The organism is Herminiimonas sp. Marseille-P9896, from assembly GCF_903993245.1.
In the GTDB taxonomy this organism is placed as follows: domain Bacteria; phylum Pseudomonadota; class Gammaproteobacteria; order Burkholderiales; family Burkholderiaceae_D; genus Oxalicibacterium; species Oxalicibacterium contaminans.
On sequence record NZ_CAJEVT010000004.1, the window covers coordinates 115,344 to 308,022 of the forward strand.

Sequence of the window (192,679 nt, forward strand, 5' to 3'; positions counted from 1 at the left end):
TGTCACCGTGCTTGTTACCGTGTTTGTCGCCGTACTTATTGCTGTGCGGGTTGCCTTGCGGGCCGCGATCACCACCGCGGTCATAGCCTTGCGCAAATGCTGCGCTGCTGGCCAACAGAGCTACCGTCATAATCGACGAAATAATTATTTTGCTCTTCATCTCTGCTCCTTGTCATGGCGAAAATGCCTCCGCATTGCATACATGTGTAAACATGTTGATACGGAGTTTTCATTAAACAGGAAAAGGACTACTGTGTGCATGCCTTTTTGGTAAGGCCTGTTACCAAATGTTTCTGCATGTCACCCTGCTATGCCGGCGCGGAAAATGCCGGGTGGTAACGCACGATTCCATGCGCAGAATTCGTCTGTAAAGGCAGGGCGAGGAAGTACTCGGCTGGTAGCTCAGGATAAGCCAGGGTATCGCTGTGTCGGAAGCCGAAGCGCTGGTAATAGGCAGCGTCGCCAGCCACCACGCAACCTTGCGCCTGATCTGCGCGTAGCAAGTCCAGCCCGGTTTCGATCAGGCGGGTGCCTATCCCTAGTTTCTGCTTGCCGGGCAATACGGATATTGGTCCCAGGCCATACCATCCGGTGCTACCGTCCGAGATGGTAACCGGAGAAAATGCAATATGGCCGACTACCTGTCCGTCCACTTCGGCAAGCAGCGATAGCGCAAGTGCGTCTGTTGCACGCAGGGCGGCAATGATGAGGTGTTCGGTCTGATCGCTATGCGGATGATCCTGGAACGCGGCGCGCGTTACCGCAGTTATCGCATCTGTATCGTCAGCGCGTTCCGGGCGTATGTGCATCTGCGCTTACTCCTTTGCAGCCAGCGGCACGCGCCTGACTGTGGATTCAGGATATGGGTATTCCATATGACGTGCGGTAGCGCGTGCGACATCTTCACCCCAATATTTTTTTACCACCATGAATGCCATATCGATACCGGCGGATATGCCGGCAGAGGTCAGCACATAGCCTTGCTCAACTACCTGCGATACCGAGTCCACCGTGACATTCGGGAAGAGCTCCTGCATCCAGTCCAGTGAGCGCCAGTGCGTAGTCGCACGCAAGCCGTCCAGCAAACCGGCATTGCCCAGCACCAGTGCGCCGGTACAAACTGAAGTCAGGGTTTCCACTTGCGCCGCCTGTGCGTTGACGAAGTGTAGCAAGGCCGGATTGTGCATTTCCTTGCGTGTGCCCCAGCCGCCAGGAACCAGCAATATGTCCAGCGGCGGGCAGGTTGCATAAGTGGTGTCCGGCAAGACGCGCATGCCGCCGGTAGTCACAATGGGCTGATCTTGTTCGGCCACCAGTATGACTTCGAATGGCGACGGCTCTTCACGTCGCTTTTCGCTATTGATACGCGTGACGGAAAAGACTTCATACGGACCACAAAAATCCAGTACTTCGACGTCATCAAAAATGACTATGCCTACACGTTTGCGATTCATCATCGACTCCCTCGGTTATCGGATAGGAACAGACTGCTTAGTTTGCTGCATGAGCTTTGCTGACGCTCTCGCCATCGTTCGGTCGCAAGGTCCAGAACGACAAGGAGGAAAGTATGGTTAATCCGCCTAGAGTAAGGAAGGCATGGTGCAAGGCATTGCCGACTGCGGCGCGATCAGATTGCGGCAAGTCACCCAGATACCACGCTGCGATAATGGAGCCAAACGCGAGACCGAAGCTCATCGACATTTGCTGCATGGAGCTGGCGATAGTGCTGGCCATGCTGGAGTCTTCCGGATTGATATCCGAATAAGCCATCGAATTCATGCTGGAAAACTGCAGCGAATTAAAGAAACCCTGCGCCAGTCCGAGCAGGAGGATCACTGCAATGGGTGTACCAGGCGTGATGATGGAGAACAGTGAGATCGTGATGCCTATCATCACCGTATTCACGATCAGGACTTTGCGATAACCGAAGTGACCGAGTACGCGTACCGAGATCAGTTTCATCAGCATTGCTGCGGCAGCAGTCGGCATCATCAGCAAGCCGGATTGCCAGGCGGGCAGACCCAGCCCGAGCTGGTACAGCAGCGGCAACAGGAAGGGCAGACCACCTACGCCTAGGCGTGTGATAAAACCGCCGACCACCGAAACGCGGAAGGTACGGGTTTTAAACAGCGCCAGTTGCAACAACGGATGCAGGGTGCGCCGTGCATGCAAGACATAGGCACATAACAATGCGATAGCGATCACAAACAAGATAGTGGTCGAGGTCGCATCCAGATAATGTTCACCAAATATTTCCAGTATCCACGACATGAGTGCCACGCCGGAACCGAACAGGATGAGTCCGATGACGTCCAGTGGTCGCGGCGAGTCCGAGCGATAGTCCGGCATATGCTTGTGGATCATCCATTGCGCTGCCAATCCTATTGGTACATTGACGAAGAAGATGGCTTGCCACGGCAGCCAGTGCACGATGAGTCCGCCTACTGTCGGTCCGAGCAGCGGTCCGATCAGGGCCGGGATGATGACGAAGTTCATCGCCGACAATAGTTCTGATTTCGGGAAGGTACGTATCACGGTCAGGCGGCCGACCGGCATCATCATTGCCGCGCTGAAGCCTTGCAGTATCCGTGCCGCCACCAGCATGGGGACATTCACGGACAGGCCGCACAGGATGGAAGAAAAAGTGAATAAGCCAACCGCAACACTGAAGACGCGACGCGTGCCGAAGCGATCTGCCATCCAGCCACTGATAGGTATAGAAACTGCCAGCGCCAGAATGTAGGAGCTGACGACTGCCTTCAGGCTGAGGGGCGTGACGTTGAGGCTGGCCGCCATCGCAGGCACGGCGGTGTTGATAATTGTGGAGTCGAGTTGCTCCATGAAGAGTGCAATCGCCACCACCCAGGGCAAATACCGTTTGACCGTGGCTGCGTCTGTCGTATTTGCGTTGGGTGGGATGGCGGACATGGATAGTTACCTGATCAGCGCAACAGATAATCCAGCGCGACACCGCCGAAGATGGCAGCACCCAGCCAGTTGTTATGACGGAAGGCGGCGAAGCAACCGGCGCGTCCGCGATCCCGTATCAAGGTGTAGTGATAAATCGCGCAAACAACGGCGACCAGCAAACCGGCAACGAACCAGATGCGCAAACCGAATTGCCAGCCTATGACACCTATGATGCCCAGGTTCACTGCGTAGCAAAGCATGATGATGGCGACATCGTAAGAACCGAATGTGATGGCCGAGGTTTTCATACCCAGCTTCAGGTCGTCTTCCCGATCGACCATCGCGTATTCCGTATCGTAGGCAACGGCCCAAAAGATATTCGCTACCAATAGCCACCATGCTGCAGCCGGTACCGTGTTCTGTACTGCAGCAAAACTCATGGGGATGCCGAAGCCGAACGCAATGCCGAGGTAAGCCTGTGGAATCGCGAAGAAGCGTTTGAAGTACGGATAGGTGGCGGCGATGATGACGGCGGCGATGGAGAGCTGCTTGGTCAATGTATTCAGCGGCCAGATTAGCGCAAATGAAACCAGAGCCAATACCAGTGCGACCAGCACCGCTTCATATGGTTTGATCTTGCCGCTGGTGACAGGACGTTCCACTGTACGTTCCACATATTTGTCGAAATCACGATCCGCGTAATCGTTGATGGCGCAACCGGCAGAACGCATCAGGATGGTACCCAGTGTGAAGATGGCGACTATCGCCCAGTCCGGTTTGCCGTTGGAGGCCAGCCACAAGGCCCACAGCGTAGGCCAGAGCAGCAGCAAAATGCCTATCGGTTTATCAAGGCGGATCAGGCGGAAATACAGTTGAAGACGATTCATCTAGAGGTAAGAACTTAATACAAAACGAAAAACGACCTGATGCGCCAGCATCAGGCTTCAGTCAGTGGTTCATCGGGCAGCATGGTGACGCCGTGCAGATCGCAGGACAACAATGCTTGTCGTACTGCTTCTATCGCGGCGCCGCGGGTAAAGCTCTTGCGCCAGACGAGGACGACACGACGCGAAGGACCCGGTTGCTTAAATGGGATGTAACGCAACATGCCATCCTTGGCTTGCATGTCGGGGATGGATGCTTGCGGCAAGACCGTGATGCCGATGCCGGAAGCCACCATGTGGCGTATGGTTTCCAGTGATGAACCTTCAAAGGTACGGGCGATGCCATCGCCGGAAGTCGAGAAGCGCGACATTTCCGGACACACTTCCAGTACCTGATCGCGGAAGCAATGACCATTGCCGAGCAGGAGCATGGTTTCTGATTTCAGGTCATCGGTACTGACGCTGTCACGCTGCGCCCATTTGTGATGTTTGGGGACGGCGACGACAAACGGCTCGTCATACACCGGTTGCACCAGCAAGCCCTGATCAGGGAAAGGCAGCGCGACGATGGCGGCATCCAGTTCGCCCTGACGCAGCAACTCCAGCAGCTTGACGGTGAAATTCTCTTGCAGCACCAGCGGCATTTGCGGCACGCGCTCGATGAGGGTTTTTACCAGCGGTGGTAACAGGTACGGTGCGATGGTGTAAATAATGCCGAGGCGGAAAGGACCGACCAGCGGATCTTTATTCTGCTTCGCGATTTCCTTGATGGCGGCGGTTTGTTCCAGCACGCGTTCGGCTTGCGCCACGATTTGTGCGCCCAGCGGCGTCATCGAGATTTCGCTGCCACCACGTTCGAACAAGGTAACGCCCAGCTCATCTTCGAGCTTCTTGATGGCGACGGAAAGGGTAGGTTGCGCTACGAAGCATGCTTCTGCCGCATGGCCGAAATGCTTTTCACGGGCGACGGCAACTATGTATTTGAGTTCGGTAAGCGTCATGGTGGGGTCTGGGCCTTCGGGTCTGTACCTGGGTATAGAGCGATTGAGTAGCCTATTCTATACCTTCAGGTAGTCCTCACGTGCACCGAGCCAGCGCGCCAGATGTGCATCGACGGTAGACTGGTCATCCCGCAACAGGGTTTGCGCCAGATCGCGCGCACGATCCACCAGCCATTGATCGGTTTCGAGGTCGGCAAAACGCAGCATCGCCTGGCCTGATTGACGCGCGCCGAGGAATTCGCCCGGGCCGCGTATTTCCAGATCCTTGCGCGCAATTTCAAAACCGTCGGTCGATTCGCGCATGATGCCGAGGCGTTGCTTGGCCACCATGCCGAGTGGCCCCTGATACAGCAGCAGGCAGACGCTGGCAGCCGAACCACGGCCGACCCGACCACGCAACTGATGTAATTGCGACAGGCCAAAGCGCTCCGCATGTTCGATCACCATCAATGAAGCATTTGGTACATCGACGCCGACTTCAATTACGGTGGTAGCAACCAGCAAGTGGATTTCGCCGCGGGTGAAGGCGTCCATTACTTCCTGCTTTTCGGCAGGCTTCATGCGGCCGTGCACCAGGCCGACCTGCAAATCAGGCAGCGCTGCAACCAGTGTCTGGTGCGTATCGGTCGCGGTTTGCAATTGCAGCGCTTCCGATTCTTCGATCAGCGGGCAGACCCAGTAAACCTGGCGTCCTTCCAGTGCGGCGGCGTGTACACGCTCTATCACTTCATCACGGCGATTCTGGTCGATCACGCGTGTCACGATAGGCGTACGTCCGGGCGGCAGCTCATCAATCACCGAGACTTCAAGGTCGGCGTAGTAAGTCATGGCCAGTGTGCGCGGAATAGGCGTGGCCGACATCATCAATTGATGCGGTATGGTTTGTTGTGTGGCGTGCGCATTGGTGTCCACGCCTTTGTTGCGCAGTACCAGGCGCTGGCTGACACCGAAGCGATGCTGTTCATCGACGATGACCAGGCCAAGTTTGGCGAACTGCACGTCTTCCTGTATCAGCGCATGCGTGCCTATGATGAGCTGGGCAGTACCGGCCTCTATGCGCTCCTTGGCTTCCAGTTTTTCTTTCTTCTTCAGGCTGCCGGTCAGCCATGCGACATTCACACCCAGCGGTTCCATCCAGCCCGCAATTTTTCGGAAGTGCTGGTCGGCCAGGATTTCAGTCGGAGCCATCAGCACGGCCTGGAAACCACTGTCGATTGCTTGTGCTGCCGCCAGTGCTGCGACCACGGTCTTGCCGCTGCCGACATCACCTTGCAACAGGCGCTGCATGGGGAAGGATTGCTTGAGGTCGGCGCGGATTTCTTCCAGCACGCGTTGTTGCGCGGCGGTCAGTTTAAATGGCAGTTGCTTGAGGAAAGCCTTGGACAGTTTTCCTATGGTTGGCAGTACCGCCGCACCTTTGGCGCGGCGCGCCATTTGTGCCCGTTTCATCGATAGCTGCTGTGCCAGCAATTCATCGAATTTCATCCTGACCCAGGCCGCATGTGAGCGATCCGCCAATGCGCTTTCATCGATATCCGGCGGCGGGTTGTGCAACAGGCGCACTGCCGGTTCGAACGGCATCAGGTCCAGTTCGGTGCGCAGCTTGTCGCTCAATGTATCGCGCCACTCTATGCGCGTCATGGCGTCGACTATGGTTTTACGCAGTATGGTTTGCGACAGGCCTTCACCGGCTGGATAGACAGGGGTGAGTGCAGCGGGTAGCGGTGCACCTTCGACCACCATCTTGTAGCTGGGGTGCACCATCTCCGCACCGAAGAAACCATGTCGCACTTCACCACGGGCGCGCACCCGGTTGCCTTCGGCCATTTGCTTGACCTGGCTGCCGTAGAAGTTCAGGAAGCGCATGACCAACTGACCGGTGTCATCAGAGATGGTTACCACCAGTTGCCGGCGTGGCCGAAACGCGACTTCGCAGGAAGTAACTACGCCTTCGACCTGCACCGGGCGGCCAAAGATGAAGCCAGCCTGGGCGATGCTTTTGATTTCGGTTTCATCTTCATAGCGCATCGGCAGATGCAGGACTTTATCCATGTCCGAGCGCAGGCCGAGCTTGATCAGCTTGTCGTCGATTTTCTCTGCGCGTGTCGGAGCCGCCGACTTGGTCGTTTTACTGGTCTTTTTGGCAACAGTGGCGGGCTTTTTCTTCAGTACAGGCATATCGGGCCGAAAATGGGCGGCAGGGCGTAAAATAGCAGGTTTTGCGATGACTTCATGTGTCTTGCGTGTGGCAACACATGTAAGGCCGAGACTGCAAGCATTGCAACCATAGCAGTTCTGCCGCGCGATTGCTGCAAACAAATTTGTCTGCGTCACACCTCGGACAGTAAAACCGAAGCCGTCATGCGATATGCATGACATTTTTAACGACGTTTTCAAACATCAAAGTTGTATGTATTCACTTTCCGATTTCGATTTCGATTTGCCGCAAGAGTTAATTGCGCAAACACCATTGGCGCAGCGCAGTGCTTCGCGCCTGCTGCAGGTTCTGCCCGCGCAAATGACGGACCGTAATTTTGCCGACATCGTCGACTTGCTGTCACCTGGCGATTTGCTGGTATTCAATGACACCCGTGTGCTGAAGGCGCGCTTCTTTGGCGTCAAGGAAACCGGCGGCAAGGTTGAAGTGCTGGTTGAGCGCGTGATAGACCAGCGCAATGTGCATGCGCAGATACGCGCGTCCAAGTCACCTACGGTCGGTATGCGCATCCGCCTTGCTGATGCATTCGATGTGATCGTCGGCGAGCGCGCCGGTGAGTTTTACGAATTGCAATTCCCGGATGATGTATTCGAGCTGATCGAGGCGCATGGCCGTCTGCCTTTGCCGCCGTATATCGAACATGCGGCCGACGCCTACGATGAAACGCGCTACCAGACCGTGTACGCGAAGACGCCGGGTGCAGTAGCGGCGCCGACTGCAGGTCTGCATTTCGACCAGGATTTGCTGGATACGCTGACTGCGAAAGGCGTGAAGCTGGCTTACATCACGCTGCACGTCGGTGCCGGTACTTTCCAGCCGGTGCGCAGTGAAAACCTGGCCGAGCACAATATGCATAGCGAGTGGTACACCATCTCGCAGCAAACAGTCGATCTGGTGCAAGCCACGCAAGCCGCTGGCGGCAATGTGGTGGCGGTCGGCACGACCAGCATGCGCGCACTGGAATCGGCTTCGCAAAGCGGGGTGCTGCAGGCAGGTAGTGCCGATACGCGTTTATTCATTACGCCGGGCTATACCTTTAAAACGGTCACGCGCCTGATTACCAATTTCCATTTGCCGAAGTCCACCTTGCTGATGCTGGTGTCGGCCTTTGCCGGTTACGACACTATTCGTGCTGCATACCAACACGCCATTTCCCAACGTTATCGTTTCTTCAGCTATGGCGATGCGATGTTTTTGACCAGAATGCCACCATGCTAAATTTCAAATTACTTAAAACCGACGGTAAAGCACGTCGCGGCCAACTGACACTGAACCACGGTGTCATCGAAACGCCTATTTTCATGCCGGTCGGTACTTATGGCTCGGTGAAAGCGATGTCGCCGCTGGAGCTGAACGAGATCAATGCGCAAATCATCCTCGGCAACACCTTCCATCTGTGGCTGCGTCCGGGCAATGACATCATCGCCAAATTCGGTGGGCTGCATGAATTCATGGGCTGGGATAAGCCCATCCTGACGGATTCCGGCGGTTTTCAGGTGTTCTCACTGGGCGAGATGCGCAAGATCACCGAAGAAGGCGTGCATTTTTCATCGCCTATCAACGGCGATAAATTATTCCTGTCGCCGGAAGTGTCCATGCAAATCCAGCGCGTGCTGAATTCCGACATCGTGATGCAGTTCGATGAATGTACACCCTATGAGATCGACGGTCGTCCGGCTACGGCTGAAGAAGCAGCGAAGTCGATGCGCATGTCGCTGCGCTGGGCGAAACGCTCGATGGACGAGTTCAATCGCGAAGAAAACCCGAATGCCCTGTTCGGCATCGTACAGGGCGGGATGTTTGAAATGCTGCGCGATGAGTCGCTGGCCGGGCTGGAAGAGCTGAATTTCCACGGCGTGGCAATCGGCGGCCTGTCGGTCGGTGAGCCCAAGGAAGACATGATGCGGGTGCTGGAGCACGTCGGCCCGCGCCTGCCAGCGAACAAGCCGCATTACCTGATGGGCGTCGGCACACCGGAAGACCTAGTGGCGGGCGTGGCGAATGGTGTGGATATGTTTGATTGCGTGATGCCTACGCGCAATGCCCGTAATGGCTGGTTGTTTACCCGCTTTGGCGATATCAAGATCAAGAACGCGCGTTACAAGGATGACAAGAAACCGCTGGATGAAAGCTGTTCCTGCTATGCCTGCCGCAATTTTTCACGCGCTTACTTGCATCATTTGCATCGTACCGGCGAAATTCTGGGGGCCAGACTGAATACGATACATAACTTGCACTACTATCTGGACCTGATGCGAGAGATGCGGGAAGCGATAGACGAAGGGCGATTCCAGCTCTTTGTGAGCCAATTCCATGCAGATCGCGCACGCGGAAGCTGAACTTTCCATAATGAAAATCAGTCAGCACCGGAAAAGCGATTTTCCAGTGCTAAAATAACCGACCCATATTTATAAACCCTTACTACACTCTGGAGCATACACGTGTTTATTTCCAACGCTTACGCTGCAACTGCCGCCGGCGGCGTCATGGGCAATCTGGCCCAATTCGTTCCTATCATCCTGATGTTCGTTGTGCTGTACTTCCTGATGATACGTCCACAGATGAAACGTCAAAAAGAACACAAGGCCATGATCGAAGCCGTAACACGTGGCGATGAAGTCGTAACAGCAGGCGGCGTCCTGGGCAAGATCACCAAGGTTTCCGATGTCTACTTGTCGCTGGAAGTACAAGACGGTACCGAGATCGTGATTCAAAAAAGCGCAGTCACTACCTTGTTGCCTAAGGGTACGATCAAATCGCTGTAATGGGTTAAACGCCCCACCTCCGCCAGGCGGACGTGGGGTTGATTTTTGTCTGACGTTCCACCCCGAACCCTGAATCAATATGAATCGCTATCCCCTCTGGAAGTACATAATTATCGCTGTCGCACTCCTGTTGGGTGTGTTGTATACGACGCCTAACTTTTTCGGCGAATCGCCAGCGGTGCAAATCAGCAGTGCCAAAGCTACCGTCAAGGTAGATAGTTCCCTGATCACTCAGGTTGAGCAGGCGCTGAAAAAAGACGGTATCCAGTACGACGGGATAGTCTATGAAACGATAGGTACCCAGGGTACCGTCCGCGTGCGTTTCCCGAATACCGATATCCAGTTCAAAGCCAAAGGCATACTGGAAAAAGACCTGAATACTGATCCGGAAGATCCGACCTACCTGGTCGCCTTCAATCTGTTGCCGAATACGCCATCGTGGTTGCAAAGCCTGAACGCTGCACCTATGTACCTTGGCCTCGATTTGCGCGGTGGTGTGCACTTCCTGATGCAGGTCGATATCAAGGCAGTGATGAACAAGCGCGTACTCGGCTTGCAAGCCAGCGCCCGCAGCATCTTGCGCGACAAGAACATTCGCCATGCCGGTATCGCACGTAGTGGCGACAATGTGGAAATCTCGTTCCGTGATGCCGATACCCGCAACAAGGCGCGTACCGTGCTGGGCAATGAATTGCGTGAACTGGTGCTGACTGATGCAGGCAGCGGTGAAGACCTGAAACTGGTTGGTAGCCTGAATCCGACCGCATTGAAACAAACAGTAGAAGACGCGGTTCAGCAAAACATCACCACCCTGTCGAAACGTGTCAATGAACTGGGCGTGACCGAGCCGCTGATCCAGCGTCAGGGTGCTGATCGTATCGTGGTGCAAATGCCTGGTGTGCAAGACGTTTCGCGCGCCAAGGACATCATCGGTAAAACCGCGACCCTGGAAGTCCGCCTGGTGGATGAATCGGTTACCCGTGGTACCGAAGAAACTGCTGCGATACCTTTCGGTTCCGAGCTGTTTAAAGTCGGCAAGAACGCACCTGTCGTTCTGTACAAAGATCCGATCATCACCGGTGAATACATCTCCAGCGCTTCGGCCAGCTTCGATCAAAACCATCAGCCATCGGTCAGTATTGACCTGAATGGTGATGGTGGTCGTCGCATGCGTGAAGCAACACGTACCCGTGTCGGCAAGGCGATGGCGATCGTGCTGTTTGAAAAGAACAAGGGTGAAGTCCTGACCGTTGCGACCATCCGTGATGAACTGGGTGCACGCTTCCAGATCACTGGCATGGGTTCGGCTGAAGCAGCCAGCGACCTCGCTTTGCTGTTGCGCGCTGGTTCGCTGGCAGCACCGATGGAAATCATTGAAGAACGTACCATCGGACCTCAGCTCGGTGCGGAAAACATCAAGAAAGGTTTTGATGCGACGCTGTACGGCTTCATCGCCATCGGCATCTTCATGATCATTTACTACCGCGCATTTGGTTTCTTCAGCGTATTTGCGCTGGCAGTCAACCTGATGCTGTTGATTGCCTTGTTGTCCATGTTGCAGGCAACGCTGACCTTGCCGGGTATCGCCGCTATTGCGCTGACGCTGGGTATGGCGATTGACGCCAACGTGCTGATTAACGAGCGGATACGCGAAGAGTTACGAGCCGGACATTCACCGCAGACAGCGATTGCGATGGGCTTTGAACGTGCGTGGGCAACCATTCTCGATTCCAACGTCACCACCATGATTGCCGGCCTGGCACTGTTGATCTTCGGTTCCGGTGCGGTGCGCGGTTTCGCGGTAGTGCACTGTCTGGGTATCCTGACTTCGATTTTCTCTGCCGTGTTCGTATCGCGTGGCGTGGTCAACCTCTGGTATGGCCGCAAGAAGAAATTGACATCGGTATCCATCGGTCAGGTCTGGAAGCCGGCCGACTGATATTGAAAAATGAAGCGTCAGGTCGACGCTTCAGCTGTAACTACTGAATTGTATTTAGACAGACCGCCTGCTGATATATACACAGCGGCGGTCGCACTGAGAGGGAAGTGATGGAGTTTTTCCGCATCAAAAAAGATATCCCGTTCATGCGCCATGCGTTGATTTTCAACATCATCTCTGCGCTGACGTTTGTCGCTGCCGTATTCTTCCTGCTGCATCGGGGTTTGCATCTGTCGATTGAATTTACCGGTGGTACGGTAATGGAAGTCACCTATTCGCAGCCAGCCGATATTGAAGGCGTGCGCGGCAAGCTGACTGAGCTCGGTTATGTCGATATGCAGGTGCAAAGTTTCGGCACTGCACAAGACGTATTGATCCGTTTGCCGGCGCAAAAGAATGCAGACTCGGCGCAGATCAGCGAACGCGTGATCGGTGCGTTGAAGGCGCAGGACAGTACGGTTGAACTGAAGCGCGTTGAATTCGTCGGTCCGCAAGTGGGCGAGGAGTTGACGCATGATGGTTTGATGGCGCTGGGCATGCTGGTGATCGGTATCGTGATTTACCTGGCGATACGCTTCGAATGGAAGTACGCGGTATCAGCGATCCTCGCCAACTTGCATGACGTGGTGATTATTCTCGGTTTCTTTGCCTTCTTCCAGTGGGAATTCTCACTGACGGTATTGGCGGCGGTGCTGGCGGTACTTGGTTACTCGGTCAATGAATCGGTGGTGGTGTTTGACCGGGTACGTGAAACCTTCCGGGATCGTCGTTTCGGCAAATTGCCAACCGCAGAAGTGCTGAACCATGCGATTACCCAGACTATTTCGCGTACCGTGATTACTCACGGCTCGACCCAGTTGATGGTGTTGTCGATGCTGTTCTTTGGCGGTCCTACCCTGCATTACTTTGCATTGGCACTGACCATCGGTATCTGTTTCGGTATTTACTCTTCGGTATTCGTTGCGGCAGCACTGGCGATGTGGCTGGGCGTGAAGCGCGAAGACTTGCTGAAGCCGGTCAAGGAAAAAGACGAACACGACGGTGCAGTCGTCTAAGCACTGTAGCTACAAAAAGCCGGCATATGCCGGCTTTTTTATTGGCTGTCAGTGACTGTCAATTCAGTACTTTTGTTTGGGTTCGCTGCCTGTCAGGTTGGCGTGCAGCTTGGTCAGCTCGCGATCCAAAGCATCAAAATCCTGCGCCTCATAGTTCACGAAGGATTGTTTGCCAAAAGCGATTTGCTGGCTGAATACGCGATGGAATTCGGCATCACCGGCAGCGGTCAGTTTGACCAGCGTGCTGCGGCGGTCTTCGACCTGGGTGACGCGTGTTACCAGGCCTTTCTCTTCCAGACGGTCGATCACGCCAGTCAGGGTGCCCTTGGTAATCAGTGTTCTTTCTCCCAGTTCCTTGAAGCTCATGCCGCAGGTATTGCCCAGCGTGGCAATGATGTCGAACTGTGATGGTGTCAAGCCGGTACGGCAGCGTATATTGGCGCCCGACTGGCGTTCGAATGCATGAAAGCACTCAGCCAGGAGACGGATGCTGCGGAGATATCGTTCAGCCATAAACCCAGTTACTGTCCATAAAAATAAAAAAGCCGACGGAGTATAACGTCGGCTTTCAGGATTACACAATCGCTACGCTTACTCAGTCTGCTTTGACTGCTTCAACCTGGATCGCCAGTTTGACGTCAGGCGAGAAGCCATAGTTCAAAGCGTAATTCAGGCCGAAATCGCTGCGTTTGAATTCAGCAGATGCATCGGCGCCGCACACTTCGCGTTTCAGCATAGGGTGCTGGATACATTTGAATTTGTTGATGGTCAGAGTCACTGGTTTGGTGACGCCCAGCAGGGTCAATTCACCATCAACCGAAACTGGCTTGTCGCCATCGAACTTGATCGATTTGCTTTTGTAGGTCGCGGTAGGGAATTTCTCTACGTTGAACAAGTCCTTGCCTTTGGCGTGTTCATTCATCTTGGCATGGCCGAAGTCGATCGAGTTTGCATCGATGACGATGTCCAGCGAACCGGTTTTTGCTGCACGGTCGAGCACTACAGTGCCGCTGGTTTTTTCGAACTTGCCGCGCCAGAACGAGATGCCCATGTGGTCAGCTTCGAAGCTAGGGTAGGTGTGGCTAGGATCGATGGTGTAGGTTTGTGCAAATGCGGAGCTCGCGCCAGCGGCCAGCAAACAGATCAGTGCAAGTTTGGATTTCATTCAAATGACTCCTGTGTGGGTTAATTAATTTTTTGTTACCGGAACTGCTTATTGCGCCGCGACGACACGGAATTTAATCGTGACTTCGTCGGCTACCATGCTGGTGTCTTTCCATTCACCTTCACCGATGTTGTAGGTCAGGCGTTTGATTGGTAATACACCTTCAAAGACTTGGTTGCTGCCTTCTTTTTTGACTGTGAGCGGGAAGTTGACGTCAGTGGTTTTGCCCTTGATGGTGAGCTTGCCGGTGACATCCAGTTTGCCTGCTGCACCAGCTTTGATCTGGCTGGAAACGAAAGTCGCTTTCGGGAATTGTGCTGCGTTAAACCATTCTTTTTTCAATACTTCGCGGTTGTATTCAGGGTCGCCCAGATCGAAGCCGTTGACGTCGATCTCGACGTTGGCTTTGGAGGTGTCTGGCTTGGCTGCGTCATAGGTGATCTGTGCGTTGAATTTTTTGAAGGTCGCTTCGACCGGTACATTCAGTTGCTTGAAGGTGATGCTGACTTTGCTTTTGGCCGGATCTGTCTTCAGTGCGGTAGCGGCGAGTGCCGGTAGCGCCAGCGCGATACCGGCAATGGCCAGCCAGCGGGTGGTTTGGCTGGAGAGGGAACGAACGAACATGGGTAATCCTTTCGGTAAAAATATATTTACGGCAGCATGCGTTGCAGCGTGCGGTCGCGGTCTATGAGCTGGTGTTTGATGACAGCCAGTATATGCAGGAAAAAAACGATAAGCAGAACGACATTGCAGGCGTAATGCACTTGCTTGAGCAAGGCCTTCAATTCAGGATCCGGGCCGATGAATACCGGCAGTGGCACGATGCCGAGATAGACCACGGGTACGCCTGCAGCCAGGCTGTAGAAGTAGCCGGACAGCGGTACCGCAAAGATTAATACATACATCAGGCCGTGCGAGACACGTGCAGCTTTCTTTTGCCAGTCAGCCATGCCAGGTGGATGTGCCGGCGCCGGATGGCCCAGCGCCCAGAGCAAACGCAGACAGGCGAGGCCGAACACGGTCACTCCCAGCCATTTATGCCAGGAAAAATATTTGAGTTTGGTAGGAGTCAGGCCGGGAATATCGACCATGGTCAGGCCCAGCCAGAAGGCGGCGATGATCAGGATCGCCATGAGCCAGTGCAGCGCAATTGCAGTCAGGGTGTAGCGGCGCATAGATAGTGTTTTGCTTATTAGTTCAAATTAGAACTAATATAGCAAAATAAATCCCAGCGTGCTGAAGCCTGTTTTAATAGGCTTCAGTGGCTGGGACACTAATTAGATCTCTTTTGCGAGTTTGGTGGCGTAGCCGATGTAGTTGGCAGGGGTCATGGCCAGCAGGTGATCCTTGGCTTCTTGCGGAATTGCCAGGGTGACGATGAATTCCTGCAGCGCTTCCTTCGAAATACCCTTGCCGCGGGTCAAGTCCTTCAATTGCTCGTAAGGATTTTCGATGCCGTAACGGCGCATCACGGTTTGTACCGGTTCTGCCAATACTTCCCAGGTTTCATCCAGGTCTTGTGCAATACGGACCGGATTGACTTCCAGTTTGTTCAGGCCGCGCAGGCAGCTGTCATAGGCCAGCAGTGCGTAGCCAAAGCCGACGCCGATGTTGCGCAGTACGGTGGAGTCGGTCAGGTCACGCTGCCAGCGCGAAACAGGCAGCTTCTCTGCCATGTGTTTCAAGACGGCGTTAGCCATACCCAGATTGCCTTCGGAATTTTCGAAGTCGATTGGATTGACTTTATGCGGCATGGTCGACGAACCGATTTCACCGGCTTTGGTCGATTGCTTGAAGTAACCGAGCGAGATGTAGCCCCAGATGTCGCGGTTCAAATCCAGCAGGATGGTATTGGTACGCGCGATGGCATCGAACAATTCCGCCATGTAGTCATGCGGTTCGATCTGGATGGTGTACGGGTTGAAGGTCAGGCCCAGGCGTTTCTCGATGACTTCTTTCGAGAAGGCTTGCCAGTCATGGTTAGGATAGGCTGACAAGTGCGCATTGAAGTTGCCGACTGCGCCATTCATTTTGCCGAGGATTTCAACTGCAGAGATACGGTCGGTCGCGCGCTTCAGGCGTGCCACCACGTTCGCCATTTCCTTGCCGAGGGTGGTCGGGCTGGCTGGCTGGCCGTGGGTACGCGACATCATAGGCACGGCTGCATTGTCGTGCGCCAGTTGTGTCAGTTTGCTGATCAGGCCTTGCAGTGCCGGCACCAGGACGGAATCACGTGCGGCCTTGAGCATCATGCCGTGCGAAGTATTGTTGATGTCTTCCGAAGTGCAGGCGAAGTGGATGAATTCAGTCGCAGCGACCAGTTCAGGTACGTCTTTGACTTGTTCCTTGAGCCAGTACTCAACCGCTTTGACATCATGGTTGGTGACCGCTTCGATATCCTTGATGCGTTGTGCATCGGCTTCGGTGAAATCGGTCGTCAGTTTGTTCAGCAATGCATTGGCGCTGGCCGAAAACTGCTTGATTTCAGCAAAGCCAGCTGCCGACAAAGCTTGCAGCCATGCAATTTCCACTTTTACCCGGTGATGCATAAAACCTGATTCAGACAGGATAGGACGCAATTTATCGGTTTTGCTGGCGTAACGGCCATCGAGTGGCGACAGGGCGGAAAGCGTGGAAAGAGGCATGATGATGGGCGACTAGCGCTGTGACGTGATTGAAAAAGCTGCCGGAAATACAAAAACGGCATAAATTGAGGAAGCCGACATTCTACCACTTCAGCGCCACATATAGCCTGAAAGCGACATCTGGGTGGGGGCGGAGATGGCGGGTTTTAGCTCGGGGCCGATGTTATAATCGCCTTCCGATTTTAGAAGTAAAGCGTCTATGAAACTGATTGGTTCTCTCGCCAGCCCTTACGTACGTAAAGTACGTGTTGTCATGTTGGAAAAAAAGATCGATTACGATTTCGTTCTTGAAAACGTGTGGGGTGCTGAAACCACGATACAAGAATCCAATCCGCTCGGCAAAGTGCCGTGCCTGGTGATGGAAGATGGCGGCGCGATGTTTGATTCTCGCGTGATCGTCGAATACCTGGATACTCTGACGCCAGTCGGCAAACTGATACCGCCGAATGGCCGTGAACGTGCTGAAGTCAAATGCTGGGAAGCGCTGGCTGATGGTGTGGCGGATGCTGCCATGTTGTTGCGCCTCGAACATACTTTGCGTCCGGCAGAACAACGTAGCCAGGCCTGGATAGATCGTCAGACCCGCAAGGTGCATGACGGCTTGAAAGCGATGTCGGTAGGCTTGAAGGATACTGCTTTCTGCGCTGGCAACCAGTACACGCTGGCCGATGTGGCAGTGGGTTGCGTGCTGGAGTGGCTGACTTTCCGTTTCCCGGAAATCAGCTGGCGCACTGAATATCCTAACCTGGAAAAATTGCTGGAAAAATTGTCGGAGCGTCCTTCATTCAAGGAAACCGTACCGACCAAATAAGCTGGTATTGCATCAAAAAAAGGGACGCCTTGCGTCCCTTTTTGTTTTTGTAAGCAACTGCTTACTTCTACTATTCGGCGCTTAATTGGGCGCGCAAATAGTTTTGCAGACCTATGGTGGTAATTAAGCCGAGTTGCGTTTCCAGCCAGTCGATATGTTCTTCGGTATCTTCCAGGATGTAATGGAACAGTTCGCGCGACAAATAATCGCTGCAGGCTTCCGACGCCGCGATGCCTTCCTTCACCGTCGCTTGCGCCGCCTTCTCCAGCCTTAAATCGCTGTTCAGCATTTCCTCGATGTTTTCGCCTATGCCCAGCTTATGCAGTGCCTGCAGATTAGGTAAGCCATCCAGCATCAGGATGCGGTCTATCAATTTGTCCGCATGCTTCATTTCGCCTATGGATTCTTCGTATTCCTTCTTCGCTATCTTTTCAAAGCCCCAGTGCTGATACATACGCGCATGCAGGAAGTATTGATTGATAGCGGTCAGTTCGTTGGTGAGCTGCGCATTCAGCAGCCGGATGATATTGCTGTCACCTTGCATAGGTATTCCAAAAAAGAATTAAAGGGCAGGGTGTCGACGTCGCGGTATGTTTGGTCGAGCCCGATTCGTAGGGCGTCGATCATAGCGTGAGAAGAGTGGGTTTGGAGTGGTGCAGCAGGGCGGATAAGTCTGGAATAAAAAAGGGCGCTGTGCGCGCCCTTTTTTGTAGTTGATGCCAACAGCAGTATTACTCGTTGATCATCTGTGCTTGCAGGTAGTTCTGGATGCCGACTTTTTCGATCAGGTCGAGTTGTGTTTCCAGCCAGTCTATGTGTTCTTCGGTGTCGTCCAGAATGTACTGGAACAGTTCACGCGATACATAGTCACCGCTGGCTTCACATGCTGCGATGCCTTCTTTGACGGTTTTTTGCGCGAGCTTTTCCAGTTTCAAATCGCAGCCCAGCATTTCCGGTGTGTTTTCACCGATCATCAACTTGTGCAGTGCTTGCAGGTTAGGCAAGCCGTCCAGCATCAGGATGCGGTCTATCAGTTTGTCGGCATGTTTCATTTCGCCGATGGATTCTTCGTATTCTTTCTTGGCAATCTTTTCAAAGCCCCAGTGCTTGTACATGCGTGCATGCAGGAAATACTGGTTGATTGCGGTCAGTTCGTTGGTAAGCTGCGCATTGAGCAGCTTGATGATATTGGCGTCACCTTTCATGGGATCCTCGAAAGTGATGTGGAAAACGGGCTGCTGCGCATCTGGCTATCGTTACTCCAGATGCTCGGTCAGCAAAGAACGCACATGATAGCTCAGTAAGTCCAAAATATGATCAATTTGGCTTCATTTTGCTAACTGGAATCATTCGTGTTTCGATTGCCAAAGTGAGACTGGGCGCGGCTTTGCGCGGGGTTGGGCGGTTCGGCTCGAACGTGGAATCGGGCAAGAAAAAACGCGCTGCAGCGAGTTGCTGAGCGCGTTATTTTCAGGTCTTAAGGGCAGGATTGGGACTGCCCGCAAAACCATTGCTACTTACTTCGGTGCCTCGGTGACGAAGCCCATTTTGGTCAGTCCGCCTGACTGTGCTGCTGCCATGACTTGCGCGACTTTCTCATAAGGTGTGAGGCGGTCTGCACGCAAATGCAATTCTGGTTGTGGTGTTACTTTGGCTGCATCCGCAATGCGTGACAGCATTTGCGATTGATCCAGCACTTCGTTGTTCCAGTAAACCTGGCCAGCAGCATCGATCGATACGTTGATGGTTTCCGGTTTGGTTTCGTTAGGTTGGTTCGCTGCGTGCGGCAGATCGAGCTTCACCGCATGATTCATCACCGGGATGGTCATGATGAAGATGATCAGCAATACCAGCATCACGTCGACTAGCGGCGTGGTGTTGATTTCTGGATTGAAGTCGTCTTCTTCCGACAGGGATCCCATTGCCATCATGCACCTCCGACGGCAACCAGTTTGGCGCCGCTTGCACCTGGTGTATTGGTGTCGTTGGCACGAGCGCCGGTGACGAACAATGCATGCAGGTCGAAGCCGAATTTATTCAATTTGGCGATGACTGTCTTGTTACCGCGAACCAGGGCGTTGTAGCCGAAGGTTGCCGGAATCGCGACTGCCAGACCGAGCGCCGTCATGATCAGCGCTTCACCGACCGGACCAGCAACTTTATCGATACTCGCCTGACCGGAAGTACCAATCGCGACCAGCGCGTGATAGATGCCCCAAACGGTACCAAACAGACCAACGAACGGTGCGGTAGAACCAACCGACGCCAGCACTGCCATGCCGCTTTGCAGCTTGGCCGAAGTTTCATCAATAGCCTGGCGCAGGGACAGGGTGATCCAGTCGCTGACCGACAGTTGATCGTGCAGATGGCCTTTGTGTGCTTCGTGGTGACGCATGGCGATTACGCCAGCATCAGCGATTGCTGCGAATGGATTGGCTTCGCCCAGGGTTGCTACACCTTCTGGCAAGCTGGTTGCATCCCAGAATTCGTGACCAGCTGCGCGTGCAGCGCGGCGGTACTGCATCAATTGCAGTGCTTTGGTGGCGATGACGTACCACGATGCGATCGACATAGCGACCAGCAATATTGCGACGCCCTTGGTGACAAAGTCACCTTGTGCCCACAAACTTTCTAAACCGTACGGACTGACTTCCATGATGATTCCTTCTTATCTATTTAGCGTGAAATTAATTGGTACGATAGCAAAGGCAGGAGCTGGTCTCCCGTCTTCCAAATAAGGCTTGAATAATGCGCGCATCACGGCATCCCGTGCTGCATCGTCCATGCGCAATGAGCCTGAAGATTTTTGTACTTCAACTTTCTCGGCGCGGCCTTTTTCATTGATCAACACACGCAAGGTCACAGTACCTTCGTTACCCATGCGCGCATCGAGCGGCGGGTATACCGGGCGTGGTGGATTGATGTATGAAACACCTGAAATCAGTTTAGGCGTTGCAGGAACCGATGGTGCTGCTGGCGCGGAAGGCGTTGGTGGCGATGGCGGCTCATTCGATGGCGGCGCCGGGGCAACGTTTTCGGTAATGGCTTGTGGTGACGGTGCTTCTGTCACTACCGGACGCGGTGTCGGACGCGTGACTTGTTTCTTCACGACCGGAACGGTTTTTGGTTCGGCTGGCTTCGGGGCTGGAGCAGGCGCAGGTTGTTCAGTAATGAAGTCAGCAAAGATTTCGCGCGGCAAGACTTTAGCGACCTGATGTACCAGGCCACTGCGAAGTGCGTAAAACAAAGCGATGTGGATCGCAATGATAGCGATCAGGGGCCCGAATCGTCTGAGTTGCTGTGATATGTGAGGCGGTAATAGCGGTGCTGACGACTGGGTTGTTGTTACGTTCATAAAGAAATTGCTTATGCGGCCAATGCGTTAGGGTGAAACATTATAGGTTGAGTTGGGCGAACCTCTGCAAGGCATTCGCGCAGCACACGTTTTGCACAGGAGTGGCATTTGCCACAGCAGGTGCCCAAATCCAGCTCATTGCGCAATTGCGACATCGAGGTCGTGCCAGTATCAACCGCCTGGCGTATGTTCCGCTCGGAAATATTTCTGCAAACACAAACAATCATCGATGCCTCGTGTGACTTTCTTTGTAGGTTAAAAATACAAAAAACGACAGTGCTTTTATACATTTAATGCCGGTTTCCCGGCATTTTTACTTCAATTCACACGCGCTCCAGCTACCAGGCGCGTAAACAACTTAAATTTCTCCGGTGGTGGCATAGCTCGTTCAACCACCGTTGCCCATTGTTCCGATAACTGTTGGCAGGTTGCGCGTAACACTGGTGCCAGATCGGGCAGATCGGCCAGTGCTTTCAAGTGTCGCTCTATGACCGAGGCCAGCTTGATGCACGAACTGCTTTCCTGATTATTCGCGGTGTAATGCGACATCAAGTGTAAAACTGCTGAAACTAATAATTCCGGTTGTGCCGGTGCTGCGTTAGGCTCCCGTAGTGCCTGCTCCGCTTTTTCGATTGCCATCAAACTCTCCTTTTGGGTTGGTTTGGCTGGCTGGTGCAAGGTGGCGCACGGGCTGGCTCAGTTGCAAATCGATGCTGCTAGTTATGCCGTCAAAATCAATTTATTCAACTGCGTTAAACGGAGGCGATAAATTCGCCCTTCGTGTGCTATTTCTACTTCGCGCATTTGCCGGAACAGGTCGCGGCTGTTAATGCGTGTTATTGGCTGTTCCATTGCAGCGTTATTACGTAGAGCAGGAACATTTTCCAGTGCTACACGTGGTGCCGAGATCGCCATGATCAACCTTTTCATGTAAATGAGAACAATTCGTGTTTAGATTATTCGACATTTGGCGACGGATTGCAAGTTTTTTCGCTCGGCTTTGCATCGTCGGGAGCTAAATAAACCGGATTTGTGGTGATACGGGCAAGGAAAGTTGCCCGAGGGGCATTTCAGCGCCGGAATTGAATGGTTTCTTAACGCTGGAGATATATACGGCAACCCTGTGGGATGCCGTATACGAGGGGGCTTTTTAATGGATAGGGCTGAAGGATTCAGCTTGCGCGATAGGCCAGTATTTACCAAAGACTTCCGGCAATTCACGCTCAGGATTTGCTTCGCTGAGTAATTGACCGGACTCTAAATAAGGCAGCAGTGCGGAAGCGAGTTTGACCTGATTCGCCGAGACGCGGCGTACCAGGTGATGTGGTCGCAGTTCGGAAGGATGGTGCAAGCCTGCGGCTGCGATCAGTTCAGCGAGCGCTTTTAATGTATTGCGATGGAAATTGGCGACGCGTTCGGCTTTGTCCGGCACAACCAGCGCGCGCTGGCGCAGATTGTCTTGGGTAGCGATGCCGGTAGGGCAGCGATCTGTATGGCAGCTCTGTGATTGTATGCAGCCGAGGGCAAACATAAAGCCACGTGCCGAGTTGCACCAGTCTGCACCGAGTGCCAGTGTGCGCACGATATCAAATGCAGTAACGATTTTGCCGGACGCGCCTATCTTGACCTTGTCGCGCAGCTTGGCACCTACTAGCGTGTTATGCGCGAGCAAGAGCGCTTCCTGCAGCGGTACGCCGACATGATCGGTGAACTCGACAGGTGCTGCGCCAGTGCCGCCTTCGCCGCCGTCTATCACGATGAAGTCAGGTGTGATGCCGGTCGCCAGCATGGCTTTCACGATGCCGAAGAATTCCCATGGATGGCCGACTGCCAGCTTGAAGCCTGTTGGTTTGCCGCCGGAGAGCGTGCGCAGTTGTTCTATGAATTGCAGCAAACCTATAGGTGAGTCAAACGCGGAATGCGACGAAGGGGAGACGCAATCCACGCCCAATGGCACACCACGTGCAGTGGCGATCTCGGGTGATACTTTCGCACCAGGCAACACGCCGCCATGACCGGGTTTGGCACCCTGCGATAACTTCACTTCTATCATCTTGACCTGAGGCAGTTGCGCATTTAGCGCAAATTTTTCCGGCGAAAAACTACCGTCGTCATTGCGACAGCCGAAGTAACCAGAGCCTATCTCCCACACCAAATCACCACCTGCTTCGTTCGCATGCTCCGGGCGATGGTAGCGGCTGATACTGCCCTCGCCAGTGTCGTGCATGAAGCCGCCTTTTTGCGCGCCTTGATTCAGTGCGCGTATCGCATTCGCCGACAGTGCGCCAAAGCTCATCGCAGAGATATTGAATATGCTGGCCGAATACGGTTGAGCACGATCCTCGCCTATCGTGATGCGGAAGTCGTGCGCCCCGACTTTCGCAGGTGCGATCGAATGGTTGATCCATTCATAGTCGCTTTGGTAGACATCCATCTGTGTGCCAAAAGGGCGCTTGTCGATTGCTTGTTTGGCGCGCTGATACACCAGCGAGCGCTGGTTGCGCGAGAACGGATTGGGTGCGGCGTCGTCTTCCAGGAAATACTGGCGTATCTCCGGACGCACCGATTCAAACATATAGCGGAAGTGCCCGAGGATGGGGTAATTGCGCAGCACCGCGCGCTTGGTTTGCAATACGTCGCCAATGCCGACGACAGTGAGGAAACCAAACAGTGCAACCAGCCACCAGGCGCCATCGAAATGTGGGGTGCAGAAGAGGGCGGCGATGAAGAGCAAGGCGGATGCGACGAGAGCCAGGTAACCGATGGGGAACAAACGCATTTTTTCTCCGAACAAAATGGCAGTGCATGCCGATGAATTGCGAGACAGTGTACACAAGGACCAATGAAATGACTTTGCCGACGTTTTCTAGAGAACTATCTGGATTCATAAGGCATTCACGCTACTTTTTGTCTATCCCATAAAAATGGCATTGCATTTTGGAAACTATCTGGATAGTCTTCGTTAGTAAAAATATGTGGTCTCCGTGCCGCAAACTATAAAAACGCTAGCTATAGCAAAGGGAAGAGTACGTGTTCTATCTGCGAATTTATTCAATGCACGCCAGCTAAGCGCTGTCGACCGCTTGACGCCGGGCTACCGGTATCCATTTCTACTCCTTCAATTCTGGATTTTTTATGTCAATTAAATGGCTTTTCATAGCGTCGCCGATATTACTTGGCGCGTGTGCAGTGACATCTACCCCAACTCAGCCAGTTGAGGCGCCCGTAAGTCGCGCACAACAGATCGAAGCGCAAAAACAGGTGGCCGCACCTCAAGTGAAGACGCTGAAGCGAAAAATTGCGATCGGTCGCTTTACTAACGAAACCCGCTACGGCAAGACCTTCCAGGTTGATGCCAACCTGGATCCATTGGGCAAACAAGCGTCGGATATGTTGAATAGCCGCCTTATCAGCTCAAACAAATTCCTGACCTTTGAGCGTTCTGATCTCGAAAAAATCAAAAATGAACAAGCGTTGCTGAAAGAAGGAAACTTGATCGGCGTAGATACATTGATTCTTGGTTCTGTTACTGAGTTTGGTCGTAGCACGACCGGGAAATCCGGATTCCTGAGCGCGACAAAAATACAGACTGCACGCGCAAAAATCGAAATTCGTTTGGTTGATGCACGTACCGGTTTTTTGTTCTTTACGGCAACAGGAACGGGTGAGGCGACTAGTGAGTCGGGTGAGATTGCCGGTTTCGGTAGCAAGGCTGATTACGACGGTACGTTGAATGATCGGGCGATCGGCGCCGCGATCTCGGATGTACAGAATGCGTTGATCGCCAAGCTTGAGGAGCGCCCTTGGCGCACTGACATTCTCAAAGTGAATGGCAAGCAGGTCTTTGTTTCTGGTGGCGCCCGTCAAGGTTTGAAGGTTGGTGACACCTTGGCCGTGATGCAGCAGGGTGAAACGGTAAGTAGCAAACAAACCGGCTTTGCCATCACTTTGCCACCGACCAAGGTCGGTACTTTGCGCATTACTGGCTTGTTCGGAGATAACGAAACAAATGAAGGTGCAATCGCTGATCTCGTTTCGGGTAGCGCAGTTCCGGCCAAAGGTTCGACGATATTTGTTGCTGAAAACAAGGATTAATAGAGATGAAAACTTATTTTGTAATGGCGCTCGCCTTGATGCTGAGCGCATGTGCGCTACCCGAAACCTCAGTTAAAACTGGTTCGCCACGTCCTACCCTGATTATTAAAGGTGCACCAGTTGGTTCAGTTCTGGTGGTCGATGGTTTGGTGATGGGGCAGGCGGAACAATTCAATGGCGCACCTAACGAGCTGATAGTCGAAGAGGGCTTGCATCAAGTGGAGATCAAGCAGGGTAATGTCACTTTGCATGCCGAGAAAGCTGTCGTCAGCAATGGTGAATCTCGCACGGTAACGGTTAATGCGGGAGGTCGATAATGCGTCCGCACTCATTGCTGGCTTTATCTGTTTCCTTGCTTTTGACTGCTTGCGCTGCGCCTGCCAAATATAACTGGGGCAATTACGAAGGCTCTTTGTATTCGTATTACAAGGACACGTCCAAATCGGCGGAGCATGCGGCCGAATTGCAGCGCACGATTGCGGATTCTGAGGCGACCGGGAAACCGATTGCGCCGGGACTCTATGCTGAATATGGTTTTCTGATGCTGCAGGAAGGCAAGTCCAAGGATGCGATATCGCAGTTTGAAAAAGAAAAGGCAAAGTGGCCGGAATCGACGTATCTGATGGATAACCTGATTCGCATCGCTTCAAATTCCGCAACTCAACAATCTGCTGCACGTAAGGAGTAACCGGAGATGTCACGAAATATTAAAGCGTTGTTGCTGTGTGTGTTGGTTTTAGGCTTGAGCGGTTGCGCGACGCAAATGAGCAAAAAGAAGGATTACACCGATTTGCGCACGGAAGCGCCTCGTTCGATCCTGGTAGTGCCTGCGATTAATCGCAGTGTGGAGGTGAATGCTCCTGACTACTTCCTGTCCACTATTTCTCGTCCTCTGGCTGAACGTGGCTATTACGTTTTCCCGGTGCATCTGGTTAAGCGCATGATGGAGGACGACGGCCTGAACGACGCGGATATGGTGCATGCAGGTGATCCGCAAAGAATGGGCAAGATGTTTGGTTCTGACGCGGTCATGTACATCACGATCGAGCGTTGGGATGCGCAATACGTGGTCTTCTCAACGACTGTTACGGTCGAAATGAACTATGTACTGAAGAGTACTTCAAGTGGTCAGACCTTGTGGAGCAATACCCAGAAACTGGTCTATCAACCGCAAAACAATAATTCCGGTGGCGGGATAGCCGGCTTGATTGCGCAGGCGGTGGTGGCGGCGGTTGCGAAGGCTGCACCCAACTATGTGCCTTTGGCACAGCAGGCAAATGCGCTTGCGGTAACTACCAAAGGGCAGGGCTTACCAGCAGGGCCATATATCGACTTGTATCAAAAGGATCAGGCTGACTTCTGATTTGTTCGGATATCGAATAGTGATCAGCGAACCGGTCACTATTCGATAGTTTAGGCGGGGATGGAAGAAGTATTGATGATGCCGCCGCCCAGGCAAACATCACCTTGATACAGCACTGCCGATTGTCCGGGTGTGACCGCCCATTGTGGTGTGGCGAAGGCGAGGGAGAAGCCTTCGGCATCGCTGCGCTGTTCGCAGGCGACGTCGGCCTGGCGATAGCGCGTTTTGGCTGATACTGATATCTCGCTAGGTGGAGCACCCGCGATCCAGCTTATCTGGCCGGCGCTCAGCTCGGACGACAGCAGCCATGGATGATCATGGCCTTGCACTATATATAGAGTGTTGGTCGCGACATCTTTGCGCGCCACATACCAGGGCTCACTATTGCCATCAGTATTTTTGTGCGACTTCATGCCGCCCAGGCCTATGCCTTTGCGTTGCCCCAGCGTGTAGAAGCTCAATCCTACGTGTTCGCCAACGGTGACGCCGTCCGGTGTCTTCATCGGCCCTGGCTGATACGACAGGTAGCGATTCAGGAATTCGCGGAACGGGCGTTCGCCGATGAAGCAGATGCCGGTCGAATCCTTTTTGGTGGCGTTCGGCAATTTCAATTGTTCCGCGATCTTGCGTACTTCGGTTTTACGGATTTCGCCGAGCGGGAACAGGGTCTTCGATAGCTGCGCCTGATTCAGACGGTGCAAGAAGTAGCTTTGATCCTTGCTGGCATCGACTGCTTTCAGCAGTTCGACGCGACCGGCATCCGGACCTGATGTCACTTCGCGCACGCGCGCGTAATGGCCGGTGGCGATCATGTCGGCACCGAGCAGCATGGCGTGGTCGAGGAAAGCCTTGAATTTGATTTCGGCGTTGCACAGTACGTCCGGATTCGGAGTACGACCAGCCTGGTATTCGCGCAGGAATTCGGCGAAGACACGGTCTTTGTATTCGGAAGCGAAATTCACTGCTTCGATATCGACGCCGACGACGTCAGCCACGCTGGCAGCATCTATCCAGTCCTGGCGTGTCGAGCAATATTCGGAATCGTCGTCATCTTCCCAGTTCTTCATGAAGAGACCGATGACTTCATACCCTTGTTCTTTTAACAGCCAGGCAGAAACGGACGAGTCGACACCACCGGACATACCGATGACGACACGTTTTTTAGCCATTATTTACTACCTCGTAGATGGATGGGTGCGTGATGAGCAGCGACAGCGGCGCGCGCTTGCCAGCCAGATAGTCATCAACGCGTTGTAATACCGAAGGGCTGCGATGCTTTTCCCGGGTCGCGACCAGTTCGTCGTAGCTCATCCAGACCGCGCGCAGGATGCCGACATCTAGCGCCTGGTCGTGTTTGGCGCCGACTTCGCCGCAAAAGGTAAAGCTTAGATAAGTGACATCATGTCCGGTGCGGGCAGAGACATAGCGCGACATATACATGCCAACCAGGGCGGTAGGGGTGAAATCGTGAGCGGTTTCCTCCAGCGTTTCCCGGACGACGGCTTCTTCCAGCGATTCATGCGGGTCCAGATGACCGGCAGGCTGGTTAAAGCGTACGCCTTCACTGGTCTCTTCTTCTACCAGCAGGAAATGCCCATTACGCTCGGCGACGGCAGCAACAGTGACAGATGGTTTCCAGATATCAGGCATAGGGTCCCTCGGAATAACCCGCTATTTTAGCGCGCACCAAGGAAAGTTGCCCGCAATGTTTCCCCGACAGAAAATATTGTAATAAAATGAGTCAGGTCAAGATTGCTCAACTTTTGTCTTTGCTATGCTGGGCATTTGGCCTTATGCTTATCAGTTCGCTTCCTTGTAAAACCCCTACGGAAGTTGGCAGGTGCTAGCCCGACCCGGGTAAATACCCTGCCGCTGAGCGGAAATTTCGCTGCAGGAACATATGGTTTACTGCCTCACATACCGTGGAAGCGCAGCGCCAGGAACTACACATTAATTGATTTGCCTTCGCCGGGCTTTGGCGTCGAGGCAAAGTTTTAAGTAACGAAACGGAATAAAAATGCAACGTATCATGCTCAGGTCAAAAATCCACCGTGTAACGGTGACTCAGGCTGACCTGCATTACGAGGGTTCGTGCGGTATCGACGAAGACCTGCTGACCGCCGCTGACATCCGTGTTGGCGAAAAAATTGAGCTGTACAACATTAATAACGGCAAACGCTTCTCCACCTACGCCATCAAGGGCGCCAAGGGTAGTGGCGAGATTTCGCTCAACGGTGCTGCCGCACGCTGCGCACAACTGGGCGATTTGCTGATTATTTGCACTTACGGTTCCATGACAGACGAAGAAGTCGAAACGTATGTACCGAAGATTGTCTTCGTTGATGAAAAGAATAAATTCGCCGGTCTGAAGAAATAGCGATTAGTAGTCGTAACAATTTAGAAACCCGGTCGCGCCATACAGGGCAGCTAGAACCGGGTTTTTATCCATTTGTTGATCGCGGCGATACAGAATTTAAACAAACTATGAGAGATGTTATATGTCTTTAGTTATAGGGGTGCCACGGGAGTCATTCCCCGGGGAAAAACGGGTGGCCACTGTGCCAGAAGTCGTCGAAAAGCTAATCAAACTCGGCTTTTCAGTCAGTGTGGAATCTGGTGCAGGTGACGAAGCCAACTTCAGCGACGATACCTACCGCGCAGCTGGTGCACAGATCGTGCAAGGCGCTGCCAACTTGTGGTCCACGTCCGATATCGTCTTTAAGGTACGTGCTCCAAGTGCCGAAGAAGTCGGCCTGATTCGCGAAGGCAGCACTCTGATCGGCTTCATCTGGCCAGCACAGAATCCTGAATTGATGCAGCAGCTTGCCGCCAAACGCGTTACCGTTTTGGCGATGGACTCGCTGCCGCGCACGCTTTCGCGCGCGCAGAAGATGGATGCTTTGACCTCCACCGCCGGTGTCAGTGGCTATCGCGCCGTCATCGAGGCTGCCAATGCTTTTGGTCGTTTCTTCAACGGCCAGATCACGGCTGCAGGTAAGGTTGCTCCGGCTAAAGTGTTTATCGCAGGTGCTGGCGTGGCCGGTCTGGCTGCGATCGGTACGGCTGCCAGCCTGGGCGCCATCGTGCGCGCCAACGATACTCGTGCCGAAGTGGCCGATCAAGTTGTATCGCTGGGCGGCGAATTTGTTAAGGTCGATTATGACGAAGAAGGTTCGGGCGGCGGCGGCTATGCCAAGGTCATGTCCGAAGGTTTCCAGGCTGCGCAGCGTGAGATGTACGCTCAGCAAGCCAAGGAATGCGACATCATCATCACCACTGCGCTGATCCCTGGCAAACCAGCTCCGAAACTGATTACCGCTGAAATGGTTCAGTCCATGAAACCTGGCAGCGTGATCGTCGATATGGCGGCTGAGCAGGGCGGTAACTGCGAACTGACCGAACCTGGCAAGGTTGTGGTGAAACATGGCGTGACTATCGTTGGTTACACCGATCTGCCGAGCCGTTTGCCTAAACAGGCGAGTACGCTGTACTCGACCAACTTGCTGCGCCTGACTGAAGAGCTGTGCAAGGACGCTGAAGGTAAAAAGACGACTGACGGCATCATCAACGTCAATATGGAAGACGAAGCCATTCGTGGCCTGACTGTCATCAAGGAAGGCAACATCACTTGGCCGCCTCCACCGCCGAAACCAGTAGCTGCTCCGGCTGCCAAGCCAGCGCCGGCAGCTGCGCCTGCGCACGGTCATGGCCCAAGCACCACTGTTTCCTCACCTAAGCGTGTAGTCACAATGTTTGTCTTCGCAACGTTGTTGTTTGCGTTGATAGGCATGGGTGCGCCTACCGCTTTCCTCGGTCACTTGACCGTGTTCGTACTGGGTTGCTTCATTGGTTACATGGTGGTCTGGAATGTTACCCCGGCATTGCACACGCCTCTGATGAGCGTTACCAACTCCATCTCGTCGATCATCGTGATCGGTGCGCTGGTACAGGTTGCTCCTCCGTTGGCTGATGGTATGGCGCGTCCCGAGTTGCTGATTAAGTGCCTCGCCGCTGCTGGTATCGCTTTGACCGCAATCAACATGTTCGGTGGCTTCGCTGTCACCCGTCGCATGCTTGATATGTTCCGTAAGAATTAAGGAGACCCCTATGTCTGCAAATTTGGCTACTGTCTCCTACATCGGAGCAACCATTCTCTTCATCCTCAGTCTGGGCGGCTTGTCGCATCCAGAAACTTCGCGTCGCGGTAACTTGTACGGCATGATCGGTATGGGCATTGCGGTGCTCGCTACCATCTTTGGCCCACGCGTTACTGCAGACGGCTATGCATGGATCATTCTGGCGCTGCTGGTCGGCGGTGTGATTGGTCTGTACGCTGCCAAGAAGGTCAAAATGACCGAAATGCCGGAGCTGGTTGCATTGATGCACAGCTTCGTCGGTCTGGCTGCTGCACTGGTTGGTTTTGCCAGCTACATCGATCCGTCGATCCATCTGGAAGGCGCTGAGAAGGCAATTCATCAAGTTGAAATTTACGTCGGTATCTTCATCGGTGCGGTAACTTTCTCGGGTTCTCTGATTGCGTTTGGCAAACTGAACGGCAAAATCGGTGGTAAGCCATTGATGCTGCCGGCACGTCACTTCATCAACCTGATCGGCTTGCTGCTCGTGATCTGGTTCGGTCGTGAATTCATGAATGCACCAGACGTTGCTAGCGGTATGACACCGTTGATCATCATGACCATCATCGCCTTGCTGTTCGGCGTACACATGGTGATGGCGATCGGTGGTGCTGATATGCCGGTCGTGGTTTCGATGCTCAACAGCTACTCTGGCTGGGCGGCTTCGGCTACCGGTTTCATGCTCGGTAACGATCTGCTGATCGTGACAGGTGCGCTGGTTGGTTCTTCGGGTGCGATTCTGTCGTACATCATGTGCCAGGCGATGAACCGTAACTTCTTCAGTGTTATCGCCGGTGGTTTCGGTGGCGGTGCTCCGAAGGCGGGCGGCGCTGCGAAAGAACAGGTTGGCGAAGCTACTCCTGTTAGCGCACAAGAAACTGCAGAACTGCTGCGCGAAGCAAAAAGCGTGGTCATCGTTCCAGGTTACGGTATGGCAGTGGCGCAAGCTCAGCACACCGTGAACGAAATCACCAAGTTGTTGCGTGCTAAAGGTACCAATGTGCGTTTCGCGATTCACCCGGTTGCCGGTCGTATGCCTGGTCATATGAACGTGCTGCTGGCTGAAGCGAAAGTTCCGTACGACATCGTGCTGGAAATGGACGAAATCAACGAAGACTTCCCTGATACCGACGTAGTCATGGTTATTGGTGCGAATGACATCGTCAACCCGGACGCGCAGGACGATCCGGACAGCCCGATCGCTGGTATGCCAGTGTTGGAAGTCTGGAAAGCAGAAACGTCTATCGTCATGAAGCGTTCGATGGCTTCCGGTTATGCTGGTGTTGATAATCCATTGTTCTACAAAGAAAACAACCGCATGTTGTTTGGCGATGCGAAGAAGATGCTGGACGACGTCCTGACAACTTTGAAAGCTGCTGCCTGATAGCAAGCTGATGTTGATAAAAAAGCCCGCTGCTGCGGGCTTTTTTTATGGGGCTTGATAATGCTTGCGGCGTAAGTCAGTGTGCGCTTACCTGCTCCAATAACCCGGCTGGCTATACATGGCCTTCAAGTGCGAAATGAAAAGACGCACCTTGGCCGGTACATTCCGCTGCTGCGGATAGACCGCCATGATGTCGTACTCAGGGATCGCATAATCGTCGAGGACAGTTTCCAGCATGCCGCTCTCCAGCTGGCTTTGGATCTCCCATACGGAGCGCCAGGCGATACCCAGGCCTTCGGTCATCCAGCGATGCAGCAATTCACCGTCATTGCAGTCCAGGCTGCCCTGCGCACGTACTGAGACGGTTTTGCCGCGGTAGTTGAAGTACCAGCCGCGTTGCTGCCCGCCTTGTAGGTTGAAAGCAAGGCAATTGTGATTGGCAAGGTCGTCCAGTGTCTTGGGTTTGCCGTGTTTTTTGAAGTATTCCCGGGTGCCGCAGACTACCCGCTTATTGGCCGCCAGTTTGATAGCAACGAAATTGGGGTCGATATTACCGCCAATACGTATGCCCATGTCATAACCTTCTTGCACCAGGTCCACCACGCGGTCAGTCAGGTTGAAAGACATTTTGAGGCCGGGATGCTGGTCCAGGAATTCCTGCGCATAGGGTGCGACGTGCTGGCGGCCGAAGGAAGCGGGGGCGGACACGATCAAGTGCCCGGTGACCTTGTTATTGCCGGCGGACAATGCGCTTTCAGCATGTTCCAGTTCACTGAGCATTTTACGGCAGTGTTCGAGGTATACTGAGCCCTCTTCCGTCAGGGCCAGGCGCCGTGTAGAACGATGCAGCAGGCGGACGCCCAGGCGTTTTTCCAGGGTATCGATGCGGCGCCCGACCATCACAGGTGTGACCTGCAAGGCTAGGGCCGCAGCGGCAAAGCTATTATGCTCAACCGCCATCACAAATGCCTCGATCTGTTTGAGCTTGTCCATTCGATACCTGAAGTATTTAATTGGTTAATTAATAGTCCTATTCTAAAAGTAATCCATATGAATTACTATGCAGCGTAGGAAAATTTCATTTCAATGGAGATTATGTAATGGCAAAGATGACAGCAGCCCAGGCAGCAGTTTGGGTAATGCAGAAAGAAGGTATTGATCAGGCCTTCGGCGTTCCAGGCGCAGCGATCAATCCGTTTTACTCCGCCATGCAAAAGCAAGGCACCATCAAACACATTCTGGCGCGTCACGTAGAAGGCGCGACACACATGGCTGAGGGTTACACCCGCGCCAAATCCGGCAATATCGGTGTTGCTCTGGCTACCTCGGGTCCAGGCGGCACAGACATGGTTACCGGTCTGTACTCGGCTATCGCTGACTCGATTCCTATCTTGTGCGTTACCGGCCAGGCTCCACGTGCACGTTTGCACAAAGAAGACTTCCAGGCTGTTGATATCGAATCGATCTCGAAACCAGTAACCAAATGGTCGGTTATGGTTCGTGAACCAGCATTGGTTCCACAAGTATTCCAACAAGCATTCCACATCATGCGCTCCGGCCGTCCAGGTCCTGTGCTGATCGATTTGCCGTTCGACGTACAAGTTGCTGAAATCGAATTCGATCCAGATCTGTACGAGCCATTGCCAGTGTACAAACCACAGGCAACTCGCAAGCAAATCGAAGCTGCAATCACAATGCTGAACGCTGCAGAGCGTCCATTGCTGATCTCTGGTGGCGGCGTTATCAATGCAAACGCAACCCCATTGATGCTCGAATTCGCTGAGCTGGTAAACGTTCCTGTCGTTCCAACCCTGATGGGCTGGGGCACCGTACCTGACGATCACCCGTTGATGGTTGGTATGGTTGGTCTGCAAACATCGCATCGCTACGGTAACGCGACCATGTTGGCTTCGGACTTCGCATTCGGTATCGGTAACCGTTGGGCTAACCGTTTCACCGGTTCGATCGACGTGTTCACCAAAGATCGTAAATTCGTCCACATCGACATCGAACCGACACAAATCGGTCGCGTGTTTGGTCCAGACCTCGGTATCACTTCCGACGCTGGCGCAGCACTGAAACTGATGATCGAAGTAGCGAAAGAATTGAAAGCTGCTGGCAAACTGAAAAACCGTGATGCATGGTTGGCTGAGTGCCAAGAACGCAAACGCACTATGTTGCGTAAAACGGATTTCGACGTAACCCCGATCAAACCACAACGTGTTTACCAAGAAATGAACGCAGTGTTCGGCAAAACCGCACGCTACATTTCGAACATCGGTTTGTCGCAAATCGCTGCGGGTCAATTCCTGCACGTGTACAAAGAACGTAACTGGATCAACTGCGGTCAAGCAGGTCCATTGGGCTGGACTATCCCAGCTGCTCTGGGTGTCCGGGCTGCCGATCCAACCAGCGAAATCGTTGCTATCACAGGCGATTACGACTTCCAGTTCCTGATCGAAGAATTGGCTGCAGGCGCGCAATTCAACCTGCCTTACATCCACGTTCTGGTGAACAACTCGTACCTGGGCCTGATCCGTCAAGCACAACGTATGTTCACAATGGACTACTGTGTATCGCTGGCTTTCGACAACATCAACTCGACCGAAAACGCTTCGTACGGTGTTGATCACGTTAAAGTTACCGAAGGTTTGGGCTGCAAAGCAATTCGCGTCTACAACCCTGACGACATCGCTCCTGCACTGAAAAAAGCGCAAGAGTGGATCAAAGAATTCAAAGTACCAGTCGTTGTTGAAATCATCCTCGAACGCGTAACCAACATCGCGATGGGTACCGAAATCAACGCGATCAACGAATTCGAAGAAATCATCGACGTTAAGGGTGCTTAAGATGACGAAACTTGCTGCTAATCTGACGATGCTGTTCAATGAGGTTCCATTCATGGACCGCTTTGAACAAGCTGCAAAGAATGGCTTCAAAGGCGTTGAATTCCTGTTCCCATACGATTTCCCTGCGGCTGATGTCGCAGCGAAATTGAAAGAGAACAACCTGGAAATGGTTTTGCACAATCTGCCAGCCGGTAACTGGGCTGGTGGTGAGCGCGGTATTGCTTGCCACCCTGATCGTGTAGAAGAGTTCAAAGCTGGCGTGGACAAAGCAATTGAATACGTCAAAGTGCTCGGCACCAAACAGGTCAACATCCTGTCCGGTATCGTGCCTGCAGGCGTAACGCATGAACAAGCAGAAGCAACCTTGGTTGCGAACTTGAAATATGCGGCTGCTAAATTGAAAGCTGAAGGTATCCCACTGTTGATCGAAGCGATCAACACATTCGATATCCCAGGTTTCTTCCTGACTGGCACGAAACAGACTCTGGACATCATTGCCAAAGTCGGTTCCGACAACCTGTTCTTCCAATACGACATCTATCACATGCAACGCATGGAAGGTGAGTTGGCCAACACGATGAAGAACAACCTCGCGGTTATTCCTCATCTGCAGCTGGCAGACAATCCAGGTCGTTTTGAACCAGGTACAGGCGAAATCAACTACACCTACCTGTTCAAGTTCCTGGACGAAATTGGTTACAAGGGCTGGATCGGTTGTGAGTACAAGCCTAAAGCTGGTACGGTAGAAGGATTGGGCTGGCGCGCAGCGCACGGCCTATAATGTAGCGTCTCTAAGCATACTGAGCGGTCCGACATCGGGCCGCTTAGTATTTTTACTGAGTACGTAGTTCACACTTAAATATAATCAGGAGTCAGTCATGGCAAAAGTTGGATTTATTGGTTTGGGTATCATGGGCGCACCAATGGCGCTGAACCTGCAAAAGGGTGGTCACCAACTGTTTTTGCATGATCAAAAAGCACCAGCCCAAGAATTGATCGACGGCGGCGCAACAGTTTGCAAATCGGGCGCTGAAGTTGCCAAGAGCGCAGACATCATCATCACCATGGTGCCGGATACTCCGCACGTGGACGCAGTTCTGTTCGCAGAAAACGGCGTTGCAGCTGGTCTGGCTAAAGGCAAAATCGTGGTCGACATGAGCTCGATCTCGCCTATCGCTACCAAAGAATTCGCGAAAAAAGTAAATGCACTGGGTTGCGAATACCTGGATGCACCAGTATCCGGCGGTGAAGTCGGTGCTAAAGCAGCTTCGCTGACCATCATGGTTGGTGGTTCGGAAGCAGCGTTCAACACAGTCAAACCATTGTTTGAACTGATGGGTAAAAACATCACCCTGGTTGGCGGCAACGGCGACGGTCAAACCACCAAAGTAGCAAACCAAATCATCGTTGCATTGAACATCCAGGCTGTTTCCGAAGCCCTGTTGTTCGCATCGAAAGCAGGCGCAGATCCAGCAAAAGTTCGTCAAGCTCTGATGGGCGGCTTTGCTAACTCGCGTATTCTGGAAGTACACGGTGAACGTATGGTTAAACGTACTTTCAACCCAGGCTTCCGTATCGAACTGCATCAAAAAGATTTGAACCTGGCATTGCAAGGTGCAAAGGCAATGGGCGTATCGTTGCCTAACACTGCAAACACTCAGGAATTGATGAACGCATGCGCAGCAAATGGCATGAGCGGTCTGGATCACTCGGCACTGTGCCGCGCGATCGAAATCATGTCGAACCACGAAATCGCCAAGGCGTAATTCGTTCGACTGATTTAAGTACTGCTGCCGGCATTGCACTCAGGTGCAATGCCGGTTTGATTCAAAATTTTTAAAAGTAGCTTGCCCCATGTCGATAGATCCACGTCAGTTTTTGAATGACCTGTATGCCACCGCAGTTGAGGCCGTGAGCGCACAGAAGTGCATGCCCGCCTATCTGCCCAAGCAATCTGCCAAGGGTCGCACCCTGGTGATCGGTGCCGGTAAAGGTGCTGCAGCTATGGCCAAGGTAGTTGAAGATACGTGGCCAGGCAAAGTAGAAGGCTTGATCGTGACGCGTTATGGTCACGGCGCTGACTGCAAACAAATTGAAGTAGTAGAAGCGGCACATCCGGTACCGGATGAAGCTGGCCGTCAGGCAGCTGGCCGTATGCTGGAACTGGTCAAGGGTTTGACCGAAGATGATCTGGTGCTGTGCCTGATCACTGGCGGTGGTTCCGCCTTGCTGAGCTTGCCGGGTGAAGGCATCACGCTTGAGCAAAAACAAGCATTGAACAAAGCCCTGCTGAAAAGCGGCGCAACGATTTCCGAAATGAACTGCGTGCGTAAGCACCTGTCCGCTATCAAGGGTGGTCGCCTGGCGTTGGCATGTGCCCCGGCACGTGTCGTGACGCTGCTGATCTCCGATGTGCCGGGTGATGATCCTGGTGTGATTGCCAGCGGTCCTACCTTGCCAGATCCGACCACTTGCGCAGAATCGCTCGCGATCCTGAAAAAGTACGGCATTGATATTCCAGAAAACATCCTGAAGCATCTCGAATCCGGCGCTGGTGAAACACCGAAGCCGGGTGACCCGCGTTTCGCGCGCAATGAACACCATGTAATGGCAACAGCACAGCATGCGCTGGAAGCCGCTGCGGCTAAAGCACGCGCTGCCGGCATCACGCCTTACATCCTGTCCAATGATCTCGAAGGTGAGTCGCGTGACGTTGGTATGGTACATGCAGCATTAGCGAAGCAAGTCGCTAAGTATGGCCAGCCATTTGCGAAACCATGCGTCATCCTGTCCGGTGGCGAAACGACTGTTACCGTCCGCGGCAAAGGTCGTGGCGGCCGCAATGCAGAATTCCTGTTGAGCCTGGCAGTATCCCTGCAAGGTACCGCTGGTATCCATGCATTGGCATGCGACACCGATGGTATCGATGGTTCGGAAGACAACGCTGGCGCCATCTATCAGCCTGATTCATGGACACGCGCCGCTGAGCAAGGCCTGAATGCCAAAGCCATGTTGGAGAACAACGATGGTTATGGTTTCTTCAGCGCACTCGGCGATCTGATCGTCAGTGGTCCGACACGTACCAACGTGAATGACTTCCGCGCCATCCTGATTTTGTAATTTATTTTCCCGCTGTGTCTGTGATCCAGGCATAGCGGTATTCATTTTTCATTTTTCATTTAAGAAGAAGATCTGTCATGAGACGTAATCGCAAAGCAAAAATCGTTGCTACCCTGGGCCCAGCAAGTGGTGATCTGGAAACCATCAGCGCATTGTTTGAAGCTGGTGTGGACATGTTCCGCTTCAACTTCAGCCATGGTTCGCACGAAGATCACCGCGCACGTCACGAAATCGTGCGTAGCCTGGAAACCAAATATGGCCGTCCAGTTGCCATCCTCTGTGATCTGCAAGGTCCGAAGATTCGTCTGGGTACCTTCAACGGCGATTCCGCGGTGTTGACTGAAGGTTCGCAATTCGTGCTCGACCGCGATCAGACGCCAGGTGATGCAACACGCGTTTACCTGCCACATCCTGAGTTGTTTGCAGTTGTCAAAGCTGGTCAAAACCTGTTGTTCGATGACGGCAAAATTCGTGTTTCGATCGAGAGCAACTCGGGTGACCGCATCGTCACACGTGTGACTACAGGCGGCAAGATTTCGAACCGCAAAGGCGTCAACGTACCAGACGCAATTCTGCCTATCCCTGCAATGACACCGAAAGATCTGGTTGATCTGGAATTTGCATTGTCGTTGGGCGTGGACTGGGTAGCTCTGTCGTTCGTGCAACAAGTTTCCGATATCGAAGATGCACGCAAGATCATCGGCGACCGCGCTCTGATCCAATCGAAGATCGAAAAACCAGCAGCAATGCTCGACATCGATGCGATTTGTAAAGCTTCTGACTCCGTCATGGTTGCTCGTGGTGATCTGGGTGTTGAACTGCCGATCTCGCAAGTGCCGCGCGCTCAAAAAGAAATCATCCGTGTATCGCGTAAATACGGCCGTCCAACCATCGTTGCAACACACATGTTGGAATCGATGACCGAATCGCCTATGCCTACCCGTGCAGAAGCATCGGACGTTGCCAACGCCATTTACGAAGGCGCAGATGCCGTGATGTTGTCCGCAGAATCGGCCAGCGGCAAGAACCCTGTTCGTGCTGTGCAAATGATGGACAGCATCATCAAGGAAGTGGAAAACGATCCGGTCTACCGCACACTGCTGGATGCACAGCAAGTGGCACCACGTCCAACGCCGGAAGATGCAATCTGCAACGCCTTGCGTGACACCACCGCTGCGATCAAAGCTGTCGCTACTGTGACATACACCAAATCCGGTAGCACCAGCATGAGCGCTGCGCGTGTACGTCCGACCACATCGATCCTGAGCATCACTCCAGAACTGAAGACTGCACGTCGTCTGGCATGGGTCTGGGGTATCCACTCGATCGTTGGTGGCCAGGATGTTAAGTCTGTTGATGACATGGTCAGCGAAGCAGTGGCGGCCGCCGTGCATGAAGGTTTTGCCACGAAGGGTGATTACATCGCTATCTCGGCTGGCTTGCCATTCGGTGAATCGGGTACAACCAACTTGTTGCACATCGCAACAGTTAAGTAATACCTGAGTTGTAACAGTTTCTGGAAAACAGCATGCTTGCCGTTTTCCAGAACTGACATGAATGGTTTGTTTTCCGGTAGGCAAGCAAGCCATTCATGTCAGATGTAAAAGTTTGATCCGGGTCAATTGACATAGTCGTTTTATTGCATAGACTCGCGTTGTAGTTTGTTGCACCCGTTGTAGAAGTAAAAAGCTAGGGGTCCTAGGCAGATGCATACCGCATCCCGCCGGGTGAGAAAAACCCTTGAACCTGATCTGGATAATGCCAGCGAAGGGAAGCTAACGAAGACCAGTTGTATCGCATCAAGATTTGAATTGCATCGTCCTCGCTGCAACTCCTTTTTGAATCGCTACCTGTCCTCGAAACCTCCTTAGCTGGCTCCAAGCCACTGTAGTTAGCCAAGGAGCCAAAATGAATGCCAATCCCCAATTTCTGTCTGCCACAGCGACAGTAGACGAAGCAGCGATCCAGCCGCTGCCGAATTCCCGCAAAATTTATATCGAAGGTTCGCGTCCCGACATCCGCGTGCCTATGCGTGAGATTACGCAGTCTGATACGCCAGCCTCGTTCGGTTTTGAAAAGAACCCGCCTATCTATGTGTACGACACCTCGGGTCCCTACACCGATCCTGCGGCGAAGATAGATATCCGTTCCGGCCTGAACACACCGCGCCTGCCGTGGATACTGGAACGCGCCGACACGGAAGAATTGCCGGGCCCGACTTCGGAATACGGCATAGAACGCCTGAACGATCCGAAGCTGGCCGAGCTGCGTTTCAATCTGCATCGCAAACCACGTCGCGCATTGGCAGGTAAAAACGTCTCGCAAATGCACTACGCACGTCAGGGCATCATCACACCGGAAATGGAATTCGTGGCGATTCGTGAAAACATGAATCGTCGCGCCTATCTGGAAGAGCTGAAAAAATCCGGCCCTAAAGGTGAAAAGCTGGCCGAGTTAATGGGGCGTCAGCATCCGGGGCAATCATTCGGTGCTGCGATCCCGCAAGAGATCACTGCCGAATTTGTGCGCAGTGAAATCGCACGTGGTCGTGCCATTATTCCGGCCAACATCAATCACCCGGAAATCGAACCTATGATCATAGGCCGTAACTTCCTGGTCAAAATCAACGCGAACATCGGTAACTCGGCGGTCACTTCTTCCATCGGTGAAGAAGTCGAAAAAATGACCTGGGCGATACGTTGGGGCGGCGATAACGTGATGGATCTGTCGACCGGCAAACATATCCATGAAACACGTGAATGGATTATCCGCAACTCACCTGTGCCTATCGGCACCGTGCCGATTTATCAGGCACTGGAAAAAGTAAATGGCAAGGCCGAAGATCTGACCTGGGAAATCTTCCGCGACACGCTGATAGAGCAGGCCGAGCAGGGCGTCGATTACTTCACCATCCATGCTGGTGTCTTGCTGCGCTATGTGCCACTGACCGCGAAGCGCATGACCGGCATCGTGTCGCGTGGTGGCTCCATCATGGCGAAGTGGTGTCTCGCGCATCACAAGGAGTCTTTCCTGTACGAACATTTCGAAGACATTTGCGAAATCATGAAAGCGTATGACGTGTCCTTCAGCCTGGGTGATGGTTTGCGTCCTGGTTCCATTTACGATGCCAACGATGAAGCACAACTCGGTGAACTGAAAACCCTGGGTGAGCTGACGCAGGTAGCATGGAAGCACGACGTGCAAGTCATGATCGAAGGTCCGGGTCATGTACCTATGCACTTGATCAAGGAAAACATGGATCTGCAACTGGAGCAGTGTCATGAAGCGCCGTTCTACACACTCGGACCTTTGACTACTGATATTGCACCCGGCTATGACCACATCACCTCGGGCATAGGTGCAGCGCAGATCGGCTGGTACGGTACCGCGATGCTGTGCTACGTCACACCGAAGGAACATTTGGGCTTGCCGAACAAGGTCGACGTCAAGGACGGCATCATCACTTACAAAATCGCCGCGCATGCCGCTGATCTGGCCAAAGGACATATAGGCGCACAGATACGCGATAACGCATTGTCGAAAGCGCGCTTTGAATTCCGTTGGGAAGATCAGTTCAACATCGGACTGGACCCGGACAAAGCACGTGAATTCCATGATGAAACCTTGCCCAAGGATTCAGCCAAGGTCGCGCATTTCTGCTCGATGTGCGGGCCGCATTTCTGTTCGATGAAGATTACGCAGGAAGTGCGTGATTACGCCGCCAAGCAAGGCATCACAGAAATCCAGGCTTTGAAAGCCGGGATGGAAGTGAAGGCCATCGAGTTCGTGAAAAGCGGTGCAGAGATTTATCAAAAACAATGATGATCACGCTACAGCTGAATGGCAATGCGCATCAGGTCGAAGACGGTAGTAGCGTCGCCGACCTGGTTGCGTCCTTGTCGTTGACTGGCAAAGCCATCGCCGTCGCGATCAACCGTGAAGTGCTGTCTGACAGCGATTGGCCGCAGCGACAGCTATTGCCGACAGATGCGGTTGATATTGTGCGTGCGATAGGCGGCGGTTGATTCATCTGTAAGCAGCGAGGCAGGTTCGCTTGCCTCGCTATTCTTCTTAAACAGGAGTGATCCATGAGCAGTACCCATTTCCCTGACGACCAATTGACGATCGCAGGCACCACTTACCGTTCCCGCCTGTTGGTAGGCAGCGGTAAATACAAAGACCTCGAGCAAACACGTGCTGCCAGCGAAGCAAGTGGTGCACAAATCGTCACCGTTGCTATCCGTCGCGTCAACATCGGGCAGGACCCGAATGCGCCTAGCTTGCTTGATGTACTGCCACCATCCGAATACACCTTGCTGCCGAACTCGGCTGGTTGCTACAACGCAGCTGATGCGGTCTACACCTTGCAACTGGGTCGTGAAATCCTCGGCGGCCACAAGCTGTGCAAGCTGGAAGTGCTGGGCGATGAAAAGACCCTGTTTCCGAACATGCCGGAAACCCTGAAAGCAGCAGAAACGCTGGTCAAGGATGGCTTTGATGTCATGGTCTATTGCAGCGATGATCCTATCCAGGCGCGCATGCTGGAAGACATCGGTTGTGCCGCCATCATGCCGCTGGCTTCGCTGATCGGCTCCGGCATGGGCATCCTCAACCCTTGGAACCTGTCGCTCATCATTGAGCAAAGCAAAGTCCCGGTCATCGTCGATGCTGGCGTTGGTACGGCTTCGGATGCAGCGATTGCAATGGAACTGGGTTGCGATGGCGTGCTGATGAACACAGCCATTGCTGGTGCGCAAGATCCGGTGCGTATGGCGCATGCAATGAAACTGGGCATAGAAGCCGGACGCAATGCTTACCTGGCAGGTCGTGTCGCCCGTAAATTCGCCGCATCCCCGTCGTCACCTATGGCTGGGCGTGTGGTTTAAGCTGTTGGCAGCGGCAGGGTCATTTATGTGTGGGATTGGCAGATAAAGCGATTATCGAATATCCTTGCTGCCTTCAACGTCTACACAATTAAAGGATTTACCATGCGCGCGATCGAGATTACTCAGCCAGGCCCACCAGATGTCTTGAAGCTGTGCGAGCGTCCCATGCCCGAGCCTAAGGCTGGCGAAGTATTGATCAAAGTGCATGCGGCGGGTATTAACCGTCCTGACGTGCTGCAACGTACGGGTAATTATCCGGTGCCTAAAGGCGCATCGGATTTGCCAGGCCTCGAAGTAGCCGGTGAAATCGTCGGCGGCGACCTGGCTGGTACCGATTTCAAGCTGGGCGATATGATTTGCGCACTGGCGCAGGGCGGTGGCTACGCCGAGTACTGCACCGCACCGGTCGAGCAATGCCTGCCTATTCCTAAAGGTCTGGATGCGGTGGAAGCGGCTTCACTGCCGGAAACATTCTTCACAGTCTGGAGCAATGTATTTGATCGCGTCGGTTTGAGCGGCGATGAAACCTTGCTGGTACAAGGTGGTACTTCCGGTATCGGCGTCACCGCAATCCAGATTGCAAAGGCGCTGGGGCATCGCGTGTTTGCAACTGCTGGCAGCGACGACAAGGCTCGTGCTTGCGAAGTGATGGGTGCCGAACGCGGCATCAATTACAAGACTGAAGATTTTGTCGAAGTGGTCAAAGCTGCGACCGGCGGCAAGGGCGTAGACGTTATCCTCGATATGGTCGGTGGTGATTATGTGTCGCGTGAAATTCGCTGCCTTGCGGATGACGGCCGACTCGTTTTCATCGCGCTGCTGGGTGGTAACAAGGCCGAAGTGAGCCTGGGTCAAATCCTTTTGCGTCGTCTGACAATTACCGGTTCAACTTTGCGTCCGCGTCCGGTCGCATTCAAGGCTGCGATTGCGAAACAGTTGCGCGAGCGTGTCTGGCCATTGATCGAAGCAGGCAAGATCAAACCGGTGATCTACCAGACCTTCCCGTTGGAAGAGGCAGCACAAGCGCATGCACTGATGGAAACCAGCACACACATCGGCAAAATCATCCTGAAGGTATAAGCACCGCTCGATGCAATAAAAAAGCCCGCCAGTCTCTGCAGATTGGCGGGCTTTTTGTTGGGAGAAGAGCAGAATTATTTTTTGCTCTTGCCCAATGCTTTCGCTGGCAAGTCGCTCAACTGCTTGCCCGGTTTCGGGTTGTAACGTACCAGGCGTTCTATCAATTCCGGACCTTCTTCCAGCAGGAAGTCTTTAAAGGCTTGCGCAACTGGTGGCAGGCGCTTGTTCTTCCGGTGCACGATATACCAATTCAGCATGACCGGGAAGCCTTCGACATCCAGCACAGCCAGGCTGCCTGCCTGCAGTTCCAGGCTGATGGTATGTGCGGATAGAAAGCTCACGCCCATGCCCGCAATCACCGCCTGCTTGATGGTTTCGGTACTACGGATTTCCATTGCGACATTGATGTCGTTAATGCGATCGCCGAAGCCGTCTTCCATCGAGTGCCAGGTATCCGAACCTTTTTCGCGCACGACGAAGGGTTCCTGCATCAGCCTGCTCATCGGGATATTTTTTTGCGATACCAGTGGATGGTCAGGTGCGGCCACGATCACGTAAGGATGCGGTGCAAATGCTTCGTTGATGGTATCCATATCGGTCGGCGGCCGCACCATAATCGCGATGTCGGTCAGATTGCTGGTCATCTGGTTCAGCAAGCCTTCGCGATTGTGTACTGACAGATTCAGCGTCACGCCCTGATGGCTGCGCGCAAATTCCACCAGCAGGCGCGGGAAGAAGTAATCGCCTGCGCTGATAACCGCGACGTTCAGCTTGCCGCCGGTGATGCCCTTGAACTGCGTCATCGCATCTTCCGCTTCCTGGAACTGCTGGATGATGGTGCGACTGTAGTGCAGCAGTTCGGAGCCGCCGGGCGTGAGATAGATTTTCTTCCCTAATTGTTCGAACAGGGCGAGGCCGGCATGCTCCTCCAGCTTCTTGACCTGGGTGGAAACCGCGGGTTGGGTCAGGTGCAATTCTTCTGCAGCCCGCGAAAAGCTTAGGTGGCGGGCAACCGTCTCAAAAACCTTCAGTTGCCGGAGTGTTGCGTTCTTCATGGCAGGAATAGTCGATGTATAAGCTTAAAGGAATCATTATGATTAAATACTTTAACTATGCCTAATCATTTTTTGCCCCTAAGATGCATTTAAGTTTAGAAAACAACGCTAAATGAGTACCAAAATCTAGACAGGAGACTTACTATGTTCACAGCCGCGTTGGATCAATATTCTGCAGATGATGCAGCGGATCTACATCGTAACGCTTATAACGCAGCGTTTTACGAACTCGGCTTGAGCTGGTATTGGGATGCGAACACCGACGATGATCTTGCCGTCGCCGCAGGTGGTCGCAAGCGTCTTCAACATTATCTGGAAACTTGCCAACAGCATCTCCTGAAAGTGTATGAAGCCGATTTCCTGATTGAAGCAATTCAAGCCGCCAAAGCACGCTGCTATGAAACCATGACTGCCTCTGGAACCCGCGTAACACGCTCGGTGAACTGGGCTGAGTTTCAACGGGGCGAAGTAGGCGTTTGAGCACGGTATCCTTGTGGATTGTGTCATGACCTGACGCAATCGCAGTGGATGCAAGGCAATTTGACTGTGTACATCAATCTATCGGTTCGATGTTGCGCCGCGTCAAATTTGCAGCTCACTCCATTTGTTGTAACTGATGCGAATTAATCCTCGCGCGATAGCCGTTTTCTTCATCGATTTTTGCATAAGTATGATCGATTAAGGTGCGGCAAGTATCGAATCTTAACCGTGGTCAAGGATATCGGGATACTCTTCTCGGACAATCCACGTCACCGTTAATTTCGATATAGCAGCAGTTAAAATAGCAGCTTTTTTGCTGGGAGCATCGACGGTTTTTGCGTGGATTCAAGCAAAAGAAAATTTATCGCAGCATAAAGCTGCCAAAAAATTGATTATCAACAAGGACGATCATGAATATCCACGAGTATCAAGGAAAAGAAATACTGCGTAAGTATGGTGTTACGACACCAAAAGGTTTCCCCTGTTTTTCCGTAGATGAAGCTGTTCAGGCTGCAGAAAAACTCGGCGGCAAAGTTTGGGTTGTTAAGGCTCAGATTCACGCAGGTGGCCGTGGCAAAGGCGGCGGTGTCAAGGTCGCAAAATCGCTGGATGAAGTGCGTAAATACGCAAACGACATCCTCGGCATGACGCTGGTAACACACCAAACCGGTCCTGAAGGCCGTCTGGTTAAGCGTTTGCTGATCGAAGAAGGCGCGGACATCAAAAAAGAACTGTACGTCGGCATGGTCGTTGACCGTGGTAGCCAACGCGTTGCACTGATGGCATCCAGCGAAGGCGGCATGGACATCGAACACGTTGCTGAACACACTCCTGAGAAAATTCACAAGGTATTCATCGATCCAGTTACAGGTTTGCTCGATAGCGAGGCTGATGACATCGCCCGCAAGATCGGCGTACCAGAAGGTTCGATCGGCCAGGCACGTGCATTCATGCAAGGCCTGTACAAAGCATTCGACGAAACCGATGCATCGCTGGCAGAGATCAATCCATTGATCGTGACTGGCGACGACCGTATCGTTGCACTCGACGCGAAATTTAACTTCGATTCGAACGCCATGTACCGTCATCCTGAAATCCAGGAAATGCGCGATCTGGACGAAGAAGATCCAGCAGAAATCGAAGCATCGAAATTTGACCTGACCTACATCTCGCTCGACGGCAACATCGGCTGCCTGGTTAACGGCGCTGGTCTGGCTATGGCAACCATGGACGTCATCAAGCTGTACGGCGGTTCGCCAGCTAACTTCCTCGACGTAGGCGGCGGTGCTACGACTGAGAAAGTAACTGAAGCATTCAAGATCATGTTGAAGAACCCGGACATCAAAGCGATCCTGGTTAACATCTTCGGCGGCATCATGAAGTGCGACGTGATTGCGCAAGGCGTGATCGCTGCAGCAAAACAAGTTGATCTGACAGTTCCACTGGTCGTTCGTATGGCTGGTACCAATGAAGAACTGGGCAAGAAGATCCTGGCTGAATCGGGTCTTCCTATCATCACGGCAAACAACATGGCTGAAGCGGCTGAAAAAGTCGTCAACGCAGCACAGGGGAAATAAGCATGTCAATCCTGATCAATAAAGACACTAAAGTTATCACCCAAGGTATCACTGGTAAAACCGGTCAGTTCCATACCAAGATGTGTATCGAATACGCTAACGGTAAAAACTGTTTCGTAGCTGGCGTGAACCCTAAAAAAGCAGGCGAATCGTTCGAAGGCGTGCCTATCTATGGTTCCGTCGCTGAAGCGAAAGCTGAAACAGGTGCAACCGTTTCGGTTATCTATGTTCCGCCTCCGTTCGCTGCTGCTGCAATCGACGAAGCTGTTGATGCTGGCGTTGATCTGGTTATCTGCATTACCGAAGGTATCCCAGTCCGCGACATGATCCGCACCAAGCAACGCATGGAAGGCAAGAAAACCCTGTTGCTCGGACCTAACTGCCCAGGTTTGATTACACCTGATGAAATCAAGATCGGCATCATGCCAGGTCACATCCACAAGAAAGGCCGTATCGGCGTGGTTTCGCGTTCCGGTACTTTGACCTACGAAGCAGCTGGTCAACTGGCTGAATTCGGCCTGGGTCAATCGACCGTGGTTGGTATCGGTGGTGATCCAGTCAGCGGCTTGAAGCACATCGACGTGCTGCGCATGTTCAATGACGATCCTGACACCGACGCAGTCATCATGGTTGGTGAAATCGGTGGCGACGCAGAAGAAACCTGCGCACGCTGGATCAAAGACAACATGAAAAAACCAGTTGTCGGCTTCATCGCTGGTGTTACCGCTCCTGCAGGCAAACGTATGGGCCACGCTGGCGCGATCATCTCCGGCGGCAAAGGTACAGCACAAGAGAAACTGGCTGTGATGGAAGCGTGCGGCATCAAAGTAACGCGCAATCCAGCTGAAATGGGACGTTTGTTGAAATCGGTTCTGTAATAAGTAGTCCTGACACTCCCCATGCATGGGGAGTGTTATCTCTACAGCAAATACCCAGTGTTTGCTGTAGAGATAGTTAGTAAATGCAAATGAAGTAGATGCCGCAAGTGTGCGTATGCGCACCGGAATGTGATCGCGCCATAGCGCTGGTCTGCCGTCGGTTCTGCTGCTTGCCTTTGCTAACAGTACAAGTTTCGAAATCTTAAGAAAGCAAAAAATGTCAAAACGTTGGGTACGGTTTAGTCACGCAGGTAACACACAGTTCGGTACGCTTGAAGGCGACAACATTCAAGTTCACACCGGCGATATGTACGTTAACCCGGTTAAAACAGACACCGTGTTGAACATCAATGACGTCAAAGTCTTGATGCCAGCACAACCAACCAAAATCATCGCTATGTGGAACAATTTCCACGAACTGGCGAAGAAATTGAACCTGGCAGATCCAGCAGAACCGCTGTACCTGATCAAGGCACCTAATTCCTACCTGAACCCAGGTGAAACCATCCAGAAGCCGCCGACAGACGACAAAGTCGTGTTCGAAGGCGAGCTCGGTATCGTTATCGGCAAAACTGCTAAAGCAGTGTCGGAAGCGGACGCGATGGACTATGTATTTGGTTACACCGTTGCAAACGACGTTACCGTTGCAACTATCCTGAATCGTGATGAATCGTTTGCACAATGGGTGCGCGCTAAAGGTCTGGACACCTTCTGCCCGTTCGGCCCGACGATTGCTACCGATCTGGATCCGACCACATTGGTTGTTAAAACTGTCCTCAACGGCGATGTTCGTCAAAACTATCCAATTAGCGATATGCGTTTCTCCACGCAGCAATTGGTAAGCATGATTTCCGCCGATATGACGCTGTTCCCAGGCGACATCATCCTGTGCGGCACCTCGGTAGGTGTCGGCTCGATGAAGCCAGGTAGCGTCGTGGAAGTTGAGATTGCTGGTATCGGCAAGCTCACAAATGATTTTAAATAATAGTGGCGAGGTAAATAGTATGAAAATTGCAATTATTGGTGCAGGTGCTATCGGCGGTTACGTTGGCGTCAAATTGGCGCTGGCTGGTGAAGACGTAACTTTCATCGTACGTGGTGCGAATCTGGAAGCTATCCGTAAAAACGGCGCTAAATTGATCATGCACGACGGTTCCGAACACGTCGCTGCAAACGTCAAGGCAACCAACAACTACGACGAAGCTGGTCCGCAAGACATCATCGTCCTGGCAATGAAAGCGCATCAACTCGAAGCGATTGCTGACGACCTGCCTAAGCTGATCGGCCCAGAAACTGTCATCGTCACGATGCAAAACGGTATTCCTTTCTGGTACTTCCACAACCACGGCGGCAAACTGGCTGGCACACGCGTAGAAAGCGTAGACCCAACCGGCAAGATTACTTCCAAGATCCCTGCTGATCGCGTTTTGGGTTGTGTTGTATACCCTGCGTCGGAATTGATCGCTCCAGGCGTCATCAAACACATCGAAGGCGACCGTTTCCCTATCGGCGAACTGGACGGCTCGACCAGCGAACGCGCAACCCGTGTTTCGGAATGCTTCACCAACGCTGGCTTCAAATCGCCAGTATTGGACAACATCCGTTCGGAAATCTGGCTGAAATTGTGGGGCAACCTGACATTCAACCCGATCAGCGCGCTGTCGCACTCGACCCTGCAAGACATCTGCCAATACCCGCTGTCGCGTGAACTGGCTGCTGCAATGATGACCGAAGCGCAAACCATCGCGCACAAACTGGGCATCGAATTCCGCGTTACGCTCGAGAAGCGTATCGCTGGTGCAGAAAAAGTCGGCAAACACAAAACATCGATGTTGCAAGACGTTGAAGCCGGTCGTGATCCTGAGATCGACGCATTGGTAGGTTCGGTAGCAGAACTCGGCCGCCTGACAGAAACACCTACGCCACATATCGACACAGTGTACGCACTGGTCAAATTGCTGGCGAAGACCATGAATGAAGAGACTGGCCAGGTCAAACTGCAAAAAGTCGCTTAATTCAGCGTTCTTGGCATCGATAAGATGATGAAGCCCATGAAGATATTCTTATCTTCATGGGCTTTTTTCTTGTCTGTCCGTGCTGATCGCGTGCAATTGACGGTATGACGCGGGTTTGCTCCAGGATGGTGACTTATCGATCAAAGATGGAAATTCTTAACCAGCATCAAGGAAAGCTGAGAAGAGTTCTCGCAAACTCAAGAAAATGAAAAGAAATACGTATAAATACGTATATAAATTTTTCACCAACATATGCCCTAAGGATGGCACACTGATGCAAAGCGATAAATTAATGTCGCATTGCAATCAAAATGCAGTGTTTGGATTTGAGTAAAGAGACATCGTTCACTGATAGCCGTAAATAAACAGGCACGTTGAAAGATGGATCGTTGTGACGCAGGTATGGTTAAAGGAGGCCGTATATGTATCCCAGTAACTCGCAAGGGTGGCTCAGGTAACAAACAAGAGGCGCGATCAAAGGAGGTCGCCGTCCCGAAAACTTGACCTAGGTCAAGAAGTTTTTGGAGGAATAGTCACACTATCCTCGGAAAACAAAAGTAACTTCAAGTTACGTAGAAGGCATCGTTGGCCGCACGGTGCTAGTGCTCACAAGGCACCCTGACGCGGCAAGTAGCACCGTAGTTAAAATTATTATTAACAGGAGACAAGCAATGATCAAGGATTTCATTTCGCATTCGAAAAGCGGCATGGCAATGGCAACAGCCGGTGCATTTGCTGCAGTAGCTCTCGCTGCAACTCCAGCATTCGCCGCTTGGGAACCAACCAAGCCAGTCGAATTTGTGGTTCCAGCAGGTACAGGCGGTGGCGCTGACCAAATGGCTCGTCTGATCCAAGGCGTGATCATCAAAAACAAATTGATGAAAGAACCGCTGATCGTCGTCAATAAATCGGGTGGTGCCGGTGCTGAGGGCTTCCTTGGCATTAAAAATGACAAGGGCGATCCACACAAAATCATTATCACCTTGTCGAACCTGTTCACCACGCCTATGGCTACCGGTGTTCCGTTCAACTGGCGTGACATGACTCCAGTAGCGATGTTGGCGCTGGATCAATTCGTTCTGTGGACCAATGCAGAACAGCCATACAAATCCGCAAAAGAGTACATCGATGCGGTAAAAGCAGCTGGCCCTAACAAATTCAAAATGGGCGGCACAGGCTCCAAACAGGAAGATCAGATCATCACTGTTGGCCTGGAAAAAGCAACCGGCACCAAGTTCATCTACATCCCATTCAAAGGCGGTGGTGAAGTTGCAGTGCAGTTGGTTGGTAACCACTTGCAATCAACGGTTAACAATCCTATCGAAGCAGTTTCGCAATGGCGCGCAGGTAAACTGAAAGCGCAATGCGTATTCGATCATGAGCGTATGCCGTACAAAACCAAGGTTACCGAAACTCAATCGTGGAACGACATCCCAACATGTAAAGAAGCCGGTATCCCTACCGACTACACCATGTTGCGCGGCATCTTTATGCCTGCAGGTGTAACTCCTGATCAGCTGGCATTCTACGTTGACCTGTTCAAAAAGGTACGTGAAACAGCTGAATGGAAGGACTACATGGAAAAAGGCGCGTTCAACACGACCTTCAAAACTGGTAACGACTTCAAAGTCTGGCTGGAAGCAGCAGAGAAGCAACACGCTACTCTGATGCAAGAAGCAGGCTTCATGGCGAAGAAGTAATCAACATCGGGATATAGGCAGTAAGCAGCACTACCGGCTCACGGTAGTGCTGGCTTCTGCGCGCCTATCCCAACTACATTGCAAAAATTTTCAGGAGCATTCCTCATGGATCAGAATTCAGAATCCAGCGGTGGCGTTCGCACTGGCGTGGCCACTTATGTTGTCGAGGCAGTTGTAGCTGCTCTGCTGCTGTTGCTGGGTATTACAGTTGTTATTTCCAGTTGGAACCTGGGTGCAGAGTGGACCACCGACGGTCCAGGCTCAGGGTACTTCCCGTTCTATATCGGTCTCGTTATCTGTATATCGGGCGCGGGCACACTTTTTCAATCCCTTTTTGGTAAAGAAAAAAACACAGAAGTATTTGTCGATGGCGAGCAACTGAAGCGCGTACTGCAAGTCCTGATCCCAGCAATCATTTATGTTGGTGCGATCCAGGTCTTTGGTATCTACGTTTCGTCCGCTGTCTACATCGCACTGTTCATGATCTTGCTCGGCAAGTTCTCACCTATCAAAGCGGTTATCGCTGCAGTAGGCGTCAACACAGTCTTCTTCCTGATGTTTGAAGTGTGGTTCAAAGTGCCCCTGTACAAAGGGTCCATAGATCTTTTGAGCTTCCTCGGTTACTAGAGCCTGTGCGTGTCGATCATATCGATGTGCTAGCTAACGAGTTAGATTGGAATTCAAGGAGTTATAAGTAAAATGGAAGAAATCAATTCATTATTTCACGGGTTCGCGGTCATTATGACCCCCATGAATTTCTTGCTGATGGTCATCGGCATTGTATTGGGGGTTTTGATTGGCGTGTTGCCTGGTCTGGGTGGCGCAAACGGCGTAGCGATTCTGCTGCCGCTTACGTTCTCGATGTCTCCGACATCTGCAATTATCATGTTGTCCTGTATCTACTGGGGTGCATTGTTCGGCGGTGCTATTACATCCGTCCTGTTCAATATTCCCGGGGAGCCGTGGTCAGTCGCGACGACCTTCGACGGTTATCCGATGGCACAAAAAGGCAATGCTGGTGAAGCACTGACCGGCGCGTTCACATCGTCGTTTATCGGTGCGTTCGTTGCAGTTGTCATGATCACCTTCATGGCACCACTGGTTGCTAAGTTCGCGTTGCGTTTCGGTCCTCCGGAATTCTTCTCGGTGTACCTGCTGACATTCTGTAGCTTCGTTGGTATGGGTAAAGGTTCGCCGTTCAAGATCCTGGCTTCGATGGCTCTCGGTTTCGCGTTGGCTTCGGTCGGCATGGATACTGTGACTGGCCAATTGCGTCTGACCTTCGGTTTCGAAGAGTTCATGCGTGGCTTCGACTTCCTGATCGCTGTTATCGGTTTGTTCGGTATTGGTGAGATCCTGTTGTCGATGGAAGAAGGTCTGGCGTTCTCCGGTAAATCTGCGAAGATCGATCCAAAAGTCGTTTTCCAAACATGGAAAAAACTGCCGGCATACTGGGTTACTTCGGTACGCAGCTCGCTGGTTGGTATCTGGATGGGTGTTACACCAGGCGGCGCAACTCCAGCATCGTTCATGGCTTATGGTCTGGCCAAGAAGATGTCGAAAAACGGTTCCAAGTTCGGTACCGGTGAGCTCGAAGGTGTGGTCGCTCCTGAAACCGCAGCGCATGCTGCAGGTACAGCTGCATTGCTGCCTATGCTGGCACTGGGTATCCCAGGTTCGCCAACAGCAGCGGTCTTGCTCGGCGGCTTGCTGATCTGGGGTCTGCAACCTGGTCCATTGCTCTTCGTTGAGCAAAAAGACTTCGTTTGGGGCCTGATCGCCAGTATGTATCTGGGTAACCTGGTTGGTCTGCTGGTTGTGTTGACCACAGTGCCACTGTTTGCTTCGATCCTGCGTATTCCATTCTCGATCATTGCACCAGTGATTATCGTGATCTGTGCGATCGGTGCTTACACCGTTCACAACGCGATGTTCGATATCTGGCTGATGGTTGTGTTTGGTGTGGTTGGTTATCTGTTCAAGAAACTCGACTACCCACTGGCACCGCTGGTTCTGGCATTGGTTCTGGGCGACAAGGCAGAAGATTCGTTCCGTCAAGCGATGTTGACATCGCAAGGCGACGTATCGGTCATGTTCTCCAACCCACTGGTTGGTAGCATCACTGGCCTGGCATTGATCATGTTGTTCTGGCCACTGATCTCGCGTCTGATCGCAAAAGTTCGTCCACCAAAAGTTGACGAGTTTGCTGATGAGCGTCCAGTAGATTGATAAACCTGCTCATGTTTTTGATCCGATGTCCTGCACAACGGGATGTCGTATGATCAGGCTACAGTACTGATCTGATCTTGAATGCCCCACGCGGTGAATAGCCGCGTGGGGCATCGGTGTTTTTGGGCTCGAATTTTGGTGGTATGGTTACCCGCAGAGCAGGGTAGTCGGACTTAAAGGTAGTGTTGATTGATTTGCCGTGCATGTATTCCATAACCAAGGAGATAGCTATGCCAGTAATCGCAATGACGCAAGAGATGGGTTCCCTCGCCAAAGATGTCGCCATGCATCTTGCTCAGACACAAAACCTGACGGTGATGCGACATGAGGTGATAGAGCATCTGGCCGAGAAATTGGACATGAGCAAGAGCGTGATACGTCGCTTGCGCGAAGGTAAAGCCGGCTTTGTCGATCGCCTGACGGCGGATGACGAGGGCATGGCGATCTATACCGCGGAAGAAGTGTTCGAGCTGGCCAACAAAGGGAATGTAGTGTTGCGCGGTTGGGGTGCGACCTGCCTGTTGCGTTCGGTACCGCATGTGGTGACGGTGCGGATTACGCGCTCAATGAAAAATCGTGTTGAGTGGCTGATGGGGCATCTGGAAACGGATGATGCTGATTTTGCCGAAGCAGAAATTCGTCGTAGCGACGCCGCCCATGCTGCGCGCATGCATCAACAATTCGGCGTTACTTGGGGTGATCCTGTGCTGTATGATCTGGTGTTGAATACGGATCGCTTGTCTATCGATAGTTGCGTTGCGCAGATTTTGAATCTGGCCGGGCGTCCTGAATTCAAGGAAACCAAGGCATCGCAGACAGCGCTGCAAAACATGACGCTGGAAGCGCATGTCCGTGCTGCATTGCGCAGTTCGCCGACAACCAGCGATGTCAGGGTGACGATAGAAGCAGATGCGGGACGTGTGGTGCTAAGTGGCATCGTGCTGCATGCAGATGAACACGTTGCGGCGGAGAAAGTTGCTGCCGGGGTGTCAGGAGTGAAGAGTGTTGATAACCAGTTGCGCTTGATGGCCAACTCTAAACTCTATTCTTCCGGTAAGTATTGATTTTACGGTTTTCTAGTATAGAGTGACTGCAGCTCTGGCCTCATTGCAAGATGAGGTCAGATTTTGCCTTGATGCTTCAGTCGGCTCAGTGTTTCTGGCGAAAGATTCAGGTAAGACGCCAACTCTTTCTTCGGAATACGGTCAAACAGTTCCGGATGCTTGCGTACGAAGCGTTGTACGCGGCCAGGAGCGTCGAGCAAGTGCAAGGTGATGGTGTGAGCCATGATCTCGCTCATCAGGTGCATGACGTCATGCTCGAAGGCTTGCTTAATGTGCTCATGCTTGTCGATGAAAGCGATCCATTGCAGTAAAGGCAACTTCACTACACGCGCTTTTGTCACACAGATAATGCTGTAAGGAGTCGGGGTTTTCAGTCGCCACGCCGCATAACTAGTCTCCATGCTACGTTCATCAGCAAAACGCAAAATCATTTCCTTTGCTTGCTGATTAGTAACTACGCGCTTCAGGATACCGTCAAGAATGAAATATTGCTCCATTTCATGTACGCCCTGATGCAGCAGGAAGTCGCCTTTAGGGCAATCTACGACGAGCAAATGCGGTTCCAGCTCCGCCCATTCGCTCTCAGTCATGTCTTTTAAGACAAGATTTTGCTTGAGCTGAACGCGAATGACATTTCGTTCTGGGTGGTTATCTACGGTCGGCATTTACAAGATATATAGATATAAAAGACAGAAGGGTGGGCGGGGTCGATATCATGCGATGAAAATTGACCGGGGTCAATGATCGAAGCGCAGGCAGATCGATATGATACGCCCACTTGGATGGTCTATGCATAAAAGCGTTGACTGAAGGGTATCTCTAAAAACCAACCGGTCTGGTTTTTAGAGGTGCCTTACAAGTGTAGCAACAGCCGCAGCAAGAGCACGGCAACCACGGTATTGAGCAAGACTGCTCAACCTTTATTGAAATTAACGAAGAGAACATTTCATTATGAAAAACGACATTCAAGAAGTAGCAGAAGGCGTAGAGCTGACAGACGGCTTCCATCTGCTGATGGAAGCGCTGGAAATGAACGGCATCACCAACATCTATGGTCTGCTCGGCATCCCAGTTACCGAAATCGGTCGTATGTGGCAAGCCCGTGGTAACAAGTTCTTCAGCTTCCGTAACGAGCAAAATGCAGGTTACGCAGCTTCGGTAGCCGGCTACTTGACCAAAAAACCAGGCGTTTGCGTGACTGTTTCCGCACCTGGCTTCCTGAACGGTTTGACCGCACTGGCTAACGCGACCACCAACTGCTTCCCAATGATTCTGATTTCCGGTTCTTCGGAACGTGAAATCGTCGACCTGCAACAAGGCGACTACGAAGAAATGGATCAGTTGAACATCGCTCGTCCACATTGCAAAGCTTCGTTCCGTATCAACCGTACTGAAGACATCGGCGTTGCAGTTGTTCGCGCAATCCGTACCGCATTGTCGGGTCGTCCAGGCGGCGTATATCTGGACATCCCAGCACGTCTGTTCAGCACCACCATGAGCGCTGAAGAAGGCCAAAAATCGTTGTTCGTTCCAGTTGATCCAGCTCCAGCACAACTGCCAGCACCATCGGCTGTTTCGCGCGCTGTTGACCTGATCAAAGGCGCTAAAAAGCCATTGATCTTGCTCGGCAAAGGTGCTGCTTACGCTCAATGCGACGCAGACATCAAAGCACTGATCGAAGAAACCGGTATCCCATTCACACCTATGTCGATGGCAAAAGGTCTGGTATCCGATACTCACCCACAATGCGCAGCTGCTGCTCGTTCGATGGTCTTGCAAGAGTCCGACGTTGTTATCCTGATCGGTGCACGTCTGAACTGGTTGCTGGCACACGGCAAAGGCAAAACATGGGGCGGCGCGAAGAAATTCGTACAAATCGATATCCAAGCTAACGAAATCGACAGCAACGTACCTATCGCTGCACCATTGATCGGTGACATCGAGTCTTGCGTCAACGCATTGCGCGCTGGCCTGAAAGGTGCTGCTAAGCCAACAGAATGGATGAGCGCTATTGCTGAACGTGCTAACGGCACCAAAGCTAAACTGGCTACCAAACTGACCACAGCTACTCCAGTCATGAACTACTTCAACTCGCTCGGCGCAATCCGTGACGTGTTGAAAAACTACCCAGACATCACCCTGGTTAACGAAGGTGCAAACACCCTCGACAACGCACGTATGGTCATCGACCAATACCTGCCACGCAAACGTGTAGATACAGGTACATGGGGCGTAATGGGTATCGGTATGGGTTCGGCTGTTGCAGCTGCAGTAGAAACCGGCAAACCAGTCGTTGCAATTTGCGGCGACAGCGCATTCGGTTTCAGCGCAATGGAATACGAAACAATCACACGTTACAACCTGCCAGTAACCGTCATCATCATGAACAACGGCGGTATCTACCGCGGTGACGAAGCGAACCCAGAACACCAAGTATCGTGCATGATTTTCAATCCGAAAACCAAGTACGACCAATTCAGTATCGCTCTGGGCGGTGAAGGTGTTCGTGCTGAAACTCCAGAAGCGTTGGCAAAAGCACTGGAAGCTTCCCTGAAATCGGGCAAGCCAACCATCATCGACGCGATCATCGATCCAGCAGCTGGTGTTGAATCCGGCCGTATCGGTAACCTGAACATCGTCAGCACGATCGGTAAAAAGAAGTAATACTGGGATAGAGCCAAGGCGCAAGTCATGGCTTTGTGTGGCACGGTCAGAGTAGGGTGACCGTGCCATGCACTTGACACTGCTTGTGCCACCGCACTAGACTAGAACGTTAAAGAACTCCAAGTAGTATTGGATTAAAGCCATGTAAATGGCGCGATTCCACTCAGAGCTCTCTGAGTGGTTTTTCACTTCCTGAAGTATTCAAATTTCAGGAATCAAGTTAAACGATTGATAAGGAAATCTACCAATCATGAGTCAAACATTACCATTAGCAGGCGTTAAGATCATCGATTTCACCCACGTACAAGCTGGTCCTGCATGTACACAGCTGTTGGCTTGGTTCGGTGCTGACGTTATCAAAGTAGAGCGTCCAGGTTCGGGCGACGTTACCCGTTCGCAATTGCGCGACATCCCAGGTAAAGACGCTCTGTACTTCACAATGCTGAACAGCAACAAGCGTTCGCTGACACTGGATACCAAAACTCAAGAAGGTAAAGAAGTTTTGGAAAAGCTGATCAAAGAATCCGACGTTATGGTTGAGAACTTTGGTCCTGGCGCTTTGGATCGTATGGGCTTCTCTTGGGCACGCGTTCAAGAATTGAACCCAGGCATGATCATGGCATCGGTTAAAGGCTTCAGCGATGGTCACCACTACGAAGACTTGAAAGTCTACGAAAACGTTGCTCAATGTGCTGGCGGCGCTGCTTCGACCACTGGTTTCTGGGACGGCCCACCAACTGTTTCGGCAGCTGCTTTGGGTGACTCCAACACTGGTATGCACCTGGCAATCGGTATCTTGACAGCTCTGATGGGTCGTCAAAAAACCGGTAAAGGTCAAAAAGTTGCGGTATCGATGCAAGATGCTGTTCTGAACCTGTGCCGCGTTAAACTGCGCGATCAACAACGTCTGGACAAAATCGGTTACCTGGAAGAGTACCCACAATACCCACACGGCAAATTCACTGACGTAGTACCACGCGGCGGTAACGCTGGCGGTGGCGGTCAACCAGGTTGGGTTCTGAAATGTAAAGGTTGGGAAACCGATCCTAACGCATACATCTACTTCACCATCCAAGGTCACGCTTGGGCGCCTATCTGTAAAGCATTGGGTAAAGAAGAGTGGATTGAAGATCCTGCATACAACACTGCAGAAGCTCGTCAAGACAAGATTTTCGACATCTTCGCAACTATCGAAGAATGGCTCAAAGACAAAACCAAATTTGAAGCTGTCGACATTCTGCGTAAGTACGACATCCCATGCGCACCAGTTCTGTCGATGAAAGAATTGGCTGCAGACAAATCGTTGCGCGAAAGCGGTTCGATCGTTGAAGTTGAGCACAAAGACCGTGGTGAAAAATACCTCACCGTTGGTAGCCCAATCAAATTCTCCGATATGAAACCAGAAATCGTTGGTTCGCCAACTCTGGGTGAGCACACCGATGAAGTTCTGGCTCAACTGGGGTACACCAAAGAGCAGATCGCTGCATTGCACGCTGCTAAAGCAGTTTAAGAATTTCTTAAACTCGTTTTAGTTAGTAAAAACGGCGCCCGATTCGGGCGCCGTTTTTTTTCGTCTTTGCTGTTCTTAAACCATGTTGCGTTGCAAGAATTGCTTGTGAATGATTGTCTATTTGCTCACGACTACCTGGCAAAAATCTCGTCTTGCCGCGCGTTGATAAGTTGACTAAAAAATGCCGGAAATGAGGTGTGGCAATGGATGAAATGGCCGCAAAAAATGGGTCGGGCAGAGAAGCATCGATGGGGCGAATATCATGCTGTGAAAATTGACCGGGGTCAATGATGGAAGCGCGAGCAGGTCGATATGATACGGCCACTTGTATTAGCTATAGCTAATGCGGAGTTGGCAGGGTATCTCTAAAAGCCTATAGCAAAGACTTTCAAAGGTGCCTTACGCAAGGTAGGCTGCGCGCGCATAAAACTGCCTGGATCGTCAGAGATCATGTTGATTCCGGATAGGGCGTGACTTTCGTAGGCTAAGAAAAAGCGCGCTGTCAGTTTGGACTGCTTACTGGTCCGGATGCTATCCTAGCGGATTGCGCTGCAAGCAAAATGTAAAGTATGAATGGTAGCTCTGCTGGCAGTACAAGCGGGGTGGACGGAAAGGTTGATGCGCGCTCCAAACTGGACCGCTCCCTACACATTCATATTGTGTTGCGTATGTAATGAATGAATTCCCCGGCAAGGACACTATCTACATCGGTGATGGTGGTGATGTCGTGACGATATCGGCACAAGCGGTTCGTCCACGTAATCCGGGAAAAGGAAGTTGCGTGTTATCAAGTGGTGGCGAGCAAGTCCTCGATCCATCATGCACTGCAGGCGCGTTACAGCGTGCCCCTGAGACAGTGCAGAAACACGTGTATCCGCAGTCATCTCTATCCGGGTAGATCCTGAATGTGTATGCCCCGGCTACGATGACTCTGACGATATATAAATAATTTTTTATTGGCTAGGTACTGCGCGAGTCGGCATGACTTGCTCGCGTTTTATTGCAAAAGATAGGAGTAGTTGATGAGTAAGGCATTAAGCGGCTATCGCATTCTTGATTTCACACACGTGCAATCAGGCCCGACATGTACCCAGTTGCTGGCATGGTTTGGCGCGGATGTTATCAAGGTTGAGCGTGCAGGCGAAGGTGATGCGACACGCGGTCAATTGCGTGACATCCCTGAGGCAGACAGCCTCTACTTCACCATGTTGAACCACAACAAGCGTTCGATCACTCTGGATACCAAAAACCCGAAAGGGAAAGCAGTTCTGGAAACACTGATCAAGGAATGTGACGTACTGGTAGAGAACTTCGCACCAGGCGCGCTGGATCGCATGGGCTTCACCTGGGAACGCATCAACGAACTCAACCCACGCATGATCGTTGCATCGGTTAAAGGTTTTGGTCCTGGCCCATACGAACACTGCAAAGTGTACGAAAACGTTGCGCAATGCGCAGGCGGTTCGGCCTCCACCACCGGTTTCGATGACGGCCCACCAATGGTAACCGGTGCACAAATCGGCGACAGCGGTACCGGCTTGCATCTGGCGCTGGGTATCCTGGCTGCGTTGTTGCAACGTCACGCAAGTGGCCGTGGTCAAAAAGTTCTGGCTCCTATGCAAGATGCCGTGTTGAACCTGTGCCGCGTCAAGCTGCGCGATCAACAACGTCTGGAACGCACCGGCGTCATGAAAGAGTACCCACAATATCCGGACGTACCATTTGGCGACTCCGTACCACGTGCAGGTAATGCATCGGGTGGCGGTCAACCAGGTTCTATCCTGAAATGTAAAGGTTGGGAAACTGATCCTAACGCCTACATCTACTTCATCGCTCAAGGTGCAGTATGGGCGCCGATCTGCAAAGTGATCGGTAAGGAAGAGTGGCTGACAGATCCAGAGTACGCAACGCCAGCATCGCGCTTGCCACACTTGAAAAACATCTTCGCAACGGTCGAAGAGTGGACCAAGACCATGACCAAGTTCGAAGCTATGGACATCCTCAACAAGTTCGACATCCCTTGCGGCCCGATCTTGTCGATGAAAGAAATTGCTGAAGAGCCATCGCTGCGTGAAACCGGTACCATCGTTGAAGTGGATCATCCAGTACGCGGCAAGTACCTGACAGTCGGTAACCCGATCAAACTGTCGGACAGCCCTACAGATGTGACACGTTCGCCATTGCTGGGTGAGCACACAGAAGAAGTTCTGGGTCAGCTCGGTTACAGTGCGGAAGACATCGCAGCTTTGCGTGCAGAAAAAGTCATTTCGTAATTACACCAGCTAGCGGCCTGTAACCAGGCCCTCGCTGCAAAAAAGCCTCTCCCTAACGGGAGGGGCTTTTTTTATTGGTGTTAGGGAATGGCGCGACTTTCGATGTGTGTGCAGAGAGTTCAGCTGACGTCGCAAGCAAACCCGACAACTTAATATATGTTTATTTCAGCCGATAAAAGCCTGCTGTGGAGCGCGAGCCTGTTTTTTGCGCTAGCATATAGAAAGTGGCTAAAAAAGCGCCCTCCCAAATGAGAATGATTCCTTTTACGGTGGAAATAAAGGAAGAAGCGGGATTTTCCTATCGTTTTTGCTGGTGGTGGTGCCATATGTACTATAAATCATGTGGAAAATTGACCTCGGTCAATGTAGGGGCTAGGGCGCGCCGATAAGATACGCCCGTCCGAAAAGTGCTTGCATATGCTAAAAAAAGCATATATATGGCGTCCGAGGCGCAGAATGCTATGCAAACATAAGCATATGAAGCGCTAAAAAGGGTAATGCCTTTATGTCGGAACGAATTTATAAAAGCAATAAAGTTGGCGAGAGTTGAGCGGTCTGAAGTAGAAAGACGGACTTCGCAGTGCAGGAAAGCGTAGTAAAGCAAGAGCGACACAATGAGATGGCCCTGATAACTGTCGGGGTTTACAAGCTGATTAGGAACAATCATGAACCACAAAGTCATTCCCATTGCAGTGCAAGAAGTAGTCAATACGAAGGAGCGCAAGCGCCAGGCGCCTAAAGGTCGTCGGGTTGATCCTGCTGCACTGGCTGAAGTACGTGAACTGTTGGGCGATGAGTCGCGTCAGGCAGATCTGCTGATTGAACATCTGCACAAAATCCAGGATAAATTCGGTCATCTGGCTTCCAGCCATCTGGCTGCTTTGGCGCAAGAAATGCGTCTGGCACAAACCGAAGTATATGAAGTGGCGAGTTTCTACCACCACTTCGATATCGTTAAAGAAGGTGGCGTTGCGCCGCAGGCATTGACCGTACGTGTATGCGACGGCTTGTCATGTGAAATGGCTGGTGCGAAAGACCTGCTGGCTAAATTGCCTAAAATTCTGGGCAAGGAAGTGCGCGTCATTGCAGCACCTTGCGTCGGTCGTTGCGAACAAGCTCCGGTTGCAGTGGTTGGTCAAAATCCTATCATCAATGCAACTTGCGAAGCGGTACAAACAGCAGTTGAGAAGAAAGAAATCGTGCAAGCTGAAGGCACGATTACTGACTTCAATGCATATCAAAGTGAAGGTGGCTACGCGCTGCTGAAAAAATGTGTTTCTGGTGAGCGCGATGTTGAGTCCGTCATCAAAACCATGGAAGATTCCGGCCTGCGTGGTCTGGGTGGTGCAGGTTTCCCGTCCGGTCGCAAATGGCGCATCGTACGTGGCGAAAAAGGCCCACGTCTGATGGCAGTCAACATCGATGAAGGCGAACCAGGTACATTCAAGGATCGCGTTTATCTGGAAAAAGATCCGCATCGTTTCCTCGAAGGCATGTTGATCGCCGCATGGGCAGTTGATATCCAAACTATCTATATCTACCTGCGTGACGAATATCACGGTTGCCGCACCATGCTGGAAGCGGAACTGGAGAAACTGAAAGCGAATCCGCCTATCGCCAACATGCCGGAAATTTTCCTGCGTCGCGGTGCTGGCGCCTACATCTGCGGTGAAGAATCCGCGATGATCGAATCGATCGAAGGCAAGCGCGGTATGCCACGCCTGCGTCCACCTTATGTGGCGCAAGTCGGTTTGTTTGGCCGTCCAACGCTGGAACACAACTTTGAAACCCTGTACTGGGTACGTGACATCCTGGAAAAAGGCGGTGAGTGGTTCACATCGCACGGCCGTAACGGTCGCAAAGGCTTGCGTTCGTACTCGGTCTCCGGTCGCGTTAAAAATCCTGGCGTCAAACTGGCTCCTGCCGGTATCTCGATTCAAGAGTTGATCGACGAATACTGCGGCGGCATGCTGGATGGTCAAACCTTCTACGGTTACCTTCCAGGCGGCGCATCGGGCGGTATCTTGCCAGCTTCGATGAACACGATCCCTCTCGATTTCGATACCTTGCAACCATACGGCTGCTTTATCGGTTCCGCTGCGGTCATCGTTTTGTCGGATAAAGATACAGCGGTTCAGGCAGCACGCAACATGATGGACTTCTTCAAGCATGAGTCATGTGGTCAATGCACACCGTGCCGTGTCGGTACTGCGAAGGCTGCAGATTTGATCAAAAAACCGAAGTGGGATGTCGGTCTGCTGGAAGATTTGTCGCAGGTAATGCGCGATTCGTCGATCTGTGGTTTGGGTCAGGCTGCGCCTAACCCTATCGACTGTGTCGTCAAGTACTTCCCGCATGAGTTGGCTTAAGCAGGTAGCCCCGGATTAAGGTGAAAAGATAATGAACGCAATTACCCGAAGCGAATTGGCACAGCTCGAAGTGCCTACAGTTACGTTTGAATTGAATGGTCGTGAAGTTACCGGCCGTGCAACCGACACGATCCTGACCGTCGCCAAGCGCGAAGGCATAGAAATCCCGCACCTCTGCTTTAAAGAAGGTATGGACACTGCAGGTAACTGCCGCGCATGCGTTGTTGAAATCAACGGCGAACGCGTACTGGCACCATCCTGCTGCCGTAACCCGACCAACGGTATGAAAGTAAATACCGAAAGCGAACGTGCAGTGAAATCGCAGAAACTGGTATTGGAACTGTTGCAGTCCGATATGCCGGAAGCTGACTATACGCGCCACAATGAAGTGGACGACTGGGCAGAGAAAATGGGCGTAGGCAAACCACGTTTCACAGCACGTGAAAAAGTTGCCTATGACTACTCGCACCCTGCGATTGCGGTTAACCTCGACGCATGTATCCAATGTACACGTTGCGTACGTGCTTGCCGTGATGAGCAAGAAAACGACGTTATCGGCCTGGCATTCCGTGGTGATCACGCGAAGATCGTATTCGACATGGATGACCCTATGGGTGCATCGACATGCGTAGCTTGCGGCGAGTGCGTACAAGCATGTCCTACCGGCGCGCTGATGCCAGCTCGTGACGTAGCATTGAACGTCCCTGACAAGCAAGTTGACTCCGTCTGCCCATACTGCGGCGTCGGTTGCCAACTGACTTACAACATCAAAGACAACAAGATCCTCTACGTAGAAGGTCGCGATGGTCCTGCCAACCGTGAACGTCTGTGCGTTAAAGGTCGTTACGGTTTCGATTATGCAAACCATCCACACCGTCTGACCAAACCGTTGATCCGCCGCGCTGATGCACCGAAAACCGGTGACTTCATCATGGATCCGGACCGTGTGATGGAAGTGTTCCGTGAAGCGACATGGGAAGAAGCGCTGGAAGCTGCCGGCGGTACTTTCGCAAAAATCCGCGACACACACGGCAAGAAATCGCTGGCTGGTTTCGGTTCGGCTAAAGGCAGCAACGAAGAAGCTTACCTGTTCCAGAAATTGGTACGTACCGGTTTCGGCAGCAACAACGTCGATCACTGCACACGCTTGTGCCACGCATCGTCGGTTGTTGCTTTGCTCGAAGGTATCGGTTCGGGCGCAGTATCGAACCCTGTGATGGATGTGACCAAAGCAGAAGTTATCATCATCATCGGTGCTAACCCGACCGTGAACCATCCGGTTGCTGCAACCTGGATCAAAAATGCTGTCACCAACGGCAGCAAACTGATCGTTTGTGATCCACGTCGTACCGAAATGTCGCGTATCGCTCACCGCTTCATGCAATTCAAGGCGGATACCGACGTTGCTATGCTGAACGCGATGATGAACGTCATCGTGACTGAAGGTCTGGTCGACAAAGAGTTTATCGAAAGCCGTACCATCGGTTACGAAGAACTGCGTAAAAACGTTGAAGGCTACACACCTGAATTGATGGCGCCTATCTGCGGTATCGATGCAGAAACGCTGCGTTATGTTGCTCGTCTGTACGCAACTTCCAAAGCATCGATCATCCTGTGGGGCATGGGCGTATCGCAACATATCCACGGTACCGACAATGCACGCTGCCTGATCGCTCTGGCATTGATGACTGGTCAAATCGGTCGTCCAGGTACAGGTCTGCACCCATTGCGCGGTCAAAACAACGTGCAAGGTGCTTCCGATGCTGGTCTGATCCCTATGGTGTATCCGGATTACCAAAGCGTGAGCGATCCGAAGATCCGTGCCAACTTCGCTAAAGCATGGAATATGTCGGAAGACTTGCTGGATCCGGAACCAGGTCTGACCGTGGTTGAGATCATGCACGCGATCACCGATGGCAAAATCCGCGGCTTGTATGTCCAGGGCGAAAACCCTGCGATGTCCGATCCGGATGCTAACCATGCACGTGAAGCGTTGGCTACGTTGGATCATCTGGTCGTACAGGATATCTTCCTGACCGAAACCGCTTACCTGGCCGACGTTATCTTGCCAGCAAGCGCATTCCCGGAAAAAACAGGTACCTTCACCAACACTGATCGTACTGTGCAAATGGGCCGCCAGGCATTGAACCCACCAGGTGAAGCCAAGCAGGATCTGTGGATCATCCAGCAAATGGCAAATCGCCTCGGTCTGGATTGGCAGTACAAGCATGTGTCGGAAGTATTCGACGAAATGCGCCATACCATGCCTAGCATCGCTGGTATCACATGGGAACGTCTGGAGCGTGAAGACTCCGTGACCTATCCATGCGAAAAAGAAGGCGATCCAGGTGAGCCAGTTGTGTTCGTTGACAGCTTCCCACGTGAATCCGGTCGTGCACGCTTTGTCCCTGCAGATATCATTCCTGCGGCTGAGCGTCCGGATCCAGAGTACCCGATGGTCCTGATCACAGGTCGCCAACTGGAACACTGGCATACCGGTAGTATGACCCGCCGTGCGACCGTGCTGGATTCGATCGAACCAGATCCTATCGCGCTGATCCACCCACTGGATCTGGCTGCTATGGGCGGCAAGCCAGGCGACATCATCACGCTGCAATCGCGTCGCGGTGAAGTTTCCCTGTACGCACGTGCTGATGATGGTTCGCCACGTGGCGCGGTATTCGTACCGTTCTGCTACTACGAAGCGGCGATTAACCGTCTGACGAATGCTGCGCTGGATCCGTTCGGTAAGATTCCAGAGTTCAAGTACTGCGCAATCCGCATTACCCTGGGTGGTACTGCTCCGGTTCAAACCAGCTACGGTGGTGGTCAGGCTTTGGTTAATCTGACGAATAGTCTGGCAACCAACTAAGACTGATACGCCGACTACGGTAGGCGTAACAAAAAACCGGCACTTGCTCTTGCAGCAAGTGCCGGTTTTTATTTGGCTGCGCGTATTGTGACGATGCAGAAAATTTACAGATGCAGGCCGAGTACGATGGCGCCTATGGTAATCAGCAGGCAAGACCCTATGCGTCGTACGCTTAATTTCTCGCCGAGGAATAGCCAGCCTATCAAGGCCGCGAACAAGACTGAGGTTTCGCGCAACGCGGAGACCGTACCCATAGGGGCGAGGGTGACGGCCCAGATCACGATGCCGTAGGCCAGCAGGGACATGGTGCCCCCGCCCAGCGCGGTCCAGACTTGCCCGGTCGTCATGGTGACAGGCAGGCGTCGGTGACGATAAAGATAGATCAGCAGCAGCGGTATGCTGTCGAGGACAAACAGCCAGCCGCAATAGGACAAGGCGTCGCCAGCTGCGCGCGCGCCCATGCCATCGGTAATCGTGTAGGCAGCGATAAATGCACCGGTCGTGAATGCGGCGATTGGCCCGGCCAGGTTGCTGCGATTTTTGACATGGGCGAGGCTGATGATGCCGACTGAAATCAATATCACGCCCAGCAAGGTCATCAGGCTCATCTGTTCGCCTACGAAAAGGGCCGCACCCAGTGTCACCAGCAAAGGCGACGAGCCGCGTGCGATCGGATAGGACTGACTGAAGTCACCGATGCGATACGCACGTATCAGGAACAGGTTGTAGCCGGTATGCAGCACGGCCGACATGGCGATATAAGGCCAACTGGCGGCCAAGGGCAGGGGCAGATAGATAATCAGCGGCAGGGCGCCCAGGCCTGCACCTATGGTCATGACAGCTAGCGAGGCTAGTGGGTCAGCACTGCTCTTCAATAAGGCATTCCAGGAGGCGTGTAATAGCGCGGCGCATAGCACCAGGACCAATACGAGAGTACTCATGCGATATCGTGATCGGCAAGATAGTTCATGGAGGGAGTCAGAATGACAAGCGCTCATGATACCCGCACTGCGTTCTGCCTGCTGCGGCGAGCCAGCCTGGGTTTATGCATACGCTAACGCTGACTGATGAGATAATGTGCACTATTGATTTTCATCCTATAGCCAGTGATTAGTTGTCATATCTGGTCACCTTGTTTATGCAGTTGCATCACGCTTACTTTTTATGAACGCTCGTCCGCTTTTATCCAATGCCACTCGCAAGCTGACCCATGAGGTGGAAGTCATGGATGAGCGCGGTCGCGCCTCCACGATAGCCATTCCTGCGGAACAGCCGTTGACTATCTATGTCGATAAGCGTGAGCTGGTGACCCTGATGACTTTGGGCGGTGCACCGGAAGCATTGACGCTGGGCTATTTGCGTAACCAACGCTTTATCAAGAACATAGAAGACATCCTGTCCGTGCAGGTTGATTGGGATGTGGATGCGGCCGCAGTGGTTACGCGCAACGGCATAGACAATATCGAAGAGCGTACCGCCACGCATACTGTGACGACGGGTAGTGGTGAAGGCACAGTATTCGGCGGACTGATGGATGAGGTGGATGGCATTTCCCTGCCTGCCGATGCGCGCCTGAAACAAAGCACCTTGTACAAAATTATAGAAACCATACGTGTGCATCGTTCCGTGTACAAGCAAGCCGGTTCGGTGCATAGCTGCGCATTGTTTGCCGCGGATGGTGAGTTAATTCATTTTGTGGAAGATGTCGGGCGCCATAATGCAGTCGATGCGATTGCAGGAAAGATGTGGCTGGACGGTATGTCCGGTGCCGACAAGATTTTTTATACCACCGGGCGTCTGACCTCGGAGATGGTGATGAAGGGCGCGCAAATGGGCATTCCCTTTTTGCTGTCCCGTTCCGGTGCCACCCAGATGGGACATATGGTGGCCGAGCGGCTGCACATGTCCTTGCTCGCGCGTTGCAGTGGCAAACACTTCCTCTTGCTGAGTGGTGCAGACCGTATCGTGTTTGATGACCTGGAAGTGGCGGAAAATGCCTGAGTATTGCTATTTTCTAGCTAGTTTTTGCTTTGTTTAAGCAGCACGATTAGACAGCGATGTCTGGACAATAGGATGTCGCATCGGCATGCCTGTAAAAGCAAAATTTACTTCAGGCTGCACGCCTGAAATGATGTCGGCAATCGCCCGTCCGGAACCGCAGCCCATCGTCCATCCAAGCGAACCATGTCCGGTATTCAGGAATAAATTACTGAATTTGGTCTTGCCTATGTATGGCACATTCGACGGCGTCAACGGACGCAAACCTGCCCAGTAAGCCGGGTTTGTATAGTCACAAGCTTCCGGAAAGAGTTCGCGTGTGCGGCGCGTAATTGCATCACAGCGGGTGGCATTCAACTCGCGTGAGTAACCGTTGAATTCACAGGTTCCTGCTACACGCAATTTATCCCCGAGGCGCGACAACACCAGTTTGTAGCCGTCATCTATGAGTGAGACTGTAGGTGCCAATTCGGGATTGATGATTGGATAGGTCGCCGAGTATCCTTTGCCCGGATAGATCATCAGATTGATACCCAGCGGTTGCAGCATAGGTACTGAGAAACTGCCCATCGCCATTACGAACGCATCTGCATGCAGCGTCATATGGCGTCCTTCCGGATTGATGACTTCTACGCCGGTGATGCGGGCAGCAGCGCCCGTGCCTTCGGTGATCAGGCGTGTCACTGTGGTGTTGAACTGGAAGCGGACACCACGCTCTTGTGCCTTGCGCGCCAGGCCCGTGGTGAATTTATAGATGTCGCCTGATTCATCGGTTTCGGTGAAGTCTGCACCGACTATCTGTTTGCGTATGTGTGCCAGTGCCGGCTCCAATTGTACTGCTTGCTCGACCGTCAGCGGTTCGCGCGGACAGCCCAGGTCGCGCATGACAGCGGCTGATGCCAGGGATTCGTCGAAGTCTTTTTGTGCGGTATAGAAGTGCAGGATGCCGCGTGTCAGGCAGTCGTAATCGATGTCGATTTCGGCGCGTACCGCCTGCAAAGTTTGTCGGCTGTACTCGGCGATCGCAACGATCTGATGGATGTTATGCACTGTGCGTTGCGGTGTGCATTCGCGCAGGAAATTCATGCCCCATTTCCATTGCAGCCATTCAGCGCGGAAGCGATAAAGCAGGGGCGCGTCCTCTTTTCCCAGTGCCTTGAGTATGGTCAGTGGCGCGCCTTTATTCGCCCACGGCGTCGCGTGCGAGACCGAGATCTGGCAGCCGTTGGCAAAACTGGTTTCCTGGGCGGCTCCGGGTTGACGCTCGATAACGGTGACTTCATGGCCTGCCTTGTTCAGGAACCAGGCAGTAGCGGTCCCTATGATGCCCGAACCCAATACGATGACTTTCATGACGCGATCATTCCCGAGATATTGCTGTTGTATGCCTGCGAGCATGATTGCGACTGAGCGCTGCGGATTGCAGACCAGGCCGTATTTGGCCAAGGCGTAACCATATCCTGTCTGGCCGGAATTTGCCTATGACGGCTGTCAAGAAAGCCTGGAAAGCAGTATTTTCACGCTCATAACCATAAGTATTAATTAATGATTGTTATTAAATACTTTAACTATACGTAATCATTTTTAGCGCTTACGATACGTTCGAAGTCTGCGAAAAGGTCGGCAGACTAAGTTCCGCAGTGACATGCAGATACAGAAGGAGAAGCGCAATGATTAGTTCCGCACTCGAACAATGCCCGATTGGTGATGCAGTTAAATGCCATCTTGCTGCTTACAATGCAGCTTTCTATGAGCTCGGCTTGAGCTGGCACTGGGATGATGAAACATTCCATGCACTGCAACGCATGTCGTGCGAACGAGATCGCATCAAGGACTATATGCACTCGCATCAATCACATTTGCTGAAGGTCTACGATGCAGATTTCCTGATCGATGCTATCCAGACTACCAAAGCACGTTGCTTTGAAACCATGACAGATGGCGGTGCGAAAAAAGCGCCAACAGTGAACTGGGCAGAATTCCAGCGCGCCGAAGTAGGTGCCTGATGAGTGCAGGTTGATCACATAGAAAAAAGCCCGCATATGCGGGCTTTTTTTGTTTTCCTGTCTTCTATTTTGGCTCAGTCTTCTGGTTTCCAGATGTAGTCGAAGTTATCTATCGTATTCATCCACACGATGCCATCGCCGACATGTTTGGTAGACGCTACGCGCTTGATGGTGTCGTACACGGCGAGTGCGTACTCGTCATCAATCACGATGTCGATACGCACTTTGGGCGAATAGTCGAGTAATTCTTCCTTATGACTTTGCGGCTGATGGCGTGCCGGAGAACTGCAACCGTCCACTTGGGTGATGGTCATGCCTGGAAAGCCTGTTACTTGTCCCAATGCTTCGCGCACATCGTCCAGGCGTACCGGACGGATGATAGCTTTGATTTCTTTCATAATCTGACTCCTGTGTTCAGTATGGAATGACAGGCGTCACCACGATGGGCGACGCCTGCCTCACGATTGCGGATCAGGCTTCGCCTTCTTCTTCATCGAACCAGCGATAGAGGGTAGGCAGTACCAGCAAGGTCAGAGCGGTACAGGTAATCAAGCCACCGATTACCACTACGGCCAATGGACGCTGTACTTCCGAACCAGGGCCGGTAGCGAACAGGAAGGGCACCAGGCCCAGCATCGCTACCGTGGCGGTCATCATGACCGGACGGAAACGCATGGTCGCACCTTGTACCACGGCGTCTGCAATGCTCAGGCCTTCGGTGCGTAGCTTCCTGATATAGGAAACCATCACCACCCCGTTCAGCACAGCAATACCCCACAAAGCGATGAAGCCTACCGATGCCGGTACCGACAGATACTCACCAGTAACGAAGAGGCCGATGATGCCGCCTATCGATGCGAAGGGTAGTACGGTGATGATGAGGGTTGCGTAACGTACTGATTTAAACAGCAGGAACAGCAGGAAGAAAATCGCCGCTACAGTCGCCGGTACGATGACTGCAAGGTGACCCAGTGCGCGTTCCATGTTCTGGAACTGACCGCCCCATTCGAGATAGTAGCCAGATGGCAGCTGAATCTTGCTTTGCACGACTTGCTGCAGTTCTGCGACGAAGCCACCCAAATCACGATCTGCCACATTGATTGCCACCACGACACGACGCTTACCACCTTCGCGGCTGACTTGTGCCGGGCCATCACGGACTTCGATTTTGGCCAGGCTATCCAGCGGTACGCGTGCGCCGTTCGGTGTGGTCAGCATGATCTGCTTGATCGCCTGCACATCGCCACGGAAGCTTTGTGGCAAGCGGACGGCCGCCGAGAAGCGACGTTCGCCTTCGTAGATATCAGTCGCTGTTTTACCAGCGATCGCGACTTCGATCACATCATGCACGTCGGAGACGTTCAGGCCGTAACGTGCAATCGCTTGCCTATCAATATTGATCGACAGGTATTGCTGGCCACTGACGCGATCGACACGAATGTCGCGTGCACCTGTGACGGTTTCCGCTACTTTTGCAATTTGGTGGGCCTTCTCCAGCAGGCGGTCCAGGTCTTCACCGAATACCTTGACCGCAACGTCAGAACGTACACCCGTCACCATTTCATCCACACGATCCGAGATCGGTTGAGCCATGATGATCTGGGCACTAGGAATCACTTCCAGGCGCTTTTTGATTTCGCTAGCAATGGTGTCCTGGGTCCAGCCATCAGGCCAGTCATCCTGTGGTTTCAGGCTGACGATCGGTGTCGATTCATTCTGCGCTTGCGGATCGGCCGGGCTTTCACCGCGACCTACACCCGAAATCGCTGACTTCACGCCAGGCACTTTCATGATGATAGCCATCGCCTGTTTCTCCAGTGCGATGGATTCTTCCAGCGAGATGTTAGGCACGCGATTGATACCTGGTACCAGTGAGCCTTCCTTCATTTCCGGAATGAAGGCGGTCCCCAGCAGTGGCAACATACCGACTGCTGCGACGAACGCCAGCACGGAAAGCATGACGGTTTTCTTGGCATTGGCCAATACCCAGTCGAGCATGCGCAGGTAGTGCTTCTTCAGGAAACCAACCAGACGCGTGTCGTGTTCTGCGCCACCCTTGAGCATGTAAGACGACAACACTGGTGTCAGTGTCAGCGACAACAGCAGGGAAATGGCCAGCGCGATCGCGATGGTGAATGCGAGCGGCGCAAACATTTTTCCTTCCATGCCTTGCAGCGTCATCAGCGGCAGGAACACCAGGATGATGATGCCGATACCGAACACGACAGGTGTGGCGACTTCGGTGACGGCTTTCAGGATGATGTGGACTTTGCGCTTGCCATACTTATTGGGTCGTCCCAAATGTCCGAAGGCATTTTCCACCACCACCACTGAGCCGTCGACCATGAGCCCGATCGCCACCGCCAGACCACCTAGTGACATCAGGTTGGCTGATATGCCGAACTGGTTCATGACGAAGAAGGTCAGTAGCGGTGTGAGTATCAGCGTCGCAACCACAATCACCGACGATCGTATATCACCAAGGAAGACCAGCAGGATGACGACCACCAGGGCCACACCTTCCAGCAAGACCTTGGCGACGGTCCACAAGGCTGCATCTACCAGTTCGCTGCGATCGTAGTAGGGCACGATCTGCAAGCCATCCGGCAACATACCGGCCTTGTTGATTTCGGCAACGCGATCCTTGATGCGTGACACTACTTCTTTGGCGTTACCGCCGCGCATCATCATCACGATACCGCCGACTGATTCAGTCACACCATTTTTCACCAGTGCGCCGTAACGCACATCGTGACCCAGGGTGACCTGTGCGACGTCACGGATGTAGACTGGCGTGCCGTTGGATTCACTCAGGACGATGTTGCGGATATCTTCCAGATTCTCGATCAGACCGACGCCGCGGATCAGGTATTGCTCGGCGTAGTGTGGCAAGATACCGCCGCCCGAGTTGGCATTGTTGCGCGCCAAGCCTTCATAGACTTGCTTGAGCGAGATACCGTAGTGACTCATGCGATCTGGATTGACCAGAACCTGGTATTGCTTGACGTAACCACCTTGCGAGTTGATCTCGGCTACTTGCGGGATAGAACGCAACAAAGGTCGTACCATCCAGTCCTGCACGATACGTCTTTCGGTCAATTCCTTTTGTGTCAGTTCACGATCGCCGTCATCCGGTCTATCGAGAGTGTATTGATACACCTCACCCAGACCGGTAGAAACTGGTCCCAGCACCGGTGTGACACCAGTCGGCATGCGTGCACCGATTTCGATCAGGCGTTCCATCACCAGTTGCCGCGCGAAGTACACATCGGTGGCATCTGTAAACACCAATGTGATCAACGAGAGACCTGGTTTGTTAAGGGAGCGCATCTCTTCCATGCCGGGCAAACCGGTCATGGCGATTTCAATGGGCACCGTGACGAAACGTTCGACCTCTTCGGGGGAACGACCGGTTGCATCGGTGGCGATTTGTACCTGTACGTTGGTGACGTCAGGGAAGGCGTCGACTGATAACTTGCGCATTGCATCCAGCCCGACTATCAGGGCGATGGCTGCCAGGACGACAATGATCAGCCGCTGCGCCAGGGCGGAGCGAACTATCTTCTCTAACATGGCATTACTCCTGTGCGATACCGGTACGCTGATTGTTGAGGTGGAACGCGCCATCTACCGCAATGCGATCACCCGCTTTCAGTCCGGACGCCACTACCAGAGTGCCGTTGTTGGACTGTCCGATTTTTATCTTGGTGGCACGGAAGTGGCCAGGCTGGATTTCAACATAGACCAGGTCTTCGTTCTCGAAGCGCACCACAGCAGCAGCCGGAATCACCAGTTGTTCGGTAGGGCGGCTTGCGATCAGCATGGTCGCCAGCATGGCTGGTTTCAGACGGCCATCCTTGTTGTCGATGGCGGTACGTACTTGCACGGTGCGTGTCGCGGGATCGACGATTTGTCCAACGTAAATCAGCTTGCCGGAAATCTTGAGATTGCCCAGTGCGGGGACTTCGATGTCTACGGTTTGTCCGACCGCAACCATGTCAGCTTGTTGCTCCGGTACTTCCGCGATGGCCCAGACATGTGAGAGGTCAGCGACGGTGAAGAGGGCGTCAGCTGGTTGTACCACCTGGCCAGGTGAGACTTTCTGTTCCACTACCGAGCCTTGCATGGTGGAGGTGACCGGCGCGAACGAACTGATGTCACCGCTTTCTGCCATGCGTTTGATGGCGGCGGATGACATGCCGAGTACCTTGAGCTGTTCAGCTGCGGCGCGTGCTTCGGCAGCAGCGACTGCTGATTCGTTTTCACGTCGTTGCAGCTCGGCTTTACCGATAACGTCAGCCGCGAACAACTGGCGTGCACGTGTCTGATTGTTTTGTTGCAGTTCAGCTTGCGCGCGCGCTTTCAGGTAAGCGAGTTGCGCGCTACCGAGTTCAGTGCTGTGCAGACGCGCGAGTACGTCGCCTGGCTTAACACTTTGTCCCAGATTGACGGTGATGTCGGTGAGGCGGCCTGTAACCGGCGCACCTATGCGAGCCACGCGTTGACGATCAAAATCTATCAGGCCAGGTACACGCAGTACATCGCTGAAAGGTGCGAGACCGACGGTGCCGATCTTGACGCGTTCACGCAATGCGTCAGGTGCGATCACGACATTCGGATCAACTTTCTTCGCCGGGTCCTCGGCTTGAGGTTTGCTTTTGTCACCACAAGCTGCGAGGGTGAGGCAGAGCGCGATCAGTGCAGCGCTGGAAGAGAGACGGGGCATCATGGTTTGTTACCTGTAGAAGAAGTGGCTAAGAGTCGCTCGATTTCAATGGCGGCTACATGCAGATCAAATTGGGCCGCAATGAGGTCATTGCGTGCGGTGCGTAGTGCGCGTTGTGCATCGAGGTAATCGATGATGCCGCGTTCACCGTAACGGTAAGCGGCTTCCGCTATGCGTAAAGCACTTTCGGCCTGGCGTACGATGCCGGACTCCAGTGCTTCCACTTGTGATGCCGCGATCTGCGATTGTTGATAAGCGGAATCGAGTTGTTGGGTCAGTTCAAATTCGCGTGCTTCCAGCAGGTAACGCACGCGCATGGCGCTGGCGCTCGCTTCATTGATAGGGCCGCGATTCTGATCCCACAGCGGTATGCTCATGACTACGCCAAATTGCGTGTCACGTACTTCCGGATCACGGTTTGATACTGCTTTTAAGGCGACCGATGGCAAACGCAGCGAGCGCTGATAGTCAACAGCCGTTGATGCGCGCTGCAGTTCCAGTCGGTACTGCGCCAGTTCCGGATTGTTGCTGAGCATGGCTTGACGCAGAGTGTTAAGCGGAGCCAGGTGCGGCACATTGCCCATGGCACCGGTGATGGCAAAGGTGCTCGGCAAGATGTCGCCTACGTGCTGGCGCAACGAAGACTTGGCCTGGTTGGCGCGTAACAGCGAGCTGTGACTGTTTTTCTGTGCGTTTAACAGTTCGGTGGAGACCCGGATGGCTTCATAGCGCGGTGCTTCACCGACATCGACCCGGACTTGCGCGCGGTCATATAGCTGCTGGGTTACAGCCAGATCTTCCTGTGCTGCTTCGAATTCGGCCTGGCGGCGCAGGGTCTCGTAGAAGCCAAGTTTGACCCTGGCGACCAGTTCGGCGGAGTACACATCCTGTCCGGCGATGGTGGCGCTGACTGTTTTGCGTGCTACTTCCTGACGCAGGAAGCGCTGGCTAGGCAGATCGAGACGCTGCGTGACGGAGATGGTCTGTCCGTTGCCGGTGGCGGCGCCAGGTACGCGTGCCGAGACGCGACCGCTGGTGTATTCGACCTCGGGATTCGGAAATGCGCTGGCAGTGGTAACGCCAGCACGCGCAGCTTCGACACCAGCTGCCGCGGCTTGCACGCCTTTGTTGCCCTGCATGGCCAGGGCTAGTAATTGATCCAGTGTATATGGCGGGGCGGCGATCGCAGGCGACCACATGCCGGCCAGCCACACTGACGTAATAAGTAGTGTGATAGGTTTCATGGTTTTAGTTAGAACGAGTACATGCCGCGGACGAAAAGCCGCACGACATGCGGACGGCCACGGGCCGTCCCGGAAAAATGAATTGTTTACGCCGCCAGGGTAGGCGGACGGTCAGCGCGGAAGACGGGCGCCGGGAGAGGTGGGTGCTGAGTTGCGACAAACAATGTGTCGCCCAGTACCAGGCAATCTAAAGACAGCGGCAAGGGGAGATCCGCTTCATACGGATCAGGTACTTGCGCGACAGAGTTTTGGTTATGGCTGGGTGGACGGCAGGACAGATTGTCCGCCGCATCGCCCCAGTCAGGTGCGAGCATTTGCGCTGCAGAGCCGAACTCGCCCTCTACTTCAAATTCCCAACGCGCCATTTCGCTTTCGATGGATGGTTCGTCGATAAAGATGGAGGGAGAAAGTTGGGTGTCTTGCTTCGCGTGTGTCAGTGCTTCGACTTGCTCAGCACTGAGCTTGTGCAGCGCTTGCGCCATTTGCGGCTTGGCGCTGGTGCTGGAATACGCCGGAGTCGCCTGTCCCTCGGTACGACAAGCGACCGAATTTGCCCACACCCATTGGAGTGGCAAAGAGACCAGGAGCAAAAGCACATAAATATGACGCATTTCCAGCATTTTAAGGAGAGATCGCACTTTTTGCAATTCGACTCGCATTTTGGATAGGGGCGCAAGGGGATATGATGGCTAAAACTATGCAAATAGTATGCCCAATCCCAGGCGTGACCCTGCCACGACGTGTAGTAATTGGCAACATCTGTCACTGAGCTTCGTTTTATTGTCATGCATGCTGATTGCAGGATGATGACACCGTCCGGTTCAGGACTTGGTTTCGTAGCTTTATGGGCGACGTCCGAACATCATTTGTTCAGCGAGAAATTTTTTCGCAGGTTGCAGTGCATCGACGACGCCCAGCGAGATGCCGAGCAGGGTTTGCGATACGATGCCGCGCGCATTGTCGGCAAACACCCGTGCCATGAGATCCGTCAGATGGATAGTGGTATTACGATCCGTACGACGTTTTTCTGCAAACTTTTGCAAGGCGTCTGGTATCGCATGCGTACCTAATAGTTGCGCCAATACCGCTGCGTCGCGTAATCCCAGGTTTAATCCCTGACCTGCGACCGGATGCAGAGTCTGCGCTGCATTGCCAATGGCGATCAGGCGTTCCGAGGTATCTGGCTTGGCATTCAGACCCAGGGGGAAGGCATTGCGTTTGCTGCAGGCGGTGAAATTGCCCAAGCGTGTGCCGAAGGCATGACCCAGTTCCTGCAGGAATGTTGTGTCTGGCAAGGCGAGCAAACGCTCAGCAGTCTTCGGTCGTACACACCATACCAATGCATAGCCATCTTCCTGCGGCAGCAGGGCCAGCGGGCCTTCATCGGTGAAACGTTCGTAGGCACGATGTGCGATAGCAGCGTCGACGTGGACATGTGCCACGATAGCCGTTTGCTCATAGTCGCGATGCAAGGTTTTTTTGGTTTGTTCGTTATAGATGCCGCCTTCGGCTTGCACTACCAGTTGCGCGGAGAATGATGATTGGTCCGTGAAGTCGAGTGTCACCATGGTGCTGCTGGTCGAGACGCCGCTGACGGTACGGGGACGCAGCATATTGACATCGGTGTCTGCTACACGCGCATTCAGAGCGGAGACGATGGCGCCATAGCGGGTGACGTGTCCGAGTGCAGGTAACGCGTATGCACTTCTGTCTATGAGCGTGCGGCCAAAATGCGCGCGCCGCGAGACATGGATTTGATGGATGGCGGTGGCGGCGATCGGCCAGGCGCCTATCTTTTCCAGCAACTGCTGGCTGCCATAAGAGAGAGCGATAGAGCGCGGATCTTGTGCGCTTTGTTCTACGCTTTTTGCATCTATCAGTGCAATCCTGTCGGCTTGCTTGCCATGCCGGACCAGCAATGCAGCGAGCGCCAGCCCTACCGGACCGGCACCGCAAATGGCAATGTCAAAATCAGTCTGCATGTAGATCGGATCAGTCTTTCATCAGCGCTTCAATATCGGCCACGGATTTGGGTGCGGCAGCACTCAGGATGTGTGAGCCGCTCGCAGTGACCAGTGCATCGTCTTCTATGCGTATGCCTATGTTCCAGTATTTTTCCGGTACACCTTCTGCAGGACGCACATAAATACCTGGCTCCACGGTCAGCACCATGCCTGGCTGCAGAGTACGCCATGGTTTGTCTGCGCCATTCGGTGCTGCATCGCGGTACTCCCCGACATCATGCACATCCATGCCGAGCCAATGGCCGGTGCGATGCATATAGAACTGGCTATAGGCACGGCTCGCAATCACATCATCGAGTGAGCCGACCTTGTTGCGGTCGAGCAGGCCGGTATCGAGCATGCCTTGCGCCAGCACTTTAACTGCTGCGTCGTGGCCATCCATAAAGCGTTTGCCCGGACGTGTTTCTGCAAACGCAGCATCTTGCGATGCCAGCACAATTTCATATAACTCTTTTTGTGGGCCGGAGAATTTTCCGTTGGCCGGGAAGGTGCGTGTGATGTCGGATGCGTAGCTATCCAGTTCGCAACCAGCATCGATCAGGACCAGATCGCCGTCCTTCAACTCTGCATCGCTGGCGCGGTAGTGCAGTACGCAGGCATTGGCTCCGGTGGCGACGATGGAACCGTAGGCCGGGAATTGCGAGCCGTTGTTGCGGAACTCATGCAGGATTTCTGCTTCCAGGTGGTATTCGCGCAAGCCAGGGCGTGCGATGCGCATTGCGCGTCGATGTGCAGCGGCAGCGATATCGGCTGAGCGCTGCATGATGTCGATTTCATTTGCATCCTTGATCAGGCGCATTTCATCGAGCAGGACATGGATGTCGTATGCAGCGTTAGGTGGCGTGACGCCTGCACGTGCTTGTCCACGGACACTTTGCAGCCAGCCTTGTACTTGTGTATCGAGTTTGTTGTCGCTGCCGAGTGCGTAGAACAGCGCGGGTGCATTTGCCATCAGCTTCGGTAGTTCGGTATCCAGCGCTTCTATCGGATAAGCAGCATCAAAACCGAAGGTGGTGCGCGCGACATCGGGACCGTAGCGGAAGCCATCCCAGATTTCGCGTTCCATATTCTTTTCGCGACAGAACAATATCGTTTGATTTTTGGCGCCAGCGACCAGCACGATGACAGCTTCCGGTTCCGTGAAGCCGGACAAATAGTAGAAGTAACTATCGTGGCGATACGGATAGTCGGCATCGCGATTGCGCATGACTTCCGGTGCAGTTGGAATGATGGCGACACCGCCACCTTTGGCCTGCATTTGTGCAATCAGTGCTGCGCGTCTGTCGCTATAAGGTTTCATTTGTAGTGTCCTGTCAAAGGTGCATTCAGTTCTGCCAGTCGTTCGGCTGTGCCAACATCGGTCCAGTCGCCGCGATACAGTTCTCCACCGATCTGCCCACGCGCCGCATATTCGCGCAGTAGCGTTACCAGCTTGGCCGATTCACCGGATGTGATCGAATCAAACATCGAAGGGCGATACACACCTATGCCGGAGAAGGTCAGCTTAGCTTCTCCTTCGTTGGCCACTGAAAAGCTGTGCAGCGCAAAATCACCTTGTGGATGGTGCGCAGGGTTTTTCACCAGATACAGCCATGCTACATCGCGTTGATCAACCGGGTAGGGGTTGCCCCAGACATCGCTGTCTTCCAGTACGTTTTTTACTTGTTCAAAATTGAAATGGGGGCAGTAGATGTCGGCTGCAAGGGCGACAAAAGGTTCATCACCCAGCAGATGACGTGCCTTGGCTATGCCTCCTGCGGTTTCCAGTGCAGTCTCTTCAGCCGAGTAGCTGATTTTTGCCCCGAATTTTTCGCCGTTGCCTAGAGTTTCTTCTATCAGATTGCCCAGATGTGCGTGATTGATCACGATGTCCGTGATGCCGGCTCGGACCAGGTTCAGGATGTGCCAGACGATGAGCGGACGTCCGCGTACCGTCAGCAATGGCTTGGGGCAAGTGTCTGTAAGTGGGCGCATTCTTTCGCCGCGCCCGGCTGCGAATATCATCGCTTTCATGGTGTTCGCATTTCGCTAATAGGTTCTGGAAGCAGCCTGCATGGCCATGTTTGGCGGCAGGCTGGGAGAGCGTGTTGCTTGAAAATTCAGTGCCTGGCTCAGAAGGTATAGCCGACCTGCGGTGCTTTGTCTTCCAACTCATCCAGCAATTTCACCAGCGGTGCCAGTTCCTTGTAGCGGTAGGCGACCTTACGGGTGTATTCCATCACCAGCGGCAAGTCTTTCAGGTAAGCGTCCTTGCCGTCACGGTGATACAGGCGGGCGAAGATACCGAGTATTTTGAGGTGGCGTTGCAGACCCATGAATTCAAAATCACGGTAGAAGCCATCGATATCAGGATTGACTGGCAGGCCCGCGCGTTTGGCACGTTCCCAGTAACGGATGGCCCAGTCCAGCACGATTTCTTCGTCCCACTGGATATAGGCATCGCGCAGCAAGGAGGCAAGGTCGTAGGTGATAGGGCCGAATACCGCATCCTGGAAATCGAGGATGCCGGGATTGCCTTGTGTCAGCACCATCAGGTTGCGCGAGTGGTAATCCCGGTGCACATAAACCTGGGCTTGTGCCAGGTTATTTGCCAGCAGCAGTTCAAAGACCTGGTTCAGCGTGGCAGTTTGCTTTTCTGTCATGGTCAGACCGAGATGCTTGCCGACATACCATTCCGGGAACAGCATCAATTCGCGTAGCAGGAGGGTGCGGTCATACTCGGGTAAAACGGCTGGTTTACTATGGATTTGCAGGTGTACCAGCGCGTCTATCGCATCGATATACAGCTTATGAGCATTGTCTGGAGTCAATAATTGCAGATAAGTGGTAGAACCTAGGTCACTCAGCAGCAGGAAACCTTGTTCGATATCCTGTGCCAGAATGGCGGGCACCGAAACGCCGGTTTCGCCGAAAATCCCCGCTACCTGGATAAATGGACGCACATCTTCCTGCGGCGGCGGGGCGTCCATCACGATAAAAGTGGCGCCATCTGCCCCGTCTATACGGAAATAGCGGCGAAAACTTGCATCGGAGGAAGCCGGGCGCAGGGAGTCCAGTTTTAGAGCAGGAGCAGGTAAAGAGGCGAGCCATTTGTTCAGTTCCGGCAGACGCAGGTCGTCAGCGGAGGCGGGTGTTGTATATAAAGACATGAAGCAAGCCTAGGTAATCCGGTTGATGGGCGGTGAGTTCCCATATAATAAGGGATTAAATTCGAAAAATCGCCAGCGATGGTACTCAAAACTATATTTTCATGACCTGGCCTTTCCCTTTACGCCGTCCTCAACGTTTGTTCACAACTGTGGCCGCAGTGATAGCAGCGGCTTCCGCGCCGTCCTTGGTTGTCGCCCAGACCAATACCCAAGCTGCCAAGGCGGAAGATCGCAAGGATGAAACGCGGATCAGCTCGGAGCAAATGACCGGACGCCCGGATCGGGAATTGGTGCTGGAGCGGGATGTCGAAATTATCCGTGGCGAAACCACGGTCAATTCGGATCATGCGACTTACTGGGCGGCTGAAGATGAAGTCGAGTTAAACGGCAATATACGAATGACGCGTTTTGGCGACCGTTATACCGGCGACAAGATGCGACTCAAGATGGATTCGGGTGTCGGCTATGTCACCAATCCGACCTACCATATGCTGGAAAGCAATGGGCAGGGCAAGGCGGAGCGTATTGATTTTGAATCCGAGGATAGGGCGCTGATTACCGATGGTACTTACAGTACTTGCGAAGGTCCAAATCCTGACTGGTATCTGAAAGCCAGTACTCTGAAGCTGGATACCGGGCGCGAAGTCGGTAATGCTGAAGCACCGATCATTTACTTTAAGGGTGTGCCCATCATAGGTGCACTGTCGATGTCCTTCCCTTTGTCTGCTGCGCGTAAATCAGGTTTCCTCGCGCCTACGCAGGGTACGACCAGTACAGGTGGTTTCGAAGTTTCAGTGCCTTACTATTTCAATATCGCACCGAATCGCGATCTGACATTGACGCCCCGGTATATCGCTCGTCGCGGCATGATGTTGGGCGCAGATGCACGCTATATGGACAGCACGTACGCCGGTGAAACCAAAGCGGAGTTCCTGCCGAACGATACGCAAACCAAGACCAACCGCTGGTCTATTGCATCGGTACATGCGCAAAAGTTCAGTCCAGAAACGACGATGAACTGGAACATCAATGCGGCGTCGGATGACAATTACCCCAGTGATTTTTCACGGAATTTGTCTATCAGTACCCAGCGTTTGTTGTTGCGTGACCTGAACTTTACTTACGCTAGTACATTCTGGAGTGCTACTGCGCGTGCATCGAATTATCAGGTCTTGCAAGATCCAGCCTCGCCTATCACCCGTCCTTATGACCGATTGCCGCAATTCAGTCTGAGCGCGGCGCGTCAGGATGTGAATGGCTTCGACTTTGCGGCGTATCTTGAAGCAAGTCGTTTCTGGCATCCGACTATGGTGCGTGGTGAGCGCTATGTCGTTAACCCTAGTATTTCGTATCCGATAGTTCGTCCTAGCTATTTTATTACGCCCAAGGTTTCGTTGAATGCAGCGGCCTATAGCGTGCAGGATCCGGGTAGCAATAATGCTAGTTCCACATATAACCGCGCGTTACCTACCTTCTCGCTGGACAGTGGATTGGTGTTTGAACGTGATGCCAACTTCTTTGGCTCGGCCATGACGCAAACACTGGAGCCGCGTTTGTTCTATGTCAAAACACCTTATCGTGATCAAAGCCAGTTCCCTATTTTTGACAGCGCGGTCGCTGATTTGAGTTTTGCGCAGATTTTCAATGAAAACCGCTTTATCGGGAATGACAGGATCAGTGATTCGAACCAGTTGACCGCAGCGATGGTCTCACGTTACATCGAGGACAGCGGAACTGAACGTTTGCGTGTGGCGCTGGCACAAAGGTATTACTTTGATGAGCAACGTGTCACTTTGGGAACGCCAACGACCGGGAAAAGCAAACCGGATTTGCTGGCATCCGGCACCTTGCAAGTTTCCAATACGCTGAAAACTGAAGGCAATGTGCAATATAGTGCGAATCAGAGTTCGGTTATTCGTGGCAATGCCGGTTTGAGCTGGCGGCCGGAGCCGAAGAAGGTATTGAACCTGACTTATCGTGTCGACGTACCGAATGCCTTGCGTCAGGTCGACGTATCGGGACAGTGGCCGATAGCAGACCGTTGGTATGGCGTAGGCCGCTTGAACTATTCCTTGCCTAATGATTATGCCAACCGCCCTGGTTTCGCGCCGTTGACAGCACCACCTGCGCGTGGTTTGTCCGAGGGCTTGCTGGGTCTCGAATACAAGGCTGATTGTTGGATATTCCGTGTCGTGGCTCAACGCTTACCTACAGGTACCGGAAAATCAAATTCGACCCTCTTTTTCCAGCTTGAGCTAAGTGGTTTGACCAAGTTGGGTTCCGATCCACTGCAAGCATTGCGTACCAGCATTCCTGGCTATCAGGAATTGGGAACTGATCCCAACCGTAGCAGTTACTAAGAAGCGAAATACTAAGTTAAATCATGAGTCATATCCGTCCTATGTTTACTATTCAAAAATCGTTGCAACATGCGAAGCATGCGCTGACTTTGTTGGGTTTGACTTGCGGCGTGATGGCCCATGTGCAGGCACAAGGCCAGGCTCCAGCAGTGCAGCCGCGGCTGGCTGACGCCATCATCGTGGTAGTGAATAACGAAGTCATCACGCGTTACGATTTCCTTGAGCGTTACAAGATGATCGAAGCAAGGCTGCAAAGCCAGGGCGGTAATTTGCCTCCGCGTGATCAGTTGCAACGCCAATTGCTGGAGCGCATGATCGTCGAACGCGCGCAATTGCAGCAGGCCAAAGAAACCGGCATCAAGATAGATGACACCATGCTGGACCGTGCGATGAGCCGTATCGCCGAGCAAAATAAATTGAGCATGCCTGAGTTCCGCAAGCGCCTGGAAGAAGATGGCCTGGTGTATTCGAAATTTCGCAATGAAATTCGTGATGAGATGGCGATCCAGCGTCTGCGCGAACGTGAAGTTGATAACCGCGTTCAGGTATCGGATGTAGAAATCGATGCCTACATGGCTGCACATAATGCGCCAGCTGCCACCGCACCACAGGAATTGCATATCGCGCAAATCCTGATCCGCGTGCCTGAGAATGCAACGCAGCAGCAATTGGCAGACAGCAAGCGTCGTGCCGATGAAGTCGTGGCGCAACTGAATGCCGGTGCTGACTTCACCAAACTTGCTACCGTCTACTCCGATGGTACCGATGGTTTGACCGGTGGTGAGTTGGGCTGGCGTAGTGCAGATCGTTTGCCGCAGTTATTCGTTGATGCAACGGCTAACTTGCAGGATGGGCAGATTGCGCCTATCGTAAAAAGCGGTAATGGTTTTCATATCCTGAAGTTGCTGGGTCGTCGCACACAAAGCGTATTGCGTGCGCAAGATGGTGGTGCAGCTGGTGCTGCGGCGCCTGCGGTAGCGGCAGTAAAGCAAACGCACGCCAGCCATATCCTGATCAAAGTGAATCAGGTTGTGTCCGCTGCCGAAGCGCGCCGCAAACTGCTGGAACTGAAGCAACGCCTGGATAACAAGGCTGCAACCTTCGAAGAATTGGCTAAACTGTATTCGAATGATTTTTCCGCAGCTAAGGGCGGTGACCTGGGCTGGATTTATCCGGGTGATACCGTGCCTGAATTCGAGCGCGCGATGGATGCCTTGCCTATCGGTCAGGTCAGTGAACCGATCGAATCACCGTTTGGTTATCATTTGATTTTGGTGACGGAGCGCAAGAGCGACGACGTATCGCAAGAACGTCAACGCATGATTGCACGTCAGGCCATACGTGAGCAAAAGGTTGAAGAAGCAACACAAGACTGGTTGCGTCAGGTGCGTGATCGTGCCTATGTTGAATATCGTCTGGATGATCAACAATAATGTCAATTTCGCTGTTTCCATGCCGTGGGTAGCTTGTGAGTAAGCGACCAACTATCGCCATTACAAGTGGCGAGCCTGCCGGGATAGGCCCTGAGATTTCGATCCGGGCTGCATGGGAATTGCGTGCCGATGTAAAAAGCATACTCATAGGCGACGCTGCCTTCCTGGCGATGACGGCTGCTGCCATCAATCCTGCGATCCGCTTGTCTGCGCTCTCGCTGCAGGCAGTACGCAACAGCGGCATACCGGATTTTCCGCGTGACCAGATCGCCGTGATTGATTGTCCACTTGCTGCGCATGTGGTGCCGGGCAAGCTGGATGCGCAGAATGGTCGTTACGTCTTGCAAACGCTGGACATTGCAATAGACGGTGCGCAACAGGGATGGTTTGATGCCATCGTCACCGCGCCGCTGCAAAAGAGCACTATCAATGATGCAGGTGTGCCATTCACTGGTCATACCGAATATCTGGCCGAGAAAACAGCGACACCACAAGTGGTCATGATGCTGGCCACGAATGCCACACCGCAGCCTTTGCGCGTAGCGCTGGCAACCACACATCTGGCTTTAAAGGATGTCGCCACAGCGATTACCACCGACAGCCTGACGGGTATCCTTGATATCCTGCACGCCGACCTGCAAAACAAATTTGGTATCGCGCAGCCACGGATACTGGTGACCGGATTGAATCCGCATGCCGGTGAGGGTGGCTACCTCGGACGTGAAGAAATCGAAGTAATTACCCCGGTATTGCAGGCTGCTCAGGCACGCGGTTTTGATGTGCGTGGCCCATACCCGGCCGATACTTTGTTCCAGCAAAAGTACCTGGAAGATGCTGATTGCGTACTCGCGATGTATCACGATCAGGGTTTGCCTGTGTTGAAATATGCCAGCTTCGGCCTGGGTGTGAACATCACTTTGGGTTTGCCGCTGATACGTACGTCGGTAGATCACGGTACTGCACTGGATCTGGCCGCTGCCGGACTGGGGCATGCTGACCATGGCAGTATGCTGGAAGCCATGCGCATAGCTGCGCAGATGGCGGCTGCCACGCGTAGCTCGCCCTTATAGAAGAAATAACCGGCCACTCCGTTTTGGCCAGAAGCGTTTAATTCATGAAACATATTCCCCGCAAGCGCTTTGGTCAGAACTTCCTGACCGATGACACCGTGCTGTACAACATCATCCGCGTAATCGATCCGCAGCCCAAGGATACGATGGTGGAAATCGGTCCCGGACTGGCCGCGATGACACGCTTGCTGCTGGAAGGCGTGGAGCAGATGCATGTGGTCGAACTGGATCGTGATCTGGTTGAACGCTTAAAGAAAAATTTCGATCCAAAACGCCTGATCATTCATTCTGCTGATGCCTTGCAGTTTGATTTTTCCTGCATTCCGGTACCTGCGGGTAGCAAGTTGCGCGTGGTCGGCAATCTGCCGTACAACATTTCCAGTCCCTTGCTATTCCATCTGGCTGAAATGGCACCGCATGTGCAGGACCAGCACTTCATGCTGCAAAAAGAAGTGGTCGAACGCATGGTGGCCGAACCGGGCAGCAAAACTTATGGCCGCTTGTCGGTCATGCTGCAATGGCGTTACCACATGGAACTGATGTTTGTGGTGCCACCGACTGCATTTGATCCACCACCACGCGTCGACTCTGCGATCGTGCGCATGATTCCGTTACCTAACCCTTTGCCTTGTGATCAGGCCAAACTGGAGCAGGTCGTTCTGAAGGCTTTTTCGCAACGCCGCAAAGTCATACGCAATTGCTTGTCCGGGATGTTTACTGAAAGTGATTTGCTGGAAGCCGGTGTCGATCCACAGGCCCGTCCGGAAACCATACCGCTGGAGCAATACGTCGCACTGGCGAATCGGCTGTAACAACGCCTGCAAACTGCGTTGTCGTCGGCAAGAAATGCCAGATCGGCATAAAATCGACACTTCAACTTTTACATTCCAAGAGGAACTACATGCGCATTCTGCACACTATGTTGCGCGTCGGCGACCTGCAACGTTCTATCGATTTTTACACCAAACTGCTCGGCATGAAATTGCTGCGTCAGGTGGAAAACACAGAATACAAATATACGCTGGCTTATCTCGGCTACGGCAGCAATCCAGAGCACGCAGAGCTGGAGCTGACCTATAACCACGGCCAGCATGAATACGAGATGGGTACGGCTTACGGTCATATCGCGATTGCCGTGCCTGATGCGTATAAAGCCTGCGCGGATGTCAAAGCAGGTGGCGGTAACGTGACACGCGAAGCGGGTCCGGTGAAGGGCGGTACTACCGTGATTGCGTTTGTAGCAGATCCGGACGGCTATAAAGTCGAACTGATAGAACGCAAGGAATGGGAAAGCACAGACAAGTTCTGATGCTGATATGGCTCAAGCAGGCAAGCGCTTGAGCCAACTATCAAAAGATAGGCAACGTCTCGGGAGCGTGGTCGCGCAAGGCTTTTTTTGCCGCGACAAATTCAGGGAATACCGATTGCACCGTCGCCCAGAAGCGCGGGCTGTGATTCATTTCACGCAGGTGCGACAACTCATGCGCAATCACGTAATCGATCAGTGGCAACGCGAAATGTATCAAGCGCCAGTTCAGGCGTATCTTTCCATCTGCAGTACACGATCCCCATTGCGTCATCGCCGATGACAGCGCAAAGGATTGATAGCTGACGTTCAGTTTTTCTGCGTAGACCGGCAGGCGTTCGGCAAAAATGCGTTTGGCTTCCAGTTGCAGCCAGCCTTGTACCCGGTCTTTTAATTGGCGTTCAGCCGCATCGCCCGGCAGGCATACAGTCAGCTCTTTGGTATCGGCGTTATAGACGATACCTGCGGCCTGGGTGCCGAGTATGCGCAAGGTTATATCGTGCCCGAGGTAGGGCAGGGTCGCGCCGTCGCGCCATTCCATTTGCGGTTGCAAACGACGTGCCGAATGTTCGCGCCGTTCGTTTAGCTTGGTAAAAATCCATCGCTGCTTTTCGCAAATCGCATTTTCAATCTCGGTCAGCGTCACCCACTTAGGTGCCGTAATACGCAAGCCATCATCGTCGATCATGAAGCCGATAGAGCGCCGCTTGGAACGAACTAGTGTGTAATCCAGGATGTGCTCGCCGACATGTACGCGGCGCTTGCCATGAGGTACCGGAGCGTTTGCATCGCCATTCGACAGCGGCAGGCTGGGCAGCAGCGATCCAGGCGTGCGCTCAGGTGCAGGATGATCTACTTTCGGTTGCGATGAAAAATCGGACGAAAAAAAATCAAGTTGCAGCGCAAGCTGTTGTGGATCCGGCGATGATTGACGTAGCAGCTTCAAGGATAGTCGGGCCGTTATTGGGTAGATTCAGTTTTGGATGTTGCAGGGTAGTCTGCAGGTGAAATCACCCGCATTTCAGATTCTATCCAATTTTCGACTTGCTGCATTAAATCGACAGCAGTTAATCCTTCCGGCGACATAGGCTTGCCGATGGAAACGGTCACATGGCCAGGTTTCTTGATGAAGGAGTTCTTGGCCCAGCAATGGCCTGGATTAAGTGCGATAGGCACGACCACGGTATTGGTTTCGACTGCCAGACGCGCGCCCCCACCTTTGTAGCGACCGCGTTCGCCGACCGGAATGCGTGTGCCCTCCGGAAACATGATGATCCATTGACCGTCGGCCAGGCGTTTGCGGCCTTGCACTACTACCTGGGCGAATGCATCCTTGCCGTTATTGCGGTCAATAGGAATCATGCGCAGCAAGCCAAGTGCCCAGCCGAAGAAAGGCACGTAGAGCAATTCCTTTTTGAAGACGAAGACCAGCGGACGTGGCATCTTGCACAGCAGGAAAATTGTTTCCCATGCGGATTGGTGTTTGGACAGCAGGATCACAGGCTGGTCCGGCAGGTTTTCCATGCCTTTGATTTCATAGCGGATACCGCACAGCACTTTGGCCAGCCAGATGATGAACACATTCCAGCGCGAAGTAATGTAATAGCGCTGGTTATACGACAGCGGCGCAGCCAGGAAGCAGACCGGGGCCCAGATCAGTGTTGCGACCAGCATGATCAGTGCAAACAACAGGGAACGCAAAAACAAAATAGCGCGTGACATCAAGTCTCCAGATTTTTATAACAGCAATAATTTAAACGGCGTAAGTAAGCGCAGGCGCTTTCAGCAAATGATCGACCACGGCCGAGAGGCTGGGGTAGCTGGTGGTGCCGGGTGGCAAGCCGCCTTTTTCACGGGTTTTCTCGCCTTTGCCGGTCAGCACCAGATACGGTGCGCAACCCACCACAAAGCCGGCCTGCAAGTCGCGCAAGGAGTCGCCGATGAGCGGCAAGCCTTTCAGGCTGACGTCGTAACGTTTGGCGATGGTGTGCAGCATGCCAGGTTTGGGTTTGCGGCAATCGCAGTGGTCATCCTGAGCATGCGGGCAAAAGAACACTGCATCGATTTCAGCACCGACCGATTGTGCGGCGGCATGCATCTTTTGATGGATTGCATTCAGCGCCATGATGTTGAACATGCCGCGTGCGATGCCGGACTGATTGGTCGCCACCACTACGCGATAGTCAGCCTGATTCAGGCGCGCGATCGCTTCTAGTGAACCGGGTATGGGTATCCACTCATCCGGTGTTTTGATAAAGGTGTCCGAGTCCTGATTGATGACGCCATCACGATCGAGGATAACCAGTTTCATCGGATCACCTTTCAATGTAGCTGGCATGCCGCACCTCCAATACGATGCAGCACTTCAGCGGAGCGGGCATGTAGTTTCAATCAGGCAGCCAGCTTGGAAATATCTGCAACCTGGTTCATCGCCTGATGCAGGGTTGCGAGCAAGCCCTGGCGATTATTGCGCAGGGCGACATCTTCTGCATTTACCATCACGCCATCGAAGAAAGCATCGACCGGATTTCTCAGGGCGGCCAGTGCCTGCAGCGAGGCAGTATAGTCACCGCGCGCAAATGCAGCCTCTGCTTGCGGTTTGACCGTAGTCAGCGTCTGGTTGAGCGCCACTTCGGCTGGTTCTTTCAGCAAAGCTGTATCGACTTGCGCAGCAACCGTACCTTCTACCTTCTTCAAGATATTGCCTACGCGTTTATTCGCTGCGGCCAGGCTGGCAGCTTCCGGCAATGCAGCAAACGCGCGTACCGCTGCGAGGCGGTCAGCGACATCGGCCAGGCGTTGCGGTTGCAGTGCCAGTACTGCATCAATTTCCTGTGCGCTGTAACCTTGTTCGCGTAAGGCATTCGCGAGGCGATCAAAAATGAAAGTCAGCAGGGCACTGCGATGTTCTGCGCTTAAGCCATTGAATGGTTTTTCGGCGGCGGCGATCAGGTCATTGATACCGATGTCCAGTTTGCTTTCGATCAGCATACGGATGATGCCGAGTGCATGACGGCGCAAGGCAAACGGATCCTTATCACCGGTAGGTACCTGTCCTATGCTGAACAGGCCGACCAGGGTTTCCAGTTTGTCTGCCAGTGCGACCACGATGCCGACCGGATTGCGCGGCAATTCATCACCGGCGAAGCGTGGTTTGTAATGATCTTCTATCGCGTCAGCAACGGTTGCAGGCAGGCCGTCATGCTGCGCGTAGTAGCGCCCCATGATGCCTTGCAGTTCCGGAAACTCGCCGACCATATCAGTCAGCAAATCAGCCTTGGCCAATTGCGCGGCGGTGTCTGCCTGTTGGGCATCGACACCGAGCTTGCCAGCGATTGCCTGCGCGATGGCACGCACGCGGGCGATACGTTCGCCTTGGGTACCCAGCTTGTTGTGATAAACGACTTTATCCAGGCCAGCGACACGTGACGCCAGTGTCTTCTTGCGATCCTGGTCGAAGAAAAATTTTGCATCGGCCAGGCGTGGACGTACCACGCGTTCGTTACCACCGATGACGGTGCTGGCATCGGCCGGACGGATGTTGGAAACGATCAGGAATTTATTACTCAGATTGCCTTTGCTATCGAGCAGCGGGAAGTACTTCTGGTTTGCCTTCATGGTCAGGATCAGGCATTCCTGCGGTACTTCGAGGAAGGCTTCTTCAAACTGACCCATCAGTACATTCGGACGTTCCACCAGACCGGTGACTTCATCCAGTAAGGCTTCATCTTCAATCGGAGTCAGATTGCTGCCTGCTTCGGCTGCAGCGACTGCGAGCTGACGCACGATTTCTGCGCGACGTTCGGCGAAGCTGGCGATGACCGCACCTTCGGTGGCGATTTGCGCCGCATAGCTATCGGCATTACGGATATAGACCGGGTCTATGCCTGCTTCGAAGCGGTGACCATGCGTGGTGCAGCCCGCGCGCAGACCGAGTGCTGAGATCGGCAGGACATCTGCGCCATACATCGCAACCAGGCCATGTGCAGGGCGCACGAAGTTCACGGTTTCCCAGCCATCGGCCAATTGGTAAGCCATGACTTTCGGGATAGGCAGTTTGCCCAGGGTTTCTTCCAATGCTTTTTGCAAGCCATCACTCAGCATGACGCCGGTGATGGTGCTGTTGAAATACAGCACGTCGGCTTTGCCATCGGATTCGCGTTTCAGGCCTGCGACTGCGGATTCATCCGCGCCGAGTGCTGCCAGTTTTTTCAGCAGGGCAGGTGTGGCTTTGCCGTCTGCGCCGAGGCCGACTGCAGCTGGCATCAGTTTTTGCATGACGGCTTTGTCGTCGGCTTGTTCCAGCACCTTGGTCAGGTGCACGCCGAGACGACGTGGCGAAGCAAACGCGGTCAATACGCTATCAGCAGACAGCAAGCCTTGTGCTTGTAACGAGGCTTGCAGGGTTTCTGCAAACGCTGCACCGATTTTCTTCAGTGCCTTAGGTGGCAGTTCTTCGACAAAGAGTTCGAGGAGTAAATTTTGGGTGCTCATACTTATGCCGCTTCCTTCTCAATCTGGGCCAGCACTTCGGCGGCATGTTCTGGTTTTGCCATAGGGAAGCCGAGGCGTGCGCGGCTGTCCAGGTAGCTGCGTGCAACGCTGCGTGCGAGGTTGCGGATGCGGCCGATATAGGCAGCACGTTCCGTCACCGAAATGGCACCGCGTGCATCCAGCAGGTTGAAGGTATGCGCTGCTTTCAGGACTTGCTCATACGCTGGCAACGCCAGTTTGTTATCGATCAGGTTGAGCGCTTGCTTTTCATGCGCACCGAAAGCGGTGAACAGGAAGTCGGCATCGCTGTGTTCGAAGTTGTAGGTCGATTGCTCGATTTCATTTTGCTTGTAGACATCGCCGTAAGACAGCTTGTCAGTCCAGCGCAAGTCGTACACATTGTCGACACCTTGCAGATACATGGCGAGACGTTCCAGGCCGTAGGTGATTTCACCTGTAATCGGTTTGCAGTTGATGCCACCGACTTGCTGGAAGTAAGTGAATTGTGTGACTTCCATGCCGTTCAGCCAGACTTCCCAGCCTAGGCCCCAGGCACCCAGCGTCGGGTTTTCCCAGTCGTCTTCGACAAAGCGGATATCGTTGCTTTTCAGGTCAAAGCCGAGTGCTTCGAGCGAACCCAGATAGAGTTCGAGGATGTTGTCCGGTGCCGGTTTCAATACAACCTGGTATTGGTAGTAGTGCTGCAGGCGGTTCGGGTTTTCCCCGTAACGGCCGTCTTTCGGGCGGCGCGAAGGCTGCACATAGGCAGCGCGCCATGGTTCCGGTCCGATTGCACGCAGGAAAGTCGCGGTGTGTGAAGTACCGGCGCCGACTTCCATATCGTATGGTTGTAGCAGTGCGCAGCCTTGGGCGTCCCAGTACTTCTGGAGCGTCAGAATAATTTGTTGAAATGTGAGCATTTTGTTTGAATTTTTGCATCACCCGGGGCGGGCGAGGGCAGTGTTGCCAAAACCCTAGATTTTACCGGGTTTTAGCGGCTACTAGGGGTTCTGCGCGCAAGATACCAGGCGGCCAGCAGCAAGGCCAGCGCCAGCAGGACGATGAAAGCATTGCCGACTGCGACATAGGGGGTAATGCCACGGTAGCCCTGGACCGAGGCAGTCAGTACATTGCGCTCGTACGGTTTGAGCTGCGCCAGTACTTTGCCGTCAGGGGCAATGATGGCTGTAACGCCGGTATTGGTGGAGCGCAGCATGGGACGGCCGGTCTCCAGTGCCCGCATTTGCGATATTTGCAAGTGTTGCGGCAGGGCGATGGAATCGCCAAACCACGCGATGTTCGAGACATTCAGCAGCAAGCTTGCGACCGGATTACCGGCGGCATCGCTGGCGCGCAATTGACCGGCGATCTCTTCACCAAACAAATCTTCATAGCAAATATTCGGCAGCACCCATTGGTCCTTGACGGAAAACGGTGCTTGCAAGGCATCACCACGGCTGAAATCGCCGAGCGGGATATTCATCATGTCGACAAACCAACGGAAACCGAACGGAATAAATTCGCCGAATGGCACCAGATGATGTTTGTCATAGCGATACAGCTTGGGTGTGGCGCGATTTGCCGGTGTAGGCGCGATGCCGATGACGCTATTGGCGTATTGCTGCGGGCCGTCGCTGATGGGTATGCCTATCGCCAGGTGGCTGTTCGAAGCGGTGGCGAATTCGGCCAGGCGTGGCAGGTAATCGACCGGCAACTGATGCGCCAGTAAAGGCAGCGCGGTTTCCGGCGTAGCAATCAGGTCGGCCGGGGCGGCGCGGATTAAATCTTCGTACAGCGTCAGCGTGGCATTGAGTTGTTCGGCGTCGAACTTGATCTCTTGCGGTACATTGCCTTGCAGCAGGCGCACCGAGATAGGTTGGCCGTTTGGTGTAGTCCAGCTCAGCGATTTCAGTCCCAGGCCGAGTGCCAGGATAGCGAGCAAGAGGACGCCCGCGCTTTTCTTGCCCGGCAGCAGTACCAGGCATGCTGCCAGTACGGCCACCAGCCAGCCCAGTCCATATACGCCTATCAACGGTGCATAGCCAGTCAGCGGACTAGCCGTGTGCGCATAGCCGGAAATCGCCCACGGAAAGCCGGTAAACACCCAGCCGCGCAGCCATTCAGAAAACATCCACAAGGCTGGCAGTACCAGCAGCAGCGTAATCCACGCAGGGACTGTGCGATTACGCTGGAAGCGGGTTGCCAGGCCGGTTGCCAGGGCTGGGAATGCACCGAGCAAGAGTGCCAGCAAGGCCACGGCCAGTGCCGCCAGCGGTGCTGGCATGCCGCCATATTGATGCATGCTGATGTACAGCCAGTAGACGCAGACTACAGACCAGCCGAAGCCATACAGCCAGCCCAGCAGTACGCCCGCTTTGACGGAAGCGGCTTGCTGCAACAGATGAAACAGCAGCGCCAGTGCCAGGATTTGTATTGGCCAGTAGCCGTAAGGCGCGAAGGCGAACACATTGCAAGCACCTGCAAACAATGCGGCGATGGCGGCCTGGGTCGGGCTGAAGCGGAAGGAAGTCAATTGCGGCACACGCGTTGGCGCTGCAGCAGGATGCGGATGCGAGGTAGTACCAGATTAGCTATCAAGAGCATCCTCGCTAGGAGCAGGTGGTAATTTTTCCACCAGCACGACATGGATATGACGTGCATCGGCACGCAGGATTTCAAAGCGCAAGCCATCGATGTCCACCACTTCACCCTTATGCGGCATGCGTGCCAGATGGTCGGCGATGTAGCCGCCTATGGTGTCGACATCGGGATTGGCCAGGAAGGTACCGAGTTCTTCATTGAACTGTGCGATTTCGGTCAATGCCTTGACGCGCCAGCGCGGGCCATGTTCGCCTGCCTTGATAGGCAATATATTGTCTTCGTCATCGTCGAAATCGTATTCATCTTCGATATCGCCGACGATTTGTTCGAGTACGTCTTCAATCGTGATCAGGCCGGCGACACCGCCGTATTCGTCGACCACGATCGCCATGTGATTGTGCTTGGCTCGGAAATCACTCAACAAAACATTCAGGCGCTTGGATTCCGGGATGAACACTGCGGTGCGCAGCATACGGCGTATATCAAAGGCTTCGTCCGCGTAATAGCGCAACAAATCCTTGGCCATCAGGATGCCGACCACCTTGTCGCGTTCGCCGTCCACTGCCGGGAAGCGCGAGTGGGCGGTGCTCAGCACCATGGGCAGCCATTCTTCTATTGGTTTGGTGATATCAACTACATCCATCTGCGCGCGCGGCACCATGATGTCGCGGGCCGACAATTCCGACACTTGAAACACACCTTCTATCATTGCGAGGGCATCTGCATCGATCAGGTTGCGCTCATGCGCATCGTGCAAGATGGTCAGTAACTCGGAGCGACTTTCGGGTTCGGGGGCGATCAGTGCGGTCAGGCGTTCAATCAGCGATCGATGCGGTTTGGCATCGCCGGATTTGCCGCTAGTGGGAATGTCTTGCATATGGCGAAGAGCCGTTGCGGGGGTAGTTGCGATAGATATTAGGATACAACAAATGCCGTGCACCACCAAAATTGCAGCGAAAAGCGCGTGAAAGCAAGTGCTTGCCTACGCGCAAGAGCAATGAAATCAAAGGTTGATGTAGGGATTGCGGTAACCCAGCTCCGCCAGGATCTCGATTTCCAGCGCTTCCATTTCTTCTGCTTCTTCGTCCGATTCGTGGTCGTAACCTTGTGCATGCAGCACGCCGTGCACCACCAGATGCGCCGCATGTTCTTCCAGGCTTTTTTCCTGCTCCGCCGCTTCCAGTTGCAATACGTCGGTACAGAGAATGATGTCAGCCTGCGTGGTTTCAGCGTCTTCGTCTTCGGTATAGGCGAAGGTCAGGACATTGGTGGCGTAATCCTTGCCGCGGTAATTGCGGTTCAAGACCTTGCCTTCTTCGGCATCGACGAAGCGCAGCGTGATCTGCGCCGGTGCCAGCAAGGCAGCCTTGACCCAGCTGCGTAATTTGGGACGGGTGATGGTGTCTTGCAGGCGTTTGTCCGGGTATTGCACGGACAGGGAAAGCTTATTTTTTTGCAGCATGTTTGGTCACGGTTTTGGTGGCTACGGTTTTCTTGGCAACGGGTTTGGTCAGCTGGTTTGCTTCATCATAGGCGTCGACTATGCGGGCTACCAGTGGATGGCGCACCACGTCGGCGCTGGAGAAGCGGGTGAAGGCGAGGCCGCGTACATCTTTCAGTACGTCTACGGCTTCTACCAAACCGCTTTTTTGATTGTGTTGCAAATCGATTTGCGTGATGTCGCCGGTAACGACGGCCTTGCTGCCGAAACCTATACGCGTCAGGAACATCTTCATTTGTTCCGGCGTAGTGTTTTGCGCTTCATCCAGGATCACGAATGCGTGGTTCAGGGTGCGGCCACGCATATAGGCAAGTGGTGCAATTTCGATTGCCTGCTTCTCGAACATTTTTTGCGTGCGGTCGAAGCCGAGCAAGTCGTACAGCGCGTCGTACAGCGGACGCAGATACGGGTCGATCTTTTGCGACAGGTCGCCCGGCAGGAAGCCGAGTCGTTCGCCTGCTTCCACTGCAGGGCGGGTCAGCACGATGCGTTTGACTGCATCACGTTCCAGCGCATCGACGGCGCAGGCGACTGCCAGATAGGTTTTACCGGTACCGGCCGGACCGACACCGAAGGTGATGTCGTGTTCCATGATGGCTTTGATGTACTGGATCTGATGCGGCGTACGGCCGCGCAAATCATGACGGCGTGTTTTCAAGACAGGTGCGTCGGTGACTGATTCGACGACTTTCTTCTTCGACGGTTTGCTTTTTGCAACCGGCAATACCAGTTCCGGCTCTGCCAGTGCCGCACGTTGTTCTACCAATGCCAGTTGCACTTCTTCCAGCGGCACGATTTTATCGGCCACTTCATAAAACTGTTCCAGGATTTCCAGCGCACGCGCACCGTTGCTGCCACTGACGATGAATTTCTCACCGCGGCGGAAGATGGTGACGTCTAGTGCAGCGGAAATCTGCCGCAGGTTTTCATCCATAGGGCCGCACAGATGCGCGAGGCGCTTGTTATCCAGCGGTTCGGGGACGAAGTACAGTGGTTGGACGGCAGTTTTTGTTTTCAATTTTGGCTTAGTAGCGTGAGTGTTTGCGCGATAAAGGTTCGGGAAGTGACCGTAGCGATAGGGTTTCTTTACTGCTTTACAATGATCTCGCCACGCAAAGTATAGGCGAAGGATTGCACGATATTCACATCGACCATCTGGCCGATCAGGCGCGCACCATGCTCGCCTGCAGCAAAGTTGACGACGCGGTTGTTCTCGGTACGACCTTGCAGTTCGTTGGCATCTTTCTTCGACGGGCCTTCCACCAGGATGCGCTGTACGGTACCGACCATTTCATCGCTGTAGCGACGGGTATTCTGATCGATCACTGCTTGCAGGCGTTGCAGGCGCTGGAGTTTGACTTCGTGTGGTGTGTCATCTTCCAGGTTGGCCGCAGGCGTGCCCGGACGCGGGCTGAAGATGAAACTGAAGCTATTGTCGTAACCGATGTCGGTGATCAGTTTCATCATTGCTTCAAAGTCGGCATCGGTTTCGCCGGGGAAGCCAACGATGAAGTCAGACGAGATAGAAATGTTCGGGCGCACTTCACGCAAGCGACGCAGTATGGATTTGTATTCGAGCGACGTGTAGCCACGTTTCATGGCCGCCAGTATGCGGTCCGAGCCATGTTGCGCCGGCAGATAGAGGTGGTTCACCAGCTTGGGTACTTTGGCGTAGGTATCGATCAGGCGTTGCGTGAATTCTTTCGGATGGCTGGTAACGTAGCGTATCCGTTCTATGCCTTCCAGCTCGGCGATGTATTCGATCAGCAGTGCGAAGTCGGCGATCTCGCCATCCGCCATTTCGCCGCGATAGGCGTTGACGTTTTGTCCGAGCAACGTGATTTCCTTCACGCCTTGTGCTTCGAGTCCGGCGACTTCAGCCAGCACATCGTCGAAGCGGCGCGAGACCTCTTCACCGCGGGTATAAGGCACGACGCAATAGCTGCAATATTTGCTGCAACCTTCCATGATGGAAACGAAAGCGGTCGCACCTTCCACCTTGGCGGGCGGCATGTGATCAAACTTTTCAATTTCCGGGAAGCTGATATCGACTTGCGAGCGGCCGGTGGAACGACGCTGTTTCAGCATCTCCGGCAGGCGATGCAGGGTTTGCGGGCCGAACACCAGATCGACATACGGCGCACGTTTGACGATGACATCGCCTTCCTGTGACGCGACGCAACCACCGACGCCGATCACGAGGTCGGGTTTGTTGACCTTCAGTTCACGCAGACGGCCGAGATCAGAGAATACTTTCTCTTGCGCTTTTTCCCGTACTGAACAGGTATTGAGCAGGATCACATCTGCATCTTCCGGTGTGTCGGTTTTGATCAAACCTTCGGAGGCATTGAGGACGTCGACCATTTTGTCCGAGTCGTACTCGTTCATCTGGCAACCGAAAGTCTTGATGTATATCTTCTTCTGCATGGTGTGGCTTATCTAACGTTTACTTATTTGGTCGTGCTTACTGGTGCTGGCAATGGTTGGACTGGTGTCGGCTTGACTGGCAGCAGCGGCAATGTTTTCTTTGCTTCGTCAGCGGTGAGTATCCAGATGCGATCGATGTCGCCAGTATCGCTTTCCGTGTAATTCACTGCGAAATCAGTGCCGCGCAAGGCGGATGGCATCTCTATCATATTGTCCTGGTTCCAGATGCGGGCACCGGCTGACAAGGTACGTGTCTTTTCATCGATGATGATGGCTGGATAGTTCGCAGGTGTCATCACGCCACGTTTCACGGTATCCGGAAACGGGCGGTCAAATGCCTGTGCCTTTAGTGTCACAAGGGCAAGGGCGCAGCTGAGCAGGAAAGTTTGTATCCGCATGGCTAATTCCGTTCAGGGCTAGATGACGACGATCAGGGTGAAAAAGGTGAGATGCGATCTGGCTGGCAGAGGTGGATACGCTTGCATCCTGTGCTGTACAAGCACGTTTTCTGCGCATTTTTTCGAAGCGCAATGATACCACGGGGACAAAAGCAGCCGGGTCGCTGGTCGCGACCGGAAACAGCAGGGGCGACGAGTGTCGCCCCGGAGGGGCGGTGCTTTAGCGCAGAACCAATACCGGCAGGCTGGTATGGGCGAGCACTTTTTGCGTTTCGCTACCGATAAAGAGTTTGTTCAGACCTTTGCGACCATGCGAGGCCATGAAGATGGCATCACATTTTTGCTCTTCTGCAACGCGTACGATTTCTTCATATGGACTGAGGCCGACAGCAACTACGGTTTTGCAAGTAACGCCTTTGTTGCGGGTGGCGGCTTCGACTTTGTCCAGGTGCTTTTGCGCCAGTTCCTTGACCTTGTCGTCATACATCACCGGATCGGTCGGGAATACCCCGGCACCTTCCATCAGGCCCATATATACATAAGGTTCGGCGACCGAGAGCACCAGCAATTCGCTGCCCATCTTTTGCGCAAACTCGATGGCGGCATCGACTGCTTTATCCGAAAGTGGCGAGCCGTCGGTAGGGATGAGGATTTTTTTGAACATGATGTACTCCTTCGCTGGGTAGGGGACGCTGCTTGTTCTGATTCTAGGATGACAGTGAAGCGCTTGCTTGATCCATGTCAAAAGCCCTGAATTAAGTAATCCGGAGGCGGTATATCGCGTGTGCTTGTATTTGTCGGAGTTGCAAGAGACGGATTGGTTCCGGGCTCTTGTCAGCCTGATATGAAAAAAGGCCTGCCCGGAAACCGGACAGGCCTTGTTGACGGCTGTATAGAGGTTTACTGCGCGCTCAGGGAGTCTGCCAGCACGCGGGCGACGTGTATGGCATTTTCCTGTGTCCCGTCGGCAATTTGGTGGCGGCAACTGGTGCCGTCGGCGACGAATAAGGTGTTTTCCTCTGCTGCGCGGATCGCCGGAAATAGCTTGAGCTCCCCCATGGCTTGCGAAGCTTCGTAATGCTCGGCTTCATAGCCGAAGCTGCCCGCCATACCGCAACAGGATGATTCGATCAGCGCGACATCCAGCTGCGGTATCCATTGCAATACGGTTTGTACTGGACGCACCGCATTGAAAGCTTTCTGATGACAGTGACCATGCACCATGGCCTTGCTGACGGCCAGCGGTTTCAGGTCCAGTTGCAGGCGTCCTGCCGCTTTTTCATTGACGAGGAATTCTTCAAACAGCCACGCCATGCTCGCCAGTTTCTTCGCTTCTTCGCCATAGCCATAGCTGAGGAATTCATCGCGCAGCGATAGCAGGCAGGATGGTTCCAGGCCGACGACGGCGACGCCGCGATTGATATACGGCATCAGTGCATCGAGGGTGCGTCGTGCTTCCTGCTTCGCTTCATCGACCAGGCCTGCGGACAGATACGTACGGCCGCAGCACAGTGGACGTTCACCTTCTTTCACATTGAAATGCACGGTGTAGCCTGCCGCTTCCAATACTGCTTGTGCCGCGCGTGCATTTTCCGGTTCCATGTAATTGTTGAAGGTATCGACAAACAGCAGCACTTCCTTGTTACTACTTGCGTTCTTTTTAGGGGTGCCTAGTTGCGACAGGAAGGAAGTACGGAAGCGCGGGAAGGCGCGCTGTGGTGCCAGCCCCAGGCCCTTCTTCAACCAGCCGGAGATGAACGGCAGTTTGTCGCCGAACGCCAGCAAGCCGCCGATGCGGCTGACATAAGGCGCGTAGCGCGGCATGAAGGCCACCATTTTTTCCCGCAGCGTGCTGCCATGACGGCTGGCCCATGCCGCGCGTGCTTCTATCTTGATCTTGGCCATGTCGACGCCGGTCGGGCAATCGCGTTTGCAGCCTTTGCACGAAACGCACAGGTCGAGCACTTCTTTCACCTCGGCACTGGCCAGTCCGTCGTCACCCAGCTGTCCCGAGATCGCGAGACGCAAGGTATTGGCACGACCACGTGTGACGTGGCGTTCATCCTTGGTGATGCGATAGCTGGGGCACATGGTGTCTGCATCGAATTTACGGCAGTGACCATTGTTGTTGCACATCTCCACCGCCTTGGCCAAACCGCCGGTGCGGTCATCGCCAGTGCCAGGTGCGGTTTCGACACCAGTGGCAGGATCGCGTGTGACGTCCCAGGCGGACCAATCCATTTGTGTCTTGAGCGGCAATTCGCGATAGCCGGGCGCAAAGCGGAAATTACTTTTCTCATCCATCTTCGGCGGCCGTACGATCTTGTCCGGATTGAAGCGATTTTCCGGATCGAACAAGTCCTTGATTTCGCTGAAAGCCTGGTTGATCTTAGGCCCATATTGCCAGGACACCCATTCACCGCGGCACAAGCCGTCGCCATGCTCGCCGGAATAGGCACCTTTGTATTCGCGCACCAGGGAGGAGGCTTCTTCCGCGATCTGGCGCATATCGGCCGCACCGTTGCGACGCATGTCGAGGATAGGGCGCACGTGCAAGGTGCCGACGCTGGCATGTGCATACCAGGTGCCTTCGGTATGGTATTTGTGGAAGACTTCGGTCAGGCGACTCGTGTATTCAGCCAGATGCACCAGCGGCACTGCGCAATCTTCGATGAAGGAAACCGGCTTGCCGTCACCCTTCATGCTCATCATGATGTTGAGTCCGGCCTTGCGTACATCCCACAGTGATTTTTGTTCACTGGCATCGACCATATCGACGACAGAACCCGGCAGGCTGAGATCACTCATCAGGTCGGACAGGGCCGACAGGCGCTCTACTAACGCCGCCTTGTCATCACCTGAAAATTCCACCAGCAGGATGGCTTCCGGCGTACCGACCAGTGCTTTTTCTATCACCGGACGGAAGGCTGAATTATTCAGCGACAGCTTGATCATGGTGCTGTCGACCAGCTCGACCGCAGTCGGCAGCAGCTTGACGATGTGCTGCGCCGAATCCATCGCCTGATAAAAGGTAGGAAAATTGATAACGCCGAGTACCTTGTGCTTAGGCAGGGGTACCAGCTTGAGTTTCAGTTGGCGACTATATGCCAGCGTGCCTTCGGAGCCGACCAGGATGTGTGCCAGGTTGGCGCTGCCATCATCGGTATAAGCGCGTGGATTCTGGCAATCGAACAAGTCGATGTTGTAGCCACCGACGCGGCGCAGTACTTTAGGTACGCGTTCTACGATTTCACTTTGTTCGCGCAGGGCGATGCCGCGCAGGCCCTGCGTAATTTCCTGCACGCGTGCGTTGCTGGCCATCTTTTCCAGTGTTTCGAAACGGCCTTGCGTGCCATCGGCGAGTACCGCATCGATGGCCAGTACGTTGTGCACCATATTGCCGTATTCAATCGAGCGCGAGCCGCAGGAGTTATTACCGGCCATGCCGCCTATCGTGCACTGTGCGGCGGTGGAGACATCGACCGGGAACCACAAGTTATGCGGTTTGAGCCATGCATTCAAATGATCGAGCACGATGCCGGGCTCGACGGTGACGGTGCGTGCTATCGGATCGAATTCGATGACATTGTTCAGCCATTTGCTGTTATCGATGACCAGCGCTTCGCCTACGGTCTGGCCGCACTGGCTGGTGCCGCCGCCACGCGCGAGGATAGGTGTTTTTTCTGAACGTGCGATGTCGAGGGCAAGCAGCAGGTCATCCTGATCGCGCGGCACCACCACGCCTATCGGCATGATTTGATAGATGGAGGCGTCGGTCGCGTAACGCCCGCGATCCGCCTTGCTGAACAATACGTCGCCTCGCAATTCCTTGCGCAAACGGCTGGCCAGCGGATTAGGACTACTGCCGCTTACAGGAACGAAGTGGATAGGCTTGACGAGCATGTTCGGGTTGTCCTTTTCTGGAGCAGATAAGTATTCTGGTAGTGCTGCACTTTGTTGCTGTGCTTACATCTGTAAAACCTGCCAGCGGAGAGTTCGGTGGCGAAAGGAGGTGATACAGATCTACCCGAGCGGGTAAATCTGTATCCGTATTGCAGCCTGCTAACGATGTGCTGTTGTGCAAGCATGAAAGTCAGTCGTGGTTTTGAACCGTTTTAAATCACGCTGCGATTTTCAGCGGCGGAATTTTCTGTTCAGCCAGGTACTCCATTGCCGCGACTACACCGCTGCCTGCGAGTTTGACGCCTGCGATCTTCAGACCCATTTCACAGCCAGCCAGTGTCGCCATCAGGCTCAGATCATTTGCCTCACCCAGATGGCCGATGCGGAACATGCGTCCTTTCATCTTGCCGAGGCCGGTACCCAGCGACATATTGAAGCGCTCGTAGATGGTTTTGCGGATCGCATCAGCGTCGAAGCCTTCCGGTGTCATCACGCCGGTCAGGATAGGCGAGTACACGGTCGGGTCTGCGCATTGCACTTCCAGGCCCCAGGTGTTGACTGCCAGGCGGCACGCTGCAGACAGACGATCGTGGCGCGCAAAGACATTGTCCAGGCCTTCTTCCAGAATCATGTCGAGTGCTTCGTTCAGGCCGTACAGCAGGTTGGTATTTGGTGTGTATGGCCAGTAGCCGGTTTTGTTCATCTCGATGATTTCAGTCCAGCCCCAGAATGCGCGTGGCAGTTTGGCGGTTTTGCTGGCTTCAATAGCTTTCTTCGAGACGGCATTGAAGCTGATGCCAGGTGGCAGCATCAAGCCTTTTTGTGAGCCGGAGACGGTGACGTCGACGCCCCATTCATCGTGACGGTAGTCAGCGGCAGCGAGGCCGGAGATGGTGTCTACCAGCAGCAAGGCAGGGTGCTGGGCAGCATCGATAGCTTTGCGTACTGCAGCGATGTTCGAAGTCACGCCGGTCGAGGTTTCGTTATGCACGACGCAGACCGCTTTGATGGCGTGGCCGGTATCGGCACGCAGGCGCGCTTCGATCGCGTCAGCCTGAACGCCGCGACGCCAGCCTTCGATACCTGGCAGGCCGATGAATTCAGGTTTGAGGCCGAGGGCTTCTGCCATTTTTTTCCACAACGTAGCGAAGTGACCGGTTTCATACATCAGTACGGTGTCGCCAGGGCTGAGGGTATTGGTCAGTGCTGCTTCCCATGCGCCGGTACCGGAAGCAGGGTAGATCACGACAGGCTGGGTGGTTTTGAAAATCTTTTGAATGCCGGACAGAACTTGCAATCCCAGCGCGCCGAATTCAGGGCCGCGGTGGTCGATGGTAGGCAGGCTCATCGCACGCAGAATGCGGTCTGGCACAGGACTAGGACCTGGAATTTGCAAGAAATGGCGGCCCGCTGGGTGGAAGTCTAACTTCAACATTTCATTCTCCTAAGGAAACTACGCGTCAATTGAATATTGCATACAAAATACTTTAGCAGAGGGTTTTTGATTAGTAAAGCCTTTTGCAGCTAAACGTGACGAATTTGCTGAAGGTGAGATTTATGTTGCCGGAATAGCTATGCGGAATGACTTTGCCGGTGGCGCGCCAGCCTTTTCTGGCATTGGCTTTAGCTATAGTTGCCGGATATATCGTTTTTATTGCCTGGCTATATGGCGCGCTGCGTCACCAGAGACACAATTAGATTAAAATAGAGTTAAATTAATTTGGACTTCGTATGCAAAATACATTGATGGATGGTGATGCAAAGATGAGTAGCCCTGACTTGCCAAGAATGGAACGTCAGCGTTTGCACGATGCAGTGGTCGAGCATTTGCAGCGGCTGATCATTGAAGGCGTGCTGACGCCAGGCATGAAGCTGAACGAGCGTGAAGTATGCGAACGCCTCGGTATCTCGCGCACGCCTTTGCGTGAAGCGATGAAGGTGCTTGCGTCTGAAGGCTTGATAGATATCGTGCCGAATCGCGGTGCTTTCGTCTCTAAGATGAATGACACCGAGATCTGGGAAGCATTTGAAATGATGAGCGGCCTGGAAGCCTTGTCGGGTGAGCTGGCCGCGGAGCGTATCTCGCCCGCCGAGATCGCGGACATCAAAGTCTTGCACCAGGCCATGCTGGTATGTCGCTCGCAAAATGATTTGCCGGGTTATTACAGCCGTAACCAGACTATCCATAACAAGATCAATGAGGCGGCACGCAATTCGATGCTGCGACAAATCTATTTGTCGGTGAATCGTCGCTTGCTGGCGCTGCGCTTTAAATCCAACTTTAAAGAAGAGAAGTGGGACCGCGCGATCCATGAGCATGATGAAATGATACAGGCGCTGGAAGCACGCGACGGCAAACGTCTGGCTGGTATCTTGCGCCAGCATTTGCTCGACAAGCGTGATTCTGTCATGGCTGACCTGCGTGCAGCGAATGGCAAGGCAGCGTAATTAAGAGGTTCATTAGCGTATGCAAAGATATCAGCGCTGTATTTAACTGATAGCTACAAAAGAAAAAAGCCTGGAGAGTAATCTCCAGGCTTTTTGTTTTGGATGGGATGATACCCATCCACTGCACATCTATCAGGCTGGCTTTTGGCTGGCCTGACGGAAGTTGCTGATCAAACTGCTGATGATAGGCCAGACCAGTGCAATCACAGCCAGCGTCATCACCGTGCCGACCAGGCCGCTGCCCCAGAATACGCCGAGCGCGCCTTTGGAGCCCACCATGGTTTGACGGAATGCATCTTCTGCACGATCGCCGAGTACCAGTGCCAGCACCAGCGGTGCCAATGGGTACTGCAGCTTCTTGAAGATGTAGCCGATCACACCGAACACCACCATCAGCCAGATATCGAACTCTGCGCCGTGCACGGTATAAGCACCGATTGCACAGATCACCATGATGGATGGTGCAATGATGGAGAACGGAATGCGCAGGATGGCTGCGAATACCGGCACTGTGCTCAGCACGACCAGCAGGCCAACGATGTTACCGAGGTACATACTGGCGATCAGGCTCCAGACAAAGTCCTTCTGTTCAACGAACAGCATAGGACCTGGTTGCAAGCCCCAGATCATCAGGCCGCCGAGCAGAACTGCGGCGGTAGCGGAGCCAGGGATGCCGAGTGCCAGCATAGGCAGGAGTGCGCTGGTACCCGCTGCATGCGCTGCAGTTTCCGGTGCCAGTACGCCTTCCATATTGCCCTTGCCGAAGGATGCTGAATCACGCGACAGCTTCTTCGCCATGCCGTAGCCCATGAAGGACGCAGCAACCGCACCGCCTGGCGTAATGCCCAGCCAGCAACCAATCACCGACGAACGCAGCAGCGTCATCCAGTAGCGTGGCATCTGCGCCCAGGTCTTGAACACGATCTTCAGGTCGATGGCTGCTTTCTTGCCCTTGAAGGCCAGGCCTTCTTCCATCGTGATCAGGATTTCGCTGACGCCAAACAAACCAATCACAGCGACCAGGAAGTCGAAGCCACGCAGCAGGTCGGGAATGTCGTAAGTCATGCGCAACTGGCCGGAGACCGTATCCATACCGACTGCCGCCAGCATGAAGCCGACGCACATCGAAATGATGATCTTCGCTTTTGGTTCCTTGCCCATGCCGATGAAACTGCAGAAGGTCAGGAAGTAGACCGCGAAGAATTCCGGTGGACCGAAACGCAAGGCGAACTTCGCAACCACTGGTGCGAGGAAGGTGATGACGATCACACCGAACAATGCACCTATGCAGGAACCGGTGAACGCAGATGTCAACGCTTGTCCGGCCTTGCCCTGTTGCGCCAGTGGGTAACCGTCGAAGGTAGTGGCCACTGACCACGCCTCCCCCGGTATATTGAACAGGATGGAGGTGATGGCGCCGCCGAATAATGCGCCCCAATAAATACAGGAGAGCAGGATGATCGCGGAGGTCGGGTTCATCGAGAAGGTCAGCGGCAGCAGGATGGCGACGCCATTCGGACCGCCCAGGCCAGGGAGTACGCCGACCACGATACCAAGCAGGATGCCGATGAACATCAGCGCAATATTGTGCCAGCTGAGGACGTGGCCGAAGCCCGTCATGAGTGCGTTAAGTTCTTCCATGTTTTTTCCTCAGAAGCCTAGCCAGTTTTCAATCGGACCCTTGGGCAGTGGCACCTTGAACTGGATTTCGAAAACAAAAAAGAACACCAGCATCATGATGATGGAGACACTGGCGGCTTTCCACCAAGGGAACTTGCCGAGGAAGAGCATGAAGGCTGCGATGAAGATGACAGACGCAACATAAATGCCGAGATAGGCAATTGCGAAAACAAACACAATCAATGGCAACAAGATGACTGCGACCAGGCGCGCCTGTGCAATTTCAAGGAAGGCAGTCTGGTCGTTGTCGCGTATGGCGTGAACCAGTACGACGATGCTGGCCAGCAGGATGACGACGCCCAGTCGTAGTGGGAAGTAACCAGCATCGGGGCCGTAGGAGCTCCAGCCTGCGCCCAATTGATAGTTACTCCAGATGGTAATCAGGGATACAACGCCGAGGGTAATGGCAACCAGGATTTCGGCGTTACGGATGGTAATCACAGCGCGAGAGTGCTCCCTCTCTTCGTCTGCGGAAGTTTCTGATGGATTCATATTCGTTAGTCCGTGATGTGGCCCAATGACGGCAACAGGGTGCTGTTGGTCATTGAGCCAGGGTGATGACGGTGAATTACTTGGTGAGGAGGAAGCCTGCGTCCTTCATGATTTCGCGATGCAGCTGCTCATCCTTTTGCAGGAATGCATTCAGCTTGTCGCCAGTCACGAATTCAGGTTTCAGCGCATTCTTTTCCAGATACGCTTTCCACTCAGGTGTGGCGATGACTTTCTGGAACAGGTCTACGTAGAACTGGGTTTGTTCCGGTTTGACGCCGCCTGGCATCATGAAAATGCGCAGCATTTCATAGCTGACATTCAGACCTTGTTCCTTGCAGGTAGGGATGTCAGACCAGGCCATAGTCGTGGTGACTTTGGCGGTATAGCCTATGCGCTTGTCGGAGAACACGCAGAGTGCAGTGTGTTCACCGGCACGCCATTGAGACACGGATTCGGATGGGTTGTTGGTGTCGGAATTGATGTGATTGCCGGACAGCTGCGTGGCTGCTTCACCGCCGCCTTTATATGGGATGTAGAGGAATTTCGCGCCGGTTTGCTTTTCGATCATCATGGTAATCATGTGATCTTCGCGCTTGGAGCTGGTACCGCCCATCTTGAAGGTTTCTGGTTTTTTCTTCACATCATCGATGTAAGCCATCGGTGTCTTGTAGCCAGCCTGGCTATTGGTCCAGAGTACGAATGCATCTTGCGCAATCATCGCGATCGGTGTCAGGTCGCGCCAGTTGAATGGCAGATTGGTAGCGAGTGGGGTGGTGTAGATGGAGGATGAAGCAACGATGATTTTGTTGGGATCGCCTTTCGCGGCTTTCAGATCCAGCAAGCCTTCTGCACCGCTGGCTCCTGCCTTGTTTTGCACGATGATGGGTTGCTTCATCAGATTGTGCTTGGTGATGATGCCCTGGATAGAGCGTGCCATCTGGTCGGATGCGCCACCGGCGCTAAACGGAACCACCAGTTCCACTGGCTTGGTCGGTTCCCATGCCGAGGCGCTGAGTGCACAGCACATGGTGGTGACGAAGAAACCGACTTTCATCGGCTGGCGTAAGAAGTTTTTCTGCATGATGTTGTCTCCTGTAATTGGGTTGAAGCCCTTATTTGACGATCTACTGCATCAGTAGCGCACAACGATGCCCGCATCTGAATTCGTTTTCAGCCGTAATGCCTTGCGTCTGACGCGCTTTTCTCACTTCGGCCGTACTGCATGTCCTGAAAACACAGGATCACAAATTTGCGATCTATGCATTTAGAATATTGAATACAATATACATTTGAGAAAAAATGTCAATTACTGGATGCGAGATGAGCAAATTTTTTTAGAAAAATTGCGTTCAGGCGTCTGGAATGGCATTTTGAGTACCAGCTTGCGCTGCGCTGGTCAGAAATGTTGCTATTAAGTAATTGTTTTGTATTCATTTATCTAGCCAGGAGCACCAAATGAAAGACGTATCAGCCTTAAAGCCACCACCCTTTGCCCGTATCGGGGATTCGATTTCCCTGGTCAGTACGCCCGCACTGGTACTTGATCTGGATGCTTTCGATGCGAATACCCAGCGCATGGCTGAACTGGCGCGCCGCCACGGCGTGGCGCTGCGACCGCATGCGAAGGCGCATAAATCGACCGCAATCGCCTTGCGCCAGCTGGAGCTGGGAGCAGTCGGCGTGTGCTGCCAAAAGATGAGCGAGGCTTATCCGTTTGTGGCGAAAGGCGTGCTGAGCATCCATATCAGCAATGAATTCGTCGGTGCTGACAAGGTAGCGATGGCAGTGGAGCTGGCCAACTATGTCCGGCTCAGCGTATGTGTAGATCATCCGGCGCAGGTAGATGCGTTGGGGCAGGCAGCGACACAGGCCGGTGTGGTGATCACCGTTTTACCGGAAGTGGATATTGGTCAGGGACGTTGCGGTGTAAAAGGCAATGATGCACTGGCGGCGCTGGTTGACCGGATCGCGCTCTATGCGGGTCTGCGCTTTGGCGGATTGCAGGCGTATCACGGTGGCATACAACATCTGTCTACATGGGAGCAGCGCAAGGAAGCCGCTGCAAACGCTGCCCATGCGACCGCGCAGTATGTACAATTCCTGGCCGCGCGCGGTATCCAGTGCGAGATCATCACCGGCGGTGGTACCGGTACTGCGGAATTTGATGTGAGCAGCGGTGTGTACACTGAAATCCAGCCCGGCTCTTACGTATTCATGGACGGCGATTACGGTTCCAAGGATTGGCTGGGTGGCTGGAAACCGGCGCATAGCTTATACATCGCGAGTACTGTCATGAGTACGGCCAAACCCGGGCTGGCGGTATGTGATGTAGGACTCAAGGGCGTCGCAGTGGATTCTGGTTTGCCAGTGCTGCGACCTGACGATCATGGCGGCCATTTGCAATACAAGGCAGCGAATGACGAACATGGCATCCTGCAAATTGCCGCCGGTGATACACAGGATTATCTCGGCAGCAGGGTCTATCTCATACCCGGACATTGTGATCCGACCGCCAACTTGTATCAGCAATACGTAGGCTATCGGCGTGATGTGGTTGAATGCATATGGGAGATAGACGCGCGTGGACTTAGTCAGTAAGACTGTTGTATTTCCTGATAGGGTCTGGCGGCAGGGCGCGGTATAGTACGGCTGCTGAACCGAAATGCGAAATTTGCATAGCCGATTTGCAGCGGGTCAGCGCCTACCTTTAGTCATATAGTTGTAATGAAAATAAATTACTGGATCAAGCTCCTGCCGCTCTGCGCCATTCTCGCCAGCCTGACTGCGTGCGGCACCCTGCGCGCTATCAACAACACGGAAGATGGCGCAGGTGCGGAAGCGATGAACGTCTGGAGCCGCTGGGTGGATGCGGACGGTGATATCGCCGCCGCCACGACCTGGGAACGCAAGGTCAAGGATGGCGTGACGATAGCCGAAGTGGAGCAGGCGTTTACCAGTGTCGCGGCGGAAGACAATATCAAATCCGTCGGCGAATTCCATTTGTCCAAAGAGCTGTCGCTGCGTAGCGGCAAGCCAGAGAAATTCCTCAAGGTATATTCCTACTGTAGTCCCATGATAGCGCGCCAAATGGTCGACTTCAGTCCGCATATGGCGGCCTATATGCCGTGCCGCCTGACCGTGGTCGAGAAGGATGACGGTTTGTGGATCTATGCGCTGAATATGGATATGTTGATCAAAATGGGGCGCAAGTTGCCGCCCGAACTACGTAAATCTGTCATGCAAGTGCGCGATACCATGTGGAAAATGATGGAGCGCGGGGCGTTGGGCGAATTCTGAACAACGCTATGCGAACCGGATTTGCTTTGGTAGTATTTGCGTATATAACTATATAATTAAGCTTGATTGCCAGGCAACACCGAGGAGACGATATGTTGGCTTACCACAGGATGTGCGGCTTGCTGTTGCTTGCGTTGGCGCTATTCGGTGTGCGTACAGCGGTTGCGGCAGATGACATCACGCTGCGGCCTATCAAGATTTCCCCACATGTGTACTACTTCCAGGGTACGGCTGGCATGGCCAGTGTCGCCAACAAAGGCTTCATGTCGAACGCCGGTTTTGTCGTTACCAAGGATGGTGTTGTTGTATTTGATGCACTGGCGACGCCGGTGCTGGGTAATGCGATGCTCAAGGCCATCAAGCGCATTACGCCGCTGCCGGTCAAGCGCGTCATCATCAGTCACTACCATGCAGATCATTTCTACGGCCTGCAGGCATTCAAGGCACAAGGCGCCGAAGTATGGGCGCATGAAAACGGTCGTGCTGCGCTCAATTCCGACCTGACGCAGGAGCGACTAAAGCAACGCCGTACCGACCTCGCACCATGGGTCAATGAAAAAACACAATTGATACCGGCTGATCGCTGGCTGGATTTCAAGGATAGCAAGGTTATGCCGTTTGAAATGGGTGGCATGCATTTCCGCATCATCGATTCCAGCGGCGCGCATTCGGCCGAAGACATCATGTTGTATGTGGAGGAAGACAAAGTCCTGTTTGCCGGCGACCTGTTCTTTACCGGGCGCATACCTTTTGTCGGCGAAGCGAATAGCAAGGTGTGGCTGGAAGCACTGGATCGCATGCTGGAAATGAAGCCTGCGCTGGTGGTGCCTGGTCATGGCAAGATGTCTACGCAACCCATGCAGGACATGCAGTTGACGCGTGATTACCTGATCTTCCTGCGTCAGAAAATGGGAGAGGCGGTCGCCGACATGGTGCCGTTTGAAGAAGCCTATGCAAAAGTAGACTGGGCCAGGTTTGCGAAGTATCCTGCATTTGAACAGGCGAATCGTTTAAATGCGTATGGCACCTACATATTGATGGAAAAAGAAAGCCTGGAAAAGCGTTAGTCTGCTACCGGCCTAAGCAGTATATAAAAGGAGATGATGATGAAACTGATACGTACAACATTCCTGCTGCTGTTCTGCGCAGTGCTCGGTACGGCGGTTGCCAATGCGGCTGACCGTGAAGAGAAAGTGGTGTATCACATCACCGATAGTGCAATTGCGACCCAGGCATTGAATAACATCCGTAATCACCTGAACGCCAGCCCGAAAGCCAAGATTGTGGTGGTCGCGCACGGTGCAGGCATAGACTTCCTGCTGGAAGGCGCGAAGAATAAAAACGGTAATCCGTATGACATCGCCGTGCAGGAATTGACGGATCGCGATCATGTGGAATTCCGCATTTGTAATAACACGCTGGAAACGCGCAAGATAGACAAGAAACAAGTCATACCGGAAGCCAAGATCGTTCCGTCAGGCGTGGCAGAAGTAGCGCGCCTGCAGATACAAGAAGGCTACGCCTACATCAAACCGTAGTACCCGATCCTGTTTATGGATTAGGGTGTACAGATAAATTAACCAAATTAGTGGACGTGTGTTGTGGATAAAAATTTCAACAAAGAAGACATGAGTGAGCTCTTCGAAGAAGTAGCGAATTACTTTTCTTTGCTGTGTGAACCCACGCGCCTGAAAATCCTCTACGCGGTCTGTAACGGTGAGCGCTCGGTAGGTGATATCGTCAATGAAGTCGAGTCGACACAGGCGAATGTTTCGCGCCAGATCAACATGCTGTACCGCGCAAAAATCCTTGCGCGTCGCAAGGAAGGCACACAGGTTTACTACCGTGTCGATGATGAAAAGACAGTAGATTTGTGCAAAGCAGTATGCGGACGTGTAGCGGCGCAAATAGGCATGCCATCGCCGGTAGTGCAACTGCCAGTCGTGGCGCCTAAGCGACGCGTCGCCAGCAGATAAAAATAAAAAATAAAAAAACGGTGCATATTATCCTTATATGCGCATATAGTTATATAGGCACATAATTAAACAAAATTGCCGTAGGAGACAACGGATGACTAAGGATGCAATTAAGGCAGGCCGCTTGCTGCGCGCGCCTGAAAATTTCCTGGACCCGGTAGTGGCCCAGGAAATTACAGCAAATGGCTTGAGTGAAGAGCGCAGGGGCTTCCTGCGTAAAAGTTTTCTCGCAGCGAGTGCGGCCATGGCAAGCGGTGTCACGTTTGCACAGGGCGGCGTGAGCGGTGATGGCGACCCGAATATATTGAATCTCCCCGAACATTCCACCACGCTCGGCCAGGCCGTCGCGACTAATGGTTACGGGGTTCCTTCCAAATATGAAACCAATCTCCTGCGTCGCGAGTCGCCGGGATTGACACGCGTATCTGCGGCATCGGTTTCATTCGCGCCGCTGCAAGGCCTGTTTGGCATCATCACGCCGAGTGGTCTGCATTTCGAGCGCCATCATCAGGGATGGCACGACATCGATCCGAGCAAGCATCGCTTCATGATCAATGGCCTGGTCAAGAATCCCAAGGTCTACACCATGGATGACTTGATGCGCCTGCCTTCGGTATCGCGCATGCACTTCATCGAGTGCGGTGCGAATACAGCGATGGAGTGGGGCAATGTCGCGGTGCCTACCGTGCAATACTCGCATGGCATGTTGAGCTGCTGCGAATTCACAGGCGTACCGCTCTCGGTGCTGCTGGAAGATTGCGGCTACGACAAAAAGAACGGCAAATTCATCCTCGCCGAAGGTGCGGATGGATCGAGCATGACACGTACTATCAGCATGGATAGAGCACTCGACGATGTCATCGTCGCATGGGGCATGAACGGCGAAATGCTGCGTCCGGAAAACGGTTATCCGTTGCGCCTGGTTGTGCCGGGCGTGCAGGGCGTGTCCTGGGTCAAATGGCTGCGTCGCATCGAAGTCGGCGACAAGGAATACGGCACCAAGGATGAGGCGATCCACTACATCGACTCCATGCCGGACGGCATGTACCGTCAGTACACCTCGATACAGGAATGCAAATCGGTGATCACCACACCGTCGGCAGGCCAAATGCTGCTGGATAAAGGCTTCTACAACATTACCGGTCTTGCATGGTCGGGGCGCGGCAAGATCAAGCGCGTCGACGTCTCCGTCGATGGTGGACGCAACTGGCGCACCGCAAGACTGGAAGGCCCGGTCAATACCAAGTGCCTGACACGTTTTAATATCAACTGGGTCTGGGATGGCTCACCAGTCGTATTGCAATCACGTGCGATAGATGAAACCGGTTATGTACAACCGAAGATCAACGAACTGCGTGCAGTGCGCGGTACGCGCTCCATCTATCACAACAACGCAATCCAATCGTGGAAAGTCTCGGAATCAGGAGAGGTGTCGAATGTACAGGTTTACTAAAACTGTCGTCGCCCTGTTGCTGGCGACGAGTAGCACGATGGCGCTGGCACAGGCTGCCTATGCAAATATTGGTCGTCCTGCGACTGCGAAGGAAATTGCAGCCTGGGACATCGATGTGCGTCCAGACTTCAAAGGCCTGCCGCCCGGTTCCGGTACGGTCGCCAAAGGCATGGCGGTGTGGGAAGGCAAGTGCGCTTCCTGTCACGGCACCTTCGGTGAATCGAATGAAGTGTTTACGCCTATCGTCGGCGGCACTACCAAGGAAGACATCAAGACTGGTCATGTCGCTGCATTGTCCAACAATAAGCAACCGCAACGCACCACCATCATGAAAGTGCCGACGGTGTCGACTTTGTGGGACTACATCAATCGCGCGATGCCATGGACTGCGCCGAAGTCGCTGACGACGGAAGAAGTCTACGCAGTGACAGCATACATCCTGAACATGGCTGAAATTCTGCCCGACGATTTCACATTGTCAGACAAGAACATCGCCGAAGTGCAGCAGCTGATGCCGAACCGGAATGGCATGACACGCAACCATGGTATGTGGGATATCAAAGGCAAGCCTGATGTGAAAAGCGTGGCCTGCATGAAGGATTGCAAAGTCAGTACGGATTTGCGCTCCACCTTGCCGGAACCATCACGCAATGCACACGGCAATATCCAGCTGCAAAATCGTACCTTCGGTGAAGTGCGCGGCGTAGATACCACCAAGCCTGCTTCCACCAAACCGATCTCTGCGATCACAGCTGATCAAAAACTGGCGATGGCAGCACCGGCCAAGCCAGCAGCGCCTGCCAAGGCAGATGGCCTGGCCTTGGCCAAGCAATATGCGTGCGTAGCCTGTCACGGTGTCAGCAGCAAATTGATAGGCCCGGGATTCAATGAGATCGCGGCCAAATACAAAGGCGATGCAGCTGCATCGGCCGCGCTGACCACCAAGATTAAGAACGGCAGCACCGGTGCATGGGGCCCTATCCCCATGCCAGCCCAGGCCCATGTCAAGGATGAAGACATCAAGACCCTGGTGGGCTGGATACTGGGCGGAGCCAAGTAAATGTAGCAACAAAAAACTGCAGGAAAAGATGGTTGGCAGGATGTGTAGTAAGTAGGTGTATTAATCAAAACTAAAACGAGGAGATGTAAATGTACAAACTGGTAAGCGCTGTGACCCTGGCATTGTTTTCATTGAGCGTGTCGGCTGCCGAGCATCAGGTGAAGATGGTAAATAACGGCAAAGACGGCATGATGTCATTCGAGCCTACCTTCCTGAAAGCTGAAAAAGGCGACACCGTTAAATTCATCAAAACTGATGCAGCGCACAACAGCGCATCCGTCCTGGTACCTGCAGGTGCCAAGGAATGGAAAGGCAAGATGGATGAAGAAATTGTTGTGTCGCTGACGCAAGAGGGCGTGTATGTTTATGTTTGTGATCCACATAAAACCATGGGCATGGCTGGTGTGATCCAGGTCGGTAAAGCGGGCAACCTGGATGCAGCAAAAGCTGAAGCCGACAAACTCTCGAAGAGCTTTGTCATGAACAAGGATCGTTTGACCAAAGCACTGGCGCAAGTGAAGTAAGTGGCAGGCGTGCCATCTCGCGATGGCATCAATTTTTCAAGAGGAGAATCTAATGAATCAGAAACGACGTGACGCGTTGCGCATTGCAACGGTACTCGGATTGGCTATTTCAGCCGGCATATTGAAGCCTACGGACGTACTTGCTGCTGATTGGAAATCCAGCGGCTTCGATGCTAAATCGCTGCAGGAAGCATTGGCTGCACTGGGTGCGGACAAAGCGGCAATCAGCACCGATATCGCAGTCAACGGTCCTGATATCGCAGAAAACGGTGCAGTCGTTCCAGTCTCGGTATCGAGCAATGTGCCGAACACCGAATTCATGGCCATCCTGGTGGAGAAAAATCCGACACCACTGTCCGCCACCATGACCCTGCCAGCCGGCACGGAACCCAACGTTAGTACCCGCGTCAAGATGGGCGGTACCTCGAACGTGCATGCACTGGTCAAGGCAAATGGCAAGTGGCTGATCGCCAGTAAAGAGATCAAGGTCACTCTCGGCGGCTGCGGCGGTTAATTACGTCTGCTAGTTATCCACACCAATTTTTGAGGGAAATATCATGGGAAATCCGATGCGCATACGCGCCAATGCAACTGGCGACGTCGTAGAAGTCAAAGTCCTGATGCGTCACGATATGGAAACCGGCCAGCGCAAAGATGCATCCGGCAAAGCCGTACCGGCGCACTTCATCCAGACACTGACCGCCAAATGCAATGACAAGGTCGTGCTCGATATGTTGATGGGTACGTCGATTTCAAAAGATCCGTTCTTGTCGTTCAAGTTCAAGGGCGGTGCCAAAGGCGACAAGATCACCATCAGCTGGACCGATAACACGGGAGACAGCCGTACCGATGAAGCAGCAGTTTCCTGAAGCTAATTAAGCAAACGGGAGCAGAAGTACCCAAGTGATACGAATGTGGCATCAGACCGCATCCACTTAAATTTGAGGAGGGCGTAATGAGACAGAGAAGCTTGTATCTATTTGCAGCGGTCGCGATCGCCGCAACTGCATCTGTAATGGCGCAATCGACTACAGATGAGATTGCCAAGTATCGCCAGCTGCTGGCTGACGGTAATCCCGCTGAGTTATGGGAAATGCGCGGTGAAGAACTATGGCGCACCAAAGCCGGTCCGAAAAATGTCAGCCTGGAACAATGCGATCTGGGCAAGGGCGCTGGCGTGGTAAAAGGCGCTTATGCCGAATTGCCGCGTTACTTCAAGGACGTCAACAAGGTCATGGACCTGGAGCAGCGGCTGATCTATTGCCGTATGAACCTGCAGGGCCTGACGCGTGAACAGGCTGTGAAGGTGCCATTCGGTTCAGCCGGGAAACCGTCCGATATTGAACCGATGGTGGCCTACATCACGTCCGAATCGCGCGGCATGAAGATGTCGGTGTCGACTGCGCACCCGGAAGAAAAGCGGGCCTATGAAATCGGCAAGAAGATTTTCTTCTATCGCGCCGGTTCGCATGACTTTGCCTGCGCGACTTGTCACGCCGTTGACAATCAACGCATCCGTTTGCAGGACCTTCCCAACTTGCTGAACAAGAGCAATGCCCAGGCTGCGTATGGCACCTGGCCCGCTTATCGCGTATCGCAAGGCGAAGTGCGCACCATGCAGCATCGCCTCAACGATTGCTTCCGTCAGCAACGCTTCCCGGAACCATTGTACGGTTCTGACGTCATCACCGCCGTGACGATGTTCCTGGCCAAGAGTGCAGATGGTGGTGTCTATAACGGCCCCGCGCTGAAACGATAGGGAGGCGATATGAAAAAAAGAATAGGTATCATGATAGCGTCCGTCGTCACCATAGCCGGTTGTGCGACGGTGGCGGCAGATACGGACTATGGCAAACAGACGATCGCCATGCTGAAAGCCGACTTTAAATCCAAAGGTCCGGCCACCATGGAGCGTTTGCTGAACCAGGATGAGGCGCAGCAACTGTGCAGTGAATATCCGACCGATGTGCCGAAGGACAAGGCCGCAGCGCTGGAAGCTTCGCAACTGAAGCTGGTGAAGTATCCGGCTGACGGCAAGTACCTGGGTGACTGGAAAGAAGGCGAGAAGATTGCCCAGAACGGTCGCGGCATGCAATCGTCGGATGCGGTCGGTAGTGTCAATGGTGGCAACTGTTACGCCTGTCACCAGATCGGCAAGGCAGAAATCTCATTCGGCAATATCGGTCCTTCCCTCTATCAGTACGGGAAGATACGTGGCCAGAGCGAAGACATGCTGAAGTACACCTGGGCCAAAATCTACAACGCCCAGGCCTTCACTGCTTGCTCCAACATGCCACGCTTCGGTCATAACGGCATCCTGCAAGAGAAGCAAATCAAGGATGTCATGGCCTTGTTGCTGGATCCGGCTTCGCCCGTCAACAAGTAAGCAACCGGGCAATCAAGGCGCAGTGCCACATGCTGCGCTTTGATTGCCATCACCTTATCGCATCGCTTGCACGTGCAGGCATGGCGAGGTCGTCTACCGAATAATCAGAGGAAAAAATGGGTTTGAATCGTCGTGAGTTCATTCAGGTCATGGGTATCGCAGCTGCAGGCGGTATGTTGCTGGATTCCAAAGGCGCGCTGGCTGCACCCTCCGCCAGCAAACTGTATGACGTGCCGCGTTTCGGCAATGTCCATTTCCTGCACTTCACCGATTGCCATGCGCAATTGAAACCTATTTACTTCCGCGAACCGAATGTCAATCTGGGCATAGGCGACGCGATAGGACGCATGCCGCATCTGGTCGGCGAAAAATTACTCAAGGAAGTCGGCGTCAAACCGAATACGCCGGAAGCCTATGCCTTCAGCTATCTGAATTTTGAAAAAGCAGCACAAACCTACGGCAAGGTCGGCGGCTTCGCGCATTTGTCTACACTGGTCAAACGTATGAAAGCCAGTCGTCCTGGCGCATTGCTGCTGGATGGCGGCGATACCTGGCAAGGCTCGGCGACTGCGTTGTGGACCAATGGCCAGGACATGGTCGATGCCTGCCTGGCATTGGGCGTGGATGTGATGACCGCGCACTGGGAAATGACGCTGGGCGACAAACGCGTGAAGGAAATTGTTGAGAAAGACTTCAAAGGCAAAGTCGATTTCGTTGCACAAAACATCAAGACCACCGACTTCGGTGACCCGGTATTCCCGCCATATGTGCTGAAGGAAATGAATGGCGTGCAAATCGCCGTCATCGGCCAGGCTTTCCCGTACACACCTATCGCTAACCCACGCTATATGGTGCCGGAATGGAGCTTCGGGATCCAGGAAGAAAATATGCAAAAGATGGTCGACGAAGCGCGCAGCAAAGGCGCGAAAGTCGTAGTCGTGCTCTCGCATAACGGTATGGATGTGGATTTGAAAATGGCTTCGCGCGTACGCGGCATAGACGCCATCATGGGCGGCCATACGCACGATGGTATGCCAGCACCAGTTATCGTCAGCAATCCGGGTGGTAAGACACTGGTCACCAACGCCGGTAGTAATAGCAAATTCCTTGGAGTACTCGACTTCGATGTGCGCGGCGGAAAAGTACAAGGCTATAAATACCGCTTGTTGCCGGTGTTCTCCAACTTCTTGCCGGCGGACAAGGACATGGATGCATTAATCACCAAGATACGTGCACCGTATGAATCCAAGCTGAATGAACGCCTGGCGATGACGGAAGGTACTTTGTACCGTCGCGGCAATTTCAACGGCACCTTCGATCAGCTCATCGTTGATGCGCTGATGGATGTCAAAGGTGCGGACATCGCGTTCTCGCCCGGCTTCCGCTGGGGCACTTCGCTGTTGCCGGACAGTCCTATCCTGATGGAGCACCTGATGGACCAGACCGCGACGACTTACTCGTATAGCACACTGACCGACATGAGCGGTGCAACCATCAAAACCATATTGGAAGACGTGGCTGACAACCTGTTCAATCCTGATCCTTACTACCAGCAAGGCGGTGACATGGTGCGCGTCGGTGGCATGAGCTACACGATAGCGCCGAAAGAAAAAATGGGTGCACGCATCCAGGACATGCGTCTGGACGGCAAGCTGATCGACGCCAGCAAGACCTACAAGGTTGCGGGTTGGGCGCCAGTCGCAGAAGGAGCGTCCGGCGAACCGGTGTGGGATGTGGTGGCGCAGTGGTTGCGTACCAACAAGGTCGTCACACCACGCAAACTGAATACACCGCGTATCGTCGGCATGGATGGCAATCCGGGGATCGCGAATTAAATTGCTTGAGGTTGATTCAAGATGAAAAAGTTGATTGCTGGTTTGGTACTGGGTGTGACTTGTGTGTTTGCCTGGGCTTACGATGCGACGCAAGTGCCGGATATCAAGCAGACCAAGGCAGGGCTGTATCTGGATGCAAAGGAAGCTTACGCACTCAAGCAAAAGCTGGCTGACAAGGCTTATTTTGTTGACGTGCGTACGCGTGGTGAAATCACCTACGTTGGCATGCCGACCATAGTCGATGCCAGCATACCTTATGTAGAGCATCCGGATGACGCGCCTTGGGATGACAAGAATGGACGTTTCAAGCTGGACGTGAATAGCGACTTCGGGCCGGAACTGGCGCGACGTATGACCGTAGCAGGACTCGGTAAAAACGATACCGTGATCCTGATCTGTCGTTCCGGTGACCGCAGCTCGCGTGCGGCCAACTTGCTGACCGATCTTGGTTACACCAAGGTGTATTCGGTCGTTGACGGTTTTGAAGGTGACCTGGCAAAGAGCGGGCCGCAGGCAGGTCAGCGCGCAGTGAATGGCTGGAAGAATGCCGGACTGCCGTGGAGTTATAAGCTGGACAAGAGCAAATTGTATTTCCCCAAGTATTGAAATTCGCTGCGCGCCATTGCGCGTAGCCTGCTTCCTTAGGTGAGTAGCATGATGAAGCGCCTGTCCCTCGCCGTATCTCGTTTGCTATTGCTGGCATGCGTGGCCGTGTCCGGATCGGTGTACGCAGCCGATGTGCGGCCGGGCGACACGCCGGTATTGCCGACACTGACGACGCTGGACGGCAAGACCATCAATCCTGCCAGCTTGCGCGGCAAGGTCATCGTCATCAGTTACTTCGCGTCCTATTGCCCGTTCTGTGCAAACGAGGCACCGAAATTGCAAAAGCTGTATAGCAAGAATACGGACAAGTTGATCGTCATTGGCGTCAACATCGAAACCAAAGATCCTCAGCAGAAAGAGAAAGCGCAGCAGTGGGTGCGCAAGTACCAGCTCACGCATCCTGTCACTACGGACTTTGTCGCTCTCGAACGCGTGTTAGGCAAACGCCAGGGTTTGCCGATTAACTATGTATTCGACAAGCGTGGCATGCTGCGGCGAGTTGATGTTGGTGAAATCTTTGACGAAGACTTCGACGACATTGCCAGATTCGCGCAGCAGGATTGAGTAGCGTATGAAATCATTGCTTCTTTGTTTGCTGTGCCTGGTGTTCAGTGTGCCTGCTCTTGCAGACAATAAGGCGGCCGCGATTCCCATGGTGAGCGACCTGGCGCGTGACGGCGCGCAGGCAGAGCGTGAAGGCAAGCCTGTCATACTCTTTTTCTCCTTGCCGGGCTGTCCGTTCTGTCATGTGGTGCGGAATAACTATTTGCATCCATTGCTAAGGGATAGCAAAGTTAAGGATCGACCCATCATCCGTGAAGTTGATATGGCGAGTGCACAAAGCGTGCAGAATTTTGATCGCGGCAGCGCCAGCCCGCGCAGCATCGCGCAGAAATACAAGGTGATCGCAGCACCTACGGTGATCTTCGTCGATGCCAGCGGCTGCATGCTGGCACCGCCCATCATCGGTGGCGATATTGCAGGTGTCTATGGTGGGTATCTGGATAATGCGTTTGATGCTTCCGCCAAAAAAATAGCGGCAGCGAAGAAGGCGGGCAAGGTAGTGAAACGCGGAGTACAAGAATGCGTGCCACCGTAATTGATCAAGTCTATGAGCGTAAGCAGCCTGTGTATCCAGGCTGCTTTATTTTTACTTAATAATATATATAAATATATATTAAAATATTGCATATTGTTCGATGCTTAAAAGAGTGTGTATGAGTGCAACGGAAAGTGTGGATCTGGATGCCTTGCAGCAAGCCGCGGCTAAAGCCTGCGGCTTGCTCAAGACTTTATCCAACCGGGATAGATTGTTATTAATGTGCCAGTTGGCCGAGGGCGAGTACTGCGTCAGCGAACTGGAAGAGGCGACTGAAATACGGCAGCCGACTTTGTCACAGCAGTTGACTGTACTGCGTGAAGAGCAACTGGTGCATACGCGGCGCGAAGGCAAGCAAATCTATTACAGCATGGCCAGCAAAGAAGCGATGGCCGTGATTGAAGTCTTGTACCAACAGTACTGCGCACCTGCGAAGAGGAAAAAATCATGACGATAGACTGGATGCATTTCACGCCGTGGCATGCGCTGGCTGGCGGCTTGCTGATCGGACTGGCGGCGGCCCTGTTTATACTCTTCAACGGCAAGATCGCTGGTATCAGCGGCATACTCGGTGGCTTGTTGCGACCAGTGAAAGGCGACGTGCTGTGGCGCATTACGTTCTTGCTGGGCCTGATGATCTCGCCTTTGGTGTTTGCCCTGTTTCGCCCTTTGCCGGAGGTGACGATAGAAGCCAGTAATGTGACGCTGGTAATCGCAGGTTTGCTGGTCGGGCTGGGTACGCGCTACGGTGCGGGTTGTACCAGCGGTCATGGTGTATGCGGTTTATCGCGCCTGTCGCTGCGTTCGCTGGTTGCAACGTTGGCTTTCATGGTGGCAGGATTTCTGACCGTGTACATCGTGCGTCATTTGATCGTCTAGGAGCACCGTCATGCAAATCTTTATGGCATTACTGGCAGGTCTGATCTTCGGGATAGGTTTGATTATTTCCGGCATGGCTAATCCGGCCAAGGTCATCGGTTTTCTTGATCTGGGCGGGAAGTGGGATCCGTCGCTGGCTTTTGTGATGGGTGGTGCGATCTGCGTTGGCCTGATCGCTTTTAGCGCAGCTGCGAAACGTAGCAAGACTTTACTGGGTGAGCCTTTGCGTTTGCCGCAAGCGAAGCAGATAGACAAGCGGCTGGTATTCGGTGGCCTGGCATTTGGTGTCGGCTGGGGGCTGGCTGGTTATTGTCCGGGCCCGGCCTTAGCCTCGCTCGTCATCGGCCATAGTAAAACGGTTATCTTCGTGACGGCGATGGTGCTGGGTATGGCGATATTTGAATTGCTGGAAACGTATATGCGCAAACCGCAAGTGCAGACGAAGTAAGGCGAATCAACATTCGCAAGCAACAAAAAACCCGCTTCGGCCGAGGCTGAAAGCGGGTTTTTGTAAAGTTCAGGATTGCTCCCGAAACATGTTCTTGGTGGTGATAGGTGGACTTGAACCACCGACCCCAGCATTATGAGTGCTGTGCTCTAACCAACTGAGCTATATCACCAGATAGCCGAAAATTATCGCGTTTTTGGCATTCCCTGTCAATATCCAAATTCCATTACTTGCCGAATATTCGATAAAAATATTGTGGAATTTGCAATCAGCCTTGATTTTGCGCCGTTTCTATTTGTTGCAGGATGCTGCCAGCCGCATTGGGTGCGAGGCAATCGATGATGTGGCGGTCATCCATGGAGCGCAGCCAGGTGAGCTGTCGTTTCGCCAGTTGACGGGTAGCAGCGATGCCGCGCTCGCGCAATTCTGCCAGGCCGTAAGCGCCATCCAGATATTCCCAGCTCTGGCGATAGCCTACGCAGCGCATGGATGGCAGGCCCAGATGCAGGTCGCCCCGTGCGCGCAGTGCTTTGACTTCATCCAGCAGCGCGCCGCCTTTCAGCATGGCGTCGAAGCGCGTGGCGATGCGGGTATGCAGCACGCTGCGATCCGATGGTTCCAGTGCGATCGGCAACAGCGTAAACGGCAGTTCCGTTTTCGGTGCCTGCGCCAGCAAGGCCGACATAGGCTGACCGGTGAGGGCAATGATTTCCAGTGCGCGCTGTATGCGTTGCGAGTCGTTTGGTTTCAGGCGCTCGGCCGTAACGGGATCAAGTGCCGTCAGTTTGGCGTGCATCGCTGGCGAGCCGATTGCTGCCGCTTCTGCATCCAGTTCTGCGCGCAATGCTGTATCCGCTTGCGGCAGCGCATCCAGTCCATCTTTCAAACCTTTGAAGTAGAGCATGGTGCCGCCAACCAGCAGGGGCAGCTTGCCGCGGGCATGGATGTCTGCCGCCAGCCGTATCGCATCCTGGCGGAATTGCATGACGGAATACGACTCCAGCGGATCGAGGATGTCGATCAGATGGTGCGGTACTTGGGCCAGTTCTTCTGCGGTGGGTTTGGCGGTGCCTATGTCCATCTCGCGATAGACGAGTGCGGAATCGACGGAGATGATTTCTGCCGGGATGCGTTCCGCGATAGCCAGTGCGGCGGCAGTTTTGCCGGATGCGGTCGGTCCCATGATGGAGACGACCAGTGGTTTAGCCGACATCTTAACGTCCGCGCTCGAAGAGTTTGTCGAGATCGGACAAGCCCAGTTGTACCCAGGTCGGGCGCCCGTGATTGCACTGGTCGGCGCGTTCGGTGGCTTCCATCTGGCGCAGCAGCGCATTCATTTCCGGCACGGTCAGCATGCGGTTGGCGCGCACTGCAGTATGGCAGGCCAGGGTGCCGAGCAATTCATTGCGCCTTTCCACCAGCACGCGCGAGCCGCCGTATTCGCGTACATCACGCAAGACGTCGCGTGCCAGTGATTGCGCATCAGCGTTCCGCAGCAGGGTTGGTACTGCGCGTATTGCGAGCGTGGTCGGTGACATGACGGCGATATCAAAGCCCAGCGATTGCAGGGTTTCCTTGCTGTCTTCCGCAGTGCCGACTTCGACGTCATCCGCATAGAAGGTGATAGGGATAAGCAGTGGCTGCACCTGCATCGCATTGTCATCCAATGCGTTTTTTAATTGCTCGTAGAGTATGCGTTCATGTGCCGCGTGCATATCGACCAGCGCCAGGCCCTTGGTGTTTTGTGCAAGGATGAAGATGCCGTGCAACTGCGCCAGTGCGAAGCCGAGCGGGAATTCTTCATCCGACATGGTTTGCGCTGCACCACCATTGAAGACGGGCAGGGGCGATGCACCGCTGCTGTAATTGTTGCTGCCGTCGGTGACGGCTGTGTCCGTATTAAACAATGCACCGTAATTCGCCGTCGTTTGCGCGACGCCATATTGCTGCTGGAATTGCGGTGAAAAGGTGGTTTGCTGTGCATCGCGCAGCCATGGCAGTGCGCCGGATGGTGCAGGCGTCGGCGATGGTACTGCACCGAAGGCAGTGGCTGACGTTTGCGCCAGTGCGCGGCTGACCGCGTGGAATACGAATTGATGGACGGCGCGGCTATCGCGGAAACGTACTTCGATTTTCGATGGATGTACGTTGACGTCGACCAGGGCAGGATCCAGATCCAGGCTGATGACATACGACGGATAGCGGTCGCCGTGCAGCACGTCCTGATAGGCAGAGCGCACTGCGTGCGTCAGCAATTTGTCGCGTACGAAACGGCCGTTGACGTAGAAATATTGCGCGTCACCGCGCGCCTTGGAGGTAGTCGGCAAGCCGATAAAGCCATGCAGGTGCAAAGGTCCGGCAGTTTCTTCCAGTGGCAGGCGGGCACCGGAGAATTCGCTGCCGAGTATGTGTGCGCTGCGTTTGGCGATGTCGTTCACCGACCAGTGATCGACGGTCTTGCCATTGTGTGTCAGCGAGAACGCGACATCCGGGCGCGACAGTGCGATGCGGCGCACGACTTCTGCGCAATGGCCGAATTCGGTTTGTTCTGTTTTCAGAAACTTCCGTCGCGCGGGCGTATTGAAGTACAGATCCTGCACGTCGACGGTAGTGCCCTGGGAGCCGGACGATGGCGCTACAGTGTTTTTTTGATCGCTGCCTTGCACGCCGCAGATTTCCCACGCGTGCTGCGCATCTGCAGTGCGCGAAGTGAGCGTGAGTTGTGAGACGGATGCGATCGATGCCAGTGCTTCTCCACGGAAGCCCAGCGTGGCGACGTTTTCCAGTTCGTTCAGCGAATTGATTTTGGACGTTGCATGTCGTGCCAGCGCCAGTGGTAATTGTTCCGGGGCAATGCCGCGACCGTTATCGGTAATCGCGATGCGTTTTACGCCACCTTGCTCCAGCCGGATGTTGATGGTGGTGGCACCGGCATCCAGTGCGTTTTCCAGCAATTCCTTGACGACGGCGGACGGGCGTTCGACTACCTCACCGGCGGCGATTTGCGAAATGAGTTGATCGGAGAGTGGCTGTATCGGCCGGAGAGGTTGGGTGGTAGCGTACATGGGGAGATTATAACTTCTGATTGCCCGGCTGCACGGTGCAGTGAACTGTCGGCGCTGTCCGCAGTCTTTCTACGGTGCCTGTCGGCAGTGCCGCTGGTGTATCATTCCGCCGCTACCGAGGAAAATTATGGATTTCATGCAGTTCTTCGACATGATTTTGCATGTCGACAAGTATTTAGGCACTTTTATCGCGCAATACGGCATGCTGATTTATGTCGTGCTGTTCGCGATTATCTTTAGCGAAACCGGTCTGGTTGTCTTTCCCTTTTTGCCTGGCGATACCCTGCTCTTTATAGCGGGTGCATTTTGTGCGTCAGGCAGCATGAATTTGTGGCTGCTGCTGGCTTTGCTGATGACGGCGGCAATTCTGGGCAATACCGTGAATTACTGGATAGGGCATGCGATAGGCGAGAAGGTGTTCACCCACGATTATCGCTGGCTGGACCGCGATGCCTTGCGCAAAACCCATGCTTTCTATGAAAAACATGGCGGCAAGACGCTGATCCTGGCGCGTTTCATCCCGATTGCGCGTACCTTCGCACCGTTTATCGCGGGGGTGTCGGAAATGACTTTCTTCCGTTTTCAGTTATTTAACTGTATCGGTGCGGTGCTGTGGGTAGGTTTGCTGGTGGTTGGTGGTTACCTGTTCGGTAATATTCCTATCATTCGCGATCATCTGAATACCATCGTGCTGATTGGCGTTGGTGCTGCCGCGGTGCCGGTAGCACTCGGCGCCTTGTGGAAAGTCTTGCAACGTTTCAGAAGTAAATAAAACAAAAAAGGCGCTTGGTTTTACCCAAGCGCCTTTTTTCATCGTACTTCCTTTACATCATCCGACTTTTCGCCAGCGGTGGATTTTTCGCAAAGTATTTCCTGATACCTTGTGCCACCGCATCTGCCATCCGGTCCTGATAAGCATTGTCGTTCAGCTTGGCTTCTTCTTCCGGGTTGGAGATAAAAGCGGTTTCGATCAGGATGCTCGGGATATCCGGCGCTTTCAATACCGCAAAACCTGCCTGTTCCACTGCATTCTTGTGCAGGCGATTGACGCCGCCGATTTCGTTCAGGACCGCTTTGCCGAGGCGCAGGCTGTCATTGATCTGCGCCGTCGTGGAGAGGTCGAGCAAGACACTGGCGAGTTGCTTGTCGTGGTTCTTGATATTCGTGCCGCCTATCAAATCGGCAGCATTTTCCTTGTTCGCGAGCCAGCGTGCAGCAGTCGAGCTTGCACCTTTTTCCGACAGGGCGAAAACCGACGAGCCATTTGCTGTCGGTTGCACGAAGGCGTCCGCATGGATCGAAACAAACAAGTCAGCTTGTACCTTGCGCGCTTTTTGTACGCGTACATGCAGCGGCACGAAGTAGTCGCCGTCACGCGTCAGCATGACACGCATATTCGGGTGCTGTTCCAGTTTGGCCTTGAGGCGCTTGGCGATCGACAGCACGATGTGTTTTTCATAGCTGCCGCCACGGCCGACCGCGCCCGGATCTTCGCCACCATGACCGGGATCGAGCGCGATAGTCAGCATGCGGCTGACTTGCGGCGGACGATCAGGTTTGGGTTCGGCAAACGGTGGTTTGACTTCGGCTACCGGCGGCGGCATGGTCGGCTCATCCGGTTTGTCGAGCGACCATTGGCCTTTTTCTATCAGCGCAGCGATCGGATCAGGTGGATTGACCGGATACAGATCGAACACCAGGCGGTGCTGATACTTGTCTACCGGTGCCAGCGTAAACACCTGTGGATTCACTTCTTCCTTCAGGTCGAATACCAGGCGCACCACGCCCGGACGGTTCTGGCCGACGCGTACCTGTTTGATATAGGGATCGTTAGGCTGTATTTTCGCGATCAGGCTTTTCAGCGTCGGATTCAGATCGATACCTTCGACGTCCACCACCAGCCGCTCAGGATCCTTGATGATGAAGTGATTGGTTTTCAGATTGGCGTCGTTTTCTAGCGTGACGCGGGTGTAGTCCTCGGACGGCCAGACGCGCACGGCGAGGATTTGGGAAGCAAATGCCGGTAGCGGCGAAAACAGCGAGATCAGCAGAGTGCCGCCAGCCTTGAGGACTGTGCGACGCACTTTTGCTTTCACAGGTTTGGAGCGAATTTCAGTCGGTTCAGACATTCAACACCTTGGTCGGACAACGCATGCAATTCTACATCACGCCCTTCGCCCGCAACGGCGAGTGAAATGCTGATGTCGGGAGGAGGCAATACCGTTTCAGCCTTTTCCGGCCACTCGATAATGCAGATTGTTTTGTGATTGAAGTACTCGCGGAAACCAGCATCGAGGAATTCTTCGGCACTGGCCATCCGGTACAGGTCGAAGTGGATGACGTTGACTGCTGCGTCGCCGATAGTGACCGTGTACGGTTCAGCCAATGTGTAAGTCGGGCTTTTCACATGGCCGGTATGGCCCAGCGCGTGCAGCATGGCGCGCGTCAATGCGGTTTTGCCCGCACCCAGATCGCCGTGCAGATAGATGGTCAGGCCCGGTTGCAGCGCACGCGCGAGCGATGCGCCCAGTGCGAGGGTGCCGGCTTCTTCATGCAGATGGGCAGTGAAATTTTGCATTGAATAAGGGTATCCCTGAGTTTGGGTGCTGGATGATGCACCTCGTGCCAGTACTTTAACCTGCAGCTACGATGCAAATATGTGTCCTGAGTTCAATCTTTTTTCAGGCGAGCGTATTTTATTCCTGCGCCGGGAGCCGCGATAGTGTTGTAACACCTGCGATGCAGAAAAATTCCTGCTTACTGTAACAGTGCCAGCCATAGCGGCAGTGTCGCCATCGAAATCAGGGTGCCGGCAGAAATCAGGAAAGCCACAAACGGGCCATTGCCCCCCATGCGTACCGCCAGTACATAGGCGCTGGATGCAGTCGGCAGTGCGGCAAACATCACCACCATTTGCAAATGCGCGGTTGACAGGCCCAGCCAGAGGCCGAGGCCATAGGTGACCAGCGGCACGATCAGCAATTTGACGATGATGAAGTAAGCGGCGATGCCTTTCGACGCATGCAAACCGGTCAGGCGCAGACCGGCACCGACCATAATCAGGCCCAGTGCGATCGATGCATTGCCAAGCCGTGACAGGAAAGCGCCCGCCAGTTCCGGTACATGGAAGCCGAGCAGATTGAAGGCGACGCCGCCCACGGTGGCCATCAGCAGCGGGTTCTTCAGCAATTCAAATATCAGCCCGCCCTTGTTCTTCACCAGCGCGTGGACCGCCGCCATATTGCACAAGGGGACCGCAAAGCCGATTACCAGACCCATCAGCGAAGTACCTTCGGCGCCGCCGAGACGGCTGGCGATTGCCAGTGCGATATAGGAATTGAAGCGGAATGCCGTTTGCACACCGGATTCAAACACCATGGGTTCTGATTTGAACAGCGGTTTGGCCAGCCAGCCAAAGACGATGCCGGTGACGCAGGCGGCAATCGCGACTTGCAGGAACTGGCCGGTAGCGGCGAAGTTGATCGGTGAGCGTGCGCAGGAGTAGAACAGCAGTGCCGGGAACAGCACGTAGTAAATCAGTTTCTCCATCCCTATCCAGAATTCGGCGTGCCATTTGGTGACACGGAACAGAACTGCGCCGAACAGGATCAGCATGAAGTCGGGCAGCAGGATATTGACGATATGCATGACGATCAGCGCCGGGCGCCGGAGTGGAGTAACAGTTCAGGAAAACGTCAGGGTTACCGGGGTACGATGCGCGCCCCGGTATGGTGTGATTTTACTTTAAGAGGCGTGCCAGTTCGACCGCGGTCTTTACATTCATCTTGTCGAAGATGTGCGCGCGGTGTACTTCGACCGTACGCATGCTGATGCCCAGTTTGTCGGCAATGACTTTATTCATCTTGCCTTCGAGGATCAGGTCCAGCACTTCGCGTTCACGACCCGACAATGCTGCCAGGCGGGTGTGGATGGCAACGCTGGCTGATGCATGTTCGGAGGAGGCAAGTGCTTCCTGGATACGATCCATCAGCTTGTTGTCATTGAATGGCTTTTCAAAGAAATCGAAAGCACCGCGCTTCAAAGTGTCGACCGCCATCGGCACGTCACCGTGACCGGTCAGGAAAATAACCGGGAAAGTCTGTGTCAGGCCGCGTGTGGTCAGCAAGTCAAACAAGGCGACGCCGCTGACTTCCGGCATACGCACATCCAGCAAGATGCATTGTCCTTGCGGGCTGGTGGCGCGGGTCATGTTATCCAGTGTGGCGAGGAAAGCCTTGCCGCTGTCATAGGCGGCGGCCGGGATGCCGCGCGACTTGGCCAGCCACATCAGCGAGTCGCGGATTACTTCTTCATCGTCAATAATGTGCAGCATTAAATATCCTGTCGGTCTGCCGGGTGTTGCGTTGTATCTGAGTGATATCAGCTGTTACATCGCTGATATAAGTATCAAAAATATATCAAAAGGATGTCTTTTATCTCCGGTTTGCACGCATTGTCGTTTCGATCAAGCGATTTTGCAATGTCGGAAGTGAAAAACGGAAGATGGTGCCACCGCCCGGATTGTCCGTATGCGTGAGTGTGCCACCGTGGAATTCTATTGCAGTACGACAAATACTCAAGCCCATACCCATACCGTCCGCCTTGGTTGAGAAGAACGGAGAATACAGGCGTTCCGCAACTTCCGGCGGGATACCGTGACCCTGGTCGCTGATCGAGACCACCACGTTCGGCGGGATCGCATCATCGACGGCCGCGGCGATGCGCAGCACGCGTTTTTCCGGCGCGATGTTTTGCATGGATTCGATCGCGTTACGGGTCAGGTTGAGCAGCACTTGCTCCAGCAAGACGTGATCGGCCAGCACGGACGGCAGGTTGTCCGGAATATCGATCTTGATGAAGACGAAGTATTTTTGCGCCTGCAGTTCGACCAGCGGCGCGACGTTATCGATTAACTCTTCAATAGTGACCGCAGTACGCATAGGCTCGCGTTTCTTCACGAAGGTATGCACGCTGCGTATGATTTGCCCGGCGCGTTGCGCTTGCGCCTGTGCTTTTTCCAGTGCGTGCGTCAGCATATCGATATTGACGTCGGCTTCCTTCGATTTGTCTCGTTCCAGCATATTCAGCGCACCGGTGGTGTAGCTCGAGATTGCTGCCAGCGGCTGGTTCAGCTCATGCGCGAGGGTAGAGGCAATCTCACCCATAGTGGCCAGGCGTGCGCTGGCTTGCAGTTTTTCTTCCTGCTGGCGGTTCAGGTCTTCGACCCGTTTGCGATCTGAGATATCGAGGATGGAACCCATCCAGCCGGTTTGCGCACCGGTGTTATCAACCAGTGGCGATTCAAAAATCAGTACTGGTATGCGGCGCCCGTCCGAGTGCTGGAAGATGGTTTCAAAGCCTTGCGGGTTGGCGGTGCCAGCTGCGACCTGGGAAAAGTGACGTTGATATTCAGTGCGCGCTTCCGGAGCCCAGTAAGGCATGGGCGGCAGGTGGCCGACGATTTCTTCGGCCGGCATGCCGACCATTTGCGAGAACGCCGGATTCACATAAGTTACGCGTCCCTCCAGGTCGCGCGCGCGCAGACCGGTGATCAGCGAGTTTTCCATCGCGGTACGGAAGGCGATCTGTTCGCGCAACGCGGTTTCCGCGGCCAGCCGTCGATTAATATCGCGCCACAGTGCGATCAAGCTCCAGGCCAGACCCAGCGAGAGCAGGATGACGGTATCGACCAGCAAACTAGGCAGCAGCTTGGGCGCGCTCTTGATACTGTTGGTGCTGAGTTTGAGCGAGAGACCGGCCAGGTTGAGTGCGCGTCGGTGTGTATAAACACCGCGACCGGCACCGCCGGATGCACGTTTGTGGATGATGACGTCGTTAATATCAGTCAGGGCAATTTCATTGTCCTGGGCAAACCACCACGGCACCATATCGTCCAGGATGCTGGAGGCGAGATAGCTGGCGATGATGCTGCCGATATATTTGTTACCAACAAAAAGCGGCACGTGATAGTCGATCATCACCGGACCACTGATATCGGTGGCTGGTTGGCTGTAGAGTGGGGTGCGGGTCGTGCGTGCGCGTTCGTACGCGCGCTTCGAAGGTGCCGACAGCTCATTCAGGCTGATCAGCGTTTCATCGGTCGAGGTCAGCAACTTGCCATCTGCGTCGAGCTGGATGATGCGATGGATTTCGTGATTATTGCGGATCAGGCCTTCCATCCGGTCCAGCAGACGCTTGCCGACCAGATAGCCGGATACAATCTCGGAACCCATCAGGCCCAGGCTTTCTTCGTTGCGTTGTAGCTGGAAGCGTATGGTTTGCTCGACCCACAGGGAGTCAGCGATCAGTTGTTCCTGGCGTTCGGCGGCTTCCTGCTGCTTCTCATGCAGCGGCAGCCAGATCAGCGTAGTCAGGAACAGCAGCGCCAGGAATAATGGAGCAAGCCAGCGCCACGCCTGTTTGCGACTTGGAAAACCGAAGCTTGGTGAGCGGGTTTGATTTGGTATCATAAATAACTAAATAAAAAACCGACCATACTATTTACATAAAAAGCGCTGATTAAATAGAACGTATTGCGCTGGTATAGTTGGTACCGATTTTTTGTGGTTCTTACAGCATTACATTCAAATTAAAAAATGCTGGTGTATTGCGAGAGCGCGCAGAGTTCATTTACCGCGGCGCAGGATGTGGTTAACCACAGTTGTGACGCCTACAGTGACTGCGCATAGTATCAACCCGAAATTGAGATTTCCTGGTCGTGCGATGAAATTAGCAACAAAACTGCATCTGTTTATGCTCGGTTTGGCATTATCGCTGACCAGCGTAATTGTATCCGCGCAAACGACCACTGTAATTAAATTCAGTCACGTTTCTCCGGCCGATAGCCCGAAAGGCAAGGCTGCGCTGCGTTTCAAGGAATTAGTGGAGCGTAATAGCCAGCGCCGTATCCGGGTCGATGTCTATCCAAATAACCTGCTCTATAAAGAAACCGATGAACTGGAAGCGCTGCAATTGGGTGCTGTACAGATGCTGGCGCCGTCACTGGCCAAGCTGGCCCAGTTCGGGGTGCAGGATTTCGAAGTATTTGATTTGCCGTTCGCCTTTACTGACAAGGAATCAGTAACGCGTGTGACCGAAGGCCCGATCGGCAAGACCCTGCTGCGCAAGCTGGATTCCAAAGGCATGGTAGGCCTCGCCTACTGGAATAACGGTTTCAAGATCATGTCCGGCAATAAGCGCCTGCGCGTACCGTCTGATTTCTCCGGACTGGCGATGCGTATCCACTCTTCCAAAGTACTGTCATGGCAGATGGAGTCACTCGGTGCGATTCCATTGATACTGGATGCATATGAAGTCTACCCGGCCTTGCAAGGTGGTGTGGTTGACGGTGCAGAAACTTCACCTGTTAACTTTTACGCAAGAAAATGGTACGAGGTACAGAGCAATGTGACGATTTCCAATCACGGCTATCTTGGTAGTGCGGTGGTGGTGAACAAGAAGTTCTGGGATGGCCTGCCTTCCGATTTGCGCAATACGATAGATCTCGCAATGCGCGAAGCGACGGTGTATGGCAATAATCTGGCGGAAGAAGAAAACGCCGCAGCACTGCAGGCGATCAAGAAATTAAAGAAGGTCAAGGTTTATACACTGACCGAACAGGAAACCGAAGCCTGGCGGCAGGCAATGCTGCCGGTACATAAACTGCTGGAAGGCCGGATCGGCAAAGCCATCGTTTATGGCGTTACACGCGATGCTGACCAGCGCCGCAATAATCCACGTTAAACACGTATCAGTAATACATAAGCGATATTAGTTAAGGCATTTAATATGATTATTTTTCATGTTGTGCCGGCGGAAATGTATCGATAATGTGAATTCTTGTTTCACCGCGCAGGTATATCAGTGATATGTACCATTACAGGTGTAAATTGCCACGAATCTTTCTTGCCGGTGGTCTACAAAATCGTTTAGTCTTGACCTCGCAAGTTTGGTGAAAGGTTCGGTAAGTATGATCAGCCCCCTTGGATTAATTTGGGTGCATATTGTCCTGAACTATTCAAACCGTTTCTTCGCTTCATATTAGGTGCATCAATATCCTCGTATCGCTTTATTTGCGATTTTGTTAGGATGAACAAACAGCTGGCCTTGATTAGTCCGGTTGTAGTTTTTCCAATAATTATTAAATCAGGAGACACGTCACATGAAACATAAATTTCTGAAATCGGTTGCTGGCCTGGCTATGTTCGCAAGCGCATTTGCCTATGCCCAAACACCTTACCCAACCAAGCCGATCACCATGATCGTGCCGTTTGCTGCGGGTGGTCCGACCGATACAGTGGCGCGTCTGGTTGCGCAATCGATGGGCAACACACTGAAACAAACCGTACTGGTTGAAAACGTCGGCGGCGCTGGCGGCACGATCGGTGCAGCACGCGTTGCGAAATCCGCACCTGACGGCTACACCCTGTTCCTGCACCACATCGGTCAATCGACAGCACCTTCGCTGTATCGCAAACTGAGCTACAACGCGATCGATGATTTCGAGCCTATCGGCCTGATCACCGACGTGCCTATGACTTTCATCGCACGTGGCGACTTCCCTGCAAAAGACCTGAAAGAATTGCTGGCCTACGTTAAAGCCAACAAATCCAAAGTAACTTACGCCAATGCCGGTGTTGGTTCGGCCTCCCATCTGTGCGGTATGTTGTTCATGACAGCTATCGACACCGAACTGACCACTGTGCCTTACAAAGGCACCGGTCCTGCAATGAACGATTTGCTCGGCGGTCAGGTTGATTTCATGTGCGATCAAACCACCAACACCACCAGCCAGATCAAAGGCGGCAAAATCAAGGCTTACGCTGTCACCACCAAAACACGCGTACCTTCGTTGCCTAACCTGCCAACCATGAACGAAGCTGGCTTGCCAGGCTTTGAAGTTGCCGTGTGGCATGGTCTGTATGCTCCTAAGAGCACACCAAAACCTATCATCGACAAACTGGAACACGCTTTGCAAGTCGCTTTGAAAGATCCGACTGTCAAGCAACGTTTTGCTGATCTGGGTACCGAGCCGGTTGCAGAAAACCGCGCAACACCAGAAGCACTGCGAGCACACCTGAAAGCGGAAATCGCCAAGTGGGCACCAATTATCAAGAAAGCCGGCGTCTACGCTGACTGATCACTCCATGCAGTAAATTTAAAAATGACGAGATACGCGCAGGTGTATCTCGTCATTTCAGTAAGTGGCCCGGTAAAATCGCACCCACCGGGACACGGCAGTACAGAAAGTTTTTTGTTCGACGTTTGATGTTTGTTATTCAACGTTGAGCCATCTGGTTTTTAGAGAAGGGGAGCAACTTGTTATCATTCATTCGACATCCCAAGGACTTTTGGACTGGGGTTATTTTTATCTGTATCGGTCTGGCCGCCGTCATCATCGGCCGCGATTACACGATGGGTACGGCCGGCAAAATGGGTCCTGCCTATTTCCCTACCATCCTCGGTGGCCTGCTGTCCCTGATCGGTCTGGCTGCGATGGTGCGTTCATTCTTCCGTGACGGCGAGCCGATCGGGAAGTTTGCCGTCAAAGAAACAATTCTGATCCTGACCGGCGTTCTGCTGTTCGGTTTCCTGGTACGTGGTGCGGGTCTGGTGGTTGCTGTATTTGCGATCATCATGTTCAGTGCATACGCCAGTTCAAAATTCAAATGGGTACCGGCGATCTTGCTGGCCACAGGTGCTGCCGTTTTCTCGGTAGTGGTTTTCGTCCAATTGCTCGGCTTGCCGATTGCGATTATTGGCCCATGGTTCGGCGGTTAAAAGGGTACTCACATGGAATTATTTGCTAATTTGGCGCTAGGTTTTGACACGGCAATGTCCTTGCAAAACCTGGCCTACTGTCTGGCCGGGGTATTCCTCGGCACCGCCGTCGGCGTGTTGCCAGGTCTGGGTCCTGTGGCCACGATCGCGATGCTGTTGCCGGCGACTTTTGCTTTGCCTCCGATTTCCGCTCTGATCATGCTGGCCGGTATTTACTACGGCGCCCAGTACGGCGGCTCCACTACCGCGATTCTGGTCAACCTGCCCGGGGAGTCATCCTCGGTGGTGACGGCGATCGATGGTTATCAGATGGCGCGTAACGGGCGAGCGGGTAAGGCGCTGGCTACTGCGGCTATCGGCTCCTTCTTTGCCGGTACTGTGGCAACCATCCTGCTGGCATTGTTTGCACCGCCACTGGCTGACCTCGCATTGAAATTCGGTCCTGCCGAATACTTCTCGCTGATGGTGCTGGGTCTGGTTGCTTCCGTCGTCCTGGCCAGCGGTTCGCTGCTCAATGCGATCGGTATGGTGATCCTGGGTCTGTTGCTGGGCCTGGTCGGTTCCGACGTTAACTCTGGTGCGGCGCGTTATACCTTCGACTTGCCTGAGCTGGCCGACGGTATCAACTTCGTCATCGTGGCGATGGGTATGTTCGGTATCGGTGAAATCATCCGCAACCTCGAACATGAAGAAACCCGTTCGCTGCTGATGAAGAAGGTTTCCGGTCTGATGCTGACCAAGGATGACTTCAAACGCATCATCGCTCCGGTCCTGCGTGGTACGGCACTCGGCTCGGCGCTGGGTATCCTGCCAGGCGGCGGCGCGATGCTGGCATCGTTTGCAGCGTATTCGATCGAGAAAAAAGTATCGAAGAACTCGGCAGAATTTGGCAAGGGCGCAATCGAAGGTGTGGCAGCTCCTGAATCGGCCAACAACGCCGGTGCGCAGACTTCGTTCATTCCTATGCTGACTTTGGGTATCCCGTCGAATCCGGTGATGGCGCTGATGATCGGTGCGATGATCATTCAGGGTATCCAGCCAGGTCCTGCAGTGATGACCGAGCAACCAACCCTGTTCTGGGGTCTGATTGCTTCGATGTGGATCGGTAACTTCTTCCTCATCGTGCTGAACCTGCCGATGATCGGTTTGTGGGTACGCATGATTACCGTGCCTTACCACCATCTGTTCCCGGCGATTCTGCTGTTCTGCGCGATCGGTGTCTTCAGCTTGAACAACAGCGACTTTGATATTTACCTGATGGCCCTGTTTGGCCTGTTTGGTTATATCTGCGCCAAGCTGGATGCGGAACCTGCACCTATGCTGCTGGGCTTCATTATCGGACCGATGATGGAAGAATACCTGCGTCGTGCATTGCTGCTGTCGCGCAGTGATCCGATGGTGTTTATCCAGCGTCCGATCAGCGCAACCATGCTGGCAGTTGCCGTATTGGCGATGGCGGTCGTGTTGATGCCTGCATTGCGCAAGAAACGCGAAGAAGCATTCAAGGAAGACTAATAACACGGCCACTGCCTGTTACGGGCAGCAGGCCGGTGAGTCGAGGAGACCTGTGTTGCACGACGCTATTGAGGTCAGTTAGTCATAGCCGGTAATGCAGAGAAAAATTCAGGGCGCATCGTCAGATGCGCCCTTTTTATTTGGCTTGCGGCGGGGGCTTGTCAGCCAGATGCCTACAATAAATCACGAAATTCTGTCAAAAATATTATTGCGGATATGACGGAAAACGTTGTTAAAAAACATACCATTTGCAGTTTTCCTCCGCTATGATCCGTTTCAGATGAATGCTTGATTTCTGTGGGATAGCTTCCTATAATCACCCCACTTTGGTGCAAGGCCAGGCCGGCACCAGCCAGGCAAGCAGTACAGGATAGTCAGGATAGATAGCAGGAGACAGATACACACACGGCATCGATGCCGGATAGTAGGGGAGACCTGTATCAATAAAGCGGCGATAGCGATGCTATACGTTGCAAGGGTACAGTAGAGGTATTTGAGGGCGCATCGCGAGATGCGCCTTTTTTGTTTTATGCTTAGGCTCTTGAGTATTTATCCCATCCGTCGCCATGCAACAGAATGCAGCCCAGTCCCTGTTCACCGCTATCGTTGAAGCGTCCTTCGGTGCCGTCGGCATCCGTGTCGAAGACGGCCATGTACGCGAGCTGGTGTATCTGCCCGCCAGCTTCCATGAAAAGGCCGCAGTCGATGCGGTATCCGAGCGTGCCGCGGTACAGGTCGATCGCTATCTGCACGATGCGGACTTCCGCTTCGACTTGCCCTTGGCGCCGATAGGCACTGCCTTCCAGAACAAGGTCTGGAAAGCGATTGCTGAAATCCCGCGCGGTGAGGTGCTGACCTACGGCGACATAGCGCGCCGGGTGAAATCCGCGCCACGTGCCGTCGGCCAGGCTTGCGGTGCCAACTGGTATCCACTGGTCATCCCTTGTCACCGCGTGACGGCGGCGAATGGCCTCGGTGGTTTCTCGCATTACGATGATGAGACCAGCTTCCATGTTGGCGTGAAGCGCTGGCTGCTGGCACATGAGAAGGTCGAAGGGTATCGATGAGCACGGAAGCTTTGCGCAGTCAGGGCGAGATAGACGAGTTCTGCGATACCTTGTGGCTGGAAGATGGTCTCGCCAAAAATTCACTGGAAGCCTATCGTCGTGATTTGCGCCTGTTTGCCGTCTGGCTGCAGCAGGAGCGTGGCAAGCCTTTGCTGGAAGCGCATGCCGAAGATTTGAACGGCTATTTCTACGCCAAGCACGCCACCACCAAAGCCACCTCATCGAACCGGCGCCTGGCAGTGCTCAAGCGCTTCTATCAACTGGCGCTGCGGCAAAACAAAATCAAGGACGATCCCTGCCTGCACCTGCGCTCGGCCAAGCAGCCGCCGCGCATGCCCAAGACTTTGTCGGAGGCGCAGGTCGAAGCCTTGCTGGCAGCGCCGGATATCAACACTCCCTTGGGTTTGCGCGATCGCACCATGCTGGAACTGATGTATGCCAGCGGCTTGCGTGTGACCGAGCTGGTATTGCTGAAGTCGGTCGAAGTCGGCATGAACGAAGGCGTGCTGCGTATTACCGGCAAGGGCGGCAAAACGCGTTTGATTCCGTTTGGTGAAGAAGCGCGGGCGTGGATAGAGCGCTACCTGAAGGAAGCGCGTAGCGTGATCCTGGACGGCCAGATAGACGACGCCTTATTTGTGACCGCACGCGGTGGCGCGATGACGCGTCAGATGTTCTGGACCCTGATCAAGAAACATGCGCTGGTGGCAAATATCAATGCACCTCTGTCACCACATACCTTGCGGCATGCCTTTGCCACCCATTTGCTGAATCACGGGGCGGATTTACGCGTCGTGCAGCTTTTGCTGGGTCATTCGGATATTTCCACCACGCAAATCTACACCCATGTCGCCCGCGAACGTTTGAAGCGTTTGCATCAGATGCACCATCCGCGCGGCTAAAATTTTGGGGTGGAATTATGTTTGCGTCACAAAGCATGGACATTGCGTGCTCTTGCCCGTCATAGGCTGACGTTCGACGAACTTTCCATCTGGAAATGTCTGTGTCCGCCTGCCGATATGACACGTAAAGGACGGTGGCATGCTAGCATTCGTCCCATAGCAGGGCGTGTTTGCAGAAAGTGCGCCGCTGACTACCCACCTTCAACAGAACATCCACTCAAAGAGCGACCACTTGGCTAAACCTAACTTCCAGTACGAAAAGCGTCAAAAAGAGTTGGAAAAGAAGAGAAAGAAAGAAGAAAAACTCAAGCGCAAGCTGGAAAAGGGCAATGCCCCTGACGACAGCGTTGCTGCGGAAGGTGATGATGACAACAACGATGCTGAGCAAGTGAGCAGCGACCTGCCTGCTGCAGACAGATAATCGACCAGTTCTTCTGCCGCGTCTGCGTCCTTAGTCGTCGGATGCCGGTTCCACTGTCTGCTCATGCAGCAGTATGCGCGCCAGTACCAAACCATGATCCGAAGCATAAGCCTGCCTGAAAACCATATGGTCATTCAGGTACATCACTTCGACGACCTCACCTAGCGCCGATGGCGAGCCAGGATTGAATTCTTCCGATACCAGGATGTGATCTATCGTCTCGTAGCTGTTGTCGTGGATATGCGTATAGCCGACATCACGCAACACATCACGGCGTGACTGGATACGGTAACTTTCAAACAGGCGGTCATCGACCCCATTCAATGGATACTTGCCCAGGCCCATCACCATCTGGGTCGGGATCGCATCGGCAACATCGTTGAAGTCACCCATGACGACGATGGGTTTGCGCTGCACCTGTTTGATATCCGACAGCAAATGCCGCAAGCCCAACGCATCGGTGCCACGCCGTATCAGCGAGCGCAGCATGGCGATGCCAGTCTGGTCCGGCAATTCATCATCCAGGTCATTGCGGTAATCCGGCAGCTTGGACTTCAGGTGACAGACGAAAACATCGACCGCCAGCCCGGGTGCGGCTTCTATCTGGGCGTGCAGGATAGGGCGGGTGAAATGCGTGACCGGGTGGGCGACGCCAGGCAGCGTGATTGCCAGCTGGTGCGGTAAGTCACGAAAAACCGTCGCACCGGCCAGTACCGGCAGGCGTGTAATCATGGCCACGCTGGGCGTCAGGTGGTCGGCGTCGGGATCGGGATCAAAGCCCAGCTGTTGCGCATGGCGATATTTCTGGGTTTTTGCCAGCACGTCGCTCAGCGCCTGCTGGGAAAAGATCTCCTGCAGGCCGATCACGTCGGCATCCAGCCGGTCCAGCTGCTGCGCTATCCAGGTGATCTTGGCATCGTATTCTTCGGCAGAATACGGGATCTGGTCTTCATAGTATTTCGTGCCCGGCAATGCCAGATTGCAGACATTGAAGGTGGCAAAGCGGAGTTCTTGTTGCATAATGTGCTCCAAATTTTATAGATGAGCGTAACACGCATGGCCAAAAAAGAGCATATTTCCGAAACGCCAGCGACCCAATGGTTGCGTCGTAACGGGATAGGTTTTTCCGAACACCCCTACGATTATGAAGAACATGGCGGAACCACGGTTTCGGCGCAAAAACTGGGTGTCGATGAGCACCATGTAGTAAAAACGCTGGTGATGCAGGATGAGGCAGCCAAGCCATTGATCGTGCTGATGCACGGCGACCGCAAGGTCTCGACCAAGAACCTGGCGCGCCAGATCGGCTGCAAGTCAGTGGAACCGTGCAAGCCGGAAGTGGCGAACCGTCATTCCGGTTTCCTGATTGGCGGCACGTCGCCTTTCGGCACACGGAAACAGATGCCGGTCTACGTAGAGCAGAGTATCCTTGCGCTGGAACAGATTTATATCAATGGTGGTCGGCGCGGTTACCTGATTGGTATCGCACCGCAGGTGTTGACAGATAGCCTGGCGGCCAAGCCGGTGCAGTGTGCGCTCGAAGAATAGTGGTTGCCGCCATGCAGGCGGCGCAGAAATACTAAAAAGGTTGGTATGAATACAGTTTTATTTGCGATCGGAGCGTATCTGATCGGTTCGATTTCTTTTGCAGTGGTGGTCAGCAAATGTTTCCGTTTGGCTGATCCGCGCAGCTACGGTTCGAAGAATCCTGGCGCGACCAATGTCCTGCGCAGCGGGAACAAGAAAGCCGCGATCCTGACCCTGCTCGGTGATGGTGCCAAAGGTTTTGTCGCAGTCTGGCTGGTCAAGCATTTCGGTCCAGCCTATGGTGTGCATGAGAATGGCGTGGCGCTGGTCGCGATCGCTGTTTTCCTCGGTCACCTGTGGCCTATCTTCTTCCGCTTTGTCGGCGGTAAAGGTGTGGCGACTGCGCTCGGCGTATTGCTGGCATTGAATGGCTGGCTGGGCCTGGCGACGCTGATTACCTGGCTGGTGATCGCCTATGCATTCCGCTATTCGTCACTGGCCGCTTTGATCGCTAGCATCTTTGCACCGTTCTACTACGGTTTGATGTTTGGCCCGGATGTGATCTTGCTGGCAGTGCTGGCGATGAGCATCCTGCTGGTCTACAGACACAGCAAAAACATTGGTAACCTGTTGGCAGGAAAAGAAAGCCGCCTGGGCAGCAAGAAGAAGTGAGTGTGCGGCGAGACGGAAGCTATCCTGTAAGGCTTAGCTTCAGATCTCGCGTATGCTATCCAGCGGCCAGCGTGGCTTCACATTGAAAGCATAATCGCGCTTGGCCGCATCAGGATTCAGTTGCAAACGCATCGCTCCGGCGAATGCAATCATCGCACCATTGTCAGTGCAAAATTCCAGTTCCGGATAAAACACCTTGAAGTGCTTCTTGGCAGCCGCTGCATTCAACGATGCGCGCAATTGTTGATTCGCACCGACGCCACCGGCGATCACCAAGCGCTTGAGGCCGGTGTGCTTCAGTGCGGTCACGCATTTGGCGGTCAGTACTTCAACGATGGCATCAACAAAGGCACGTGCGATATTGGCTTTGTCCTGCTCGCAGATATTCGTGGTTTGATTCTTGACGACTGTCAGCACTGCGGTCTTCAGACCGGAAAAGCTGAAATCCAGATTCTTTGAGTGCAGCATAGGGCGCGGCAGCTTGTAAGCAGTCGGATCACCGAACTCAGCCATGCGTGAAATCGCCGGACCGCCGGGATAGCCGAGACCCAGTAACTTGGCAGATTTGTCGAAGGCTTCACCCGCCGCATCATCCAGCGTTTCACCCAGCATGGTGTACTGGCCGACGCCGTCGACCCGCATCAATTGCGTATGGCCGCCGGATACCAGCAAAGCGATGAAGGGAAACTCAGGTGGCTCGCTGGCCAGCAAAGGCGACAGCAAATGCCCTTCCAGGTGATGGATGCCCAATACAGGTTTATCCAGCGCCAGGCCGAGGCCGCAGGCGACAGATGCGCCTACCAGCAAGGCACCCGCCAGGCCTGGGCCCTGGGTGTAGGCTATCGCATCGACCGCATCATGCTGGACGCCGCTATCTTTAAATACTTGCTCCAGCAATGGAATCGCGCGACGGATATGGTCGCGGGACGCCAGTTCCGGCACTACACCACCGTATTCCTCATGCATTTTCACCTGTGAATAAAGAGCATGCGCAAGCAAGCCGCGTTGTGTGTCATACAACGCCAGACCCGTTTCATCACAGGAGGATTCGATACCAAGAACAAGCATGGGGAGTAAAGTTGCCAATCAGATGCAACATGTGGTGTGATTCTTGCGTGGATTGTAGCGTATTCTGCTCACCGACCGCAGGACTTGCTTTTGGAATGTTGTGATGATTGAAACTACACCACCCGATTTTCGCCCTGATTTGCGTTCCGACGTGCGTACTTTGCGCATCATCGTCGTCAATACCGTCATGCCGCCAGAAGGTGAGCAGGATGAAAACGCCTGGATGCAGGCTGAGCGCTCCCGTGCCTTGCGCATAGGTTTGCTGGAGGCCGGTTACAACATCATTGCGGTTTTTCCGGCTGATATGCATTTGCCGGATCGGGTCGCGCAATTGCAGCCCGACATGATCATCATCGATGCCGAATCCGACTCGCGCGACGTGCTGGAACACGTGGTGATGGCGACCCGCGATGCGCGGCGTCCCATCGTATTGTTTACTGAAGATCATGCGACCTCCAGCATGGAAGCGGCGATGGCAGCCGGGGTTTCCGCTTATGTGGTGGCTGGCCTGCAGTCCGAACGCATCAAGCCGGTGCTGGATGTGGCGCTGGCGCGCTTCAATGCCGAGCAAAAGCTGCGTACTGAACTATCTGATACCAAACTCAAGCTGGCCGAGCGCAAGACCATAGAGCGCGCCAAGGGTTTGCTGATGGAGCGCCATCGTATTTCCGAAGATGAGGCGTATTCCAAGCTGCGTCGCATGGCGATGGACAAGAACCTGAAGCTGTCTGAACTGGCGCAGCGCATATTGGATGTCGCCGATTTGCTGGGCTGATGTTTGCACCTGTCATTGCACTAAATAAATGCCGTTGCACGAAAAAAGAGCGGGAAATCTCGTTTAAGTGCGTCGTGTGTTTGGCTAAACCAGTGATAAACGCTGGCATGCATATTGCTGAACTGTAGCTAACACCAACGACGGTGTTAAGAATTAAAAACTGTGCTGACCAATGATGGCCGGTATGGTTTGGGACAAGGACGTCCGTGTCGCAAGAGCGCTGCTCTTGCTGACCGGGCGTCCTTTTTTATTGCTGCAGACCTAGAGGAAAACCATGACCATGAACGACAGGAAATTCAATATGACACGGCGCACAGTCTTGAAAGCAGGCACAGCTATTTCGGTATCAGCCTTCAGCGGTCTGGCAACCCAGGGTGTGTGGGCTGCAGGTTCGGACAAGCCGGAAAAAGAAGAAGTCAAAGTCGGTTTCATTCCGCTGACCGATTGCGCTTCGGTCGTCATGGCTTCCGTCATGGGTTTCGATAAAAAATACGGCATCAAGATTGTGCCGACTAAAGAGTCTTCCTGGGCCGGTGTGCGCGACAAACTGGTCAACGGCGAGCTGGATGCAGCGCATGTCTTGTATGGCCTGGTGTATGGCGTGCATGAAGGCATAGGCGGTGCGAAGAAAGACATGGCGGTGCTGATGGGGCTGAACAATAACGGTCAGGCCATCACCTTGTCGAAGAAGCTGGCTGATAGCGGTGCGATAGACGGTCCGGGTCTGGCCAAGCTGATGCAAATGGAAAAGCGCGAATACACCTTCGCGCAAACTTTCCCGACCGGCACCCATGCGATGTGGTTGTACTACTGGCTGGCGACCTACGGCATCAATCCGATGAAAGACGCCAAAGTCATTACCGTACCGCCGCCGCAAATGGTGGCGAATATGCGCGTCGGCAATATGGATGGCTACTGCGTTGGTGAACCATGGAATCACCGCGCGATCGTTGATGGCATCGGCATTACCGCTGCGACGACACAAGACATCTGGAAAGATCATCCGGAAAAAGTACTGGGCACTACTTCCGAGTGGGTCGCGAAGCATCCGAATACAGCACGCGCGCTGACCGCAGCAGTGCTGGAAGCCGGTCGCTGGATCGACTCTTCGTTATCGAACAAAAACAAAATGGCCGAAGTTATCGCCGCCAAATCCTATGTGAATACTTCAGTTGATGTCATCAACCAGCGCATCCTCGGTCGTTACCAAAATGGCCTCGGTAAAACCTGGGATGACCCTAACTACATGAAGTTCTACAACGACGGCCAGGCGAATTTCCCTTACCTGTCGGATGGCATGTGGTTCATGACGCAGCACAAACGCTGGGGTCTGGCCAAGGGTGAACCGGATTACCTGGGTACCGCCAAATCGGTCAATCGCATCGACCTGTACAAGGAAGCTGCAGCGCTGGCCAATGTACCTGTGCCTAAGAGCCCTATGCGCTCGTCCAAGCTGATCGACGGCGTGGTGTGGGATGGCAAGAATCCAAAAGCTTATGCGGAATCATTCAAGATCAAAGCCTAAGGAAACATCATGAGTGCAATTATGCCTGCAGTAGAAAACGCGCCTGTCAGTGCGTCAGCCGATAACGGAAAAGCGGAGCAAGTCATGCAAAATGCGGCAGCACCAGCCAGCGTTGCCACCAAGCCCAAAGTGAAGGGGGGCAAATTATCTTTGCGTCCTTTCTTCCTGGCCGTGGTGCCACCTGTACTCGGCCTGATTTTCCTGGTGCTGGTATGGGAAATCATCGCCGTGAAAAACAGCGGTATTCCATCGCCATCACTGACGCTGAAGTCGGCGATAGAGCTGTTCTCCGATCCGTTCTACAGCAATGGCCCGAATGATCAGGGCATAGGCTGGAATATCCTGGCGTCGCTGAAACGGGTAGGCGTCGGTTTCGGTCTGGCTGCATTGGTCGGTATTCCGCTGGGCTTCATGATAGGCCGTTTCTCTTTCCTGTCGGGCATGTTCAATCCCATCATCAGCTTGTTGAAGCCGGTGTCGCCGCTGGCATGGTTGCCTATCGGCCTGCTGGTATTTAAGGCAGCGGATCCGGCTGCGATCTGGTCCATCTTTATCTGCTCGATCTGGCCGATGATTATCAACACTGCAGTCGGTGTGCAGCGCGTGCCGCAAGACTATATGAACGTCGCCAAGGTGTTGAACCTGTCCGAGTGGAAGATCATCACCAAGATTCTGTTTCCATCGGTACTGCCTTATATGTTGACAGGCGTACGTCTGGCGATCGGTACCGCGTGGCTGGTCATCGTCGCGGCCGAAATGCTGACTGGTGGCGTCGGTATCGGTTTCTGGGTATGGGATGAGTGGAACAACCTGAACGTGGCACACATCATCATCGCCATTGTGGTCATAGGCATAGTCGGCCTGGTGCTGGAACAAGTGCTGGTTGCTATTGCCAAATTCTTTAGCTACGAAGATGTGAAAAATTGACGCCGGCTGCAAGCGATCTCAACGTATAGGAAAGCACCATCATGGATAACATACATAGCAAGTTCATCGATATACAGCATGCGGAAATGTCCTTTCATACCAAGAAAGGTGTGTTCAATGCGCTGAACGATATCAATCTGACGGTAGCGAAAGGTGAGTTCATCACCCTGATCGGGCACTCCGGTTGTGGCAAGTCAACACTGCTCAATCTAATCGCAGGCCTGACGCATGCGACCAACGGCATGCTGCTGTGTGCCAATCGCGAAATAGCCGGGCCGTCGCCGGAGCGCGCAGTGGTGTTTCAGAATCATTCGCTGCTACCGTGGCTGACCTGCTATGAGAATGTGTACCTGGCAGTAGAGCGCGTATTCGGCAGCACCGAAGCAAAAAGCAAATTGCGTGAACGTACCAAGGCTGCGCTGGCGCTGGTTGGCCTGACACATGCAGAGCAAAAACGGCCGAATGAAATCTCCGGTGGCATGAAGCAACGTGTCGGCATCGCGCGTGCCTTGTCGATGGAGCCCAAGGTATTGTTGATGGATGAACCTTTCGGTGCGCTGGATGCATTGACGCGTGCACACTTGCAGGATGAGTTGCTGAAGATAGTCGCAGCAACCGGGTCCACCGTGGTGATGGTGACGCATGATGTCGATGAAGCCGTACTCTTGTCCGACAAGATCGTCATGCTGACCAATGGTCCGTCCGCCACCATAGGCGAAATTCTGGAAGTGAAACTGGCGCGTCCACGAGAGCGGGTGGCGTTGGCGCAGGATCCTTTGTACTCGCAATACCGGACAGCGGTGCTGGAGTTCCTGTATCACCGTCAGTCGCATCCGTCCAAGGAAGCGGCTTGATCTGACTGGCTTTGCGGAACCATGGATCCGCAAAGCCAGTTTTGTAGCTCTGCGTTAACGTATCACCAGCAAGTACAGCAACAAGAGATTCAACACGATGGAGATGGCCGCCACTGCACGCCACAGGGAAGCAGGATCACGTTCTGCCAGTGGCTTGGGGGTAATCGCAGGCAGCGGCCGACTCGCGCCACGTTCCAGTGCCAGCAGAAATTCTTCTGCAGTTTCGAAACGATCTGCCGGATCGCGTGCGACTGCTTTCAGTAAAACATTCTCCAGCCATAGCGGTAAATCAGGTCGGTAACGGCTGGGTGGTATGGCTTCGCCAAAGCGCGGTGTCTGGAACGGTTCGATTTCTCCGTAAGGGAAATGCCGTGTCAGCAATAAATATAGCGTCACACCAGTTGAGTACAAATCGGTTTGTTGTGAGGCTGGCGCATTATTGAACTGCTCAGGTGCGAGGAAGGATGGCGTACCGGCACGCGGTGCGCGCACTTCATCTTCTGCTTCCAGCCCGGATTGCGCGACGCCCAGATCGAGTATGCGCAACTCGCCATCCTTGCCCAGATGGATATTGCCCGGCTTGATATCGCGATGAATGATGCTGCGCCTGTGCAGCGCACCTATCGCACGGACCAGCTTGGTGCCGTGCGCAATGACATCCGGTATCGTGAAATGTTCACCGGCATCCAGATGCTGTTGCAGCGTATTACCGTCATGCCAGGTCGTGAGGTAATACAGGTAGGTCTTGTTTTCCGGTGTAATGATTTGCGGGAAGAAGCGTGCGACGACGCGCTTGGTCAGCCATTCCTCATGCGCAAAGGCAGAGCGTTCATGTACATCCTGCGCGCGATCAGGATGCAAGGTCTTCAGCACTAGGTAGCGCGGCGTCTGATTCGCGGCACGCGGTTCGGAGACGCGGTAGAGCAGGGTGGTGTTGGATGCGTGTATCTGTTCCTCGACCGTATAGCCGTCTATTTGCTGCCCGACCTTGAGCTTGGGCGGTACCGGGAAATGCTGCGAGCCGGATAGCGCATCGCGCAGATTCGTTTCCGGCAACGCATCGACCCGTACCACCAGCGCGCTGACATTATCTTGCGCACCGGCTGCCAGTGCCTTGTCGATCAGCGTATGTGCGATGGCTTCTGTTTCCTGTTGCTTGCCGACCAGCTGCAACAACTGCTCTTTCAGATCGTATTCCGATACCGAAGCCCACACACCATCGGTGGCCAGCAGGAAGGCATCGCCTTCATGCAACTCACCCATGCCATGATCGATCGCCAGTTGCGAGTCCAGTCCGATAGCACGTGTCAGCACGTGCTGCATTTCCGGACGATCCCACACGTGATCGGCAGTCAGGCGAGTCAGCACACCATCACGTAACAGATACAGACGTGTATCACCGACGTGTGCGAAATAATAAAAATTGCCGCGCAACACCAGCGCCGTCAGCGTGGTTGCCATCCCGGCCAGCTCGGCACGTATCGAACCCTGGTGCTGCACCCAGCTATTGATGGCCTTGAGGACGCGATCCAGTGATTGCGTTACCGGCCAGGTATCGGAAGTCGCGTAGTAATCGCTGAGCAAGCCACGTATCGTGTACTCGGATGCTTCGCGTCCGCCTTCATTGCCCGATACACCATCCGCGATCGCTGCGATCATGCCCTTGCTCGACAATTCGGGTTCGTCCGGCATGACCATGCCGACAAAATCCTCATTGTGCGGACGCAGACCGGCGCGCGTCGAATAAGCGGCGGTGAGTGTCAGCGGCATGGCAGCGGGGTTAAAAGCATGATGGGCATGGCTGGTTCAGATCTTTGCATTGGTCATGGCAGCGCTGCCCCAGGTTGTGCGCCAGCGATTTTTCACTGCCGACAAACCGAGCAAGGCAACAATGGCCAGTGCGGCAAAGACGATCAGACCACCCTGGTAGCTGCCCGTCAATTGTTTGGAGTAACCGAGGCTGGAGGCCAGATAGAAGCCGCCGATACCACCGGCCATGCCGACCAGTCCGGTCATGACGCCGATTTCCTTGCGGAAGCGCTGTGGTACCAACTGGAATACTGCGCCATTGCCGACGCCGAGTGCCAGCATCGCCAATACAAAGATCGCGACCGCTGCCATCGCCGACGACAGGCCGAAGCTGGCGATCAGCATGAAGCTGGCTGCTAGCATATACATCATCGACAAAGTCTTGATGCCGCCGATGCGGTCAGCCAGGCGGCCACCCAAAGGACGCACGGCGGAACCGGCAAACACGCAGGCGGCGGTGAAATAGCCTGCGGTCACCGGCGATAAACCATATTGACCATTGAAGTAAATCGTCAGCGACGAAGCCAGGCCGGAGAAACCACCGAAGGTCACGCTATAGAAGAACATAAACCACCAGGCATCCTTGTCCTTGAGCACGTGCAGATATTCGACCAGTGATTTAGGTGGCGGGGCGGACGGAGCATCTTTGGTAAAGACCAGATAGACCAGGAATGCGATGCTGAGTGGAATCAGGCACAGGCCGAATACGTTTTGCCAGCCGAACAGGATAGCCAGCGTCGGCGCAAACAGCGCGGCGAAAGCGGTACCTGAATTACCGGCACCGGCAATCCCGAGCGCCGTGCCCTGGTGTTCCGGCGGATACCAGCGCGAAGCCAGTGGCAGGGCAACGGCAAAGGCAGCACCGGCGAAACCGAGGATGACACCGAAGGTCAGCATGGTGTGATAGCTGCTGAGGTCACCCAGCCACGCCCACAACAAACCGCTCATGACGATGACCTGGCCGATGATGCCCGCCTTCTTGGGTTTCAGGTGATCGACTAATACACCCATCACGATACGCAGCAAGGCGCCAGCCAATAGCGGTGTTGCCACCATTAAACCTTTTTGCGCCGCAGTCAGTCCGAGGTCGCCGGAGATTTGAACGGCCAGCGGCCCGAGAATGACCCAGACCATAAAACTCAGGTCGAAGTAAAAGAAGGAAGCAAGCAGGGTCGGTGTGTGACCAGCTTTCCAGAATGACGTTTTTTGCATGAGAACTCGCAGAGTTAGACAGGGTTGCGTCTAAATATGCAAAGGCCATGCCACTTTAGTGCGGACGTGATCCACGAATGGGCGTGCACTTTTCACGTGTTGACGAATATGGGGGGCTGCACCAAATAAACCGGCTGCCGCACTTGTTGAGTGCGAAATGCAACTTTAAATGGTGCGGAAACAGTAGTCCCTTACCGAAAGTGCACTAAAAGTAAAACTGGCATTTGTTTTGCTTATTTAAATTTGCGAACAACAAATCTGTGGGATGCAGCGATGAAAAAAATGAAATTGGTCATGGTTGGTAACGGTATGGCAGGCGTGCGTACTTTGGAAGAACTGCGCAAGATCGCTCCTGACTTATATGACATCACGGTATTTGGCGCGGAAGCGTACGCCAACTACAACCGTATTCTGCTGTCGCCCGTACTGGCGGGTGAGCAAACCATCAAGGACATCATGCTCAACGATGTCGACTGGTATGCGGAGAATGACATCACCCTGCACCTGGGGAAAAAGATCGTCGAGATCGACCGCGTCAAACGTGTGGTGATAGCCGACGACGGTACCGTCGCACCGTATGACCGCCTGCTGATGGCAACCGGCTCGAATCCTTTCATGCTGCCGATACCAGGCAAGGATCTGGAAGGCGTGATCTCCTATCGCGACATACAAGATACCAACGCGATGATAGAAGCGGCCAAGGTACACAAGCAGGCGGTCGTTATCGGTGGCGGCTTGCTGGGACTGGAAGCAGCGAACGGCCTGAAGCTGCGCGGTATGGAAGTAACCGTCGTGCATTTGCCGACCACCCTGATGGAACGTCAGCTCGACGAAGCGGCAGGCAAGATGCTGCAAAAATCTCTGGAAGACCGAGGCTTGAATTTCTTGCTGGGTAAGAATTCGCAAGAAATCATCAGCGACGCGAACGGTCGCGTGCAAGCCTTGCGTTTCACCGACGGCACCGAAATCCCGACACAACTGCTTGTGATGGCGGTCGGTATCCGTCCGAACACTGCGCTGGCTGAATCCGCCGGCCTGCATTGCAATCGCGGCATCGTCGTCAACGACACCATGCAAACCTATGACCCGCGCGTGTACGCAGTCGGTGAATGTGTGAACCATCGCGGTACGGCGTATGGCCTGGTTGCGCCTTTGTTTGAAATGGCCAAGGTGTGCGCGAATCACCTGGCGAACTTCGGTATCGGTCGTTACCAGGGTTCGGTCACTTCGACCAAGCTGAAAGTAACTGGCATTGATTTGTTCTCGGCTGGTGAATTCCTTGGTGGAGAAGGGACGGAAGAAATCCTGCTGTCCGATCCTATCGGCGGTGTCTATAAAAAGCTGGTGTTGAAAGACGACAAGCTGATCGGTGCCTGCCTGTATGGCGATACGGTCGACGGCAGCTGGTACTTCAACCTGCTGCGCGAAGGTAAAGACATCAGCGAGATCCGCGACACCCTGATGTTTGGCGAAGCCAACACTGGTCGTCCCGGCGACGTTGGTCACGAAGGTTTCAGCAAGGCAGCAGCGATGCCGGATACCGCTGAAGTATGCGGCTGTAACGGCGTGTGCAAAGGCACCATCGTCAAAGCGATCAAGGAAAAAGGCTTGTTCACGATCGAAGACGTGCGCAAACACACCAAGGCTTCCGCCTCCTGCGGTTCCTGTACCGGTCTGGTTGAGCAAATCATCATGGCTACTGCCGGTGGTGATTACTCGGCATCGAACAAAGCCAAGCCGATGTGCGGATGTACTGACCATACACATCAGGAAGTGCGTGATGCGATCAAGGCCGAGAAGTTGTTAACGGTTGCCGGCGTGATGGCGCATATGAACTGGCGTACGCCGAACGGCTGCTCCAGCTGCCGTCCTGGCATTAACTACTACCTGATCTCGACCTGGCCGGGGGAAGCGAAGGATGATCCGCAATCGCGCTTCATCAACGAACGTGCACACGCGAATATCCAAAAAGATGGCACTTTCTCCGTCATCCCGCGCATGTGGGGCGGCGAAACCAACTCGTCGGAGCTGCGCCGCATCGCTGACGTGGTCGATAAATTCAAGATTCCTACCGTCAAGGTCACAGGCGGACAACGTATCGATTTGCTGGGTGTGAAGAAAGAAGATTTGCGCGCGGTCTGGCAAGACCTCGGCATGCCATCCGGCCTCGGTTACGCCAAGGGTTTGCGCACCGTAAAAACCTGCGTGGGTTCCGAATGGTGCCGTTTCGGTACCCAGGATTCAACCAAAATGGGGCAGCAACTCGAACATCAACTGGCACGCATGTATGCACCGCATAAGGTCAAGCTGGCAGTCTCGGGCTGTCCGCGTAATTGTGCCGAAGCCGGTATCAAGGACGTGGGCGTGATCGGTGTTGATTCGGGCTGGGAAATCTATGTCGGCGGTAACGGCGGCATCAAAACCGAAGTGGCTGAATTCTTCGTCAAACTTAAAACGCATGAAGAAGTACTGGAGTACGCCGGCGCCTTCCTGCAACTGTATCGCGAAGAAGGCTGGTACCTGGAACGAACCGTGCATTACCTCGCACGTGTAGGCCTGGATCATGCAAAGCAAAAAGTACTGGAAGACGAAGCCAACCGCAAAGCGCTTTATCAGCGCCTGCTGTTCTCGTTGGAAGGTGAGTCCGATCCATGGCATGAACCGGAAAAAGCGATGGTCGATACACGTCAGTTCGAACCATTGTCGATCTGATCAGGCGGATGTCAGTGCACTAAGCGCGGACATCCGGCAAGTACACAGCACATTTGTTTATAACAACTCATCACAATTTTTATCAAGGCCACATATGTCTAATCAATGGAAAGTCATCTGCAAGGTAAGCGACATTCCTGTACTCGGTTCCCGCGTCGTCAATCGCGCGGATAAACCGAATGTCGCCATTTTCCGTAACAGCGAAGACAAAGTCTTTGCTTTGCTCGATCGTTGTCCGCACAAGGGTGGCCCCTTGTCGCAAGGTATCGTATTCGGCGAGCGTGTCGCCTGCCCGTTGCATAACTGGAGCATAGGCATGAACGACGGTTGCGCCGCAGCACCGGATGAAGGCTGCACTCAAACCTTCTCCGTCAAGATCGAGAGTGGTGAGGTCTATCTGGATGTCGTCGAATTGAATGCACCTGTCAGCGAGGCTGCTACTGCATGAATGCATCCTTGCTTTCTACTGCCCGGCTTGAACCTTCTGCGAGCGCTTTGCTATCGACAGAAACCAAAGCCACCTGCTGTTATTGCGGGGTGGGCTGTGGTGTCTTGATAGAAAGCGATGGAGAGAAAGTCATCGGAGTACGCGGTGACCCGGATCATCCGGCCAACTTTGGTCGTCTGTGCACCAAGGGCAGCACGCTGCATCTGACGGCGCGCCCCAGCCTGCAACAGCAATCGCGCGCGCTGTATCCGGAAATGCGCCTGGCGCGCAGCGATGAACGTGAACGTACATCGTGGGCAACCACAATGGATTTCATCGTCAATAAATTCGCTGCGACCATACGTGACCACGGTCCCGACAGCGTAGGCTTTTACCTTTCGGGGCAGTTGCTGACCGAGGATTACTACGTCTTTAACAAACTGGCCAAAGGTTTGATCGGTACCAATAATGTCGATACCAATTCCCGCCTGTGCATGTCGAGCGCGGTCGCCGGTTACAAGCAAACCCTGGGTGCGGATGCCCCACCGCCATGCTACGAAGATATCGATCATGCACAAGTCATCTTTATCGTCGGTTCCAACACCGCGTATGCGCATCCCATTATCTATCGCCGGATAGAAGATGCGCGCAAAGCCAATCCTTTACTGAAGGTCATTGTTGCCGATCCGCGCCGGACGGATACCGCACGTGAAGCGGACCTGTTTCTGCCTATCTTGCCGGGTACTGATGTGGCGTTGTTTAACGGCATGCTGCACATCTGCCTGTGGGAAGACCTGGTGGATCTCGATTACATCGCTGAGCACACCGAAGGCTTTGCCGAGCTCAAGCAAACGGTGCGTGACTACACGCCGAAGTTTGTCGCGGAAATTTGCGGCATCAAGGAAGAAGACCTGATGCAGGCGGCGCGCATGTTTGGCAAGTCGCAAGCATCCTTGTCCATGTATTGCCAGGGCCTGAATCAATCGTCGTCCGGCACTGCGAAGAATGCAGCACTGATCAACCTGCACCTGGCCACGCATCAGATCGGTAAACCGGGTGCTGGTCCGCTGTCACTGACTGGCCAACCGAATGCGATGGGTGGTCGTGAAGTCGGTGGCCTGTCCACCATGCTGTCGGCGCATCGTGATCTGGGGAATCCTGAACATCGCGCCGAGATCGCCAAGCTGTGGGGCGTGCCTGATGTGCCAGCGACGCCAGGTAAGAGCGCGGTGGAAATGTTCGAAGCGGTGCGTACTGGTGAGATCAAGATTATCTGGATCGTCTGTACCAATCCGGCGCAATCCATGCCGGAGCAGGCGATGATACGGGAAGCCTTGCGCAACGCAGAATTGGTGATCGTGCAGGAAGCCTACAAGACGACGGCCAGCTGCGATTACGCCGACGTATTGCTGCCAGCTTCGACCTGGAGCGAGAAAGAAGGCACGGTCACGAATTCCGAGCGTCGCATTACACGCTTTAAATCGGTACTGCCCAAGCTGGGTGAAAGCAAACACGACTGGGAAATCGCAATTGAATTTGCACGCAAGCTGGAAGGTGTGCTCGGTAAAACAGCGTCGCTCTTTCCGTTTGCGAACACCGAAGAAATCTGGAATGAACATCGCGAGTCGACACGTGGTCGTGACCTCGACATCACCGGCTTGAGCTTCAAGCTGCTGGAAGAGCAGGGGCCGCAACAATGGCCATTTCCGGAAGGTGCGAGCAGCGGCAAGAAGCGTCTGTATGAAGACGGCATCTTCCCGACTGCCAATGGTCGTGCAAAGTTTGTGAATACACAGTACCAGCCGCTGGCGGAACAGGTAGACGCGCGTTATCCCTTCCATCTGACCACAGGTCGTTTGCGCGATCAGTGGCATGGCATGAGCCGCACCGGTACGGTGGCGCAATTGTTCTCGCATGCATCGGAGCCGTCCATCGTCTTGTCCAAAGTTGATATGGAGCGTCGCTTGCTCAATGTCGGTGACCTGGTGCATGTCACCAGCAAGCGTGGTTCACAAATTTTTCCGGTAGCCGTCGGTGATGATATGCGCGCCGGGCAGGCTTTCATCGGCATGCACTGGGGTGAAGAGTATGTCTCCGGTCGCGGTCGTGACGGCGATGGCAGCTACGGTGTGAATGCATTGACGACACCGGCTTTCGATTGCAGCTCCAAGCAACCTGAACTCAAGCATGCTGCGGTCAAGATCCTGAAAGCAGAATTCCCGTGGCGCTTTATCGTGTTTGGCTGGATAGATGAAGCGAAGCTGCTGGATTTGCAGTCGGCGTTACGCCCTGCGATGCGCAAGTTTGCCTATGCTTCGTGCACCTTGTTCGGACGCGATAAAGTTGGTGTGCTGTTCCGCGCAGCGGATGACTATGCAGCCGACCCGGCACTGACGGCGGAGATCGAAAGCAAATTCAACATCACCGGTACCCAGGTGCTGCGTTATGACGATACCAAGCGCGGCAATTCGCGTCGCATCCTGGTCGGTGACGGCAAATTGCAGGCGGTGGCGCTGGCCGGTGATATCTCGGCTGAAGGCTGGCTCAAGGAATATTTGGAGAGCGAACAGTCGGTTGCTGCACTAGGTCGTTTGTTGCTGATGCCATCGAACAAGCCGCCGCAAAACTTCAAGTCGCGTGGCCGTATTGTTTGCAACTGTTTCAATGTGTCTGAAACGGAAATCAACGATAGCCTGGTCGGTATGCATGGTGATGCGGATGCGAAGCTGGCTGTTTTGCAGCAGGGCCTGAAGTGCGGTACCAACTGCGGGTCATGCGTGCCGGAACTGAAAAAAATCATATCCAGCCAGATCATGCCAGCCAAGGCAGCGTGAGCTATTCCTTGTAATTTTTAAAATGGCCGGGCCCGCTTCCACCCTTTCGGAGAAGCGGGCTTCGGTGTACCCTCTGCAGCATGCAAAATCCTTCCCATACTGAACCTTTCGCCACTGCTCGTTTCATCAAGGAAATCGGCCGTGGCGTCAAAGGTGCGCGCAGTTTGTCGCGCGACGATGCTTATCAACTATATGCCGCGATGCTAGACGGTCGTGTGTCTGACCTCGAGATGGGCGGCATCATGTTGGCGATGCGCATCAAGGGCGAATCGGTGGATGAGATCGCCGGTTTCATCGATGCGGCGGAAGCCTCGTTCGAACCTTTGTCTGCACCTGCAGGCGAATACGCACCTATCGTCATTCCGAGCTATAACGGCGCGCGCCAGATGCCTAATCTGTTGCCCTTGATGGCTTTGTTGTTGGCACGTGCCGGTGCACCGGTGTTCATACACGGCGTGACCACCGATCCGGGACGCGTGACCTCTGCAGAAATCCTGCATGAAATGGGCTATCCGCTATCGCATACCGTGGCGCAAGCGGCGGAGCAATTTGCGCTGCACGCCCCAGTACTGATGCCGATCGCCGACCTGGCGCCGCGTCTGGAGCGTTTGCTGGCGATGCGCCGCATCCTCGGTGTACGGAACTCGACGCATACCCTGGTCAAAATCATGCAGCCGTTTGCCGGTCCGGCCTTGCGCCTGACTTCGTACACGCATCCTGAATACCTGACCATGCTGACAAGCTACTTCACCACGGCTGCACCATCCGAGCGCGGTGAAGCCTTCCTGATGCGCGGTACGGAGGGGGAAACTGTTGCCAATGCCAAGCGTGCACAACAAATAAGCTGGATGCACGACGGTGTATGCACTGTCCTGGTGCAAAGACAGGAGCCGGTAGACGATATGCCACCTTTACCAGCCGAGCGCGATGCCGTTACGACGGCCAGATGGATAGAAGCCGCGCTGCGCGGTGAGCAGCCGATACCGGTGTCCATTTCGGAGCAGGTGGAACAGTGTTTGCTTGTAGCTAAGAACCTAAAAAGCAAACAAGGTGTACAAGATGGAGCAGCAAAAACAGCAAGCAGCTAAGGTCTATCTGGTCGGTGCAGGTCCCGGCGATCCGGACTTGCTGACCCTCAAGGCTGTCAAAGCAATCGCCCGTGCAGACGTGATCCTGATCGACGATCTGGTCAATCCGGAAGTATTGCAATATGCACCGTCTACCGCGCGCGTCGTCAACGTCGGTAAACGCGGCGGTTGCCAGCAAACCCCACAAGAATTCATAGAACGCCTGATGTTGTCCGAAGCGCAAGCAGGGCAGTGCGTGGTGCGCCTGAAAGGCGGCGATCCGTTCATCTTCGGACGCGGCGGTGAAGAGCGCGACCACTTGCAGGCCGCCGGTATCGAGGTTGAAGTCGTTAATGGCATCAGCAGCGGACTCGCTGCACCCGCTTCGATAGGCGTACCTCTCACGCACCGCGACTGGAGCCAGGGCGCGATCTTCATTACCGGCCATGGCAAGAATGCCGAGTCGAATCCCGACTGGACGACGCTCGCCAAGCTGAACCTGACGCTAGTGATTTATATGGGTATCGCGCGCTGTGCAGAAATCCAGGCGGCGCTGCTGGCTGGCGGCAAGTCAGGTGAGACGCCGGTAGCGGTGATCCAGTCAGCAACCGGCATGGCGCAGGCGCAATTGATCACGACCTTGTCGGCCTTGCCGCAGGCCCTGGCCGAGTCCGGCATAGGCAGCCCCGCGATCATCGTAATCGGCGACGTCGTGCGTTGCGCGATGCAGGAGACGACATCCGCATCCACGCAGACCTTGCGTGATGCAGTTCTTGCACAACTGACAGCATAGTATGCAAAACAAGCGGCTGGCTGAAGCCGGCTGCGCTTACAATCACGGCTTATTTCCATTTGTAGTAAGCCATGACTAAACAGTTTGATGTTGCCGTAATCGGCGCAGGCGCAGCGGGCATGATGTGCGCATCAGTTGCCGGCCAGCGCGGCAAAAGCGTAGTGCTGATCGATCACGCAGCCAAACTCGCAGAAAAAATCCGTATCTCCGGCGGCGGCCGCTGTAACTTCACCAATATAGACGCGACGCCGCAAAACTTCCTTTCGCAAAATCCGCATTTTTGCAAAAGCGCCTTGTCGCGCTACACGCCGCAAGACTTCCTCGCGCTGATGAAGCGCTATCGTATTGCCTACCACGAGAAGCATAAAGGCCAGCTGTTCTGCGATAACTCGGCGGAAGACATCATCAGCATGCTGAAAGCCGAATGCGCACTCGGCAATGTGTCATGGCGCATGCCGTGCACAGTGGGTGCTATCAGTAAAAGCGGTGAGCAATTCAGGATAGAAACGAATATCGGCGAGATCCTCGCCAATAGCCTGGTCATCGCGACCGGCGGCTTATCGATACCGAAAATAGGCGCGACTGATTTCGCCTATCGCATCGCTCAACAATTTGACCTCAAGATGGTCGAGCCGCGTCCCGGCCTGGTGCCGCTGACCTTCGATGCTAACGCCTGGCAGCCTTTTGTGCCTTTGTCCGGCATAGCCTTGCCGGTAGAAGTCGAGACTGGCGCGAAGAAAACGCGCGGTTACTTCAAGGAAGACTTGCTCTTCACGCATCGCGGCTTGTCCGGCCCGGCCATCCTGCAGATCTCCAGCTTCTGGCAACCCGGTACGCCACTGACCATCAACCTGGTGCCGGAGACCGACATCGCCGAAGCATTGATAGCAGGCAAGTCCAGCAGCAAGAAAAACCTCGGCAATCAATTGGCGCAGTGGCTACCATCGCGTCTGGCGGATGAATGGCTCAAGGTCAACGGCTTTAAGGCGGATGCACGTGTGGCGGACATGCAGGACAAGCAATTACGCAGCCTGGGGGCGTCGCTTAACCAGTGGAGCATCATCCCGAATGGCTCGGAAGGCTACCGCAAGGCTGAAGTGACACTGGGTGGCGTCGATACACGTGAACTGTCGCAGCAAAGCATGATGGTGAACAAGGTACCGGGTTTGCACTTCATAGGCGAATCGGTTGACGTGACCGGCTGGCTGGGCGGCTACAACTTCCAGTGGGCCTGGGCATCAGGTGTTGCAGCGGGGCAAGCCGTTTAAGCCGGGTACAGACTACTGACATCTAGTGTCAGTAGTGCAAGCTATGCTATCGGCTGTTTATATACCCATAAATAACGGAGCGACCCCATGAGCAACGAGAATCCCAGCATCATTTCCCATGTTTCGATAGGTACCAACCAATACGAAAAAGCCAAGGCTTTCTATGACGTCGTGCTGGCGGCGCTGGATATCAAGGTCATCATGGAGCATCCGGGTGCGGTCGCTTACGGTCGTCAGTATCCCGAATTCTGGGTGCAGACGCCGCATAACGGCAAACCGGCGGAAATCGGCAATGGCTTCCATATGGGCTTTATCGCCGCCAGCAAGGAGCAGGTGCATGCGTTTTATGACGCAGCGCTGGCGGCTGGCGCCACTGACGACGGCGCGCCGGGTCCGCGCCCGCTGTACGGCGATCCGTATTACGGCTGCTTTGTGCGGGATCCGGAAGGGCACAAGCTGGAAGCCGCCTACTGGGATGCCGAGCTTAGCCTCAAGCTGTACGGCCACTAAGCCAGTCTGCACGGGGCCTGGCGCTGCATGTGTGGCGTTTTGGCCCTGTATCTGCTTGGGCTTGAATAAAGAGCCTTCCCTTTGTGGAACAAGGCTGCTATAATCTTCGACTCACTACCCAACATTGGTTTACATTTACATGACCACTATCCGCCTTAAAGAAAACGAGCCGTTCGAAGTCGCTATGCGTCGCTTCAAGCGCACCATTGAAAAAACTGGTTTGCTGACCGATTTGCGCGCGCGCGAGTTTTACGAGAAGCCAACTGCTGAACGCAAGCGCAAGCTCGCTGCAGCTGTGAAACGCCACTACAAGCGTATCCGCAGCCAGCAATTGCCTAAGAAACTGTACTAATTCCAATGGCTGCGCGCCCTTGAGAGCGTGCGGTACTCAGAATTAGTCGCAAACCCGCTCCGGTGTTGGTCCGCAGCGGGTTTTGGCGTTTTTAATGATCGCTTGATTAATCAGATATCGGAGTGCGTATGAGCCTGAAAGAACAGATCACAGAAGATATGAAAGCGGCGATGCGCGCCAAAGAGGCGGGCAAGCTGGGCACGATTCGCCTGATTACCGCTGCTATCAAGCAAAAAGAAGTCGATGAGCGTATCGAGCTCGATGACGCGCAAGTGCAAGCCATCATTGAAAAAATGATCAAGCAACGCAAGGATTCGATTTCGCAATTCCAGGCTGGCGGTCGTCAGGATCTGGTTGATATCGAACAAGCCGAGCTGGCTGTGCTGACTACCTACATGCCTAGCGCATTGTCGGATGCTGAAGTGCAGGGCGAAGTTGCCGCTGCGGTCGCTGCGTCCGGCGCTGCTGGTCCGCAAGACATGGGCAAAGTCATGGCTATCCTCAAAGCGAAACTCGCTGGCCGTGCCGACATGACAGCAGTGTCCGGCTTGGTAAAAGCTGCTCTGACCAAAGCCTGATCGTCTTCAGCATACTGCTGCCGGCGTGATACCACAGTCGTTTATCCAGGATCTCCTCAACCGCGTCGACATCGTCGACGTGGTGGGTCGTTACGTGCAGCTGAAAAAAGGCGGCGCGAACTTCATGGGCTTATGCCCGTTCCACAACGAAAAATCCCCCAGTTTTACCGTCAGTCCGACCAAGCAGTTTTATCACTGCTTTGGTTGCGGTGCGCATGGTACGGCGATCGGCTTCCTGATCGAATATTCGGGCATGGGCTTTGTCGAAGCGGTCAAGGATCTGGCGCAAAACGTCGGCATGATCGTGCCGGAAGCAGAGGATCGTTTGCCACCGGCGCAGCGTGCCGAGCATCAGGCGAAAAGCCTGGCCTTGTCGGAAGCGATGTCACGTGCCTGTGACTACTATCGCCAGCAATTGCGTCATGCCGAAGGGGCAAAAAACTACCTCAAAGGGCGTGGCCTGACTGGTGAAATCGCGGCTCGTTACGGCATGGGCTATGCGCCGGAGGGCTGGGATGGTTTGCGTTCGGTCTTTCCTGATTATGAAGTCGAGGCGCTGGTCGAATCCGGCCTCGTCATCGACCGGGTGGAGGAAGACGGCTCGCATCACAAACGCTATGACCGTTTCCGTGATCGCATCATGTTCCCGATCCGCAATACCAAGGGGCAGGTGATCGGTTTTGGTGGTCGCGTATTGGACGGCGGCGAGCCCAAATACTTGAATTCGCCCGAGACGCCCTTATTTCAAAAGGGTAGCGAACTCTATGGTTTGTTCGAGGCACGCCAGGCTATCCGCGAAGCTGGATATGCGCTGGTGACCGAAGGTTATATGGACGTGGTTGCGCTGGCGCAGATGGGTTTCCCGCAGGCCGTGGCGACTTTGGGTACGGCATGTACGCCTATCCATGTGCAAAAGCTATTGCGCCAGACCGACCAGGTCATTTTTAGTTTTGATGGTGACAAGGCAGGGCGTCGTGCTGCACGTCGTGCGCTGGAAGCCAGCCTGCCGCATGCGGGTGACAACAAAGTCATCAAATTCCTGTTCCTGCCGAGTGAGCATGATCCGGATAGTTACATCCGTGAACTCGGTACCGAAGCATTTGAAAAACAGGTGCAGGATGCCATGCCTTTGTCGCAGTTTTTGCTGAAAGAAGCAGTCGGTGACAACGACCTCGGCACGCCGGAAGGCCGCGCCCGTGCGCAGTTCGATGCGAAGCCCTTGTTGCAGGCATTGCCGCCGTCGTCATTGCGTTTGCAGATAGTACGCAGTCTGGCGCAGATCACGGAAAGTACGCCAGCTGAAATCGAAGCGTTATTTGAGCTGTCGCAGCCAATTTCCCATGTGCGGGCGCCGCCGCCGCGTACCAAGCGCGCTGCGCCGCAAGGGCTGGAGCGTCAGATCATACGTTTGCTGGTTGCACACCCGATGCTGGCTGGTGAAATGGATCAGGCGGCAGTTGACGCCGCGGTGCGTCTGGCGCCTGAAGGTGAAGAAATGCTGATGCAGCTGGTCACCATGGGTCGCGACATGGGCGCGCAGGCGAACTTTGCGATCCTGGCTGAAATGCTGCGTTCCAGTGGTTCGGATCTGGAGCCGCTGATTGCAGAAATTGCCGCCGAACCGGAGTCCGATGTGGCGCTGGCCCGGTTGGAGCTGGCAGGTGCGATCAGGCAGATCAAAATGCAGGCCTTGCGCGATGAATTGCAGCAATTGGTGGCAGGCGGACTGGCCGGAGAAGCAGCGCAGGCGCGCTTCCGCGAATTGACCATGCAACAAGAGCAATTGCGACGTCAGGCGCAGGCGGAAATGATGCAAAGAGGCTAATTTTGCTCTCCCGGGGAGGGGAAGTGTTCCCTCTTATGTTATAATTAAAGGCTTTCGATTCAAGCTCTTAGACATGGTGGTAATAAAGTAATCGGAAAGAAAATCAATAAACTTGCGCGGGCGTAAGCCGGAGTTGAATGCGCAAATCAGCTCGTCGAGCGCAAGCTTAACCGCGCTTCAAGAGCATAACCTTGGTAGTTGATCCAATGGCGAATGCAATGAAGAAACCCGCGAAAACCCAAACGCTCACCGCGAGCAAAGCCAAATCGGCTGCAGCGGTGAAGACAAGTAAAACTGTTGAAAAGAAAGTAGTTGCCGCAAAGTCGGCTGGCCAGGCTAAAGCCGTGGCTGCCAAAACCAAAGCGGCGGCGAAAACGCCTGCAGCCAAAGTTTCATCCAAAGTAGCTGCAAAGCCGGTATCAGTGCAATCGAAAGCCCCTGTGACAAATAAGAAATCTGAAGTGAAGTCTGCTAGTAAGTCAGCAAAAGTCGAGCCAAAAGTCGAGTCGCGTCCTGGCGTTAACGTCATGATCACGGCGACCGTCAGCCAGACTACCGACGCCGCTACCCTCGCTGCGATCGACACCTCCGGCTACATCCTGCCGTCGGTGAAAGTACCTGGACGTCGTGGCCGCAAACCAAAAGAATTCCAGCCTGAGAACGATGAAATCGCAGCATTGAATGCGGTCGAACGCGCAGAAATGAAAGCCGTCGACAAAGCGAAAGCCAAAGATCGCAAGGCCAAAGAAAAAGCATTGTTGAAAGACGCATTCTCGTCCGATACAGAAGCCAGCGAAGAAGAACTCGAAGCGCGTCGTCAGAAACTCAAGACGCTGATCAAGTTCGGTAAAGAGCGCGGCTTCCTGACCTACGCAGAAATCAACGATCACCTGCCAGAAAACATCATCGATCCGGAAGCGATCGAAGGCATCATCGGTACCTTCAATGACATGGGTATCGCGGTCTACGAACAGGCACCGGACGCAGAAACACTGCTCCTGTCCGACAACGTAGCCACCGTTGCCAGCGATGATGAAGCCGAAGCTGCCGCTGAAGCTGCGCTCTCGACCGTCGATTCCGATTTCGGCCGTACCACCGATCCTGTGCGTATGTACATGCGCGAAATGGGTTCGGTAGAACTGCTGACCCGTGAAGGCGAGATCGACATCGCAAAACGTATCGAAGACGGCCTGCGTGACATGATCCAGGCGATCTCCGCATGCCCGACCACGATTGCAGAAATCATTGCTGCTGCCGAGCGCATCTCCAAAGACGAAGCCAAGATCGACGAAATCGTCGACGGCCTGGTCGACCTGGATGCGGTTGAGCCTGTAGTTGCTGCGCCTGCTCCTGCCGCTGCTTCGGATGACGAAGAAGACGAAGAAGAGGACGAGGACGAAGAAGAGGAAGAAGAAGAAACTGCATCCGCTTCTGGTGGTGCTGCCGGTTTCTCGAGCGAACAGCTGGAACAACTCAAGCGTGACTCGCTCGCCAAATTCTCGACCATCGCCCAGCAATTCGACAAGATGCGCAAAGCGTTCGAGAAAGAGGGCTACAACTCCAAGCCTTACGTCAAGGCGCAGGAAGTCATTTCGAATGAACTGCTCAGCATCCGCTTCACCGCCAAAGTTGTCGAAAAACTGTGCGACACCTTGCGTGGTCAGGTTGATGAAGTCCGTCACATCGAAAAACAAATTCTCGACGTTGCAGTGAATCGTTGCGGTATGCCGCGCGGCCACTTCATCAAAGTCTTCCCAGGCAATGAAACCAATCTGGACTGGGTAGACGGCGAAGTAAACGGCAAGCATGCATACAGCGTCGTGTTGGCACGTAACGTACCGACCGTCAAAGAACTGCAGCAAAAACTGATCGACCTGCAAGCACGTGTAGTCTTGCCGTTGCCTGACCTGCGCGCCATCAACAAAAAGATGGCTGCCGGTGAAATGAAGGCACGCAAAGCAAAACGTGAAATGACAGAAGCTAACTTACGTCTGGTCATTTCCATTGCGAAAAAGTATACTAATCGCGGTTTGCAATTCCTGGATCTGATCCAGGAAGGCAATATCGGTTTGATGAAGGCAGTCGACAAGTTCGAATATCGTCGCGGCTTCAAATTCTCGACTTATGCAACCTGGTGGATTCGTCAGGCCATCACTCGTTCGATCGCCGATCAGGCTCGCACCATCCGTATTCCGGTGCACATGATCGAAACGATCAACAAGATGAATCGCATCTCGCGTCAGATCTTGCAGGAAACCGGTGCAGAACCGGACCCGGCAACACTGGCGATCAAGATGGAAATGCCGGAAGACAAAATCCGCAAGATCATGAAGATCGCGAAAGAGCCTATTTCGATGGAAACACCGATAGGCGACGACGACGATTCGCATCTGGGCGACTTCATCGAAGACAACAACACATTGGCTCCGGCCGATGCAGCGTTGCACGCTTCGATGCGCGGTGTAGTCAAGGACGTACTCGATTCCCTGACACCACGTGAAGCCAAAGTTCTGCGTATGCGTTTTGGTATCGAAATGTCGACCGATCACACGCTGGAAGAAGTGGGTAAGCAATTCGACGTTACACGTGAGCGTATTCGCCAAATAGAAGCAAAGGCGTTGCGCAAACTGCGTCACCCATCGCGGTCAGATAAATTGAAGAGCTTCCTGGAAGGTAATTAAGCTCTACACAAGTTGTCGGGCCTCTAGCTCATGCTTGGTTAGAGCAGCGGACTCATAATCCGTTGGTGCCGTGTTCGACTCACGGGAGGCCCACCATAAACAGAAGGGGTTACGATTATTCGTAACCCCTTTTTTCTCTTCATCGAGAAAAGTGACTTTTGCTGCTACCATTTAAGAGTCACTACCTTAGTATTGCTCGCATATGGGGATATAGGTCATAGAAGGTAAAAAAGCCCCAAATTAGCCAGTTTTTTACGGGATATTGAGGCTTTGCAACAAATGCTATAATTCGGACGAATTAGAAGCTCAAACAAATTCAGGTATTTGGAAAACAAATGACGGCAAGGCTTTCTGCAAGACCAGTCGGCGATGCTAATTCAATTGAGGCTGCTGCTTTTGTCTTGGGATTTCGTAGAGAATTCAACGCTGGTGAAATCCAGAAGTTTCAGTCCTTGAAAGAAACCTTTAAGGACGACCTGCCAAGCTTTGAAATGATGAGTGGATTCTCTATCGGAGTTCAAGCTGGCGATGTACCTCCAGCTATTAGCATGGCCGTGAATGGCATTCTGCTACAAAACTTTCTTCCTAACGGTAAGCCTAGCTGGGCTTTGCGAGTTTTTCAAAACAATATCGTTGTTTCATGTTTCGCTTATGATCATTGGGCGGATGTTTGGGCAAAAGCTAAAGATATTCTGAGAAGAACCGTTCAAGTTATATATAACTCGGACAATCCGATAAGTATGTTGTCCTTGCAGATGGTTGATAAATTTGTCTATGACTCAGAGCCTGAGAAGTACGACATCAACGATATATTTAATTCAGAATCTACTTACCTCACAAAGCATGTTGTTGAAGCTGGTGCTTTGTGGCACGTGAACCAAGGTTGGTTCGCGGATATCAAAATGTTTGATAGTGATCTTAAACATTTAAATGTACTTAATGTAATGAGTTCGAAAATTCCTCCTAATGGGACTCTCGAAGGCATCGTAGATCATTTGAGTCAAATTGTTTTTGATGAGAAATCATTAAATAGTCTTAATACGCAAGATAATGTTTTTGCTGATCCGGTGTTAACACGGATTGAAGAAGTGTTTTCTGTATTTCATGAGGGTAATAAGACCGTGTTGCAGGGCGTTCTAAGTAAACAAAAACTAGAAAAAATAGGCCTTATAGGATGACAAACTTACTTTCTTCTACCGCTGCTCCAGATTACTTAGCAGTAAGTAGCTCTAAGAAACAGTATGCTGCATATGCGGCAGTAATGGTCATGGGTGCGATGGCACTTTTTCACGGTCATGAGAGTCAAAGCAGTTTTTCTCCTCTCACATTGTCCGAGAAGCCTTTGACGGATGCGCCAAAGTATTTGTTGCCTGTTACTACGGGTTTTAGCGGTTCGCTTAGCGCGGAAATTGCTAAATGGATTGAAAATGCCAAACTCAATTTGGGTGCAGTTGATCACCTTGTGGCTGCAATTCATTCTGTTTTCGGCAAGGTTGAAATAGCAGCATCCCTTCATGTTGATCCTGACGAGGCATGGGAGAAGTTAGTCTTGCACGTAAATTCTGGTCTGGAAGATTATGATGCAGTGATGGCTCTTGAGGACAAGCTGTTTGCTAAAGTGGACGCAGATGCTGGTTTGCGCGAAACATTGAAATCGGTAGTTATCACTCAGGTTTAAATTGTGGCGTTCGATCCGGTCACATTTTTTACCCTGGCAGCTGATACTCATCAAGCTGCCGGCCATGAAGAGGAAGAGAAAGTGCGGACTGTAATTGGCCGGGCTTACTACTCAGCTTTTTTATGCGCGCGAAACGCGGCTGGTTTAACTGGTACTAATGCTGCCATACATCAGGTAACGATTGAGCATTACATCAATAATGGGAATTCGGCGGTGGGAAATCGTCTCAACGATCTGCGTACCTCACGTAATGATGCTGATTATGATTGCGGCAAAAAATTTACAAAAACGCAAAGCGGTAAAGCTCTTAGTCAAGCAAACGCAATCCTAGTTAATTTGGGACTCAAATAATTGCAACATCAAGCAGTTTCAACGATACTGTAATTCAATGTTTGATATTGGTAGACAGTCATTTTTCCGTTTGGATGCCATTGCACAATGAGGTGGATTCATAATCCATTGATGTCGTGTACGATGCACGGGGACGTTATAAACAAATGGGTTGCGAATAATCGTAACCCATTTTTATCTAACTCCCGCTACGCTGAACAACTCCCGCTACGCTGAACAACTCCCGCTACGCTGAACAACTCCCGCTACGCTGAACAACTCCCGCTACGCTGAACAACTCCCGCTACGCTGAACAATTTCTGCCAACCAATAAGCCTGACATTTATATAAGTCCTCGCTGAATACCTACCATTCACCCAACAATAATTTGTACGCCTCCGTACAAGATTCCGGTACCTCCTCGCTTCTATGATCTCTGCTAACCACAATCAGGTGGTGTGTCAAAGAGATCAGGAGATGTATGCGAGACCATATTTGCAGTACCGGATGTAATCACTTTTCCCACTTGAACGACGCCGATTTGCAGGGCGAGTTCAAGGAAGCGCGTCAGAGCTTGCGCGCTGCTATCGGCGGTAAGCCGACTGCAGGCATCGCCGGTTTGGCAGGCGTTACCGAGCGTGCGCTGCCTTCGAAGAAGGCTGGCGAGCAAGTTAGCCACTACTACGTACCGGCTAACAACAAGACCATCCACTGGGGCTATTTCAGCAAGACCATGGAGCCGCTGCTGAAGCTGGAATCCGGTGACTACGCCACGATCGAGACGGTCACGCATCACTCCAACGACGATATCGAGCGCATGGTCAAAGGCGATGCTGGCGCGGAAAGCATTTTCCAATGGGATGCGAACAGCAAGGCAGTTGATCGCCGTGGCGCGGGTCCTATGGATGATCCATTGGGTGCGGGCGGTGGCTTGGGTGTGCACGTTTGCACCGGTCCTATCTATGTCAATGGCGCCGAGCCAGGCGACGTGCTGGAAGTGCGTATCGTCGATACCATGCAGCGTCCTTCGGGCAATCCTGACTACCGTGGCAAGACCTTCGGTTCCAACGTTGCGAGTAACTGGGGCTTCCACTACAACAACCTGATCACCGAGCCTAAAGGCCGTGAAGTCATCACTATTTACGAAGTTGATGCGAGCGGTGAGCAAACCTGGGCTAAAGCGGTTTACAACTATCGCTGGACACCACAAACCGATCCATTCGGCGTGGTTCACCCGATCATCGATTACCCAGGCGTACCAGTCGACAAGAGCAGCATCAAGCCTAACTACGACGTCCTGAAGGGCTACGAAATTCCTGTGCGTCCGCACTTCGGCATGATCGGTGTTGCACCAGTCGAAGCCGATATGGTGTCGTCCATCATTCCTAGCTACAGCGGCGGTAACTTCGATAACTGGCGTATGGGCAAGGGCGCAACTGCGTTCTTCCCTGTGGTCGTGCCAGGCGCGATGTTCTCTGTCGGTGACCCACACGCTTCGCAAGGCGATGCGGAATTGTGCGGTACTGCAATCGAATGTTCGCTGACTGGTTTGTTCCAGTTCATCCTGCACAAGAAAGCAGATCTGCCAGGCACCAAGCTGTATGGCCTCGATTATCCATTGCTGGAAACCGAAAGCGAGCTGGTTGTGCATGGTTTCAGCAGCCCGAACTACCTGAAGGAATTCGGTGTGGATGGTACGTCTGAACTGTTCAAGAAATCTTCGCTGGACAGCGCAATGACCGATGCTTTCAACAAGACCCGTCGCTTCTTCATGGATACCCGCAACCTGACCGAAGACGAAGCGATTTCGTTGATCTCGGTATCGGTGGACTTCGGTATCACTCAAGTCGTCGATGGCAACTGGGGTGTACACGCGATCATCAAGAAAGCAGTTTTCCCTAAGTAATCTGAAGTAACAGGTGCTGGCGGAGTGCTTCCGCCAGCACAGTATTGAGCAATGTAGTTGGTGGTACAGAGGCATCAAAAGGAGTTGTGAGATAGCGCAGTAGAACAAGCAATAAGCAGGCAATAAGCAGGCAGTACACATAAAAAATAAGTAGTGCCGTGAGTGTAAGAAGACAAATTTCTTACACATATAAAAACGAGGAGACAAAAATGGGTGCAAGAAAAAATACACTGCGCAAGCTGCAGTGCGTCGCAGCTTTGGGCGCAGCATGTGCATTGCCAGCAATGGCGCAAACATCGGTACAGGTCACCGGCCTGGTCGATAACTTTATCGGTTCAGTCAAATACAGCGGCGACGCCGGACGCAGCAGCGTCGTCAATAGCGGTGGTATGACCACTTCATGGTTTGGCTTCAAGGGCACCGAAGATCTCGGTGGCGGCCTCAAAGCCAAGTTCAACCTGACTTCCTTCTTCCGTGCGGACACTGGCGGTGCCGGTCGTTTCGACGGCAATGAGACTTTCTTTTCGCGCGATGCGAACGTCGGCCTGATAGGCAAGTTCGGTGAGATCTCGCTGGGTCGTGATCTGGCGCCACACTTCCTGCCATCCATCCTGTTCAATCCATTCGGTGATTCATTCCAGTTGTCGCCTTTGATGCTGCACGCAGACGTGCCGCTGTTCAATGGTTCGCGCTGGAGCAATTCGGTGGCAGCGGATACCGGCTGGAGCAATGAGATCGTCTATACCACGCCTAATATGGCGGGCCTGAAAGCGAATATCCATTACCAGTTCGGCGAAGTCGCAGGAAAGAGCGGCAAGAATAACTTTGGTATGAATTTGCTGTATTCGAATGGCCCATTGGGATTGGCGGCTTACTACCAAAAAATCAAAGTAAACAATCCGCTGGAGCAGACGCCGGGCAATGTATTGCCGGCAGCGACTTTGCTGGGTGGCTTGACGCCTGCGCGTCAGACCGGATGGTTTGTCGGTGGTTCGTATGATTTCGCGGTGGCCAAGTTGTTCGCAACCTATAACCAGACCAGTCACGATATCGATTTGAATGACCGTACTGTGCAACTTGGTACCAGCATCCCGCTGGGTCAGGGTGCGATCCTGGCGTCATGGGCGAATACCAAACGCGACGGCGCAGCGATGGGACAGGATTTGAAGCGCAATACGGCATCGTTTGGCTATGACTACAACATCTCCAAACGTACCGATCTCTATGCGGTGTATATGTACGACAAGATCACCCAGCAAAATACTGGCAACACCGTTGCGCTGGGTATCCGTCACCGCTTCTGATCATCTTGATCAACATGGCTGAGCGGAGATTTCCGCCCAGCCACACAGCTTTACTCCGGGGCTCAAGTAGTTGAGTGCGATTCGGCGAGCATGGCAACATGCTCGCTTTTTTTATTGCTCCACCAGACGATGCCGGAGGTCAGGAACAATAAGAAGGTCGCGGTTGCAATGACAGCCGTGAACGCCACATCAAATGATGATTTGGCGGCAGCATCTACCACTTGCGCAACAGCAGGTGCGAGATCCCGAGTCACAAGGAGTGCTTCATCCAGGCTATCCCACACGATGGCAGGCAGGTTCATATCAGCAGGCAGGTTTAGCGTGCTGGCATAAGCCAGCGACAGGATGCTGCCCATCAGCGTGACACCGAAGACACTACCCAACTCGTACGAAACTTCCTCGACTGATGCCGCCATGCCTGCGCGATCCACCGGTGCGCTTTGCATGATGGTGCTGGATGCCGCCGTCATCGCGGCACCGATACCGGCACCGAGCACCAGCAGGCAGATGATTTGCATCCATGCTGCGGCGTCGTATAGGAACAGATAAGCACCCATACCCAGTCCGGAGATCAGCAGGGACAGCGACAAGACAAAGGCGCTACCCAGCTTCGGCAATACCCGACCCGTCAATGGACCGGCAGCAAAAGCCGCCAGTGACAAAGGCAGGATAAATACACCCGCCTGCAACGGTGTCATATCGAGCACCAGTTGCAAACGCTGCGTGAACACCAGTTCCATACCCAGCAGGGCGGCAGCAGAGACGATAGCCGCCGCTACGGATGATGAGAAAATCGTGTTCTTGAACAACGAGAAATCGATCATCGGATGCGCGCTATGTTGCTGCCTGCGTGCAAACATGGCGAGGAAGAAGAGTCCGAACAGCAGTGTCAGCAAGGCTATGCCCCATGCAGGGTTGTGCTTGCCTGCTTCTTTCAATGCGTAGGTCACGCCGACCAGGCCCGCCATGATTTTCAGTGAACCGACCAGGTCCCATGGCCGTGTTTTGTTAGGCTGGCTTTTCGGTATGTAAGCCAGGGCGATAGGCAATGCCACCAGCACGATAGGCACGTTGATCAGGAAGACCGAACCCCACCAGAAGTATTCCAGCAACAGTCCGCCTATCACTGGTCCGAGTGCGGCACCGCCGAAGGCAACCGCGGCCCAGATGCCGATCGCCACTGCGCGTTCGTTTTCATCGGCAAAGGCGAGACGGATGATGGACAGTGTTGCTGGCATCATCATGGCAGCACCTACTGCCAGCAATGCACGTGCAGCGATCAGTGTGGCGGAGGACGGCGAGTACGCCGCGCACAACGATGCGATACCGAATACCACGAGGCCGGCGACGAATAAGGATTTATGTCCCAGCCTGTCGCCCAGCGTACCCATGCCAAGCAGCAGCCCCGAGACGATGAGCGCATAGATGTTGACTATCCACAGCTTGGCCGAAGCCGAGGCCTGCAGGTCTGCGGTCAGTCTTGGCAGTGCTGCATAGAGCACCGTCATGTCGACCACGATCAGTAACAGCGCGACCGAGACGATGGCCAGCACCAGCCAGCGGCTGGAAGACGGCAGCATGGCAGTGTGTTTCAGGATGTCTTTGTTTTGCTTAAGCATGGCTGAGCTCCTTCATCATCACGACCGATACGGTCTGGAAGTTCAGGCCATGGAAGTAGCGGTGCGCATCATGGTTGCCTGCGCAGCTTTCGAGGAACAGACGCTGGATGCCGCGCGTCAGTAATTGCTGCTCGACCCATGCGATCAATTGCTGGCCGATACCGGCACCGCGATGATCTGGGTGCACGATCAGGTCGTCCAGCGACGCAAACGGTGTAGCGACATCCGGATTGTTATCGATGGCGACCAGCGCCATGCCGACGATGTCATTGCCGATGTTTGCAGTCGCAATCAGTTGATTTGCACTGGCCGGATCTAGCGACAGGGTCGCGTTTAATTCCTGGCGCAAGGTCGTCGCCAGATCGCTACGCCATTGCGTAGGACTAGCCGCGCGTGATCCTTGCAACTCGGATTGGGAAATATATTGTGTGTGCGCATTCATCACGAAGAGCTGGGTAAGCGCTTCGCTTAGTGCCGCATCTGTGCACCAGTTTATGGTGACAGTTTTTGGGGTGATGGATTTTTGATTCATGACTTTTCTGGCCCAAAAGAGCCTATTTGTTGTGCAACGTTGTCTATCATCCATCAATATTAGATTTGGACAAAGTTAAGTACCATCTATAAAATAGATGGATGGAATGGACTATCGATCGCATGAAACAGTTTGTCGTGACCGCAGAGGCTGGCTCTATCTCTGCGGCTGCGCGTCGCCTGGGCAAGGCGCAATCTGCTGTCAGTACGGCTATTGCCTTATTGGAAGCAGATCTGGGCTTTGATTTGTTTGATCGCTCGCGGCGCAATGTGCAACTCACACCGGCCGGTGAAGTCATGCTGCTGGAAGCACGGGAGTTGTTGCGCCAGGCCGAGGGGCTGGATCACCGTGCGCAATCATTCGCGGCAGGGCAGCAAGCCAAGCTGACGCTGGCTTTGGATGAAGCCTTGCCTTACCTTGCGGTCGGCGCGCTTGTGAAGGAGATATCGGAACGTTTCCCATCACTGGAACTGACCCAACTTAATGGTACGGCAACCGAGGTGGCCGAGTACGTGGAGAAGCAGCGCGCCAGCGTGGCCTTCCATTTTGATCGCGGGCCATGTTCGCTGTCATTTGCGCAAAAGCATATCGGTAGTGTGGCGCAGGGTATCTATGTGAGTCGTCAGCATCCGTTGACGCAGATTAAAAAAATCACGCAACGCGATCTCGCCAAGCACAGACAGCTCCTGATGCATATGGATGACTTCGCTGATCCGGCTTTGAGTCCGTCGGTCTGGCGATCGGATAGTTTTTACAGTATTGCGGCGATGGTGGCGGACGGCATCGGTTGGGCGATACTGCCTTTGAACATCGCCCAGTACGAAGAGTATCGTTTGCATCTGCAGGAACTGCCCTGCGATGAATTTAGCCTGCCGCTATTGTCGGTACGTATGTTGTGGCTGCAAGGGCATCAGCCGGATGCGACCACGCAATGGGTGCAGAAACGCCTGGGCGAATTGCTGCACACCATACCGTCCGATTTGTAATCGCCGGCCTGCTGCAAGCACGCCCTGCACGCAAGATGCGATCTGGGTACACTTTGTACTCGGGCAGGAAATCAATAACGATAAAAAATGACAGCGGCCACCAAGCAATCAAAATGGCTTATCCCTTCCATGGGCATGACCCAGATCATAGGCTGGGGTTCGATGTTCTACGCTTATGGCGTACTTATGCAGCCTATGGAAGCCGAGCTCCAGACTACGCGCTCGGTAGTGGTGGGGGCGTATTCGATAGCCTTGCTGCTATCTGGTTGTCTGTCGACTTTATCCGGCGCGATTATTGATCGCATAGGCGGACGACTGGTGATGGGCGGTGGTGCCTTGCTGGCCGCTCTCATGTTTTTCCTGATGTCTTATGTGGATAGCGTGCTGACGCTGTATCTGGTCTGGGCAGGCCTGGGTGTGGCCATGAGTGCGACGCTGTACCAGCCTGCTTTTGCCGTATTGACGCAGGTATATGGCAGTGGCTATCGCCGCGCGATTACAGCAGTGACTTTATTTGGCGGTCTGTCGAGCAGTGTGTTCTGGCCATTGACACAGGCGTTGTCGGATCAGGTCGGCTGGCGTGACACCTGGCTGATTTATGCCGCACTGAATTTGCTGGTCAGTTTTCCAGTGCATGCCTTGCTGCCTAAATTTTCACCATCAACAGAAGCGCCGACCCAGGCCACGCAAGGCAAATCAGGTCTGGCGCAAGTCTTGCGCGAGCGCAGCTTTTATTTGCTGACTACCTCATTCACTTTAAATGCACTGGTCTTCTCCGCTGTGTCCCTGCACCTGATGTCGCTGTTGCAGAGCCGCGGTATTACACCGACGCAGGCGGCGACTATAGGCGCGATGGTCGGGCCTATGCAGGTACTGGGACGGATACTGGAAACCACCGTGGGGCGCAATCTGTCATCGCACAGGATAGGTTTATGCGCGATGTGGTTGTTGCCTCTGGCCTTGATACTGCTCTATGCACCGAATCACTGGTTGTGGATGTATGCCTTGTTTGCCGGAATATACGGCATCAGCAATGGCGTGATGACCATAGTGCGCGGCACTATACCAGCGGAATTGTATGGACGCGAAGCTTATGGTGCGGTGAGTGGCGCGATGGGCGCGCCGGTCATGATAGCGATTGCTGCTGGCCCGTTCGTGGCATCGCTGTTGTACACGGCTATCGGTAGCTATATGGGGATGCTGCTGGTATTGATCGCGGTCGGCGTGCTGGGTTCTGTCATGTTCAACTACGCGTCCCCGACGGACAAGCATGGTCATCAATAGTTGATGACCATGCTGTAGTGCTAGTTATCAAATCCAGGCTGCGCGCTGATGCACACGTTCACCTGCAGCATAAGTAGCAGTGATAACACGGTCGTCGCCCAGTATGGCAAGTGCAAACAATTGCTCTTCCAGGCTGTCGGTCGTTGCGCTGCGACGTGACAACAAAGGCGTGGCTTGTGGGTCGAGCACGATGAAGTCGGCATCGCAACCAGCCGCAAAGTTACCGATCGTTCCTTCCAGCTGCAAAGCGCGTGCACCGCCTAGCGTCGCCATGTAAAACATGCGTTGCGCGGCCAGATGCACGCCGCTCATGCGACCTACCTTGTAGAGCTCGTTCATGGTTTGCAGCATGGAGAAACTGGTGCCACCCCCGACGTCAGTCGCGAGTGAGACTGGCATACGCAGTTTGTCAGCATTGATGAAGTCAAACAAACCGCTGCCGAGGAAGAGGTTGGAAGTAGGACACACCGTTGCGACTGATTCCGTCGCCGCCATGCGTGCACGATCATCATCATCCAGCCAGATGCAGTGGGCGTACAGCGCACGTTTGCGCATCAGGCCGCGCTTTTCATAGACGTCGAGATAGCTGCGGCTGTCCGGAAACAGTTCCTTGACCCATTTCACTTCATCAGTATTCTCTGCGACGTGGGTTTGGATGTAGGTGTCCGGGTACTGCGACGCCAGTTCACCTGCCAGGCGCAATTGCGCGTCGGTCGAGGTTGGGGCAAAACGTGGCGTGATCGCGTAGTGCTGGCGACCTTGCTTATGCCAGCGCTTGATCAGCGCTTCCGTATCCCTGGCACTGCTTTCTGCAGTATCCAGCAGGAAGTCAGGTGCATTCCTGTCCATCATGACCTTGCCCGCGATCATGCGCAGGTTCAGCGCATGGCTGCGGTCAAAGAATGCATCCACCGATTGCGGATGCACGGTGCAATAGACGGCTGCAGTGGTTGTGCCGTTGCGCAGCAATTCAGCGAGGAAGAAGTCAGCAACGTCAGCGGCATGTGCGCTGTCTTCAAACTTTCTTTCGGTCGGGAAGGTATAGGTATTGAGCCAGGGCAGCAAGCCAGGTGCAGGCGACGCGATCATGTCGGTTTGCGGATAGTGCACATGGGTGTCGATGAAGCCGGGCGTGATGATCTTGCCGCGCCAGTCATGGGTCATGGCACCAGCGGGCAGGGTCGGCAGTAAACGATCGTAATCGCCAGCGGCAACTATCTTGCCGTCTGCCACGACCAGCAAACCATCGCTATGCCACTGCGTCGCATCTTCAGCGAAGGCAGGGTCGTTGGAAAAATGGAGCAGGCTCGCGCGGTACGCGTGTACGTTAGAAATCATGAGTAACTATCAGTGCTAAAAATGGGTGTAGAAAAAGCGTGTTTAGCTTTGCGGTGTATTTGACGAAGCTAGCACCGCGGCAGTGGCAGCCAGTACGGGACTGTTTTTATGCGGCTGGGCGCGCAGTTCCCATAGCTGGACCAGCTGTGCGACTACGGCGACGGCGATGCTGCTGGGTTCCTTGCCATAGATGCCGGGGATGCCGATAGGACAGGTCATCTTGTTCAATTGCTCGACCGTGACGCCTCTGTCCTGCAAGCGATGTTCGAATTGCTTGCGTTTGGTATAGGAGCCGATCAGGCCAAACCAGGCGACGTCTTCGCGCTTGAGGATTTGCTCGGTCAACTGCTGGTCCAGTGAATGACTGTGCGTCATCACCAGGAAGTAGGCACCAGGCTCAGCTTTTGCAACGACGGCATTCGGTACATCGGTCGCATCTATCGTGACCTGCATAGGTAAATCAGCAGGGAACATGTCTTCCCGTTCGTCTACCCACAGGACGCGACATGGCAGCGTGCTCAGCATGCGTACGATGGCGGTACCTACATGCCCGGCGCCAAACAGGACGACTTGCGGTAAATGCGCCTGGCACAGATCCAGCAACCAGCGGCGACCTTGGGTATCACGTGCGATATGGGTCGCGCTCCTGGACAGGAATATATCCGGAGTCAAGGCATCAACCGCCGAACTTGCATTACAAGCGCTGCCCTTGAGATCGTAAAGCGCGGCTGCATCATTCGTTTCCAGTGGCACCGCGCGCCATATGTTCACGCCTTCCTTGCAACCGCGTGCCAGACCACTGAGCATGGCGGCGGCACGTTGCTCTATGATTTCAAAGGCAAGGAAGACCACACCGCCACAGCATTGACCCAGGCTGGGGCCCAGCGCGATGCGTTCGATGTGGTTCATGCGGCGGGTCGGTGTGCTGTCGGCCAGCATGTCACGTGCAATCTGTGCGGCGCGCCATTCGAGATGACCGCCGCCTATGGTGTCGAATTGCCGGGTCGCTGTGTACACCATGCGGGCACCTTCTTCGCGTGGTGTCGAGCCCTGGATCCCCGCAACTGTCACCAGCACGCAAGCTTCCTGTGCCGGTACAGTTGTTTGCAACGCTTCTAACCATGTAGACATAGCGTGACTCCTTGCTAATGGATGGCGGCGCGCACGGCGTCGACTGCATCAAGGATGGCTTCGCTGGTGGCCGGTGCGCGCAAAGGCGGATTGACGCGATTGTTACCAACGGCGGCCACTGCATCACGGATTGCGAAGAAGACCGAGAACGGCAACAGCAGCGGCGGTTCACCGACGGCTTTCGAACGGTGGATGCTGTCCTGCACATTGCTGTTCTTGAAGAGCTTGACGCGGAAGTCAGCAGGGCAGTCGGAGATCGCCGGAATCTTGTAGGTCGAAGGAGCATGTGTCATCAGTTTACCGTCCTTGTTCCACCACAATTCTTCGGTCGTCAGCCAGCCCATGCCCTGGATGAAAGCACCTTCAACCTGGCCTGCATCGATGGCCGGATTCAATGCTTCGCCTGCATCGTAGAGCGCATCCGCGCGCAGCAATTTCCATTCGCCGGTCAGTGTATCGATGACCACTTCGGCCACGGCCGCACCGTAAGCGTAGTAGTAGAACGGATGACCTTGCATGGTCTTGCTGTTCCAGTGCACGCGTGGGGTTGAGTAGAAGCCGTCAGACCAGAGCTGGATACGGGCGGTATAAGCCAGCATGACCAGTTCCTGGAAGTCTATGCTGTGTGCACCAGAGCTCACTTTGTCGTCGGCAAAACGTATGCTCGCGACCTCGACGCCAAAGCGCTGTGCTGCCAGGCTGGCCAGGCGATCACGGATTTGCAGCGCTGCGTGCTGTGCCGCTTTGCCGTTGAGGTCGGTACCAGTTGAGGCTGCCGTGGCCGAGGTGTTGGCGACCTTGCTGGTGTCGGTAGCGGTGCAGCGCACCTTATCCAGTTGCAGACCCAATGCCTGTGCCACGACTTGCGCGACCTTGGTGTTGAGGCCCTGGCCCATTTCAGTACCACCGTGGTTCACCAAAACCGAACCATCGGTATATACGTGTACCAATGCGCCAGCCTGGTTCAGATGCGGTACGTTGAACGAGATACCGAATTTCACTGGCGTCAGTGCCAGGCCTTTTTTGAGGATGGTGTTCGACGCGTTGAATGCATTGATCGCATTGCGGCGAGCCTGGTATTCACTGGTGGCTTCCAGTTCGTCGACCAGCGCGTGGATGATGTTGTCTTCCACCTTTTGACCGTAGTGCGTGACATTGCGTGCATCCGGGCCGTCGCCATCGCTGCTGCCGTAGAAGTTGACGCGTCGTACTTCGAGTGCATCCTTGCCGAGATTGCGCGCAATCTCATCGATGATGTATTCGATCGCAATCGCACCTTGCGGGCCACCAAAACCGCGGAAGGCGGTATTCGACTGGGTATTGGTTTTGCCGCACATGGCGTGAATTTCAACATCCGACAGATAGTAGGCATTGTCGAAGTGACAGACCGCGCGGGTTGCCACCGGACCGGACAGGTCGGCAGAGAAACCAGCACGCGAGATCATGTCTATGCGTGCACCCAGGATCAGGCCGTTATTGTCATAGCCGATTTCATAGTCATAGGCGAAGCAATGGCGCTTGCCAGTGACTATCATGTCGTCGTCGCGATCGGCGCGCAGTTTGACTGGACGGCGCAAACGGGCTGCACTGAATGCAGCGACGCAGGCCCACAGTGCCGATTGCGATTCCTTGCCGCCGAAACCACCGCCCATGCGACGGCATTCCACCAGTACGTCGTGTGAAGACACATGCAGGACGTGGGCAATGTGATGCTGCATTTCGCTCGGGTGTTGCGTCGAGCAATGTACGTGCATGCCGCTGCCTTCTTTTGGGATCGCGTAGGAGATCTGGCCTTCCAGATAGAACTGCTCTTGTCCGCCGACGTCGAATTTTCCTTGCAGCTTATTCGGTGCAGCTGCAAACGCAGTCGCCGCATCGCCGCGTTGCAAATGCATAGGTGGCAGCACATAGGATTGCGCAGCATGGGCCGCACGTGGCGTCAGTATCGGTGGCAGTTCTTCGTATTCGATGACACCGAGGCGTGCAGCACGGCGTGCCGTGTCGTGGCTGTTGGCGATGACGACGAAGATAGGTTGTCCTATGTATTGCACGAGGTCTTCGGCCAGCACCGGATCGTCGCGTATGATCGCGCCGCACTGGTTTTCACCGGGGATGTCGGCCGCTGTCAGCACGGCGACTACGCCAGGTACGGCCTGGACTTTGCTAAGGTCGATGGAAACTATCTTGGCATGGGCTTTTTGCGACAGGCCCAGTGCCGCGTGCAAGGTGCCTTGCAGCTCGGGGATGTCATCAGTGTAGGTCGCTTCGCCGGTGACGTGCAGGTAAGCGGACTCATGCGCATAAGAGGTGCCGACTGCCTTGCCGCCGGGTGTACCGCTGCCAGGTAATGTAACAGTCATGAATAATTCGGTTTGCTTGTTCATCATATTCCTCCTGATTTCCTCAGGCAGTCTCAGCTGTTGCTGCTGCAAAGGCGCGCAAAGAGCTCGCTGGTACCGGCTCATCTGCACGTGTTTCCAGCCAGTAGCGATATAAAAGATTCTGTGCCGTCTTCATGCGATAAGCGGATGAGGCGCGCATATCGGAGAGTGGTGCATAGTCCTGTGCCAGCAGCGCTATCGCCGCGCGTACATTGGCTTCGCTCCATGCCTTTCCATTGAGTGCCGCTTCGGCTTGCGCTGCGCGCTTAGGCGTGGCCGCCATGCCGCCGTAGGCGATGCGCGCATCCCTTACCTGGCCATCGACCAGTTCAAACGCGAAGGAAGCACAAACCGCCGAGATATCCTGGTCGAAACGTTTCGATAGTTTGTAGACGCGGAATGCGACGTCAGGACGTGGCAATGGTATGCGTACTGCCTGCACGAATTCATCTGGCTGCATGGCCGATTTTTGGTAAGCCAGATAAAAATCTTCCAGCGGCATGCTGCGTACACCTGCGACGCTGCGCAAGACGATGTGTGTGCCGAGCGCAATCAGCCACGGCATGGAGTCGCCGATAGGTGAACCGTTGGCGACATTGCCACCCAGCGTACCGGCATTGCGTACTGGCAGCGACGCAAAGCGTTGCCACAGCTCTGATAGTTCTTGCGGGTAGTGCTGGGCGGCTGCTGCATACGCATTTTCCAGCGTGACGCCTGCGCCAATTTCCAGCCAGCCGTTTTCTTCCTTGACGCTTTTCAGTGCATCGACCTGGCCCAGGTAAATGATGTCGCCGAGGTCGCGCATGTGTTTGGTGACCCATAGGCCGACGTCGGTAGAGCCTGCCAGTATGCGTGCCTTAGGCAATTCGGCGCGCAGTGCTGCCAGTTGCTCTATGGTGCGCGGTGCGTGGAAGGTTTGACCAGCGTAGCTGATTCTGAGTGGCTCATGTCGTTGCAATTCGCGCAGCGCATCTGCCACTTGTGTGCGGTCGAAATGGACGGCTGGTAATTCACCCATGCGGTGCGCTGCTTCGATGATGGGACGGTAGCCGGTGCAGCGGCACAGATTGCCGGACAGTGCATCGTCTACTTGTCGTGTACTTGGTGCGGTGCTGCCATCGTCATTGTGCAGATACAGATTCCACAAGGACATGATGAAGCCTGGTGTGCAGAAGCCGCATTGCGAGCCGTGGCATTCGACCATCGCCTGTTGCACCGGATGCAGGCAGCCATCGTTTTGCTTCAGGTCTTCGACCGTGAAGAGTGCCTTGCCGTCCAGCGTTGGTAAAAACTGTATGCAGGAGTTGACGGTGTTGAGTTCGAGGTGATCGCCGCGCAGTTCGCCGACTACCACGGTGCACGCACCGCAGTCACCTTCGGCACAACCTTCTTTGGTGCCGGTGCAATGCAGGTCTTCGCGCAGGTGCTGCAAGACGGTACGCGTATTGGAAAGACCACTCACTTCGTGTGTGGTGCCGCGGAAGTAAAAGCGTATCGGTTCTGACATGATGTGTACTCTGTAGTAAGACTAAGTAGCGCGGTCGGATGTAACTACTTACGAAATCAAATCCATGTTTGCTGACAGGTGTTGCGCGTTTCTGCACAACACCTGTTTGTGCTTATTTGCTTAGCCCAACAAGACCAACTTGACGGTAAACAAGCCTGCAATAATCCAGATCATGAACGACACTTCCTTGGCACGACCGGTCAGCAACTTCAGTGCGGCATAGGTGATGAAGCCGAGTGCCATACCGTTTGCTACCGAATAAGTGAAAGGCATGATGATGGTGGTAATCACTGCCGGTACGCATTCGGTGGTGTCTTCCCAATCGATGTCACGCAGTTCACGCAACATCAGGCAAGCCACAAAGAACAACGCCGGAGCTGTTGCGTATGCCGGAACCACGCCAGCCAGTGGTGCAATAAACAGGGCCAGCAGGAACAGGACAGCGATGGTGACGGCAGTCAGGCCGGTGCGACCACCTGCCTGTACACCAGCGGCACTTTCAATATAGGCGGTGGTACTCGAAGTGCCAAGCATGGAACCGGCTATGATGGCGCCGCTATCTGCCAGCAGGGCTTTGTTCAGGCGTTCGATCTTGCCGTTTTTGACCAGACCCGCACGTTGCGCCACACCCATCAGGGTGCCGGTGGCATCGAATAATTCAACCAGGAAAAAGACCAGCACGACGTTGATCAGGCCCATGCCCAGTGCGCCAGGGATATCCAGCTGGAACAGGGTAGGTGAGACTGACGGTGGTGCCGAAAACACGCCGGCGAATTTATTACCCGCAAAGAAGAAGCTCAGTACGGTCACGGCTAGGATGCCGATCAGCATCGCGCCACGGACTTTCAGTCTATCCAGTGCGACGATCACGACAAAACCGATGATGGCCAGTACTGTTGGGGGGCTGTGCAAGTTACCGAGTGTGACCAGCGTATTAGGATTGCCGACGACGATACCGGCATTTTTCAGCGCGATCAGTCCGAGGAAGAGGCCGATACCCGCGGGAATCGCCGTTCGTAACGACACCGGAATGCTGTTGATAATCAGCTCGCGGATCTTGAACAGACTCACCACCATGAACAGACAGCCGGAGATGAATACGGCACCCAGGGCGGCTTGCCATGGATAGCCCATACCAATCACAACTGCATACGAGAAGTAGGCATTCAGGCCCATGCCGGGAGCGAGCCCGATAGGGTAGTTTGCATACAGGCCCATGATCAGGGTACCGATGGCGGCGGCCACGCAAGTGGCGACGAATACGGAATCCTTGGGCATCCCCGCGTCACCCAGAATGGCTGGGTTGACGAAGATGATGTAGGCCATGGTGAGGAAGGTAGTCAGCCCTGCCACGAGCTCCGTGCGCACGGTAGTACCGTGGTCGCTGAGCTTGAAAAACTTTTCCAAAAAAGTCATCTGCTTGTCTCCGAGTTTTTATGTTTTTTTGCTTCAACGCTTACCATCTAACGTGGTGTCGTTCAGCGCATCTAATGTCGTCTAATTTTGCCTGCCTAATGTAATGCAGATGGAATATCAGTTATAAGACTGTAGCTATATGATCCCCCTGTTAGCGCGCCGCCTCTGCCAGCGTAAATGCCAGTGCATTGTGGCGTTCAATGACATGTCCGAGGTCTATTGTTGTAATCTGGCCATCGCGGATGACGACGCGGCCATTAATGATGCTGCAGGCAACATTTGGCGGGGTGCAAAACACCATTGCCGCGACCGGATCGTGCAAGGCACCGGCGAAGCCGATTTGCCGCACATCGAACATGACAATATCGGCCGACATGCCGGGTTTGAGCGCACCGATATCGTCGCGATTCAAGACTTTGGCACCACCCAGCGTGGCGACTTCCAGCGCCTGCCTGGCGGTCATCGCATCCGGCCCGAAGCCGACCCGTTGCAATAGCATCGCCTGTCTGACTTCGGCCATCATGTGACCGGAATCGTTGGAGGCGCAGCCATCGACGCCCAGGCCGACAGACACGCCTGCGTCCAGCATCTTGCGTATCGGTGCGATACCGGATGCCAGTCGCATATTCGAGCAAGGGCAGTGCGCGATACCGGTATGGGTATGAGCGAATAAATTGATACCTGCGTCGTCCAGCTGCACGCAGTGTGCATGCCAGACATCGTGCCCGACCCAGCCGCAGTCTTCTGCGTATTCGGCTGGTGTCATATTGAATTTTTCACGGCTGTAAGCAATGTCGTTGACGTTTTCCGCCAGATGGGTATGCAGCGATACATTGAAGCTGCGTGCCATGCTGGCAGCCTCGCGCATCAGGTCGCGTGATACCGAAAAAGGCGAGCACGGTGCAACCACGATGCGCTGCATCGCATGACGTCCGGCATCGTGATAAGTCTCGATCAGGCGCTGCGTATCGCGCAGGATGTCGGCTTCCTGTTCCACCACACGATCCGGTGGCAAACCGCCTTTGGACTGGCCCACGCTCATAGCACCGCGCGCCGCATGGAAGCGCATGCCTATCTCTTGCGCTGCTTCCAGGCTGTCGTCGAGGCGGCAGCCGTTGGGATAGATGTAGAGGTGATCGCTGCTGGTGGTACAGCCGGACAGCATCAGTTCCGCCATTGCGGTCTGGGTCGACACCTGGATCATCTCCGGCGTCAGGTTGGCCCAGATCGGATACAGATTGGTCAGCCAGTTGAACAATTCACCGTTCTGCGCAGCGGGAACCGCCCGCGTCAGGCTTTGATACATGTGGTGATGGGTATTGATCAGGCCGGGCAGTACGACGTGATGGCTGGCGTCTATGACTTCATCGGCAGTCTGTGGCAGCGTAGCGCTGGGACCGACTTGTTCGATTACGTTGTCGCGAATAAATACTGCGCCGTTGCTGATTTCTTCGCGTTGCTCGTTCATGGTGACGAGTACGCGGGCATTCTTGATGAGCAGTGTTTTTGACATGAGGGTACCTGTCTGTTTAAGACTCTATTTGGACGATGGCCATCATCAGACAGCCCCGCCGACATTGCCGGTGGTGGACCGGTTGCCAGTTACCTTTTTTGTGTCGCCAAAAAAAGGTAACCCAAAAAGGGTTTAAGACAGGTGCAACGCGCTGCTGGCGGCAGCGTCGATACGGTGGTGGGCGAATTGCAATTCACGTCGTCGCCGCATCGAAAAACATGCATGTATAGATTAAGGCATGTCAGCTGGTTTTTTCAACGATTTTTATCAAATATCTGATGATCGTTTTTTGTTTCAATTCGACATCAGGCTGGCGATCCTGCCGTCTTGTTTGGGTGCTAACAGGGCTGTCGATGTGGCTACCAGGCGCAGCTTTTCCGGTGCGGTCGGGGCGGTGGCCGCATGGTTGCGTTCCAGTTTGAAGATGCTGACCAGTTGCATCAGCTGATCAGCCTGGTCCCGCAGCGATTGGGCGGCAGCGGCAGATTGCTCTACCAATGCGGCGTTCTGCTGCGTCCCTTCATCTATCAGTACGACCGCTTGCCCGACCTGTTCTATGCCTGCACTTTGTTCCTGGCTGGCATTATCGATGGCGGCGATGATGCTGCTGACGCGCGCCACGCTAGTGACGACTTCATCCATGGTCAGGCCAGCCTGCTGTACCAGTTTGCTGCCCTTATCAACTTTCGCTACCGAATCATCGATCAGTGCCTTGATTTCCTTTGCCGCCGTGGCACTGCGTTGCGCCAGGTTGCGCACTTCGGATGCGACGACGGCAAAGCCGCGCCCCTGTTCACCGGCACGCGCTGCTTCGACCGCCGCATTGAGTGCCAGGATATTGGTCTGGAAGGCGATGCTGTCGATCACGCCGGTGATGTCCATGATCTTCTTTGATGAGGTATTGATGGCCGTCATCGTATCGATCACTTCATGTACCACGCTGCCGCCTTGCAGTGCGATATCTGACGCAGATGCTGCCAGCTGATTGGCTTGCTGTGCATGGTCGGCATTTTCCTTCACGGTAGAGGTCAGTTCTTCCATCGCTGATGCGGTTTCTTCGAGTGAACTGGCTTGCTGTTCCGTGCGCGATGAGAGATCCATATTGCCGCGTGCGATTTCACCGGAAGCGCTGGCGATGGTGTCGGTACCGTTGCGCACCTGACTAACGATGTGGTGCAGATTATCGTTCATGGTTTTCAGTGCAGCCATCAGCTGTCCGACTTCATTAGTGGTTTTGACGAAGATAGGACCGCCCAGATCGCCTTGAGCCACACGACGTGCGACAGCGATGGCGGTATTCAGCGGACGGGTAATGCTGCGTGTTACCCACCAGCCGACGGCGAGCGCCATCAGCAAGGTAAACCCAGCGAGGATGTTGATGATCCAGCGCGCTTGTGCGGAATTGGCGCTGGCATCGTCGCCTGCCTGACTCATCAGGCTGCCCTGATAGTCGAACATGGCATCCAGCGCGATGAAGTATTTGACCTGCACCGGCATAAATACCTGGTCAAGATAAGTTTTGGCTTCGTTGGTTTTACCGTCTAGCGCCAGTTGCAGCAAAGCATCGCGTGCCGGTACGTACTGGTCGCGTGCGGTGATGGCAGCGTTGACGTAGCGTCGGTCTTCTTCGGTTTGCGCAATGGATTTGAGTTGCTCCAGGCCTTGCTTCATTTTCTTGTCGGAAGCTAGCGCATCGGCCGCCAGGTTTTTAATCTTGTCAGGATCACTGCCGAGCATCATGTCACGCAGGTTGAGTGCGATCTTGTTGACTTCTATCTGTACCGCGTTTGCCAGTATCGTTTTCGGGTAACGGTCTTTGCTGATGAGGTTGATGCTGTCGTTCAGCTGGTTCAGCTTGATGTTGCTGAGTACAGTAATGGCGACCAGCAAGGCAAATACGATGCCGAAGCTGAGTGTCAGTTTCTGTCTGATTTTGAGGTTGGCTATCATTTTCATGGCTGTACCTTCAGGAAGGGCGCGCAGTCGACAAAAGAAAGCGGATCAAAAAATATTTGATCCGCCCAGGCTATTCAGACTTACTGTTTTAGTTATTTTTCTTTGAAATTGCGCAGGAAATCCAACAGGATTTGCGCTGATACTTCGGTGTCATCGGCTGTCATCGTTTCCAATGGATTGTGGCTGATGCCGCCATTGCCGCAGCGAGTGAAGAGCATGGCGACATCGGTCATCTTGGCGATGGTCATTGCATCATGACCTGCACCCGATGCCAGCTCAAATGGCCGTACCCCGGCGCGTTCGGTCGCTGCCGACAGTTGCTTCATCAGCCACGGTGCGCATGGTGCGGCCGGTGCGGCGACGGTTTGCTCAGCCTTGTACTCGATGTTGCGACGTGTGCAAACACTGTCTATGTGTTGCAGGATGTCGGCGACCGCTGCATCGCGTACCGAATCAACTGCCGCACGTATATCCAGCGAGAATACACAGCGACCCGGGATGACGTTGGTAGAGCCATTCGGTACCTGCAACTGACCGACAGTACCAACCAGCGACGCCTGCTGATCCAGTGCACAGCGCTGTTCCACGTAGAGGATGATTTCAGCGGCCGCCGCAGCAGCATCCTTGCGCATCGACATAGGCGTGGTACCGGAATGGCTGGCGACACCGCGCAGTTCAACCTGGTAACGCGAGCTGCCTGCAATCGAAGTGACAATGCCGACCGGCAGGTCGTGTTGCAACAGGACCGGACCCTGTTCGATATGTACCTCGACATAACCGAGCACGTCGGCCGGATTACGGGCGATTTGCGGAATCGCATTCACGTCATGACCTGCCTGCGTGATGGCTTCACGCATGGTGATGCCATCTTTATCGGTGATGTCGAGCAATTCCATATTGAACTGACCGATGACTGCATTGCTGCCGAGGAAGGTGCTTTTGAAGCGCACACCTTCTTCTTCCGCGAACGCAATGACTTCGAAATGGAAGGGCAGGGTTTCGCCGCGTTCATGCAAATGCTTGACCACGGCTATCGCCAGCAGGATGCCTTCGCGGCCATCGTATTTGCCGCCATTGCGCACGGTGTCGTAATGCGAACCGGTGATTAAGGTCTTGGCGCGAGGATCGGTGGACAGATAACGTCCGACCACATTGCCGACCGGATCGATGTGCGCATGCATGCCAGCTGCGCGCATCCAGTCCGCGATTTGATTGGCGGTGCGTCTATGCGCATCACTCATGTAGGTACAGGTCAGCGCACCTTCGTCTTCACTCCAGGCGGCGATGTCTTCCGCCCAATCCATCACGGTGGCACCGATGGCAGGCACGTAACCGAGCAAGTCATTAATGCGCATTTCAGCGATACGACCGATTTGTCGCAGCGCTTCGCGTAATTCATCTTCCGGCTGGTTGCGCAGGCGGCGGGTGAAGGTCGCGATAATTTGCTGACGCGTCAGGCCCTTGCCGGTTGCTCCCTTGACCGCGAGGATGAAGGGGAAACCGAATTTGCTGTTGTAGTCGCTATTGAGCTGTTGCAGCGTGGCGAATTCTTCCGGCGAGCACAGATTGAGTCCGGCCTTGGCCTGCTCACCGGTGGATTCAGCCGTCAACGTACCCGCGATGGCTGCCTTGCCAGCTAATTCCGGGTGGGCACGGATGAGTTGCAGTTGCTCGGCGCGCGTGGCACTGGATACGACACCCTGCATGGTTTGCTTGAGCGCCGTGATATTGCCAAACGGTGCGAGCTTCGCCGCGCGTTCAGGGATCCATGGCGAGTGCTCGTAGATTCCATGCAGGACGTCGACAAAAGCCGGTACGTCACTTGCAGCCAGACGGTTCAATTGTTCTAGTGTGCTCATCTTGATACCTATTTCCTGCAGTTGCTCATAAGAGTAAAACCGACCGGAGGTCCCACCTTCCGGCCCGCATCATTCCCCTGCGCGTGGGACGCGCTATGTATTATTTGCTTCAATGTTCCGAACTCTGTGCTGCCGCCATCGCGAATGCCGAAATATCTTCTTCCGTGCCACGACCATTGAAGTACAGGTTCAGTACTACTGCAGTTGTTGTTGCCAGCAGGATGCCGCTATGGAAGATGGTCGACAGGAAGTCTGGCAATTGGTTGAAGAAAGACGGCGCGACAGTAGGAATCATGCCTGCACCTATGCTGACCGCGACGATGAAGACGTTGTGACGGTTACCGTTGAAATCCACTTTGCCGAGGATTTTGATACCGGTCGCAGCAACGATGCCGAACATCACGATGCCAGCGCCGCCCAATACGAATTGCGGAATCGAAGCGGCGACGTGCGCCATTTTCGGAAACAGGCCGAACGCAACCAGGATCAGACCGGCGGCGACGCAGACATAGCGGCTGCGGATGCCGGTGACACCAACCAGGCCGACGTTTTGCGAGAAGGAGGTGTAAGGGAAGGTGTTGAAGATACCGCCTATGAGTGTGCCCAGGCCATCCACACGCAAGCCGCGCCCCAGGGTCTTGTCATCGACTTTCTTGTCGATGATGTCGCCGAGTGCGATGAACATGCCAGTCGATTCAATCATGGTGACGATCATGACCAGGCACATGCTGATGATGGAGCCTATGTCGAACTTTGGCCAGCCGTAGTGGAAAGGCGTGATCATCGCGAACCAGTCGGTGCTGCCCAGACCATCGAAGCTGACTTTGCCGAGCGACAGTGCAATCACGAAGCCGATGATCATGCCCATTAATACCGAGATATTAGCGATGAAGCCTTTGACGTATTTGGTAATCAGCAGGATAGAGGCCAGCACGATGGCAGCGACGGTCAGGTTGAGCGGCGAGCCGTAGTCAGGATTCGGCATGGTGACCATCGCGCCATCAACCATCGCGTGGATCACAGGCTGTCCACCTGCTGCCCAGTTGATACCGACGCCCATCAGCGAGATACCGATAATGGTAATTACAGTGCCGGTTACCACGGGCGGGAAGTAGCGCATGAGTTTGCACATATAGGACGCGGCAAAGATACAAAATATCCCTGACGCGATCACCGCCCCGTAGATGTGCAGGATGGTCAGTGAAGGATTGCCTGCCATCGCCACCATAGGTCCTACCGCAGCGAAGGTCACGCCCATCATTACCGGCATGCGGATGCCGAAATTCCAGATGCCGAGACTTTGAATAATGGTAATCAGGCCGCAGCAAAACAGGTCGGCGCTGATGAGGAAGGCGATGTCAGATTTGGGAAGATTTAATGCACCACCGACGATGAGTGGGACTGCGATTGCACCCGCATACATTACAAGAACATGCTGTATACCAAGTGCGGCGAGCTTAGGGATCGGTAGTATTTCATCTACCGGATGGCTGCTGGTTGTCATGGCTGTCTCCGTTTTTTTATATGGAGGCTGCTGCAAGATGAATCTGGCGAATCTTCCCGTCAGCTCCATTTTGCAACAGCCTCTGAGTGAGTCCTTGTGCGGAAGGGGCCGATGTTCAGCATCATCTTTCGTACAGGCTCGAGAGCCGATACTAAAGTAATTAAACCAGTCCAATATATGAGCCAGGCTATACCCGATCTTTGGGTGCGGATATAGGTGCGATGACTTAAATGTGTATATCCGTCATTAATCCGCAAGTACTTTCGCTGCAGCACTCACCTGCGCGCGCAACCACTTGTGCTCAGTCGCCTGATGCACGCGTTCATGCCATAACTGATAGAAACGCAGGGGCGGGAATTTGATGGGGACGCTGTAACTTTTCAGTGACAAGGTCTTTTCGTAGAAGCTGGTGAACTGCTGTCCGGCGGTCAGTACCAGGTCAGTTTTTTCTACCATGTAAGGCAGCATGCGGAAGTGCGCCGACTCGACCACGATGTTGCGTTGCAGGTTTTGTTTTTCGAGATAGGTATCGATAGTGCCGTGATAGCCGGGCAGGATTTGTGACGGCGCAGCATGCGGCAGGCTGAGGTAATCCTCTATCGTCATCGCATCCTTGGCGGTGCGCTTGGCGTACGCGCAGTCGGAACGCATCAGGCAGACGATAGGATCGTCGAACAGTTTGGACATATGCAGGTGTTCCGGCATTTCATCCCAGTTCGCAATCACCAGATCCAGTTCGCCATCTGATAACAGGCGTACATAGTCGGTCTCTGGTCCCAGCGCATGGATCACGATATGACTCTTCGGCGACTCACGGCGCAAGCGTGCTATCACTTCAGTGAAGAATTGCGTATTCATATAATCCGGCGCCGCGATATGGAAAGTGCGCGCTTCTTCCTGCGGGACAAAGGCCGTCTTTGGTATAAACAGATGCTCGGCCTCATCGAGTATGCGTTTGGCCGATTTCATCAGGCTTTCGCCGTGCTGGGTCGGTACCATGCCGCGCGCGCCACGCACCAATAGCGGATCGCCGGTCAGCTCACGCAGTTTGCGCAGGGACGCGGATATCGATGGTTGTGGTCGATTCAGTTTCAGTGCCACGCGCGAAACATTTTTCTCGCACAGCAGTAAATAAAGAATACGTATCAGGTGTATATCGAGGTGATCGGGCAGCCTGGACATATTTTTGTCTCCGTTTTTGTCACCGTTAATACTGCTGCGCAGGCAGGCATTCGGATCTAATAATAATTTTTATCGAATGTCTCATATAACGAGTTCATTGTTGTATATCAAATTTGATATGTCAAATATAAGGCCAGTGCAATGTTTTACGCGACGCAGGCGTTTATCGTTCCAGCATTCTGTACGCAACTAGAAGCAAAAGCAGCAGTGAAACTGGTAGTCAAACTGTTGCTATTTAATTGCGTGGGCGTACGGAATGGAGAGCATTAGGTCGCAGCGGCATGACCGGTAGCGCGAGGAGGGCAAGCATGATTCCTTGCGTATATTCATTATTACCGGCAGATACGGCCAGTCGGGACGTATAGTCCCGCTCATCTGCAGAGCGCGCCGTGGCGGATGAGAGTCAAATGTGGGGAAGACATGGAAGCATTATTTGTATCGTACGGCGTTGAATGGCTCAACCTGTTGGTGCGCTGGCTGCACCTGATCACCGGGATCGCGTGGATAGGCGCATCCTTCTATTTCGTCTGGCTCGATAACTCGATCCGGCCACCCAAGCCCGATAGTGAACTGGCCAAAAAAGGCGTGTCCGGTGAGTTGTGGGCGGTACACGGCGGCGGATTCTACAATCCGCAAAAATACCTGGTCGCTCCGGCCGAGCTGCCACCTGAATTGCACTGGTTTAAATGGGAAGCGTACGCGACCTGGCTGAGTGGTTTCGCCATGTTGTTTATCGTCTACTACTTCAATGCGTCAGCGATGATGATAGATAAATCGGTCGCCGATTTGTCTTCGACGCAGGCGATAGGTGTCGGTCTCGGCACGTTGGTCGTCGGCTGGATTGTCTATGACTTGCTGTGCCGTTCGCCGCTGGGCAAACGCGAAGGCTTGCTTGGCATCGTCATGTTTGTATTTATTGTTGCCGCATCATTCGCACTGACACATTTGCTTAGCGGTCGTGCAGCGTATATCCACGTCGGCGCGATGATAGGCACCATGATGGTCGGCAATGTGCTGATGGTGATCATCCCGGGTCAGCGCAAGCTGGTGGAAGCGATGAAAGTCGGCAAGTCACCCGATCCGGTCTACGGCAAGCGTGCGAAACAACGCAGCGTGCACAACAACTATTTCACATTGCCAGTGCTGTTCATCATGATCAGCAATCACTATGCGATGACATATACGCATAAATACAGCTGGCTGGTATTGGCGGCGATCATGGCTGCCGGTGTACTGATCCGTCACTTCTTCAACCTGCGTCATGCGGGCCGGGTATCGGTTGCGTATCCGATCGCTGGTGTTGCCTTGCTGCTGGCGGTCGCCGTTGCAATTGCGCCACGTCCGGCTCCCAAGGTCGCTGCGGTACCGGGTGCTGACACAGCGGCGATTGCTGCGGCTGACTTTGCCAAGGTGCAAGAAGTCATTACGCAACGCTGCGTCAACTGCCACTCTGCGAAGCCGACGTTTGAAGGTTTTGCTACCGCACCTGCAGGCATGATGTTGCAGACACCTGAATTGATACGTCAGCACGCAGCGCGGGTTTATCAGCGTACCGTGCAAACCAAGGACATGCCGCTGGGTAACCTGACTCATATGACTGATGACGAGCGTAAATTGGTCGGTGCCTGGTTTGAGGCGGGTGCTAAATAAGTTGTATCTTAGCCAGATATTAAATAAAAATATAAAGAGGAAACGCAATGAATAAGATCACGATCGATGGTTTCACACTGACCGCAGCGCAAGTCCTGGCTGTCGCGCGTGCACCGCACCTGCCGGTCGCGCTGGCAGATTCTTCACGTGCCGCACTCAAGGAAAGCCGCGACTACATCGAAGCCACCTGGATGCATGATGAAGCACCGATGATGTACAGCTTCAACACCGGTGTCGGTTTGCTCAAAGATACACGCATCAAGGTCG

175 protein-coding genes, 2 tRNA genes and 1 riboswitch (1 of these 178 running past the window's edge) are annotated in these 192,679 nt (G+C 53.8%); of the genes, 98 read left to right on the top strand and 79 right to left on the bottom strand.

The annotated features are described in order from the left end of the window. From H7U06_RS15170 to recG, 7 genes are all read right to left on the bottom strand, one after another. Window positions 1–160, bottom strand: the beginning of a protein-coding gene (locus H7U06_RS15170; RefSeq protein ID WP_175626956.1) for an RcnB family protein. The gene continues 263 nt to the left of window position 1, outside the view; the window shows 160 of its 423 coding nt (coding positions 1–160); it begins with the start codon at window positions 158–160; its stop codon lies off the left edge, out of view. A gap of 148 nt (window positions 161–308) precedes the next feature. After that, on the bottom strand, window positions 309–809 hold the full coding sequence (locus H7U06_RS15175) for a GNAT family N-acetyltransferase (RefSeq protein ID WP_175626957.1): 501 nt from the start codon (window positions 807–809) through the stop codon (window positions 309–311). A 6-nt stretch (window positions 810–815) separates the two neighbouring features. Then, window positions 816–1,454, bottom strand: coding sequence for a DJ-1/PfpI family protein (locus H7U06_RS15180; protein ID WP_175626958.1), 639 nt, complete (start codon window positions 1,452–1,454; stop codon window positions 816–818). A gap of 37 nt (window positions 1,455–1,491) precedes the next feature. Further along, entirely contained in the window at window positions 1,492–2,928 is a 1,437-nt protein-coding gene (locus tag H7U06_RS15185) for a DHA2 family efflux MFS transporter permease subunit (protein ID WP_175626959.1), read from the bottom strand. Window positions 2,929–2,942: 14 nt separating this feature from the next. Next, complete coding sequence (gene ubiA / locus H7U06_RS15190; protein ID WP_175626960.1) at window positions 2,943–3,797, bottom strand: 4-hydroxybenzoate octaprenyltransferase; 855 nt, start codon at window positions 3,795–3,797, stop codon at window positions 2,943–2,945. Window positions 3,798–3,847: 50 nt separating this feature from the next. Continuing rightward, window positions 3,848–4,795: a LysR substrate-binding domain-containing protein gene (locus H7U06_RS15195; protein WP_175626961.1), complete on the bottom strand. Its 948-nt coding sequence runs from the start codon at window positions 4,793–4,795 to the stop codon at window positions 3,848–3,850. A 57-nt stretch (window positions 4,796–4,852) separates the two neighbouring features. Then, the gene (recG, locus tag H7U06_RS15200; RefSeq protein WP_175626962.1) at window positions 4,853–6,973 is read right to left on the bottom strand and encodes an ATP-dependent DNA helicase RecG; all 2,121 of its coding nucleotides are present in this window, start codon (window positions 6,971–6,973) and stop codon (window positions 4,853–4,855) included. A gap of 232 nt (window positions 6,974–7,205) precedes the next feature. On the opposite strand from recG, the gene queA reads away from it, so the two are divergent. The 5 genes from queA to secF all read left to right on the top strand — a co-directional run bounded on the left by queA (window position 7,206) and on the right by secF (window position 12,772). Then, window positions 7,206–8,231: a tRNA preQ1(34) S-adenosylmethionine ribosyltransferase-isomerase QueA gene (queA, locus tag H7U06_RS15205; protein WP_175626963.1), complete on the top strand. Its 1,026-nt coding sequence runs from the start codon at window positions 7,206–7,208 to the stop codon at window positions 8,229–8,231. Beyond that, window positions 8,225–9,352, top strand: a complete 1,128-nt coding sequence (gene tgt / locus H7U06_RS15210) for a tRNA guanosine(34) transglycosylase Tgt (protein WP_175626964.1) — start codon at window positions 8,225–8,227, stop codon at window positions 9,350–9,352. The genes queA and tgt overlap by 7 nt, the downstream gene beginning before the upstream one ends. Before the next feature lie 147 nt (window positions 9,353–9,499). Beyond that, window positions 9,500–9,778 carry a preprotein translocase subunit YajC gene (gene yajC / locus H7U06_RS15215; RefSeq protein WP_230089454.1) on the top strand — a complete coding sequence of 93 codons (279 nt, stop codon included), beginning with the start codon at window positions 9,500–9,502 and terminating at the stop codon, window positions 9,776–9,778. Window positions 9,779–9,857: 79 nt separating this feature from the next. Beyond that, entirely contained in the window at window positions 9,858–11,717 is a 1,860-nt protein-coding gene (secD, locus tag H7U06_RS15220) for a protein translocase subunit SecD (protein ID WP_175626966.1), read from the top strand. A 110-nt stretch (window positions 11,718–11,827) separates the two neighbouring features. After that, window positions 11,828–12,772 carry a protein translocase subunit SecF gene (secF, locus tag H7U06_RS15225; protein ID WP_175627113.1) on the top strand — a complete coding sequence of 315 codons (945 nt, stop codon included), beginning with the start codon at window positions 11,828–11,830 and terminating at the stop codon, window positions 12,770–12,772. A 63-nt stretch (window positions 12,773–12,835) separates the two neighbouring features. Here secF and H7U06_RS15230 read toward each other — a convergent pair whose 3' ends face one another. From H7U06_RS15230 to purB, 5 genes are all read right to left on the bottom strand, one after another. After that, a complete protein-coding gene (locus H7U06_RS15230; RefSeq protein ID WP_175626967.1) occupies window positions 12,836–13,285 on the bottom strand; it encodes a MarR family winged helix-turn-helix transcriptional regulator in 450 nt (149 codons plus the stop codon). An 82-nt stretch (window positions 13,286–13,367) separates the two neighbouring features. After that, window positions 13,368–13,937: a YceI family protein gene (locus tag H7U06_RS15235; protein ID WP_175626968.1), complete on the bottom strand. Its 570-nt coding sequence runs from the start codon at window positions 13,935–13,937 to the stop codon at window positions 13,368–13,370. Window positions 13,938–13,985: 48 nt separating this feature from the next. After that, on the bottom strand, window positions 13,986–14,561 hold the full coding sequence (locus H7U06_RS15240; RefSeq protein WP_175626969.1) for a YceI family protein: 576 nt from the start codon (window positions 14,559–14,561) through the stop codon (window positions 13,986–13,988). Window positions 14,562–14,587: 26 nt separating this feature from the next. Then, complete coding sequence (locus H7U06_RS15245) at window positions 14,588–15,112, bottom strand: cytochrome b (RefSeq protein WP_175626970.1); 525 nt, start codon at window positions 15,110–15,112, stop codon at window positions 14,588–14,590. A 102-nt stretch (window positions 15,113–15,214) separates the two neighbouring features. Further along, on the bottom strand, window positions 15,215–16,582 hold the full coding sequence (gene purB / locus H7U06_RS15250; RefSeq protein WP_175626971.1) for an adenylosuccinate lyase: 1,368 nt from the start codon (window positions 16,580–16,582) through the stop codon (window positions 15,215–15,217). Window positions 16,583–16,781: 199 nt separating this feature from the next. Here purB and H7U06_RS15255 point away from each other — a divergent pair, with 199 nt between their 5' ends. Continuing rightward, window positions 16,782–17,393: a glutathione S-transferase N-terminal domain-containing protein gene (locus H7U06_RS15255; protein ID WP_175626972.1), complete on the top strand. Its 612-nt coding sequence runs from the start codon at window positions 16,782–16,784 to the stop codon at window positions 17,391–17,393. A gap of 70 nt (window positions 17,394–17,463) precedes the next feature. Here H7U06_RS15255 and bfr (H7U06_RS15260) read toward each other — a convergent pair whose 3' ends face one another. The 9 genes from bfr (H7U06_RS15260) to H7U06_RS15300 all read right to left on the bottom strand — a co-directional run bounded on the left by bfr (H7U06_RS15260) (window position 17,464) and on the right by H7U06_RS15300 (window position 23,527). After that, complete coding sequence (gene bfr, locus H7U06_RS15260; protein ID WP_175626973.1) at window positions 17,464–17,937, bottom strand: bacterioferritin; 474 nt, start codon at window positions 17,935–17,937, stop codon at window positions 17,464–17,466. Window positions 17,938–18,124: 187 nt separating this feature from the next. Further along, window positions 18,125–18,598, bottom strand: a complete 474-nt coding sequence (bfr, locus tag H7U06_RS15265) for a bacterioferritin (protein ID WP_175626974.1) — start codon at window positions 18,596–18,598, stop codon at window positions 18,125–18,127. Window positions 18,599–18,910: 312 nt separating this feature from the next. Beyond that, window positions 18,911–19,321, bottom strand: a complete 411-nt coding sequence (locus tag H7U06_RS15270; protein WP_175626975.1) for a biopolymer transporter ExbD — start codon at window positions 19,319–19,321, stop codon at window positions 18,911–18,913. Then, on the bottom strand, window positions 19,321–20,049 hold the full coding sequence (locus H7U06_RS15275; RefSeq protein WP_124575614.1) for a MotA/TolQ/ExbB proton channel family protein: 729 nt from the start codon (window positions 20,047–20,049) through the stop codon (window positions 19,321–19,323). Before H7U06_RS15275 ends, H7U06_RS15270 begins: the two co-directional genes overlap by 1 nt. Window positions 20,050–20,061: 12 nt before the next feature. Continuing rightward, window positions 20,062–20,748, bottom strand: coding sequence for an energy transducer TonB (locus H7U06_RS15280; RefSeq protein WP_175626976.1), 687 nt, complete (start codon window positions 20,746–20,748; stop codon window positions 20,062–20,064). A gap of 11 nt (window positions 20,749–20,759) precedes the next feature. Beyond that, complete coding sequence (locus H7U06_RS15285) at window positions 20,760–20,975, bottom strand: bacterioferritin-associated ferredoxin (protein ID WP_124575612.1); 216 nt, start codon at window positions 20,973–20,975, stop codon at window positions 20,760–20,762. Window positions 20,976–21,066: 91 nt separating this feature from the next. After that, window positions 21,067–21,387 carry a hypothetical protein gene (locus H7U06_RS15290; protein WP_124575611.1) on the bottom strand — a complete coding sequence of 107 codons (321 nt, stop codon included), beginning with the start codon at window positions 21,385–21,387 and terminating at the stop codon, window positions 21,067–21,069. 81 nt (window positions 21,388–21,468) lie between these two features. Beyond that, entirely contained in the window at window positions 21,469–21,663 is a 195-nt protein-coding gene (hemP, locus tag H7U06_RS15295; RefSeq protein WP_175626977.1) for a hemin uptake protein HemP, read from the bottom strand. Window positions 21,664–21,898: 235 nt separating this feature from the next. Then, window positions 21,899–23,527: an FMN-binding glutamate synthase family protein gene (locus H7U06_RS15300; protein WP_175626978.1), complete on the bottom strand. Its 1,629-nt coding sequence runs from the start codon at window positions 23,525–23,527 to the stop codon at window positions 21,899–21,901. A 482-nt stretch (window positions 23,528–24,009) separates the two neighbouring features. Between H7U06_RS15300 and H7U06_RS15305 the strand changes: the two genes are divergently transcribed. Genes H7U06_RS15305 through H7U06_RS15320 form a run of 4 tightly spaced genes read left to right on the top strand, consistent with a single transcriptional unit; the run spans window position 24,010 to window position 26,206 of the window. Continuing rightward, window positions 24,010–24,843 carry a CsgG/HfaB family protein gene (locus H7U06_RS15305; protein ID WP_254873261.1) on the top strand — a complete coding sequence of 278 codons (834 nt, stop codon included), beginning with the start codon at window positions 24,010–24,012 and terminating at the stop codon, window positions 24,841–24,843. Between the two features lie 5 nt (window positions 24,844–24,848). Next, window positions 24,849–25,160, top strand: a complete 312-nt coding sequence (locus tag H7U06_RS15310) for a hypothetical protein (RefSeq protein WP_175626980.1) — start codon at window positions 24,849–24,851, stop codon at window positions 25,158–25,160. Next, on the top strand, window positions 25,160–25,531 hold the full coding sequence (locus H7U06_RS15315; protein WP_175626981.1) for a DUF4810 domain-containing protein: 372 nt from the start codon (window positions 25,160–25,162) through the stop codon (window positions 25,529–25,531). Before H7U06_RS15310 ends, H7U06_RS15315 begins: the two co-directional genes overlap by 1 nt. Window positions 25,532–25,537: 6 nt before the next feature. After that, window positions 25,538–26,206 carry a GNA1162 family protein gene (locus tag H7U06_RS15320; RefSeq protein ID WP_175626982.1) on the top strand — a complete coding sequence of 223 codons (669 nt, stop codon included), beginning with the start codon at window positions 25,538–25,540 and terminating at the stop codon, window positions 26,204–26,206. A 50-nt stretch (window positions 26,207–26,256) separates the two neighbouring features. Here the strand turns inward: H7U06_RS15320 and mnmA are convergent, their stop codons facing one another. Both mnmA and H7U06_RS15330 read right to left on the bottom strand, forming a co-directional pair. Continuing rightward, the gene (gene mnmA / locus H7U06_RS15325; RefSeq protein WP_175626983.1) at window positions 26,257–27,375 is read right to left on the bottom strand and encodes a tRNA 2-thiouridine(34) synthase MnmA; all 1,119 of its coding nucleotides are present in this window, start codon (window positions 27,373–27,375) and stop codon (window positions 26,257–26,259) included. Beyond that, the gene (locus tag H7U06_RS15330; protein ID WP_175626984.1) at window positions 27,368–27,856 is read right to left on the bottom strand and encodes an NUDIX hydrolase; all 489 of its coding nucleotides are present in this window, start codon (window positions 27,854–27,856) and stop codon (window positions 27,368–27,370) included. Before H7U06_RS15330 ends, mnmA begins: the two co-directional genes overlap by 8 nt. A 367-nt stretch (window positions 27,857–28,223) precedes the next feature. On the opposite strand from H7U06_RS15330, the gene panD reads away from it, so the two are divergent. The 3 genes from panD to pntB all read left to right on the top strand — a co-directional run bounded on the left by panD (window position 28,224) and on the right by pntB (window position 31,726). After that, window positions 28,224–28,583 (top strand): aspartate 1-decarboxylase, encoded by a 360-nt coding sequence (gene panD, locus H7U06_RS15335; RefSeq protein ID WP_012078240.1) that lies wholly within the window; start codon window positions 28,224–28,226, stop codon window positions 28,581–28,583. Between the two features lie 121 nt (window positions 28,584–28,704). Beyond that, window positions 28,705–30,303: a Re/Si-specific NAD(P)(+) transhydrogenase subunit alpha gene (locus tag H7U06_RS15340; protein WP_175626985.1), complete on the top strand. Its 1,599-nt coding sequence runs from the start codon at window positions 28,705–28,707 to the stop codon at window positions 30,301–30,303. Between the two features lie 10 nt (window positions 30,304–30,313). After that, window positions 30,314–31,726, top strand: a complete 1,413-nt coding sequence (gene pntB / locus H7U06_RS15345) for a Re/Si-specific NAD(P)(+) transhydrogenase subunit beta (protein ID WP_175626986.1) — start codon at window positions 30,314–30,316, stop codon at window positions 31,724–31,726. Between the two features lie 87 nt (window positions 31,727–31,813). Here pntB and H7U06_RS15350 read toward each other — a convergent pair whose 3' ends face one another. Then, on the bottom strand, window positions 31,814–32,719 hold the full coding sequence (locus tag H7U06_RS15350; protein ID WP_175626987.1) for a LysR family transcriptional regulator: 906 nt from the start codon (window positions 32,717–32,719) through the stop codon (window positions 31,814–31,816). Between the two features lie 107 nt (window positions 32,720–32,826). Here H7U06_RS15350 and gcl point away from each other — a divergent pair, with 107 nt between their 5' ends. The 9 genes from gcl to H7U06_RS15395 all read left to right on the top strand — a co-directional run bounded on the left by gcl (window position 32,827) and on the right by H7U06_RS15395 (window position 43,661). Next, window positions 32,827–34,575, top strand: a complete 1,749-nt coding sequence (gene gcl, locus H7U06_RS15355) for a glyoxylate carboligase (RefSeq protein ID WP_175626988.1) — start codon at window positions 32,827–32,829, stop codon at window positions 34,573–34,575. A 1-nt stretch (window position 34,576) separates the two neighbouring features. Then, window positions 34,577–35,356, top strand: a complete 780-nt coding sequence (gene hyi, locus H7U06_RS15360; RefSeq protein WP_076592433.1) for a hydroxypyruvate isomerase — start codon at window positions 34,577–34,579, stop codon at window positions 35,354–35,356. A 97-nt stretch (window positions 35,357–35,453) separates the two neighbouring features. Further along, on the top strand, window positions 35,454–36,341 hold the full coding sequence (gene glxR, locus H7U06_RS15365) for a 2-hydroxy-3-oxopropionate reductase (protein WP_175626989.1): 888 nt from the start codon (window positions 35,454–35,456) through the stop codon (window positions 36,339–36,341). 88 nt (window positions 36,342–36,429) lie between these two features. After that, window positions 36,430–37,695 (top strand): glycerate kinase, encoded by a 1,266-nt coding sequence (locus H7U06_RS15370; protein WP_175626990.1) that lies wholly within the window; start codon window positions 36,430–36,432, stop codon window positions 37,693–37,695. 77 nt (window positions 37,696–37,772) lie between these two features. Then, window positions 37,773–39,191: a pyruvate kinase gene (gene pyk / locus H7U06_RS15375; protein ID WP_175626991.1), complete on the top strand. Its 1,419-nt coding sequence runs from the start codon at window positions 37,773–37,775 to the stop codon at window positions 39,189–39,191. 185 nt (window positions 39,192–39,376) lie between these two features. Beyond that, a riboswitch (TPP riboswitch) is annotated at window positions 39,377–39,485 on the top strand. A gap of 118 nt (window positions 39,486–39,603) precedes the next feature. After that, window positions 39,604–41,517, top strand: coding sequence for a phosphomethylpyrimidine synthase ThiC (thiC, locus tag H7U06_RS15380; protein WP_175626992.1), 1,914 nt, complete (start codon window positions 39,604–39,606; stop codon window positions 41,515–41,517). Further along, window positions 41,517–41,720 carry a sulfur carrier protein ThiS gene (thiS, locus tag H7U06_RS15385; RefSeq protein WP_175627114.1) on the top strand — a complete coding sequence of 68 codons (204 nt, stop codon included), beginning with the start codon at window positions 41,517–41,519 and terminating at the stop codon, window positions 41,718–41,720. The genes thiC and thiS overlap by 1 nt, the downstream gene beginning before the upstream one ends. A 63-nt stretch (window positions 41,721–41,783) precedes the next feature. After that, window positions 41,784–42,581, top strand: a complete 798-nt coding sequence (locus H7U06_RS15390; protein WP_175626993.1) for a thiazole synthase — start codon at window positions 41,784–41,786, stop codon at window positions 42,579–42,581. Between the two features lie 102 nt (window positions 42,582–42,683). Beyond that, window positions 42,684–43,661: an NAD(P)H-quinone oxidoreductase gene (locus tag H7U06_RS15395; protein ID WP_124575586.1), complete on the top strand. Its 978-nt coding sequence runs from the start codon at window positions 42,684–42,686 to the stop codon at window positions 43,659–43,661. 74 nt (window positions 43,662–43,735) lie between these two features. On the opposite strand, the gene H7U06_RS15400 is transcribed toward H7U06_RS15395, so the two are convergent. Further along, window positions 43,736–44,716, bottom strand: coding sequence for a LysR family transcriptional regulator (locus H7U06_RS15400; RefSeq protein WP_175626994.1), 981 nt, complete (start codon window positions 44,714–44,716; stop codon window positions 43,736–43,738). Window positions 44,717–44,860: 144 nt separating this feature from the next. On the opposite strand from H7U06_RS15400, the gene H7U06_RS15405 reads away from it, so the two are divergent. The 9 genes from H7U06_RS15405 to H7U06_RS15445 all read left to right on the top strand — a co-directional run bounded on the left by H7U06_RS15405 (window position 44,861) and on the right by H7U06_RS15445 (window position 54,659). Further along, a complete protein-coding gene (locus H7U06_RS15405) occupies window positions 44,861–45,196 on the top strand; it encodes a hypothetical protein (protein ID WP_124575584.1) in 336 nt (111 codons plus the stop codon). 410 nt (window positions 45,197–45,606) lie between these two features. After that, window positions 45,607–46,773, top strand: coding sequence for an ADP-forming succinate--CoA ligase subunit beta (gene sucC, locus H7U06_RS15410; protein WP_124575583.1), 1,167 nt, complete (start codon window positions 45,607–45,609; stop codon window positions 46,771–46,773). A 2-nt stretch (window positions 46,774–46,775) separates the two neighbouring features. Then, window positions 46,776–47,651, top strand: coding sequence for a succinate--CoA ligase subunit alpha (gene sucD / locus H7U06_RS15415; RefSeq protein ID WP_012078256.1), 876 nt, complete (start codon window positions 46,776–46,778; stop codon window positions 47,649–47,651). Between the two features lie 217 nt (window positions 47,652–47,868). Then, complete coding sequence (locus H7U06_RS15420) at window positions 47,869–48,636, top strand: fumarylacetoacetate hydrolase family protein (RefSeq protein WP_175626995.1); 768 nt, start codon at window positions 47,869–47,871, stop codon at window positions 48,634–48,636. 19 nt (window positions 48,637–48,655) lie between these two features. Continuing rightward, window positions 48,656–49,666 (top strand): 2-dehydropantoate 2-reductase, encoded by a 1,011-nt coding sequence (locus H7U06_RS15425; protein ID WP_175626996.1) that lies wholly within the window; start codon window positions 48,656–48,658, stop codon window positions 49,664–49,666. A 671-nt stretch (window positions 49,667–50,337) separates the two neighbouring features. Next, window positions 50,338–51,366, top strand: a complete 1,029-nt coding sequence (locus tag H7U06_RS15430; protein WP_124575581.1) for a tripartite tricarboxylate transporter substrate binding protein — start codon at window positions 50,338–50,340, stop codon at window positions 51,364–51,366. A 105-nt stretch (window positions 51,367–51,471) separates the two neighbouring features. Then, on the top strand, window positions 51,472–51,993 hold the full coding sequence (locus H7U06_RS15435) for a tripartite tricarboxylate transporter TctB family protein (RefSeq protein WP_175626997.1): 522 nt from the start codon (window positions 51,472–51,474) through the stop codon (window positions 51,991–51,993). A gap of 72 nt (window positions 51,994–52,065) precedes the next feature. Further along, window positions 52,066–53,595 (top strand): tripartite tricarboxylate transporter permease, encoded by a 1,530-nt coding sequence (locus H7U06_RS15440; protein WP_175626998.1) that lies wholly within the window; start codon window positions 52,066–52,068, stop codon window positions 53,593–53,595. A 230-nt stretch (window positions 53,596–53,825) separates the two neighbouring features. Further along, window positions 53,826–54,659 (top strand): cytidylate kinase family protein, encoded by an 834-nt coding sequence (locus tag H7U06_RS15445; RefSeq protein ID WP_175626999.1) that lies wholly within the window; start codon window positions 53,826–53,828, stop codon window positions 54,657–54,659. A 56-nt stretch (window positions 54,660–54,715) separates the two neighbouring features. Here the strand turns inward: H7U06_RS15445 and H7U06_RS15450 are convergent, their stop codons facing one another. Further along, a complete protein-coding gene (locus tag H7U06_RS15450) occupies window positions 54,716–55,324 on the bottom strand; it encodes a Crp/Fnr family transcriptional regulator (protein WP_012078263.1) in 609 nt (202 codons plus the stop codon). A gap of 286 nt (window positions 55,325–55,610) precedes the next feature. Here H7U06_RS15450 and oxc point away from each other — a divergent pair, with 286 nt between their 5' ends. The 5 genes from oxc to fdhF all read left to right on the top strand — a co-directional run bounded on the left by oxc (window position 55,611) and on the right by fdhF (window position 66,347). Beyond that, window positions 55,611–57,323: an oxalyl-CoA decarboxylase gene (gene oxc / locus H7U06_RS15455; protein ID WP_175627000.1), complete on the top strand. Its 1,713-nt coding sequence runs from the start codon at window positions 55,611–55,613 to the stop codon at window positions 57,321–57,323. A gap of 250 nt (window positions 57,324–57,573) precedes the next feature. Continuing rightward, the gene (frc, locus tag H7U06_RS15460) at window positions 57,574–58,833 is read left to right on the top strand and encodes a formyl-CoA transferase (RefSeq protein WP_175627001.1); all 1,260 of its coding nucleotides are present in this window, start codon (window positions 57,574–57,576) and stop codon (window positions 58,831–58,833) included. A 1,022-nt stretch (window positions 58,834–59,855) separates the two neighbouring features. Then, window positions 59,856–61,106: a formyl-CoA transferase gene (gene frc, locus H7U06_RS15465; RefSeq protein ID WP_175627002.1), complete on the top strand. Its 1,251-nt coding sequence runs from the start codon at window positions 59,856–59,858 to the stop codon at window positions 61,104–61,106. A 665-nt stretch (window positions 61,107–61,771) separates the two neighbouring features. Continuing rightward, window positions 61,772–63,475, top strand: a complete 1,704-nt coding sequence (locus tag H7U06_RS15470) for an NADH-ubiquinone oxidoreductase-F iron-sulfur binding region domain-containing protein (protein WP_175627003.1) — start codon at window positions 61,772–61,774, stop codon at window positions 63,473–63,475. 31 nt (window positions 63,476–63,506) lie between these two features. Beyond that, on the top strand, window positions 63,507–66,347 hold the full coding sequence (gene fdhF, locus H7U06_RS15475) for a formate dehydrogenase subunit alpha (RefSeq protein WP_175627004.1): 2,841 nt from the start codon (window positions 63,507–63,509) through the stop codon (window positions 66,345–66,347). Between the two features lie 104 nt (window positions 66,348–66,451). Here fdhF and H7U06_RS15480 read toward each other — a convergent pair whose 3' ends face one another. Beyond that, entirely contained in the window at window positions 66,452–67,288 is an 837-nt protein-coding gene (locus tag H7U06_RS15480) for a DMT family transporter (protein WP_175627005.1), read from the bottom strand. Between the two features lie 223 nt (window positions 67,289–67,511). Here H7U06_RS15480 and H7U06_RS15485 point away from each other — a divergent pair, with 223 nt between their 5' ends. After that, entirely contained in the window at window positions 67,512–68,348 is an 837-nt protein-coding gene (locus H7U06_RS15485; protein WP_175627006.1) for a formate dehydrogenase accessory sulfurtransferase FdhD, read from the top strand. Window positions 68,349–68,381: 33 nt separating this feature from the next. Here the strand turns inward: H7U06_RS15485 and H7U06_RS15490 are convergent, their stop codons facing one another. Continuing rightward, window positions 68,382–69,698: a D-amino acid dehydrogenase gene (locus H7U06_RS15490; protein ID WP_175627115.1), complete on the bottom strand. Its 1,317-nt coding sequence runs from the start codon at window positions 69,696–69,698 to the stop codon at window positions 68,382–68,384. Window positions 69,699–70,015: 317 nt separating this feature from the next. Here H7U06_RS15490 and H7U06_RS15495 point away from each other — a divergent pair, with 317 nt between their 5' ends. Continuing rightward, a complete protein-coding gene (locus H7U06_RS15495; protein ID WP_175627007.1) occupies window positions 70,016–70,351 on the top strand; it encodes a hypothetical protein in 336 nt (111 codons plus the stop codon). Between the two features lie 74 nt (window positions 70,352–70,425). Here the strand turns inward: H7U06_RS15495 and H7U06_RS15500 are convergent, their stop codons facing one another. The 9 genes from H7U06_RS15500 to H7U06_RS15540 all read right to left on the bottom strand — a co-directional run bounded on the left by H7U06_RS15500 (window position 70,426) and on the right by H7U06_RS15540 (window position 81,494). Further along, a complete protein-coding gene (locus tag H7U06_RS15500; RefSeq protein ID WP_175627008.1) occupies window positions 70,426–70,749 on the bottom strand; it encodes a P-II family nitrogen regulator in 324 nt (107 codons plus the stop codon). A 73-nt stretch (window positions 70,750–70,822) separates the two neighbouring features. Further along, window positions 70,823–73,924: an efflux RND transporter permease subunit gene (locus H7U06_RS15505; protein WP_175627009.1), complete on the bottom strand. Its 3,102-nt coding sequence runs from the start codon at window positions 73,922–73,924 to the stop codon at window positions 70,823–70,825. Window positions 73,925–73,928: 4 nt separating this feature from the next. Beyond that, window positions 73,929–75,080, bottom strand: coding sequence for an efflux RND transporter periplasmic adaptor subunit (locus H7U06_RS15510; RefSeq protein WP_175627010.1), 1,152 nt, complete (start codon window positions 75,078–75,080; stop codon window positions 73,929–73,931). Next, window positions 75,077–76,321 carry a TolC family protein gene (locus H7U06_RS15515; RefSeq protein WP_175627011.1) on the bottom strand — a complete coding sequence of 415 codons (1,245 nt, stop codon included), beginning with the start codon at window positions 76,319–76,321 and terminating at the stop codon, window positions 75,077–75,079. The genes H7U06_RS15510 and H7U06_RS15515 overlap by 4 nt, the downstream gene beginning before the upstream one ends. 86 nt (window positions 76,322–76,407) lie before the next feature. Then, entirely contained in the window at window positions 76,408–76,959 is a 552-nt protein-coding gene (locus H7U06_RS15520; protein ID WP_175627012.1) for a hypothetical protein, read from the bottom strand. A 204-nt stretch (window positions 76,960–77,163) separates the two neighbouring features. Beyond that, entirely contained in the window at window positions 77,164–78,303 is a 1,140-nt protein-coding gene (locus H7U06_RS15525) for a UbiH/UbiF/VisC/COQ6 family ubiquinone biosynthesis hydroxylase (RefSeq protein ID WP_175627013.1), read from the bottom strand. A 10-nt stretch (window positions 78,304–78,313) separates the two neighbouring features. After that, on the bottom strand, window positions 78,314–79,645 hold the full coding sequence (locus H7U06_RS15530; protein ID WP_175627014.1) for an aminopeptidase P N-terminal domain-containing protein: 1,332 nt from the start codon (window positions 79,643–79,645) through the stop codon (window positions 78,314–78,316). Further along, window positions 79,642–80,358 carry an N-acetylmuramate alpha-1-phosphate uridylyltransferase MurU gene (gene murU, locus H7U06_RS15535; protein WP_175627015.1) on the bottom strand — a complete coding sequence of 239 codons (717 nt, stop codon included), beginning with the start codon at window positions 80,356–80,358 and terminating at the stop codon, window positions 79,642–79,644. Before murU ends, H7U06_RS15530 begins: the two co-directional genes overlap by 4 nt. Window positions 80,359–80,456: 98 nt before the next feature. Next, window positions 80,457–81,494, bottom strand: a complete 1,038-nt coding sequence (locus H7U06_RS15540) for an aminoglycoside phosphotransferase family protein (RefSeq protein WP_175627016.1) — start codon at window positions 81,492–81,494, stop codon at window positions 80,457–80,459. 101 nt (window positions 81,495–81,595) lie between these two features. Here H7U06_RS15540 and H7U06_RS15545 point away from each other — a divergent pair, with 101 nt between their 5' ends. The 5 genes from H7U06_RS15545 (at window position 81,596) to gloA (ending at window position 87,666) form a co-directional block, all read left to right on the top strand. Then, a complete protein-coding gene (locus H7U06_RS15545; protein WP_175627017.1) occupies window positions 81,596–83,854 on the top strand; it encodes an LPS-assembly protein LptD in 2,259 nt (752 codons plus the stop codon). Window positions 83,855–83,895: 41 nt separating this feature from the next. Further along, window positions 83,896–85,287 (top strand): peptidylprolyl isomerase, encoded by a 1,392-nt coding sequence (locus H7U06_RS15550; protein WP_254873262.1) that lies wholly within the window; start codon window positions 83,896–83,898, stop codon window positions 85,285–85,287. Window positions 85,288–85,322: 35 nt separating this feature from the next. Beyond that, the gene (pdxA, locus tag H7U06_RS15555; RefSeq protein ID WP_175627019.1) at window positions 85,323–86,357 is read left to right on the top strand and encodes a 4-hydroxythreonine-4-phosphate dehydrogenase PdxA; all 1,035 of its coding nucleotides are present in this window, start codon (window positions 85,323–85,325) and stop codon (window positions 86,355–86,357) included. A 44-nt stretch (window positions 86,358–86,401) separates the two neighbouring features. Beyond that, entirely contained in the window at window positions 86,402–87,169 is a 768-nt protein-coding gene (gene rsmA / locus H7U06_RS15560; RefSeq protein WP_175627020.1) for a 16S rRNA (adenine(1518)-N(6)/adenine(1519)-N(6))-dimethyltransferase RsmA, read from the top strand. Between the two features lie 89 nt (window positions 87,170–87,258). Beyond that, complete coding sequence (gene gloA, locus H7U06_RS15565; RefSeq protein WP_175627021.1) at window positions 87,259–87,666, top strand: lactoylglutathione lyase; 408 nt, start codon at window positions 87,259–87,261, stop codon at window positions 87,664–87,666. 40 nt (window positions 87,667–87,706) lie between these two features. Here the strand turns inward: gloA and H7U06_RS15570 are convergent, their stop codons facing one another. The 14 genes from H7U06_RS15570 to H7U06_RS15635 form a co-directional block, all read right to left on the bottom strand. Continuing rightward, the gene (locus H7U06_RS15570) at window positions 87,707–88,609 is read right to left on the bottom strand and encodes a M48 family metallopeptidase (RefSeq protein WP_175627022.1); all 903 of its coding nucleotides are present in this window, start codon (window positions 88,607–88,609) and stop codon (window positions 87,707–87,709) included. A 14-nt stretch (window positions 88,610–88,623) separates the two neighbouring features. After that, the gene (locus H7U06_RS15575) at window positions 88,624–89,385 is read right to left on the bottom strand and encodes a 1-acyl-sn-glycerol-3-phosphate acyltransferase (RefSeq protein WP_175627023.1); all 762 of its coding nucleotides are present in this window, start codon (window positions 89,383–89,385) and stop codon (window positions 88,624–88,626) included. Between the two features lie 31 nt (window positions 89,386–89,416). Next, window positions 89,417–89,974: a D-glycero-beta-D-manno-heptose 1,7-bisphosphate 7-phosphatase gene (gene gmhB / locus H7U06_RS15580; protein WP_175627116.1), complete on the bottom strand. Its 558-nt coding sequence runs from the start codon at window positions 89,972–89,974 to the stop codon at window positions 89,417–89,419. Between the two features lie 80 nt (window positions 89,975–90,054). Next, entirely contained in the window at window positions 90,055–92,157 is a 2,103-nt protein-coding gene (gene glyS, locus H7U06_RS15585) for a glycine--tRNA ligase subunit beta (protein WP_175627024.1), read from the bottom strand. 2 nt (window positions 92,158–92,159) lie between these two features. Further along, window positions 92,160–93,077 carry a glycine--tRNA ligase subunit alpha gene (glyQ, locus tag H7U06_RS15590; protein WP_175627025.1) on the bottom strand — a complete coding sequence of 306 codons (918 nt, stop codon included), beginning with the start codon at window positions 93,075–93,077 and terminating at the stop codon, window positions 92,160–92,162. 71 nt (window positions 93,078–93,148) lie between these two features. Then, the gene (gene lnt / locus H7U06_RS15595) at window positions 93,149–94,699 is read right to left on the bottom strand and encodes an apolipoprotein N-acyltransferase (protein WP_175627026.1); all 1,551 of its coding nucleotides are present in this window, start codon (window positions 94,697–94,699) and stop codon (window positions 93,149–93,151) included. 45 nt (window positions 94,700–94,744) lie between these two features. Continuing rightward, entirely contained in the window at window positions 94,745–95,635 is an 891-nt protein-coding gene (locus H7U06_RS15600; RefSeq protein ID WP_175627027.1) for an HlyC/CorC family transporter, read from the bottom strand. Between the two features lie 126 nt (window positions 95,636–95,761). Next, complete coding sequence (gene ybeY, locus H7U06_RS15605) at window positions 95,762–96,220, bottom strand: rRNA maturation RNase YbeY (protein WP_175627028.1); 459 nt, start codon at window positions 96,218–96,220, stop codon at window positions 95,762–95,764. Beyond that, on the bottom strand, window positions 96,204–97,277 hold the full coding sequence (locus H7U06_RS15610) for a PhoH family protein (RefSeq protein WP_175627029.1): 1,074 nt from the start codon (window positions 97,275–97,277) through the stop codon (window positions 96,204–96,206). Before H7U06_RS15610 ends, ybeY begins: the two co-directional genes overlap by 17 nt. Before the next feature lie 68 nt (window positions 97,278–97,345). Continuing rightward, window positions 97,346–98,686, bottom strand: a complete 1,341-nt coding sequence (gene miaB, locus H7U06_RS15615; RefSeq protein WP_175627030.1) for a tRNA (N6-isopentenyl adenosine(37)-C2)-methylthiotransferase MiaB — start codon at window positions 98,684–98,686, stop codon at window positions 97,346–97,348. Window positions 98,687–98,709: 23 nt separating this feature from the next. Then, window positions 98,710–99,084: a hypothetical protein gene (locus H7U06_RS15620; protein WP_175627031.1), complete on the bottom strand. Its 375-nt coding sequence runs from the start codon at window positions 99,082–99,084 to the stop codon at window positions 98,710–98,712. Window positions 99,085–99,304: 220 nt separating this feature from the next. Continuing rightward, entirely contained in the window at window positions 99,305–99,748 is a 444-nt protein-coding gene (locus tag H7U06_RS15625; protein ID WP_175627032.1) for a universal stress protein, read from the bottom strand. A 236-nt stretch (window positions 99,749–99,984) separates the two neighbouring features. Next, window positions 99,985–102,987: an FAD-binding and (Fe-S)-binding domain-containing protein gene (locus tag H7U06_RS15630; RefSeq protein ID WP_175627033.1), complete on the bottom strand. Its 3,003-nt coding sequence runs from the start codon at window positions 102,985–102,987 to the stop codon at window positions 99,985–99,987. Between the two features lie 217 nt (window positions 102,988–103,204). Beyond that, a complete protein-coding gene (locus H7U06_RS15635; RefSeq protein WP_175627034.1) occupies window positions 103,205–104,422 on the bottom strand; it encodes an alanine--glyoxylate aminotransferase family protein in 1,218 nt (405 codons plus the stop codon). Window positions 104,423–104,718: 296 nt separating this feature from the next. Between H7U06_RS15635 and H7U06_RS15640 the strand changes: the two genes are divergently transcribed. Next, complete coding sequence (locus H7U06_RS15640) at window positions 104,719–105,435, top strand: GntR family transcriptional regulator (protein ID WP_175627035.1); 717 nt, start codon at window positions 104,719–104,721, stop codon at window positions 105,433–105,435. 132 nt (window positions 105,436–105,567) lie between these two features. Here the strand turns inward: H7U06_RS15640 and H7U06_RS15645 are convergent, their stop codons facing one another. The 3 genes from H7U06_RS15645 to H7U06_RS15655 form a co-directional block, all read right to left on the bottom strand. Continuing rightward, window positions 105,568–107,076, bottom strand: coding sequence for a tripartite tricarboxylate transporter permease (locus H7U06_RS15645; RefSeq protein ID WP_175627036.1), 1,509 nt, complete (start codon window positions 107,074–107,076; stop codon window positions 105,568–105,570). A 9-nt stretch (window positions 107,077–107,085) separates the two neighbouring features. Further along, window positions 107,086–107,607 carry a tripartite tricarboxylate transporter TctB family protein gene (locus H7U06_RS15650; protein ID WP_175627037.1) on the bottom strand — a complete coding sequence of 174 codons (522 nt, stop codon included), beginning with the start codon at window positions 107,605–107,607 and terminating at the stop codon, window positions 107,086–107,088. Window positions 107,608–107,683: 76 nt separating this feature from the next. Further along, the gene (locus H7U06_RS15655; RefSeq protein ID WP_175627038.1) at window positions 107,684–108,688 is read right to left on the bottom strand and encodes a tripartite tricarboxylate transporter substrate binding protein; all 1,005 of its coding nucleotides are present in this window, start codon (window positions 108,686–108,688) and stop codon (window positions 107,684–107,686) included. A 374-nt stretch (window positions 108,689–109,062) separates the two neighbouring features. On the opposite strand from H7U06_RS15655, the gene H7U06_RS15660 reads away from it, so the two are divergent. The 19 genes from H7U06_RS15660 to H7U06_RS15750 all read left to right on the top strand — a co-directional run bounded on the left by H7U06_RS15660 (window position 109,063) and on the right by H7U06_RS15750 (window position 123,170). Next, on the top strand, window positions 109,063–110,205 hold the full coding sequence (locus tag H7U06_RS15660; RefSeq protein WP_175627039.1) for a DSD1 family PLP-dependent enzyme: 1,143 nt from the start codon (window positions 109,063–109,065) through the stop codon (window positions 110,203–110,205). 126 nt (window positions 110,206–110,331) lie between these two features. Beyond that, window positions 110,332–110,904 carry a DUF302 domain-containing protein gene (locus tag H7U06_RS15665; RefSeq protein WP_175627040.1) on the top strand — a complete coding sequence of 191 codons (573 nt, stop codon included), beginning with the start codon at window positions 110,332–110,334 and terminating at the stop codon, window positions 110,902–110,904. A 92-nt stretch (window positions 110,905–110,996) separates the two neighbouring features. Next, on the top strand, window positions 110,997–111,971 hold the full coding sequence (locus tag H7U06_RS15670) for an MBL fold metallo-hydrolase (protein WP_254873263.1): 975 nt from the start codon (window positions 110,997–110,999) through the stop codon (window positions 111,969–111,971). A gap of 39 nt (window positions 111,972–112,010) precedes the next feature. Further along, window positions 112,011–112,442 (top strand): DsrE family protein, encoded by a 432-nt coding sequence (locus tag H7U06_RS15675; RefSeq protein ID WP_175627041.1) that lies wholly within the window; start codon window positions 112,011–112,013, stop codon window positions 112,440–112,442. A 90-nt stretch (window positions 112,443–112,532) separates the two neighbouring features. Further along, window positions 112,533–112,880, top strand: a complete 348-nt coding sequence (locus tag H7U06_RS15680; protein WP_124575538.1) for a helix-turn-helix transcriptional regulator — start codon at window positions 112,533–112,535, stop codon at window positions 112,878–112,880. 94 nt (window positions 112,881–112,974) lie between these two features. Next, window positions 112,975–114,333: a sulfite dehydrogenase gene (gene soxC / locus H7U06_RS15685; protein WP_175627042.1), complete on the top strand. Its 1,359-nt coding sequence runs from the start codon at window positions 112,975–112,977 to the stop codon at window positions 114,331–114,333. Continuing rightward, complete coding sequence (locus H7U06_RS15690; RefSeq protein WP_175627043.1) at window positions 114,317–115,393, top strand: c-type cytochrome; 1,077 nt, start codon at window positions 114,317–114,319, stop codon at window positions 115,391–115,393. The genes soxC and H7U06_RS15690 overlap by 17 nt, the downstream gene beginning before the upstream one ends. 89 nt (window positions 115,394–115,482) lie before the next feature. After that, on the top strand, window positions 115,483–115,917 hold the full coding sequence (locus tag H7U06_RS15695) for a pseudoazurin (RefSeq protein ID WP_124575535.1): 435 nt from the start codon (window positions 115,483–115,485) through the stop codon (window positions 115,915–115,917). A gap of 52 nt (window positions 115,918–115,969) precedes the next feature. After that, the gene (gene soxY / locus H7U06_RS15700; protein ID WP_175627044.1) at window positions 115,970–116,431 is read left to right on the top strand and encodes a thiosulfate oxidation carrier protein SoxY; all 462 of its coding nucleotides are present in this window, start codon (window positions 115,970–115,972) and stop codon (window positions 116,429–116,431) included. Window positions 116,432–116,474: 43 nt separating this feature from the next. After that, the gene (soxZ, locus tag H7U06_RS15705) at window positions 116,475–116,786 is read left to right on the top strand and encodes a thiosulfate oxidation carrier complex protein SoxZ (RefSeq protein WP_124575533.1); all 312 of its coding nucleotides are present in this window, start codon (window positions 116,475–116,477) and stop codon (window positions 116,784–116,786) included. Between the two features lie 86 nt (window positions 116,787–116,872). Continuing rightward, window positions 116,873–117,676, top strand: a complete 804-nt coding sequence (gene soxA / locus H7U06_RS15710) for a sulfur oxidation c-type cytochrome SoxA (protein WP_175627045.1) — start codon at window positions 116,873–116,875, stop codon at window positions 117,674–117,676. Between the two features lie 9 nt (window positions 117,677–117,685). Then, a complete protein-coding gene (soxX, locus tag H7U06_RS15715; protein ID WP_175627046.1) occupies window positions 117,686–118,303 on the top strand; it encodes a sulfur oxidation c-type cytochrome SoxX in 618 nt (205 codons plus the stop codon). 116 nt (window positions 118,304–118,419) lie between these two features. Next, entirely contained in the window at window positions 118,420–120,138 is a 1,719-nt protein-coding gene (soxB, locus tag H7U06_RS15720) for a thiosulfohydrolase SoxB (protein WP_175627047.1), read from the top strand. Between the two features lie 21 nt (window positions 120,139–120,159). Then, a complete protein-coding gene (locus tag H7U06_RS15725; RefSeq protein WP_175627048.1) occupies window positions 120,160–120,744 on the top strand; it encodes a rhodanese-like domain-containing protein in 585 nt (194 codons plus the stop codon). A 48-nt stretch (window positions 120,745–120,792) separates the two neighbouring features. Further along, the gene (locus tag H7U06_RS15730) at window positions 120,793–121,308 is read left to right on the top strand and encodes a TlpA disulfide reductase family protein (protein WP_175627049.1); all 516 of its coding nucleotides are present in this window, start codon (window positions 120,793–120,795) and stop codon (window positions 121,306–121,308) included. A 7-nt stretch (window positions 121,309–121,315) separates the two neighbouring features. After that, window positions 121,316–121,843: a thioredoxin fold domain-containing protein gene (locus H7U06_RS15735; RefSeq protein ID WP_175627050.1), complete on the top strand. Its 528-nt coding sequence runs from the start codon at window positions 121,316–121,318 to the stop codon at window positions 121,841–121,843. 118 nt (window positions 121,844–121,961) lie between these two features. Further along, on the top strand, window positions 121,962–122,294 hold the full coding sequence (locus H7U06_RS15740; protein ID WP_175627051.1) for a helix-turn-helix transcriptional regulator: 333 nt from the start codon (window positions 121,962–121,964) through the stop codon (window positions 122,292–122,294). Next, window positions 122,291–122,722, top strand: a complete 432-nt coding sequence (locus tag H7U06_RS15745; RefSeq protein WP_175627052.1) for a YeeE/YedE family protein — start codon at window positions 122,291–122,293, stop codon at window positions 122,720–122,722. Before H7U06_RS15740 ends, H7U06_RS15745 begins: the two co-directional genes overlap by 4 nt. Window positions 122,723–122,732: 10 nt before the next feature. After that, window positions 122,733–123,170 carry a YeeE/YedE family protein gene (locus H7U06_RS15750; RefSeq protein WP_175627053.1) on the top strand — a complete coding sequence of 146 codons (438 nt, stop codon included), beginning with the start codon at window positions 122,733–122,735 and terminating at the stop codon, window positions 123,168–123,170. 95 nt (window positions 123,171–123,265) lie between these two features. Here H7U06_RS15750 and H7U06_RS15755 read toward each other — a convergent pair. From H7U06_RS15755 to mutL, 3 genes are all read right to left on the bottom strand, one after another. Further along, window positions 123,266–123,342 (bottom strand) — tRNA-Met (locus H7U06_RS15755). A 96-nt stretch (window positions 123,343–123,438) separates the two neighbouring features. Then, the gene (gene miaA / locus H7U06_RS15760; protein WP_175627054.1) at window positions 123,439–124,383 is read right to left on the bottom strand and encodes a tRNA (adenosine(37)-N6)-dimethylallyltransferase MiaA; all 945 of its coding nucleotides are present in this window, start codon (window positions 124,381–124,383) and stop codon (window positions 123,439–123,441) included. A 1-nt stretch (window position 124,384) separates the two neighbouring features. Beyond that, window positions 124,385–126,235: a DNA mismatch repair endonuclease MutL gene (gene mutL, locus H7U06_RS15765; RefSeq protein WP_175627055.1), complete on the bottom strand. Its 1,851-nt coding sequence runs from the start codon at window positions 126,233–126,235 to the stop codon at window positions 124,385–124,387. 127 nt (window positions 126,236–126,362) lie between these two features. Here mutL and H7U06_RS15770 point away from each other — a divergent pair, with 127 nt between their 5' ends. Next, on the top strand, window positions 126,363–127,007 hold the full coding sequence (locus H7U06_RS15770) for a VTT domain-containing protein (protein ID WP_175627056.1): 645 nt from the start codon (window positions 126,363–126,365) through the stop codon (window positions 127,005–127,007). 52 nt (window positions 127,008–127,059) lie between these two features. Here the strand turns inward: H7U06_RS15770 and H7U06_RS15775 are convergent, their stop codons facing one another. The 5 genes from H7U06_RS15775 to H7U06_RS15795 form a co-directional block, all read right to left on the bottom strand. Then, the gene (locus H7U06_RS15775) at window positions 127,060–128,364 is read right to left on the bottom strand and encodes an N-acetylmuramoyl-L-alanine amidase (protein ID WP_175627057.1); all 1,305 of its coding nucleotides are present in this window, start codon (window positions 128,362–128,364) and stop codon (window positions 127,060–127,062) included. Next, window positions 128,328–128,813: a tRNA (adenosine(37)-N6)-threonylcarbamoyltransferase complex ATPase subunit type 1 TsaE gene (gene tsaE, locus H7U06_RS15780; RefSeq protein WP_175627058.1), complete on the bottom strand. Its 486-nt coding sequence runs from the start codon at window positions 128,811–128,813 to the stop codon at window positions 128,328–128,330. Before tsaE ends, H7U06_RS15775 begins: the two co-directional genes overlap by 37 nt. A gap of 179 nt (window positions 128,814–128,992) precedes the next feature. Further along, window positions 128,993–129,883, bottom strand: a complete 891-nt coding sequence (locus tag H7U06_RS15785) for an AEC family transporter (RefSeq protein WP_175627059.1) — start codon at window positions 129,881–129,883, stop codon at window positions 128,993–128,995. 91 nt (window positions 129,884–129,974) lie between these two features. Further along, window positions 129,975–130,568, bottom strand: coding sequence for a response regulator transcription factor (locus tag H7U06_RS15790; RefSeq protein WP_175627060.1), 594 nt, complete (start codon window positions 130,566–130,568; stop codon window positions 129,975–129,977). Between the two features lie 100 nt (window positions 130,569–130,668). Next, complete coding sequence (locus H7U06_RS15795; protein WP_175627061.1) at window positions 130,669–132,705, bottom strand: ATP-binding protein; 2,037 nt, start codon at window positions 132,703–132,705, stop codon at window positions 130,669–130,671. Between the two features lie 253 nt (window positions 132,706–132,958). On the opposite strand from H7U06_RS15795, the gene H7U06_RS15800 reads away from it, so the two are divergent. The 7 genes from H7U06_RS15800 to H7U06_RS15830 all read left to right on the top strand — a co-directional run bounded on the left by H7U06_RS15800 (window position 132,959) and on the right by H7U06_RS15830 (window position 139,920). Then, window positions 132,959–133,978, top strand: coding sequence for a DctP family TRAP transporter solute-binding subunit (locus tag H7U06_RS15800; RefSeq protein ID WP_175627062.1), 1,020 nt, complete (start codon window positions 132,959–132,961; stop codon window positions 133,976–133,978). 418 nt (window positions 133,979–134,396) lie between these two features. Beyond that, complete coding sequence (locus tag H7U06_RS15805) at window positions 134,397–135,374, top strand: tripartite tricarboxylate transporter substrate binding protein BugD (RefSeq protein ID WP_175627063.1); 978 nt, start codon at window positions 134,397–134,399, stop codon at window positions 135,372–135,374. Window positions 135,375–135,553: 179 nt separating this feature from the next. Beyond that, a complete protein-coding gene (locus H7U06_RS15810; protein WP_175627064.1) occupies window positions 135,554–136,015 on the top strand; it encodes a tripartite tricarboxylate transporter TctB family protein in 462 nt (153 codons plus the stop codon). Window positions 136,016–136,027: 12 nt separating this feature from the next. Beyond that, window positions 136,028–137,530, top strand: coding sequence for a tripartite tricarboxylate transporter permease (locus H7U06_RS15815; RefSeq protein ID WP_175627065.1), 1,503 nt, complete (start codon window positions 136,028–136,030; stop codon window positions 137,528–137,530). 566 nt (window positions 137,531–138,096) lie between these two features. Next, the gene (locus H7U06_RS15820; protein ID WP_175627066.1) at window positions 138,097–138,597 is read left to right on the top strand and encodes a methylated-DNA--[protein]-cysteine S-methyltransferase; all 501 of its coding nucleotides are present in this window, start codon (window positions 138,097–138,099) and stop codon (window positions 138,595–138,597) included. Continuing rightward, window positions 138,594–139,499 carry a site-specific tyrosine recombinase XerD gene (gene xerD, locus H7U06_RS15825; RefSeq protein WP_175627067.1) on the top strand — a complete coding sequence of 302 codons (906 nt, stop codon included), beginning with the start codon at window positions 138,594–138,596 and terminating at the stop codon, window positions 139,497–139,499. Before H7U06_RS15820 ends, xerD begins: the two co-directional genes overlap by 4 nt. Before the next feature lie 166 nt (window positions 139,500–139,665). Then, complete coding sequence (locus H7U06_RS15830) at window positions 139,666–139,920, top strand: hypothetical protein (RefSeq protein WP_370458631.1); 255 nt, start codon at window positions 139,666–139,668, stop codon at window positions 139,918–139,920. A 30-nt stretch (window positions 139,921–139,950) separates the two neighbouring features. Here the strand turns inward: H7U06_RS15830 and H7U06_RS15835 are convergent, their stop codons facing one another. Then, window positions 139,951–140,940 (bottom strand): endonuclease/exonuclease/phosphatase family protein, encoded by a 990-nt coding sequence (locus tag H7U06_RS15835; RefSeq protein WP_175627068.1) that lies wholly within the window; start codon window positions 140,938–140,940, stop codon window positions 139,951–139,953. Window positions 140,941–140,976: 36 nt separating this feature from the next. On the opposite strand from H7U06_RS15835, the gene ybaK reads away from it, so the two are divergent. Beyond that, window positions 140,977–141,468: a Cys-tRNA(Pro) deacylase gene (gene ybaK / locus H7U06_RS15840; RefSeq protein WP_175627069.1), complete on the top strand. Its 492-nt coding sequence runs from the start codon at window positions 140,977–140,979 to the stop codon at window positions 141,466–141,468. Window positions 141,469–141,513: 45 nt separating this feature from the next. Continuing rightward, the gene (gene plsY / locus H7U06_RS15845) at window positions 141,514–142,119 is read left to right on the top strand and encodes a glycerol-3-phosphate 1-O-acyltransferase PlsY (protein ID WP_175627070.1); all 606 of its coding nucleotides are present in this window, start codon (window positions 141,514–141,516) and stop codon (window positions 142,117–142,119) included. A 39-nt stretch (window positions 142,120–142,158) separates the two neighbouring features. On the opposite strand, the gene tsaD is transcribed toward plsY, so the two are convergent. Further along, window positions 142,159–143,187, bottom strand: coding sequence for a tRNA (adenosine(37)-N6)-threonylcarbamoyltransferase complex transferase subunit TsaD (tsaD, locus tag H7U06_RS15850; RefSeq protein ID WP_175627071.1), 1,029 nt, complete (start codon window positions 143,185–143,187; stop codon window positions 142,159–142,161). A 103-nt stretch (window positions 143,188–143,290) separates the two neighbouring features. Between tsaD and H7U06_RS15855 the strand changes: the two genes are divergently transcribed. From H7U06_RS15855 to H7U06_RS15870, 4 genes are all read left to right on the top strand, one after another. Then, on the top strand, window positions 143,291–143,962 hold the full coding sequence (locus H7U06_RS15855) for an ANTAR domain-containing response regulator (protein ID WP_175627072.1): 672 nt from the start codon (window positions 143,291–143,293) through the stop codon (window positions 143,960–143,962). A gap of 301 nt (window positions 143,963–144,263) precedes the next feature. Further along, entirely contained in the window at window positions 144,264–145,487 is a 1,224-nt protein-coding gene (locus tag H7U06_RS15860; RefSeq protein ID WP_254873264.1) for a CmpA/NrtA family ABC transporter substrate-binding protein, read from the top strand. 9 nt (window positions 145,488–145,496) lie between these two features. Beyond that, window positions 145,497–146,414 carry a nitrate ABC transporter permease gene (ntrB, locus tag H7U06_RS15865; RefSeq protein ID WP_175627074.1) on the top strand — a complete coding sequence of 306 codons (918 nt, stop codon included), beginning with the start codon at window positions 145,497–145,499 and terminating at the stop codon, window positions 146,412–146,414. 41 nt (window positions 146,415–146,455) lie between these two features. Next, the gene (locus H7U06_RS15870) at window positions 146,456–147,268 is read left to right on the top strand and encodes an ABC transporter ATP-binding protein (protein ID WP_124575498.1); all 813 of its coding nucleotides are present in this window, start codon (window positions 146,456–146,458) and stop codon (window positions 147,266–147,268) included. 54 nt (window positions 147,269–147,322) lie between these two features. On the opposite strand, the gene H7U06_RS15875 is transcribed toward H7U06_RS15870, so the two are convergent. Next, window positions 147,323–149,038: a bifunctional protein-serine/threonine kinase/phosphatase gene (locus H7U06_RS15875; protein ID WP_175627075.1), complete on the bottom strand. Its 1,716-nt coding sequence runs from the start codon at window positions 149,036–149,038 to the stop codon at window positions 147,323–147,325. Window positions 149,039–149,074: 36 nt separating this feature from the next. Then, window positions 149,075–150,289, bottom strand: coding sequence for a NarK/NasA family nitrate transporter (locus H7U06_RS15880; protein WP_175627076.1), 1,215 nt, complete (start codon window positions 150,287–150,289; stop codon window positions 149,075–149,077). A 273-nt stretch (window positions 150,290–150,562) separates the two neighbouring features. Between H7U06_RS15880 and nirB the strand changes: the two genes are divergently transcribed. From nirB to dnaG, 10 genes are all read left to right on the top strand, one after another. Beyond that, the gene (gene nirB / locus H7U06_RS15885; protein ID WP_175627077.1) at window positions 150,563–153,001 is read left to right on the top strand and encodes a nitrite reductase large subunit NirB; all 2,439 of its coding nucleotides are present in this window, start codon (window positions 150,563–150,565) and stop codon (window positions 152,999–153,001) included. Window positions 153,002–153,095: 94 nt separating this feature from the next. Next, complete coding sequence (gene nirD / locus H7U06_RS15890) at window positions 153,096–153,449, top strand: nitrite reductase small subunit NirD (RefSeq protein ID WP_175627078.1); 354 nt, start codon at window positions 153,096–153,098, stop codon at window positions 153,447–153,449. Continuing rightward, window positions 153,446–156,262, top strand: coding sequence for a nitrate reductase (locus H7U06_RS15895; RefSeq protein WP_175627079.1), 2,817 nt, complete (start codon window positions 153,446–153,448; stop codon window positions 156,260–156,262). The genes nirD and H7U06_RS15895 overlap by 4 nt, the downstream gene beginning before the upstream one ends. Window positions 156,263–156,342: 80 nt before the next feature. Next, on the top strand, window positions 156,343–157,350 hold the full coding sequence (ybiB, locus tag H7U06_RS15900; RefSeq protein ID WP_175627080.1) for a DNA-binding protein YbiB: 1,008 nt from the start codon (window positions 156,343–156,345) through the stop codon (window positions 157,348–157,350). Then, window positions 157,322–158,122: a uroporphyrinogen-III C-methyltransferase gene (cobA, locus tag H7U06_RS15905; RefSeq protein ID WP_175627081.1), complete on the top strand. Its 801-nt coding sequence runs from the start codon at window positions 157,322–157,324 to the stop codon at window positions 158,120–158,122. The genes ybiB and cobA overlap by 29 nt, the downstream gene beginning before the upstream one ends. Before the next feature lie 71 nt (window positions 158,123–158,193). Continuing rightward, a complete protein-coding gene (locus H7U06_RS15910) occupies window positions 158,194–159,390 on the top strand; it encodes an NAD(P)/FAD-dependent oxidoreductase (protein WP_175627082.1) in 1,197 nt (398 codons plus the stop codon). Window positions 159,391–159,477: 87 nt separating this feature from the next. Further along, window positions 159,478–159,900 (top strand): VOC family protein, encoded by a 423-nt coding sequence (locus H7U06_RS15915; RefSeq protein ID WP_175627083.1) that lies wholly within the window; start codon window positions 159,478–159,480, stop codon window positions 159,898–159,900. 139 nt (window positions 159,901–160,039) lie between these two features. After that, window positions 160,040–160,252, top strand: coding sequence for a 30S ribosomal protein S21 (gene rpsU, locus H7U06_RS15920; protein WP_011870001.1), 213 nt, complete (start codon window positions 160,040–160,042; stop codon window positions 160,250–160,252). 128 nt (window positions 160,253–160,380) lie between these two features. After that, window positions 160,381–160,830 carry a GatB/YqeY domain-containing protein gene (locus H7U06_RS15925; protein WP_175627084.1) on the top strand — a complete coding sequence of 150 codons (450 nt, stop codon included), beginning with the start codon at window positions 160,381–160,383 and terminating at the stop codon, window positions 160,828–160,830. Between the two features lie 25 nt (window positions 160,831–160,855). After that, on the top strand, window positions 160,856–162,655 hold the full coding sequence (gene dnaG, locus H7U06_RS15930; protein ID WP_175627085.1) for a DNA primase: 1,800 nt from the start codon (window positions 160,856–160,858) through the stop codon (window positions 162,653–162,655). Window positions 162,656–162,821: 166 nt separating this feature from the next. On the opposite strand, the gene H7U06_RS16330 is transcribed toward dnaG, so the two are convergent. Then, a complete protein-coding gene (locus H7U06_RS16330) occupies window positions 162,822–163,184 on the bottom strand; it encodes a hypothetical protein (protein WP_230089446.1) in 363 nt (120 codons plus the stop codon). Between H7U06_RS16330 and rpoD the strand changes: the two genes are divergently transcribed. From rpoD to H7U06_RS15965, 7 genes are all read left to right on the top strand, one after another. Next, window positions 163,183–165,336: an RNA polymerase sigma factor RpoD gene (gene rpoD / locus H7U06_RS15935; protein ID WP_230089447.1), complete on the top strand. Its 2,154-nt coding sequence runs from the start codon at window positions 163,183–163,185 to the stop codon at window positions 165,334–165,336. The two genes, H7U06_RS16330 and rpoD, sit on opposite strands and share 2 nt — an antisense overlap. 17 nt (window positions 165,337–165,353) lie before the next feature. Then, a tRNA-Ile gene (locus tag H7U06_RS15940) sits at window positions 165,354–165,432 on the top strand. A gap of 239 nt (window positions 165,433–165,671) precedes the next feature. Beyond that, the gene (locus tag H7U06_RS15945; RefSeq protein ID WP_175627086.1) at window positions 165,672–166,514 is read left to right on the top strand and encodes a TIGR04255 family protein; all 843 of its coding nucleotides are present in this window, start codon (window positions 165,672–165,674) and stop codon (window positions 166,512–166,514) included. Then, the gene (locus H7U06_RS15950) at window positions 166,511–167,014 is read left to right on the top strand and encodes a hypothetical protein (RefSeq protein WP_175627087.1); all 504 of its coding nucleotides are present in this window, start codon (window positions 166,511–166,513) and stop codon (window positions 167,012–167,014) included. Before H7U06_RS15945 ends, H7U06_RS15950 begins: the two co-directional genes overlap by 4 nt. A gap of 3 nt (window positions 167,015–167,017) precedes the next feature. Continuing rightward, a complete protein-coding gene (locus H7U06_RS15955) occupies window positions 167,018–167,365 on the top strand; it encodes a hypothetical protein (RefSeq protein WP_175627088.1) in 348 nt (115 codons plus the stop codon). Window positions 167,366–167,825: 460 nt separating this feature from the next. Further along, window positions 167,826–169,250: an acetamidase/formamidase family protein gene (locus H7U06_RS15960; RefSeq protein ID WP_175627089.1), complete on the top strand. Its 1,425-nt coding sequence runs from the start codon at window positions 167,826–167,828 to the stop codon at window positions 169,248–169,250. A 209-nt stretch (window positions 169,251–169,459) separates the two neighbouring features. Further along, window positions 169,460–170,554: a porin gene (locus H7U06_RS15965; RefSeq protein ID WP_175627090.1), complete on the top strand. Its 1,095-nt coding sequence runs from the start codon at window positions 169,460–169,462 to the stop codon at window positions 170,552–170,554. A 62-nt stretch (window positions 170,555–170,616) separates the two neighbouring features. On the opposite strand, the gene H7U06_RS15970 is transcribed toward H7U06_RS15965, so the two are convergent. Next, window positions 170,617–172,173, bottom strand: a complete 1,557-nt coding sequence (locus H7U06_RS15970; protein ID WP_303049240.1) for an MFS transporter — start codon at window positions 172,171–172,173, stop codon at window positions 170,617–170,619. Further along, window positions 172,166–172,705, bottom strand: a complete 540-nt coding sequence (locus H7U06_RS15975) for an N-acetyltransferase (protein ID WP_175627091.1) — start codon at window positions 172,703–172,705, stop codon at window positions 172,166–172,168. The genes H7U06_RS15970 and H7U06_RS15975 overlap by 8 nt, the downstream gene beginning before the upstream one ends. A gap of 101 nt (window positions 172,706–172,806) precedes the next feature. On the opposite strand from H7U06_RS15975, the gene H7U06_RS15980 reads away from it, so the two are divergent. Both H7U06_RS15980 and H7U06_RS15985 read left to right on the top strand, forming a co-directional pair. Beyond that, window positions 172,807–173,691, top strand: a complete 885-nt coding sequence (locus H7U06_RS15980) for a LysR family transcriptional regulator (RefSeq protein WP_175627092.1) — start codon at window positions 172,807–172,809, stop codon at window positions 173,689–173,691. A gap of 87 nt (window positions 173,692–173,778) precedes the next feature. Further along, complete coding sequence (locus H7U06_RS15985; RefSeq protein WP_175627093.1) at window positions 173,779–174,975, top strand: MFS transporter; 1,197 nt, start codon at window positions 173,779–173,781, stop codon at window positions 174,973–174,975. A gap of 27 nt (window positions 174,976–175,002) precedes the next feature. Here H7U06_RS15985 and guaD read toward each other — a convergent pair whose 3' ends face one another. The 10 genes from guaD to H7U06_RS16035 form a co-directional block, all read right to left on the bottom strand. Next, window positions 175,003–176,313 (bottom strand): guanine deaminase, encoded by a 1,311-nt coding sequence (gene guaD / locus H7U06_RS15990; protein ID WP_175627094.1) that lies wholly within the window; start codon window positions 176,311–176,313, stop codon window positions 175,003–175,005. A gap of 42 nt (window positions 176,314–176,355) precedes the next feature. Next, window positions 176,356–177,444 (bottom strand): xanthine dehydrogenase accessory protein XdhC, encoded by a 1,089-nt coding sequence (gene xdhC / locus H7U06_RS15995; RefSeq protein WP_175627095.1) that lies wholly within the window; start codon window positions 177,442–177,444, stop codon window positions 176,356–176,358. Between the two features lie 14 nt (window positions 177,445–177,458). Next, on the bottom strand, window positions 177,459–179,828 hold the full coding sequence (gene xdhB / locus H7U06_RS16000; RefSeq protein WP_175627121.1) for a xanthine dehydrogenase molybdopterin binding subunit: 2,370 nt from the start codon (window positions 179,826–179,828) through the stop codon (window positions 177,459–177,461). Between the two features lie 19 nt (window positions 179,829–179,847). Continuing rightward, the gene (gene xdhA / locus H7U06_RS16005) at window positions 179,848–181,332 is read right to left on the bottom strand and encodes a xanthine dehydrogenase small subunit (RefSeq protein WP_175627096.1); all 1,485 of its coding nucleotides are present in this window, start codon (window positions 181,330–181,332) and stop codon (window positions 179,848–179,850) included. Window positions 181,333–181,452: 120 nt separating this feature from the next. Beyond that, window positions 181,453–182,748 (bottom strand): NCS2 family permease, encoded by a 1,296-nt coding sequence (locus H7U06_RS16010; protein ID WP_175627097.1) that lies wholly within the window; start codon window positions 182,746–182,748, stop codon window positions 181,453–181,455. A 151-nt stretch (window positions 182,749–182,899) separates the two neighbouring features. Beyond that, window positions 182,900–184,261, bottom strand: coding sequence for an 8-oxoguanine deaminase (locus tag H7U06_RS16015; protein WP_175627098.1), 1,362 nt, complete (start codon window positions 184,259–184,261; stop codon window positions 182,900–182,902). A 294-nt stretch (window positions 184,262–184,555) separates the two neighbouring features. Then, window positions 184,556–186,217 carry a methyl-accepting chemotaxis protein gene (locus H7U06_RS16020; RefSeq protein WP_175627099.1) on the bottom strand — a complete coding sequence of 554 codons (1,662 nt, stop codon included), beginning with the start codon at window positions 186,215–186,217 and terminating at the stop codon, window positions 184,556–184,558. Between the two features lie 92 nt (window positions 186,218–186,309). Further along, on the bottom strand, window positions 186,310–188,076 hold the full coding sequence (locus H7U06_RS16025) for an allantoate amidohydrolase (protein ID WP_175627100.1): 1,767 nt from the start codon (window positions 188,074–188,076) through the stop codon (window positions 186,310–186,312). A gap of 109 nt (window positions 188,077–188,185) precedes the next feature. Next, window positions 188,186–189,580 carry a nucleobase:cation symporter-2 family protein gene (locus H7U06_RS16030; RefSeq protein WP_175627101.1) on the bottom strand — a complete coding sequence of 465 codons (1,395 nt, stop codon included), beginning with the start codon at window positions 189,578–189,580 and terminating at the stop codon, window positions 188,186–188,188. A gap of 246 nt (window positions 189,581–189,826) precedes the next feature. Then, on the bottom strand, window positions 189,827–190,762 hold the full coding sequence (locus tag H7U06_RS16035; protein WP_175627102.1) for a LysR substrate-binding domain-containing protein: 936 nt from the start codon (window positions 190,760–190,762) through the stop codon (window positions 189,827–189,829). A 420-nt stretch (window positions 190,763–191,182) separates the two neighbouring features. Between H7U06_RS16035 and H7U06_RS16040 the strand changes: the two genes are divergently transcribed. Both H7U06_RS16040 and H7U06_RS16045 read left to right on the top strand, forming a co-directional pair. After that, on the top strand, window positions 191,183–192,412 hold the full coding sequence (locus H7U06_RS16040) for a urate hydroxylase PuuD (RefSeq protein WP_175627103.1): 1,230 nt from the start codon (window positions 191,183–191,185) through the stop codon (window positions 192,410–192,412). Between the two features lie 47 nt (window positions 192,413–192,459). Continuing rightward, window positions 192,460–192,679: aromatic amino acid lyase (locus H7U06_RS16045; protein WP_175625164.1), on the top strand; the 220-nt coding region annotated here is incomplete at its 3' end.

Bases quoted from the DNA above. Each gene is read 5' to 3' on its own strand.
- H7U06_RS15175 (WP_175626957.1), bottom strand. From the start codon at position 809: ATGCACATACGCCCGGAACGCGCTGACGATACAGATGCGATAACTGCG.
- H7U06_RS15180 (WP_175626958.1), bottom strand. From the start codon at position 1,454: ATGAATCGCAAACGTGTAGGCATAGTCATTTTTGATGACGTCGAAGTA.
- H7U06_RS15185 (WP_175626959.1), bottom strand. From the start codon at position 2,928: ATGTCCGCCATCCCACCCAACGCAAATACGACAGACGCAGCCACGGTC.
- ubiA (WP_175626960.1), bottom strand. From the start codon at position 3,797: ATGAATCGTCTTCAACTGTATTTCCGCCTGATCCGCCTTGATAAACCG.
- H7U06_RS15195 (WP_175626961.1), bottom strand. From the start codon at position 4,795: ATGACGCTTACCGAACTCAAATACATAGTTGCCGTCGCCCGTGAAAAG.
- recG (WP_175626962.1), bottom strand. From the start codon at position 6,973: ATGCCTGTACTGAAGAAAAAGCCCGCCACTGTTGCCAAAAAGACCAGT.
- queA (WP_175626963.1), top strand. From the start codon at position 7,206: ATGTATTCACTTTCCGATTTCGATTTCGATTTGCCGCAAGAGTTAATT.
- tgt (WP_175626964.1), top strand. From the start codon at position 8,225: ATGCTAAATTTCAAATTACTTAAAACCGACGGTAAAGCACGTCGCGGC.
- yajC (WP_230089454.1), top strand. From the start codon at position 9,500: ATGGGCAATCTGGCCCAATTCGTTCCTATCATCCTGATGTTCGTTGTG.
- secD (WP_175626966.1), top strand. From the start codon at position 9,858: ATGAATCGCTATCCCCTCTGGAAGTACATAATTATCGCTGTCGCACTC.
- secF (WP_175627113.1), top strand. From the start codon at position 11,828: ATGGAGTTTTTCCGCATCAAAAAAGATATCCCGTTCATGCGCCATGCG.
- H7U06_RS15230 (WP_175626967.1), bottom strand. From the start codon at position 13,285: ATGGCTGAACGATATCTCCGCAGCATCCGTCTCCTGGCTGAGTGCTTT.
- H7U06_RS15235 (WP_175626968.1), bottom strand. From the start codon at position 13,937: ATGAAATCCAAACTTGCACTGATCTGTTTGCTGGCCGCTGGCGCGAGC.
- H7U06_RS15240 (WP_175626969.1), bottom strand. From the start codon at position 14,561: ATGTTCGTTCGTTCCCTCTCCAGCCAAACCACCCGCTGGCTGGCCATT.
- H7U06_RS15245 (WP_175626970.1), bottom strand. From the start codon at position 15,112: ATGCGCCGCTACACCCTGACTGCAATTGCGCTGCACTGGCTCATGGCG.
- purB (WP_175626971.1), bottom strand. From the start codon at position 16,582: ATGCCTCTTTCCACGCTTTCCGCCCTGTCGCCACTCGATGGCCGTTAC.
- H7U06_RS15255 (WP_175626972.1), top strand. From the start codon at position 16,782: ATGAAACTGATTGGTTCTCTCGCCAGCCCTTACGTACGTAAAGTACGT.
- bfr (WP_175626973.1), bottom strand. From the start codon at position 17,937: ATGCAAGGTGACAGCAATATCATCCGGCTGCTGAATGCGCAGCTCACC.
- bfr (WP_175626974.1), bottom strand. From the start codon at position 18,598: ATGAAAGGTGACGCCAATATCATCAAGCTGCTCAATGCGCAGCTTACC.
- H7U06_RS15270 (WP_175626975.1), bottom strand. From the start codon at position 19,321: ATGGCAATGGGATCCCTGTCGGAAGAAGACGACTTCAATCCAGAAATC.
- H7U06_RS15275 (WP_124575614.1), bottom strand. From the start codon at position 20,049: ATGGAAGTCAGTCCGTACGGTTTAGAAAGTTTGTGGGCACAAGGTGAC.
- H7U06_RS15280 (WP_175626976.1), bottom strand. From the start codon at position 20,748: ATGAACGTAACAACAACCCAGTCGTCAGCACCGCTATTACCGCCTCAC.
- H7U06_RS15285 (WP_124575612.1), bottom strand. From the start codon at position 20,975: ATGATTGTTTGTGTTTGCAGAAATATTTCCGAGCGGAACATACGCCAG.
- H7U06_RS15290 (WP_124575611.1), bottom strand. From the start codon at position 21,387: ATGGCAATCGAAAAAGCGGAGCAGGCACTACGGGAGCCTAACGCAGCA.
- hemP (WP_175626977.1), bottom strand. From the start codon at position 21,663: ATGGCGATCTCGGCACCACGTGTAGCACTGGAAAATGTTCCTGCTCTA.
- H7U06_RS15300 (WP_175626978.1), bottom strand. From the start codon at position 23,527: ATGCGTTTGTTCCCCATCGGTTACCTGGCTCTCGTCGCATCCGCCTTG.
- H7U06_RS15310 (WP_175626980.1), top strand. From the start codon at position 24,849: ATGAAAACTTATTTTGTAATGGCGCTCGCCTTGATGCTGAGCGCATGT.
- H7U06_RS15315 (WP_175626981.1), top strand. From the start codon at position 25,160: ATGCGTCCGCACTCATTGCTGGCTTTATCTGTTTCCTTGCTTTTGACT.
- H7U06_RS15320 (WP_175626982.1), top strand. From the start codon at position 25,538: ATGTCACGAAATATTAAAGCGTTGTTGCTGTGTGTGTTGGTTTTAGGC.
- mnmA (WP_175626983.1), bottom strand. From the start codon at position 27,375: ATGGCTAAAAAACGTGTCGTCATCGGTATGTCCGGTGGTGTCGACTCG.
- H7U06_RS15330 (WP_175626984.1), bottom strand. From the start codon at position 27,856: ATGCCTGATATCTGGAAACCATCTGTCACTGTTGCTGCCGTCGCCGAG.
- panD (WP_012078240.1), top strand. From the start codon at position 28,224: ATGCAACGTATCATGCTCAGGTCAAAAATCCACCGTGTAACGGTGACT.
- H7U06_RS15340 (WP_175626985.1), top strand. From the start codon at position 28,705: ATGTCTTTAGTTATAGGGGTGCCACGGGAGTCATTCCCCGGGGAAAAA.
- pntB (WP_175626986.1), top strand. From the start codon at position 30,314: ATGTCTGCAAATTTGGCTACTGTCTCCTACATCGGAGCAACCATTCTC.
- H7U06_RS15350 (WP_175626987.1), bottom strand. From the start codon at position 32,719: ATGGACAAGCTCAAACAGATCGAGGCATTTGTGATGGCGGTTGAGCAT.
- gcl (WP_175626988.1), top strand. From the start codon at position 32,827: ATGGCAAAGATGACAGCAGCCCAGGCAGCAGTTTGGGTAATGCAGAAA.
- hyi (WP_076592433.1), top strand. From the start codon at position 34,577: ATGACGAAACTTGCTGCTAATCTGACGATGCTGTTCAATGAGGTTCCA.
- glxR (WP_175626989.1), top strand. From the start codon at position 35,454: ATGGCAAAAGTTGGATTTATTGGTTTGGGTATCATGGGCGCACCAATG.
- H7U06_RS15370 (WP_175626990.1), top strand. From the start codon at position 36,430: ATGTCGATAGATCCACGTCAGTTTTTGAATGACCTGTATGCCACCGCA.
- pyk (WP_175626991.1), top strand. From the start codon at position 37,773: ATGAGACGTAATCGCAAAGCAAAAATCGTTGCTACCCTGGGCCCAGCA.
- thiC (WP_175626992.1), top strand. From the start codon at position 39,604: ATGAATGCCAATCCCCAATTTCTGTCTGCCACAGCGACAGTAGACGAA.
- thiS (WP_175627114.1), top strand. From the start codon at position 41,517: ATGATCACGCTACAGCTGAATGGCAATGCGCATCAGGTCGAAGACGGT.
- H7U06_RS15390 (WP_175626993.1), top strand. From the start codon at position 41,784: ATGAGCAGTACCCATTTCCCTGACGACCAATTGACGATCGCAGGCACC.
- H7U06_RS15395 (WP_124575586.1), top strand. From the start codon at position 42,684: ATGCGCGCGATCGAGATTACTCAGCCAGGCCCACCAGATGTCTTGAAG.
- H7U06_RS15400 (WP_175626994.1), bottom strand. From the start codon at position 44,716: ATGAAGAACGCAACACTCCGGCAACTGAAGGTTTTTGAGACGGTTGCC.
- H7U06_RS15405 (WP_124575584.1), top strand. From the start codon at position 44,861: ATGTTCACAGCCGCGTTGGATCAATATTCTGCAGATGATGCAGCGGAT.
- sucC (WP_124575583.1), top strand. From the start codon at position 45,607: ATGAATATCCACGAGTATCAAGGAAAAGAAATACTGCGTAAGTATGGT.
- sucD (WP_012078256.1), top strand. From the start codon at position 46,776: ATGTCAATCCTGATCAATAAAGACACTAAAGTTATCACCCAAGGTATC.
- H7U06_RS15420 (WP_175626995.1), top strand. From the start codon at position 47,869: ATGTCAAAACGTTGGGTACGGTTTAGTCACGCAGGTAACACACAGTTC.
- H7U06_RS15425 (WP_175626996.1), top strand. From the start codon at position 48,656: ATGAAAATTGCAATTATTGGTGCAGGTGCTATCGGCGGTTACGTTGGC.
- H7U06_RS15430 (WP_124575581.1), top strand. From the start codon at position 50,338: ATGATCAAGGATTTCATTTCGCATTCGAAAAGCGGCATGGCAATGGCA.
- H7U06_RS15435 (WP_175626997.1), top strand. From the start codon at position 51,472: ATGGATCAGAATTCAGAATCCAGCGGTGGCGTTCGCACTGGCGTGGCC.
- H7U06_RS15440 (WP_175626998.1), top strand. From the start codon at position 52,066: ATGGAAGAAATCAATTCATTATTTCACGGGTTCGCGGTCATTATGACC.
- H7U06_RS15445 (WP_175626999.1), top strand. From the start codon at position 53,826: ATGCCAGTAATCGCAATGACGCAAGAGATGGGTTCCCTCGCCAAAGAT.
- H7U06_RS15450 (WP_012078263.1), bottom strand. From the start codon at position 55,324: ATGCCGACCGTAGATAACCACCCAGAACGAAATGTCATTCGCGTTCAG.
- oxc (WP_175627000.1), top strand. From the start codon at position 55,611: ATGAAAAACGACATTCAAGAAGTAGCAGAAGGCGTAGAGCTGACAGAC.
- frc (WP_175627001.1), top strand. From the start codon at position 57,574: ATGAGTCAAACATTACCATTAGCAGGCGTTAAGATCATCGATTTCACC.
- frc (WP_175627002.1), top strand. From the start codon at position 59,856: ATGAGTAAGGCATTAAGCGGCTATCGCATTCTTGATTTCACACACGTG.
- H7U06_RS15470 (WP_175627003.1), top strand. From the start codon at position 61,772: ATGAACCACAAAGTCATTCCCATTGCAGTGCAAGAAGTAGTCAATACG.
- fdhF (WP_175627004.1), top strand. From the start codon at position 63,507: ATGAACGCAATTACCCGAAGCGAATTGGCACAGCTCGAAGTGCCTACA.
- H7U06_RS15480 (WP_175627005.1), bottom strand. From the start codon at position 67,288: ATGAGTACTCTCGTATTGGTCCTGGTGCTATGCGCCGCGCTATTACAC.
- H7U06_RS15485 (WP_175627006.1), top strand. From the start codon at position 67,512: ATGAACGCTCGTCCGCTTTTATCCAATGCCACTCGCAAGCTGACCCAT.
- H7U06_RS15490 (WP_175627115.1), bottom strand. From the start codon at position 69,698: ATGAAAGTCATCGTATTGGGTTCGGGCATCATAGGGACCGCTACTGCC.
- H7U06_RS15495 (WP_175627007.1), top strand. From the start codon at position 70,016: ATGATTAGTTCCGCACTCGAACAATGCCCGATTGGTGATGCAGTTAAA.
- H7U06_RS15500 (WP_175627008.1), bottom strand. From the start codon at position 70,749: ATGAAAGAAATCAAAGCTATCATCCGTCCGGTACGCCTGGACGATGTG.
- H7U06_RS15505 (WP_175627009.1), bottom strand. From the start codon at position 73,924: ATGTTAGAGAAGATAGTTCGCTCCGCCCTGGCGCAGCGGCTGATCATT.
- H7U06_RS15510 (WP_175627010.1), bottom strand. From the start codon at position 75,080: ATGATGCCCCGTCTCTCTTCCAGCGCTGCACTGATCGCGCTCTGCCTC.
- H7U06_RS15515 (WP_175627011.1), bottom strand. From the start codon at position 76,321: ATGAAACCTATCACACTACTTATTACGTCAGTGTGGCTGGCCGGCATG.
- H7U06_RS15525 (WP_175627013.1), bottom strand. From the start codon at position 78,303: ATGCAGACTGATTTTGACATTGCCATTTGCGGTGCCGGTCCGGTAGGG.
- H7U06_RS15530 (WP_175627014.1), bottom strand. From the start codon at position 79,645: ATGAAACCTTATAGCGACAGACGCGCAGCACTGATTGCACAAATGCAG.
- murU (WP_175627015.1), bottom strand. From the start codon at position 80,358: ATGAAAGCGATGATATTCGCAGCCGGGCGCGGCGAAAGAATGCGCCCA.
- H7U06_RS15540 (WP_175627016.1), bottom strand. From the start codon at position 81,494: ATGTCTTTATATACAACACCCGCCTCCGCTGACGACCTGCGTCTGCCG.
- H7U06_RS15545 (WP_175627017.1), top strand. From the start codon at position 81,596: ATGACCTGGCCTTTCCCTTTACGCCGTCCTCAACGTTTGTTCACAACT.
- H7U06_RS15550 (WP_254873262.1), top strand. From the start codon at position 83,896: ATGTTTACTATTCAAAAATCGTTGCAACATGCGAAGCATGCGCTGACT.
- rsmA (WP_175627020.1), top strand. From the start codon at position 86,402: ATGAAACATATTCCCCGCAAGCGCTTTGGTCAGAACTTCCTGACCGAT.
- gloA (WP_175627021.1), top strand. From the start codon at position 87,259: ATGCGCATTCTGCACACTATGTTGCGCGTCGGCGACCTGCAACGTTCT.
- H7U06_RS15575 (WP_175627023.1), bottom strand. From the start codon at position 89,385: ATGTCACGCGCTATTTTGTTTTTGCGTTCCCTGTTGTTTGCACTGATC.
- gmhB (WP_175627116.1), bottom strand. From the start codon at position 89,974: ATGAAACTGGTTATCCTCGATCGTGATGGCGTCATCAATCAGGACTCG.
- glyS (WP_175627024.1), bottom strand. From the start codon at position 92,157: ATGAGCACCCAAAATTTACTCCTCGAACTCTTTGTCGAAGAACTGCCA.
- glyQ (WP_175627025.1), bottom strand. From the start codon at position 93,077: ATGCTCACATTTCAACAAATTATTCTGACGCTCCAGAAGTACTGGGAC.
- H7U06_RS15600 (WP_175627027.1), bottom strand. From the start codon at position 95,635: ATGCAAGACATTCCCACTAGCGGCAAATCCGGCGATGCCAAACCGCAT.
- ybeY (WP_175627028.1), bottom strand. From the start codon at position 96,220: ATGCTGCAAAAAAATAAGCTTTCCCTGTCCGTGCAATACCCGGACAAA.
- miaB (WP_175627030.1), bottom strand. From the start codon at position 98,686: ATGCAGAAGAAGATATACATCAAGACTTTCGGTTGCCAGATGAACGAG.
- H7U06_RS15620 (WP_175627031.1), bottom strand. From the start codon at position 99,084: ATGCGGATACAAACTTTCCTGCTCAGCTGCGCCCTTGCCCTTGTGACA.
- H7U06_RS15625 (WP_175627032.1), bottom strand. From the start codon at position 99,748: ATGTTCAAAAAAATCCTCATCCCTACCGACGGCTCGCCACTTTCGGAT.
- H7U06_RS15630 (WP_175627033.1), bottom strand. From the start codon at position 102,987: ATGCTCGTCAAGCCTATCCACTTCGTTCCTGTAAGCGGCAGTAGTCCT.
- H7U06_RS15635 (WP_175627034.1), bottom strand. From the start codon at position 104,422: ATGTTGAAGTTAGACTTCCACCCAGCGGGCCGCCATTTCTTGCAAATT.
- H7U06_RS15640 (WP_175627035.1), top strand. From the start codon at position 104,719: ATGCAAAATACATTGATGGATGGTGATGCAAAGATGAGTAGCCCTGAC.
- H7U06_RS15645 (WP_175627036.1), bottom strand. From the start codon at position 107,076: ATGGAAGAACTTAACGCACTCATGACGGGCTTCGGCCACGTCCTCAGC.
- H7U06_RS15650 (WP_175627037.1), bottom strand. From the start codon at position 107,607: ATGAATCCATCAGAAACTTCCGCAGACGAAGAGAGGGAGCACTCTCGC.
- H7U06_RS15655 (WP_175627038.1), bottom strand. From the start codon at position 108,688: ATGCAGAAAAACTTCTTACGCCAGCCGATGAAAGTCGGTTTCTTCGTC.
- H7U06_RS15660 (WP_175627039.1), top strand. From the start codon at position 109,063: ATGAAAGACGTATCAGCCTTAAAGCCACCACCCTTTGCCCGTATCGGG.
- H7U06_RS15665 (WP_175627040.1), top strand. From the start codon at position 110,332: ATGAAAATAAATTACTGGATCAAGCTCCTGCCGCTCTGCGCCATTCTC.
- H7U06_RS15670 (WP_254873263.1), top strand. From the start codon at position 110,997: ATGTTGGCTTACCACAGGATGTGCGGCTTGCTGTTGCTTGCGTTGGCG.
- H7U06_RS15675 (WP_175627041.1), top strand. From the start codon at position 112,011: ATGAAACTGATACGTACAACATTCCTGCTGCTGTTCTGCGCAGTGCTC.
- H7U06_RS15680 (WP_124575538.1), top strand. From the start codon at position 112,533: ATGAGTGAGCTCTTCGAAGAAGTAGCGAATTACTTTTCTTTGCTGTGT.
- soxC (WP_175627042.1), top strand. From the start codon at position 112,975: ATGACTAAGGATGCAATTAAGGCAGGCCGCTTGCTGCGCGCGCCTGAA.
- H7U06_RS15690 (WP_175627043.1), top strand. From the start codon at position 114,317: ATGTACAGGTTTACTAAAACTGTCGTCGCCCTGTTGCTGGCGACGAGT.
- H7U06_RS15695 (WP_124575535.1), top strand. From the start codon at position 115,483: ATGTACAAACTGGTAAGCGCTGTGACCCTGGCATTGTTTTCATTGAGC.
- soxY (WP_175627044.1), top strand. From the start codon at position 115,970: ATGAATCAGAAACGACGTGACGCGTTGCGCATTGCAACGGTACTCGGA.
- soxZ (WP_124575533.1), top strand. From the start codon at position 116,475: ATGGGAAATCCGATGCGCATACGCGCCAATGCAACTGGCGACGTCGTA.
- soxA (WP_175627045.1), top strand. From the start codon at position 116,873: ATGAGACAGAGAAGCTTGTATCTATTTGCAGCGGTCGCGATCGCCGCA.
- soxX (WP_175627046.1), top strand. From the start codon at position 117,686: ATGAAAAAAAGAATAGGTATCATGATAGCGTCCGTCGTCACCATAGCC.
- soxB (WP_175627047.1), top strand. From the start codon at position 118,420: ATGGGTTTGAATCGTCGTGAGTTCATTCAGGTCATGGGTATCGCAGCT.
- H7U06_RS15725 (WP_175627048.1), top strand. From the start codon at position 120,160: ATGAAAAAGTTGATTGCTGGTTTGGTACTGGGTGTGACTTGTGTGTTT.
- H7U06_RS15730 (WP_175627049.1), top strand. From the start codon at position 120,793: ATGATGAAGCGCCTGTCCCTCGCCGTATCTCGTTTGCTATTGCTGGCA.
- H7U06_RS15735 (WP_175627050.1), top strand. From the start codon at position 121,316: ATGAAATCATTGCTTCTTTGTTTGCTGTGCCTGGTGTTCAGTGTGCCT.
- H7U06_RS15740 (WP_175627051.1), top strand. From the start codon at position 121,962: ATGAGTGCAACGGAAAGTGTGGATCTGGATGCCTTGCAGCAAGCCGCG.
- H7U06_RS15745 (WP_175627052.1), top strand. From the start codon at position 122,291: ATGACGATAGACTGGATGCATTTCACGCCGTGGCATGCGCTGGCTGGC.
- H7U06_RS15750 (WP_175627053.1), top strand. From the start codon at position 122,733: ATGCAAATCTTTATGGCATTACTGGCAGGTCTGATCTTCGGGATAGGT.
- miaA (WP_175627054.1), bottom strand. From the start codon at position 124,383: ATGTCGGCTAAACCACTGGTCGTCTCCATCATGGGACCGACCGCATCC.
- mutL (WP_175627055.1), bottom strand. From the start codon at position 126,235: ATGTACGCTACCACCCAACCTCTCCGGCCGATACAGCCACTCTCCGAT.
- H7U06_RS15770 (WP_175627056.1), top strand. From the start codon at position 126,363: ATGGATTTCATGCAGTTCTTCGACATGATTTTGCATGTCGACAAGTAT.
- H7U06_RS15775 (WP_175627057.1), bottom strand. From the start codon at position 128,364: ATGTCTGAACCGACTGAAATTCGCTCCAAACCTGTGAAAGCAAAAGTG.
- tsaE (WP_175627058.1), bottom strand. From the start codon at position 128,813: ATGCAAAATTTCACTGCCCATCTGCATGAAGAAGCCGGCACCCTCGCA.
- H7U06_RS15785 (WP_175627059.1), bottom strand. From the start codon at position 129,883: ATGCATATCGTCAATATCCTGCTGCCCGACTTCATGCTGATCCTGTTC.
- H7U06_RS15790 (WP_175627060.1), bottom strand. From the start codon at position 130,568: ATGCTGCACATTATTGACGATGAAGAAGTAATCCGCGACTCGCTGATG.
- H7U06_RS15795 (WP_175627061.1), bottom strand. From the start codon at position 132,705: ATGATACCAAATCAAACCCGCTCACCAAGCTTCGGTTTTCCAAGTCGC.
- H7U06_RS15800 (WP_175627062.1), top strand. From the start codon at position 132,959: ATGAAATTAGCAACAAAACTGCATCTGTTTATGCTCGGTTTGGCATTA.
- H7U06_RS15805 (WP_175627063.1), top strand. From the start codon at position 134,397: ATGAAACATAAATTTCTGAAATCGGTTGCTGGCCTGGCTATGTTCGCA.
- H7U06_RS15815 (WP_175627065.1), top strand. From the start codon at position 136,028: ATGGAATTATTTGCTAATTTGGCGCTAGGTTTTGACACGGCAATGTCC.
- H7U06_RS15820 (WP_175627066.1), top strand. From the start codon at position 138,097: ATGCAACAGAATGCAGCCCAGTCCCTGTTCACCGCTATCGTTGAAGCG.
- xerD (WP_175627067.1), top strand. From the start codon at position 138,594: ATGAGCACGGAAGCTTTGCGCAGTCAGGGCGAGATAGACGAGTTCTGC.
- H7U06_RS15835 (WP_175627068.1), bottom strand. From the start codon at position 140,940: ATGCAACAAGAACTCCGCTTTGCCACCTTCAATGTCTGCAATCTGGCA.
- ybaK (WP_175627069.1), top strand. From the start codon at position 140,977: ATGGCCAAAAAAGAGCATATTTCCGAAACGCCAGCGACCCAATGGTTG.
- plsY (WP_175627070.1), top strand. From the start codon at position 141,514: ATGAATACAGTTTTATTTGCGATCGGAGCGTATCTGATCGGTTCGATT.
- tsaD (WP_175627071.1), bottom strand. From the start codon at position 143,187: ATGCTTGTTCTTGGTATCGAATCCTCCTGTGATGAAACGGGTCTGGCG.
- H7U06_RS15855 (WP_175627072.1), top strand. From the start codon at position 143,291: ATGATTGAAACTACACCACCCGATTTTCGCCCTGATTTGCGTTCCGAC.
- H7U06_RS15860 (WP_254873264.1), top strand. From the start codon at position 144,264: ATGACACGGCGCACAGTCTTGAAAGCAGGCACAGCTATTTCGGTATCA.
- ntrB (WP_175627074.1), top strand. From the start codon at position 145,497: ATGAGTGCAATTATGCCTGCAGTAGAAAACGCGCCTGTCAGTGCGTCA.
- H7U06_RS15870 (WP_124575498.1), top strand. From the start codon at position 146,456: ATGGATAACATACATAGCAAGTTCATCGATATACAGCATGCGGAAATG.
- H7U06_RS15875 (WP_175627075.1), bottom strand. From the start codon at position 149,038: ATGCCGCTGACACTCACCGCCGCTTATTCGACGCGCGCCGGTCTGCGT.
- H7U06_RS15880 (WP_175627076.1), bottom strand. From the start codon at position 150,289: ATGCAAAAAACGTCATTCTGGAAAGCTGGTCACACACCGACCCTGCTT.
- nirB (WP_175627077.1), top strand. From the start codon at position 150,563: ATGAAAAAAATGAAATTGGTCATGGTTGGTAACGGTATGGCAGGCGTG.
- nirD (WP_175627078.1), top strand. From the start codon at position 153,096: ATGTCTAATCAATGGAAAGTCATCTGCAAGGTAAGCGACATTCCTGTA.
- H7U06_RS15895 (WP_175627079.1), top strand. From the start codon at position 153,446: ATGAATGCATCCTTGCTTTCTACTGCCCGGCTTGAACCTTCTGCGAGC.
- ybiB (WP_175627080.1), top strand. From the start codon at position 156,343: ATGCAAAATCCTTCCCATACTGAACCTTTCGCCACTGCTCGTTTCATC.
- cobA (WP_175627081.1), top strand. From the start codon at position 157,322: ATGGAGCAGCAAAAACAGCAAGCAGCTAAGGTCTATCTGGTCGGTGCA.
- H7U06_RS15910 (WP_175627082.1), top strand. From the start codon at position 158,194: ATGACTAAACAGTTTGATGTTGCCGTAATCGGCGCAGGCGCAGCGGGC.
- H7U06_RS15915 (WP_175627083.1), top strand. From the start codon at position 159,478: ATGAGCAACGAGAATCCCAGCATCATTTCCCATGTTTCGATAGGTACC.
- rpsU (WP_011870001.1), top strand. From the start codon at position 160,040: ATGACCACTATCCGCCTTAAAGAAAACGAGCCGTTCGAAGTCGCTATG.
- H7U06_RS15925 (WP_175627084.1), top strand. From the start codon at position 160,381: ATGAGCCTGAAAGAACAGATCACAGAAGATATGAAAGCGGCGATGCGC.
- rpoD (WP_230089447.1), top strand. From the start codon at position 163,183: ATGATCACGGCGACCGTCAGCCAGACTACCGACGCCGCTACCCTCGCT.
- H7U06_RS16330 (WP_230089446.1), bottom strand. From the start codon at position 163,184: ATGACGTTAACGCCAGGACGCGACTCGACTTTTGGCTCGACTTTTGCT.
- H7U06_RS15945 (WP_175627086.1), top strand. From the start codon at position 165,672: ATGACGGCAAGGCTTTCTGCAAGACCAGTCGGCGATGCTAATTCAATT.
- H7U06_RS15950 (WP_175627087.1), top strand. From the start codon at position 166,511: ATGACAAACTTACTTTCTTCTACCGCTGCTCCAGATTACTTAGCAGTA.
- H7U06_RS15960 (WP_175627089.1), top strand. From the start codon at position 167,826: ATGCGAGACCATATTTGCAGTACCGGATGTAATCACTTTTCCCACTTG.
- H7U06_RS15965 (WP_175627090.1), top strand. From the start codon at position 169,460: ATGGGTGCAAGAAAAAATACACTGCGCAAGCTGCAGTGCGTCGCAGCT.
- H7U06_RS15970 (WP_303049240.1), bottom strand. From the start codon at position 172,173: ATGCTTAAGCAAAACAAAGACATCCTGAAACACACTGCCATGCTGCCG.
- H7U06_RS15975 (WP_175627091.1), bottom strand. From the start codon at position 172,705: ATGAATCAAAAATCCATCACCCCAAAAACTGTCACCATAAACTGGTGC.
- H7U06_RS15980 (WP_175627092.1), top strand. From the start codon at position 172,807: ATGGAATGGACTATCGATCGCATGAAACAGTTTGTCGTGACCGCAGAG.
- H7U06_RS15985 (WP_175627093.1), top strand. From the start codon at position 173,779: ATGACAGCGGCCACCAAGCAATCAAAATGGCTTATCCCTTCCATGGGC.
- guaD (WP_175627094.1), bottom strand. From the start codon at position 176,313: ATGATTTCTAACGTACACGCGTACCGCGCGAGCCTGCTCCATTTTTCC.
- xdhC (WP_175627095.1), bottom strand. From the start codon at position 177,444: ATGTCTACATGGTTAGAAGCGTTGCAAACAACTGTACCGGCACAGGAA.
- xdhB (WP_175627121.1), bottom strand. From the start codon at position 179,828: ATGAACAAGCAAACCGAATTATTCATGACTGTTACATTACCTGGCAGC.
- xdhA (WP_175627096.1), bottom strand. From the start codon at position 181,332: ATGTCAGAACCGATACGCTTTTACTTCCGCGGCACCACACACGAAGTG.
- H7U06_RS16010 (WP_175627097.1), bottom strand. From the start codon at position 182,748: ATGACTTTTTTGGAAAAGTTTTTCAAGCTCAGCGACCACGGTACTACC.
- H7U06_RS16015 (WP_175627098.1), bottom strand. From the start codon at position 184,261: ATGTCAAAAACACTGCTCATCAAGAATGCCCGCGTACTCGTCACCATG.
- H7U06_RS16020 (WP_175627099.1), bottom strand. From the start codon at position 186,217: ATGAAAATGATAGCCAACCTCAAAATCAGACAGAAACTGACACTCAGC.
- H7U06_RS16025 (WP_175627100.1), bottom strand. From the start codon at position 188,076: ATGAGCACACTAGAACAATTGAACCGTCTGGCTGCAAGTGACGTACCG.
- H7U06_RS16030 (WP_175627101.1), bottom strand. From the start codon at position 189,580: ATGACAACCAGCAGCCATCCGGTAGATGAAATACTACCGATCCCTAAG.
- H7U06_RS16035 (WP_175627102.1), bottom strand. From the start codon at position 190,762: ATGTCCAGGCTGCCCGATCACCTCGATATACACCTGATACGTATTCTT.
- H7U06_RS16040 (WP_175627103.1), top strand. From the start codon at position 191,183: ATGGAAGCATTATTTGTATCGTACGGCGTTGAATGGCTCAACCTGTTG.